This window comes from Streptomyces sp. LE64, assembly GCF_052606915.1.
On sequence record NZ_CP199708.1, the window covers coordinates 3,990,657 to 4,220,407 of the forward strand.

Here is a 229,751-nt window from a genome sequence, read left to right on the forward strand (position 1 = left end):
CGGCGACCTGCATCCGCCCCGGCGGCCGACCGATCCCGAACCGCACCCGGTGGTACTCCGGCCCCATCGCCTTCGTCATCGACTTCAACCCGTTGTGCCCGTTGTCCCCGCCGCCCAGCTTGAGCCGCAGCACCCCGTAGTCGATGTCCAACTCGTCGTGGACCGCGACCACCTGCGCGGTCGGCACCTTGTAGAAGTCCCGCAGCGCCGTCACCGGCCCGCCCGACAGGTTCATGTACGACAGGGGCTTGGCGAGCACCACGCGCCGGCTCGCCGGCCCGGGCGGGCCGATGCGCCCCTCCACCACCTGTGCCTGTCCCTTGGTCGCCCGTTTGAACGTGCCCCGCATCCGCGCGGCCAACAGGTCCGCCACCATGAACCCCACGTTGTGCCGGTTCATCGCGTACCCCGGCCCCGGGTTGCCCAGCCCCACCACCAGCCAGGGCGCGTTGTCGCCGTCCGTCATCGTCCTCCGCCTCTCCGGTACGCCCCTCACGGCCACAGCCGTCGCCCCGGCGGGGCGACGGCTGTGGAACCACACACTGCACGGTCCCGCGGCGCGGGACGCGGGCTCACGCCTCGGAGGTCTCGCCCTCGGCGGACTCCGCCGGGGCCTCCTCGACCTGCGCGGCCAGGACCTGGATGACCACCGCGTCCTCGTCGACGGCGAGGGAGACGCCGGACGGCAGCACGACGTCCTTGGCGTGGATCGAGGCACCGGCCTCCAGGCCCGCCACCGACACGGTCACCGACTCGGGGATGTGCGTGGCCTCGGCCTCGACGGGCAGCGCGTTCAGCACGTGCTCCAGGAGGAAGTTGCCCGGGGCCAGCTCGCCCTCGGTCTGCACCGGAACCTCGACGGCCACCTTCTCGCCGCGCTTCACCAGCAGCAGGTCGACGTGCTCCAGGAAGCCCTTGACCGCGTCGCGCTGCACGGACTTCGGGATCGCCAGCTCGGTGCGGCCCTCGATGTCCAGGGAGATCAGGACGTTCGGGGTGCGCAGGGCGAGCAGCAGCTCGTGGCCCGGCAGCGTCAGGTGGACCGGCGCGGTGCCGTGGCCGTACAGCACACCGGGAACCTGGTGCTCACGGCGGATGCGGCGGGCGGCGCCCTTGCCGAACTCGGTACGGGTCTGGGCGGCGAGCTTGACCTCGGACATCTGCACTCCTCGTAGGGTGATCGGAAACTACGGCCGTTACCCGGCCGTACGACTGGCCTGCTACGAAGAGCGCGTCGATAACGGACCGCCGCACATGAGAAGTGCGGCCTCCCTCGCCGAGCAACTCCACCAGCTTACTCGGCGGGCAGGCCGCACTCCAAAAGGATCACGCCGGCGGTGCGGGCGACGACGGCTCCCGCGCCCACCGCCCCGCGGTCCTACTGCTCGTCGAAGAGGCTGGTGACCGAACCGTCCTCGAAGACCTCGCGCACCGCACGCGCGATCGTCGGCGCGATCGACAGCACGGTGATCTTGTCCAGCTCCAGCTCGTTCGGCGTCGGCAGGGTGTTCGTCAGCACGAACTCGCTCACCTTCGAGTTCTTCAGCCGGTCCGCCGCCGGACCCGACAGCACGCCGTGCGTGGCCGTGACGATGACGTCCTCGGCTCCGTGCGCGTACAGGGCGTCCGCCGCCGCGCAGATCGTGCCACCGGTGTCGATCATGTCGTCCACCAGGACGCAGACGCGACCCTTCACGTCACCCACGACCTCGTGCACGGTGACCTGGTTCGCCACGTCCTTGTCGCGCCGCTTGTGCACGATCGCCAGCGGTGCGCCCAGCCGGTCGCACCAGCGGTCGGCGACCCGCACCCGACCCGCGTCCGGGGAGACGACCGTCAGCTTCGAGCGGTCCACCTTGGCGCCCACGTAGTCCGCCAGGACCGGCAGCGCGAACAGGTGGTCCACCGGGCCGTCGAAGAAGCCCTGGATCTGGTCGGTGTGCAGGTCCACCGCGAGGATGCGGTCGGCACCGGCGGTCTTCATCAGGTCCGCGACCAGCCGCGCCGAGATCGGCTCCCGACCGCGGTGCTTCTTGTCCTGCCGGGCGTACCCGTAGAAGGGCACGATCACCGTGATGCTCCGCGCCGACGCACGCTTCAGCGCGTCGATCATGATGAGCTGCTCCATGATCCATTTGTTGATCGGAGCGGTGTGGCTCTGGATCAGGTAGCAGTCCGCGCCGCGCGCCGACTCCTGATAACGGACGTAGATCTCACCGTTGGCGAAATCGAATGCCTTCGTCGGCACAATGCCGACCCCCAACTGGTGGGCGACCTCCTCGGCCAACTCGGGGTGGGCGCGGCCGGAGAAGAGCATCATCTTCTTCTCGCCGGTCGTCTTGATCCCGGTCACAGCACAGTCTCCTCGACGTGTTCGCAGCTGCTGCACCCGTCCGCGTCCCGCACCGACGAGCCAGCCGAATCAATGCCCCAATCCAGCGGAATGAGTGCACCTATCACGGTACGCGCTATCGGACGCACCCGAATCCGGTCAGCTTTCGCCCCCGGCCTCCCGGGCCGCCGACTCGGCCGCCTTCGCCGCTGCGCTCCCCGGACGCTTCCGGGCCACCCAGCCCTCGATATTCCGCTGCTGACCACGGGCCACGGCCAACGAACCCGCCGGTACGTCCTTCGTGATCACCGACCCCGCAGCGGTGTACGCCCCGTCCCCGATGGTGACGGGAGCCACAAGCATGTTGTCCGCACCCGTACGGCAGTGCGACCCCACCGTCGTGTGGTGCTTGTCCTGGCCGTCGTAGTTCACGAACACGCTCGCCGCGCCGATGTTGGTGAAGTCGCCGATCGTCGCGTCCCCCACGTACGACAGGTGCGGCACCTTGGTGCCCTCGCCGACCGCCGCGTTCTTCATCTCCACGAACGAACCCGCCTTCGCGGCCCGGCCCAACCGGGTTCCCGGCCGCAGGTACGTGTACGGACCCACCGACGCCCCCGCGCCCACCTCGGCCCGCTCCGCCACCGCGTTGTCCACCCGCGCGCCCGCACCGACCACGGTGTCCCGCAGCCGGGTGTTGGGGCCCACCTCGGCGCCCTCGCCGACCCGCGTCGCGCCCAGCAACTGGGTGCCCGGCCACAGGACCACGTCCCGCTCGAAGGACACCGACACGTCCACCCAGGTCGAGCGCGGGTCCACCACGGTCACCCCGTCCAGCATCGCCCGCTCCAGCAGCCGCGCGTTCAGCACCTCCCGCGCCTCGGCCAGCTGCACCCGGTTGTTGATCCCGGCGATCTCCCGGTGGTCCGCGGCCACCGACGCGCCCACCCGGTGCCCCGCCTCCCGCAGGATGCCGAGCACGTCCGTCAGGTACTCCTCGCCCTGGCTGTTGTCCGTCCGCACCCGCCCCAGGGCCTCGGCCAGCAGCACCCCGTCGAACGCGAACACGCCCGAGTTGATCTCCCGGACGGCCCGCTGCTCCGCGGAGGCGTCCTTGTGCTCCACGATCGCGGTCACCGCACCCGACGCCGGGTCCCGCACGATCCGCCCGTACCCCGTCGCGTCCGGCACCTCGGCCGTCAGCACGGTCACCGCGTTGCCGTCCGCCTCGTGCGTGCGCGCCAGCTCCCGCAGGGTCTCCCCGGTCAGCAGCGGGGTGTCACCGCAGACCACGACCACGGTTCCGGCGAGGGGGCCGTCCAGCTCCGCCAGCCCGGTGCGGACCGCGTGCCCGGTGCCGTTCTGCTCCTGCTGCACGGCGGTGCGGGCCTGCGGGTCGACCTCGGCCAGGTGCGCGGCGACCCGCTCGCGGGCGTGCCCCACGACCACCACCAGCCGCTCCGGCTCCAGCTCCCGGGCGGCGGCGAGGACATGACCGACCAGGGAACGTCCGCAGATGTCGTGCAGGACCTTGGGTGTGGCCGATTTCATACGGGTGCCCTCACCCGCTGCGAGAACGACGACGGCGGCCGGGCGAGTGCTCACGGTGTGCCCTTCGGCTTTCGGTGCTTGGGTGCGGACAACCGCAGGATACCGGGGCGTAGGGGGCCGGAAATGAGCGCGGGCCCCTCCTGCGCGGTGGGGCCCGGAAGCCAGTGGCTCCGCCGGCTGGATTCGAACCAGCACTACAAGGCTTCAAAGGCCTGCGGGCTACCGTTACCCCACGGCGGATCACTGCCCCAGACCTTACCCGAGTCGACCGTGGTCGCCGTCACGGTTCCCGGCCACGCACGGTTCGGTCCTTTTGCGGACACACACCGCCGAACGGCCGCGGCACGCGCCTCCGGAGTCCTCGCGGTCGGGGCGTCCGCGGGAGCCCGCACCGCCCGGGCGCCCCGGGACGTCCGTCCCCCCGAAACTCCTCGTGGCAGCCGTCCCTCCCGCCCGTACGCTGGGTCCATGACCACGACGGGGGAAGACCACCGGGCGGCCTTGACCGGGCCGTGGTGGTGGCCGCGGCGGCGCAGCGCCGTGTTGGACGTGACGCTGGCCGCGCTGTCGAGCATCGAGTGCGCCAAGCAGGGCGCCGACTTCGCCGGCGGCGTCGGCCTGCCCTCCGGCGCGGGGCTGGTGTTCGGCATGCTGGTCGGGGCCGTGCTGCTGGTGCGGCGCCGGTGGCCGGTGGCGGTGGTGCTGGTGGCGATCGCGGTCACCCCGGCGGAGATGGGCTTCCTGCTGGGCGTGGTGGGCCTGTACTCGCTCGCCGCTTCCGAGGCCCCGCGCCGGATCATCGCGGGCCTGGCCGGGATGTCCTTGCTCGGCGCGCTGATCGTGTCCTACGTGCGCACCGAGCAGGAGGCGGCGGCGGGGGCGCTGCCCGCGGAGGGCTGGTTCGTCCTGTTCATCGCCCTGACGATGTCGCTGGGGCTGACCGCGCCCCCGGTGCTGCTCGGCCTCTACGTCGGTGCGCGACGACGGCTGATGGAGAGCCTGCGGGAGCGGGCCGACTCGCTGGAGCGGGAGTTGCAGCTGCTGGCGGAGCGTGCGGAGGAGCGCGCCGAGTGGGCGCGGAGCGAGGAGCGGACCAGGATCGCCCGGGAGATGCACGACGTGGTGGCGCACCGGGTGTCGTTGATGGTGGTGCACGCGGCGGCCCTCCAGGCGGTGGCGCGCAAGGACCCGGAGAAGGCGGTGCGCAACGCGGCACTGGTGGGGGACATGGGACGGCAGGCGCTGAGCGAGTTGCGGGAGATGCTGGGCGTGCTGCGCACCGGCGAGGGCTCGGTGTCGGCGGCGCAGGGCGCCGGGTCGGTGCCCCTGGCCGCGGTGGGGGCCGCCGCCGCGGCGGCGGCGTCCCGGGCGGCCGGGGACGGCGGGGTGCCGGTGGGGGACGGGCCGTGCCTGGCGGATCTGGACGAGTTGGTGGGGCAGTCGCGGGTGGCGGGGATGGCGGTGGTGCTGTCGGTGGAGGGGGAGCTGCGCGCGTACGCGGCGGCGGTGGAGCAGACGGCCTTCCGGGTGGTGCAGGAGGCGTTGACGAACGTCCACAAGCACGCGGCGGGGGCCCGGACGTACGTGAGGCTGGCGCACCGGACGTCGGAGATCGCGATGCAGGTGGAGAACGAGGCCCCGCCGGTGGACGGGGAGGGCGCGGCGGCGCGGTTGCCCAGCGGGGGCAACGGTCTGGTGGGGATGCGGGAGCGGGTGAGCGCCCTGGGAGGCGTGTTCGTGTCGGGGCCCACGGACAGCGGGGGGTTCCGGGTCTCGGCGGTGATCCCCCGCGGGGTCTGACGGACTCGGTGCCGCTCGGCCCGCCGGGCTACGGGGCCGTGCTGAGGCGGGTCGGCCGTGCTCCGGTGACGAGGGTGGTGAGGGCGGCGTCCATGTCGGGGCCGAGGTACCAGTCGCCGGTGTGGTCGAGTCCGTACACACGGCCCTCCGCGTCGATGGCGAGCAGCGCCTGGTGGTCACCGGGGGCGGGCGAGCCGGCGACGACCTCCTCGCCCAGCGGGCTGACCTCGGTGCCCAGGGCGCGACCGAGGTCGGCGAGGGTGCGGGCCAGGTGCAGCCCGTGCAGGGGGTCGAGCCGGACCGCGGTGGGGGCGACCGGGCGGCCGGCGCCGGGCGGGACGGGCCCGGGGGCGAGGTGCAGCCCGCCGAACTCGGCCCACGCCTCGACGGCGGCGGGGAAGACGGCGTGCTCGTGGCCGGCGGGCGAGGTGTGGGCGCGCAGGGTGTCGGCCCAGTACTCGGCCTGCTTTATGTCCCAGCGACCGGGTTCCCAACCGGCGGCGCGCAGGGCGGCGTCGACGGGGACGGGGAAGCGGGTGGTGGAGGTGCGGTCGGGCTGCATCGGCTCTCGTTGGGTGGGGGCGGGTGCGGGGCTGGTCAGCGGGGGCCGATGACGCGTACGCCGAAGTGGCTGGCGAGGGCGGCGCAGGCACGGCAGGGGTGGGCGAAGGTGCCGTGCAGGGGGTCGTCGTCCTCGCGGATGCGCCGAGTGGTGAGCTTGGCGTGCTTGAGGGCCTTGCGGGCTTCGCCGTTGGTCATGGGTTTGCGCCGGGCCCGTTTGGAGCGTTCGGTGTCGGCGGCGGTGAGGTGACGGGAGATGAGGATGGTCTCGGCGCAGCGTCCGGTGTAGCGGTCGCGGCGGTCGCCGGCGAGTGCGTCGAGGAACTCCTGGACCAAGGGGTGCAGGGTGGGCGGCCGGTCGCCGCGGGCGGCCGTGCCGGTGAGCGTCGTGCCGTGGACGGAGAGCGCCGCGGCGACGGTCGGGAGGATGCCGTCCCTGCGGTGGGCGAGGACCGGGGGGTCCACGGTGCGCTCGGCACTCCATCCCACCCGGGGGTCCCCCAAGGTGCCGGACGGCGTGCGGGACGCGGCACGCGCGGGCGTGGGCGCCGGTACGGTCGCCGTCGCGCCGGCCGACGGGGTCGGTCGGATCGGCCGTGCTTGTTGTGTTCTCATCGGACCTGCTTCCCTCCCCGCGGGAGGGCGCCTGGCTGGTGTGGCCGCCCCGCGTGCGGTGTATCAGCCTGCCAAATCCGAGCGCCGCTGTGGAAGCTGCGGCGTTGCGGGGCAGGCCGTCGCGCGTGTCGCTCGTCGTACGGTCACGTCGGCGTGACAGCAGGTCACCGAAGTCGTGGGCCGATGACCGGCATGGCGGTTCGGATTAGGCTGTCGCCGACTGAGTTCCGTCCGCATCGATGACGTACATGATCACGCATCGATCCAACCCAGTGCCGCAGGGGGGCTACCGCCATGACGACAGGTCGGCTCGGGCAGCAGGCCGTGCCGCCGAACGCGGTGTACGCCGGGCAGGTCGTGCACTTCCCGGACCCGGTCCGGGCGGCCCGGCACCCGCGGGGCGTGCGGGTGGACGAGCGGGGGCATCCGGACTTCTCGCCGTACGCGCGGGTCGCCGTGGAGGTCGCGGAGCCGCCGGCCGGCTTCGGGGTCGACGAACTGCGGTTGACGGACTACGTGTCGGCGAACGCGGTGTGCGCGGCGGAGCGGCACCCGTTGTGGGAATCGGTGCCCTCGGTGGCGACCCCGCACGGCTGGACCTGGCACCACGTGGCGGGCACCCGGCGGTTGGAGCTGGTGCCGGTCGAGGTGAAGGCGCTGCTGCGGCACCACGGCGGCCTGGCCACCGCGCCGGTGGACCAGGAGAAGCGGGGGACGCGGCCCTTGCAGGAGACGCGCCCCGCGCACGTCGGTCTGCCGCGCGGCGCGGTGGCCGTGTCGGAGGCCCAGGTGCAGTCGGTGGAGGAGGAACTCGGCTACCGGCTGCCGGGGGCGTACCGCACGTTCCTGAAGGCGGCCGGCGGCTGCGCCCCGGTGGGGGTGGCGCTCGACGCCGAACTCGGCCTGTTGGTGGACCAGCCCTTCTTCACGGTGCGGGACGAGGCGGCGGTCAACGACCTCGTCTACATGAACAAGTGCCTGCGCGACCACCTGACCAAGGACTACCTGGGCATCGGCTTCGTGCAGGGCGGTCTGTTGGCGGTACGGGTGCGCGGCCGGGCCCCGGGTTCGGTGTGGTTCTGCGCGTACGACGACGTGCGGGACCGGGACGGTTGGTCGGTGCAGGAACGGGTGGAGCAGTTGTTGATGCCGTGCGGCGAGGACTTCGACGCGTTCCTGTCGCGGTTGGCCGGCAGTCCGCCGGAGCTGGAGACGGTGGCGAACCTGATGGTCGACGGCGGTTTCGCGCGCTCGGTGCCGGTGGGCGGCACCGGGTCGGACACGCGGGCCGCGGGGGAGTGAGCAGCCGATGGTGACGTTCGCGCAGGCGCAGGAGCGCGGCGAGGAGTGGGTCAACGGCGAGGTCCCGGCGTACCAGCACCGGGAGGTGCGGGTGCGGGAGTTCGGGCTCGGTTTCGTGGTGTGGGCGGAGGACCGCCCGGAGGGCCCGCGGTCGGACGGCGGTGCGCAGCGGCTCGTCATCGCCCGGGACAGCGGGGAGGCCACGCTGTGGCCGTCGCTCCCGGTGGGCGAGGTGATCCGCCGGTACGAGGAGGAGTACGGGCCGGTCGCGGGCGCCGTCGAGGGGGGCGCGGGCGCCGGCCCCGCCGCGCCGGAGCGGATCGACCTGCACCAGACCTCGTTCCTGCTGAGTCCGCCCGAGTGGTTGCAGGAGGCCGCGGACCAAGCCGGGATTCCGGATCAGCGGCGCGAGGCGGGTGATTCCGGTGGGTCCACGGGTGCCGGGGCGTCGACCTCGGCCGGCGCCGCCTCCGCGCCGGGTGCTGAGGCTTCGGGCCCCGCAACGGGTGGGGCGCCGGCGGCTCCGGCCGCGCCGGAGCCGCCCCTGGCGCAGACGGTGGCCGGGCCGCCCGGTCTGGCGCGGACCCTGGCCGGGCCCGCCGGTGCTGGGCCCCGCCCGGGGGCGCCCGGTGCCGGTGCGCCGTCCGGCCCGCAGCCCCGACCGGACTTCGAGGACACGCCGTGGGCCGGGACGGACACCTCGGGCGGTGGTGACGAGGCGGGCTCGGTACCGCTGCCCGAGACGGTGATCGCCGCGCCCGCGGTCGAGGAGAGCGCGGTTCCGTCCGTGTCGGCGGACGCCCCCACGGCGCTGATGCAGGGCGGCAGCCAACTGCCGCCCACCGCGGTGGCGGCGGCGCTGCGCCCCACGCCTCCCGCACCGCAGGCGTCGTCCGGCCCCGCGCCGGGCGCGCCCCCGAGCGTGCCGACCCCGCCGCCGGGCGTCCCCGCGGCACCGCCCCCCGGGGCGCCCGCCGCCCCGCCCCCCGGGGCGCCCCGCGGTCCCGGGACGCCCGGGCCGTCCGCGGCGGGTTCCCCGCCGTCGAGGGGCGCGCAGGACATCGCCGACGCGGCGACCAGCAAGGCGCAGCGCCCGCCCCGTGGCCCGGGGCGGGGCGGTGCCTCCGTGCCGCCGCCCCCTCCGCCGCCGCCCGGCGTGCCCGGTGTGCCCGGCGCGCGACCGGGGGCGCCCGCGGGGCCCGGTGCGCCGGCCGGAGGCTACGTGCCCACGCAGTTGACGCCCTCGCTCGGCGGGGCTCCGGGGGCTCCCGGCACTCCGCGGGGCGGAACGGACCCGGCGGCGACGGTGTTGGCCGGACCGTCCGGGCCGGGGGCGCCGCCCCCGCCGCCCGGGCCGCCCGGGGCCCCGGGCGGCGGGGTGCACCACGCGGCGACCATGTTCGCCGGCACCGGTGGCCCGGCCGGCCCCGTGCCGGGCGGGCCGCCGACCCCGCCCGCGGGCGTTCCGGGTGCGCCGGCGGCGCCGCACGGCGGGGGCCCCGGTGCACCGCCGCCCCCGCCGCCCGGTCCGGTGGGCCCGCCGGGTGCGGCGGCGCCCGCGTACGGGTATCCGCCCGCTCCGCCGGGGCAGCCGATGGTCGGCCCGGGCTACCAGGCCGTGTTGCGCTACCGGGCCGCGGACGGTTCGGAGCAGCAGCTGATCCGGCGTTCGGCGCCGGGCACCCCGCACCCCGAGTGGCAGATCCTGCACGAGCTGCGGGCCATGAACGTGCCCCCGCAGCAGGTGCTGGAGCTGCACACGGAGCTGGAGTCCTGCGAACTGCCGGGCGCGTACTGCGCCCGGATGATCCGGGAGAGCTGGCCGCAGGCGCGCGTCACGAGCATCGCCCCGTACGGCACGGACCACGCCTCGCGTCAGCAGGGCATGCGCCAGTTGTTGGAGCACCAGGGCGAGTTGCACCAGGTCGCGGACGGCCCGGCGCGGCCCGCGCCGGTGCGTGCGCCGTTGCCGCCGGTGCAGCCGGCGCCCCCGGCGCCGCCGGAGGCCGTCGCCCAGGAGTTGGCGGCGGCGTTCGGGCCCGGGGTCTTCCGGTTCGACCAGCACGCGGTGTCGCGCCAGGGGGTGCCCGAGGCGGTCGCGGTCACGTTGATGTGGGCGGGCCTGCCGGTCGAGGTGGGACCGTTCTTCTGGGCGCAGGCCAGGCCGGGGCACCCGGTGCCGACGCTGGCCGAGTACGCCCAGGAGCGCGGCGTCCGGCCCGCCCCGGACGCCTCCTCCTACCTGGTGGTGGGCAGCGACTTCGGCAAGGCGCTGTGCGTCCAGTACGGGACGGCGCACATCGTCGCGGTGCCGGTGGAGGCCGGTCCGGGCGGTGCGCCGGTGCCGCCGCAGTTCGTCAACTCCGGGCTGCCGGAGTTCGTGCGGTGCCTGGCTCTGCTGGGGCGGATGTGGCGACTGCGCTACGGCCTCACCCCGGAGCAGGCGGGGCGCTGGACGGTGGACTTCCAGGCCCAGCTCGCCGCGCTCGACCCGGCGGCGCTCGCTTCGCCGGAGGGCTGGTGGTCCGTGGTGCTGGAGCAGATGTGGGACGGCCTGCTGTAGGCCGTCGACGGTTCGTTCCGTTCGGGAGGCGCCCGACCCGTTGGGGGTCGGGCGCCTCCCGCGTTGGCAGTGCCCCTCGACCGCCGGCTGCGCCGCGGGACGCGGTGGTGTGCGAGGCGTCCGGGGCTCATGGGGCACGAGAGCGACGGGGCGTGCGCGGGGGTGTGGGGTGCGGGCGGGAGTTCGGGTGCGTCCGGGACACGGGGGCGTGGTGGGCGGGTATGGGAAGTGACAACCCCGATTCCGCCTTTCGGTGCCTTTGGGCGCATCCTGGGGTGAGCGGACGGCGGAGCGCCGGGGCCGCCCGGGTCCCGTGCGGGGCCGGGGGCCGGCTCCGTGCGGGGTTCCGGTCGCGTCGAGGAGAGGACTCACAGGTGAGCAGTGCAGCATCGGCGTCGCCCCACGGTTTCGGAGTGCAGCGGGGGCGCGGCTACCGCCGGGACCAGGTCGACCGCCGGATCGCGGAGTTGTCGCACCTGAGGGACGGGGCCTGGGAGCGGGCCGCCCGACTGACCGTCCTCGCCAAGGAGATGGAGGCGGAGGCCGTCCGGCTGCGGGAGCAGGTCGCGGGGCTGGCCCCGCAGACCTACGAGTCCCTGGGGGAGCGCGCGGCCGGTCTCCTCGTCTCCGCCGAGGCCGAGGCCGCTTCGGTGGCGGGCGCGGCCCGGGACGAGGCGGCCCGGTTGCTCGCCGAGGCGGAGGAGGCCGGCCGGTTGCTGGGTGCGGCGGCGGCCGAGCGCGCGCGGTCGGTGCGCGAGGACGCCGGTGCCCGGGCGCGGAAACGGATCGCCACCGCGACCGCCCAGGCGGCGGACGCCCTGGCGGCGGCCGAGGAGGACGCCGCCGACCTCCGCGGCCAGGGGGCCGCGGTCCTGGCCGGCGCCCGGGAACGGACGGCGGCGCTCCGCGCCGAGCAGGAACGGGACCTCGCGGAACGGGACCGGGCCGCCGAGGCCGCGGAGGCCGAGCAGGCGGCCGGGGCGGAGGCGGCGCGCGCCGAGCTCCTGGCACGGGCGGAGGAACGCCTCGCGGCGGCGGAGCGCGTCCGGGCCCGCGCCGTCGAGGCTGCGGAGCGGACGCAGGGCGAAGCGGAGGCCGAGGCGGCGCGGCTGCTGGCGCGGGCGGAGGCCCACGAGGAGCGGACCGCCCGCGAGACGGAGCGGGTGCTGCGCGAGCACGGGCGGGAGTGGGACGAGGTGCGCGCCCACATCGCGCACGTCCGCAGCAGTCTGGCCGCGCTGACCGGGTCGGTGCCGGAGGAGGAGTAGGGCGCCGGCGGCGCGGGCGGTCGCGGCCGTCGGGCGGAGCGGAACGGCGCCGCCCGGCCCGTGCGGCGCTTGACCTTCGCACCGTGGCAGGGCGGAGGCTGCGCGGGAACGGGCCGACGGGCGCGCCGGCACCCTGAGGCGCGCCCCTCGCGGGCCGGTGCGTCCCCTAGGGGTACCTCGGTAGGAGGGGGCGGTCGGGTGTCGTACCACCGGAGGAGGTGCGGGGGCTGACCGATCCTTAGATTGGTCTTACACGGCGGGGAACGGCCGGCCCACCAGGGGCCGGCGACGGCGTCCCGCCGTGGATCCGGCGCGTGCCTGCGGTTTCTCCGGGGGGTCGCGGGGGCGTGCGGGTCCACGAGCAGGGGCACCGAGCGGGGGCGCGGTGCGGGCGGGCCGTCGAGCCGTTCGCCCGAGACCCTGCTGCGGGCCACAGGTCGGGTACTGAGGTTAACCCCAGGAAAAGACTGCGCTCTGCACCAGGGCGCGGCACCCCGGCCGCGTCCGAGACTGGTCGTACGACGGGCCGACCACCCGTCCGCTTCCACCGGGGACACCGGTTCCCTCCCTCCGTGGGGGGAACGCGTCCCCTTCGCTGACCGACATAGGAGACATAAGGTGACAACGGCTGTGAGCACCCCCCAGCGCGGGGGAACGGGAGGGCGTACGGCCGTGGCCGCTCGGGCGCGGCAGGTCGTGAAGGCGTACGGCTCGGGGGAGACCCGGGTGGTCGCGCTGGACCACGTCGACGTGGACATCGCACGCGGCCAGTTCACCGCGATCATGGGGCCCTCGGGCTCCGGCAAGTCCACGCTGATGCACTGCCTCGCCGGCCTCGATACCGTCACCGGCGGCCAGATATACCTGGACGAGACCGAGATCACCGGGCTCAAGGACAAGAAGCTGACGCAACTGCGCCGGGACCGGATCGGCTTCATCTTCCAGGCGTTCAACCTGCTGCCCACGCTGAACGCCCTGGAGAACATCACGCTGCCGATGGACATCGCGGGCCGCAAGCCGGACCGCGCCTGGTTGAACCGGGTGGTGGAGACGGTGGGCCTCGCGGGCCGGCTCAAGCACCGTCCGACCCAGCTGTCGGGCGGTCAGCAGCAGCGGGTCGCGGTGGCCCGGGCCCTCGCCGCCCAGCCGGAGATCATCTTCGGCGACGAGCCGACGGGCAACCTCGACTCCCGCGCCGGCGCCGAGGTCCTCGGCTTCCTGCGCCGCTCGGTGGACGAGCTGGGGCAGACGATCGTGATGGTCACCCACGACCCGGTGGCCGCCTCCTACGCCGACCGCGTGCTGTACCTGGCCGACGGCCGGATCGTCGACGAGATGCTCCAGCCGACCGCCGAGGCCGTGCTCGACCGGATGAAGGACTTCGACGCCCGGGGGCGCACCTCATGACGGTCGTGAAGACCTCCCTGCGCAACTTCCTGGCGCACAAGGGGAGAATGACGCTCTCCGCGGTGGCGGTCCTGCTGTCCGTCGCGTTCGTCTGCGGCACCCTGGTGTTCACCGACACCATGAACACCACGTTCGACAAGCTGTTCGCCACGACCTCGGCCGATGTCACGGTCAGCGCCAAGTCCGCCGCGGACGCCGGTGAGAGCACCCCCACCGGCCGTCCCGAGACGGTTCCCGGCTCGGCCGTGCAGCAGGCGGCCAAGGCCCGGGACGTCGTGTCGGCGGAGGGAGCCGTGTCCTCCACCGGCGTCACCGTCGTCAACGCCGACGACGAGAACGTCGGAGCCACCAGCGGTGCCCCCACCTTCGCGGGCAACTGGACGCGCAACGACCTGCGCGCCATGGAGATCAGCTCCGGCCACGCCCCGCGCGGTCCCACCGAGATGATGGTCGACGCCGACACCGCCGAGAAGCACGGGCTGAAGCTCGGCGACGAACTGCGCACCATCACCGCCTCCGGTGACTTCACGACGAAGATCTCCGGCATCGCCGCCTTCAAGGTCACCAACCCGGGCGCGGCCATCGTCTACTTCGACACCGAGACCGCCCAGCAGCGACTGCTCGGGGCCACCGACGTGTTCACCCAGATCCACGTGACCGCGGCGGAGGGCGTCAGCGACGCCACCGTCAAGCGGAACGTCGCCGAGGCGCTCGGCGCGGGTGCCTACAAGCTCCAGACGCAGCAGGAGGCCGCCGACGCCGGACGCGAGGAGGTGGGCTCCTTCCTCGACGTCATGAAGTACGCCATGCTCGGCTTCGCCGGGATCGCCCTGCTCGTCGGCGTCTTCCTGATCGTCAACACCTTCTCCATGCTGGTCGCCCAGCGCACCCGGGAGATCGGGCTGATGCGGGCCATCGGCTCCTCGCGCCAGCAGGTCAACCGGTCGGTGCTGATCGAGGCGCTGTTCCTCGGCGTCGTGGGTTCGGTGCTCGGCATCGGCGCCGGCATCGGCCTCGCCGTGGGACTGATGGAGCTGATGGGTTCCATCGGCATGGAGCTCTCCACCGAGGACCTCACGGTCACCGTCGTGACCCCGGTCGTCGGCCTGGTCCTCGGGATCGTGGTCACCGTCCTCGCCGCCTACCTCCCGGCCCGCCGGGCCGGCAAGGTCTCCCCGATGGCGGCCCTGCGCGACGTGGGCACCCCCGGTGACGGCACGTCCGGGCGGATCCGCGGCGTCGTCGGCCTCGTCCTCACCGGCGCCGGAGCCGCCGCGCTCTACCTGGCCGCGGACGCCGAGGAGGCTGGCGACGGCTCGCTCTTCCTCAGCCTCGGCGTCTTCCTCACCCTGGTCGGCTTCGTGGTGATCGGCCCGCTGCTCGCCAGCGCCGTGGTCCGTGCGCTGAGCCTCCTCGTCCTGCGGGCGTTCGGCCCGGTCGGGCGGATGGCCGAGCGGAACGCGCTGCGCAACCCCCGGCGCACCGGGGCCACGGGAGCGGCCCTGATGATCGGTCTCGCCCTGGTGGCGTGCCTGTCGGTGGTCGGTTCCTCGCTGGTGGCCTCGGCGACGGACGAACTCGACAAGTCCGTGGGCGCGGACTTCATCGTCCAGTCCGACAGCGGCCAGGGCATCGTGGCGCAGGCCGAGCGGGCGATGAAGGCCAACGCGGACCTCGACCACGTCACCCGGTACAAGCTGGTGGACGCCGAACTCACCACCCCGGACGGGAAGACCCACGACACGGAGCTGTCCGCCGCGGACCCGACCTATCCGCAGGACCTGCGCCGCGAGGTCACCGCCGGCGACCTCGACGCCGCCTACGGCGAGGACGCGATGTCGGTGTCCCGGAGCTTCGCCGCGGAACAGGGGCTGAAGGTCGGCGACACCCTGCCGGTGGCGTTCAAGGGCGGCGAGAAGGCCGAGCTGAGGATCGCCGCGATCACCGCGGACGACACCAGCATCGACATGAACGCGCAGTACCTCAACATCACCACCGTCGAGAAGTACCTGCCGGCCGACCGGATGCCGCAGAGCGTGATGGTCTTCGGCAAGGCCGAGGACGACCGCGCGGACGCGGCGTACGCCTCCCTCAAGGGCGACCTCAAGGAGTTCCCGCAGTACACGGTCCGCAACCAGGCCGACTACAAGGAGCAGCTCCAGGACCAGGTCGGGCAGTTGCTGAACATCGTGTACGGGCTGCTGGCCCTCGCGATCATCGTGGCCGTGCTGGGCGTGGTGAACACCCTGGCGCTGTCGGTGGTGGAGCGGACCCGGGAGATCGGGCTGATGCGGGCGATCGGGATGTCCCGCCGCCAGCTGCGGCGGATGATCCGGCTGGAGTCGGTGGTCATCGCCCTCTTCGGCGCCCTGCTCGGCCTGGGGCTGGGCATGGCCTGGGGCACCACCGCCCAGAAGCTGCTGGCGCTGGAGGGGCTCAAGGTCCTGGAGATCCCCTGGCCGACGATCGTCACGGTGTTCGTCGGCTCGGCCTTCGTCGGACTGTTCGCCGCACTGGTCCCCGCGTTCCGTGCGGGCCGGATGAACGTCCTCCGTGCCATAGCCACCGACTGAGCGGTGCCCCGCGGCGGCCGGGGACGGGGGAGCGCCCCGGCCCCGGCGCCCGGGCCAGCGACCGCGCCTCCGGCGCCCGACGGCGTACGCTGGGAGACCCCCGGTTCCCCGAACCGGGGCGTTCGTGTTGTCGAAGCACCGGGACGGAAACCCCCTTCATGAGCCTGCACGCTCTGCTGGACGCCGTGGCCGAGGACCCGGCCCTGATCGAAGCGGTACAGGCGGCCCGCGAAGCCCGCCGCCCCCACGTCGACCTGGTGGGCCCGGCGGCGGCCCGCCCCTTCGCGGTGGCGGCCCTGGCCCGGAGCGCGGACCGTCCGGTCCTCGCGGTGACGGCCACCGGGCGCGAGGCGGAGGACCTGGCGGCCGCCCTGCGTTCCCTGCTGCCCGCGGACGGCGTCGTCGAGTACCCGTCCTGGGAGACGCTGCCCCACGAACGGCTCTCGCCCCGCTCGGACACCATGGGCCGCCGGCTCGCGGTCCTGCGCCGACTCGCCCACCCCAGCCCCGACGACCCGGAGGCGGGGCCGGTCTCGGTCGTCGTCGCCCCGATCCGGTCGGTGCTCCAGCCGCAGGTCAAGGGGCTCGGCGACCTGGAACCGGTGGCCCTGCGCACCGGGCAGCAGGCGGAGCTCGGGGTGACGGTCGAAGCCCTGGCCGCCGCTGCCTACACCCGGGTCGAACTGGTCGAGAAGCGCGGCGAGTTCGCCGTGCGCGGCGGCATCCTGGACGTCTTCCCGCCCACCGAGGAGCACCCCCTGCGGGTGGAGTTCTGGGGCGACGACATCGAGGAGATCCGGTACTTCAAGGTCGCCGACCAGCGCTCCCTGGAGATCGCCGAGCACGGTCTGTGGGCGCCGCCGTGCCGTGAGCTGCTGCTGACGGAGCAGGTGCGGGGTCGGGCCGCGGCCCTCGCCGAGGCCCACCCCGAGCTGGGCGAACTCCTGGGCAAGATCGCCGAGGGGATCGCGGTGGAGGGCATGGAGTCCCTGGCCCCGGTCCTGGTCGACGACATGGAACTCCTGTTGGACGTGCTGCCGGCGGGCAGCATGGCGGTGGTGTGCGACCCGGAACGGGTGCGGACCCGCGCGGTGGACCTGGTGGCGACCTCGCAGGAGTTCCTCCAGGCGTCCTGGGCGGCGAGCGCGGGCGGCGGCGAGGCGCCGATCGACGTCGGCGCTGCCTCCCTGCGGTCCATCTCCGAGGTGCGGGAACGGGCCCGCGAGCTGGGCCTGATGTGGTGGTCGGTGTCCCCGTTCGCGGCGGACGAGACCGCGTCCCTGGCCGAGGCGGACACCCTGAAGCTGGGGATGCACGCCCCGGAGACCTACCGCGGCGACACCGCCCGGGCGCTGGCCGACACCAAGGGCTGGCTGGCCGAGGGCTGGCGCACGGTGTACGTCACCGAGGCGCACGGTCCGGCGGCCCGCACGGTGGAGGTGCTCGGCGGCGAGGGCATTCCGGCCCGGCTCTCCTCCCTCGACCGGACCCCGGACGGCGGGGCCGCACTGGCGCCGTCCGTGGTGCACGTGGCGCGCGGCTCGATCGAGTACGGCTTCGTCGACCCGCACCTCAAGCTGGCCGTCCTCACCGAGACGGACCTGTCGGGGCAGCGTTCGGCGGGCAAGGACGGGCAGCGGATGCCGGCCCGGCGCCGCAAGTCCATCGACCCGCTGACCCTGGAGGCCGGCGACTACATCGTCCACGAGCAGCACGGCGTGGGCCGCTACATCGAGATGGTGCAGCGCACCGTGCAGGGCGCCACCCGCGAGTACCTGGTGGTGGAGTACGCGCCCGCCAAGCGGGGCCAGCCCGGCGACCGGCTGTACATCCCGACCGACCAACTGGAGCAGATCACCAAGTACGTCGGCGGTGAGGCGCCCACCCTGCACCGGCTCGGCGGCGCCGACTGGACGAAGACGAAGGCCCGCGCCAAGAAGGCGGTCAAGGAGATCGCCGCGGACCTGATCAAGCTGTACAGCGCGCGGATGGCGGCCCCGGGGCACGGCTTCGGCCCGGACACCCCCTGGCAGCGGGAGCTGGAGGACGCGTTCCCGTACGCGGAGACCCCGGACCAGCTGACCACCATCGCCGAGGTCAAGGAGGACATGGAGAAGACGGTCCCGATGGACCGGCTGGTCTGCGGCGACGTGGGGTACGGCAAGACGGAGATCGCGGTGCGCGCCGCGTTCAAGGCGGTGCAGGACGGCAAGCAGGTGGCGGTGCTGGTGCCGACCACGCTGTTGGTGCAGCAGCACTTCGGGACCTTCAGCGAGCGGTACGCGCAGTTCCCGGTGAACGTGCGCGCGCTCAGCCGCTTCCAGACCGACACGGAGTCCAAGGCGACGCTGGAGGGGTTGCGCGACGGTTCGGTGGACGTGGTGATCGGTACCCACCGGCTGTTCGCCTCGGAGACCAGGTTCAAGGACCTGGGCCTGGTCATCGTCGACGAGGAGCAGCGGTTCGGCGTCGAGCACAAGGAGCAGCTGAAGAAGCTGCGGGCCAACGTCGACGTGCTGACGATGTCCGCGACGCCGATCCCGCGCACCCTGGAGATGGCGGTGACCGGCATCCGCGAGATGTCGACGATCACCACTCCGCCGGAGGAGCGGCACCCGGTGCTGACCTTCGTCGGCCCGTACGAGGAGCGGCAGATCGGCGCGGCGATCCGGCGCGAGCTGCTGCGCGAGGGCCAGGTCTTCTACATCCACAACCGGGTGGAGTCCATCGACCGGGCGGCGGCCCGGCTGCGGGCGATCGTGCCGGAGGCGCGGATCGCGACCGCGCACGGCCAGATGTCGGAGCAGACGCTGGAGCAGGTGGTCGTCGACTTCTGGGAGAAGAAGTACGACGTGTTGGTGTCCACGACGATCGTGGAGTCCGGGATCGACATCTCCAACGCGAACACCCTGATCGTGGAGCGCGGCGACAACTTCGGCCTGTCGCAGCTGCACCAGCTGCGCGGCCGGGTGGGCCGGGGCCGCGAGCGCGGCTACGCCTACTTCCTGTACCCGCCGGAGAAGCCGCTCACCGAGACCGCGCACGAGCGGCTGGCGACGATCGCGCAGCACACCGAGATGGGCGCGGGCATGTACGTGGCGATGAAGGACCTGGAGATCCGCGGCGCGGGCAACCTCCTGGGCGGCGAGCAGTCCGGCCACATCGCGGGCGTCGGCTTCGACCTGTACGTGCGGATGGTCGGCGAGGCGGTGGCGGACTACCGGGCGTCGCTGGAGGGCGGGGTGGAGGAGGAGCCGCCGCTGGAGGTCAAGATCGAGCTTCCGGTGGACGCGCACGTCCCGCACGACTACGCCCCCGGGGAGCGGCTGCGGCTCCAGGCGTACCGGTCGATCGCCTCGGCGAACACGGAGGCCGATGTCGCGGCCGTCCGGGAGGAGTTGACCGACCGCTACGGCAAGCTGCCGGAGCCGGTGGAGAACCTGCTGCTGGTGGCCGGGTTGCGGATGCTGGCCCGGGCCTGCGGGGTCGGCGAGGTCGTGCTCCAGGGCACCAACATCCGGTTCGCCTCGGTGGAGTTGCGGGAGTCCCAGGAACTGCGGCTGAAGCGGCTGTACCCGGGCTCGGTCATCAAGGCGGCGAGCGGTCAGCTGCTGGTGCCCCGCCCCAAGACGGCGAAGGTCGGCGGCAAGCCGTTGACGGGCCGCGAGCTGTTGGCGTGGACGGGCGAGTTCCTGGCGTCGATCCTGGGGTCCTGACGGGAGCGCCCGGTCGGGGAAGCCGCGCGGGCCGCCACCGGACGACCGGTGGCGGCCCGCGCGGCTTCCCCGTTCCCGCCCCTCACCGCCGAGGGGCGGTGCGCGCACCGGCGGGGGAGGCTTCCCAGGTCGGTTCGTCGCCGCTCACGGCACGGCGGCGGATCAGAAGTTCCCGTTCCCGATCAGTTCGCCGTCGGCGTCGTAGACGGTGACCAGGCCGCCGCCGTCCTCGGTCTTCTTCCACTCGGCGAAGGCGGAGGCCAGCAGCTTGGCGGGGCCGCTGCCGCTGCCCATGATGCCGCCGGTGTAGTCGGTGTAGACGTCGGCGGTGCTGAGGATGTCGTTGATGTCGTCGGCGCCCTGGACCTTGGTGACGTGGGAGACGGCGTCCTTCTCCTTGGGCGTGCCGTTCTCGTTCACGAACGCCTTGAAGCGGTCGGCCTGCGAGCCCTTCGCCGCGGCCTCGCCCTTCTCCTTGGCCTCCCCGCCGCCCGCCGAGTCCTTCTCCCCGGTACTCGCCGCGGCGGAGCTGTCCTTCTTGGCGCCCGTGCCCTCCTCCTCGGGGGTGCACCCCACCGCTCCGACCGCGGCGATGCCGACGATGAGGCCGATGGCGAGCGTCTTCCTGATGCCCATGAAGGGTCCCCTCCCACATGTGAAGGCCCCCGAACCGAGGTGCCATTCGTTCAGTGAGTCAATGACAACAGATGCTGTGAACCGAGTCAACATGAGTTCTTGTGAACTGGAAGTTCACGGCGTGAATGGATGGGTTGCAGGTGGCTAGGTATGCTCGGTGTCACATGGAGCACGGGGATGAGGGAGGTCGGCGGGTGCCCGACAACGCCACGGAGGTCACCGCCGCCGGGATCGCGCGACTCGCGGGGGTGGGCCGGGCCGCCGTCAGCAACTGGCGCCGCCGCCACTCCGACTTCCCCCGACCGGTGGGCGGCACCGAGACCAGCCCCTCCTTCGCCCTGGCCCACGTCGAGGAGTGGCTGCGCCGGCAGGGCAAGCTCGCCGAGGTGCCGCCCCGGGAACGGGTCTGGCAGCAGCTCGCCGGGCATCCCGCCGGTCCCGTCACCGCACTCGTCCACGCGGGCTGTGCCCTGCTGCTGGTGCGCGACCGCCCCACTGACTGGCTGGAAATCGCCGCCGCCTCCGACCGCCGGATGACGGAACTCCTCCCCGAGGCCCTGGCGAAGGTCATCGTCAGCCGCTTCGGAACCCACACCCCCGACGCCTCCGGGCGGCCGGGCTCCGGTTCACAGCCCGCGGCCTCCGACGCCGCCGTCACCCCGCCCACCGCCGAGGACCTCGCCCCCTCCGTACCGCTGCTGCGGGGGGTCGCCGACCTCGCCGCCGAACACGGCGCCCGCCAGACCTTCGAGTTCCTGCTCGGTCGTCACCTCGACGCCAACCCGCGGCAGTACACGCTCACCCCCACCGGACCCGCCGAACTCATGGCGGAACTCGCCGGCGAGGCCCGCACCGTCCTCGACCCCGCCTGCGGCACCGGCGCCCTGCTGCGCGCCGCCCGCACCCCCGGAGGCCGCCACGCCCGGTACGCCCAGGAGGCCGTCCCCGACCTCGCGGCGCTCACCGCCCTGCGGCTCGCGCTGCACGACGGGGCCGACGTGCACGCCCGGGCCGGCGACACCCTGCGCGCCGACGCCTTCCCCGGCCTGCGGGTCGACGCCGTCCTGTGCCACCCGCCGTTCAACGAACGCAACTGGGGACACGACGAACTCGCCTACGACCCGCGCTGGGAGTACGGCTTCCCGGCCCGGACCGAGTCCGAACTGGCCTGGGTGCAGCACTCCGTCGCCCATCTGCGCGACGGCGGCACCGCCGTGCTGCTGATGCCGCCGGCCGCCGCCTCCCGCCGCTCCGGCCGCCGCATCCGCGCCGACCTGCTCCGCCGCGGGGCGCTGCGGGCCGTCATCGCCCTGCCCGCCGGCTCGGCCCCGCCCTACAACATCCCCCTCCACCTGTGGGTGCTGCGCCGCCCCGTCGTCGGCCACCCCCCCGCCCACCCCGACGTCCTGCTCGTCGACGCCGCCGGGGACGCCCTCGACGGCCGCGCCCGGCCCGGCTGGTCGACCGTGCGGGACGCCGTCCTCGACGCCTGGCGCCCCTACGACCGCACCGGCACCGCCGAGGACCGGCCGGGGCTCAGCCGCTCCGTCCCCGTCGTCGAACTCCTCGACGACGACGTGGACCTGGCCCCCGCCCGCCACCTGCCGCCGCCGGCCGCGGGCGGCGGGGCCGCCGAACTCGCCGCCGTCCACCGCCGCCTCGGCGACACCCTGAAACTCACCGCGGAGCTCGCCCCGCCCCCGCCGCCGTCCGAGGCGGACCCCGGGGTCCGCTGGCCGCTGACCACGATCGGCGAACTCGCCCGCGCCGGCGCGGTGGTGCTGCGCACCGCGACCGTCCACGCCCCGCCGACCACCACCGGCACCACCCCGCCGGACCGGGACCCCGGCGGCGGTCGCACCCCCGTCCTCACCGACCACGACGTGCTCGCCGGCGCCGCCCCCTCCGCCGAACTGCCCGCGGGCGAACTCCCCGAGGACGCCGTGCTCACCGAAGCCGGCGACGTGGTGGTGCCCGTCCTCGGCGGCGGCGCGGTCGCCCGGGTCGTCGCCGAGGACGCCACCGGCGCCGCCCTCGGCCGCAACCTGACCCTGCTGCGCCCCGACCCGACCGCCCTCGACCCCTGGTTCCTCGCCGGCTTCCTGCGCGGCACCGCCAACAACCGCCAGGCCAGCAGCTACGCCTCCACGGCCACCCGGCTCGACGTGCGCCGGATGCAGGTGCCCCGCATCCCGCTGGACCAGCAGCGCCGCTACGGCGACCGGTTCCGGGCGCTGGCCGCCTTCGAGGACGCGCTGCGCCTGGCCGGGGCGCTCGGCGAACGCCTGGTGCGCGGCATGCACGACGGCCTCACCGACGGAACGGTCCCCCCGGACGCCCTACCCGGCGGGGACGGCGCCCCGGCCGGCCGGCGGAGCTGAAACCGGACCGGCGTCCGGGGGTGCAGCCCCCCGGGCGTCCGGTCGAACCCCCGTGAACCGTAACGTTTCGCCACGGGACGGAGTTCGGGTTCCCGACATCGGCGGATCCGCCGCCGGATACGGCCTATACGCTCGGACCCGCACCGCATCCGCAGGACCCCACGGCGCCGCCCGGCGGCCCGGCCCGACAGGAGAGCCATGTACGGCACCCCACCGCAGCAGCCCCCGCGGCCGGCGAACGGGTCGCTCATCGCGCTCCGGGTGCTGTTCGTGACGCTGGCCGTGGGCAGTTGCGGCCTGCTCGGCTGGACGGCCCTGCTAAGGGTCGCCGTCGTCACCCGCTCCCGGCGCGACTGGCAGTACTTCTCCCTCGCGCTCGCGGTGCTCCTCGTGGGGTTCGCCATGGTCGCCGCGGACCGGACGGAGAACCTCGACACCTGGCACGGCAACACCGGCCTGGCCGTCCTGCTGCTGTCGAGCCTCGCCTGCGCCGGCTACTTCCTGTACGCCGACATCCGCCACTTCCGGACGGTCCCCGGCCCGTGGCCCGCCGCGGTGCCGCCCGCGGCCCCGATGGCCGGCTACGGCTACCCCCCGACCGCGCACCCCGGCCCCCCGGCCGCCCCGCACTCCGTCACCCACCCGGCGGCCCCCGTACCCCCGTACCCGGGCCCCGGCCCGGTGACCGTGCCCCCGGCGCACTCCCCGAGCCCGCCGCCGGTGCCGCCCCCCGCGCCCGGCCGCATCGACCAGGTCCGCGCCGAACTCGACGAGCTCAGCGACTACCTGCGCCGCCAGGAACCCGACCGCGGCGACCCGCGCAACCGCGGAGGGGACGCCTGGTGACCGGACGCGTCGTCGCCGACCGCTACGCGCTCTCCACCCTCATCGGCCAGGGCGGCATGGGTCAGGTCTGGACCGCCTACGACCAGCGTCTCGACCGCCGGGTCGCGGTCAAGCTGCTCCGACCCGACCGGGTCACCGGCCCCGGCAGCGCCGAGACCGAGGAACTGCGCCGCCGCTTCGTGCGCGAGTGCCGCATCACCGCCCAGGTCGACCACCCGGGGCTGGTCACCGTGCACGACGCCGGCAGCGAGGACGACGACCTCTACCTCGTGATGCAGTACGTCGACGGCGCCGACCTCTCCGACCACCTCGCCGAACACGACCCCTACCCCTGGCCCTGGGCGGTCGCCGTCGCCGCCCAACTGTGCGCGGTGCTCTCCGCCGTGCACGCCGTGCCGATAGTCCACCGCGACCTCAAGCCCCGCAACGTGATGGTCCGCCAGGACGGCACCGTCACCGTGCTCGACCTCGGCGTCGCCTCCGTCATGGACTCCGACACCACCCGCCTCACCCACACCGGTTCCCCCATCGGCAGCCCCGCCTACATGGCGCCCGAGCAGGCCATGGGCGGCGCCGTCGGCCCCTACACCGACCTGTACGCGCTCGGGGTGCTGCTGCACGAACTCCTCAGCGGTGACGTGCCCTTCGCCGGCTCCACCGCGCTCGGCGTGCTCCACCGCCACCTCTACGAACCACCGCTCCCGGTCCGCCGACGCCGCCCCGAGGTCCCCGAGGCCCTGGAGTCCCTGGTGCTCCGCCTGCTCTCCAAGGACCCCCAGCACCGCCCGGCCAGCGCCCAGGAGGTGTACGAGCACCTGCTGCCGCTGCTCCCACAGCGCGGCGCCCCGACCAGCGCGCCCCTCGACCCCACCCGCCCCTTCCTGCGCCCGCACGCCCCCTGGCCCGACCGCGCGGTCACCCCCGCGCCCCGCCCCGCGGCCCCCGCCCCGCCCGTCGCCGCACCGAGCGCGGGCACCACCGGCCCCGGCCGCCCCGACGTGGCGGTGGCCGTCGACGAGGTCAAACGCCTGCTCGGCGAGGGCCGGATCACCCAGGCCGTCGACATCCTCGGCGCGATCCTGCCCGCGGCCGCCGCCCAGCACGGCGAACGGTCCCCCGTGGTGCGCACCCTGCGCAAGCAGTACGCGGCCACCCTCATGGACGACGGCCAGTACCGGCGCGCCCTGCCCGAACTGCACCGCCTCGCCGAGGACCGGGCCGCCGAGGCCGGCCCCGCCGACCCCCAGGCCCTGCGCTTCCGCTACGACGCCGCGCACTGCCTGGAGCAACTCGGCGAACCCGCCGCCGCGCTCGCCGAGTACCGCGCCCTGCTGCCGCACTTCGAGCACCACGACAACCCGTACGCCCAGAACCCCTACACCGCCGCCGACCCGGACCTGCCGTTCGAGATCCGGCGCCGCATCGGGCACCTGCTGCTCGCCCTCGGCGACCGGACCGCGGCCCACGACACCCTGGTGCGGCTGCTGCACGACGCCACCGGACGGCACGGACCCGGCCACCCGATCCCGGTGGAGGTCCAGCGCACCCTCCAGTGGTTGGGCCAGGTCAGGGGCTGACCGGCCGCCGCCGCCCACGCGGCGCGCACCGGGTGACACGCGTACCCCGGCCGTCGGCGGCTCGTTGGTGCATCGGGGCCGGCCGCCACTTCGGCGGAATCAGGTCTGCCGAACCAGTGGCCGAACCACCGGCCACTGCCTACCATCGATCACCGCTGGACTTTGTGCACCGAAGCACAATCTCGCCGCCGGGAGGCTCCTTTGCACCGCCGCCGTCGCACCGCAGTCACCCTCTCCGCCGCCGCCCTGCTCGCGGCGACCCCCCTGCTCACCGCCTGCGGCAACGACGCACGGCCGGGCGCGGCGGCCGTCGTCGGCGAGCAGCGGATCACCGTCGAACAGCTGGAGGGCAGGGTCAACGCGGTGCGCGCCGCCCAGCGCACGGCGATCGAGGACGACGCCCAGTACGCGCAGGTCCTCGCGGGCTCCGGCGAACTGACCCGCACCACCCTGCACACCATGGTGCTGGACCGGGTGCTGGCCCGGGCCGCGCACGACGCCGGGGTCGGCGTGACCCGCAAGGACGTCCAGCAGCTGCGCAAGGAGTTGGCCCTCGATGCCGGCGGCGAGGAGGGGCTCCAGGCCGCCTGGCTCCAGCAGTACAACGTGCCCCCGAGCCAACTCGACGCCAGCCTGCGCACGGAGGTCAGCGCACAGAAGCTCGCCGAGGCGCTGGGCGCGGACACGAACACCCCGGCCGGCCAGCGGACCTTCTGGAAGGCGCTCGGGAACGCCTCCGACGCGCTCGGTGTCCGCCTCAACCCCCGCTACGGCACCTGGGGCGTCGCCGAGAACGGCCGCATCGGCCGGGTGGACGCGCCCACTCCGTGGGTGCGCGCGGTGAGCGAGCCGGACCCCGGGGCCACCGTCCTCTGACGCCGCCCGCCCCGCACCGGCGGGGCACCGCGCGGTGGGCTAGGTTCGTCGGGTGAGGGAGAACGACACCGACGCCGATCAGCGCGGACCCGGCGGCGCGCCGGGCCGCGTCGTCCTGGTCACCACCAGCCACCGGGTGGCGCCCGGACTGCTGTCCTGGCCCGCCTGGCAGGTACTGCGCACCGCCGACCGCGTGCTCTGCGCGGACCCCGACCACCCCCAGCTCCCCTATCTACGGGAGGCGGGGGTGACGGTGGAGGCCGTCGAGCCCGACGCCCGGGACCTGGTCGACGCGGCGGCCGGCCGCACGGTGGCCGTCCTCGCCCGGGACGAGGGGGAGCCCCGGCTCACCGACGGACTGGCCCGCCTCGCCGGCTCCGGCCGCACCGTCATGCCGGAGCTGGAGTTGCTGCCCGCCTCCTACGACCTCCCCGGCGCCCGGCTGCTGGACGTCGTGCAGGTCATGGACCGCATCCGGCTGGACTGCCCCTGGTCGTCCCTGCGCACCCACCGCGGCCTGGCCCGGCACGCCGTCGAGGAGGCGTACGAACTCGTCGAGGCCATCGAGACCGACGACCGGGACGAGCTGCGCGAGGAACTCGGCGACGTCCTCCTCCAGGTGGTCTTCCACGCCCGCATCGCCCAGGACGACGCGGAACGGCCGTTCTCCATCGACGACGTGGCCGCCGGGCTCGTCACCAAACTGGTCCACCGCCATCCGCACCTCTTCGGCGACGCCACCGCGACCACCCCCGAGGAGGTCCAGGCGCTCTGGCTGAGCACCAAGGCCGAGGAGAAGCACCGGCGCACCTCCGTCACCGACGGCGTTCCGCTGGCCCAGCCCGCCCTCGCCCTCGTCGGCAAGCTCGCCGCCCGGGTCGGCTCCGCGGGCCTGGAGGTCCCCGTGCCCACCGGTGAGGGCCTCGGCTACGCGCTGCTGGCGCTGGCCGTCCGCGCCCAGGACGAGGGCGTCGACCCGGAGACCGCGCTGCGGGCCGCAGCCCGCAGCTACCGGGACGCGATCCGCGCCGCCGAGGGCGCCTGAGGTGACCGGGACGTCCGGGGGCGCGCCGACCGGGCCCGCCCTGTTCAGCTGGGAGTTCGCGACCGATCCGTACCCGGCGTACGCCTGGCTGCGGGAGCACGCCCCGGTGCACCGCACCCGACTGCCGAGCGGGGTGGAGGCGTGGTTGGTCACCCGCTACGCCGACGCCCGCCGCGCCCTCGCGGACGGTCGGCTCAGCAAGAACCCGGAGCACCACGACGAGCCGGAGCACGCCAGGGGTCGGACCGGCATCCCCGGCGAGCGCAAGGCCGAGTTGATGACCCACCTGCTCAACATCGACCCGCCCGACCACACCAGGTTGCGGCGCCTGGTCTCCAAGGCGTTCACCCCGCGCCGGGTGGCCGCGTTCGCACCCCGGGTACAGCAGTTGACGGACCGCTTCATCGACGACTTCGCCGCCCGCGGCGAGGCCGACCTCATCCACGAGTTCGCCTTCCCGCTGCCCATCTACGCCATTTGCGATCTGCTGGGGGTGCCCGCCGAGGACCAGGACGACTTCCGCGACTGGGCCGGGATGATGATCCGGCACGGCGGGGGCCCGCGGGGCGGGGTCGCGCGCAGCGTGAAGAAGATGCGCGGCTACCTGGTGGACCTGATCCACCGCAAGCGGGCCGACCCGGGCGAGGACCTGATCTCGGGGCTGATCCGGGCGTCCGACCACGGCGAGCACCTCACCGAGGGCGAGGCCGCGGCGATGGCGTTCATCCTCCTGTTCGCGGGGTTCGAAACGACCGTCAACCTGATCGGCAACGGCACGTTCGCCCTGCTCACCCACCCCGAACAGCGCGCGCTGCTGCAAGGGTCGCTGAACGACGGGACCGCCGGGAGCACCGGGCTGTTGACCACTGCGGTGGAGGAACTGCTGCGCTACGACGGCCCCGTGGAGATGGCCACCTGGCGGTTCGCCACCGAGCCGCTGCGGCTGGGCGGGCAGGACGTCGAGCGGGGGGACCCGGTGCTGGTGGTGCTGGCCGCGGCCGATCGCGACCCGGCCCGCTTCGACCGCCCCGACCACCTCGACCTGACCCGCCGCGACAATCCGCACCTGGGCTACGGCCACGGCATCCACTACTGCCTGGGCGCTCCGTTGGCCCGTCTGGAGGGGCAGACCGCGCTGGCCACCCTGCTACGCCGGTTGCCGGACCTCGAACTGGCCGCGGCTCCGGAGGAACTGCGCTGGCGCGGGGGTCTGATCATGCGCGGGCTACGGACGTTGCCGGTCCGGTTCACCCCGCGCTGAGGCGGCATTCCGCCCGACGGGGTGCACTCCGGTGGGTATCCGTCGGTGTTCCGCACCGGGTGCATAACGGTCGGGAACGGCGCCAACCGCCTCGCCTACGTGTCAACCCGCTTGTTGACCAGGGAAGTTGGCGCCCGGTGGCCGGTGGGTCGGGTCATCCCCCAGATAGGGGAGGGGGGCGAGTTCCGTGACGAGTGGTGTTGATGTGACATCACATCCGTGATGTTCGCGTGATCTGTGCTGCATTAACTTGTGACAAGCGTTCGACTCCGGTTACGTTCACGACGACTTCGGCGGCCTCCAACCGCCGCGGGTCGGTCCCCGTTGTCGCACGAAAGGCCACCGCATGCTCTCCGGGAACGGTCGTCATCGACGCCCCCGTCAGGCCCCCGCTCTGGTCGTCGCGGCAGGGGTCACCAGCTCCGCGATCGCCCTGCCGCTGCTGGGCGCCACGGGCGCGAGCGCGGCGGAGGCCGCGACCTGGGACCGGCTGGCGGAGTGCGAGAGCGGCGGTGCCTGGAGCGCCAACGACGGCAACGGTTTCTACGGTGGGCTCCAGATCGGCCAGGAGGCCTGGGAGAAGCACGGCGGCCTCTCCTACGCGGTCAGCCCCGACCAGGCCAGCCGCTCCCAGCAGATCGCGGTCGGCGAGCGCATCCTCGCCGCGCAGGGACCCGCCGCATGGCCGGGTTGCAGCGCGGCCGTGGGGCTCGACAAGGGCGGCCCGGCGGCCGAAGTGGACCCGGGCGGTCCGGTGCAGCCCGGCAAGAAGAGCGGCAGCGTCTCCGACGGGGTGTCGGCCGGAGTGACCTCGGGCAAGACGGACGCCTCCCTCTCCACCGCCGACCGGCCGAAGCCGGAGAACGAGTCCGGTGCGTCCAAGGCGCCCACCACCGACCCCTCGGAGGTGCCGAGCTCCTCGGGCACCACCCCCTCGTCGCCGGCCTCGCCCTCCGACTCCCCGTCGTCCCCGTCGTCCTCGCCGGACGAGGGCTCCTCCGAGACCCCCGGCTCCTCGCCGTCGACCGATCCGACCGCTCCGTCCTCGCCCGGTACGGAGAGTCCCGGTCAGACCCCGGGCGAGGGCACCGGAACCGAGTCCGGCGAGCCGGGTGCGACGCCCTCGACCGAACCGTCCGGCACCACCGGCGCCACCGGCGCCACCGAAGCGGGCACGGCGGAGGCCGAAGCCGAGGCCGGCACCGGCCGCCACCGGGGCGAGGCGGCGACCGAGGAGGCCACCGCCTCCCGGAGCGAGGAGAGCATCGGCAAGCACGCCTCCCGCAGCACGGAACGGGAGGCGCTGGACGCCTCGTACACCGTCAAGTCCGGTGACAACCTGTCGGCCATCGCCGACTCCCAGGGCGTCGAAGGGGGTTGGGCCGCGCTCTACGACGGCAACAAGGACACCGTGGGGGGCGACCCGCACCACATCGTGCCCGGTCAGAGCCTCGACCTGGCGCCCGAAAAGCCCGAGAAGAAGCAGTAGTTCGACACCTAATGTCCTAATTTGGCGCGTGGGGTGGAAGTGAGACATGGGTCTCATCGGACGTCCATGGCTTTGAGTTTCACCCCCGCCCATGCATACGGTCAGTGCCGTTCGCTGATGCGGACACCGATCGCCGTCACGCCGAATCCTGCCGACGGTGGCTCGGGACCAGTCGTCGCGTGAAGCGCCGTTGGCAGGAGCGGGGGAACCAAGGTAAGCGCCGAACGGGCCGGCCTCGGGAGTCGAAACGGGACTCCCGACGGGCCACCGGACGGCTAGGGGTGGAGCCGCGCGTCAGGCGCGGCCGGGCACTCACTCGGCCCGAACCCGACAGCTCACCTCGTAGGCGTCGGTGAGGGGATGACTCATGCTGTTCTCCGGCAAGGGCAAGCACCGCAAGCCCGGCAAGGCCACCCGAATCGTCACCGTCGCGGGTGTGACCGGTGCGGCCGTGGCCGCCCCGCTGATGACGGCGACCAGCGCGTCGGCCGCCACCGCCGCCGAGTGGGACCGCGTCGCCCAGTGCGAGTCGGGCGGCAACTGGTCCATCAACACCGGCAACGGTTACTACGGCGGCCTCCAGTTCTCCGCCTCCACCTGGGCCGCCTTCGGCGGCACCAAGTACGCGCCCACCGCCAACCTGGCCTCCAAGGCGCAGCAGATCGAGATAGCCGAGAAGGTCCTCGCGGGTCAGGGCAAGGGCGCCTGGCCGAGCTGCGGCGTCGGCCTGTCCAACGCCCCCTACGGCGGCGGCGCCGCCGTGCCCCAGCAGCAGGCCGCCCCCAAGCCCCAGCCGCAGCAGACCGCGCCGCAGCAGCAGGCCGCCCCCAAGCAGCAGACCGAGCAGCGCGCCGCCCGCACCCAGGACCGCGCCCCGGCGGCCCAGCCCGCGCAGCCGGCCCAGCAGGCGAAGCCCGCCGCTCCGGCCAAGACGGTCCAGACCCCGACCGGCAAGAAGGTGCAGAAGGGCGACGGCGAGTACAAGGTCGTCCAGGGCGACAGCCTGAGCGCCATCGCCGAGGCCGAGGGCGTCAAGGGCGGCTGGCAGCGGCTGTTCGAGCTGAACGACGACATCATCGACGACGCCGACTTCATCTACCCGGGTCAGCAGCTCCACCTCTCCTGACCCCGCGCCGGGGACCCGCTCCCGCCGCCGCGCCGCCCCATCGGTGCGCGCGCCGGGCGCCGGGCACGCCCCGGTCGTTCGGACCACCCCAGGCTCCGGCCCGCCCCGGCCGCGAGCCGCACCCCCCGGTCGAGCCGCGCCCCGGCCCGACCGGGACCCGTCCCCTCGGGTCAGTCCGCCCCGGTGCACGATCCCCGCGCCGGGGCGGAGGTGTGTCCGGGAGCCCCCGGAAATCCGACACGCCCGGGGCTCAAGTGAAGCCCCGGGCACCCATTTGTTTGCGGACGGAACAATTTGGTTTCCGTTTGTCCACAGGGCGGGCGGCCGAGTGGCCGACCTCCCCGGGGCCGTTAGGCTCAGGGGCGGCGGGACCACCGGCCCCGCATACTCGCGTCACATCCCAGAAGGAGATGCTCGTGCCGTCCATCGACGTCGTCGTAGCCCGGGAAATCCTGGACTCCCGAGGCAATCCCACGGTCGAGGTCGAGGTCGGCCTCGACGACGGCAGCACCGGCCGTGCCGCCGTTCCGTCCGGCGCCTCCACGGGCGCCTTCGAGGCCCTCGAACTGCGGGACGGCGACGCCAACCGCTACGGCGGCAAGGGCGTCGAGAAGGCCGTCCTCGCGGTCATCGAGCAGATCGGTCCGGAGCTCGTCGGCTACGACGCCACCGAGCAGCGCCTGATCGACCAGGCGATGTTCGACCTGGACGCCACCCCGGACAAGTCCTCGCTCGGCGCCAACGCCATCCTCGGCGTCTCCCTCGCCGTCGCGCACGCCGCCTCCGAGGCCAGCGACCTGCCGCTGTTCCGCTACCTGGGCGGCCCCAACGCGCACCTGCTGCCGGTGCCGATGATGAACATCCTGAACGGCGGCTCGCACGCCGACTCCAACGTGGACATCCAGGAGTTCATGATCGCGCCGATCGGCGCCGAGTCCTTCTCCGAGGCCCTGCGCTGGGGCACCGAGGTCTACCACACCCTGAAGAAGGTGCTGAAGGCCAAGGGCCTGAACACCGGCCTCGGCGACGAGGGCGGCTTCGCCCCCAACCTCGGCTCCAACCGCGAGGCCCTCGACCTGATCCTCGAAGCGATCAAGGAGGCCGGTTACACCCCCGGCCAGCAGGTCGCCCTCGCCCTCGACGTGGCCGCCTCCGAGTTCTACAAGGACGGCGTGTACGTCTTCGAGGGCAAGGAGCGCACCGCCGCCGAGATGACCGACTACTACGCGGAGCTCGTCGACGCGTACCCGCTGGTCTCCATCGAGGACCCGCTGTTCGAGGACGACTGGGCCGGCTGGAACGAGATCACCAGCCGCCTCGGCGACAAGGTCCAGCTCGTCGGCGACGACCTGTTCGTCACCAACCCCGAGCGCCTGGCCCGCGGCATCGAGGAGAACTCCGCGAACGCCCTGCTCGTCAAGGTCAACCAGATCGGTTCGCTCACCGAGACCCTGGACGCCGTGGAGCTCGCCCAGCGCAGCGGCTTCAAGTGCATGATGAGCCACCGCTCCGGCGAGACCGAGGACGTCACCATCGCCGACCTCGCCGTCGCCACCAACTGCGGCCAGATCAAGACCGGCGCCCCGGCCCGCTCCGAGCGCGTCGCCAAGTACAACCAGCTGCTGCGCATCGAGGAGATCCTCGACGACGCCGCCGTGTACGCCGGCCGCAGCGCCTTCCCCCGCTTCAAGGGCTGATCGGCACGAGCCGCGCGGCCACCCCCGTCCGGGCCCCCGACCGGGAACCGGCGAGGGTGGCTGCGTACGTCCCCGCACCCGGTCCCGTACCGTGTGCGGGGACGTACGCACATCACGGGAGTGACGGGGAGGCCGAGAGATGGCCGTCAAGGACCGGGACCGGTTCTCGACCGCGACCAGGCTGCGGGTGCTCGGCGAGCAGACCGCCGCCCGGGTCTACCGCTCCCAGACCCGCCGTCAGGCGCGCCGCTCCCGCCTCACCGGCCGGGCCGCCCTGCTGACGCTGGTGGTGTGCACCCTGGCCGTCGCCCTCGCCCTCCCGCTGCGCCAGTACGTCTCCCAGCGGGCCGAGATCGCCGACCAGCTCCAGGACCGCGAGGACGCCCGCGCCCGCGTCGAACAGCTCCGGGACGCCAAGGCCCGCTGGCAGGACGACGCCTACGCCGAGCAGCGGATCAGGGAGCGGCTGCACTACGTGCTCCCCGGTGAGATCGGCTACACCATCGTGGACCCGCGGTCCGCGCAGGATCCGCGCGCCGACCGCGGCTCGGCCGACCGCGCCTGGTACGCCACCCTGTGGGGCGGCCTCGACCGGGCGGACCGGCCGGAGGGCACGGGCCGAGCGACGCGGGAGTCCCCGGCCCCGTCCCCCTGACCGTCCGTCCGCACCCCTCGACGGCCCGGGAACCCCCGGGCCGTGCCCGAAACCGAAAGACACAGCCCCAGGCATGGAAACCGCTCCGCCGACCACCCCGCGCACCGAGCCGACCGAAGCCGACGTCTCGGCCTTCCGGGAGCAGCTCGGACGCCCCCCGCGGGGCCTGCGCGCCATCGCGCACCGCTGCCCCTGCGGCCTGCCGGACGTCGTGGAGACGGCTCCGAGGCTGCCGGACGGGGCCCCCTTCCCGACGCTCTACTACCTGACGTGCCCGCGCGCCAACTCGGCGATCGGCACGCTGGAGGCCAGCGGTCTGATGAAGGAGATGACCGAACGCCTGGGCACCGACCCCGAACTGGCCGCCGGCTACCGGGCCGCGCACGAGGACTACCTCCGGCGACGCGACGAGATCGAGGAGTTGACCGGCTTCCCCAGCGCCGGGGGCATGCCCGACCGCGTGAAGTGCCTGCACGTCCTGGTGGCCCACTCGCTGGTGTCCGGGCCCGGGGTGAACCCCCTCGGCGACGAGGCGCTGGCCCTGCTGCCCGAGTGGTGGCGCAAGGGCCCGTGCGTGATGCCCGCGGTCGAGGGCGCCTTCGACGCCGGGGCCAACGGCGGCGGCCTCACCGGTCCCGCGGACGCCGGGGACGACCGATGACCCGGGTCGCCGCGATCGACTGCGGCACCAACTCCATCCGGCTGCTGGTGGCGGACGTGGACCCGGTGACGGGCGCCCTCACCGACCTCGACCGCCGGATGACCATCGTCCGCCTCGGCCAGGACGTGGACCGCACCGGTCGGCTCGCCCCCGAGGCCCTGGAACGCACCTTCGCCGCCTGTCGTGAGTACGCGGCCGTCATCGAGGAGCACGGCGCGCGGCACCTGCGCTTCGTCGCGACCTCGGCCAGCCGGGACGCCGAGAACCGCGAGGAGTTCGTGCGCGGGGTGCGCGGGATCCTCGGCGTGGACCCGGAGGTGATCACCGGTGACCAGGAGGCGGAGTTCTCCTTCGTCGGCGCCACCGGCGGCCTGACCGGACGCAGCGACCTGCCGGGTCCGTACCTGGTGGTGGACATCGGCGGCGGCTCCACGGAGTTCGTCGTCGGCGAGGACCGGGTGCGCGCCGCCCGCTCGGTGGACGTCGGCTGCGTCCGCATGACCGAACGCCACCTCGTCCACGAGGGCACCGTCACCGATCCGCCGACCCCGGCGCAGGTGGCCGCGATCCGCGCGGACGTCGAGGCGGCCCTCGACCTCGCGGAGCGGTCCGTGCCGCTGCGCGAGGCCCGCACCCTGGTCGGCCTCGCCGGTTCGGTGACCACGGTCGCCGGCATCGCCCTGGACCTGCCGGAGTACGACTCCACCGCGATCCACCACGCCCGCGTCCCCTACGCCCGGGTCCGCGAGATCACCGAGCGCCTGCTCACCGCCACCCACGCCGAGCGCGCGGCCATCCCGGTGCTGCACCCGGGCCGCGTGGACGTCATCGGACCGGGCGCCCTGGTGCTGCTGGCGATCATGGAACGCGTCGGCGCGGACGAGGTCGTCGTCAGCGAGCACGACATCCTCGACGGCATCGCCTGGTCCTTGGCCTGATCGCCTACAGGTCGCGGGCGCGGACGACTTCGAGACGGCAGCGGCGAGCGGCTCCCACGACGCGAACCCGGAAGGGGCTCCTCTCGCCGCATTCCCGGGGAATTTCCCTCAGGTTCCTTGCCCGCTCGCCTTGTTGACACGTTTATGTGCATCCGGTCCGCGAGGGCGTTTCCCGTCGAGCGGCCGGTGCCTGCGGGGCCGGCCCCCGACATATCTGGAATGGCCGACTCCGGGCTTGCCGAATTTCCTTTCCCGTGAAGATCGAATCCCCATCTTGAGGCGATTCGTACGACGGGTACTATTGCTGCGCACTCGTTCGGCGGCGAAAGACGAATCCCGGCCAGGACGTCGATGAGCAGCCGCCATCGGTAACGGGGGCCCAGGACATCGGGGTCCGCTCCACGGTGACGACGCCGGTCCCGACCGGGACGGCGGGCCGGTTCCGGACAGGAGGCGAACACTGAAGAGCGTCGCGGAGACCGTCGGATGACACAGCACCAGGAAGCCCCTGCACCCCCGACCGCGATCCCCGCAGAACAGCGACGCCGCAGAGTCCGCGTCCCCGGCTTCCTGCACGCGCCGAGGGCGCTGTGGCTCCTGGCCGCGGTGGCCTTCCTGGCCTACGCCACCCTCTCGATCCGCCGCTTCGTCCAAGTGGAGAGCGGCTCCTGGGACCTCGGGATATTCGTCCAGGTCGTCCGGTCGTACGCGGCCCTGGAAGCCCCGGTGTCCGACATCAAGGGCGTCGGATTCAACATTCTCGGGGACCACTTCAGCCCGATCCTGGTGCTGCTCGCGCCGCTGTACAAAATCTTTCCCAGCGCCATCACCCTGCTGACCGCCCAGGCCGCGCTGTTCGCGCTCTCCGTGGTGCCGATCACCCGCGCCGCGATCCGCGCCACCGACCGGACGAAGGGAATGATGCTGGGCTGCGCCTACGCCTTGTCCTGGGGCGTCCAGAGCGCGGTCTACTTCGACTTCCACGAAATATGCTTCGCCGTCCCGCTGTTGGCGTTCGCGGGGGAGCAACTCCTGCTGCGCCGCTGGTGGGCGGCCGCCCGGTGGCTGTTGCCGCTGCTCCTGGTCAAGGAGGACCTCGGGCTGACGGTGGCCGTGGCCGGCCTGTACGTGCTGGTCGAAGGGGGGCGCCGGGCGGGGGCGGTGCTGCTCGTCGCGGGGCTCGCGGGGTGCGCCGTCATCGTGCTGGTCCTGATACCGGCGGTGAACAACGGCGGGAAGTACGAGTACTGGCGCAAGATGGACGAGGGCTCCTCGCTGGGCCCGGGGAACCTGGCCGGCCTCTTCCTCGACGGCACCGAAGCCAAACTGACCACCCTGCTCCTGCTGTTCGGCATCACCGCCTTCGTGGCCTTCCGCTCCCGCCTGGTCCTCCTCGTCGTGCCCACCCTGGGCTGGCGGTTCCTCTCCGGGGAACCCCACTACTGGAGCACCGACTGGCACTACGACGCGGTCCTCATGCCCCTGCTCTTCGTCGCCCTCCTGGACGGGGTCGCCCGCCTGCGACAGTCCCCGCGCCCCTGGCTCAGGGGCTACGCGGCGGGCACCGTGCCGGCGGTCCTCGCGGTGGCCCTCACCCTGTGCGGCCGGTTCCCGATCGCCCAGCTCGCCTCCCCGGACACCTACCGCGCCTCGGACCGTGCCGCATCGGCGGCCCAGGTGGTCGCCCGGGTGCCCGCCGGGGCGACCGTGGAGACCAGCGGCGGCATCCTGTCGCACCTGGTGGACCACGCCCGGGTGCTGTGGGTGGGTGCCGCGGCCCCCCTGCTGCCCGAGTACGTCGTCGTCGACCTGGGGGGATGGAACCCGGCGTCGGACGGCGACTACGTCGGCTACGCGGAACGGGCGCACCCGGGGGCCTCGTACACCACGGTCTTCCGGGACCGCCACTACGTGGTGCTCCGGGAGCAGGACGCCCGCCGGCACTGAACGCCCCGCGTTCCCGCCCCCGGAAGAGGGCTTCCGCGCCGCTCGGAAGGACTCCGAACCCGCCGTTCCGGGCCGTTCGGGACACCCTCCGGGAGAAAGTTCGTGAAGTTCTTCACAAGGAAAAAGTGCCAGGCGAGGGCCCTGAAGCCCCCCGAGACCCCCCGCTACGGGTCCAAGGTCCCGAGTCGGGTGACTGTGGGGTGTTCCAGGCGTGTTACGCGCGCCGGGCGCGCGGGGGTGAAGGGGACCGTGCCGAGGGTCTGCGGTGCAGCTCAGACGGTGTTGACAGGGGTGTCCCAACGTATCGGGAACGGTGCGGGTTCCCCCGGGTCCGCATGACCTCCATCACGTGGGTCGCGCACTATAGCAGAGGGTCCAACGAACCTTGTGAAGGGGCGCACGAAGTACCCCTCCCCACCGGGTGGATACTCGATGGCATGAGCACCACGGAGCGTCCCAGGATCCTCGTAGTAGGCGGTGGGTACGTCGGTCTGTACGCGGCGCGCCGCATTCTCAAGAAGATGCGGTACGGCGAGGCGACGGTCACGGTCGTCGACCCGCGGTCGTACATGACGTACCAGCCCTTCCTCCCCGAAACCGCCGCCGGCAACATCTCCCCGCGGCACGTCGTCGTTCCGCTGCGACGCGTGCTCCCCAAGGCGGAGGTCCTCACCGGCCGGGTCACCACCATCGACCAGGACCGCAAGGTCGCGACCGTCGCGCCCCTCGTCGGTGACGCGTACGAGCTGCCCTTCGACTACCTGGTGATCGCGCTCGGCGCCGTCTCCCGCACCTTCCCGATCCCCGGCCTCGCCGAGCAGGGCATCGGCATGAAGGGCGTCGAGGAGGCCATCGGCCTGCGCAACCACGTTCTGGAGCAGCTCGACAAGGCCGACTCCACGACCGACGAGGAGATCCGCCGCAAGGCGCTCACCTTCGTCTTCGTCGGCGGTGGCTTCGCCGGTGCCGAGACCATCGGCGAGGTCGAGGACATGGCCCGCGACGCGGCCAAGTACTACGGCAGCGTCTCCCGCGAGGACATGCGCTTCGTGCTGGTCGACGCGGCCGACAAGATCCTGCCCGAGGTGGGCCCCAAGCTCGGCAAGTACGGCAAGGACCACCTGGAGGGCCGGGGGGTCGAGGTCTACCTCAACACCTCCATGGAGTCCTGCGTCGACGGCCACGTGGTGCTGAAGAACGGCCTGGAGGTCGACGCCGGCACCATCGTGTGGACCGCCGGCGTCAAGCCCAACCCGGCGCTGGCGCGCTTCGGCCTGCCGCTGGGCCCGCGCGGCCACGTCGACACCCAGACCACCCTCCAGGTGCAGGGCAGCGACTACATCTGGGCCGCCGGCGACAACGCCCAGGTGCCGGACCTCGTCGGCCGCAAGGCCGGCAACCCCAACGCCTGGTGCCCGCCCAACGCCCAGCACGCGCTGCGCCAGGCCAAGGTCCTCGGCGACAACGTCATCTCCGGCATGCGGGGCTTCCCGCAGCAGGAGTACAGCCACGCCAACAAGGGCGCGGTCGCGGGCCTCGGCCTGCACAAGGGCGTCGCGATGATCGTCATGGGCAAGTTCAAGATCAAGCTCCGTGGCCGTCTCGCCTGGTACATGCACCGTGGCTACCACGGCATGGCCATGCCGACCTGGAACCGCAAGATCCGGGTCTTCGCGGACTGGACCCTCGCGATGTTCCTCAAGCGCGAGGTCGTGTCGCTCGGTGCGATCGAGACCCCCCGCGAGGAGTTCTACGAGGCCGCCAAGCCGACCCCGCCGCCCGCGGCGAAGCAGGAGGAGCCGGCCCAGGTCAGCGCCTGATCCGAGCCCGAGCACGTCCCGAGGGGCCGTCCGCCATCCGTGGTGCGGACGGCCCCTCGGCGCGTCCGGGCCCCGCCGGGCGGGGGACGCCCGGTGCTCCGGACCGTTCCGCCACCCGGAGGGCAGTGACGGAAAACCGACGGGGGAACCGGCGGCCGGGACGGTCCGACCCGGTCACCGGTGTTTACGTGGTGAGCGACCGTCAGCCGCCCGCCACGGAGGGACCCCGCGATGCCGTCCGCCGCCCACCGAATCCGCCGCCTCGCCGAGCGCCACCTCGACGCCCCCCTCCCGTTCCGCATCCGGGCCTGGGACGGAACGGAGTCCGATCCGTCCCCCACGACGCCCGACCGGAGCCCCGCCCCGCCGCCCCCCACCCTGGTGATCCGCCGGCGCAGGGCCCTGCGCCGGCTGCTGTGGAAGCCGGGGGAACTCGGGCTGGCGCGCGGCTGGGTCGCCGGGGAGATCGAGGTCGAGGGCGACCTGTACGCGGTGCTGGAGGCGCTGGCCGGGGTGCTGCACGGGCCGGAGGGGCGGGCCCCGGGCCCGCTCGCCCTGCTGCGCGATCCCGCGGTGCGGGCGGCGGCCCGCGAACTGGCCGCCCTGGCCGGCCCGCTGCCGCCGCCGCGCCCGCCCCGCGAGGAGCGCCACCGCACCCGCCGGCCGCACCTGCACACCCGCCGCAGCGACCGACGGGCCGTCAGCCACCACTACGACGTGGGGAACGACTTCTACGGGCTGGTCCTCGGCCCGTCCATGGTCTATTCGTGCGCCTACTGGGACGACCCCGCCCGTGCCGCGGGGGACCTGGAGGGCGCCCAACGGGCCAAACTGGAGCTGGTCGCCCGCAAACTGGGGCTGCGCCCCGGGGTGCGGCTGCTGGACGTGGGGTGCGGCTGGGGCTCCATGGCGCTGCACGCGGCGCGGGAGCACGGGGCCGCGGTGGTCGGGGTGACCCTGTCGCGGGAGCAGGCCGCCCACGCCCGGGAGCGGGTCGCCCGGGCGGGACTCTCCGACCTGGTGGAGATCCGCCTCCAGGACTACCGCGACGTCCACGACGGGCCCTACGACGCCGTCTCCTCGATCGGGATGGCGGAACACGTCGGAGCGGACCGCTACCTGGAGTACGCGCGTGACCTCCACGACCTGCTGCGGCCCGGCGGGCGGCTGCTCAACCACCAGATCTCCCGCCGTCCGCGGGGCGACGAGTCCGCCTACCGGCTGGACGAGTTCATCGACGCGTACGTCTTCCCGGACGGCGAGCTGGCACCGGTCGGCACCACGGTGGGCGTCCTGGAACGGGCCGGGTTCGAGGTCCGCGACCTGGAGTCGATCCGTGAGCACTACGCCCTGACCCTGCGCCACTGGGTGGGCAACCTGGAGGCCGGCTGGGCGCGCGCGGCCGCGCTCACCTCCCCGGGACGGGCCCGGGTGTGGCGGCTCTACATGGCCGCGTCCGCGCTGGCCTTCGAGCGCAACCGGATCGGCGTCAACCAGATCCTCGCCGTCCGCACCACCGGCTCCGGCGCGTCGGGGTTGCCGCTGCGCACCCGCAGTTGGACGGCCGACCCGCTGACGGCCGCCCCGCCGGCCGTCCCGCACGCCCCTGGCGCACGGGAGGAGCCGGCACCGGACGACCCGCTGCCCCTGCCGCGCTGAACCCCGCCGGACCGCGACGCGCGGAGCGCCCCGGCACCGGAGCGCCCCGGCACCGGAGGCGATCCGGTGCCGGGGCGGGAGGAGCCGCACCGGGAGGGGGGTCCCCGGCGGCTACTCCGTCTTGATGGCCGTCAGCATGTTCAGCTTGGCGGCGCTGCGCGCCGGCCAGAGCGCGGCCAGGGCGCCGACCAGGCCGGCCAGCAGCAGGAAGAGCCCGACGCGGCCGAAGGGGATCACCAGCTCGTAGCCGGGGATGCTGTCGCGGATCGTCTCGCCGACGGCCCAGCCGAGGAAGGAGCCGAGCGCGATGCCGACGACGGCGCCGTACATCGAGATCACGATGGCCTCCAGGCGGATCATCCGCTTGACGCGGGGCCGGTCCAGGCCGATCGCCCGCAGCATGCCGATCTCCTGCTGACGTTCGAAAACCGACATGGCCAGGGTGTTGACGACGCCGAGCACCGCGATGATCAGGGCCATCGCCAGCAGCCCGTACATGATGTTGAGCATCACGTTGATCACGCCGCCGAAGGTGTCGCGGATCTCCTGCTCGTCCTGCACGGCCACGGCCGGGTTGTCCCCGAGGGCGTCGATCAGCGCCTGCTTGTTGGCCTCGGTGGCGCCGCCCTCCATCTTGACCCAGATCTCGCGGATCTCCGGCCGCTCCTCGTAGGGGGCGAACATGTCGCGCGGGACGAGGTAGGGCGAGACGAACTCGTTCTCCTGGTAGACGGCCCCGATGGTCAGCTTTCGGACGTCCTTCTTGCCGTTGCCCTCGAAGGTGGCGGAGACGGTGTCCCCGGCCTTCCAGCCCTGCTCGTCGGCGGTCTTCCGGTCGACCGCGATCTGACCGTCGGCCAGGGTGTCGAGGGAGCCGTTCACGACCGGCAGGTCGAACACCTCGGCCACGCCCGCGGGGTCGATCCCGGAGGCCGCCCGGTGCTCGCCGTCGATGTCCAGGTACGCGGCCTGCTGCGAGGAGAACGCGGTCAGGCCCTCGGCCTTGGCGACCGCCGCCACCGCCGACTCGTCCAGGGAGTGCCCGCTGGCCATGGTGACCGCGTAGTCGCCCCGCAGGTTGTCGGTGGTGGTGCGGTCGATGGCCTGCCCGAGGGTGGCGCCGAGCACGGTCAGGCCGGTGACCAGGGTCAGGCCGATGGCGAGCGCCGAGGCGGTGGCCCCGGTGCGGCGCGGGTTGCGGACGGCGTTCTGCGCGGCGAGCTTGCCGGAGACCCCGAAGGTCTTCACCAGGAAGGGCCGGAAGACGGCGATGACGGGGCGGGCCAGTTGCGGGATGAGGACGATGACGCCGATGAGGGCCAGGAAGGCGCCCGCACCGATCATCATCCGGCCGGTCCCGCCGCCGGAGGAGGCGCCGCCCACGATGGCCAGCGCGCCGGCGCCGGTGAGTACCGAGCCGATGACGTTCCGCACCAGCAGGGACTTGGCGGTGGCGGCCGCGTGGACGCTGCTCATGGCGGCGACCGGCGGGATCTTCGCGGCGCGGCGGGCGGGTAGCCAGGCGGCGAGGACGGTGACGGCGATGCCGACGCCGAGTGCGGCGAGGACTGCGGTGGGGGAGATCACCAGGGGGCCGGCGGGGATCTTGACGCCCCAGGAGTCCATCGCGGTGCGCAGCCCGGTGGCGAGGCCGAGGCCGACGCCGAAGCCGATGGCGGAGGCCAGGGCGCCGACGAAGAGGGCCTCCAGGATGATGGACCGCTTGACCTGGCGGCGGGAGGCGCCCACGGCCCGCATCAGGGCCAGTTCCCGGGTGCGCTGGGCGACCAGCATGGTGAAGGTGTTGGCGATCAGGAAGATGCCGACGAAGAGCGCGATCCCGGCGAAGGCCAGCAGCATCGTGTTCATGTTGGTCATGCCGGACTCGATGTCCTTGGCCTCCTGGTCGGCCCACGCCTGCGCGGTCTTGGCCTTGGAGTCCTTGGGCAGCAGCGGTTCGACGCCCGCGAGGACGCGCTCGGCGGGGACGCCGGGCTCGGCGGTGACGGTCAGGTTCTGGAACCGTCCGGCCTGGAGGTACTGCCGCTGGGCCACGGCGGTGTCGAACAGGACGAGGCTGCCGCCCGCGTTCACGGCGCCGTCCTCGGTGGTGAAGATCCCCGCGAGGACGAACTCCTTGACGGGCCCGGTCGAGGCGACCCGGACGGTGTCGCCCACCTGGTACTTCCCCGCGTCGGCGGTGGCCTTGTCGAGGGCGATCTGATCCGCCTCGACCGGGCCGGTGCCCCGGGTGAAGTCGTAGGCGGCGTCCTTGCCGTCCTTGCCGGGGGCGAAGTTGCCGCCCTTGTTGGACCAGCCGCTGCCGATCAGTTCGCCGTCCTGGTCGGCGACCCCGGCGAAGCCGGAGACCCGGCCGGTGACCCCGGCGACCCCGTCCAGGCCCTCGATCTTCTTGAGGGTGGCGGCGGGGATGCCCGCTTCCTCCTCGTCCCCGTAGGGGCCCTCGACGGCGACGGCGATGTTGTCGTAGCTCTTGGCGGATTGGTTGCGGAAGGCGTTGCCGAGGGTGTCGGTGAAGACCAGGGTGCCGGAGACGAAGGCGACGCCGAGCATGACGGCGAGTACGGTCATCAGCAGCCTGGCCTTGTGCGCGAGGACGTTGCGCAAGGCGGTACGGAGCATGGGTGTGGTGTCCTGGGGTGTGGGCCGGGTGGCGGTGGTGTGGTGGGGGTGGTGGCCGGGCTGCGGGGGTGGGCCGTGGGGGTGGGCCGTGGGGTGGCTGGTGGGGTCAGCTGGTGCGGCCCTTGGCGTCGAAGGCCTTCATCCGGTCCAGTACGGCGTCGGCGGTGGGGGTGTGGAGTTCGTCGACGATGCGTCCGTCGGCGAGGAAGATGACGCGGTCTGCGTAGGAGGCGGCGACGGGGTCGTGGGTGACCATGACGACGGTTTGGCCGAGTTCGCGGACGGAGTTGCGGAGGAAGCCGAGGACTTCGGCGCCGGAGCGGGAGTCGAGGTTGCCGGTGGGTTCGTCGCCGAAGATGATGTCGGGGCGGGAGGCGAGGGCGCGGGCGACGGCGACGCGTTGTTGTTGGCCGCCGGAGAGTTGGGTGGGGCGGTGGCCGAGTCGGGCCCGGAGTCCGATCATGTCGATCACGGTGTCGAGCCACTGTCGGTCGGGCTTGCGGCCGGCGATGTCCATGGGGAGGGTGATGTTCTCCAGGGCGGTCAGGGTCGGCAGCAGGTTGAACGCCTGGAAGATGAAGCCGATCTTGTCGCGGCGGAGCTGGGTGAGCTGCTTGTCCTTGAGGCTGCCCAGCTCGGTCTCGCCGATCGTGACGGAGCCGCCGGTGAAGGTGTCGAGGCCGGCGACGCAGTGCATCAGCGTCGACTTGCCGGAGCCCGAGGGGCCCATGATCGCGGTGAACCGGGCCTGGTGGAAATCGACGCTGACCCGGTCCAACGCGACCACCTTGGTCTCGTCCTGGCCGTAAACCTTGCTGAGCTCGGTGGCACGCGCGGCCACGCCGGTGGCCCGGTCGGCGATGGAGTAGGTGGTCACGGGAGGAGGCTCCTGTCGGGGTCGGTGCGGTACGTCATTCATCTTGTCCGTTGATTCGCGCCGTGGAGTCAGCCGCTGTTCCCGTTCCGGGGACAGTCCTCAGACGGACCGGGCCCGGCGCCGTCATACCTGGGGAGGACCCCCGCATCCGCCCGGGGTCTGCCCGGGGGTGTCAGTGCCGCCGTGCACAGTGGGGCGCGGCCGGACCCCGCCGGGCCGGCCGCCGGGCGCCGTCGTCGACGGCGCCGGACCGAGCCGACGAGAGGACGGGCCACCGTGCCGGTCGACAACCAGAAGATCCACGAGCTCGCCGATTCCGGGCTCCTGGCGGGCATGTACGCCGACGACCACTTCCCCGACCACCTGGTCGACCGGGGCAAGGCGATCCTGCTGCGGCTCTGCGAGCGCATCGAGGCCGCACCGGTGGTGGACCTCACGGCGCTGTACGCCCTCACCGCGGTCGCGACCCGGGAGTTCAACGACCTGGAGTCCGCCTTCGACGCGGCGGGCAGCGAGTTCGAGACCGTGGCCCGCGAGGAGATCGGCGAGTCGTTCTTCCTCGTGGCCGAGGCCTACGGATTCGCGGACGCGGACCCCGAGCGGTTGATCGAGGAACGCAACTGGTGACCTCCCCGCCGGATGTCCGAGACGGGTCGTCCGGCTGTGTGTGGTGGTCTGGTGGAGGGTGCCAGAGGGACTCGTGTGGGTGATGTGAGGATCGCCGAGCTGACGACCCGTCGCATCCTGGTGGCCGAAACCCACGCGAACGACCGAACGACCCCCTACACGGACGGTGAAATCCCGTCATTCCACCGGCACGGCCGTGACCCGTCGATGACCACGATCTCCGGGTGCGAAGAGGAGGGCCCTGGTGTCTGATGCTCCCTCAGACCTCAATAAAATCAGACAACATCGGGCTGTGACTCGGCTGTTCGGACTACCCGTCCGGATAGGCTCGGACCCCTGGTCACGGCGCCACGGCCCGGGCCCGGATGGTGGAATGCAGACACGGCGAGCTTAAACCTCGCTGCCCCGCGCGGGGCGTACCGGTTCAAGTCCGGTTCCGGGCACTGATCTTCACATTCGCGACGGCCGGCGAGGCGGCCGACCCGCGGCCGGCGGCGCCTCGGGCCGGCGGCACCGGGTCGACGCGGTGGCACTCCCGCGGAGGCGGAGCCAGGGCTCGGCCCGAGCGACCCCGTCGGAGTCGAGACGCGGAGCCCCTCCGAGGGGCCGCAAAGGCTTCCGCGCGTCCGGGGGCGACGAGGCCGCCGCTCGACGTCCCTCCGAGCCCCACACCCGCACCACCCCGGACGGCCGGCGGCGGGACCATGGCCGAGGCTCCGCCGCCCTCCGGAAACCCCTGCGACAGGGCAGGACTTCGGGTCCGGTCGCATGTCCGCACCCGACGCCGCGAGGGAATTCTGCGGTGCATCCCGTCGAGGGGGCGGAGCGCCCCGACCTCGAACCGGAGTTGATCGGGAAGGAATCCCGGGGTCCGTGCTCCAGGCGGGCACGCCCGATCGCCTCCGTGCACGGGGAACGGGAAGCCTCGCCGCGTCGTTCTCCGGTAGGGGGGCGGGCCCGTTGTCGAATTCCGGATCCGTACGGGCTGCGGGAAGCAGACCTGATTTCGAGGCAAAGGCAAACCTATCCCGCCTGTTCCCGTCCATGGAATTTCCTGTTCCGGTGGAACCGTTCGGTGCGAACAAGAAGAACGATCGGCATCTTTCGGTAACTTGGGCGTCCGGGGTCGGAGCACGGAACTCCGTTTCCGGTGGTCAAATCACCCCGATACCGTGGTTCTCGGGCGCCGTGGTGACCACTTCTACCACCAGCCGTGCGCACTATTCATGGGATGTAACTCTTGGCGCGCACACGCCTGTTGAGGAAACGGAGCCCGTCGCTGCCGTTGTTCCCGTCGATCACCTCGGATACGTTCCACAGCGACAACGGCAATCACGAAAGAGGGAATCATGTTCAAGCGAAAGACCCTGGTTTCTGCCTTAGCCTCCGCTGCCATGGCCGGCGCCGGAGTGCTCGCCGTGTCCGCACCGGCACAGGCCGCCATTCCGGGCACCGAGCAACTGCGGAACGTCTCCACGGGCTTCTGCCTGGACAGCAACGCCGCGCGGAACGTCTACACCCTCGGCTGCAACGGCGGCGCCTACCAGAACTGGTCGGTCTACTCCTCCGGCGCCGGCTACGTCCTGAAGAACCAGGCCACCGGTTACTGTCTGGACAGCAATGCGGCGCGGAACGTCTACACGCACTCCTGCAACTCCGGCAACTACCAGCGCTGGACCATCTACACCAGCGGTGCCGGCTGGGTGCTGAAGAACGTCTCCACGGGCTTCTGTCTGGACAGCAACGCGGCGCGGGACGTCTACACGCACGCCTGCAACTCCGGCAACTACCAGCGCTGGACCTGATCCTCCCGCGGTGCGACGCACCCGCGAGGTCCCGCCCGAGACGGAAGCCGCCCCGATGACGGAGGCGCCCGCCGCATGAGCGGGTGACGCACCGCCACCGCACGGCGGGACTCCGCCGCCCGCCGTGGAGGCCGGCGGCCGTCCGCCGCGCTGACGGGAGCGGTACGACGGCCGTGGCACGAGCACGCAGGGCGGCACCTCCGGTCCCTTCGGAGGTGCCGCCTTCCCGCTGGTACGGCCCCGGCCGCGTCGGAGCGGGCCGAGAAGCGTTCACCGCCGCCAGGGCGTTCACGAGAGGGTGACGATGTTCAAGCGAAAGAGCCTGGTTTCCGTCCTGTGCTCCGCCACGATGGCCGGGGCCGGACTCCTCGCCGTGCCGGGCCCGGCGCAGGCCGTCTCCTTCCCCGGCACCGGGCAACTCAAGAACGTCGCCACGGGCCGTTGTCTGGAGAGCGACGCGACGGACCGGGTCTACCTGCGCGTCTGCGACGCCGGCGCCCAGCAGAGGTGGTCGGTCTCCGGCTCCACCTCCGGCTACTACCTGAAGAACCAGGTCACGGGCCGCTGTCTGGACAGCGACACCCTGGGCGAGGTCGTCACCTACAGCTGCACCACCGCGGCGCGCGGGCGGTGGATCGTCTCCTCGTCCTCCGCCCACGTCCTCAGCTACGCGCTCTCGGGCCACTGCCTGGAGGGCGAGGCGACCGGCCGGGTCCACACCCGCACCTGCAACTCCGGCACCCACCAGCGCTGGCTCTGAGCCTTCCGCGGTCCGCGCCTCCCGCCTTGGCGCCCGTTGCCCTCCCACGGGACACCGGTCGGCCCGGCCCCGGCCACCCGCAGCCCCGTCCGCAGTGCGGTCGGCGGCGCCGGCAGGCCCCGGCACCGCGCATTCCCGATTCCTCGAATCCGCGCAGTACCCGGTCGATCGGGTATGCGAACCGGTGAAGGAGGCGCGCCGGGATGCGGTCGCACACGCATTCCGCACCCGATTGCCGTGGGTCCGTGGTGACGACACGCTTCCGAACGGGGTAATCGGGTGGCGGTGCCGGGGCCGGTCCGGCGAGAGTGGGGCTCCGGGCCGCCGTGCCCGCGGGGCGGGTGGCCACCGGCGTCGGATGTGACGCACGCGACCCGTGTTGCTCCAGGCGGATGCGTGGGGACCGGTGAGAACGCCGTGCCCGCCGGGTAAGCGGGTAGGACAGACGAAACAGGTGAGCGTGCGGGAACAGACGGCTACCGCCGGACGTTCTTCCGTAACGGAAGGGGAAAGATCCTCCCTAGGCACTAGGGGAGATCCTTTGCCCGCACATTACTCTTGAGCCAAGGCCGCGCAGGGCGGCCATGGAGGAGTGAAATGAGGAGCAGTAACCCGGTCTTCTCGCGTCGGGGGTTCAGCCGCGACAACGGCTACGCGGGGTTCAACGCCGCGCCGCAGGCCGGGGGACCCGCCGTCCAGACCCAGGGCAACCCGTACGCGCAGGGCACCGCCGCGCCCACCAACCCGTACGCCGCCAACCCCTACGCGCAGCCGGACGGCCTCCAGGGCGCCGGCCCGCAGGCCCCGGTCTCCACCGGTCGCATGACGATGGACGACGTCATCGTGCGCACGGCGACCACGCTGGGCATCCTGGTCGTCACGGCCGCGCTCGCCTGGGCGCTGCTGCCGGTGGACGACGCGAACATCGGCCGCGCGATCGGCGTCGCCGTCGTCGCCGGTCTCGCCGCGATGGTGCTGGGCCTCGTCCAGTCCTTCAAGCGCAAGGCGTCGCCCGCGCTGATCGTGTCCTACGCCGCCCTGGAAGGCGTCTTCCTCGGCGTCATCTCCAGCATCGTCGACAACCGCATCGCGAGCGGCGCGGCCATGCAGGCCGTGATCGGCACCATGGCGGTCTTCGCCGCGGTCCTGGTCGCCTACAAGGCGGGCTGGATCCGCGTCAACCGTCGCTTCTACGGCTTCGTGATGGCCGCGGCGCTCGGCTTCGTCCTGCTGATGGCCGTGAACATGCTGTTCGCGGTGTTCGGCGGCGGTGACGGCCTCGGCTTCCGCAGCGGCACGCTCGGCATCGTCTTCGGTATCGTCGGCGTCCTGCTCGGCGCCTGCTTCCTGGCCCTCGACTTCAAGCAGGTCGAGGACGGCATCGCCTACGGTGCCCCGCGCGAGGAGGCGTGGCTCGCCGCCTTCGGCATGACGATGACCCTGGTCTGGATCTACCTGGAGTTCCTGCGTCTGATCGCCATCCTCCAGAGCAGCGACTGACCCGGGGCGGGCCCGGCGCCCGCCCCGCCCGGTCGACGGACGGCCCCGCGAACCACCTCGGTTCGCGGGGCCGTCCGCGTGTGTCGGCCTCCGGGAGTCCGGCAGCGGCGGAGGCGACGGCGTGCGGGCATCGCATAGGGTCGGGCCGTGCTTGATACGACGCCGCTGACCGCCGCCGTGGACCGCTTCGCCGACCACCTGCGGGCCGCCCCGCAGAGCCGCCTCCAGCGCGGCGCCGCCGCCGTGGCGCTCGACCTCGCCCGGGAGCTCTCCCGGCGCGCCCAGCACCTTGAGGCCCCCGGCACCGAGCCCCGCGAGATGCCCGATGCGGGGATGTTCGCGGTCGCCGACCAGGTGACGGTGGCCGCCCGCGACCTGGCGGTGGTGCTGGGGGACTCCGACCAGCTAGCCCAGGCGGTCGCCCTGGTGCACGAGGCACAGGCCCGCGCCGGCGTGTGAACGCAGATCGCGGGGGCGCGCACGCCGTACGGCGTGCGCGCCCCCGCGCCTGTGTGCGGGAGGGTCAGAGCGAGGCGATGACCCGGTCGGCGAGCACGTACACCGTCTCCTCGCCGCAGGAGAAGGTCAGCGCGTAGGCGCCCGATATCCCGGAGCCCCCCAGCAGGACCGGCGCGTCACCGGCGTGCAGTGCCGCGGCGAGCCGTTCGGCGGTCTCGCGGTGGCCGGGGCTCATGCACAGCGTGGTGCCGTCCTCGAAGACGTAGACGTCCAGGGTGCCGAGCGGGCCGGGGCGGACGTCGGCGAGGGCGGCCCGGGTCGCCGCCAACTCCTCCAGGCACAGCACGGTGCGCTCGTGGTCGCCGATCGGGGTGAACGACGGGGGCTGGGTGACCTGGGCGGGCACGAAGTCGGGGTGCGAGGGGTGACGTCGGCGGGCGGCGGCCAGTTCGGGGGAGTCGCCGGGGTGGCCGGGGCGGGCTTCCTGGCCGTCGACGGGACGACCGGGCCCGATGAGCGTGGTGGTCTCTGGCGTCCCCTCCGCGGGGTCGACGCCCGGCCCGTCCACGAGCCCCTCGGCGCCCTCCGGGCCCTCCGGCGCGGTCGCGGGGTGCGGTTCGGGGGAGTCCACGCGGCCCACGAAGTCGGTCGGTCGGGGCAGGTACAGGTCATCGGCGGTCAGGCCGAGCAGGGACGGCGCGTCGGCGATGTCCCGCGCCTCCTGGGCGGCCCAGAAGGCGCGGGCCTCGGCGAGTTCGCGTTCCCGTTCCTCCGCGAGGGCGGCGGCGACCGCCGTGCGTATCTCCTCGGTGTCGGCGGAACGGGCCGCGGGCACCAGGGCACGGGCATCGGCCGAGGCGCGCGCCACGAGTTCCGTGCGCAGCTCGGCGAGCTGGCGGCGCACGCCGAGCACGACGCACAGGGCGGCGGTGCCCACGGCGGTGGCGGCGACCGTGGTGACCAGCAAAGCGGTGGACATGGCGCTCACGTAGTACTCCCGGTGTCAGTCGACCCCCGACTTCCCATCTCAGCTTGCGGTGCGGACCCGCCCTCTGTCAGTGCATTACGTCACGAATCGGGCAGATTGCTGGATTTAGGAACAATCCAAGATGGGAGTGCATCCCGGGCAACCGTGTGAGCTGCGCAAACGTTCTCCCCGTAGGGGACGCGTCTTGATGTCCTGGGGGAGACGGGGTCACGATGCGCGACGCACGCCCGAGAGCGCACAACCGTAACCAACGCCGGCCCGGCCCCTCAAGGGGGCACGGGTAACGGGAGGGGCGCCGTGCCCGGGGGTGCGCCGGCTCAGGAGAGCCGTTCCAGCACCATCGCCATGCCCTGGCCGCCGCCCACGCACATGGTCTCCAGGCCGAACTGCTTGTCGTGGAACCGCAGGCTGTTGATCAGGGTGCCGGTGATCCGGGCCCCGGTCATCCCGAACGGGTGGCCCACCGCGATGGCGCCGCCGTTCACGTTCAGCCGGTCGAGGTCCACCCCCAGGGCGCGGTAGGAGGGGATCACCTGCGCGGCGAACGCCTCGTTGATCTCCACCAGGTCGATGTCCCCGATGGTGAGCCCCGCGCGGGCGAGCGCCTGCTGCGAGGCTTCGACCGGCCCGAGGCCCATGATCTCGGGGGAGAGCGCGGACAACCCCGTGGAGACGATCCGGGCGAGCGGGGTGAGTCCGAGGTCGCGGGCCTTGGTGTCGCTCATGATCACCAACGCGGCGGCGCCGTCGTTCAGGGGACAGCAGTTGCCTGCGGTGACCAGCCCGTCGGGCCGGAACACCGGCTTCAGGCCCGCCACGCCCTCCAGGGTGACCCCGGGGCGCGGCCCGTCGTCCGCGGTGACGACCGTGCCGTCCGGGGTGGTGACGGGGGTGATCTCGCGCTCCCAGAAGCCCCGGGCGATGGCCTGCTCGGCGAGGTTCTGGGAGCGCACCCCGAACTCGTCCATCTCCGCCCGGGTGATGCCCTCCCGGCGGGCCAGGTTCTCCGCGGTCTGCCCCATCGCGATGTAGGCGTCCGGGAGGAGTCCGTCCTCGCGCGGATCGTGCCAGCCGGCGCCGGTGGACGCGGCGACGGCGGCGGTGCGGGCCTCCGCCTCGGCGAAGAGCGGGTTGTGCGTGTCGGGCAGGCTGTCGGAGTTCCCCTTGGTGAAGCGGGACACCATCTCCACGCCCGCCGAGACGAACACCTCGCCCTCGCCCGCCTTGATCGCGTGCAGGGCCATCCGGCTGGTCTGGAGCGAGGAGGCGCAGTAGCGCGTGATCGTGCACCCCGGCAGCTGGTCCAGGCCCAGCTGCACCGCCACGATCCGCCCCAGGTTGTTGCCCTGCTCGCCGCCGGGCAGGCCGCAGCCCAGCATCAGGTCGTCGATCTCGCGCGGGTCCAGTCCGGGGACCCGGGCGAGCGCGGCGGCGACCACCGTGGCGGTCAGGTCGTCGGCGCGCAGGTCCTTCAGTGAACCCTTGAACGCGCGGCCGATGGGGGAGCGAGCGGTGGCGACGATCACGGCTTCGGGCATCGGGTTCTCCTTGCCGGGGGGACCGGGCCGGACGGGTCGGGCCGGGCGGGGGCGCGGCGGTCCGGCGCGATCGGGCGGTACGGACGGGTTCCTGCGGTCGCGCGGGACGACGCGCACGTAAGTTACCGCTACGTAGCTCCTCGGTCACGGGGGTCGGAGTGTGACCCGGACCGCGTTTCCAAGCGCTTGCTCAGCGTACTCCGGCCGGCCCGGGGACGGGCCGGCCGGCGGGACGGAGGTCGCGGCCCGCCGGGTTCCGGCCGCCGGGGCGGGGCGTCCCGGCCACGTCCTCGCCGATCGGCGGGTGCCCTCCGCCCCGCGATCGGACGGTCGCACCCCGCCGGACTGCGGATCGAAAGGGTGAGGAAACGGACGGTCACCTCAGATGTTGCTGAAATGCCGGTGCGCCCCCGCGCCCCGCCCTGGCACTGTCTGCCGCAGCGGGCGCAGCACCCGACCGGCGGCCAGGGGGGCCCGACCGGCGGCCGGCGCCCGACCAGGAAAGCGGGGACCCATGAGAACGATCACGCGCGGTGCGCTGGTGCTCACGATGGTGTCGGCGGGCACCGTCGTCGCGGCCCATCCCAGCGCCGCGGCCTGTGCTCCGGAGAAGCCCAGGTTCACCCTGTCGAACGCCAAGAACAGCTACCGCCCGACCAACGTGATGAGCGACTTCATCCAGGGCCCGGGGCGGATCAACTACGCCAAGACCAAGACGGCCACCGCCGGCTGGTCCGGCTCCGCCGGGCTCAGCGGCGACATCGAGGTGCTCGTCGTCAAGATCTCCGCCAAGTACGAGGGCACCTACACCAAGTCCTGGAGCGACTCGGACACCTGGACGTACAGCCTGGACATCGCCCGGGGCAAGACCCAGCGCATCCGGATGTACCACGCCTCCAAGAAGGTCAACGTGACCAAGAAGGTCTTCAACAACGGCCAGTGCCGCTGGCGGACCGCGTACGCCAACAAGACCGTGGACGTGCCCAAGCGGCAGAACGTCAACGTCTGGAAGCGCGAGAACCTCTGATCCCGCGCTCCGCCGCCCGGGCCGTGCGGCCCGGGCGGCGGAGCCGCATCAGGGGGCGGCCGGGCTCGGACGGTCCTGGTCGACCTCCGGCCCGGGGCTGTGGATGCGCCGCCGGCGCCGCCGTTTCAGCAGTGCCCACGGGCCCCGCGGACCGGTCTGCGGGGCCGCCGTGACCTCCGTGCCGCCCTCCTCCGCGGCCCGCACCGCCGCCCGCGCCACCGGCAGGAACCCCTCGTCCCGGAAGGCGTCCGGCCGCTCCTCCTCCGGCCACAGCCCGAGCGCCGCGCACACCGTGGGCAGGACGGCCATCGACGCGGTCCCGTAGCCCTCCGCGGAGGGGTGGAAGTTGTCCGGGCCGAACAACTCCCGGGGGTTGGCCGCGAACTCCGGACCGAGCAGGTCGCCCAGGGACACGGTCCGCCCGCCCTGCTCCACCACGCCGATGGTCTGGGCGGCGGCCAACTGCCGCGAGGTGCGCCGGGCGAGCCAACGCAGCGGCTGGTACACCGGTTCGATCGTGCCCAGGTCGGGGCAGGTGCCCACCACTACCTCCGCCCCCGCGGTGCGCAGCCGGCGCACCGCGGTCGCCAACCAGCGCACCGAACGGGTGGGCGGGATGCGATGGGTCACGTCATTGGCGCCGATCATGATCACGCAGACGTCCGGCATCCGCTCCGGCGCCGCCAGCACCAGCCCCACCTGCCGCTCCAGGTCGTCGGAGCGGGCACCGGGCTGGGCGACGGTCCGCAACTCCACCGGCCGGTCCGCGACCGCCGCCAGCCCCGAGGCCAACAGGGCGCCTGGAGTCTCCCGGGCCCGGTGCACCCCCACCCCCGCCGCCGTGGAGTCGCCCAGCATCACCAGCCGCACGGGCTCCCCGCCGCCGGCCAGCCCCGTCCCGTAGCGGCCGTCGGCCCGCGGCGGCGCCGGGTTCCCCGCGCCGTGGTTGCCCACCTGCCGCTTCGCCAACTGCACCTCGGCCAGCACCACGCCCACCGTCGCGACCCCCAGCAGCCCGATCCCGCCGCCGCCGTACGCCGCGCCCGCGGCGATCCGCCGTGCCACCCTCGCCCTCGACATGCGCCGCAGCCACCTCCTCCGAGCCGTACACCCAGTCCTTGCCCCGCCGGGACGGTGCGCCAATCGCGAGCGACGGGTGAACGGTCGGGGCCGAACGGCGGTGCCCGTCCGGCCGCACGCGCCGGGGTGTGCACCGGCGCGCACCGGACCCCGGACCACCGTGCCCCGGCCCGCCGCGCGGCGCCGGGCCGTAGGGTGAGGACGAACCCTCACCCTTCAGCACAGCCCGGAGACAACGGTGCACTTCCACGACTCGATGGTCAGCCTCGTCGGCAACACCCCGCTGGTGCGGCTCAACAACGTCACCGACGGCATCCGGGCGACGGTCCTGGCGAAGGTCGAGTACTTCAACCCGGGCGGCTCCGTGAAGGACCGCATCGCCCTGCGCATGATCGAGGCCGCCGAGGAGAGCGGCGCGCTGCGCCCCGGCGGCACCATCGTGGAGCCCACCAGCGGCAACACCGGCGTCGGCCTGGCAATCGTGGCCCAGCAGAAGGGCTACAAGTGCATCTTCGTCTGCCCGGACAAGGTGTCCACCGACAAGATCAACGTGCTGCGCGCCTACGGCGCCGAGGTCGTCGTCTGCCCCACCGCCGTGGACCCCGAGCACCCGGACTCGTACTACAACGTCTCCGACCGCCTGGTCCGCGAGACCCCCGGCGCCTGGAAGCCCGACCAGTACAGCAACCCGCAGAACCCGCTCTCGCACTACCACTCCACGGGCCCCGAGCTGTGGGAGCAGACCGAGGGGAAGATCACCCACTTCGTGGCCGGCGTCGGCACCGGCGGCACCATCTCCGGCACCGGCCGCTACCTCAAGGACGCCAGCGAGGGCCGGGTCACGGTGATCGGCGCCGACCCGGAGGGCTCGGTGTACTCGGGCGGCTCCGGCCGGCCCTACCTCGTCGAGGGCGTCGGCGAGGACTTCTGGCCCGACGCGTATGACCGCACCGTGGCCGACGAGATCGTGCCCGTGTCCGACAAGGACTCCTTCCAGATGACCCGCCGGCTCGCCAAGGAGGAGGGCCTCCTGGTCGGCGGCTCCTGCGGGATGGCGGTCGTCGCCGCGCTCCGGGTCGCCGAACGCCTCGGCCCGGACGACGTGGTCGTCGTGCTGCTCCCGGACAGCGGGCGCGGCTACCTCTCCAAGATCTTCAACGACGAGTGGATGGCCGACTACGGCTTCCTGGAGGACACCGGCAGCGCCGCCCGGGTCGCCGACGTGCTGCGCGACAAGGAGGGCGACCTCCCCTCCCTGGTGCACATGCACCCCGACGAGACGGTCGGCCAGGCCATCGAGGTGCTCCGTGAGTACGGCGTCTCCCAGATGCCCATCGTGAAGCCGGGCGCCGGCCACCCCGACGTGATGGCCGCGGAGGTCGTCGGCTCGGTCGTCGAACGCGAGCTGCTGGACGCCCTCTTCACCCAGCGGGCCTCCCTCGCCGATCCCTTGGAGAAGCACATGTCCGCCCCGCTGCCGCAGGTCGGCTCGGGCGAACCGGTGGCCGACCTGATGTCGGTCCTGGGCGTGGCGGACGCCGCGATCGTCCTGGTCGAGGGGAAGCCCACGGGCGTGGTGAGCCGTCAGGACCTGCTCGCCTTCCTGGCGAAGGCCGCGGGGTAGTCGACGGGTCGGAGGGGCGTCGTCCGCCCGGATCGCGTGCGGGCCGGGGCGCTCGGCTGTCAGCGGCCCCGCGTACGGTTCGCGGATGGACGATCAGCCGAACTCCCTTGCCCTGATCCATGACTTCGCCACCTGGGAACCCGTGCTGCGGCTCCTGCTGGCCGACCGGCCCCGGGACCACGGCACGGGGCCGGTGCGGGTGGCGGGGCGCATCGGCCGGGGCGGCTGGAGCCTGGCCCTGAACCGTCCGATGCCGCCGCCCGGGCGGGCGGTGCAGGCGGAGGACCGGCGGGAGGAGACGGAGGCGGTGGACCGGGTGCGCAACGCGCTCGCGGGCACCGCAGTCGACAGCCTGGCGTTCACCGCGGAGGTGGAGCAGTCCGGGAGGACCGCGCTCCACCTGGCGGCGCCCAGCCCGGCGGTGGAGCCCGGCATCGGCCCGCACCCGGGGGCGCTCGTCCTGGTCGACGGCTCCGTTCCGGAACCCTGGCGCAGGCTCCCCGACCCGGCGCCCGAGGCGGTGCCCGCCCCCTCGGCGGACCTGGAGCTGCTGGAACGGACGCTGCGCGAACGCCTGCCGGACGCCGTCGGCGCCACCGAGGAGGAGATCGCCGCCACCGAGGCGCGCCTCGGCCTCGCGCTGCCCGACGAACTCAAGGCGCTCTACCGGGTGACCCGGGTGCCGTGGGACGACCCGGACCGCTACGAGGAAGCGGACCGCATCGGCGATGCGGTCGGCTGTGACCTCTCCGACCTCGACGACCTGTACGTGGCCGACGCGGCGTCCCGGCACTGCCGTTGGGGCTCCGGTGCCACAGAGGCGGTCGTCACCCCAACCGATGCCGCGGTGCAGGGCCTCGTGGGCTCACCGGGCTGGATCGCCTTCGGCGACAACGGCGGCGGTGACCAGCTGGCCGTCGACCTCACCCCGGGCCCGCGCGGACACACCGGGCAGGTGATCCTGCTCTCCCACGAGCGGGACACCGGCGCCGAACTCCTCGCCGACTCCCTCACCGACCTGGTGCTCGGCCGGCCCCCCGCGGAACCCGACGACCCGCGGGTGCGGCGGCAGTCGCCCGTGGTGGCCAGGGTCAACCGGTCCAGCCTGGAGAGCGTCCGGGCCGCCGCCCACCCCGCCCTGGAGGTCCTCTCCATCGGCGTGTGGGAGGGCGCACCGCTCAGCCTCGCCCCCGTCGTCGGACTGCCCCGACTGCGCACCCTCACCGCCTACCCGGGCACCCTGGCCGACCCCTTGGAGATCAAGGAGCTGACGGGACTGGAGTTCCTGGAGCTCGGCCCGCAGGAGTGGCGGGTCCTCCTGGACGCCGGGGCCGTACCGCCGAGCCTGTCGGCCGCGGCCGTCGTGGTGCACGGCGACCACGACCCGGTGGCGATCGTGGCCCTCGCCAACGAGGTCCTGGCCCTCTGGGACCGGCCCCCGATTGTCCGGACCGTCCTCGAAGGAGACCTCGGCCCGCTGGCGTAGCCCGGCGTTCCGGGCGCCGGACCGGGGCCGGCCGGGCCCCGGCCCGCGGAGGCCGGGCGGTGAGGTGCGGGGCGGAGCGTCCACCGGTCCGGCGGGGGCCTGCGGGCGAGCGGTGGGGTGCCACCGAACTCGATCGACCGCCCGAAGACCCCGGCCGTCATCCACCGGCAGGCGCCACCTGGCCGGTGGGGGCAGGAAGGTCCTAGAGGATGCGGATTCCGTCGATCCGCACCCCGCCCGGGTGGTTCGGGAAGCTGTAGGTGGTCCACTTCCCGATCGCGGCGTTGGGCTGCCACCTTCCGTCGCCGTGCCACTGGACGACGTTGTTGCCGGTCTTCAGCCACTTCATCCAGTCGACCGGGCTGTTCCACCACGACCACTGTTCCGACCCACCGTTGGCCCAGCAGCTGTTCCAGTCGCTACTGTTGTTCCCGGTGTGCCCGTAGACCTTCGCGAAGTCCTCCCTCGTACCGCAGTCGACGCGGTTGATCGCGGCGGCCTGCGGGACGGAGACTGCGGTGAGTGAGACCGCCGCGACGGTGGCGGTCAGGGCGGACAGCGCCGCCCGCTTGACAGATCGGTTCATGGAGTCTTCTCCTTCGTTGTTCTGGGTGTGTTGGCGCGCCGGGCGGCGGTGCGGTCCGACCGCACCGCCCCTCGGCGTCGAGGGGTGAGTGGCCGTGGATCAGGCCGTGGGAGGCGCGGACAGGATGGCTTCGGCCCGGTCGATCCGCTCCCGGACCTGCCGCTGGTAGCCGGTCAGGGCTTCGGTGTGGGTGGATACGAGCTGCCGCTGGTAGCCGGTGAGGACGGCGAAGTAGACGCCTGCGAGCTGCGACGACCGCGTGCAGGATTCGGCGGCCGTGGCCACGGCGATCTCCCTCGGCGTCGCCTTCTCGTCGGTCAGGAAGCCCTCGGCCAGCTTCTCGGGATCCTCGGCCGGGTGGCCGGCCTCGCCCATGCAGGCGGCCCAGCGTTCGCGTGCCGCCGTGACCCTGCTGTCCGCGGCCGCCTGTTGGAAGGACCGGCCGAACAGCTCCTGGGCGAGCTTCCAGCCCCGGGTGCCGGCGAGGGACGGGAGATCCTCGCCCGCCTTCTTCCAGCAGGCGTTGTAGTCCTTGAGCTCCCGGCCGGCCGGGGCCTTGGCCGCCGGAACCGGCACCGCGACGTGGAACCCGAGGCGCTCGGCGGTAGCCCTGCCGATGTAGCCCCAGGCGCCGGCCGGCCGGACGGCCTCTCTCTCCGCCTTCGTCCTGGTGGTGCTCCGGGGCGTCCGCGGGCTCGGAAAGCCCCGGTGCCCCAGGCCCGTCATGCAGCGGGCGACCAGCGCCTCGTTCGTCCGGTACAGCAGGTTGTCTTCCTGCTCGGTGGTGCCGTAGGCGGACAGCGGAAGCTCGATCAGTCCGTCGTACCCGGTGACGGGCGGCGCGGGCGCGGAGGCGATGGCCGGCGGAGTCGTCGTCCTGTCCGCGCCCCCGCCGCCCGCAGAACAGCCGGTGACCGCCAGGCCGATGCCCATCACCATGGCACATGCTGTGGTCATGACAGACGTGGTGGGGGTGCGTCGGCGCGGGTCCTGGCCGTTCTCACCGGCCGCGCTGCATTCCCGGTGCGCGTCGCGGCCCAACGGTGGTGGGTGCTCGGCGGACATGTCCCTCCCGGCTCGCAGCGATTGGGTGTGTCGGTGTGTCGGTGCCAAGCCTTGTTCGCCCGTACTGCTCACCACCAGATCAGGCCGTGCTCACGAACTGCTCACCGCCACAACCCGGAGCGTTACCAAGGCAGTTAGTCTGTGGAGGCCATGGACTACCGAGGGCACGAGAGGCTCCTGGTGAGCACCGCCGGGGGCCGTGAGAGGGCGGACAGGTCCCATGCTGGTCAACGCTTCCGGTTCCCCCGCTCGCCTGGCCGACCGGCTGCGCGCCGACCGCTCGCACGGCTTCGTCGGGAGGGAGCGGGAGGTGGCGTTGTTCAGGAAGTCGCTGAACGCGGTCGCGGGCGACCCCGACTCCGCCGCGGTGCTCTTCCTGCACGGTCAGGGCGGCATCGGCAAGTCGACCCTGTTGGGACGCTTCGGGGACGAGGCCAGCGAGGCGGGTCGGCCCGTGGTCCACGTCAAAGTGCGCGGCATGCTCCCTTCCCGCCGAGACCTGGAGGACGCGGCCGCCGAGGTGTTGACGGGGCAGCACACCGTGCTTCTCGTGGACGACTTCGAGCGCTGCCAGGGGCTGGAGGAGTGGTTCCACCAGAAGTTCCTGCCGCAACTGCCCTTGGGGGTCCTGGTCGTGGTCGCCGGCCGTCAGCCACCCGGAGTGCGCTGGCGCACCGACCCGGGATGGCGGAAGTCCCTGCGGGTCGTCCGTCTCGACGACCTGTCCCCGAGCGACGCGGTCGAACTGCTGCGTGCGGAGGGTGTGCCGGCCGAACTGTACGCCCCGGTGCTTTCGTTCGCCGGCGGCAACCCCGTGGCCCTGAGGCTTTCCGCGGAAGTCGCCAAGCGGGACACCGGCCGCCGCGCCATGGTGTGGCGGCCGGACCGGGACGTGATCGCCGCCCTGATCCGGCATCTCGTCGACGACGTGCCCTCGCCGGAACACCGCCAGGCCCTGGAGGTGTGTGCCCATGCACTCGCCACCACCGAGGAACTGCTCGCCCACGCCTTACCCGACGCGGACGCCGGACAGCTGTTCGACTGGCTGCGTCGGCAGCCGTACATCGACCTCTCTCCGCTCGGTGTCTTCCCGCATGACGTGGTGCGGGAGATCCTCGACGCCGATCTGCGGTGGCGGGATCCCGGCGGCTACGTCGAGTTGCACGGCAGAGTGCGTTCCCATGTGGTCGCCCGGGCTCGCGCCGCCACGGGCGCCGACCTCGTGCCGGCCGTGCTCGCCTTCACCCATCTGCAACGGTCCAACGGCTTCGTCTCCCGCTTCCTGACCTGGCGGATCAACGGCGACGTGTACGAGGACTACCTGCGCGCGGAGGACCACGAGCTGCTCGTGGAGTTGACCCGCGGGGCGGAGGGGGAGGAGTCGGCGGCGATCGTCGGGTTCTGGCTGGCCGAACGGCCCGAGGCGTTCCGGGTGCTGCGGAGTTCCAGCACGGATCGCCCGGCCGCGTTCAGCGCCTGGCTCGAACTCGACGAACCGGACCCACGGCAGCTGAGCGCCGACCCGGTCGTCGCCGCGTGCTGGGAGCACTGCCGCACCACTCTGCCGCTCCGGGAGGGCGAGCACCTGGTGGTGGCCCGCTTCCTCGTGCGCCGGGACGGCGTCCGCGGCCCCTCCGCCGCCATGGACATCATGCTGCACCGGGTGGTGGGGGAGCTCATGCACGCCAAGCAGGTGGGCTGGTCGTACGTCGCCCTCTCCGACGGAGATGCGTGGCGGCCGTTCTTCTCCTACCTCGACCAACCGGCGATCGACCAGGCGCCCTCCGTCGACGGCCGGCCCCACACCCTGTTCGCGCACGACTGGCGGGCCGTCTCCGTCGATCAGTGGCTCCGCCCCAGCGGGCGGCGGCTCGACCAGGTGAACCCGGACCCGCGTTCCGGCCAGCGGCCCGGCCCGCCCGCCGAAGAACTGGTGGTGCTCGCCCGGGAGGAGTTCGACGCGGCGGTACGCGACGCGCTCAGGAACGTGCACCAGGCCGACGTGCTGTCCGCGAACGCCCTGGCCCGTACCCGGCTCATGGCGCACGCCCCCGGCGCGGACGCCGCCGCACGCATCCGGTGGGTGCTCGGGTCCGCCGTGGAATCGCTGGCCGCCGGATCGGACGCACCACGGTCCCACCAGGTCCTCCGGGCGACCTATCTCGACGCCCGGCGCAGCCAGGAGGCGGCGGCGGCCCGATTGGGCATGCCGTACGGCACCTACCGCCGTCGGCTCCAGAAGGCGCTCGCCGAGCTGAGCGATCGCCTCTGGGAGCGTGAACTCCACGGCCCCGGCCACCTCTGACCGGCGAAGGGCCGGCTCCGTCGCCCGAGCAGGACGCCACGGACCGCGGCCGGGCGCTCCCCGTCCTCGCGGCCCGGCGCCGCGGTACAGTCGCGGCTTCCCGCCGGTGGTGGTACGGAGGTTGGCGGGTGGGCGTGCGAGAGCCCCGGTCGGGGACCGGGGCTCCGAGGTGGTTCCGGGTGGGTCAGGCGCTGATGTGCCGGACGAAGCGGGTCCACTGGGGGTGGGGCACGAGGAGGGGTTGCCGGAACCGGGTCCGGAGGAATGGCCCTACCCCGGTTCCGTCCCCTCAGCGGGCAGCCTGGCCACGGCCGGGGTCTGCATGTCGTTGTATTCGAGAGCGATCTCGTCCAGCTCCACGCTGCGGACCAGGACCCCCGGGAGGTCCTTGAACCGTGCCAGGGCGTCCGCGACGGCCCGGGTCAGCGTCTCCGCTTCGAAAGAGCACGTGAACCAAGAGCGACCGGGTTCCTCGACCAGCGAGATCCTTCCGTCGTGAAAGCTGGCCAGGTGAACCAGCCGGTCGCACTGCCCTTCGGTGAGGGACTCCTGCTCCAGCACCAGGTTGAAATACCAGTTACGCACAGTTGCGATGCTTCCTGACGAATCCGTCAATGAACTTGGCCTCTTCTCCTGGACTCTGCGGCGTACACGAGACCGAGCGCCTTGCACGACAAGGACAACACAGGAGATACCCCCATTGATGGCCGCGTCCGGTACGCGTCACCTTCAGCCCGGCTGCCTCGGCCCTTCGGAGCGCCGCTTCCACATCCTTCTTCTGGTGCCGGTCGCCATGTCCCATGGTCACCACGTGCTACACGGCTCGACAGCCAGAAGGGTGTGAAGCTGGCAAGCATCGCTCGAACGGACTCGATCTCGGGGAGTGTTGACCCTGTGGCGTTCCGCCTCACGTCTCCTCGGCCATGCTCGTCCTCCCGGGAGGAGGGCGCCCGCCGCGCGGGACGTCCGCCCGTTCCACGCGGTGAGCCCCGGCGCGGGAACGCGGTCCGGGCTGGTTGGTGCGTGGCGGGGCGTGCTCAGGCGGTGATGTGCCGGACGAAGCGGGCCCACTCGGCGTGGGGGACGAGGAGGGTGCCGGCGGCGGGGCTCTTGCTGTCCCGGAGGGGGACGGTGCCGGTCGCGGTGGCGACGTCGGGGGCCACGATGAGGCAGTGCCCCCCTCCGTTTCCGCTGTAGCTCGATGCGACCCAACGTGCGTGGGCGAGGTTAGGGGTGGTGCTCATCAGGAAGTGCCTCTCTATCCGAAAGCCCAACGTGGATGACAGCTGTTGGGGCCGTTCCCGGGAAGCGGGAGGGGTACGGCTCATAGGGTGAGGCCGGTTCTCTTGGCCATCTCCATCAGCTTCGGGCGTGCCCTCTGGTGGAGGACGAAGAGCACCCGCACGACCTCGCGGGCCATGGGGTGCACCTCGGTCATCTGCGGTGCGATCCGGAAGGCCCTTTCGAGAGCCTCCTCGGTGCCGGAGTAGTTCCTCGTGTCGAGCCGGGCCCGAGCCATGTCGATGTACATGCGGCCCAGACGGTTCGGGGTCAGCGTCGTGGGTGGTCGTTTGAGCAAGGGGTCGGCCATCTCGGCCGCCTTGTTCGGCTTCCCCAACTCGATGTGTGCGGCCAGTTCGTACAGGGCCGTGTTCTCCTGGCCGAAGGTCAGGTTGTGCCGCAACACGTCGTGCGGGATGCCCTCGGCGTGCAGCTTGGCCTTCCGGAGGTGCGCGGCGGTGGCCTGCTCGTCCTTCTCCCGGGAGGCCAGGACGACCCCTCGGAGGTGTAGCGATCCCAGATAGACCGACGACCGTGCCGGTGTCCGGTCCGATGCCCTCTCGTACTGGATGACGGCCCTCTCCACGATGGCCAGGCCGTCCTCGTACTGTCCGGCCGACTGGTAGGTGCCGGCCTCGTTCCAGGCCGCGGCGACTTCGGCCTCCGGGTTCCACGTCTGACGGGCGGCCCAAGTCTGACGGGAGACGATCATGTCCGCGAGGTCCGGTTGCGCCAACCGGTGCGCCGCCGCGTAGGCGCATCCGTAGACGTCCACGACCTGGGTCCAGGCGCCTGCCTCACCGGAAGCGGCGGACAAGGCGGTGGCGGTGGCCTGGCCCAACAGCTTCGGGAGCATTCCGAGGAGTTCCAGGTAGTTCGTTTCCGCCCGCAGTTGCATGGCTCTGGCCACGTCAGCTGCCAACTGCTCCGGGGCGGGAACGTCCTCCCGCGGAAGCGTGTACCTCCGCACGGCGCTCCGCAGGTCGTTGAGGAGGTCGGCCTGCTCGGACGGGCCGAGGAACGGCTGTCCGTAGATGCGTTGAGTGGGCACACGCATGGCCTTGGCCAGGGCGGCGACGACGGGAGGCGTCACCGGCCGCGTGCCGACCTCGATCTTGCTGAGGTAGGAAACCGAGATTCCAGCCGCCCGAGCCAGCTTGGCCTGTGCGAGGCCACGTGCTTTGCGGAGGACGGCGATGTTCTCGCCGGGTGCGGGGGCACTCTCCATACCTCTACGGTTCCACGTTCCCCGGCGGGTGATTCCTCGCTACCGTCTCGGCTTCCTGCCGGTGGTGGCACGACGGTTGGCGGGTGAGCACACGCGAGAGCCCCGGTCGGTGACCGGGGCTCCGAGGTGGTTCCGGGTGGTTCAGGCGGTGATGTGCCGGACGAAGCGGGCCCACTGAGCGTGGGGGACGAGGAGGGTGCCGGCGGCGGGGCTCTTGCTGTCCCGGACGGGGACGGTGCCGGTCGCGGTGGCGATGTCGGGAGCCACGATGAGACAGTGCGCCCCTCCGTTGCCGCTGTAGCTTGATGCGGTCCAGCGGGCGTGGGTGAGGTCAGGGGTGGTGCTCATCAGGTAGTGCCTCCATTGCGGCGCGGATGAGAGCCGCAGACTCGACGGGGGACAGAGCGGAAGCGCTGAGCAGGTCGTAGGCGCGGACCTTCTCCGTCACCTCGGCCCTCTCTTCCAGCAGTGTCCCCGAACTGATGCTCTCTTCATAGGCTACTTGCTGCCCCGAATCCAGTGTCAAGAGAGAAAGGGAGCCCCCTGCGAGGGCGTGGCCACCATGGGAGAACGGCAGTACCTGGATGAACGAGGTCGGAGTGAGACTGAGCTCCAGGAGCTTGCCCAACTGCTCCCTCATGACCGCCGGTCCGCCGTATGCCCGCAGCAAGACAGCCTCGTCCAAGATGACCGAGTAGTCGGGCGGCGGTGATCCCGACAGGAGGGCCTGGCGGCCCAGCCGCAGTGCCCACAGTTCATCGATCCGCTCGTCCGCGGCCTTCGGGGTGTTCGTGCGGAACAACGCACGTGCATACGCCTCGGTCTGGAGCAGCCCGGGGACGATCTGTGATGTGTACTCCCGGATGATCGTGGCCAGCGCCTCCAACTCCATCCGCCGCCGGAACTGATCGGGGTGGGCCTCCCGCTTGCACAGGGCGTACAGCTGGGTGAAGATCCCGTCCGCGTTGAAGAGTTGGTCCAGTTCTGCCGGTAGTTCGGGTGGCGGCATGTACTCCGCCTTCTCGATCCTCGCGAGATGGGCCCGGCTCACTCTGACCCGGCTCGCCAGCGCCTCAAGGCTCCATCCCTTCGACTGGCGGAACCAGCGGAGCTTGGCGCCGAACAGGTGTCGGGCGCTGCGCTCGGGAGTCAACTGGGCCGACGGCTGCGGCATCTGGACCTCCTCTTGTCCCACATCGGTTTTCGAGACATCAAATGCTGGAAATCGTAGGGGACTCAGCGTGACCATATGTGTGCTCAGGGAGAACGTCCCCTGTGTGAGGTACCCGGTGCCCGAGTGAGAGGCCCAGGAGCGGAATGGTGAACGCCGCTCGTAGCGGGCGAACTTCAGTGCGGAGCACCTCCAGACCACCTGTGCTCCGCAGTGCGCCGACCAGTCGTGCGCGTGCACTGTTCGGAAGGTTCGGGCCGGTCGCTCAGCGCGGGTGCCAGGCGGCTCAGGAATGAGGACACAACGAAGTGTTGAGCAAGACGAGAGCGGCGCTGCAACAACTCCGCCGGATGGTCCGCAAGAAGGGTTCGGCCGAAGCGGGTCCGGCCGAACCGGAGTCGACCACGCCGTCCGATCCCGTTCCGTACGCGGGGCCCGACGACCGGTCGCACAGCCCCACCATGGAGCGCATCCGGCCCATCGTGGAGGAGGAGAACCGGCGGGCTCGATGGGGTGTGTACCGGTGAGGGCGGCGTCCGGCACGCGGGCCGTGACCGTGGGGGAGGACGTGCTGACCGTCCACGTGCTGGAGATGCGGCGCGAGCCCGACCGCACACCGTATGCCTGGCCGATGTGCGGCGCCGGGAAGGACGGCGACGAGACCTGGGAGTGGTTGCGCCGGGTCAACTGCCCGACTTGTCTGCGGCTCGCCTCCGCACCCTGACCCGCACGCCCCAGAGACCCGGCTCCGCCGGGTGTTCGAGCCCCGTCCCCGCGCGCACGCGCCCGGGCGGGGCGTTCCACCACAGTGAAGGACACACGACATGCGCAAGTGCACCGCTGCCGCCGAAGTACCCCACCGTGACGTGTTCTTGGCGATACTCGCGGGTCAGGGGAGGGTCAGCACCTCCGACCTGGCGCGGATTCCCCGCAAGCTGCGCTGCGAGTTGGGCCTGTGGCACGAGGGCGAGCACGCCGACCACGTGTGGGACTGGGACCACCGGCCCTCGCACGCACTGTGGGTGCGCTGGTCCCCGGACGGGGCGGGGTCCCGGCTGGAGTCGCTGCCCTGGTGCGAGGCGGCCCGGCCGGCCCGGGACGAGGCGTGCACCCTGTACTGGGAGCACGACCACCACCACTCGTGGGAACTCCGGGACCCCGAGTACGAATCGCTCGCCCGCTGGCTCAGCACGACCAGGCTCCGCACCGCCCGCCCGGCCTCGGACACCCCGCCACCGGACCGGCCGGCGCTGGGAGGCCCAGCGGCGGCCGGTGCGCCGGGCGAGGGGTGGGCGCCGGGTCGGTGCTGGCTGTACTGCGGGGGCGTGGATCTTCCCGTGACCTGGATCGGTCCCGTCCGCGTCCCCCGGGGCGACACCCCCATGTATGCCTGCGCCGACTGCACCAAGCGCCTGGCCACGATCGCCGAGGAGGAGATCGAGCGGGCGGACCGGGAATCCCTGGCAAGCCGCTGACGCGTTCCCGGCGACCCCTCGCCACGGCTGGAATGCGCTCCTCCTGGTGCTGGACGGGGTCGTGCCGAAGCGCCGCTCAGTAACTACTGCCAGCATGGATTCAAGGAGGAATCATGACCCCTTCCACCCCTCCCCCATCGAGTTGGCTCTCGCCGCCCCGGCGAGCGAGGAGCGGGCGGGCTCCCTGGTTCTGGTGGACGACGTGGCCTCTCTGACAGAGGACATCGTTCCCGGTTGCGGTGACGACAACCCGTACAACTGATCAGAGTGCTCTTCGTGTGGGCCTCGCCTCGGTGGGGCCCACACCGCGTTGAGTGAGAGAGTGGCTTCATGGCGCCTCGCACCACCTTCGAAGAGTTGCCCCCACGCGTCCGGGCGGCCATCGCCTTCCACACGGGCCGGATTCACCGTGCCGACCCGGTGTCTTCGGGGCTCAACAGCCAGCTTGCCGTTCGTCTACGCTGCGAGGCAGGCGACGTGCATGTGAAGGGTATTCGATCCGATCACGAGAGGGTCTGGACGCAGCGACGCGAGGCCGAGGTGAACCCCTTCCTCAAGGGGATCTCCCCCGAACTCCTCTGGCGGGAGGAAGTGGACGGCTGGGACGTTCTCGGTTTCGATTTCGTTTCCGGTCACCATGCGGATTACCGCCCGGGGTCTCAGGACTTGTTGTGCGTGGCGGATCTTCTGACCCGCCTGGGTGAGGTCGAGCTTCCCTCGATCGAATTGCGCGAAGCAGGGCAAAGGCTCGGCAACTATGTGAGCGATCGATCGCAGCTGGAATTGTTCGAGGGCGACTCCCTCCTTCACACGGATCTGAACAATGAGAACGTACTCGTTCAGGACGGGCACGCCTACCTGGTGGATTGGGCGTGGGCCACGAGGGGGGCGCCCTGGCTCGACGCCGGATACTGGGTGATGTGGCTGCTGGCTGCGGGGAAGCACACGGTGGAGCAGGCGGAGGGGTGGGCGCGGCGCATCCCGTCTTGGGAGGCGGCCACGCCGACGGCCCTGAATGCCTTCGCCTCGGCCAACGCACGGATGTGGAGGGAGATCGGGGGAGCGCAACCCGATGCGTGGACTTCTCGACTCGTGCGGGCATCACGGGACTGGTCCGCATACCGGCAGAAGCTCGTCGAGAAGTGACGTGGTGGGGGCACGTGCTGGAGCCGGCCTCACCGCCGCTCCCGGTGCCCCGCGCACGCGGGGCGGGCGGGGACGGCTGGCTTCGTCCGATCGGCACCCGTACGTCACACGGGCGCAGCACGGAGTTAACAGCCCTCCCGCACAGTGGAGGTGTCGGCGGGGGCGGGCGCGGCTCCCCGTCCCGGTCCGACAGCGAACGGCGCCCTGCCGGGGAGGTGACGAGCGGCTCACGGAACCGGTGGGAACGCCATGCACGCAGGGTCCGGCCCCTGAACCGGCCCCGTGTGCCCGCGGGGGCCGCCGTCGTCCCGTCCTCCGGTGCCACCGGGGGCCGGCGGTCCCCGCGCACCGCTGTCCCCGTGGCCTGCGGGTGGCTATGCGGCCCAGTCGGAGGTGCGTCTCCTGCCGTCCCCGGGCCCGTGCCCCTGCTCCTCGCGGCCGGTCCACCGCGACCACAGGGCGCGCAGGGACCAGGGACCGGACGAATGCACGGCATTGACGCCGACGATGCCCAACCAGGTGACGGCCAGGCCGAACTTGCCGCCGTTGACGGCGCCTATCGCCGACAGGGGGATGGCCAGGATCATGCTGATCATGGCGAAGCCGAAGCGCTCCCCCCAGCGTTCGGCGGAGCGATCCGGGCTGCTCCCGCGGGCGACGACCATCTGGTGCTCGGCGAGTTGGCGTCGGACCCGGCGGTCGACCGCGGTGTCGACGCGCTGTTCGATCTTTTCCAGGAACGAGTCCACGAAGGCGGACTCGTACTCCTCGCCCAGGTCCTTGCGGGCCTGGAGGGTGGCGTCGAGTTCCTTCTTGAAGTCGGCATCGCGGGCTTCCATGACGACAAGCCTAGGCAGCGGGTGCCGGCGGCACACTGGGGTAATCCCCCCTCTTGACCTGTGGTTCCCCACCGGGCCGAAGGTGCGGAGCACCACGGGGAGCGCGGGCCGTGTCCCCTGCCGGCCGCGCTCCCCGTGCGCTCCCACTGTCCTGCGCCCTCCGGTGCCGTTGCGGGCGGTGGTGCGTGGTGCTCCCCGGGCGGTCACGGGCCGCGTTCCCCCGCGGTCGGGACCGCCCGGGCCGTTCACACGGTCAGCTCGTGCGGGTCACTGTGCGTGTAGACGCCCAACTCCTGGGCGCGTGCCCCCAGGGCCACCCGACCGTTCACCTCCCAACGCTTCATCAGGTTGTGCACCCGGCGCTGGACGGTGCGGTGTCCCACGCACAGGCGACGGGCCACGGCCGCGTCGTCGAGGCCCGCGTGCAGCAGGCGGAGAATGCGGATCTCGGTCTCGGTGGCGTCCGGTATGTCGGTCATCGGTGCTCCCCGTAAGGCGATCGGTGGTCAACGATCTCCTCCACTGTAAGAAGCCCGACCCCCTCTCGGCAGGCTCATATTTTTCCTCAAAGGTCAGTAAAGGGGCGGTCTAGCTGGCGTAATTGCGCCAGTGTGCATCCCGGTGGTCGACAACGACCGTCTTCCGGGGGATCGGCCCCCGCGCGGACGGCGGTCGGCACGGCCGACGGCTCGCTCGCCGCGGCTCGCCCCCGCGGGTCGGCGTTCCGGCCGGGCGATCCGCCCGGGGACGCTCCTGCGCGGTGCGACCCGGTGCGGCTGCCCTCGTCAGTCCCGCTCGCCCGCCCTGACCAGGCCCGCCTCGTACGCGGCGATCACCGCTTGGGCCCGGTCGCGGACCCGGAGCTTCGCGAAGAGCGCGGTGATGTGGTTCTTCACCGTCGACGGGCTGACGGCCATCTCCGCGGCGATGCCGGTGTTGTCCAGGCCGATGGCGATCAGCCGCCACACCTCCCGTTCGCGCGGCGTCAGTTCGTTCAGGACGCCCGAGGGGTCGGCCCCGGCGGCGGGCCGCGTCGGGCGTTGCGGGGCCGTCACGTACGAGGAGATGAGACGGGTCAGCAGGCGCGGGGCGACCACCGCCTCGCCGGTGTGGACCACGCGCAGCGCCGTGACGAGCTCCTCGGGCGAGACGTCCTTGGGCAGGAAGCCGCAGGCGCCCGCGCGCAGCGCGGCGACCACGTGCTCGTCCATGTCGAAGGTGCTCAGCGCCAGCACCCGGCAGTCCGGCACCTCCCGGGTGAGCCGTTCCGTCGCGGCGATGCCGTCCAGGACCGGCATGCGGATGTCCATGACCGTGACGTCGGGCCGTAGCCGCCGCGCGAGTTCCACGGCCTGGGCGCCGTCGGCCGCCTCGCCGACGACCTCGACGGTGGGTTCGGGTCCGAGCATGAGCACCAGGCCCCGACGGACCAGGAGTTGGTCGTCGACGACGAGCACGCGGACGGGCTCCGCCGCGGCCCCCGCGTCCGCCCCGTTCGTACCGTCCGTCGTCCCGCTCACCGCAGTGCTCCCGCTTCCTCCGACAGCGGCAGCCGGGCCGTGACCCGGTAGCCCGGTCCCTCCCGCCGGCCCGCCTCCAGGGACCCGCCGTGCAGCGCGACGCGTTCGCGCATGCCGATCAGGCCGTAGCCGGAGCCGGGCGCGGACCCGAGACCGCCGGCCGTCCCCTCCCCGTCGTCCAGGACGTCCACCGTCGTCCCGTGCTCCCCGTAGGTGAGGCTCACCCGCGCGCGGGCGCCGCTCCCCGCGTACTTGCGGGTGTTGGTCAGCGCCTCCTGCACGACGCGGAACACCGTCAGCTGCATGCCGGCCGGCAGCGGCCGGGGCTCTCCCCGCACCTCGAACTCCGTGGGCAGGCCCGCCGCGCACGACTCGGCGACGATCCGCTCCAGGTCGGCGATGCCGGGCTGCGGCGCGGTCGACTCCTCCCGGGCGTCGTCGGTGGCCCGCAGCACGTCGAGGAGCTGCCGCAACTCGTGCAGCGCCGTGCGCCCCAGGCCCTCCAGGGTGACGAGGGCGTCCCGCGCGACCTCCGGGTTCCGGTCGAGGTTGGCGCGGGCGCCGCCCGCCATCAGCTGCATCGTGGTGACGTGGTGGGCGACGATGTCGTGCATCTCGCGGGCGATGCGGCGGCGTTCGTCGGCCAGGGCCCGCTCGGCGAGCAGCCTGCGGTGCGCCTCGATCTCCTGCTGCCAGCGGTTCATCACCAGTGCGGCGACGACCACGAACAGCACGGCCGCGCAGTTCCCCGCGAGCTTCAGGACGGAACCCTGGGACCAGGGCTCCCGCACGGCCAGCGGCAGGGCCACGCTCACCAGCGCCGCCGGCACGTAGACGGCGGGCCCCCGGGCGCGGACGACCGAGTAGAGGGCGACGACCACGGCGGCGTTGAAGCCCTGGCCCACCGGCCAGCTCAGATGGACGGCGAGCCCGACGGCCAGGACGGCGGTGAGGGTGAGCAGCGGGGCCCGTCGCCGGGCGAGGAGCGTCAGCGCGGACGCCGTCATCAGCAGGCAGCCGGCCACCGGGACGAAGCCCTGGACGTCCTGACTGGTGAGGGTGAAGCCGATCAGGTCGAGGGCCGCCGCGCCGACCGCGACGAGGGCGTCGTCGCGGGTCCAGGGCAGGGCGTCGCCGCGGGGCGCTCGGTCGCGCCGTGCGGCGGGCGCGGTGCGGGTCGTGGGCATCGTGTTCCTTCCTCAGCCGCCTCGACGTCCATTCTCCCCGGGCTCCGGCCCGGGGCGTGGGGCCCGAGGACGATCCCGACCCGGGAGCAGGGTCCTGGTCGGGGGCCTCGCGGCACCGTGCTCCCGGCCGCCATCTCGTTCCCGGCTCGGAGGATCCGGCGCGTTCGCGCTGATGTGCTGGAGGCAGGCCGGAAAGCCCCGGCGACCCCACCCCTTCCCGCTGCCGGAGGCAAGCCGTGATCCGTGCCCTGACCGGGTTCTCCACCCGCCATCCCTGGAAGGTCATCGCCCTGTGGTCGGTGATCGGCATCCTCTTCGCCGTGGCCGCCGGAGCGCTGATGCCCCGCGCCTCGCAGGCGTCCAGCGGCGACTTCCTGCCGAAGGACTACGACTCGGCCGCCGCCCTCCGGGTCGCCGAGGAGAGGTTCGGCGTGGCCTCCGACGCCAGCGCCCTCACCGTCCTGGTCGGCAGGCCCGACGGGAAGCCGTTGACGGGACCCGACCGGAAGCACGTGGTCTCCGTCGCGAAGGAACTCGGCAGCCGTCGGGTGGTCATGCCGGACCCGCAGGACACCGCGACGACCGCCGACGACCAGATCCCGTTCCTGGCCACGGACTACTCGCAGACGCCCGAGGTCAGCGTGGGCATGACCGCCCCGGACGGCACCTTCGCCCTGCTGTCGGTACGCCTTGAGGGCAACACCGTCGACACCGGCATGCACAACCTGTTCCGGGCCTTCCGCGAGCAGGCCGAGGACGCCTTCGCCGACGTGGACCTGCGGACCGGGTTCACCGGCGGTCTCGCCGACCAGGTCGACACCCGAGACGCCGAGGAGACCACCCAGCGCGTCGTCGGCCTGCTGATGCTGGGCCTGATCGTGCTGGTGAACGTGCTGGTGTTCCGCAGCCCGTGCGCCGCGTTCATCCCGCTGCTCGCGGTCGTGATCGTGGGGGGCGCGGCGACCGGCGTCATCGTCGTCGGCGCCCTGCTCACCGGCATCAAGCTGGACGCCTCCACGCCCAGCATGATCGGCGTCGTCCTCATCGGCATCGGCGTCGACTACTTCCTGTTCCTGCTCTTCCGCTTCCGCGAACTGCTGCGGGAACGCCCCGACGCGCCCCCGCGCGCCGTCGCCGCCGAGGTCGGCTCCCGCGTCGGCACCGCCGTCACCTCCGCCGCGCTCACCATCGTGGCCGCCTTCGCCACCCTGGGCATCGCGACCTACGGAGGGTTCCGGGTGCTGGGGCCCGCGGTGGCCGTGGCCGTGCTCGTGATGCTCCTGGCCAGCCTCACGCTGATGCCGGCCCTGCTCGCGGTCACCGGCCGCCGGATGTTCTGGCCCTCCCGCGCCCTGAAGCGCGCCCCGCGCCCCGGGCTCGCCGGGCGGACCGGCGACCTGGTCGCCCGTGCCCCGCTGACCTCGCTCCTCGCCTCCGTCGCCCTGCTCGGGGCGCTCGCCGTGGGCGCGATCGGCATCCGCATGGACTTCGGCCAGGGCGGCACCCCGCACGAGACCCGGTCCGCCACCACCGCCGCCGAGATCGCCCGCGCCCTCCCGGCCGGCGTGTCCGACCCGGCCACCGTCTACGTCACCGCCGCCGAAGGCGACCGCGTCCCCACCACGGCCCTGGGCGGACTCTCCCGGGAGCTGGCCCGCGTCGAAGGCGTCGGCAAGGTCGGCGCCCCGGTCCTCAACGCGCAGCGCGACGCCGCCCGCATCGACCTCTACCTGACGGCCGACTCCCAGACGCAAGCCGCCCGCGACCTGGTCTCGGGGCCGGTGCGCGACACCGTCGCGGCCCACACCCCGAAGGGCCTCCGGGCCCATGTCGGCGGCACGGCGGCGGTCTTCGCGGACATCTCCAGCGCCGTCGACAAGGACCTGAAGACCGTCTTCCCGGTGGCGGCCGGCCTGATCGCGCTGATCCTGCTGGTGCTGCTGCGCAGCCTGCTCGCCCCGGTCGTGCTGCTGCTCTCCGTGGGCCTGTGCTTCGCCGCCACGCTCGGCTCCGCGACCCTCGTCTTCCAGCACGCGCTCGACGAGCCCGGCGTCAACTTCGTCCTGCCGCTGGTGCTCTTCCTCTTCGTCGTCGCGATCGGCACCGACTACAACATCCTGATCGGCGACCGCATCCGCGAGGAGATGGAGGGCCCGCGCACGGCCCGCGCCGCCGTCGCCCGGGCCGTACGCCACACCGCACCGGCCATCGCCACCGCGGGCGTCGTCCTCGCCGCGTCCTTCGGCAGCCTCGCCATCGGCTCGAACGCCTCCACCCAGCAGATCGGCTTCGCGACGGGGCTGGGGATCCTGCTGTCCGCGTTCGTCCTGTCGATCGTGCTGGTCCCGGCGGCGGCAGCGCTGCTCGGCCGCGGCATCTGGTGGCCGGTGCGCCCCGGCGGGCGTCGCGGCCACGGCGGGCACCCGGAGCACGTCGCACCGGTGCCCGGCGCGGCCGACCACCGTGCGGAATCCGCCACGACCACCGGCTGATCCCCTCCCGGCCCAGCCCCACCCGCCACCGGCCGGGGCCGAACCGACCACAGGCCCGGCCCGACCCGACTCAAGGGAGCAACCCATGTCCGCATCCCCCCGCACCGCATTCCGAGCGGCCGCGCTGACCGTGCTCGCCGCCCTCACCGCGGGCCTGTCACCACCACCCCCGCGGCCTTCGCGGCGAGTCCCGCCCGTACCCCCGACCCCGTGCAGCGGGAGCTGGACGCCCTGGTCCGCGGCGGCGGCGCGCCCGGCGCGCTGGCCGGGACCGTGCGGGCCGACGGCACGGTACGGCACCACACCGCGGGCGTCGGCGACCTGGCCACCGGTGCCAAGGTGCCCCGCGACGGCTCGATCCGGATCGGCAGCAACACGAAGGCGTTCACGGCGACGGTCGTGCTGCAACTGGTCGGCGAGGGCCGGGTCGGCCTCGACGAGCCGGTGGACGCGTACCTCCCCGGGCTGCTGCGCGGTGAGGGCGTCGACGGCCGGAGGATCACGGTCCGTCAGCTCCTCCAGCACACCAGCGGACTCCCCGAGTACCTGGACAAGCAGGCGGCGCTCACCGATCCGCGCCGCTACTACGAGCCCCGCGAACTCGTCGACCGCGCCCTCGCCCGCCCGGCCGAGTTCGCGCCTGGGGCCACGTGGTCGTACAGCAACACCAACTACGTCGTCGCCGGACTGCTCGTGCAGAAGGTGACGGGACGTCCGCTGGGCGAGGAGATCGAGAAGCGGATCACCGACCGCATCGGGCTGCGCCGCACCTACCTCCCGGCGCCCGGCGACATGTCGCTCCGGGGCAAGCACCCGCACGGCTACCAGAAGCTCGCCGAGGACGGCCCCTGGCGGGACTTCACCGAGATGGACCCCTCCTGGGGCTGGGCGGCGGGCGCCATGGTCTCCACCAACAGCGAGCTCAACCGCTTCTACCGCGCACTGTTCTCCGGCCGCCTCCTCGCTCCGGCCCAGCTCGCCGAGATGCGCACGACGGTCCCCACCGACGCCGAGGGGGCCCGCTACGGCCTGGGCGTCCTGAGCACCGTGCTGAGCTGCGGCGGCAGCTCCTGGGGCCACGGCGGCGGCATCCCCGGCTTCAGCACCTACGGCGGCGTCACCGCGGACGGCCGCGCGGTGAACGTCACGCTCACCACCATCCCGGACGGCGCCACGATCGCGCGGGCCGGAGCGCTCGTGGACCGGGCCTTGTGCCGCTGACCCCTTCGGCCGCGCGGCCGCGGACGTTACGTGGCATGCCGCCCTGAGCAGCCGACGCGGTACACCGCCCCTACGCCCCCTCCCGGGGCAAAAGAGGGACGCACGTCTCCGCTGCTGGTCTACACGAGGGTGAGGTGGAGGGCGAAGGCACCGAGGGCCTCCTTCTCCGGCGGGTAGATGTCACGGATCGCAGCGACGAGTTGGTCATGGGTCATGCCCGGACCGCCGATCGCGGCGGGCTCTTCGGCGTCCAGCATGGCGGCGAACGAGTCGTACTCCCGGACGGCCGAGATGCGGGTGGTCAGCGTCTCGTGTGCACAGGCGATGGTCAGGGTGTCCCCGGCGGCCATCTTTCGGATTTTCGGGTATCCGACGCGGACCTCGATGGTCTTCGCGCCGGACGCGATCAGGTCGAAGTACGGCTTGCGGATGCTGAGGGAGTGCTTGGCCCTCTGTTGGTCGCCGGTCACTTCTCGTCTCCTTCGGGCTCAGGCTCCGGTGGTTGTGGGCAGGCCCGTACGGGCGGTTGCGTCGGTGGCGGCCAGCCGTTCGCACAGGCCCTCGACTGCTGCCTGGCCGGGATAGCGGCGGGTGAGGTACGAGGTGAGGTCGCCAGCCCGGTGGCGTACGGAGTCGACGACGCGGGCGGAGCCGAGGGCCTGGTGGCCGAGGGCGACGGCGTCGTCGGGGTCGCCGAGGAGAGCATGGGCGAGGGCCATGTCGATGCGGGCGATGGCCTCCCGGCTTGGGGACCTCGACGCCGCAGGGGCTGCCTCGTAGGTTGCCAGGGCCTGTTCGGCGTGTCGGCGGGCTTCCTCGGCCTGGCCGAGCCAGATGAACGAGGTCGCCGGGTAGGAGGTGAGGGCGTAGTCGGCCAGCGGTAGCACGTCCATGCCGAAGCGGCGGGGCGAGCGGGGCGGCAGGAGCCGGTGGGCGTCCTGGGCTGCTCGGTAGGCGGTGGTGAAGCCGTCCGCATCGCCGTCGGCGGCGGCCGCGCGGGCGGCCTGGGCGTGCAGGCGTACGGTCAGCGGATGGGTGGCCGGGGCCTCGACGAGGCCCTTGAGGGCGGCGTCGCGGGCCTTGCCGGGCCGTTGCTCGTACAGGTTGATGGAAGCGGAGGCGTCCATGGCCCACGCGCACAGCTGGCCGTGTCCGGCCTGCTGGCCGTGGACGAAGGCGTCGGTCGCGAACGCCAGGCCGGTACGGGCGTCGCCGAGGTCGTGTGCGAGCCAGGCCAGGAGCTCGGACAGCCAGCCTGCGAACCCCAGCAGTTCGCGTTTCTGACGGTGGGTGTGCCGGCCTTTGAGGAGGGCATCGACCTTGCGCCGGTAGTCCATCACCGCGTCGAAGACGGCCCGGGGCGGCTTGAGCGAGTACGCCCGGTTGAACTCGGTGACCGCGAGGTCGAGGTGGTCCAGGGTTCCCGAGCCGAGCGAGGTCGCCTCGGCCTGCCGGGTGAACTCCATGGCCTCGGCCGCGGCCTGTTGCAGGATCTGGGCTGCGGCGGCGGGGGAGGCCACGGCCAGTCCGGCGAGCTTGACCGCGTCGCGACGCTTCGTTGCCCCCACCTCCGTGCCGGCCTGCGGACCGGCACCTGCGCCGACCGCTGTCCCTTGGAGAAGTGTTCCATCCGGGCCGTCCCCGTTCCCAAGCGGATCGGCATCGTCCTGGGCAGGGGCGGGGGAGTAGTCGCGGGCGAAGCCCAGCTCGACGGGGTTGGTGGCCAGCAGGCGGCACAGCAGGTCCTGGTAGTCGGGGCTGGGCAGGCCGCCGGCCTCCCAGTCCTTCCAGGACCGTTCGGACAGTCCCACCTTGGCCAGGTTCTCGTCCTCGACGAACTGGTGGGCGGCGGCGACGGCCTGGACGACGGTCCACCCCACCGCGAGGCGGCGGCACTTGAGTCGGCGGTGGCCGCAGTGGTCCTCGATCTGGGCCGCGATCCGCGCGATGAGGACCTGCGGCACCGGGTCGGGGGAGCCGGCCTCGCCCAGGGCCCGTTCACGTAAGGCTTTGCCGCACGAGATGTCGTGGACCACTTGGGTCTGCGGCTTCGCCTGGGATCTCACTGGTCGCCTCCCCCGCGAGCACGATGCGGGCGCCGGTTGCGCCGCCGGTGCTGGCCAACGGTTGCTTGCCTGACCCGGCAGGGGATCAAACCACCTGGCGAAGGCGGGTTCGCCGCCCGCAGGGTGCGGCCGTACCGCCCACGGGGGGCGGTTACCTCGCACTACCTGCGACGACGCGGGCAGATCACTCTGAATCCCGGCGCCGCGTCCGGCCGACGGACCCTTCGACATAGGCCGGCTCCCCTTCGGCGGTTGCGTCAGGGGCATCCGACCGGACGCGCCGCGCCCTCCACCCCGTCCACATGCCCCAGGCCCCGGCCCGGGCGAAAGACCGAGAGGGATTCCATGGAAGACGCACAACCGGCCGCAGCCCTGGCCGGGCAGATCGTCCAGCTCGACCGTCTGGACGGTTCGCTGATCGAGCGAATGCGGCACGAGGCCCTGACCGCCCCGGCGCCCTGGAAGGCCGAGTACGGCGACTTCCAGTCCGGCGGCTGGTGGACCACGTCGCTGATGAACGCCTCCGGCGACGCCGCCGACGTCAGGATCGCCGACGGCGCCGCCCGCCCCACCGCCCTGCTGGAGCACATGCCCGCCACCGCCGGCCTGCTGGCCGAACTGGGCCTGAACTACATGTGGGTGCGGCTCGCCAGGCTGGAGCCGAACGCCTTTCTGTGGGAGCACCGCGACTACGACGAGCTCGACCAGGTCGAACGCCACCGCCTGCACATCGCACTGCACACCAACTCCTCCGCGTTCCTGGTCACCGGCGGCACCAAGGTCCACATGGACGGTGGTCGGATCTGGCGGCTGACCCCGACCTACGCGCACGGGGTCTGCAACCTGCTCGGCCCGGACCGGATCCACCTGATCGCCGACGTCTACGCCGATGACGCCTACACCCGCCTCGCCCGGAACGCGGACGAGCCGACCAAGGCAGAGCGTCTGCCGTCCGCGTCGGAAGCGGAGCTGGCCGAGCGGATCGCCGCCGCCCGGCGCCTGGCCGACCTCGGGTACGTGGAGGCCGCCGAACAACTGCTGCTGCGGCTGTTCTACTCCTACGCCCTCCCCGAGGGCACCGCCTACGACCTGATCGCCGGCCTGCACACCGCGCTCGGCGACGCCGAGGCCAACCGCCGCTGGACGGCCGCGAAGTCCAAGCTCCTCGCCCTCGTCCCGTGACGCCGCCCGCACCTGTCCGCGCCACCACCAGCCCGGAAGGACTCCCGCTCATGCCCACCGCACTGTCCCTGGCCCCGGCCGAACTGCACCTGGCCGAACTCACCGAGGCCAACCGGCCCGCCCAGCTGCCGCTGCTGACCCGCATCGCCGGCCTCCTGTCGGCCTCCCCCGCCGTCACCCACCTGCTGGTACGCGGCTCGCTCGCTTCCGGCACCGCCGACCGCCTCTCGGACGTCGACTTCGTCGTCGGCGTCCACGACCGCGACCTGCCCGCCTTCACCTCGGCCCTGAACGACCTGATGACGGTCGCGGCCGGGGCCCTGCTACCCGGCTGGCGCGACACCATCGTCGCGGACCTCGGCGGCATCGGGTTCGTCTTCCTCGTCCAGCACGAGGGCAAGCTCCAGCAGGTCGACCTCTACATCGCGCCCGCCTCCCGGATCACCGCCCTGCGGCGCAAGGTCGGCGGCAAGATGCTGCTTCAGCGCCCGCCGGAAAGGATCACCACCTCCCAGATCGAGCAGGCTCGTGCCTGCCTCGCCGAGCAGGTGGGCCGGCCGAGTTCGTGCACCGAGCTGCTGATCGAGCATCTGGTTCTGGCGGTGCTGCTGCACAAGCGCATCCAGCGCGTGCAGCGGTTCGTCGCCTATGCCGAGTGGCACCAGCTGCACACCGCGACGAAGGACCTGATCAAGACCGCGCTCGCGCCGACCTCCAGGTTCTGGGGCTGGTACCAGCTGCGGGAGGAGCTCGCGCTCACCCCGATCGGCCGGGCCTGCCTGGCCGACCTGGACGCCGCGATCACCTCCCCGGCCGTCCCGGACGCCGCCGACGTCAACGACGCCCTGGACCGGGTGATCGCGCTGACGACACGGGCCTGCCCGAACGCCCTGGACGGCCTGGCGGACGCCCTGACCGCCTACCGCACCTACCTGGAGCTGGCGTGAAGCCCCAGGCCAGCCGCCTCCCCGTGCCGGCCACCGGCCGGGACGAGGCCCAGGGCCGGCAGAAGACGGCGGCGTTCTTCGGCGGCGTGGTCCCCGCCTCCCCGGGCGAGGAACGCCTCGCCGAAGAGGTCGGCATGGCCCTGGCCGGGGCCGGGTTCGCGCTGCTGCACGGCGGCTACAACGGGCTGATGGCAGCCGCCGCCCAAGGGGCCGCGGCCGAGGGCGGCACGGTCACCGCCGTCACCCTCGCCGCCAAGCACACCCAGTGGGGCGACTTCAACCCGTACGTCACCGACGAGGTTCACCTGCCCGACATCGGCGCCCGCCTCAACCACTACCTCGACTCGGCGGACCTGGTGGTCGCGATGGGCGGCGGGGTCGGCACCCTGCACGAGCTGACCGCCGCCCTCTACTACGCGAGCAACATCCGATCCGTTCCCGTCTGGATCACCGGTCCCACCGCGCTGAAACTGCTGGCCTTCCTGCGGCGCGAGAAGTGGCTGTTCGAGACGCTCACCCGGCCGCTTGGCTTCATCAGCCCGATCGCGTCGGCGGCCGCGTTCGCCACCCAGCTCCACACCTTGACAGCCGAGAAGGAGGCCGGAGCATGACCGCCACCACCACCGCCACCCTGGCGGCCCGGGTAGCCGAGACGGCCTGCGTCGCCGACGCGTTCACTCTGGCCGACGGACAGGTACTGGACGCGTACTTCGATGAGTACCGCATGGCCGCCCACCCGCAGTTGCTGCACGACGTCGCCGACGCGATGGCAGCCATCGTCCCCGAGGGCGCCGAGGTACTGGCCGGCATCGAGCTCGGCGGCGTCCCTCTGGTCATCGCCCTGTCGGCCGTGACCGGGCTCCCGGCCGCGTTCCTCAGGCGGCTGCCCAAGCGCTACGGCTCCAAGCGGCAGATCGAGGGCGCCGACGTCACCGGGCGGCGGGTCGTCCTAGTCGACGACGCGGTCCGCTCCGGCGGCCAACTGCTGGCCATGACCCGCATACTGCGGGTCGCCGGAGCTCCGGTCACCCACGCGCTGTGCGTACTGGAACGTCCGCTCGGCGGACGACTGCTGCTGGACGAGCACGGTGTCGCCCTCCATTCGCTGCTGACCGAGGCCGACCTGCCCATCGCCAAGGGGGCGGCGTCGTGACGGGGGCGGTGCTGTTCGACATGGACGGGGTCCTGCTGGACAGCCGCCACACGATGCTGGCCACCCTCGCCGGGATCGCTACCGTCGCCCTCGGACGCCGCGTCACCGCCGTCGACCTGCCACCGGACGCACTCACCAGCCCGCGAGTGGAGGTCCTGACCGGACTCGGCGTCGCCGAGGCGGACGAGCTCTGCGCGCTCTGGTGGGACCCGGCCCTGGCCACCGCCACCGGTACCACCCTGTTCCCCGGGGTGCTGGAAGGGCTGACGGCGATCAAGGGCGCCGGGATCGCGACGGGCCTGGTCACCCTGCAGACCCGCACCCGGCTGCCCTGGCTGCTGCCCCGGGCCGTCCTGGCACTGCTGGACGTGACCGTCTGCCGGGAAGACGCCGAGGCCAAACCCGCCCCGGACGGGCTCCTGCTCGCCCTGGGCAAGCTCGGTGCCGACCCGTTCGAGACGGCGTTCCTCGGTGACACGGTCGGGGACATCGCCGCCGCCCGCGCCGCAGGCATCACCCCGCTCGGGGCCGCGTGGGGCTATGCCGGACCCGCCGCCCTCAAGGCGGCCGGGGCCGCTGCGGTCCTGGACGATCCGATCCGGATCGGGCCCGGCCTGCTGGACTTCACGTCCTGCCCGAGGACCGGGCTCACGGCGACGGCACGCACACGCTGAGCGATCTTGACTCCCGACCCGCTACAGTCGTTGGAGCAGCAGATGTCAGGACAGCGCCTCTGGTGGTCTGCTGCACCACCGATGTGATCAACGGATCTGGAGTCAAGGTGCGGCCCATGGGGGCGCGAGCTATCTGCGTCGAGCCGGAGAACTGAGAACCCTCTCAGTCCCTAGTTCTCGACCCGGCTCGGCGTGTGATCTCCCCTCCCACCTTCCGCGACTCCTCCGTGAGGCCTTCCAGCCATGCGCTCGACGCAGATCCGTCAGACCTTCACCGACTTCTTCGCCTCCCGCGGCCACCAGCCGGTCCCCTCCAGCCCGCTGGTCCCGGACGACCCGACCCTGCTGCTTGCCAACGCCGGGATGAACCAGTTCAAGCCCTACTTCCTGGGCGAGGCCACCCCACCCTTCCCCCGCGCGACCAGCATCCAGAAGTGCGCCCGCACCTCCGACATCGACAACGTCGGCCGTACCAACCGGCACGCGACGTTCTTCGAGATGATGGGCAACTTCTCCTTCGGCGACTACTTCAAGGAGGACGCCATCGCCTTCGCCTGGGAGCTGCTGACCCAGGGGTACGGGCTGGAGAAGGACAAGCTCTGGATCACCGTTTTCGAGAACGACGACGAGGCCGAGCACATCTGGCGCCGCATCGGTGTCCCCGCCTCCCGCATCCAGCGCCTGGGCATGGAGGACAACTACTGGTCCATGGGCGTCCCCGGCCCCTGCGGACCGTGCTCGGAGGTCAACTACGACCGCGGCCCCGCCTTCGGCAAGGACGGCGGCCCCGCTGTCGACGGTGAACGCTACGTCGAGATCTGGAACCTGGTCTTCATGCAGTTCCAGCGCGGCGAAGGAGACAAGAAGGGCAACTTCCCCATCCTCGGCGAACTCGCCCGCAAGGGCGTCGACACCGGCCTCGGCCTGGACCGGCTCGCCGCCATCCTCCAGGACGCCCAGAACGTCTGCACCACCGACCTGCTCCTACCCACCTTCCACACCGTCCAGGACCTCGCCGGACGGGCCTGCCCGGACGAGGGCGAGGAGAAGGTGTCCTTCCAGGTCGTCACCGAGCACGCCCGCTCCATCGCCTTCCTGATCGCCGACGGCGTCCTGCCCGCCAAGGACGGCCGCGGCTACGTCCTGCGGCGCCTGATGCGCCGCGCGATCCGCCACGCGCGTCTGCTCGGCATCGACGGCCCTGTCCTGCCGGCCGCCACCGCCTCGGTGATCGGCAACCTCGGCAGCGTCTGGCCCGAGCTGAACACACAGGCAGCGCTGATCGAGCAGGTCGTCACCGCTGAGGAAGGGTCCTTCACCCGCACCCTCGCCCAGGGCACGAGGCTGCTGGACGCCGCGATCAGCCGCACCCGGCACAGCGGCTCGGCCGCCCTGCCCGGCGAGACCGCGTTCGAGCTCGCCGACACCTACGGATTCCCTCTGGAGCTGACCGTCGAGGCCGCCCGCGACGCCGGGCTGGCCGTCGACGAGGACCGCTTCGCCGCACTCCTGAACGAGCAGAAGAAGCGCGCGAAGGCCGGCGGCAAGGCCAAGACCGCCGAGGCCCTCAGGAAAATGGACACCTACCGCGAACTGGCCGCGCGCCTGCCCAGGACCGAGTTCCTCGGCTACGAGCACCTGACGGCGGAGGCCACCGTCACCGGCCTCATCTCCGGCGGCACCGTCGTCACCACCGCCGGGCGAGGAGTCGAGGTCGAGCTCGTGCTGGACCGCTCGCCCTTCTACGCCGAGGCCGGCGGCCAGATCGGCGACAGCGGCACCCTGGACCTCACCGACGGCACCCGCCTGCAGATCACCGACACCCGCTACGGCCTGGAGGGCTTCCGCGTCCACACCGCCCGCGTCCTCGAAGGCGAACTCCGCACCGGCTCCAGTGGCGAAGCCGTCGTGGACGCCGAACGCCGGGCCGGCCTGATGCGGTCACACTCCGCCACCCACATCCTGCACGCCGTCGTCATGGCCACCCTCGGCGAGCACGCCCGCCAGCAGGGCTCCCTCGTCGAGCCCGACCGGCTCCGCTTCGACTTCGCCCACTTCACCGCCCTCACCCCCGACCAGCTCCACCAGATCGAGCAGGCCGTCAACGGCCACGTCCTCGACGACCCGGCCGTGCGGGCCTGGTACGCCGACCGCGCCGAAGCCGAGGCCGCCGGCGCCATCGCCCTGTTCGGAGAGAAGTACGGCGACACCGTCCGCATCGTCGACATCGGAGACTTCTCCCGCGAGCTCTGCGGTGGCACCCACGTCGCCCACGGCTCCCAGGTCGGCGCCTTCCGCCTCCTGTCCGAATCCTCGATCGGCTCCAACCTCCGCCGCGTCGAAGCCCTCACCGGCCACGGCACTCTCCGCCACCTCGACACCGAACGGCGCCTGCTGAACGAACTCGCCGGCCTGCTCGGCACCCGACCCGCCGATACCCCCGACGGTCTGCGCAAGCGGTTGGATTCCCTCGCCGCAGCCCAGGCCGAGCTGGGGCGGCTTCGGGCCATCGAACTGGGCTCCCAGGCCGCACGGCTTGCCGAACAGGCGCGCCCGACCGGTGGCGGGCAGCTTGTCGCCCAGAAGATCACCGGAGTCACGCCGGACGAGCTGCGGCAACTGGCCTCCGAAACCTTGACCCATCTGCCCTCTGGGCCCGCGGCCGTGATCCTGGCTCTGGAGCACTCCGGCAAGGCCCTGCTCGTCGCGGCCATCACACCGCACCTGCTCGGTCACGGTATCCAGGCCGCCCAGGTCATCGCCCGCGCCGCGAAGACCGTCGGCGGGGGAGGCGGCGGCACCGGCGCCCTCGCCAGCGCGGGCGGACGCCGCCCCGAGCATCTCGACCAGGCCCTCACCGCGGCCGCCGAGGACGCCACCGCTCTGCTGACCCAGTGACGCAGGACCGCCGTCCGTGAACTTCCATCAGCCCCGCGTACGGGTGGCGGGAGGACGGATGCGCGTGGACGTGCCCCGCCTCGTACGGGCCGCCCGTTGCGCGTCCCCAACGGGCCGGGCACGGCCGGCGTCCACCGGTACTGCATACCGCCATGCAGGGGTCGTCGTTCCTGAATAGATTGGGGGGAGGGACGAGGCGCCGCCGGGGTGCCGGGGAAGGGGGAGCCGAGGACCATGAGGGGTCAGGGCGACGAGGCGGGCCGGGTCGAGGAGGGGGCCGCGCAGCGGCTGCGGAGGCTGTTCGAGGGGCACCGGTTGACCCCCACCCAACGGAGGCTGGCGCACTGCATGGTCAGCCGGGCCGCCGAGGTGCCGTTCCTGTCCAGCGTGGAACTCGCCGAACTCGCGGGGGTCAGCCAACCCTCGGTGACCCGGTTCGCGGTCGCGCTCGGCTTCGACGGCTATCCCGCGCTCCGGCGCCACCTGCGGGAGGTGGTCCCCGCGGAGACCGCCGCCGAGCGGCCCGAACGCACCGCCTACCAGCAGGCGGTGGACGCCGAGATCGACAATCTGCGCCAGCTGGCCGCCCTCCTGGCCGAGCCGGCTCCGGTGCGGGAGGCGGGGGCGCTGCTCGCCGCCTCCCGTCCGCTGCCGGTGCTGGGGCTGCGCGCGGCGGCGGCCCAGGCGTACGGCTTCGCGTACTTCGCGGCCAAGGTGCACCCCGACGTCCGGCTGCTGGACGGGGGCGGTTCGCTGCTCGCGGACCGGATCGACCGGGCGGCGGCGGCCGGGGCCGGGGCGCTGCTCTGCTTCGCCCTGCCCCGGTACCCGCGGGAGACGGTCGAGGCCCTGGAACAGGCGCGCGGCGCGGGGCTGCGGGTGGTGACCGTCGCGGACAGCGCCTTCGCGCCGGTGGCCGCCCTCTCCGACGTCCTGCTGCCCGCCCCGGTGGGCACCGGGCTGGCCTTCGACACGGCGTGCGCCCCGATGCTGCTCGGCCGGGTGCTCCTGGAGGCGATGTGCGACGCCCTGCCCGATGCCCAGGCCCGGTTGGAGGACTTCGACGCCCGGGCGGCGGCGCGGGCGCTGTTCGTGGAGTGACGCGGGCGGTCCGTACCGGCCCGCCGGTCGGGGCTGCGCCGTACGGGGGCGGGTCCCGCACGTCCTCATGGCGCCTTAAGGAACCGCGGGTAACCTGCGGTCCCGCCGGCGGGCGAGGGCCCGGGGCCGGAGCGGGAACGGGAGGCGCGGATGGCACGCGGACACGGCACGGACACGACGGACGGAACCGACCGGGGCGCCGGTACCGGCCGCACGGGCCGGGTGCCCCGGGACGGGCGGACGGCCCGTGCGCGGGGACGGCAGGGCAACCACGGGCTGGCGCGGGTGGCCGTGGTGGTGCGCGCCGGGGCGGCGCCGCTGTGGTGGGCGGGGGTGGTGGCCGCCGGCGCGGGGTTGTTGGTGCCGGGGCTGACCGGGCGGCGGATCGGTGTGTTCGCCGGGGCCGCGCTGTTCCTGGTCGCCGCTGCGGTCGTGGCCCGCACGGGCTTCGGGCGGTACGCGGAACTCGCCGGGCGGGCCGAACGGGCGGGGCGGCACGACGTGCTCCAGGACCGGGCGGTCACCGTACGGGCGTGGCGCCGCGGCCACCGCTGGTGGCTGGTGCTCGCGTTCCTGGTCGCGGCGGGTTCCTCGGTCGCGGTGCCCGCGGCGCTCGGCATGCTGCTGGCCGGGGTGGGCGTCGGCCGCTGGCTGAAGGCGGTCCGGATCGGTCGCCGCGAGGCCGGGGACGGGGTGCTGTGGTGGGTGCGCACCGACTGGTTGGACGCCCGCGGGGGCCGGCCCGTGGGGCCCGCCGTGCGGGCGCTGCGGACGACCGGGCCGGGCGCGGGCGACGCGGCTCCGGGCGGCGCCCGCCGCCGGGCCGCCCGCTGACCGGCCGGTTCCCCGTCAGATCTCCAGTTCGGCCTCGATGCGGCGCAGCTGGTGGCGGGCCATGGCCAGGTTGGCGCGGCCCTTGTCCAGCACCACGTACAGGAAGAGTCCGCTGTGGCCGCGGCCCCGGATCAGCCGGATGAGGTGGTACTGGGTGCCCAGGGTGATCAGGATGTCCTCGATCTCGTCCTGGAGGCCGAGGAGTTCCATGGTGCGGAACTTGGAGCGGACCACGTCGGTGTTGCCGGCGGCGGCGACCGCGAGGTCGAAGTCCTTGCCGCCGCCCGCGGTGCCCAGGGCCATGCCGCTGGTGTAGTCGACGAGGGCCGCGCCGATGAACCCCTCGATGGAGGTGGTGATGTCCTTGAGGGCGGCTTCGGTGGTGCTCATCTTGAGCTGACTCCTTGGTGGTCGAGGGCGTGCGGACGTCGGGAAGCGTTCGGTGTGCCGGGGCGTGCGGGGGCGGCCCCGGGGGGAGCCGGCTCAGGCTCGGGGGACGGGCGGGCCCCACTGGCCCGGGGATCCCGGATGTCTGACCGGGCGGGGCGAGAGGGGCGGCCGGGGCGCCTCGGGGTCGGGGCGTCGTGCGGGCGGCACGGTGGGCACGGCGGTGGGTACGGCGGCGCGGGCGGCGGCCTCGACGAGCGCGCCGAGCCGGGCGCCGCACCGGCGGCCCTCCAGGTGCAGCCGGCCGACGTTCACCCGGGCGTCGGCGATCAGGGTGAGGACACCGGCCCGGCCCGCGGCGTAGGTGGCCGCGTAGCCGTCGGTGCCGCGCACCAGGAGCTCCAGGAAGGGGCCCCGGCCGGTCGCTTCGGTGAGGCGGCTGCCGACGCCGAGCGCGGCGGCCGTCAGGGCCGCCACGGCTTCGGTCTCGACGCCGTCCGCGTCCTGGGCGAGGACGAATCCGTCGGCGCTGGCGAGCAGCGCCCCGGTGATCTGGGGGACCCGGGCGCGCAGTTCTCGCAGTTCGCCGAGTATGTCGGCTTCGGCGGCCATCAACGTTCTCCTCTCGGGCGCTGCCGATGCGCGCCGGGCCCGGGGCGGGGCCCCGCGGCCGGGCACGGGCGGGGCGCCCCCTCGTCGTCGCGGGGGCTCACTCCAGGACCAGTCCCCGTGCGAGGTCCCGCAGGCGCATGCGGGCCAGGGCGAGGTTGCCCGTGTCCCGGTCGAGCCACAGGTACACGAAGGCGTGGGTGTCGAACGCCGCGTCGGCGAAGTGCATCAGGTGGTAGGCGGTCGCGGTGGTGACCAGCAGGTCCTCGACCGCGGGCGGGGCCGTGGGGGTGGGGAGGTCGCCGAGCGCGCGGGGCGCGGGCGGCGCGAAGACCGTGTACTCGACGGCCGCGCGGGCCATGTCGGCGGTCTCCGCCGCCGTCACCTCGTGGTCCCCGCCGGAGGCTTCGCCGAGGGCGCCGAGGGCCAGGCCGCTGGTCCAGTCGACGACGGCCGCTCCCCGGGCTCCGGGCAGCGCCATCGCCTCCTGGAGGCACGCATCGATTCCGGGCACGCCGGTTTCCTCCCCTGGGCCCGCTCGGGCGTCGTGGCATCGGCACCGGAACCTCTGCCGTGGACCCGGTAATCGAAAGGCTACTCTACGCACATGAGTTTGGTGGACGGGTCCGGGCACTTTCCTCCGGAAGGTGCCCGGACCGACCGGAGGCGATCGCCGAACGAAGGGTTCCGGTCGGGTCGGAGCGGTCGGTCGTCCGCTTCCGTGCGGGGCCCGTCCCGCCGGCCAGGGCTCAGAACAGCAGCCCGTCCGGGTGTTCGCCGCCCGCCTCCGCGACCACCTCGGCGATCGTCTGGGCGCTGCGCACCGTGGCGAAGCTCACCCCGTCCGCGGTCCCGGCCGCACGGTCGCCGTCCGGTGCGGTGAGGAAGCCGTACACCGCGGGGCGGGGCAGTGCGTTGTACGCGTAGGGGTGGGCGAAGAAGTACGCGCCGGTGTCCAGCACCGCGACGTGGTCCCCCGGGGACAGCCGGGGCAGGGTGCGCCCGCGGGCGATCAGGTCGCCCGCGAAGCAGGCCGGCCCGGCGACGTCCTGCACCTCGGGCCGGGTGGGCAGCGGCACGCCCCGGGCGTCGTAGCCGGCGACGCGCAGCGGCCACTGCTCGGGGGCGTAGACGGTGCGGGCCGCGATCTGCGCCCCCGCGTGGGTGACCGCGATCCGTCGCCCGCCCGCCGACTTGGTGTACTCCACCCGGCTCAGCACCAGCCCGAATCTGGCCAGCAGCGCCCGGCCGAACTCGGTCACCAGCCGGTACCGCCCGTCGAACAGGGCCGGCACCCGGTGCGCCAACAGCCGTGCGTAGCGGGCGAAGCCGGGGTCCGGGTCGTCGGAGGCGAAGTCGACGGGGAGCCCGCCGCCGAGGTCCACCGTGTCCACCTGGCGCCGCCCGGCGCGGGCGTTGACCTCCTCGGCCAGGGCGTGGGTGCGGGCGACGCCCTCGACCATCAGGTCCGCCGGCACCCCCTGCGAACCGCTGTGCACGTGCAGCCGGGTCAGCCAGGGCCGGTCCAGGAAGGCGCGCACCACCCGTTCGCGTCCCCCCGGGTCGCCGAGCGCCACGCCGAACTTGGCGGTGGCGGTGGCGGTGGACAGGGCGTCGATGGTCCCCGCGCCGACCTGCGGGTTCACCCGGAGTCCCAGCGGCGGCAGCCGGTCGGCGCCGGCCGGCCCGTACGCCACCGCCAGGTCGTCCAGCCGGGCGAGTTCCTGGAGGTTGTCGGCGTTCACGGCGATGCCGAGGGCGAACGCCTCGCGCAGTTCGGCGGGGGTCTTGGCGGGGGAGTCCAGCACGGTCCGTTCGGCGGGGGTGCCGGCGGCCCGGGCGAGGGCCAGCTCGCCGGGGCTCGCGACCTCCGCACCGATCCCCTCGTCGCCCAGCAGCCGCACCACGGCGACCAGGGGGCACGCCTTCACCGCGAAGGTGTGCAGCACCTCGGTGCCGGGGGCGGTGGCGGCGGCGAAGGCGGCGTGCAGGGCCCGGGCGGCGGTGCGCACGCCGGTCACGTCGATCAGCGCCACCAGCGGTTCCCGGTCGGTGACCAGGCCCCGGGCCACGGCCGCGCGGACGGCCGTGTCGCGGCGGGCGACCAGGGCGGCGGCGTCGCTTCGGGGGTGCGGGGCGCGTTCGCTCGTGGGAGGCATGCGTCCAGCGAACCACCGCTCGGGCGCGCGGGCTTCCCCACCGCCCTATTGACTAGCTCTATTCAGAACTTCAGGATGTGAATGGAAAGTTGTCATGGGAGTGCGGGCGCCCCTCCGGCGGGCCCGCCGCGAGGAGGCAGACCGTGTCAGGACCCCGCCCCGTACGAGCGTCGCGCGGCACCGGACGCAGCGCCCTCGGCTGGCCGCAGGAAGCCGCCCTGCGCATGCTCCAGAACAACCTCGACCCCGAGGTCGCCGAACACCCCGACCGGCTCGTGGTCTACGGCGGCACCGGCAAGGCGGCCCGCGACTGGGCCTCCTACGACGCCATGGTCCGCACCCTGCGCACCCTCAAGCAGGACGAGACCATGCTCGTCCAGTCCGGCCGCCCGGTCGGCGTGATGACCACCCACGAGTGGGCGCCCCGGGTCCTCATCGCCAACTCCCACCTGGTCGGCGACTGGGCCAACTGGGAGGAGTTCCGCCGCCTCGAAGCCCTCGGCCTCACCATGTACGGGCAGATGACCGCCGGCTCCTGGATCTACATCGGCACCCAGGGCATCCTCCAGGGCACCTACGAGACCTTCGCCGCCGTCGCCGCCAAACGGTTCGGCGGCACCCTCGCCGGAACCATCACCCTCACCGCCGGACTCGGCGGCATGGGCGGCGCCCAACCGCTCGCCGTCACCATGAACGACGGCGTCGCCCTCTGCATCGACTGCGACCCGCGCGCCATCGAACGCCGCATCGAGCACCGCTACCTCGACGTGCGCGCCGACTCCCTCGACCACGCCCTGCGGCTCGCCGTCGAAGCCCGCGACGCCCGCCGCCCGCTCTCCGTCGGGGTGCTCGGCAACGCCGCCGAGGTGCTGCCCCGGCTCCTCGCCGAGGGCGCGCCCGTCGACATCGTCACCGACCAGACCTCCGCCCACGACCCCCTCGCCTACCTCCCCCTCGGCGTCGACCTCGCCGACATGGCGACGTACGCGGCCGAGGACCCCGCCGGCTTCACCGCCCGCGCTCGCGAGTCCATGGCCCGGCACGTCGAGGCCATGGTGGGCTTCCAGGACGCCGGCGCCGAGGTCTTCGACTACGGCAACAGCATCCGCGGCGAGGCACAACTCGCTGGGTACGCACGGGCCTTCGACTTCCCCGGCTTCGTCCCCGCCTACATCCGCCCGCTGTTCTGCGAGGGCCGCGGACCCTTCCGCTGGGCCGCCCTGTCCGGCGACCCCGAGGACATCGCCGCCACCGACCGTGCGGTCCTCGACCTCTTCCCCGAGAACGAGTCGCTGCGCCGCTGGATCACCCTCGCCGGGGAGCGCGTCGCCTACCAGGGGCTGCCCGCCCGGATCTGCTGGCTCGGCCAGGGCGAACGCGACCGCGCCGGCGAACGCTTCAACGACATGGTCGCCAGCGGAGAGCTGTCCGCGCCCGTCGTCATCGGCCGCGACCACCTCGACTGCGGCTCCGTCGCCTCCCCCTACCGCGAGACCGAGGCCATGCGCGACGGCTCCGACGCGATCGCCGACTGGCCGCTGCTCAACGCCATGGTCAACGTCGCCTCCGGCGCCTCCTGGGTCTCCCTCCACCACGGCGGCGGGGTCGGCATGGGCCGCTCGATCCACGCCGGCCAGGTCACCGTCGCCGACGGCACCCCGCTCGCCGGCGAGAAGATCCGCCGGGTCCTCACCAACGACCCCGGCATGGGCGTCATCCGGCACGTGGACGCCGGCTACGAGAGCGCCGAACGCGTCGCTGCCCGGCAGGGCGTGCGCATCCCCATGCGGGAGGACGGGTGACCTTCCACCGGATGTGGCGCGACCTCGCCCCCCTGGGCCGCGACCCGCGCACCGGCGGCTACCGCCGCCACGCCTGGACCCCCGCCGACGCCGAGTGCCGTGCCTGGTTCCGCGCCGAGGCCGAACGGCGCGCCCTCGCCTACGAGGTCGACCGCAACGGCAACCAGTGGGCCTGGCACGGCGACCCGACCGTCGGCGACGCCGTGGTGACCGGCTCGCACCTCGACTCCGTCCCGGACGGCGGCGCCTTCGACGGCCCCCTCGGCGTGGTCTCCGCCTTCGCTGCCCTGGACGAACTCCTCTCCCGCGGGGCACGGTTCACCCGCCCCCTCGGCATCGTCAACTTCGGCGACGAGGAGGGCGCCCGCTTCGGACTGGCCTGCGTCGGCTCCCGCCTCACCGCCGGACACCTCACCCGGGAGCAGGCGTTCGCCCTCACCGACGCCGACGGCACCACCCTGCCCGCCGCCCTGGCCGCCGCCGGACACGATCCGGAGGCCATCGGCCCCGACCCCGAACGGCTCGCCCGCATCGGCGCCTTCGTGGAGCTCCACGTCGAACAGGGCCGGGCCCTCGACCTCACCGACCACCCGGTCGGCGTGGCCGCCGCGATCTGGCCGCACGGCCGCTGGCGCTTCGACTTCCACGGCGAGGCCAACCACGCCGGCACCACCCGGCTCGTCGACCGCCGCGACCCGATGCTCCCCTACGCCGCCACCGTCCTGGCCGCCCGCGAGGCGGCGAGGAGCGCCGGCGCCGTCGCCACCTTCGGCAAGGTCGCCGTCGAACCCAACGGCGTCAACGCCGTGCCCTCCCTCGTCCGCGGCTGGCTGGACTCCCGCGCCGCCGACCGGACGACCCTCGACCGGGTCGTCTCCGACGTCGAACGGGCCGCCCGCGACCACGCCGAACAGCACCGCGTCCGGCTCGCCGTCACCCGCGAGTCCTTCACCCCCGTCGTCGAGTTCGCCCACGCCCTGCGCGACGAACTCGGCCGGCTGCTCACCCGCGACGGCACCCGCCCACCGGTGCCCGTCCTCGCCACGGGCGCGGGACACGACGCCGGAATCCTCGCCGGCAGCGTCCCGACCGCGATGCTGTTCGTGCGCAACCCCACCGGCGTCTCCCACTCCCCGGCCGAACGGGCGACCGAGGACGACTGTCTCGCGGGGGTGGCCGCGCTCACCGACGTACTGGAAGGACTCGCATGCCGATGACGCCGGAACCGGGCTCCGCCGTGCCGCGCACCTACTGGCTGGAGTACGCCTGGCTGGACCCGTCCGCCGAACCCGGCGTCCTCCTGGAGACCGGTGCGGACGGCCGCGTCCACGCCGTCCGCACCGAGGTGCCCACCCCGCCGCCCGGCGCCGAAGTGCTGCGCGGACTGACCCTGCCCGGCTTCGCCAACGCCCACTCCCACGCCTTCCACCGGGCCCTGCGCGGCCGGGTCCAGGCCGGCTCGGGCACCTTCTGGACCTGGCGCGACGTCATGTACTCGGTCGCCGACCGGCTCGACCCGCAGACCTACCACGCCCTGGCCCGCGCCGTGTACGCGGAGATGGCGCTCGCCGGGACCACCGTCGTCGGCGAGTTCCACTACCTGCACCACGGACCCCGCGGCACCCGCTACGCCGACCCCAACGCGATGGGCGAGGCCCTGGTCGAAGCCGCGGCCGACGCCGGGATCCGCCTCACCCTGCTGGACACCGCCTACCTCTCCGCCGGCTTCGGCGAGCCCCCCACCCACCACCAGCTCCGGTTCTCCGACGGCTCCGCCGGGGCCTGGGCCGAACGGGCCTCGGCCCTGCGCGAATCCCCGCACACCCGCATCGGCGCCGCCATCCACTCCGTCCGGGCGGTGCCCGCCGACCAGTTCGGCCCCGTCGTGCAGTGGGCCGCCGAACGCGGCGCCCCGCTGCACGTCCACGTCTCCGAACAGCCCGCCGAGAACGAAGCCTGCCAGCGCGCGTACGGCTGCACCCCCGCCCGGCTCCTCGCCGACCACGGGGTCCTCGGCCCCCGCACCACCGGCGTCCACCACACCCACCTCACCCCCGCCGACATCGACCTCATCGGCTCCTCGTCCACCGGCACCTGCATGTGCCCCACCACCGAACGCGACCTCGCGGACGGCATCGGCCCCGCCCGGGACCTCCAGCGCGCCGGCTCCCCGCTCAGCCTCGGCTCCGACAGCCACGCCGTCATCGACCCGCTGGAGGAGGCCCGCGCCCTGGAGCTGAACGAGCGGCTGCGCACCCGCATCCGCGGCCACTGGACCACCGCCGCCCTGCTGCACGCCGCCTCGCCCGCCGGCTACGCCGCCCTCGGCTGGCCGGACGGCGGCACCCTCGCCCCGGGCGCCCTCGCCGACTTCACCACCGTCGCCCTCGACACCGTCCGCACCGCGGGCACCCCGTCCCGCCTGGTCGCCGAGGCCGCCGTGTTCGCCGCCACCGCCGCCGACGTCCGTCACACCGTGGTCGCCGGCCGGCACGTGGTCCGCGACGGCGTCCACACCACGGTGCCCGACCCGGCCGCAGCGCTGCGCGAGGCGATCGCGGCACTGAGCGGCTAGGCTCTCCTCGTACGTCTGTGCGAATTCCCTGGGGTGTGGAGGAGCCGCCACCGTGCACGTCGTCCTGCGCGAGGTCCGCGACGCCGACCTGCCGGTCCTCCGCGCCCAGTCGATCGAGCCCGAGGCCCTCCACATGGCCGCCTTCACCGCCGACGACCCCACCGACCGCACCCGCTTCGACGCCCACTGGAGCCGCATCCGCAGCGACCCGCAGGTGGTGCTGCGCGCGGTGACCGCCGGCGCCGACGGCGAACTCCTCGGCCACGCCGCCGTGTACGGCCCCCCGGAGGAGCGCGAGGTCACCTACTGGATCGGCCGCGCCCACTGGGGCCGCGGCGTGGCCACCGCCGCCCTGCGCGCCCTGCTCGTCCTCGTCCCCGAACGCCCCCTGCACGCACGGGTCGCCGCCGACAACGCGGGCTCGCTACGGGTGCTGCACGCCTGCGGGTTCACGGTGACCGACCGCGAGCGGAGCTTCGCCGCCGCCCGCGGCGAGGAGATCGAGGAACTGCTCCTGACCCTGACCGCACCCTGACCGCGCCGGGCGCAACCCACCGAACCCGCTTGCGAATCACCTGCGGTCACCCTTTCGACCGCCCCTCCCGGACGGTGGACGAGGGGGTGACCGGCCGGCGAACCACCCCGGACCCGCCCGTACCGACCGCGCACGGTGCCACGCTGGAACCAGCGAACGGCCCCGAACCGGAACGGAACGCACGTGACGCCTCCCCGTAGCGCCCCCTGGAGCACGTCCCCGAGGAACGGCCCGCCGGCGCTGACGGCGACCGCCCCGCCCCCGGCCACCTCCTTCGGCTGGACCCTGCACCCCGGCCACGGCCCCGGCACCGAGGTGCTCGCCCTGCGCCCCGGCCGGCGGGTTCTGGACCTGGGCTGCGGCGCCGGCCGCAACCTGGCCCACCTGGCCGCGCTCGGCATGCGCGCGGTCGGCGTGGACGCCTCCGCCGTCCAACTCGCCCGGGCCCGCGAGCACTGGGAGGACGTGGTCGGCATGGAACTGCACTGGGGCGACGCCCTGGCCTTCCTCGCCCACCCCACCGGCCCCTTCGACGCCGTGTACTCGGTGTTCGGCGCCGCCTACTCCACCGCCCCCGGACAGCTCCTGCCCGCCGTGCACGGGGCGCTCGCCCCCGGTGGCGTCTTCGCGATGTCGCAGCACCCCGCCGTGGACGGCTGCTACGGCTGCCAGGCGTCGTACGTCGCCCGCGGCCCGGACGAGGACCCCGCGGTGGTGAAGCGCTGGGACTACCCGGCGCCCACCTGGGTCGCCCTGCTGGAGGAACACGGCTTCGAGGAGGTGACCGCCGTCCTCCTGCCCCCGCCCCGGCACGGCGCCCGCCGGCTGGGCACGCTGCTGGTGCGGGGGGTGCGCGGGGGGTAGGGGACGCGGCTCGGCTGCCGGGAGACGTGCGACGACCACGGGCAACCAAGGAAACTGACGGTGCGTCGCCCGGACGGGGTGGATCGGGATAGCCTCCGGATGTGCTTGCTCCAGAAGACTCCCTTGTCTACCACTTCACCCACGTTCGCAACGTGCCCAGCATCCTTGAGCAGGGGTTCCTGAAATGCGACCGTATCGTGCGCGAAGAGGGCAGCTTGCAAGTGGAGTGTGGAGATGTGCAGATCAAGGAGCGACGGAGATCCCGGAAGGTGGAATCCGGGCCGGGTGGGGTTGTATCCGACTACGTACCCTTCTACTTCGCTCCGCGTTCACCCATGCTGTACAAGATCAATAAGGGGGGTGTGCCGAGCTACGCCAGCGGACAGGACCCTCTGGTGTATCTGGTGACGACACCCCGTCGTCTCCTGAGTGTGGGGTGTGCGTGTGTGTTCAGTGACGGCAACTGTGCAGCGGACATCACGGTGATCCGAGAGGACATGTCTCAGCTTGCCAGTTGTGTGGACTGGGCTGTGATGCAGGCGGAGCGGTGGAACAACACGGCAGAGGACCCTGACCGCATGCGCCGACGCATGGCTGAGTACCTTGTGCATCAGCGGGTTCCCGTTGATGCGTTTGAACGGTTGGCCGTACGTACAGACCTGCGGGCAGCCGAGGTCTCGCGGATACTTGAGACCTATGGATGTCCCCTTGACGTACTTGTCAGACCTTCCTGGTACTACTGAGATGGTGGATCTGGAAGCGCGAAGTGGGGAGCGGCTGTGATCACCTACACGGAGGGTAACCTCCTTGCTGCGGACGTAGATGCCTTGATCAACACTGTCAACACCGTAGGTGTCATGGGCAAGGGCATTGCTCTGCAATTCAAGCGTGCATATCCGGGGAACTTTGAGGACTATGCGTCGGCCTGTAGGGCTCGTGAGGTACGGCCTGGAGTCATGCATGTCCATGAACTCAAGGAGGGGAAGGGGCCTCTCTTCATTATTAACTTTCCCACGAAGCGGCATTGGCGATCACCTTCCCGCTTGGAGGATGTGGAGCAGGGGTTGAAGGATCTTCGACGCGTTGTCGTTGATCTCCAAATCCAGAGCATCGCAGTGCCGCCATTGGGGTGTGGCAATGGAGGGCTGGAGTGGGACGACGTGCATCCTCTGATTGTTCGCGCGCTAGGAGACTTGCCGGGTGTCGAGGTGATGGTGTATCCGCCCAATGGCGCTCCCGATCCGTCTGCGATGCCGAACAACCAGCTGACTCCGGACCTCAACAGGGAGCGATCGGCCTTCCTGGTGGCTTTGGATCGATATATTCGGCGTGGCCTTTCCGGGGGGTTCACGATGGAGCGACATGCCACGCTACTGGAAGTGCATAAGCTGGTTTTCTTGCTCCAGCGGTCTGGGTTTGACCTGGGCATTCAATTTGAAAAGGGGCACTACGGCCCCTATTCGAACAAACTGGATAATGCCCTTGCTGTGCTGGAAGGGCATTTCCTTGAAGGGTATGGGGATGGTACGCGCGGTTCTTCCGCGCCGATCGCGTTGAATTCGGATGCAGTTCGACGTGCTCGGGAGGTCATGAAGGCTGACAGGTCGTTCTCCGCTGCCATCGAGCGCCTAGAGGCTCTCATTGATGGATATGAGCATCCCTATGGAATGGAATTGCTCGGAACGATGCTGTTCGCGTCGAAGGAGATCGATACGGTGGCGGTGCATTTTGAGGAGGTGGCAGCCTATGTGAGGGAGTGGACTCCCCGTAAGCGTCAAATGTTCACGGATGCTCATCTGCTGGCGGCATGGGAAAGGCTGACTTCTTTCTCCCTCGTTCCCGTTCCAGCCCGATAGCCCCATTTGGCAGGTTTCGCATTTGGGTCGTCGAGATGCGTGACGGCCCCGTCCCCACGGAACGAACCGTGAGGGGCGGCGGCACGCCGGTGTTCAGGGCAGGTTCCGGGCCATCACGATCCGCTGGATCTGATTCGTGCCTTCATAAATCTGGGTGATCTTCGCGTCCCGCATCATCCGCTCCAGCGGGTAGTCACGGGTGTAGCCGTAGCCGCCGAGGAGTTGCACCGCGTCGGTGGTGATCTCCATCGCCGCGTCGGAGGCGTAGCACTTGGCCGCCGCGCCGAAGAAGGTGAGGTCGTCCTCGGTGCCGCCCTCGGTCACCCGCTCGGACTTCGCGGCGGCGGCGTAGGTGAGTTGGCGGGCCGCCTCCAGCTTCATCGCCATGTCGGCGAGCATGAACTGGACGCCCTGGAAGTCGCCCACCGGCTTGCCGAACTGCTTGCGTTCGCGGACGTAGCCCTTGGCGTAGTCGAGCGCGCCCTGGGCGACGCCGAGGGCCTGCGCGGCGATGGTGATGCGGGTGTGGTCCAGGGTCTTCATGGCGGTGGCGAAGCCGGTGCCCTCCCCGCCGATCATGCGGTCGGCGGGGATGCGGACCTCGTCCAGGTACACCTCGCGGGTGGGGGAACCCTTGATGCCGAGCTTCTTCTCGGGGGCGCCGAAGGTGACGCCCTCGTCGGACTTCTCCACCACGAACGCCGAGATGCCGCGGGTGCGCTGCTCCGGGTCGGTCACCGCCATGACCGTGTAGTAGTCGGACACGCCGGCGTTGGTGATCCAGCGCTTGACGCCGTTCAGCACCCAGGTGTCGCCGTCCCGGACGGCGCGGGTCTTCATCCCGGCCGCGTCCGAACCGGCGTCCGGCTCGGAGAGGCAGTACGAGAACATCGCCTCGCCCCGGGCCAGCGGGGGCAGGTAGCGGCGCTTCAGCTCCTCGGAGCCGGAGAGGATCACCGGCAGCGAGCCCAGCTTGTTGACGGCCGGGATGAGGGAGGACGACATGCAGGCGCGGGCCACCTCCTCGATCACGATGACCGTGGCCAGGGCGTCGGCTCCGGCGCCCTCGTACTCCTCCGGCACGTGCACCGCGTGCAGGTCGGCCGCGACCAGGGCGTCCAGGGCCTCCTGCGGGAAGCGCGCCTCCTCGTCCACGGCGGCGGCGAACGGGGCGATCTTCGCCTCCGTGAGCGCGCGGACCGTCTCGCGGAGCAGGTCGTGCTCTTCGGACGGCCGGTACAGGTCGAATGCCGGGTTGCCTGCCGAACCAGTCACGGGCCCACGCTCCCAGGTCGCTAATTACTGTTAAGTAACTCGATGAGTACCCCGAATCCTAGGGCGCGCACCGGGTCGGGACCAGGTGACCTGGACGACACGTCCCCGCTGGCGCGAACCGTGCGGCGGCGCCCCACTCGATCGCTGCCCCCGCCACCTGCCCGACTATGCTCGGCCGGGCGCGACCGGCACCCCGGAACCCGCTGAACCCGCCCCCCTCGCTACGGACCCGGAGCACTGATGGCCCCCCTCAAGATCACCGTGATCGGAACCGGCTATCTCGGCGCCACCCACGCCGCCGCCATGGCGGAGCTGGGCTTCGAGGTGCTGGGCCTGGACGTCGTCCCCGAGAAGATCGCCCTGCTCAGCGAGGGGCGCGTACCGATGTACGAGCCGGGGCTGGAGGAACTGTTGCGGCGGCACGTCGCCGGGATCGAGGGGTCCACCGGACGGTTGCGGTTCACCCGGGACTGGGCCGAGGTCGGCGCCTTCGGCGATGTGCACTTCGTCTGCGTGAACACCCCGCAGAAGCACGGCGAGTACGCCTGCGACATGTCGTACGTCGACTCCGCCGTGGAGTCCCTGGCCCGGCACCTGGAGCGGCCCTGTCTGGTGGTCGGCAAGTCGACGGTGCCGGTGGGCAGCGCGGACCGGCTCGCCGCCCGGCTGGTGGAGCTGGCGCCCGCCGGGGACGGGGTCGAGCTGGCGTGGAACCCCGAGTTCCTGCGCGAGGGGTTCGCCGTCCAGGACACCCTGCACCCGGACCGGATCGTCGTCGGGGTGCGCAGCGCCGGGGCCGAGAAGCTGCTGCGGGAGGTGTACGCCGCGCCCGTGGCGGAGGGCTCCCCGTTCGTGGTGACGGACTTCCCCACCGCCGAGCTGGTGAAGACCTCCGCCAACTCCTTCCTCGCCACCAAGATCTCCTTCATCAACGCGATGGCCGAGGTGTGCGAGGCCGCCGGCGGGGACGTGGTCCGGCTCGCCGAGGCGATCGGCCACGACGAGCGGATCGGCAGCAAGTTCCTGCGCGCCGGGATCGGCTTCGGCGGCGGCTGCCTGCCCAAGGACATCCGGGCGTTCATGGCCCGGGCCGGGGAGCTGGGGGCCGACCAGGCGCTGACGTTCCTGCGCGAGATCGACTCCATCAACATGCGCCGGCGCGGGCAGATGGTGGAGATGGCGCGCGAGGCGCTCGGCGGCGGGCCGTTCCTCGGGCGGCGGATCGCCGTGCTGGGCGCCGCGTTCAAGCCGGACTCCGACGACGTGCGGGACTCGCCGGCGCTCAACGTCGCCGGGCAGATCCACCTCCAGGGCGGACAGGTCACCGTGTACGACCCCAAGGGCATGGACAACGCGCGGCGGCTGTTCCCGACGCTCGGCTACGCGGACTCCGCCGAGGAGGCGGCCCGCGGCGCCGACGCGGTACTGCACCTCACCGAGTGGCGGGAGTTCCGCGAGCTGGACCCCGAGGCGCTGGGCGCCGTGGTCCGTCAACGGGTGCTGCTGGATGGGCGCAACGCCCTGGACCCGGCGGTGTGGCGCCGGGCCGGCTGGACGTTCCGGGCCATGGGGCGCCCCGCGGCCTGAGCCACGGGGACCGCCCTCAGCCGGGGGGCGAGCGGAAGCCGGCCGGGCCCCCCGGCCACCAGGCCCGGGGGCCCAGCTGCCGCACCAGCGCGGGGACCAGCAGGGAGCGGACCACCAGGGTGTCCAGGAGCACCCCGAAGGCCACGATGAAGGCGATCTGGATCAGGAAGGCCAGCGGGATCACCCCCAGGGCCGCGAAGGTCGCGGCCAAGACCACCCCGGCGGAGGTGATGACCCCGCCGGTGGCCACCAGACCGCGGTGCAGGCCCTCCCGGGTGCCGAAGCGGATCGATTCCTCCCGGACGCGGGACATCAGGAAGATGTTGTAGTCCACCCCGAGCGCCACCAGGAACACGAACCCGTACAGCGGCACCGAGGCGTCCGTGCCGGTGAAGTCCCACAGGTGGGTGAAGACCAGGGAGGCCACGCCGAGGGTGGCGAAGAAGTTCAGCGCCACCGTCGCGACCAGGAGCAGCGGCATCAGCAGCGAGCGCAGCAGCGCCGTGAGGATGACCAGGATGACGGCGAGGACGACCGGCACGATCAGGGCCCGGTCGGCCGCCGCCGTCCGCTGGGTGTCGATCCGCTGCGCGGTGACCCCGCCGACCAGCGCATCGGCGTCCGGCACCGCGTGGACGGCCACGCGCAGCGCCGTCACGGTGCGCTCGGCCGCCTCGCCGTCGGCGGGGTCGGCGAGGGTGACGTCCAGGCGCACCCGGCCGTCGGCGACCAGCGGCGGGCCGCCCGGGTCGCCGCCGGCCGTGGTCGGGAGGACGGAGGCGACCCCCGGCACCTGCCGGGCGGCGGCGGTGACCGGCTCCAGGGCGTCGGCCCGGGCGACCACGACGGCGGGGCTGCCCGAACCGCCGGGAAAGTGCTCGCCGAGCACGGCCTGCGCGGCCACCGAGGGGGCCTCGCCGACGAGGGTCTCGTCCAGCGGCACGCCGCGCGAGGTCAGCGTCGGAGCGAAGGCCGCGCAGGCGAGCAGGGCGGCCAGGGTGAGTGCCCAGACCCGGCGCGGGGCGCGGTCCACCAGGTCGGCGACCCGGCGCCAGAGCCGGTGCGAGCCGCCGAGCGCCTCCCCGTCGGTGCGGGACGGGCGTGCGGGCCAGTAGGCCGCACGCCCCAGCAGGACGAGGACGGCGGGCAGGAAGGTGAGCGCCGCCGCGACGGCGCAGACGATGCCCACGGCACCGACCGGGCCCAGGGCGCGGTTGTTGGTGAGATCGCTCAGGAGCAGGGCGAGCAGCCCCAGTGCCACCGTGGCCGCACTGGCCAGCACCGGACCGGCCGAGCGGCGCAGCGCGGCCCGCATGGCCGTCGTCCGGTCGTCCCCGCGGGTCAACTCCTCCCGGAACCGGGCCGTCAGCAGCAGCGCGTAGTCGGTGGCGGCGCCGATCACCAGGATCGAGAGGATGCCCTGCACCTGGCCGTCGACCCGCACGACGCCGCGTTCGGCGAGTGCGTACACCACCGCAGAGGCCAGGGCGAGGGCGAACACTGCGGCCACGATGATCAGCAGGGGGAGCAGGAGGCTGCGGTAGACCAACAGCAGGATGACGAGCACCGTGGCCAGGGCGACCCCCAGCAGCAGGCCGTCGATGCCGGAGAACGCGTTCTTGAGGTCCGCCTGGGACGCCGCCGGACCCGCCAGGTGGACGGTCGTCCCGGGCACGGTCCGGGCCTGTGCCCCGATCTCGTCCAGTGCCTCGGCCAGTCCGTCGTCGAGGTCGGTCCGCAGCGGCACCACCGCGCGCAGCGCGCGGCCGTCGTCCGAGGCGAGCGCCGGGGATGCGGCCCCCGCGAGCGGGGGTGCGCCGGCGAGTCCGGTCAGGACCCGGGTGGCCTCTCCGCGTGCCGCCTCGGGCAGCGGGGCGCCGTCCTCCCGTGCGGTCCACACGACGACGAGCGGCAGGGACTCGCCCTGCCGGAAGTCCTCCTGGACGTCGATGACCCGGGTCGACTCGGCGCTGCGGGGCAGGAACGCGGCCTGGTCGTTGGTGGCGACCTCGCCGAGCCGTCCCGCGTAGGGGCCGAGCACCCCGCCGACCCCGAGCCAGGTGACGAGGAGGACCAGTGGGATCAGCAGGCGGGCAGCGCGGGAGGAGCCGGCGGGGCGGGTGGGCTTGGGCACGGGACACATCCGCTGTCTCGACGGGGCAACGGTCTCACCCGGGCTCAACATCTTGATGGAGTGAGATGTTCGCGATGGTAGGGGACCGGGGGGGACAGGCCGGCACCCGCCCCCTCCCCGCCGGGCGGGAGTCCACCCGCCGTGCCCGCCCGCTCCGTCCCGCCCGGCGGCACGGCGGGCCGGGATCCCGCACGGGAAGGCCGCGTCCCGGGACGGCCACAAAACGAGGAACCGGACCGTTCCGCGGCGCTCCCGGCCTAGGATCGACGTGGCGTCGGGGAGGAATGGGGAGCTCCATGGACTTTCGCGTGCCCTTACCGGGGAACCGCTTATGGCCCTTGGCGTTGGTCGCCGTGGTGCTGACGGGCTGCTCCGGCACGGCGGACGGCTCCGGAAGGGCCGAGGAGCGGAGCGCTCCTCCGGCGAACGGAGGGGCGGGCTCCGGCGGTGCCACCGGGACCGGCCCCCCGGCCGGTGCCGCCGGGAGCTTCCGCCCCGACCCCGCCCGGCTCCCGGGGACCCCTGCGGCGGCGCGCTCCCTCATCGACCGCGTCATGGCCGACACCGACAGTTTCGGGGCCGAGGTGGTGAAGCGGAGCCCGTACGAGAGCGACCCGACGACCTGGCCCGTGCTCGACGAGGACTGCGTCTGGCAGCAACGGAAGCCCGCGGACAGCGTCCTGGCCACCCTGACCCGGTCGTTCGAGGTGCCCGCCGCCGGAGGCAAGGGCCCGTTGCGCCTCGCCGCCGTGGTCACCGTCCACCGCACCCGCGAGGACGCGACCTGGGAGATGGCGGAGTCGATCGAGGAGTCGATGCGCTGCCCCACCCAGCAGCTGCGCGCGGGGGAGCAGATCGGCTACCTGCTCGCCGCCGGGCTCCTGGGCGGCGAGACCAACCAGACGAACGCGGAGGACTCCCTCACCGAGGTGGGGCAGTACCAGAGCTCCGAGCTGGGCGGGCCCCACCACTACTCCTGGCAGCAGTCCCAGACGCTCCAGTTCACCCTCGCCGTGACCGGCAAGGGCGCGAAGGGCCGCACCGAGCGGGAGGTGGACGCCCTGGTCCTCCAGGCGCATTCCGCCATGCTGGTCCGGCTGGAATCCGCCGTCGAGAAGCAGAGTTGAGGCCGGACGATGGACGATCTGCGACCCGGTGACCCCGCCCGGATCGGCGAGTACCGGCTCCTCGGCCGCCTGGGCGCGGGCGGCATGGGCGTCGTCTACCTCGGACGCACCGACGCCGGAGCGCTCGCCGCGGTCAAGGTGATCCTGCCCGAGCACGCCGGGGACGAGGACTTCCGGGCCCGCTTCCGCCGTGAGGCCGAGGCCGCCCGCCGGGTCGACAGCCCCTGGGCCGTTCCGGTCACCGGTGCCGACACCGAGGCCGAACGCCCTTGGCTGGCAACGGAGTTCGTCCCCGGGCCGCCCCTCTCCGACGTCGTCGCCCGCCGCGGCCCGCTGCCCGTGCGCAGCGTCATGGTCCTGGGCCGGCTGCTGTCCCGGGCCCTGGCCGCCGTGCACGGCGCCGGGCTCGTCCACCGTGACGTCAAGCCGGGAAACGTCCTGCTGACGGTCGACGGCCCCCGGCTGATCGACTTCGGGATCGCCCGCGCGACCGACGCCACCGCCCTGACCGCCACCGGCGTCCTCGTCGGCACCCCCGGCTTCCTGGCGCCCGAGCAGGTGGCCGGGGGCACGGCAGGGCCGGAGGGGGACGTCTTCTCGCTCGGCTGCCTCCTGGCGTACGCGGCCACCGGCCGGCCGCCGTTCGGCAGCGGGGCGGTCGAGGCCGTCCTCCACCGCACGGTGCACGCCGCGCCCGACCTCGACGGCGTCGACGACGCCTCCCTGCGCGCCCTGTTGGAGCGCTGCCTGGCCAAGGAGCCCGGCGGGCGTCCGTCCGCCGCCGGCCTCGACGCCCTGATGCCCCGGGACGCACCCGCCGGGGCCGCCGCCGGCTGGCTGCCCGAGGACGTCGTCCGTCTCGTCGCCGACCTCTCCGTCGCCCTCCTCGTCCTGCCCGGCATCGACGCCACCGTCCCCGACGCGCGGTCCGGGGCGTCGCGCCCCGGACCGCCCCGGCGGCGGGCCCTGCTGTTCGCGGCCGGCGGCGCAGTGCTCCTCGGCACGGGGGCCTTCGCCGCCCTACGCATCGCCCGTGACGAGCCCGCACCCGGCGGAAGGAACTGGACCATCGGCGTGCACGCCGACCTGACCGGGCCGGGGGCCGCCGCCGGCCGGGCCCAGGAACGCGGCGTCCGGCTCGCCGTCGACCGCTTCAACGCCCGCGACGGACAGCCCTTCCGGCTCGCCGTGAAGGTCCTCGACGACCGGGGCGACGCCGGTCGCTCCGCCCGGGTCGCCGCGGAGTTCACCCGGGACCCGGACGTCCTCGCGGTCATCGGGCCCACGGGCGACGCGGCAACCGGAGCCGCCCTGCCCGGCTACGACGAGGCCGCGCTGCCGGTCCTGACCGTCTCGGCCCTCCAGGTCTCCTTCCCGGCCCGGGCCAACGGCTCCTTCTTCCAGACCGGCCCCTCCTACGTGACGCTGTCCGACCCCGTCGTCAGCCGTGTCCTGTCGCGCCCCGGGGTGAAGCGGCTGGGCATTCTGATCGACCGGTCCGGGGGACAGGCCGCCTACCAGACCGGCTACACCGCCAATCTGATGGTGCGCGGTCTCACCGACACCACGACCCACCCCCGGGTGGTGCCCCCCGGGACCACGGCCTTCGGCCCGGTCGTCGCCGACCTGCTCGCCCACCGCGGCGACGCCGTCGTCTACGCCGGTGACGCGGCCGGCGCCGCCGGGGTCGCCCGCGCGCTGGCCGCCCGCTCCTTCACCGGACCGCGCCTGGCCCAGCACACGGTCATGGGAACGGAGTTCCTGGAGCGGGCGGGCGCGTCGGCGGAGGGCTGGGAGTTCGTCGCGCCGTTCACCCATGCGACGGCGCCCGCCGCGCGGGCGTTCGCCGCCGCCCACCGCAGGCGCTTCGACGCCGAACCGGCGGCGTGGTCGGCCGAGGCGTACGACGCGGCGGGGCTCGTCGCCCGTGCCCTGGTCGGCCTGGTCGGCGGAGCCGACGGGGCCGGGGCGAGCGCCGCTCCCTCCGGCGCCGGCGGGTCGGCACGGCCCGCCCGGGAGTCGGGAACCGCCCCGCCCACCCGGTCCGCGCTCACCGCAGCGGTCGCCGCCACCCGGTACGAGGGGATCTCCCGCTCCTACGAGTTCGACAAGGACGACCAGGGCCTCGTGGGCCACCACGCCCACCTCTACCGGGTCGAGGACCGCCGCTACCGCTACCTGGGCCCGGCCCCGGAGCGGAAGGGCTGACGTGCGGCCCCTCACCTCCGAGGACCCGCGCACCGTGGGCCCGTACCGCACGCTCGTCCGGCTCGGCGCGGGCGGCATGGGCGTCGTCTACCTGGCCCGTTCGGCGGGCGGTGCGCTCGCCGCCGTCAAGGTGATCCGGGCCGAGCACGCCGCCGACCCCCGGTTCCGGGCGCGCTTCCGGCGCGAGGCCGCGGCCGCGGCCGGGGTGACCGGCCCCTGGCTGGTGCCGGTGCTGGGCACGGACACCGAGGCCCAGGAGCCGTGGCTGGCGACCGAGTTCGTCCCCGGACCCTCGCTGAGCGAGGTGGTGGGCACCGGCGGCGCCCTGCCCACGGCCACCGTCCGGGCCCTCGGGAGCCGGCTCGCCGAGGCCCTCACCGCGGTCCACGCCGCCGGGCTGGTCCACCGCGACGTCAAGCCCGGCAACGTGCTCCTCGCCCTCGACGGCCCCCGCCTCATCGACTTCGGGATCGCCCGCCACGAGAACGCCACCGCGCTGACCGCCACCGGCGCGGTGATCGGGACGCCCGGCTTCCTCGCCCCCGAACACGCGTCGGCCGAAACGCCCGGGCCGCCGTCCGACGTGTTCTCGCTCGGCTGCGTCCTCGCCTACGCGGCGACCGGGAGGGGGCCGTTCGGCAGTGGCGGGGTGGGAGCCCTGTTCCGGACGGTCCACGAGGAGGCGGACCTGACCGGCGTCCCGCCGGGTCTGGTTCCCCTGATCACCGCCTGCCTCGCCAAGGAACCGGCCGACCGGCCCACCGCGGGCGGGGTCCGCGACGCGCTGGCGGCACGCGACGGGGAGGAACCCGGAGACCCGCGCGAGCACCCGGGCTGGCCGGGGCCGCCGTCCGCCCGCGCGTCCCCCCGCGCCGCTCCGGCCCCCTGGCGGATGCCCGCCGGGCTGCCCGCGCTGATCGCCGACCGGTCCGCGGCGGCCCTCGCGCTCCCCGACCCCGGCCCGCCGCCCGCCGCACCCGCCCCGGCGGCCGGCCCCGCCCACCGCTCCCGCCGGGGAGCGCTGACGGCCGGGGCGGTGCTCCTGGCCGCCGTCCCCACCACGGCCTGGCTCGCCCTGCGGGAGTACGGACCCACTGCGGGCGGCCCGTCTGCCGGGTCCGCGAGGACGCCCACGCACACCATCGGGCTCCAGGCCGACCTCAGCGGACCCGGCCGCGCCGGCGGACTCGCCCACCAGCGCGGCGTGCGGCTCGCCGTCGCCGACCACAACGCCCACGAGGGCACGGCGTTCCGGCTCGCCCTGCGCACCGAGGACGACGCGGGGGACCCGGCCGCGGCGCTCCGGGCAGCGGACCGGCTGGCGGCGGACCCCGCGGTCGTCGCCGTCGTCGGGCCGACCGGGCACCAACTGCGCCCGGAACTGGTCGCGCGGTACGCCGCGGCACGGCTCGCCCTGGTCGTCGTCGCGGCGGACGCCAGCACCGTCGAGTACAGCAGCAGCAACCCCCACCTCTGCGTGACCCGCCTCCCGGACCGGGAACTCAGCCTCGGCCTGCTCGGCTACCTGACCCGCACCCGCCCCGCCGAGCGCGTCCTGCTGGTCGAGGACACGGCCGACGCGGGGCTCGGCGGCCACCTGGGACGGGAGTTCCGCAGCGCCTACCGGCCCGGCGCCGTGCTCATGGAACAGCGGCTCGGCCGGGGAGACGCGGGCTTCGCCGCGGCGGCCCGGCGGGCCGTGACCGGCCGGGCGGACGCCGTGGTGTTCGCGGGCGGCGCCGCCGCCCGGGCCGCCCGCCTGGCCGCCGCCCTGGCGGACGAGCGCTTCACCGGCACCCGCATCGGCGCCGGACCCGCCCTCGGGCCCGCGTTCCTGCGGGGTGCCGCCGGGGCCGCCGAGGGCTGGGTCTTCGCCCAGGCGTACGCCGACCCCACCGCCCTCACCTCGGCCCGCGCCTTCACCGCCGCCCACCGCAGGCGCTTCGGCGCACCACCCGCCACCTGGGCCGCCGAGGCGTACGACGCCGTCGGCCTGATCGCCCGCGCAACCGGAACCACCAGCGCATCGGGAGAGGTTCGCCGGGGCGTCGGCCAACGGCTCGTGCGGACCGAGCACCGCGGCATCGTGCGCACCCTCGCCTTCCACGCCACGACCCGCTCGGTGCGGCACGAGAACGCGGTCCACCTCTACCGGATCGAGAACCGCCGGCCCCGGTTCCTCGGCCCGTACCAGGAGGTCTGAGGCGGGACGCGGCCGACCCGGTCCGCGGGGGCGGCGCCGTCGGCCCGTTCCGGTACCGCAGACCGGGTCACGAGGACGGGGGCTCGTCCAGACGGGCCAGTTCCTCGCTGAACGCGTCCAGGAACCGCAGCACGACGACGAGTTCCTCGTCCTCGAACCGGACCCGCGCGCGTTCTCCGGCGACCGCCAGCGGCCTGAAGAAGGCCCGCGCGGCCAGCCGCGCCTCGTCCACGTACTCGACGCGCACCACGCGCCGGTCGACCTCGTCCCGGGTGCGGCGGACGTGACCGGCGCGCTCCAGCCGGCCCAGACAGGCGGTGACCGCCCCGGACGTCAGCCCCAGCCGGGCGCCCAGCATCCCCGGGGTGACCGGCCGGTCCGCGTCCAGCACCATCGCGAGCGCGCTCACGTCGGTCGGGTGCAGACCGTGGGCCGAGGCGAAGGCGTGCGTCAGCCGGTTGATCTCGCCGTTCACCCGCCGCAGGGACACCGCCAGCGCCATCAGCCGGTCGGACGCCCCCGCGTTCCCCACCCCGCTCTCGCCGTCCACGCCCGGAAGCGTACCGGCCGCGGCGGCACGGGGACCCGCACCGCCCGGTGTCAGGGAGCGGACGCCCCGTCGAGGGCCTCGCGGGTGGCGTTGGACGGGGGACGGCGGGTGCGCAGCTCCCGGGCGACCGCCTCCGCGTCGGCCAGCACCCGCACCGCGTTGGACCAGGTCAGCTTGGCCAGGTCGGCGGTGGACCAGCCGCGGGTGCGCAGTTCCACCAGCAGGTTGGGGTACCCGGACACGTCCGCGAGGCCGTCCGGGGTGAACGCGGTGCCGTCGTAGTCGCCGCCGAGCCCGAGGTGGTCGACGCCCGCGACCTCCCGCATGTGGTCCAGGTGGTCGGCGACGTCGGCGACCCGCGCGACCGGACGGGGCCGCTCGGCCTCGAAGGCGCGGTGCGCCCGCATCGCGGCCGGCGAGGTGTCCAGCGGGTGGAAGCCGTGGGCGCGGAGGTTCTCGTCGGCCGCCGCGGTCCACTCGACGGCCGCCGGGAGGACGAACTTGGGCACGAAGGTCGCCATCGCCACGCCCCCGTTGGCCGGCAGCCGCTCCAGGACGTCGTCGGGGACGTTGCGGGGGTGGTCGCAGACCGCCCGGGCCGAGGAGTGGGAGAAGACCACCGGGGCGTCGCTGGTGTCCAGCGCGTCCCGCATGGTGGTCGCCGCGGTGTGCGAGAGGTCGACCAGCATCCCGAGCCGGTTCATCTCGCGGACCACCTCGTGCCCGAAGGCGGTGAGCCCGCCGGCCGCGGGCACGTCCGTCGCCGAGTCCGCCCAGGGCACGTTGTCGTTGTGGGTGAGCGTCAGATAACGCACGCCCAGGGCGTACAGGGCGCGCAGGGTGGCCAGCGAACTGTTGATGGAGTGGCCGCCCTCCGCCCCCATCAGCGAGGCGATCCGGCCCTCGCCGCGGGCCCGCTCCAGGTCGGCAGCGGAGGCGGCCGGCGCCAGGTCGGCGGGGTAGCGGTCCAGCAACTGCCGTACGCAGTCGATCTGTTCGAGGGTGGCACTGACGGCCTCGTCGCCCGCGAGGTCGCTGCGCACGTACACCGACCAGTACTGGGCGCCCACCCCGCCGGCCCGCAGTCGGGGCAGGTCGGTGTGCAGGTGGGCGCTCTGGTCGGCGGTCAGGTCCCGCGCGGCGAGGTCGTAGCGGACCTGTTGGCGCAGGGCCCACGGGAGGTCGTTGTGGCCGTCGACGACCGGATGGTCGGCGAGCAGGGCGCGGACCTCCGCCCGCGCCCCCTCCCGGGTGGTCGGACGGCCGGTCACGAACCCGCCGCGAAGCCGAAGCCCCCGCCGGCCGTCTCGACCTTGGCCCGCAGCCGCTTGCCCTTCTCGGTGGCCTGGTCGTTGAGGTGCTGCTGGAACTCCCGCATCCGGGCCAGGAGTTCCTCGTCGTGCGCGGCGAGGGTGCGGGCCGCGAGCAGCCCGGCGTTGCGGGCGCCGCCCACGGAGACCGTGGCGACGGGCACCCCGGCCGGCATCTGGACGATGGACAGCAGGCTGTCCATCCCGTCGAGGTACTTCAGCGGCACCGGGACGCCGATCACGGGCAACGGCGTCACGGAGGCCAGCATGCCCGGCAGGTGCGCGGCGCCGCCCGCCCCGGCGACGATCACCTTCAGGCCGCGGTCCGCGGCCTGCTCGCCGTACGCGATCATCTCGCGCGGCATGCGGTGCGCGGAGACCACGCCCACCTCGTAGGGCACCTCGAACTCGTCGAGGGCCTGGGCGGCGGCCTCCATCACGGGCCAGTCGGAGTCGGAGCCCATCACGATGCCCACGAGCGGGGACGCGGACGGGCGGCTGAGGGTGGCGGTGGGCGACGGGCTCATGACGTGATCGTTCCTCTGAGGTAGCCGGCTGCGTGACGGGCGCGTTCCAGCACGTCGGCCAGGTCGTCGCCGTAGGTGTTGACGTGACCGACCTTGCGGCCGGGCTTCACGTCCTTGCCGTACATGTGGATCTTCAGGGCGGGGTCGTGGGCCATGCAGTGCAGGTACGCGGAGTACATGTCCGGGTAGTCGCCGCCCAGGACGTTGCACATCACGGTCCAGGGCGCGCGCGGGCGCGGGTCGCCCAGCGGCAGGTCCAGCACCGCACGCACGTGGTTGGCGAACTGGGAGGTGATCGCGCCGTCCTGGGTCCAGTGCCCGGAGTTGTGGGGGCGCATGGCCAGCTCGTTGACGAGGATCCGGCCGTCGGCGGTCTCGAACAGCTCCACCGCCAGGTGGCCGACCACGTCGAGCTCCCGGGCGATCCGCAGCGCCATCTCCTCGGCGCCCAGCGCGAGGCGCGGGTCCAGGTCGGGGGCGGGCGCGATGACGGTGTCGCAGACCCCGTCGACCTGCTGGGACTCCACCACCGGGTAGGCGACCGCCTGGCCGTGCGGGGAGCGCACCACGTTCGCGGCCAGCTCCCGGACGAAGGCGACCTTCTCCTCCGCGAGCACCGGCACCCCGGCGCGGAACGGCTCCGCCGCCTCCTCGGCGCTGCGGACCACCCACACGCCCTTGCCGTCGTAGCCGCCGCGCACCGTCTTGAGCACGACGGGGAAGCCGTCCGGGGACCCGGGGGTGGCGCCCTCGGCGGCGAAGGCGGCCACGTCCGCCGGGTCCGTCACGATCCGGTGCCGCGGGCAGGGCACGCCGATCTCGGTGAGCCGGGCCCGCATCACCCCCTTGTCCTGGGCGTGCACCAGGGCGTCCGGCCCGGGGCGCACCGGGATGCCGTCCGCCTCCAGGGCCCGCAGGTGCTCGGTGGGGACGTGCTCGTGGTCGAAGGTGATCACGTCACAGCCGCGCGCGAAGTCACGCAGCGTGTCCAGGTCGCGGTAGTCGCCGATGACGACGTCGCCGACGACCTGGGCCGCGGAATCCTGCGGGGTGTCGCTGAGGAGCTTGAACCTGATGCCGAGCGGGATGCCTGCTTCGTGGGTCATGCGCGCGAGCTGGCCCCCGCCGACCATGCCGACTACCGGGAATGTCACGCCCCCAGGGTATCCGCGCCGTGGCGGCGGCCGTCCGGGGGCGGGGGCGGACGGGCTCCGAGCGCCCCCGGGCGGGCGGCGGAGGGCCTGGTTAGCATGGTGGGGTTGACGAGATCCGGGACCGGATCGGGACCGGACCGACGAGCGGGGACTGGGCGGCACCATGGACGACGGTGGTACTCGTGGGGCCCGAGGGACGTCCGTGGCCTCGCTGCGGCGTCAGGTCCGGCAGCTGTGGCGGGAGGTGCTGAAGTTCGGCGCCGTCGGCGGCGCCGGCATCGTGGTCAACCTCCTGGTCTTCAACCTGGTGCGCACGGTGTCCGACCTGCCGGTGGTGCGGGCCGGCATCATCGCGACGATGGTCGCGATCGCCTTCAACTACGTGGGGTTCCGCTACTTCACCTACCGCGACCGTGACAAGAGCGGACGGACCCGGGAGATGGGGCTGTTCCTGCTGTTCAGCGCGGTGGGGCTGGTCATCGAGAACGGCATCCTGTACACGGCCACCTACGGTTTCGGCTGGGACACCCCGCTCCAGAGCAATTTCTTCAAGTTCTTCGGGATCGGGGTCGCGACCCTGTTCCGCTTCTGGTCGTACCGCACCTGGGTGTTCCGGACCCTGCCCGGCCCGGCCGCCGAGGCGGAACGATTCCTTGAGCAGCGGACCGAGCGGCAGCACCCGCAGCCCGTCCCCGGCACCCGCGAGGCGCACGGGGTGCGGGGCGCCGGCGCCACCTCCCTGTCGGGGCAGCGGACGCGTTGACCCGCCTCATCTGACCTGGCGGTCACCACCGCCCCGGGGCACCTGGGGCCCCGGGGTGCGGGACAGGAACAGCCCGAACACCGGCGGCCTGAGCTGGAGCATCTCCAACCGTCCGCCGTCCGCCTCGGCCAGGTCCCGGGCGACCGCGAGGCCGATGCCGGTGGAGTTGTGCCCGCTGATGGTCCGCTCGAAGATCCGCGACCCGAGGTGCGGAGGCACCCCGGGACCCTCGTCGGACACCTCGATCACCGTCTGGTTCCCGGTGACCCGGGTGCGCAGCGCGACGGTCCCCTCCCCGTGCACCAGCGAGTTCTCGATCAGCGCGGCCAGCACCTGGGCCACCGCGCCCGGGGTGCCCACCGCCCGCAGCCGGCGCTTGCCGGAGCTGACGATCGCCCGGCCCACCGCCCGGTACGCGGGCCGCCACTCGGCCAGCTGCTGGGTGATCACCTCGTCCAGGTCGAAGGAGACGGCGGAGCCGGTGCGCGGGTCCCGGGAGTTGGTGAGCAGCCGCTCCACGACGTCCGTCAACCGTTCCACCTGGGCCAACGCGATGGACGCCTCCTCGCGCGCGGTGGTGAGGTCGTCGGTGACGGTGATCTCCTCCAGCCGCATCGACAGCGCGGTCAGCGGGGTCCGCAGCTGGTGCGAGGCGTCGGCCGCGAGCCGGCGCTCGGCCGTCAGCATCCGTGCGATGCGCTCCGCGCTGCGGTCCAGCACGTCGGCGACCCGGTCCAGCTCCGGCACTCCGTAGCGGCGGTGGCGGGGCCGCGGGTCCCCCGAGCCGAGGCGCTCCGCGGTCTCCGCGAGGTCGGTGAACGGCGAGGTCAGCCGGTTGGCCTGGCGGACCGCGAGGAGCACCGCGGCGAGGATGGCGAGCAGGGCCACCACGGCGATGATCGAGAGCGTGCGGCCCATCTCCCGGGTCACCTCCGAGCGGGGCTCCTCCACGGTGACCTTCTCGCCCTGGTCACCGTGGGTGACGACACGGGTCACCTCGCCCTCGGGCCGCTTCCCGATCTCCACCCGGCCCCGCCCGGGGAGGTCGATCCGGGCGTAGTGCCCCGAGCTCACCTGCCCGCGCAGCGCCTCCGGGGTGATGCGCTGCTGGCCGAGGAGCCGGCTGTCCACGATGCTCGCGATCTGGACCGCCTCCGAGCGGACGCGGTCGTGGGCGCTCTCGCTGATGGTGCGGGTCTCCACCACGACCAGGGAGACGCCGAACACCCCGATGACCACGAGGACCACCGCGAGGGTGGAGTGGATCAGCCTTCTTCGCATGGGGTCAACGTAGCCGCGAGAGGCCCTAGCTCTTCTCGAAGCGGAAGCCGACGCCGCGCACCGTGGCGATGTACCGGGGGTTGGCCGCGTCGTCGCCGAGCTTCTTGCGCAGCCAGGAGATGTGCATGTCCAGCGTCTTGGTGGACGACCACCAGGTGGTGTCCCAGACCTCCCGCATCAACTGGTCCCGGGTGACCACCCGGCCCGCGTCCCTGACCAGGACCCGCAGCAGGTCGAACTCCTTGGCGGTGAGCTGGAGTTCCTCCTCGCCCATCCAGGCCCGGTGCGACTCGACGTCGATCCGCACCCCGTGCGTCGCGGGCGCCTGCTGGGGCTCGGCGGCGCCCCGCCGCAGCAGGGCCCGGACCCGGGCGAGCAGTTCGGCGAGGCGGAACGGCTTGGTGACGTAGTCGTCGGCACCGGCGTCGAGCCCGACCACCGTGTCGACCTCGTCGGCCCGGGCGGTGAGGATCAGGATGGGCACCGTGTGGCCCTCGGCCCGCAGCCGACGGGCGACCTCCAGCCCGTCCATGCCGGGCAGCCCCAGGTCCAGGACGACGAGGTCCACGCCGCCCTCCAGCCCGGCGTCCAGCGCGGTCGGGCCGTCCTGGCGCACCTCCACCTCGTAACCCTCCCGGCGCAGTGCGCGGGCCAGCGGCTCCGAGATGGACGCGTCGTCCTCGGCGAGCAGTACACGGGTCATGGACCGATGGTAGTCCGGCGGGGGCCCGCCCCGGGAGGCGATCGGGGTGCCCGCGCCCCGGCGATTCCCCGCCCGTGGCACGCTGAGGGAATCGCGGCGCGGACCTTTGATTCACTGTCGACAGGGTAGGCGGACCTGTGTTCCATCTCTCAGGGCGGGGCATAGGCTTCCGATCTCCCGCATGTCGTGTCGTATGGTGAGAGAACGCCTGTAGCACTGACGAGGACCCCGTGGCCGCTCCGGCGCGCCCGGGGTCCTTCGTCGTGCGGGTCGACGACCGTCGGCCTCGAAAGGAATGACCTGTGGCCGGGCCCCGCCGCAACACGTGCGCGGGGCGTGGATCCCGGTGTCCGCCGCCCCCCGGCGCCGTGCGTCCCCGCGCCGGCACGGGTCCCCCCTCGGGCGTAAGGGCGGGCGGTGCGACGCCGGTGCCGGCCGACCCCCCACCGGGCGCGCTCACGCACCACGCCGCGCGTCCCGAACAACGAGGATCGACCCATGGCGTCCAGCCTGACGAAGGACTCGCCCGGACTCTCCGGCGAGAAGACCTTCTTCGGCCACCCCCGCGGCCTGGCCACCCTGTTCATGACCGAGATGTGGGAGCGCTTCAGCTTCTACGGCATGAGGGCCCTGCTCCCGCTCTACCTGGTCGCGCCCGGCGGTCTGCACCTCAGTGCGACCACGGCCACCGCGATCTACTCGATCTACCTGGCGATGGTGTACCTCCTCGCCATGCCCGGCGGCTGGTTCGGCGACCGCGTCTGGGGTCCCCGCAAGACCGTCGCCGTCGCCGCCTCGGTGATCATGGCCGGGCACCTCACCCTGGCCCTGCCCGGACAGGCCCCGTTCTTCGCGGGCCTCGCGCTGGTGGCGGTCGGCTCCGGGCTGCTGAAGGCCAACATCTCGACGATGGTCGGCCACCTGTACGCGGGTCCGGACGACCCGCGTCGTGACGGCGGCTTCACCATCTTCTACATGGGCATCAACCTCGGTGCCTTCGCCGCGCCGCTGATCATCGGCACCCTGGGCGAGAGCGTCAACTGGCACCTGGGCTTCGCGCTCGCCGCGCTGGGCATGGCGCTGGGCCTGGTCCAGTTCCTGCTGGGCACCCGTCACCTGAGCGAGCGCTCCAGCGTGGTGCCGACCCCGCTGAGCGCCGTCGAGCGCCGCTCCACGCTGCGCAAGGGCCTGACCTTCCTCGCCGTCGCGGTGGTGTTCTACGGCGTCGTCGGCGGCGCCGGCCTGTACACCCTGAACTGGGCGCTGGTCCCGATCACCCTCGCCGGTCTGGTCATCCCGATCCTGGTGCTGACCCGGATCAAGCGGGACAAGGACCTCAGCGACGCCGAGCAGTCCCGGATGACCGGCTTCATCTGGTTCTTCGCCGCCGCCGCGGTGTTCTGGATGATCTACGACCAGGGCGGCTCGACGCTGGCGCTGTTCGCGAGCGAGTCCACCAACACGGTGGTCCTCGGCTTCGACTTCCCGGTGTCCTGGTTCCAGTCGATCAACCCGGTGCTGGTGATGGCGCTGGCCCCGGTCCTCGCGTGGCTGTGGCTCGCGCTGAACCGGCGGGGCCAGGAGCCGAGCACGGTCGTCAAGTTCTCGTCCGCGCTGCTGCTGATCGGCGCCTCGTTCCTGGTCTTCCTGATCCCGCTGACGATGTCGGGCGACGGGACGAAGGTCGCGGTGTGGTGGATGGTCGCGATCTACTTCGCGCAGACCCTGGGCGAGCTGTGCCTGTCGCCGGTGGGCCTGTCGGTGACCACGAAGATGGCGCCGGAGAAGTACGGCTCCCAGATGATGGGCGTCTGGTTCCTGGCGGTCACCGCGGGCGACTGCACCACCGGCCTGCTGTCCATCGCCGGGGTCGACCTCAACAAGTCCGGGGTGGTCGCCCTGGAGGCGATGCTCGCGATCCTCGCCGGCATCGGCTTCTTCCTGTACCGCAGGCAGGTCAAGACCCTGCTGGGCGGCGTGCGGTAGCTCCGCTGCTCTCCCGGGGGGCGCGTCGGGTCCGGAACCAGGTGTTCCGATCCGGCGCGCCCCGGCGTTCGGGGCGCGGACCCTCAGGCGGGGGCGGCCAGTTCCGCCCACACGGTCTTGCCGGAGACGCCGGGCACCCGGACCACGCCCCAGTCCAGGCAGAGGCGTTGGACGATGAACATGCCGTGGCCGCCGGGGCGTCCGGCACGGTGCGGGGTACGGGGGGCGGGCGAGCCGGCGCCCCGGTCGGTGACCTCGACGCGCAACGCCTTGCCGGCGTGGCCGATCGTCATCTCCTCGGGCCCCTCGGCGTGCAGGCACGCGTTGGTGACCAGCTCCGAGACCACCAGCAGCACGTCCTCGGCGGCGGCCCGGCGGTCGGCGCCGGCGGCTGGCAGCCAACCCCAGTCGTACAGGGCCTGCCGGGCGAAGTCCCGGGCGAGCGGAACGACCCCGGGCGCGTCGCGCAGCACGATCCGCCGCGCGGGCGGTTGCCCGGCGTCGGGCGGCGCGGCGGTCGCGCCGCTGCCGGGGGCGGTGCCGGACGGCGGGGCCGGGGCGGCCCCGGGCCCGGCGGCGCCGGCGTCCCGCGGCTCGGGGCCGCGGTCGCCCGGCGGGCGGGGCCGGGTGGTGCTCATCAGCGGTTCACCTCACCGATTCACCGGTTGACCAGTTGCAACATGTTCGATTTCCTCGTCACCACGGGACGGACGTGCCGAGCGGGGTCGCCGGTGCTGCCGCCGTCCCGCCCTCCGTCGTGCCGGACCGAAGGGTCTTCTGCCCGGCGCATCCGTGGGAACACTCAATTCTCCCCGCGACATGGCCCGCGGCGCAGGTGACTCGGGCAAATTCGTGACGGTGAGGTGAAGAGCACATCGCGCTCCGGCCCGCCGACCCGCCGCGCCCGGGGGTGACGCGCTGTCAGTCGAGGGCCTCGTCCAGGGTGTCGTGGACCGTGAACACCGCGTCGGCGCCGGTGATCTCGAACACCCGTGCCACCACCGGGAGCATCCCGGTCAGATGCACCGCGCCGCCCACGGCCTCGGCCCGCAGGCGCGCCCCGAGCAGGACGTTCAGCCCCGTCGAGTCGCAGAACTCCAGCCGGGAGCAGTCGATCACGAGGCGAGCGGTGCCTTGGTCGAGGAAGGCGTCTAGAGGTTCCTGGAGCAGCTCGGCGGTGTGGTGGTCGAGTTCACCCGCCGGGGTCACGACGGCACTCGTCCCGTGCTGGCGCACGTCCACCCGGAGGCGTTCTCGGTGGGTGCTGCCGACCGTCCCGCGGTCCATGCCGTTTCTCACTTTCGGGCCGTCCGCGGCTGCGGGCGGGCCCTCGGGGATGGGGGTCTGTCTGAGGGGTGACGCTCCTGGAACCCTACGCGGTCCGCGGGCGCAGGGGTACTCGAACAACCCCAACAAAAAGGGCATATGGTGCACTGGCGAATTTGCCAGGGATTCAACCAAGCGGGTAGGGGTAGGAGGGACCGCACTCGACACGACCGGCTCGGAGGCGCCCGCAGACCGCAGTACCGCACGGCACCAGCAGCCTCATTTGCCTGGACACGATGGAGGACGACATGTCACCCCGGCTCGACGTATCGCGGACCCTCGAAGCGACGTCGACATCCCGTCCCGCAGCACTCGACGACCCCGCACCCCGCACCTCCGGCCCCCTCGCGGACGCCGACCCGCCCGCCGACGCGCGACCCGCGAGCCTGGCCGACCTCCCGGAGATCCCTCCGTTCGACGAGGTCGCCCCGGCCGACGCCCGAGCCCTGTCCAAGGTGCTGTTCGCCCGGCTGACGACCCTGGAAGAGGGCACCCACGAGCACGCCTACGTCCGCAACACCCTGGTCGAGCTGAACCTCGCCCTGGTGAAGTTCGCGGCCTCCCGGTTCCGCACCCGCAGCGAGCCGATGGAGGACATCATCCAGGTCGGCACGATCGGCCTGATCAAGGCGATCGACCGCTTCGAGCTGACCCGCGGGGTGGAGTTCCCCACCTTCGCCATGCCGACGATCATCGGGGAGATCAAGCGCTTCTTCCGCGACACCAGTTGGTCGGTGCGGGTCCCCCGCAGACTCCAGGAACTCCGCATCGACCTGGCCAAGGCCGGTGACGAGCTCGCGCAGCGCCTCGACCGCGCGCCGACCGTCGCCGAACTGGCCGAGCACCTGGGACTGTCCCGGGACGAGGTCGTCGAGGGCATGACCGCGGCGAACGCGTACACCGCCAGCTCCCTGGACGCCCAGCCGGAGGACGACGACTCGGAGGGCGCGCTCGCCGACCGCATCGGCTACGAGGACCACGGGCTCGAAGGCATCGAGTACGTCGAATCCCTGAAGCCGCTGATCGCCGGGCTCTCCCCGCGCGACCGGAGGATCCTCTCGCTGCGGTTCGTGGCGAACATGACCCAGTCCGAGATCGGCGAGGAACTCGGCATCTCCCAGATGCACGTGTCCCGACTGCTCTCCCGGACGCTCGGCAGACTGCGCCGAGGGCTCACCGCCGAGCAGTAGTCCCACCCGGCGGGCGGGGCGCGGGTCAGACCCGCGCCCCGCGCCGCCACACCCGGCTGACCAGCGGCACCCCCGGTCGGTACGCCAGATGGACGTGACTGGGGGCGTCGAGCAGCGCGAGGTCGGCGTACGCCCCCGGCACGATCCGCCCCACGTCCTCGCGCCGCAGCGCCCGCGCACCCCCCGCGGTCGCCGACCACACCGCCTCGTCCGGCGTCATGCCCATGTCCCGGACGGCGAGGGTGATGCAGAACGGCATCGACGTGGTGAACGACGAACCGGGGTTGCAGTCGGTGGACAGCGCGACCGTCGCGCCCGCGTCCAGCAGCCGACGGGCGTCGGGCCACGGCGCACGGGTGGAGAACTCCGCCCCCGGCAGCAGGGTCGCCACCGTGTCCCCGTCCGCGAGGGCGGCCACGTCGGCGTCCGTCAGATGCGTGCAGTGGTCCGCGCTGGCCGCCCCCGACTCCACCGCGAGCTGCACCCCGGGCCCGTGGGAGAGCTGGTTGGCGTGCACCCGGGGCACCAGGCCGCGGGCCGCGCCCGCCCGCAGCACCGCCCGCGCCTGGTCCCCGTCGAAGGCGCCCGCCTCGCAGAACACGTCCACCCAACGGGCGTGCGGCGCGCAGGCGTCCAACATCGGACCGGTCACCAGCGCCACGTATCCGGCCGGGTCGTCCGCGTACTCGGGCGCCACCACGTGCGCCCCCAGATAGGTGACCTCGTCGGTGTGCCGGGCCGCGATCCGCAGCGCCCGCTCCTCGTCCGCGACGGTCAACCCGTACCCCGACTTGGTCTCGAAGGTCGTCGTCCCCTGGCGCAGCGCCTCGCCCAGGTAGCGCAGCAGGTTCGCCTCCAGCTCCGCGTCGGTGGCCGCCCGGGTCGCCGCGACCGTGGTGCGGATGCCGCCCGCCGCGTACGGGCGCCCCGACATCCGGGCGCTGAACTCCGCGGTGCGGTCCCCGGCGAACACCAGGTGCGCGTGCGAGTCCACGAACCCGGGCAACACGGCCCGGCCCCCCGCGTCGACCGCCTCGTCGGCGGCCGGTGCCCGACCCGCCGGACCCACCCAGGCGATCCGCTCGCCCTCGATCAGCACCGCTGCGTCCCGGACGGTGCCCAGCGGGGACCCGTCCCCCGTCCCGGGGTCATTGGTGACCAGGGAGCCGATGCCGGTGATCAGGGTGGTGCGCACGCGTTCCTCCGGTGTCCTCGGGGTCCGGGGCCCTCGGTGCGGGCCCCGCTGCCGGTCCGGCCCCGCCGGGGCGGTCGCCGGGACCGGGCGGGAGGACCGGGGCGCGCCCGGATCCGCGGGCGCCCCACCAGACTCGCACGCCCGCCGCCCGCACCGCGGGCGGACCGGTCCTCAGTGCGTGCCGGGCCGGTAGTGGCCGGCCGGCCTGCGGACGGTGACGCTGATCCTGTTCCAGGTGTTGATCACGGCGATCGCGGTGATCAACTGGGCCAGTTCGGCCTCGTCGAAGCGGGCCGCCACCCCGGCGAACACCTCGTCCGGCACGAAGCCGTCCTGTAGGTTCGTCATCGCCTCCGTCAGCTCCAGCGCGGCGAGTTCCCGCTCCGTGTAGAAGTGGCGCGACTCGCGCCAGGCGCTGAGCTGGATCAGCCGCTCCACGGTCTCCCCGGCCGCGAGCGCGTCCTTGGAGTGCATGTCGAGGCAGAGCGCGCACTGGTTGAGCTGGGAGGCGCGCACCTTCACCAACTCCGTCAGGGCCGGGTCGAGCGGGCCCTGCTCGGACACCGCGGACAGCTTCAGCAGGGCCCTGAAGCTCTCCGGGGCGTGTTCGGCCCAGGCGAACCGCGAGGGCTCCTCGGGCGCGTAGGGGCTGCTCGCCCCGGTGGGGGAGGGTGAGGGTCGGCGGTTCTCCGTCGTCGTCATGAGGACGACCCTAGGGAAGAAGTAGCCCGGGAGTAGGGTCCATTGAGCACGCGGGATCTCGGGCCAATCGGGTGCCACGGGGACGGCCGGCACGGCGGGGAGGGCGGGGCATGGGCACGGGCGGCGACAGGACGCGCGGCACCGCGGCCGGCACCGCGGTCCTCGGCATCGACCTGCACCTCGCCCTCACCGGCCCCGGCGGCCTGCGCAAGGGCCTGGTGAACGCCCTCCGGGAGGCCGTCCGCACCGGGCGCCTCGCCCCCGGCACCCGACTGCCCTCCTCCCGGGGCCTCGCCGTCGACCTGGGCATCGCCCGCAACACCGTCGCCGAGGCGTACGCCGACCTGGTCGCCGAGGGCTGGCTCACCGCCCGGCAGGGCTCCGGCACCCGGGTCGCCGACCGCTCCGTGGTGCCGCCGGGCCGCTCCGTCCCGAGCCCGCGCACCCCCGGCCCGCCGCCGTTCTCCCTCAAACCCGGCACCCCCGACCTGTCCGCCTTCCCCCGCGCCGAGTGGCTGCGCGCCGCCCGCCGCGCCCTCGCCCGGGCCCCGCACGACGCCTTCGACTACGGCGACCCGCGGGGCCGCCCCGAACTGCGGTACGCCCTCGCCGAGTACCTGGCCCGCGCCCGCGGGGTGCGCACCCGTCCCGAACACCTCTTCGTCACCGCCGGCTTCGCCCAGGCCCTGCTGGTGCTGGGGCGGCTGCTGGCCCGCCGGGGCGTACGGGAGGTGGCCGTCGAACCGTACGGGCTCGACGTGCACCGCGCCCTGCTGACCGACCGGGGGCTGCGCACCGCGGTGCTGCCCTGGGGACCCGGCGGCCCGGACGCCACCGCCCTGGACCGCCTCGCCCCGGGGGCGGTGCTGCTCACCCCGGCGCACCAGTTCCCCCGCGGCCTCCCGCTGCGGCCCGAGGGCCGCGCCGCGGCGGTCACCTGGGCGCGGCGCACCGACGGGCTGATCCTGGAGGACGACTACGACGGGGAGTTCCGCTACGACCGTCAGCAGGTCGGGGCCCTCCAGGACCTCGATCCCGATCGGGTCGTGTACCTCGGCACGGCCAGCAAGTCGCTCGCCCCCGGACTGCGCCTGGGCTGGATGGCCGTCCCCGGACGGCTGGCCCCGGAGGTCGCCCGGGAGAAGGGCGCCGGTTGGGCGTGCGGGGTGCTGGACCAGCTCACCCTCGCCGAGTTCCTCACCTCGGGCGCCTACGACCGGCACGTCCGGGCGATGCGGTTGCGCTACCGGCGGCGCCGGGACCAACTCGTCGCCGCCGTCGCCGAACGGGCTCCCGAGGTCCGGGTGGTCGGGATCGCGGCCGGGCTGCACGCCGTGCTCGAACTCCCGCCGGGCACCGAGGGGTCCGTCCTGCGGGCCGCCGCCCGGCAGGGGCTCGCCCTGTCCGGGCTCGGCCCCCTGCGCCACCCGGACGCCGTGCTCGACGACCCCCCGGACGGGTTGGTCATCGGCTACGGCGTCCCCTCGGACAGCGCCTGGCCGGGAACGCTGGAAGCGCTGTGCCGGGCGCTGCCCTGAGAGCGCCCCTACCCCACGACCCTCCGCAGCCGTTCCAGCCCCCAGTCGAGGTCCTCCTCGGCGATCACCAGGGGCGGGGCGATCCGAATGGTCGAGCCGTGCGTGTCCTTGACCAGCACCCCCTCGGCCAGCAGCCGTTCGGAGATCTGCCGTCCGGTGCCCCGGGCCGGGTCGATGTCCACTCCCGCCCACAGCCCCCGCCCCCTGACCCGCTGCACCCCGCTGCCCGCCCCGGCGGCCAGCGCCGCCAACTCCCGGTGCAGGTGCTCGCCCAGCTCCGCGGCGCGCTGCTGGTGCTCGCCGGTGCGCAGCATCGCGATGACCTCCAGCGCCACCGCGCAGGCCAGCGGGTTGCCCCCGAAGGTGGACCCGTGCTCGCCCGGCCGGAACACCCCGAGCACCTCCGCGCTCGACACCACCGCCGACACCGGCAGCACGCCCCCGCCGAGCGCCTTGCCCAGCACGTACACGTCCGGCACCACGCCCTCGTGCTCGCAGGCGAAGGTCCGCCCGGTCCGGCCCAGGCCCGACTGGATCTCGTCGGCGATGAACAGGACGTTCCGCTTTCGGGTCAGCTCCCGCACCGTCGACAGGTACCCGGCCGGCGGCACCAGCACCCCGGCCTCGCCCTGGATCGGCTCGACGAGCACCGCGACCGTGTTCTCCGTCAGCGCGTTGCGCATCGCGGTGGGGTCCCCGTACGGGACGATCTCGAACCCGGGGGTGTAGGGACCGAAGTCGGCGCGGGCCTCCGGATCGGTGGAGAAGCTCACGATCGTCGTGGTGCGGCCGTGGAAGTTGTCCGCGGCCACCACGATCTTCGCCATGTTGTCGGGCACCCCCTTGACCCGGTACCCCCACTTGCGGGCGGTCTTCACCGCCGTCTCCACGGCCTCCGCGCCCGTGTTCATCGGCAGCACCGTCTCCATGCCGCACAGCGCCGCGAGCTCGGCGCAGAACCGTCCGAACACGTCGTGGTGGAACGCCCGCGAGGTCAGCGTCACCCGCTCCAACTGGGCCTTCGCCGCGTCGATCAGCCGGCGGTTGCCGTGGCCGAAGTTCAGCGCCGAGTAGCCGGCGAGCAGGTCGAGGTAGCGGCGCCCCGCCACGTCCGTCATCCACGCGCCCTCGGCCGTGGCGATCACGACCGGCAGGGGGTGGTAGTTGTGCGCGCTGTGCGCCTCGGCCGCCGCGATGAACTCTGCCGTCGGGTTCTCGGTGCTGGACACGGGTTCTCCGTTCATCCTCCGGGGGTGGGCGGGGTGACGCCCCCTCCCGCCGTGCTGCTCTCGTCGATCGACCGGATGTCCTTCTATCGTCACTCGGATCGCGGGCCGCGAAACCTCCTCCGCCGACACGCGGGGGCCACCCGCTAGGCTGGCCGCAGGCACGGCGACTGGCGCGCAGGGAACCGACCCTGGGGGAGCCGTGCCCGGTCGGGGCCGCGCCCCGCCGCACGAGGTGTCGCCCGCCTGGGCACCCCGGGACCACGACCGGAACCGACCGTTCGCCCCGGAGGCCGACGCCATGCCCCTTCCGCTGCCCCACCCCGCCCTCGCCGCCACCGACCCGGAACTCGCCGCGCTCGTCGCCGCCGAGGAGCGGCTCCAGGCCGACACCCTGCGGCTGATCCCCAGCGAGAACTACGTCTCCACCGCCGTCCTGGAAGCCTCCGGGACCGTGCTCCAGAACAAGTACAGCGAGGGCTACCCCGGCCGTCGCTACTACGAGGGCCAGCAGGTCATGGACCAGGTCGAGCGTCTGGCCCGGGACCGGGCCACGGCCCTCTTCGGCGTCGACCACGCCAACGTCCAGCCCTACTCCGGCTCGCCCGCCAACCTCGCCGTGTACCTGGCCTTCGCCCGGCCCGGCGACCCCGTCATGGGCATGGCCCTGCCGATGGGCGGCCACCTCACCCACGGCTGGGGCGTCTCGGCCACCGGCAGCTGGTTCAGGGGGATCCAGTACGGGGTCCGCCGGGACACCGGCCTCATCGACTTCGACCAGGTCCGTGACCTCGCGCTCAAGGAGCGGCCGAAGCTGATCTTCTGCGGGGGCACCGCACTGCCCCGCACCATCGACTTCGCCGCCTTCGCGGAGATCGCCGAGGAGAGCGGCGCCCTGCTCGTCGCCGACGTCGCCCACATCGCCGGGCTGATCGCGGGCGGCGCCCACCCCTCGCCCGCCCCGCACGCGGACGTCATCTCCACCACCACCCACAAGACCCTGCGCGGCCCCCGCGGCGCGATGCTGATGTCCCGTGCGGAGCACGCCAGGGCCCTGGACAAGGCGGTCTTCCCCGGCCTCCAGGGAGGCCCGCACAACCACACCACCGCCGCCATCGCGGTCGCCCTCCACGAGGCCGCCCAACCCGCCTTCCGCGCCTACGCCCACGCCGTCGTCGCCAACGCCCGGGCGCTGGCCGCCGCCCTGTCGGCGCACGGCCACGACCTGGTCTCCGGCGGCACCGACAACCATCTGATCCTCGTCGACCTCACCGCCAAGGAGGTGCCGGGCAAGGTCGCCGCCCAGGCCCTCGACCGGGCCGGCATCGTCGTCAACTACAACACCGTGCCCTACGACCCCCGCAAGCCGTTCGACCCCTCCGGCATCCGCATCGGCACCCCCTCGCTGACCTCCCGCGGCCTCACCCCCGAGCACATGCCGGCGGTCGCCGCCTGGATCGACCGGGCGGTCGCCGCGGCCCGCACCGGGGACGAGGACGTCCTCGCCCGCATCCGGACCGAGGTGGCGGACCTGATGGCCGCGCACCCGGCCCCCGGGCTGCCCACGGGGGACTGAGCGGAAGCGGTGCGGGGCGCGCCGCCCGGCGCGCCCCGCACTGTGTTCTTCGTCTCACGGGCGACGACCGGTTCCCGCTCCGCGGCATCCCGGTCCTTCGGTCCCCCAGGGAACGGGGGACCGCATGGCGAAGGTCTCCCGGATCGGTTCCCACGGGGTGCCGGACACCTGAGAGAATGAGGACCATGGCCTCAGATCGTCCTCGCGTGCTCTCGGGAATCCAGCCCACGGCGGGCTCGTTCCACCTCGGCAACTACCTCGGCGCGGTGCGCCAGTGGGTGGCGCTCCAGGAGTCCCACGACGCCTTCTACATGGTCGTCGACCTGCACGCGATCACGATCCCGCAGGACCCGAAGGACCTGCGCGCCCACACCCGGCTGGCCGCCGCCCAGTTGCTCGCCGCGGGGCTGGACCCCGAGCGCTGCACCCTCTTCGTGCAGAGCCACGTGCCGGAGCACACCCAGCTCGCCTGGATCATGAACTGCCTCACCGGCTTCGGCGAGGCGTCCCGGATGACCCAGTTCAAGGACAAGTCGGCCAAGCAGGGCGCCGACCGCGCCAGCGTGGGACTCTTCACCTACCCGGTGCTCCAGGTCGCGGACATCCTGCTGTACCAGGCGCACGAAGTTCCGGTCGGCGAGGACCAGCGCCAGCACATCGAGCTGACACGTGATCTTGCCGAGCGGTTCAACGGACGGTACGGCCCCACCTTCACGGTGCCCTCGCCGTACATCCTCAAGGACACCGCCAAGATCTACGACCTCCAGGACCCGGCGATCAAGATGAGCAAGTCGGCGTCGACGCCGAAGGGCCTCATCAACCTGCTGGACGACCCCAAGGCCACCGCCAAGAAGGTCCGCAGCGCGGTCACCGACACGGACACGGTGGTCCGCTACGACACCGCGGCCAAGCCCGGGGTGAGCAACCTCCTCACCGTCTACGCGACCCTCACCGGTGTGGGCGTGGCCGAACTGGAGCAGCGGTACGAGGGCAAGGGGTACGGTGCGCTGAAGACCGACCTCGCCGAGGTCGTGGTCGACTTCGTCACCCCGTTCCGGGAGCGCACCCAGCAGTACCTCGACGACCCCGAGACGCTGGACTCGATCCTCGCCAAGGGTGCCGAGAAGGCGCGCGCCGTGGCGGCGGAGACCCTGGCCCAGGCGTACGACAAGGTGGGTTTCCTCCCCGCCAAGCACTGACGGTACGGTCCGGTGGCGACGCCACCGGACCGGGACGCACCCGTTCCGGTGCCCGAACGCGAACCGTGACCACCCTTGCCCAGCCACGACGACGGGAGACTGACGTGACCGTAACGATCGGTGTGGCGATCGCGGTCCCGGAGCCCCACGGCAGCCTGCTCCAGGAGCGGCGCGCGGGTTTCGGGGATCCCGTGGCGCACTGCATTCCCACCCATGTGACGCTGCTCCCGCCGACCGAGGTCGACGCGGGGGCGCTGCCTGCGATCGAGGAGCACCTGGTGGGGGTGGCCGCCGGGGCCCGCCCCTTCCCGATGCGGCTCTCGGGGACGGGCACCTTCCGGCCGCTCTCCCCGGTGGTCTTCGTCCAGGTCGTGGAGGGCGCCGCCGGCTGCGCCGGACTCCAGGAGCGGGTGCGGGACGCCTCCGGGCCCCTGGCGCGGGAGCTCCAGTTCCCCTACCACCCGCACGTCACCGTCGCCCACGGCATCGCCGAGGAGGCCATGGACCGGGCCCACGCGGAGCTCTCCGGGTACGAGGCGCAGTGGTCGGTCACCGACTTCGCCCTCTACGAGCAGGGCCCGGACGAGAAGTGGCGCAAGCTGCGGGCCTTCGCCTTCGGCGGGTCGACGGTGCCCCCGCAGGCGCCCGCCCCCGAGGCGCGGGGTTCGCTGCCGACCCGCTGAGTCTCAGAGTCCGAGCCGGCGGAACGCGGCGCGCGGCAGGTGCCGTAGCGCCGACATCAGCACGCGCAGCACGCCCGGCACCCACACCGACTCGGCACCCCGCCGGAGCCCGGCCTCGACCGCGGTCGCGACGGCCTCCGGGGTGGTGCTGGGCAAGCGTCCCGGTGCACCGCCCCGGCGGTCGCGCAGCGGGCCGGGGCGGACCAGCATGACGTGCACGCCGGTGCCGTGCAGGGCGTCGCCGAGGCCCTGGGTGAAGCTGTCGAGGCCGGCCTTGCTGGAGCCGTAGATGAAGTCGGTGCGGCGGGCCCGTTCGGCGGCGACGGAGGAGAGCACCACCAGGGACCCGTGGCCCTGGTCCTGGAGTCCCCGGGCGCAGACCAGGCCGGCGGAGACGGCGCCGGTGTAGTTGGTGGCGGCGACGGTCGCGGCGGCCACCGGGTCGCTCTCGTCCCGTGCCTGGTCGCCGGGGAGGGCGAAGGCGAGCAGCACCATGTCCACGGCGCCCTCCGCGAAGACCTTCCCGAGCGCCGTTTCGTGACCGGCGGGGTCCAGTGCGTCGAAGGCGACGGTGCGGGTGTCGGCGCCCAGGTGACGCAGGTGCTCGGCGGCGGACTCCAGGGCGGTTGAGGGCCGGCCGGCCAGCCACACCGTGTGGGCGCGGCGGGTCACCAGGCGCCGGGCGGTGGCGAGGGCGATCTCGGAGGTGCCGCCGAGGATGAGCAGGGACTGGGGGAGGCCGGGGGCGTCCTTCACGGGAAACACACTCCGATGCGGCAGGGGCGGGCTGGTGGCGGGCCGGGCGGTGGTCGGCGGGCCGGCGGGGTCGGGACGGCGGCCGAGGAGTGCGCGCCGGCGATCGGAAACGGTCGAACGGGCTTGCGGGTCGGCTGGATTCGGTCCGTGCCGGGGCCCCGGCCCCGGAGAGGGGGTTCCGGGACGGTGGGAAAGTGCGAGGTGTGACGGACCGTGAAGCGGGGAAGACTCAGGGCGCACGGGGATGATCAAGGGGAAAATCGGGGCAAAGGCGAGGCTAGCGGACGGTTGTGAGGGTGCGTCCGTGGTGCGCGGGGTGATCGGGTCGGTCCGCTTCACGGGGACGGGACGGGGCGCGCGGGGGGTCGGGGGTGCGGGGGAGTGGCGGAGAATAGCCGGGCACGAATGGGACCGTACCGGTGCTTAATGGGGGTTTTGCGCATCTTTCGAGTGCATCTCACTGGAATGGGCGACTGGGGGAGTGTCCTCCGGTAGGGCCGCTGGCTTTGCCTGTTGCGTAGGGGCGTCAGATGTAGGAACAAAGCTGGGGACCCTGTGCAAGAGTTGGATCAGCGGTTGTTGTCGGCACTGCGTGACTGCGGGCAGTTCCCGCCAGTGTTGACGGCCGCGCGGTTGTTGTCCTGGAGCGGCGAGCACGGCGCGTTGTGGCTCGCCGCCGGGCTGGTGGGAGCCGCGGTGGACAAGGAGCGGAAGGGGGCGTGGCTGCGGGGGACGACGGTGACGTTCGCGGCCCACGCGGTGAGCATGGGGATCAAGCTCGTGGTGCGCAGGCCGCGGCCCGGGGAGGAGGCGCCGCTGGTGCGGACCTCCGGGAGGCACTCCTTCCCCAGCTCCCACGCAACGGCCGCGGCCGCCGCGGCCGTTGCCTTCGGCGCCTTCTCCCCCACCGGCGCCCGGGTGCTGCCGCCGCTGGCGGCGGTCATGTGCGTGTCGCGGATGGTGGTCGGGGTGCACTACCCCACGGACGTGGTGGCGGGCGCCGCGCTGGGCGCGGCCACCGCGAAGCTGGGCGCCCCGTGGATGTGCCGCGCCCTGGAGTCCGTCGCCCCGCTGTCGGAGGCCCTGACGTCCACCCGGCTCACCGACCCGGCCCGCGGCGCCGCGCTGCGGGGCCCGTCGACGACGTCCGCCGCGGTGGTCCCCCGCGCGGTCCGGTTGACGGAGACCGCACGGAAGCTGTCCCGGGCCGCCCGCCTGCTGACGACGGCCCGGGAGGTCACCCGGGCGGTGCAGACGGTGACGGCCGCCCGCGTCCCCGGAGCCTCCGTGCGGACCGCCCCCGCGGCGACGCCGCACGTCGGCCCGAGCGCGCCGGCCGCCTCCACGGTGCGGACGAGCGGGGTCCGGGTGCGCACCGCGGACCCGGCGGGCCGCCCCGTGCCGAGGGCCGGGGCCGCGGGCGCGGTGCCGCGCCGCCGCCGTCCGGCCCGGCGCTCCGCACCCCGCCTGCTGGCCGGTGCGGTGCTGGGCCCCGTGCTGGGGGCGCTGCTCGGCCCGGTCGCCGGCCCGGTGACCGGTGCCTGCATGGCGCGGATGCGCTGAGCGCGACCCGGGCCGGAGCCCTCGCACCGGTTCGTCCGACCGGGTGCCCATGGCGGCGCGTCAGGTGGGCAGCAGCACGGTAGCCGTGCCGCGGTCGTACCGAGGGGTACCTGATGCGGTGCGTGGACGGAGCACGGTGAACGTGCGGGAGGGCGGGGAGGGCAGCAGATGGAGTGGCTGACGGGATTGCCGTGGATCGGACCGTACGTGCGACGGTTCATGGCCACCCACGCCTGGCGGGCCTACGAGCGCCTGGACCGGGTGGCCTGGACCAGGCTCGCCGCCGCCATGACCTTCCTCAGCTTCCTGGCCCTGTTCCCGCTGATCACGGTGGCGGCGGCGATCGCCGCCGCCACCCTGGACAGCGCCGGACAGCGCAAGCTGGAGCAGGAACTGGCCGACCAGGTGCCGGGCATCGCCGGCCAGCTCGACATCTCCGGCCTGGTGGCCAACGCCGGCACCGTGGGGCTGATCGCCGGACTGCTGCTGCTGTTCACCGGCATCGGCTGGGTGGGCTCCATGCGCGACTGCCTGCGCGCGGTCTGGGAACTGCCCGACCTGGACGACAACCCGGTGCTGCGCAAGGCGAAGGACGCGGTGGTCCTCGGCGGGCTCGGCGGCGCCGGCCTGGCCTCGCTGCTCGCCTCCACCCTCGCCTCCCACGCCGTCGGCCGGGGCGCGCGGCTGCTGGGCGTCGACGGGTCCGGGGCGGGCGGCGTGCTGCTCCAGGTCCTCGCCTTCACGGTGGCGGTGCTCGCCGACTTCCTCGTCCTGCTGTACGTGCTGAGCCTGCTGCCGGGGGTGCGGCCCGCGCGCCGCGACCTGGTCGTCGCGGGACTCCTCGGCGCGGCCGGCTTCGAACTGCTGAAGCTCCTGATCGGCAGCTACATCAGGGACGTCGCGGCCCGCAGCATGTACGGGGCGTTCGGGGTGCCGGTGGCCCTGCTGCTGTGGATCAACTTCACGGCGAAGCTGCTGCTGTACTGCGCGGCGTGGACGGCGGTCCGGCGGGCACCGGCGCCGGACCCCGGCACGGCCGGGGCGGCGGACGGGGGCGCCGGGCGGTGAGCCCCCCGCCCGGCGCCCCGGGACCGTCCGTGCGGCTCAGCGGCGACCCCGGGCCGGCCAGCGGCGGTTGATCAGGAAGACGCCCGCGGCGAGCACGACCAGCACGCCGCCGATGACGGCCAGCGCCGTGCCCATGCCGCCGGAGGGTTGCTCCGCGGCGACCTTCCGGCCGTCGCCCTGCTGGGCCGCGGCCCCCGCCGAACCCCCCGCCCCGGACCGGGCGGGGGAGTCCGGGCCCTGCTCGCCACGGGCGGTGTCCACGCTCCGGGGCGGGACCAGCCGGCCCACCGGCTTGACCTTGCCGTGCGAGGCGAAGCCCCAGTCGAGCAGTCGGGCGGTCTCCTGGTAGACCGCGTGGGGCTCGTCGGAGGAGGGGTTCATGACGGTGACCAGCAGCACCTTCCCGTCCCGCTCGGCGACCCCGGTGAAGGTGGTGCCGGCCCGGGTGGTGTTGCCGTTCTTGACCCCCGCGATGCCCCGGTAGGGCTTGAGCCCGGGGGCTCCGCCGAGCAGCCGGTTGGTGTTCTGGATCTCGAAGGTGGGGCGCTCCTTCGGCTTCCCGCCCTTCTTCGGCTTCGGGGCCTCGCCGGGGAACTGCGCCCGCAGCGTGGCGCTGTACTCGCGGAAGTCCTTCTTCTGGAGCCCGGACCGGGCGATCAGCGTGAGGTCGTACGCGGAGGACACCTGCCCCGGCGCGTCGTACCCGTCCGGCGAGACGACCTTGGTGTCCAGCGCCTGGAGCTCCTCGGCGTGCGCCTGCATGTCGGCGACCGTGCGGGGCAGCCCGCCGTTCATCGCGGCCAGCACCCGCACCGCGTCGTTGCCCGACTTCAGGAAGACCCCGCGCCACAGGTCGTGCACGGTGTACGTCTGCTCCTCCTTGATCCCGACCAGGCTGGACCCGGGGCCGATGCCCGCCAGGTCCGAGGGCTCGACCCGGTGGCTGAGGGTCTTGGGGAACTTGGGCATCAGGGCGTCCGCGAAGAGCATCTTCAAGGTGCTGGCCGGCGCCAGCGGCCAGTGCGCGTTGTGCGCGGCGAGCACGTCGCCCGACTCGGCGTCCGCGACGATCCAGGACCGGGCCGACAGCTTCATGGGCAGGACGGGCGCACCGGAGCCCAGGTCCACCTGGGTACCGGGCTGGCCGAGCCGCGTCCCTCCGACCGTCGCCATCCGGCTCGGCGGCTCGGGTATCTCCTTCCGGTCCTTCTTGCCCTCGGCGTCCTTCTGCTGTTCCTTCTCGTTCCTCGGTTTCTCGTCCGCGTGCGCGGCGGGCGCCGCGAGGGACAGGGACAGGGTCAGGGCGGAGGTGACCAGGAGCGCGGTCACCCGGTTCGTGGGGGAGAGGAAGGCGGACACGGACGAGAAGGTACCGGCCCTTCCTGTCGACGCCGCGGGCGAGGCGTCCGCAGCGGGCCCGGCACCCCCCGCGCGGCAGGAGGGCCGGCGCGGTCGCGATACTGAGCCCATGAAGCTCAGTCGCCCCGTCTCCTGGTTCCTGCTCGCCTTCGGGGTGTGGAGCTGGGTCATTTGGGTCACTTTCGCCAGAAATCTTTGGAAGGACGGCAGCGGGCTCGCCTTCGACGACGCGGGTGATCCCACCGGTTACTTCTGGGTCCACCTGCTGCTCGCGGTCGTCTCCTTTGTTCTGGGGACGGTCGTGGGAGTGATCGGGTTGCGCAGTCTGCGCGCCCTGCGCCGCCAGGTGTGACCCGCCCGACCGCGGAGCGCTGAGCCGCCCGCCGGCGCACCCCGGCGGGTGCTCCGCTCCCGTTCCCCATCTCGGCGCGCCCCGGCACGCCGGGCCGCGGCCCGGCCCGGGAACTCTCGGGCGCCCCCGGACAGTTATGCCTCCGGCACAGCACAGCGAGAGGGCGGTCCGATGGTCGTCGCAGTTCTGATCGGCCTGGTCGCCCTGTCGGTGATCGCCGGTCTCCAGTGGTACGCGTGGCGTCGCACGATCCGCGACACCACCCGCCCGGGCACGCCCGCCCGCCGGATCGGCACCACGGTGTTCGTCCTGGGTCCGCTGCTGATGGTCGGCGCCATGGTCGGCGGGCGGGCCGGAGCCCCCTTCTGGCTGGAGCGGGCCATGGCCTGGCCGGGCTTCCTGTGGGCGGCCCTGATGCTGTACCTGCTGCTCGCCCTGGCGGTGGGCGAACCCGTCCGCCCCCTGCTCCGCCGCTTCCTGGAACGGCGGGACCGCCGCGTCGAGGCCGCCGCGCCCGGGACCGCGTCCCCGGCGCCCCCCGCCCCCGGGACCGCCGAGCGGCCGGCCCCGTCCGTCGCGCCGCCGGCGGAACCGACCAGCGCACCGGCCGCCGTCGGGGCCGGCCCCGCCCCGGCGGGACCCTCGCGGCGCCTGTTCGTGGCCCGGACCGTCGCCGGGACGGCCGCGGTCGCCGCCGCAGCGACGGTCGGGGCCGGGACGTACGGCGTGCTGAACGGCCCCACGGTGAAACGGGTGACCGTGCCGCTGGCCAAGCTGCCGCGCTCGGCGCACGGCTTCCGGATCGCGGTGGTCAGCGACATCCACCTCGGGCCGATCCTGGGCCGGTCGTTCGCCGAGCGGTTGGTGCGGACGATCAACTCCACCCAGCCGGACCTGATCGCCATCGTGGGCGACATGGTCGACGGCGACGTGGCCGACCTCGGACCGGCCGCCGCGCCGCTGGCCCGGCTGAAGGCCCGGCACGGCACCTTCTTCGTCACCGGCAACCACGAGTACTTCTCCGGCGCCCAGCAGTGGGTGGACGAGGTGCGCGACCTGGGGCTGCACCCGATGGAGAACGCCCGCACCGAACTCCCCGCCTTCGACCTCGCCGGGGTCAACGACCCGGCGGGCGAGAGCGAGGGGCAGGGGCCCGACTTCGCCGCCGCACTGGGCGACCGGGACCCCGCGCGGGCCTCGGTGCTGCTGGCCCACCAGCCGGTCGTCATCCACGACGCGGTGCGCCACGGGGTGGACCTCCAGCTCTCCGGGCACACCCACGGCGGCCAGCTCTGGCCCGTGGACTCCCTCGCCCGGCTCCAGAACCCGACCCTCGCCGGGCTGGAACGGTACGGGGACACCCAGCTCTACGTCACCCGCGGCGCCGGCGCCTGGGGGCCGCCGGTGCGGGTCGGCGCGGAGTCGGACATCACCGTGGTGCAGCTCGCCTCCCGGCAGGCGTGACCCCGCCCGACCGGAAGGAACCGTTCCGGGATCGTTTCCGGACGGAGGCGGGACGGAACGGACAGTGCGTGGCCGGATCGGCACCGGTCCGTGACCCGGTTGGGCCCCCGGGACCCCTTCGCACGCTGCATCATGTGTCGGACCGGTGGGTCCCCTGAGGGGGCCGTGTCCGGTGTGGCGACCGGGGGACGGGGGACCGATGGCACGGAGAGAAGCGTTTCGGCTACCCCGGCACCCCGCGTCCGTCGCCCTGGCCCGCCACCGGGTGCGGGACCACCTGCTCGCCTGGGGCCGGACCGAGGGCGACGGCACCCTCGACGACACCGTCCTGCTGGTCTCCGAACTCGTCACCGACGCCGTCCGGCACGGCCCCCTGCTGGAGCGGGAGTTCGAGGTCGCGGTCACCGTCCTCGCCGACGGCGCCTGCTTCGTCGAGGTCACCGACCTCGACGCCCCCGGCGGGCCCGCCCCCGAGCCGGACGACAGCGCGGGACACCGACTGCGGAACGCCCTCGCCGAGGTGTCCGGCGTCTGGCGCGCCGGCCGCCGCTCCACCACGGTGTGGGCACTCGTGCCCGCCCGGCCCCTTCCCCCCGAGCCGGACGGCGGGGGTTAGTCCCGCACCGGCTCCGCCGGCAGGGACACCTCGACGGCCAGCCCGCCGCCGGAGCGGCCGCGCACCGCGACTCCGCCCCCGTGGGCCTCCGCCACGCCCCGGACGATCGCCAACCCCAGCCCGCTGCCCGCGCCGCCCCCCGCCCGGAAGAACCGGTCGAAGACCCGGGCCGCGTCCCGTTCGGCGAGCCCCGGCCCCCGGTCCGCCACCACCACCGTCACCACCCCGTCGACCCGCTCCACCGACAGCTCCACCGGGGCCCCGGCCGGGGTGTGCGCCCGGACGTTGGACACCAGGTTCCCCAGTACCTGCCGCAGCCCCGACTCGTCGGCGTGCACCAGCAGCACCCCGTCCGCCCGTACCGCCACCGGCCGTTCGGGCTGCTGCGCCCGCAGGTCGGCCGCCGCGTCCCGGACCAGTGCGCACAGGTCGACGTTGCGCAGCCGCAGCTCCGGGCGCTGGTCCAGGCGGGCGAGCACCAGCAGTTCGTCCACCAGCCGGTGCATCCGCTCCACCTCGGAGGTGATGCGGGACCAGGCCCGGTCCCGTTCGTCCGGGCCGGTCAGCATGGACCGCTCGAAGAGCTGGAGGTAGCCGTGGATCGCGGACAGCGGGGTGCGCAGTTCGTGCGAGGCGTCGGCGACGAACCGTCGCAACTGCTCGGCGCTGCGCTCCCGGGTCCGGTACGCCGACTCCACCTGGTGCAGCATCGAGTTCAGCGCCGTTCGCAGCTGTTCCACCTCGGTGGCCGGATGGCGGCTGGAGGGGACCCGTCGGGCCAGGTCCCCCTCGGCGATCGCGGACGCGGTGCTGACCATGTCCTCCAGGGGGCGCAGCTGGTGGCGGGCGCCCACCAGGGTGACCACGGCCAGCAGCGTCAACAGCACGGCACCGAGCGCCAGGTCGAACTTCAGGGCCTTGTGGATGTTGGTGTGCACGATCTGCGTCGACGCGGCCAGCAGCACCGTGGTCCCGTCGTCCAGGGTGGTCGCGGTCGCCCGGTGCGGTTCGCCGGCCAGCCGCACGTCCACCAACCGCCCGGAGCCCACCAGCCGCCGCGGAGCGTTGATCGACGAGGCCAGCAGCCGCTGCCGCCCGGTCGGCTCCCACCCGGCGACCCGCACCGCCTCTCCGGGCCGGCCCAGGGCGACGAACAGCACGTCGGAGTGGGGCAGCAGCCCGCTGTCGCGCGGCGACAACTCGTCGAGGGCGATGCCCAGTCCGCGCAGCGACTCCAACTGCTCCAGGGTGATCTGGGAGCTCCGCAGGGAGTCCCGTGTCGTCGCCAACTGCCGGTCGATGCTGTCCAGGAAGAAGTGCCGCAGTCCCATCAGGCTGGCCGCGACGGCCAGGGCGATGCCGAGCGCGAGCAGGGCCACGTTCACCACGGTCAGCCGGGCCCGCAGCGACCGTGGGCGACGGCGCGGGACGGTACGGGGTTCCATCGGCGGTGGCCCTACGCCAACCGGTAGCCGATGCCGCGCCGGGTGGTGATCAGCGGCGGCCCCAACTCGCCGAGCTTGCGGCGCAGGTAGCTGATGTACGTCTCCACGACGGAGGAGTCGGCGGGGTGCTCGTACCGCCACACGTGCCGCAGCAACTCCTCCTTGGAGACGGTCCGCCCCGCGTTGCGGACCAGGAACCGCAACAGGGCGTACTCGGTCGGGGTGAGCTGGGCGCTGCGGCCGGCCCGGTGGACGGTGTACGTGGTCTCGTCGAGTTCCAGGTCGCCGTGGCGCAGGGGCGGGTGGCGGGGCAGGACGTCGGCGGGGCGGGTGCGGCGCAGCACCGCGCCGATCCGGGCCACGACCTCGTCGATGTGGAACGGCTTGGTGATGTAGTCGTCGCCGACGTCGAGCGCGCCCACGATCTCGGCCGGGGCGTCCCGTGCGGTGAGGAAGACGACCGCGGTCTGCGGGAGGGCTCCGCGCAGTTCGCGACCGAGGGTCCGCCCGTCGCCGTCCGGCAGCATCACGTCCACCAGCGCGGCGTCCGGGCGCACCCGCTCGACGAGGTGCCGGGCCTGGCGCAGGGTCGCGGCGGTCGACACGTCGAAGCCGTGGAAGCGCAGGGCGATGGAGAGGACGTCGGCGATGCTCGGCTCGTCCTCCACGACCAGCACCCGGGCGCCCCGCAGCCCCTCGTCCACCACCAGGGCGCCCCCGGCGTCGGAGCCCGGGGCGGGCGGGCGGTCCGCGGCGGGCTGTCGTCTCGGCTCGATCACCCTCCCAGTATCGGCCGCCCGCACCGCTCGTGCGGGGTCCGGAACCTGGGAGTTCGCTGGGAAACCTGGGAGTCGGCTGGGAGCGCTGGGAGTTCGCTGGGGACCGGCCGCCGGAGCTTCCCGCCGCCCGGTCCGCCGTCCGAGGCTGGGCCCGGCCCGGACGGACGGGCGCGGGAACGAGTAGACGACCGCATGCGCGGCGGACGACCGCAACGACGGGGACGAGGGAGAACGACGACGTGACGGCATGGGCGCGCTGGTGCCATCGGCACAGGCTGCTGGTACTGGTGTTGTGGGTGGGGGTGTTGTTCGCCGTGGGGGCGGCCGGCGCCGCCACCGGCAAGGACTACTCCAACGACTTCTCCCTCCCGGGCACGGACTCCGCCCACGCCCGGGACCTGATGGAACAGGCCCGCCCGGGCGGTGCGGGGGACCCGGGCACCGTGGTGTGGCAGGTCACCGAGGGGTCGGTGCACGACCCGGAGGTGCGCGAGCGCATCGCCCCGGTGCTGCGGGAGATCGCGGGCCTGGACGGCATCGGCGCGGTCGGCTCCCCGTACGGGGCTGACCCGGGCGCCGCCGCCCGGGTCAGCGAGGACGGCCGGACCGCCTTCGCCGAGGTCTTCTTCACCGAGCAGGCGAACGCCGTCCCGGTCGACCTCGCCCGGGACGTCGTCGACACCGCGCGCGCCGCCGCCGGTGACGGGCTGCGGGTGGAGGTCGGCGGGCAGGCCATCGCCCGCATCCAACAGCCGCACGGCGGGACCTCCGAACTCGTCGGCATCGCCGCCGCCGCGGTCGTGCTCTTCCTCGCCTTCGGCTCGCTGTTCGCCATGCTGCTGCCGATCGTCGTCGCCGTGTTCGGCGTCGGCACCGGGCTGCTGGCGACCATGCTGATCAGCCACGGCACCGCGATACCCGACCTGGCCCCGATGATCGGCTCGCTCGTCGGCCTCGGCGTCGGCATCGACTACGCCCTGTTCATCGTGGTCCGGCACCGGCGCGGGCTGCTGCGCGGCGAGGACCCGGAGACCTCGCTGGTCGCCGCGCTCAACACCTCCGGGCGGGCGGTGGTCTTCGCCGGCGGCACGGTGTGCATCGCCCTCGCGGGCATGCTGGTGATGAACCTGCGTTTCCTGGACGGCATCGTCATCGCCACCGTCCTCACCGTGATGCTGAGCGTGCTGGCCGCCGTCACCCTGCTGCCGGCGCTGCTCGGGTTCCTGGGCCACCGGGTGCTCAGCCGCCGTCAGCGGGAGGCCGTCCGCCCCGCGGACCGTCCCGCGCAGGAGGCCCCCAGCGGGCTCGCGGTGCGCTGGTCGGCGGTGGTGGAACGCCGGCCCAAGGCCCTGGTGGCCCTGGCCCTCGCGGTGCTCGCCGTGCTGTCGCTGCCGCTGCTCTCGCTCCGGCTCGGCGCCACCGACCAGGGCAACCACCCCGAGGACCTGACCACCCGCCAGGCGTACGACCTGCTCGCGGACGGCTTCGGGCCCGGCTTCAACGGCCCGCTCGTCGTCGTCGCCGAGGACGCCGACCCCGACGCGGTGCGACGGCTGGTGGTGCGGGTGGAGGAGGACCGGGGCGTGGCCCGGGTGGCCGCGATGCCGCCCGCGCACGGGGTGTCCGCGATCCAGATCGTGCCCACCACCCCGCCCCAGGCCGAGGAGACCGACCGGCTGATCGACCGGCTGCGCGAGCGGCACCTGCCCCAAGCGGGCCTCGACGGCCACGTCGGCGGGGTGACCGCGGTGTTCAAGGACTTCGCCCAGCAGACCGGCGAACGGCTGCCGTACTTCGTCACCGCGATCGTCGGACTCGGCTTCGTGCTGCTGCTGATCGCGTTCCGTTCGCTGGCCGTTCCACTGACCGCGGCCCTGATGAACCTGGTCGCCGCGGCGGCCTCGTTCGGCGCGGTGGTGGCCTTCTTCCAGTGGGGCTGGGGCCTGGAGCTGATCGGCCTGGACCGGGCCGGCCCCATCTCGGCCTTCCTGCCGGTGATCATGCTCTCCCTGCTCTTCGGCCTGTCGATGGACTACCAGGTGTTCCTGGTCAGCCGGATGCACGAGGAGTGGACCCGCACCGGCGACAACGCCCGGGCGGTGCGGGTCGGACTCGCCGAGACCAGCAGGGTCATCAACTCCGCCGCACTCATCATGATCTTCGTCTTCCTGGCGTTCGTGCTGAGCGGCGACATGGAGGCGGTGGTCGCCGGCGCGGGGCTCGCCTTCGCCGTCGCGGTGGACGCGTTCGTGCTGCGCACGGCCCTGGTCCCGGCGCTGATGCACCTGTTGGGACGGGTCAACTGGTGGCTGCCCGGCTGGCTGGACCGCCGGCTGCCGCACCTGGCCCTGGAGGCCCCCGACCCCGCGACGACCGGGTCGGTCCCGGCCGGCCCGGAGGTGACGAAGGGGACAGAGGGGACGGAGGACGGTTCGGCGGCGGTGCACGGGTTCGTCCGCACCACCGAGGGCGGACCGGTGGCCGGCGCGGTACTCGCCCTGCGCTCCGTCGACGGCGAAGGAGTGGACCGGACGACCTCCCGCGCGGACGGCTCGTACCGGCTGGCCGCACCGGCACCCGGTACCTACCTGCTCGTCGTGCGGACCGCCCGGGGCGGGGAACGGACCGCCCGGGTGACCGTGCGCGGCGGCCCGCTCGTCCACGACGTCGAGTGGGAGGAGTGGTCAGCCGACGGAGCCGGGGCCGGGGTCTGAGGCGGGTGCGCGGGGTCCTCCGGCGGGGCGGGGGGCGGCGGGGTCGGAGCCGTCGTGTCCGTCCGGTCCGTCGGGCCGGAAGTCGACGAACAGGTCGTGGACCTCGCGCACCAGGGGCCGCAGCAGCCGGAACCGGGACAAGGAGACGCCGCGGGCGACGAGTCGGGCGCCCCGCTCGGCGAGCCGCCGGCTGCGGCGGTGCCCCTCGGAGCGGTCGAACACCCAGTACAGCACCAGCCCCATCTGGGCCGTCCACAGCAACTCCGGCAGGATGTCCGCCAGTTCCTCCGGGACCTTGACCTTCGCCCCGGCGAGCACCTCCCGGTGGGTGTCGATCGCGGCCTCCCGGGCCGCCCGCGACTCGGGGGAGAACGGGCTGAGCGGACTCTGCGGATCGGCCGCGTTCTTGAAGAACTGCGCCGCGAACGCATGGTAGGGCTCCGCGATGTCCACCCAGGTGGTGAGCACCCCGGTCAGCCGGGCTTCCAGCTCCGTCTCCCGCTCCAGCACCGGCCGGACCGCCGCCCCGTGCTCGGCGGAGATCCGGTCGTACACCCCCTGGATCAGGTGTTCCTTGCCGTCGAAGTAGTAGTAGGCGTTGCCCACGGAGACCCCGGCCTCCTGGGCGATGGCCCGCATGGTCGTCCGGTCGTAGCCGCGCTCCTTGAACAGGCGGAGCGCGGTCTCCAGGATCAGCGCGCGGGTCTGCTCGCTCTTCGCGGAGCGCTCCGCGCCCCGGCCGCCGCCCCCGCCCCCGTTCCCGGGCGCGGCGGGCGGCTGCTTCGTCGGTCGATCGTTCGCTGCGGACACGGGGTCGAGCCTAACCAGTGGTGCAGCCGTCGTCGGTGCAGGTGGGGGCGGCCGGGAGGGCACGGAGGCCGGCCCCACCCGGCGCGGGGGCGGTGGCCGGGGCCGGCACCCGTACCCAGCCGATCCCGCCCCGGTACTCCCACTCGCCGACCCGGTGCACGACCGGCGCCCCGGCCCGGGCGTACCCGGGGTGTCGGTCCCGCCCCCCGCCGGGACCGACACCCCCCGCCCCGGGGGCCGTTCCCACGGCCCCGGCCCGCCGCGCGTGCAGGGTCCGGCGGTACCGGGAGGCCGCGACGACGGCGCCCTTGGCCAGCCGGGCGCCCTGCGGCGTGGCGAGCCGGTGGGCCAAGGCCCGGTACTCGCCCAGCGCCCACAGGCACACCACCCAGGCATGGGCGCCCCGGTACACCTGGCCGCCGTCCGCGACGACGGTGATGTCCACCAGGGTGGAGGCGTGGTCCAGCGCGGGGAACCTGCGCCGGGCCTCGTCCGAGCCGGCCGGCACGAAGTCGAGCCGCACCAGCTGGGGCTGCCGGGTCAGCCAGCCGCGCAGGAAGGTGCAGAGCGGGCAGGTCGCGTCGTACAGCACGGTGAGCGCACGGACCGCCGGCGCGGAGGCGGGCGCGATGTCGGTCACCGGGTCACGCCTTGCCGGTGGGCGGGGCCCACGGGCCCAGGTTCGCGGTGTGCTCCTGCGGCGGCACCGGGGGGAACTGCTCCCGCTCCATGGCGCCGCGCCGCCGGATCCTGTTCAGCACCCACACGTTGGCCAGGTGCAGCACCCCGAGCACCAGCAGCACCACGCCCAGCTTGGTCGACAGCGCCTCGAAGACCTCGCGGGCCTCGGTGATCTCGTCGTCCTGGTTGAGGTACAGCGCGACGAACCCGAGGTTGACCAGGTAGAACCCCACCACCAGCAGATGGTTGACGGCGTCCGCCAACTTCTCGTTGCCGCGCAGCACGTCGGAGAGGAAGATCCGCCCGTTCCGGCTGAGCGTCCGGGCGACCCAGACGGTCAGCCCGATGCCGACGACGGTGTAGACGAGGTACGCGATCCACGTGAGGTCCTGTTCCTGCGCCACGGACCCCCACCCCCTTCTCGCGTCCCGGGTGCGGCAGCACCGACCCGAAACGCCTCTTGAACGTGTTCAAAAACCTGTCACGGGTGACTGTAGACCTGTTTTTGAACGCGTTCAAGTAAGTCTGCGCCGCCTTCGGCCGCACGGCCCCTAACCCTCCGAACGCAGCCGGCCGCCCGGACGACGAGCGTCCGGGCGGCCGGTCGGGGCTGGTGCGGTGGCCACCGCACCGGGGTCAGCCCACGGCGATGCGGGTCTTCCAGTGGCTGTTGGGACCGATCATCTGTCCCCCGTTGCCGGTCAGGGCGGTCCGCGAGCCAGGGTGGAACCGCACCGAGCCGTTGGCCTGCACCGACCAGACGTCCCCGATGCCGTCCCCGTCGGCGTCCGGCGTGCCGACCGCGAAGGGCGCGCTGGCCGTGGACCAGCCGGTGGCCCCGTACGTGGTGTCGGCGCCGCCGGCCGAGTTGGCCGCTGCCGCGAGCGAGGACAGGTCCACGCCGCCGCCGGCCGCCGGCTTGCCCTTGCGGAGCACCAGCTTGCCGGGCTCCGCGCGGTAGACGAGGTCCGCGACGCCGTCGCCGCTGATGTCGTAGGCGGAGACCAGGTCCCGCTGCGCCCAGGGCGCGGAGGTGAGGCGGGTCGCCTTCTCGACGGTGGCGCCGTGGTAGCCGGTGAACACCCACAGGGCGTCCCCGACGGTGGCGAAGAGGTCCACCCGACCGTCCCCCGTGACGTCTCCGGCGGACACGATCTGGGTGAACGTCGAGGGTGACGGTGCTCCCTCCGGCAACAGGATCTCCCGCCGCTTGTCGACGTTGACCGCGCCGTACCCGTCTCCGGGGTACACCCAGAGCCGGCCTCCGACCCGGACGATGAGGTCCTGGAACCCGTCCCCGCCGTAGACGTCGCCGTGATGGGTGATCAGTGCGCCCTTGAAGTGGCCGGGATCCGCGGCCACGTGCGGCGGGGCGTCGTCCCCGTTGGGGTCCTTGAGCCGGTTGAGCTGGTAGGCCGCGGACATGGAGTAGTCGAGGTCGCCGGTGCCCTGCGTCACGTCGTCGTTCTTGCCCTGCGAGGGGTACAGCGCCAGGTTCCCGCCCTCGGTGACCACCAGGAGGTCGGGCAGACCGTCCCCGGTGAAGTCGCCCGCGGTGTCGGCCTGGTCGCGTGGTGACACGTAGAAGAAGTACTTCGTCGGGTTCGAGACGTTGCCGGCCTGGTCCACCACCCGGACGAACAGGACGTTCGGTCCGGCCGCCGGGGGCTTGGCGTTGGAGATCGTCACGCCGGCGGAGGTGCTGGACCCCGCGGTGCGGTTGACCGAGCCGGTGTAGCTCTCCGAGTTGAAGCCGTACTCGTAGCGCACCACGTCGCTGTCGAGTGCCCGGAACGTGAACGAACCAGCCGAGCCGAACTTCTTCTTGGACCAGTTGCTGTCCTCGCCGCCGCTGCCGAAGCCGTTGTCCGAGGGGTCCGCGTCGGGGAAGTCGACCGAGGAGACCCGGGGCGGCTTGGGCGCCTTCTTGTCGTAGACGAACCGGCACGGCGTGCTGGCCGGGGAGTACGAGGAGGTCAGGTCGCCGCGGTCCTTGGCCCGCACCCGCCACGAGAACAGGGTGCCGTCGGCGAAGGACGCGATGGAGAACGCGCTCGTGGTGACCGAGGCGCTGCCCACACCGGCTTCGACCCCCACCCGGCCGACGGACCCGAGCCTGTCGCCTTCGGTGTCCCACTTGCCGGTGCGCCACAGATCGAAGTCGAAGTGGTCGAGGTTGGCGTCCTTGTCGGTCGCCCTGGCGCTGAAGGTCACCTGGTCGGAGCCCATCCGCACGTAGGGGGGCGAGGTCGTGCACTTGGCCTCGGGGCCGAGGTCGAGGTGGGTGGGTGCGCCGGGACGACGGTTGTAGTCGATCTCCAGGACCGGGGACCCCTCACCGGTGGCACGGAACTTCTTCCAGGCGTACTGGGACTTCTCGTCCCGGGCCCGCATGCCGAAGGTGATGATGTTGTCGCCGTCCCCGTCGATGTGCTTCTGCACGGCGTTCTTCAGCTGGAAGTTCACGTGCTTGTCCGGGCACGAGGCCTTCCAGCCGTGCGCGAAGCTCCGGGTCGCGTACTTGTTGCCGTCGTGCAGCTTGGGCGCGTTGCGCCAGTTGGTGCGTCCGTTGACCTCACGGGTCAGGTGGACGCTCATCGATCGCGGGCTGCACGACCAGGAGTAGGTGGCCAGGGTCCGCATCGTGGCGCTCCTGATCTGGACGCCCTCCAAACGGGAGCCCAGGTCGATGTTGAAGAAGGAGCGGGAGGTCCCCCAGGTGTCCGACTCGAAGCCGACCCGCGCTTCGTGCGTCCCGCCCTTGTTGAACCCCCTGCCGTTGAAGAACGTGGCGTTGGGGTGCCGACTGTAGGCGGTGGTCCAGCCCACCGTCGGCTTGGTGAAGGACGGGTCGACGAACACCGGGTAGGTGGTGGCGGGATCGGCGAGGAACTCCTGGTCCGGGGTCAGGCTCCAGACGGTGTCGTCGAGGTCCGACTCGATCACCTCCCCGCGGGAGTCGGGCGACGGCCCGTTCAGCGAGGGCAGGCCGAGGGTGGCCGTGCTGCCGGTGCGCGAGGGCTCGGGTGTCGGCTCGGCAGGGGCGGGCGGGAGCGGTGCCTCGGTCGGATCGACCTGCGGGCCGTCGGAGGCGGCGGGCAGCACCTCGCCCTCCGGGTCGATCTGTTCGTCCGACTGCGGGGGGAGTTCCGAGGAACTCGGGGTCGCCGTCGGTTCGGTGGGGCCCGGTTCGGTGGGGCCCGGTGCTTCGGGTCCGGTCGGCTGCGCGCTGGCCCCGACCTCGCCGTCGGTGACGGCGGGTTGGCCGCTGCTGTCCCAGATCAACGGCGTGGGCGAGAGGGCGACCTCTTCGTCCTCCGAGTCGACCGCGCTCACGATCCCGGACAGGGGGTCGAGCCGGAAGACGAGGGTCGCGGAGTCCAGACCGTAGGTGAGCTTCTGCGCCAGCGGATGCGCCGCCGCCTCGCGGTTCTTGAGCACCAGCACGGGGGCGAAACCGATGTCGTCCGCGGTCAGCACCAGATCCGCGCCGGGGAAGAGCTCGGGGTACAGGGCCCGGTTTCCTTCGATGACCGGTGCGGGAACGGGGCCGGGCCAGGTGAGGGCGATGGTGTGGGTGCCCACCTGCATCGTGGCGAGCGGGTGGGCGGGGGCGGCGTCGGCTGCTGCCTGGTGCCGGACGGCCTCGAGGTGGCCGCGGGGAGCGGTGCGGGACGCCCGACCGCTCGTGCCCTCCTGGCGTGGACCGGAGGCCGACGATCCGGGGGAGAACACGATCCTCGTGTTGGAGAGGGTGGGTTCCCATCCCTCCTCCGTGCGGCGCAGGTCGAGATCGACGGGCTTCCAGACCCCGTCGGACTCGGCGTGGAGGGCTGTCGGGTGGAACCGGGTGGACATCAACCCGTCCGGACGTGCCCAGGTGGTGGACGTCGCCGTGCGCAGTGCGGTGACCTCCACCTTCCGCCTGGTGCGGGCGGCCTCGGCGACCGCGTCGACCTCCGTGACCGGGGTGGCCGCGGCGGGTTTCCCCGGGGCGGCCCGGGGCGGGTCTGCATCGGGGCCGTCGTCGGACCGTAGCCCGACGTAGGTGAGCCCACCGGCGGCGATCGTTGCCGCGAGGACGGCGGCGAGGGCCCGACGTCCGGGCGTCCGACCGCCCGATGTGCGTGGAGCCAAACCTGCACGAGGTGCGCGTGTCGTGCGCGTCACGGGTTCCCCTTCCCCCTGGAGGTCCGGTGCGCAGGGCATGGCGCGGCCGGAGTGGCGGGCCGGCCGCGCCCCGGATCTCCCCGATCCGTGAACTGGGCATGGCGAGGCGAGCCGATGATCGCTCAAACCGGGCGCGGCGTCACCCGTCGCCCTCCGGCTCCTCGGGCGCCCCGGGAGGACGTCACCCCGTCCGAACAGTGCTTCGAGGAACGGGGAGGGGCTGGCGAGGAGCTGGAGCCGGGGAGAGAAAAGGCTGTGATATCCCATCATTCAGGGCGATGTGACGATCTTTTTGGCATCAGATCCAGGTAAGTGTCCTGCATATGCCATTGGTCTATTGCATCGCTGTTTCTTGGCGTGTGCCACTCAATGCGGCATCGATATGCATTCAATTCGTTACTTAAAGTGATGACGATCACATAGTCGCGACATCTCTGGCGCACCCTCACGCAACGGACACAGAATCTCGCCACTGATCCGCCATCACGCGTGGTCTCTCCGGCCCGCTCCACACACCGGTCTGGGGGGACCCCATCGTGCTCGGCCGTCATGCATCCGCTCCGTACGAACGCCGCGGATTCCGGCTCGCCGCCGTCCCGTTGGTCAGCGCCGCACTCCTGGTCGGCCTGCTGCCCGCGACCGCGGCCGCCCTGCCACCCGTGCCGGCCACCGGCGAGGTGGCCGGACGGGACACCCTCGCCCTGGAGTCCCTCGGAGAGGAACAACCGGTCCCGAGCAAGGGACGGTCCGCGGCGCGGCTCGCCGCCTCGTCCCCGTACGACGATGACGAGCAGCCCCCCGAGGAACACCAGGCGCCGGCGAACACGGTGACGCCACCGGCCGCGGGCACCGGATCGGTCGCCTTCGGCACCCCGGCCTCGCCCGCGGGCCTGCGGACCTCGGGCGAGGCCGCCGCCCTGTCCGCTTCCACCCCGGAACCGCCACCTCCGGTGCGGGCCGGCACCCTGCCGGTCAGCCTCGGCCAGGCACCCGGACAACCCGCTCCCGCCGGAACCTGGCATGTCGATGTCGCCGCCCCGACCGCCCCGGTGTCCACCGGCGTCGACGGCGCGGTCTTCGCCGTTCGGGCCCCGGCTGGCGGAGCGGTCCCCGTCCGGGTCAAGCTGGACTACGCCAAGTTCGCCAACCTGTACGGCGCGGACTGGGCCTCCCGGCTCCGGCTCGTCCAGTTCCCCGCGTGCTACCTGACCACGCCCGACCTGGAGGAGTGCCAGCAGAGCACGCCCCTGGAGACGACCAACGACGAGGGCGGGAAGTCGCTGACGGCCACGGTGGACCCTGCGGAGGGAACGGACCCGCCGCCCCCCGCCGGAGCGTCCGCCCGCCCCGGCGCGGCCGTGGCCACGGTGCCGGCGGTGCACCGCACGGGCGACTCCGCCGCCGCGGTCCCCGCCGCGACCGGCGGGGGCACCGCGGTGGTCGGCACCGAGGACCGGGGCGCCGGCGCCGGCGGCTCCTTCAAGGCGACCCCCCTCGACGCCAGCGGCAAATGGGGGGCCGGCGGCTCCTCGGGCGCCTTCACCTGGACCTACCCCATCGCCGTGCCCGCACCCCCCGCCGGCCCCGCACCGACCGTCGCCCTCGGGTACAACTCGCAGTCGGTCGACGGCAAGACCTCGGTGTCCTCCCCGCAGGCGTCGTGGATCGGAGACGGCTGGGACTACGACCCCGGACACATCCAACGCCGCTACCGCACCTGCGAGGACGACCGCAAGCCCCTGGACCCGGGCGCCGCGAACCCCCGCACGCCCAACAACACGGCCAAGAAGGACAAGACCAGCGACCTCTGCTGGACCTCCTACAACGCCGTGATGTCGCTGGGCGGCAGGACCACCGAGCTGGTCCGTGACGCCCCCGCGGGCAGCAACACCGAGACCGACACCGAGACCTACCGTCCCCAGAACGACGACGGCACCCGCGTCGAACGCCGCACCGGCGGGGTCAACGGCGACGACAACGGCGAGTACTGGGTGGTCACCACCACCGACGGCACGACGTACTACTACGGTCTGAACAAGGTCGGCGGCGGTCATGCCGACACCGACTCGGTCTCCACCGTGCCCGTCTTCGGCAACCACCCCGGCGAGCCCTGCTACGCGCCCTCCTTCGCCGATTCGCGCTGCGGCGCGGGCAAGCAGCAAGCCTGGCGCTGGGGCCTGGACAAGGTCGTCGACGTGCACGGCAACGCGATGGTCATCGACTGGCAGCAGGCCACCAACCACTACTCCGTGCGCCAGAAGACCAAGACGCCCGAGGCGTACGACCGCGCCGCCTACCCGAACCACATCGAGTACGGCATGCGCACCACCGACCTGACCAAGCCGTCCGCCAAGGTGGACTTCGTCGTCGCCGAACGCTGCGTCGCCTCGGCGACCGTCTGCGCCCCGGCCAAGTTCGACCAGACCGACGACCCGGGCGCCTACCGCGCCTGGTGGGACACCCCCGGCAACCTCAACTGCAAGGCGTCCTCCGACCTCTGTCCCTCGTTCCCGTCCTTCTGGAGCCGCATCCGGCTCTCCGAGATCACCACCTACGGGCAGCGCCCCGGGGCGACGACACTCCAGAAGGTCGACACGCACACCCTCCACCAGTCCTTCCCGCAGGACTGGTACAGCATGGCGCCCGGCCTGTGGCTGAAGTCCATCACCCGCAAGGGCTTCGCGCCGGGTGACACCACCGGCACGCTCCAGTCCGAGGAGGGAGTTCGCTTCGTGCACTACGTGGTCGGTCCGTCCTCCCCCAAGGGCGTCCGCAAGCGGCTCCTGGACCGGCAACTCCCCAACCTGGTGCGCACCTCCGCGACCGACGACCGCCCGCCCTTCGTCCGGCCCCGGATCGGCGCGGTCCTCAACGAGTCGGGCGGAAAGGTCCTCGTCGAGTACACCGGGGGCTGTGCCACCGAACCCGCCACCGACAAGGGCCGGCACAACGGCACCTGCTACCCGGTCCGGTGGTCCCCGGACGGGGAGGTCGACAAGCCGGCGAAGGCCTGGTTCAACAAGTACGCGGTCCACTCGGTCACCGAGGTGAGCCAGGTGACGACGCACGGCCGACCCGTCCACACGATCTACTCCTACGCCGAACCCGCCTGGTCCCTGTCCGACGACGAGTTCCAGCCCGCCGCCCTGCGGACCCACAGCGACTGGCGCGGCTACCGCCGGGTCAGCACCACCAAGGGCAGCAAGACCTCCACGTCGCCGTCGGGGACCCCCCGGTCCCACTCCCTGTCCGAGAGCCGCTACTACCTGGGCACCGGCGAGGACGTGAAGGACTCCACCGGCAAGGTCCTCGGCAAGGACCACCCCCAGTACGCCGGGATGACCGCGGAAACCCTGACCTACGAGCACTCCGGCGCCTGGGCACTGGCCCGCAGCCTGACCTACCCCTGGTCCCGGGAGACGGCGTCCCGCTCCCGCGAGGCCGACGGCGGCACCGCACTGCCCCCGCTCACCGCGCACCGCACCGGCATCCGGCGCGTCGACGCCCTCAAGCTGGTGGCGAAGGCCGAGGGCGAGAACGGCACGGAGGAGTGGCGGACCGTCCGCACCACCTCCGAGTTCGACGAAGTGCACGGGCTGCCCGTCGAGTCGGAGACGGCCCTGGTCACGCCCACGGCTGGGGGCGGGGAGACGCTGTCCGACCACACTTGCACCCGCACCTCCTACGTCCACAACACCACCGACTGGCTCATCGGCCTGCCCAAGGAGGTGCGCACCACCGCCACCCCCTGCGCCGGCTTCGCCACCGCGGACCCGGCCACCGAACTCAAGGGCTCGGTCCGCACCAGCTACGACGGCCTGGCCCACGGAGCGACCCCCACCAAGGGAGACCCCACCTCCGTCGCGGAGATCAACGGCGCTGGCACCGCCCACTCCGTGAGCACCACCTTCACCTACGACCCGCTCGGCCGGGCCCGCAAGGTCACCAAGCCCCTGCTGGGCACCACGGAGACCCAGTACACCCCCGGCGACGCCGGCGGCCCCGTCACCTCCACCAAGACGATCAACGCCAAGGGCCACGCCTCCGTGACGACCCTGGACCCCGGGCGCGGACTGCCGTTGACCGTCACCGATGCCAACGGTCGGGTCACCCGCACCGAGTACGACGCACTGGGCCGCCTGGTGAAGGGCTGGACCCCGGACCGTTCCTCGGGGACGAAGTCCCCGAACGTCGAGATCTCCTACCGGACCTCCACCACCTCGCCGACGTCCGTCACCGTGCGCACCCTCAAGGACGACGGAAGCTACGGCCAGCACGTCACCCTCTACGACGGCCTGTTGCGGCAGGTCCAGACCCAGAGCGAGGCACACGGCCCAGGCCGGATCGTCACCGACACCACGTACGACGACCGGGGCCTGGTCGGCACCCAGACCGGCGGATACCTCGCCAAGGACGAGCCGTCCGGGGAACTGTTCCTGCCCCAGTCCCCGACCCTGGTCCCCAGCACCGTGAAGACCAGCTACGACGGACTGGACCGGGTCACCCGGCAGGCCGTCCACCACGGTCGCGGCCTGGCGTACGCCACCACCACCACGTACGACTACAGCAGCACGGAGGTGAACCCGCCCGGCGACTCCACCCCGACCACCGAGACCTTCCTGGACCCACTGGGCCGGGTCAGCTCCGTCCGGCACTACACCGAGTCGGACAAGTCGGCCTGGCGCACCACCACGTACGACTACGACGTCCGCGGCAACCGCAGCAAGGTCACCGACCCGGACGGCAACTCCTGGGGCTATACCTACGACGCCCGCGGCCGGCTCACCGAGAGCATCGACCCCGACACCGGCGTCACGCACACGGACTACGACGACGCCGACCGGGCGATCGCCGTCCGTGACGCCAAGCAGCGCACCACCCACACCGAGTACGACGAACTGAGCCGCGTCACCAAGGTCCGGCACGGCTCCCCGACCGCCGACCCGGCCAAGGAGTTCACCTTCGACGCGCCCGGCGCCCTCGGCCTGCCCGTCGCCTCCATCCGACACACCGAGACCGGCGACTACGTCGACCGGGTCACCGGCTACGACACCGAGTACCGGCCCACCGGCCGGGAGACCGTCGTCCCCGCGAACCCGATGACCAAGGGCCTCTCCGGGACCTACGCCTACTCCTACGCGTACACCCCCACCGGCAAGCCGCACTCGGTTACCCTCCCCGCCAAGGGCGGCCTCGCCGCCGAGACGGTCGTGACCCGCTACAACGAGGACGGGCTCCCCGAGTCCACCTCCGGCCTCAACTGGTACACCTCGGACGCCACGTACTCCCCCTACGGGGAGGTGCTGCGCGTGGTCAGCGGCTCACAGCCGGACCGGCTGTGGACCACCAACTTCGTGGACCGGCACACCGGCCGCCTCCAGCGGACCGTCACCGACCGCGAGACCGCCGGGCCGCACCGCGTCGCCGACGGCTACTACTCCTACGACGTCACCGGCGCGATCACCTCGCACGCCCGCAACCTGCGCGACGCGGCGGGCTCGTCCTGGGACAACCAGTGCTTCACCTACGACACCATGCGGCAACTCGTCCACGCCTGGACCTCCAGCATCGCGCCCACCGGCAACGGCGCGGGATGTCGAGCCGCCAACGGCGCCAACTGGGGGTACCGCGAGGACGCCCGGCCCTCCAGCGGGCCGGTCGCCGAGTCCGCCGGCAAGCCCGTGCAGGCCGCGGGCGCGGGCAACACCCTGACCGCGTCCCTGGCCGCGGCGGCGCCCGCTACCGGAACGGTGTCGGGCGGGGCCACCGGTTACCGCCAGTCGTTCACCTTCGACCTCATCGGCAACCGCGTCACCTCGACCGACCACGATCCGGCGAACCCTGCCAACGACGTCACCCACACCTACCACCACGGCAAGCAAGTGCCCGGCAACGGCACCTCCCCGGCGCAGGAGGTCCAGCCGCACACCCTCACCGCGGTCTCCCGGTCCAGCGGCGGCGGCAGCGCCTACGCGTACGACGTGCTCGGCAACACCGAGACCCGTGACCTGCCCGCGACGACCCAGCAGTTGCAGTGGACCCAGGAGAACAAACTCGACTCCATCAGCGACTCCACCTCGGGTACGACGACCCGCTACGTCTACGACGCCGCCGGCAACCGCATCCTGGAGAACTCCGCCACCGGCTCCACCCTCTACCTCGGCGAAACCGAACTCACCACCAACGCGAGCGGCACCATCACCCGCGCCTCCCGCACCTACTCCCAGGCCGGCACCCCGGCAGTCACCCGAACCACCACCAACGGCGCCACCACCGCCCACGTGCTCAACGCCCTGATCCCGGACCACCTGGGCACGGCCAACACCACCGTCGAACTCATCGGCAACCAGACCGTCACCCGCCGCGCCCACAAGCCCTACGGGGAGGCCCGCGGCCCCCAGCCGCCGACCTGGCCCAACAAGCGCGGCTACCTCGGCGTCGGCATCGACGACAAGACCACGGGCCTGACCCACATCGGCGCCCGCGAGTACGACTCCCAGATCGGTCGCTTCATCAGCATCGACCCGATCATGGACCTGGCCGACCCGCTCCAGATCAACGGCTACGCCTACGCCAACAACACCCCCGTCACCGCCAGCGACCCCACCGGACTCTGGATCGACGACGGCACGGGGCAGAGCGAGCCCCGGAAGGGGCAGAAGGCACGCAAGGACGTCGGAGTCCCCCGCGGCGGTGTCGGCAAGGGCGGGTGCTATTACCACTGCCCCGTCAGCGTCACGACCAGCCTCCAACAGGGAATCCTCGGTGGAATACGCGACGCGGGCCGTGACGCCCGCCAGCAGATATACGGGGCCGTCAAGTCCTTCTCGAAGTCGAAGGCTCAGGAAAAAGCCTGGATCGATGCCTTCCGAAACGACCTGTCGAAGCGATACCAGAAGCAGAAGTTCGTCGATGTGAACCAGGTGATCGCCACAGCGGTGGGAGTCTGCTTCGCGCACGAGGAGCTCGGCTGCTCGCAGGGGATGAAGGACTACTTCCAAGACGTCGAGGCGGCCCGCGTAACGGGTTTCGGGCTCTACGAGAGCGGGTTCCGGAGTGCCGATCCGGCTGCCGCGTCCGCGAAGACCGGCCTGGGTCGCGCGTTGTCCGCACGTTCCTGCAAGTGCTTCCTGGCCGGAACCGACGTCCTCATGGCGGACGGCACCACCAAGGACATCGAGGACGTCGAACTCGGTGACAAGGTGCGGGCGCGCGATCCGGAGACAGGGGAGTCGGGACCGCGTGAGGTCACCCGCCTCATCAGGACGGAGGAGGACAAGCACTTCAACGAGCTGTCCATCATGACCGAGGACGGCGTCGAAGAGCTCACTGCCACCCACGAACACCCCTTCTGGTCCCCGTCACAGCACGAGTGGATCACCGCCAGGGAACTCGCGGCGGGAATGACCCTCCTCACCGACGAGGGCGCCACCGTCATCGTCACGGGAAACCGACCTTTCACCCAGCACGCCAAGACCTACAACCTCACGGTCGACGACCTCCACACGTACTATGTGCTGGCGGGGGCCACGCCGGTACTCGTTCACAACAGTGGAGGCCACACTCCAAACGACGGAATGGTCACTGTTGGTCGTTGGATGTCTGGGGCAGAGCATCAGGCGATGATGGAGACCGGAATGGTTCAACGTGGTGGGGGTGGTTTCACCTACGTTGTGTACCCGGCAAGTCGAGACGCATACATATCGGCTCGCCCAGGATCTGTGTACGCAGAATTCGACGTGCCGAAATCTTCACTCATTCCTGGCGGCAGGCCGGGGGACTTCAAGATGTCAGATTCCGATACCATCTTTGCTCGTCTAGCGCAGAAGAAGGGGAACCCTGTTCCTCAACTTCCCGAAGCGAAGAACATCAAGCTGGGAGGATGGGGATGTTCCTAGGTAGTGCGCTGCTGGAGCGGGCTCAGGAGTGGATCCGACAGGAGATCCACAAGACAGAGGCTCTGCGGGATATTTCAGAGATTGAGGCGTTCCCTAGTGAGGGTGAGCTGACGTCAGTGAGCTGGACCCTTGATGGCGGCAACTTCATGGCTCAGGTGGTGCTGTGGGATACCGGGGAGTTTGAGGAAGATCTAGCGAACTCGGAAACGGGTCAAGTTCAGACGCGTAGCGGCCGCCTGACATCGCCTGATGATCTCGAATCCTGCCTTGTGGCCGCCCGTGATTGGGTTCTCCAGGGTCTTTGAGGGTTCGCTAGGAAACGATGCGTTAGCGAACATGGAGCCCCGCCCGGGCAGTGCCGGGCGGGGCTCCATCGTGGTCTGACGGTAGCAGTTGACGGAAACGGACGGGGACTGCGCAGAACTGTGGTTCGTCGCCGGGCTTACCGGTGATCTCGCCGGGGTTACTGAGCCTCATTCATCCTGAGTTTCCGCGGCGTCCCTCGGTGGGGCCGGCGTCGCCGTCATCGTGAAGATGGACCACGAGAGCGCGGCGGAGGGTGGCGGGCCCTGGGCCCTGGCCATGCAACGGGGCCGGGGGCTGGTCCGAAGGGATGCGCCCACCCTCGACCATCGCGGATCGGGGACTGCCACCGGCTCGGCGGTCTTCGTGGCCTCCCGCGTGCTCGGCCTGTCACTGCCGGAGGCGGAGGCGCGAAGGCAGCCGTCCGTGAGAGCGCTGTGTGGAGACCAGGGGCAACCGTGGCGGGAAACCCACTCCGACGTGGAGCGGTGGCGACGCCCGCCACTCCCCCCGGTGAAGCCCCTGACGGTACGTCGGCACATCGCGCGGTCTGGCCGAAGCAGGGAAGAATCGCCCAACACGCCCCGTTTGACCCTCGGCGGCCCGCCGTCAGGCTGCCGGCCCCCGCCCATCGGCAGGCAAGTCACGTCGGACGTAGGGTTATTCTGCGGTGCGCTGCACCTCCGTGCGACGGGTCGCGGCCCTGTGGCCCGCCGTCCCGCCGGTCGGTGCGCGACCCCCTCCGGGTAGCCCCCTCACAGCCAGCTAGGAGAACAGTGATCCCTCGGATAGGCAGTGCCCCCAGCGAGGTGTGCCCGTGCTGAGCATCGCGGACCTGCTCCGTGCCGACCCGTCCCTGCCCGGCGGGGAGCCCTCCGGCGCCGATCCGCTCCTCGACGACGACGCGTTGGAAGGGGCCGCGGTGCTGGACGCCCGGCTGGATCCGCGGGGTGCGACCGGCGCCGTCCTGTTCGACCTGCGGACCGCCCTCGCCCATGCGGAGGCGGTGGCCGGGCTGTTGGTCGTGCGGGGGGTGTGGGACTTCCAGTGCGCGGTGGCCGAGCCCGGGGCGGCGCCGGGGGCCTTGACCGTGGTGTCGAGCACCCCGATCGACGCCCAGGACGCGTTCACCCTGCGGATCGGCACCGCACCGCGGGCCGCGGTCGTCCTCAGCGGGGAGAGCGCCGAGTTCTACGTGCTGGACGTGCCGTCCGCCGGGGACGAGGTGCCGGTGCCCGGGGCCGTGACCACCGTGCGCCGGCCGCAGCCGCACTGGGGGTCGGACTGTTCGGTGCTCGCCGCCTTCCACCGCAAGCGGTCCGCGGAGCCGGTCTGAGGCCGCGTCGCCGGCGAACGGGAACACGCACGAGGGCCGCCGCACCGGGATCGGTGCGGCGGCCCTCGTGCGTGTCGCGTCAGGTCAGAAGCGGCGCGTGATCAGCGCCCGCTTCACCTCCTGGATCGCCTTGGTGACCTCGATGCCGCGCGGACAGGCGTCCGTGCAGTTGAACGTGGTGCGGCAGCGCCACACGCCGTCCTTGTCGTTGAGGATCTCCAGCCGCTGCTCGCCGGCCTCGTCGCGCGAGTCGAAGATGAAGCGGTGGGCGTTGACGATCGCGGCCGGGCCGAAGTACTGGCCGTCGTTCCAGAACACCGGGCAGGACGAGGTGCACGCGGCGCACAGGATGCACTTGGTGGTGTCGTCGAAGCGCTCGCGGTCCTCGGCGGACTGGTAGCGCTCCCGGGTCGGCTCGTTGCCCTTGGTGATCAGGAACGGCATGACGTCCCGGTACGCCTGGAAGAACGGCTCCATGTCCACGATCAGGTCCTTGAGGACCGTGAGGCCCTTGATGGGCTCGATCGTGATCGGCTTCGCCGGGTTGATGTCCTTGATCAGCGTCTTGCACGCCAGCCGGTTGCGGCCGTTGATGCGCATCGCGTCGGAGCCGCAGATGCCGTGGGCGCAGGAGCGGCGGAAGGTGAGGGTGCCGTCCAGGTCCCACTTGATCTTGTGGAGGCCGTCGAGGACCCGTTCCTTGGGGTCGATCTCGAACTGGAAGTCCTCCCACACGGCGTCCGCCGTCAGCTCCGGGTTGAAGCGCCGGATGCGGAACGTGACCGTGATCAGGTGGGAGGACGAGGCCGCGGCCTCGGCCTTGTCGAGTACGGGGGTTGCCATCAGTACTTACGCTCCATCGGCTGGTAGCGGGTCTGCACGACCGGCTTGTAGTCGAGACGGACCGAGTCCGTGCCGTCGGCCGCGACCTCGCGGTACGCCATGGTGTGGCGCATGAAGTTGACGTCGTCGCGGTTCGGGTAGTCCTCGCGGTAGTGACCGCCGCGGGACTCCTTGCGGGCCAGCGCCGAGACGGCCATGACCTCGGCCAGGTCGAGCAGGTTGCCCAGCTCGATCGCCTCCAGCAGGTCCGTGTTGAACCGCTTGCCCTTGTCCTGCACGGACACGTTCTTGTAGCGCTCGCGCAGTTCCGCGACCTTCTCGACGGCCGTCTTGATGGTCTGCTCCGTGCGGAACACCATCACGTTGGCGTCCATCGTCTCCTGGAGCTCCTTGCGGATCTGGGCGACCCGCTCGGTGCCGGTGGAGTTGCGCAGCCGCTCGACCTGGTCGACGACGAGCGCGGCCGGGTCCTCCGGCAGCTCCACGAAGTCGGCCGTGGCGGAGTACTCGGCGGCGGCGATGCCCGCGCGGCGTCCGAAGACGTTGATGTCGAGCAGCGAGTTGGTGCCCAGGCGGTTGGCGCCGTGCACCGAGACGCAGGCGACCTCGCCGGCCGCGTACAGGCCCGGCACGACGGTGGTGTTGTCCGCCAGCACCTCGCCCTCGACGTTGGTCGGGATGCCGCCCATGGCGTAGTGCGCGGTCGGCTGGATCGGGATCGGGTCCGTGTAGGGCTCGATGCCGAGGTAGGTCCGCGCGAACTCCGTGATGTCCGGGAGCTTGGCGTCCAGCTGCTCCGGCGGGAGGTGCGTGAGGTCCAGGTAGACGTGGTCGCCCTCGGGGCCGCAGCCGCGGCCCTCGCGGATCTCGGTGTAGATGGAGCGGGAGACGACGTCACGGGACGCGAGGTCCTTCATGACCGGCGCGTACTTCTCCATGAAGCGCTCGCCGTCCTTGTTGCGCAGGATGCCGCCCTCACCGCGGGCGCCCTCCGTCAGCAGGATGCCCATGCGCCAGATGCCAGTCGGGTGGAACTGGAAGAACTCCATGTCCTCCAGCGGCAGCCCGCGCCGGTAGCAGGCCGCCTGGCCGTCGCCGGTGAGGGTGTGCGCGTTGGAGGTGACCTTGAAGAACTTGCCGGTGCCGCCGGAGGCGTAGATCACGGACTTCGCCTGGAAGACGTGGATCTCGCCGGTGGCCAGCTCGTAGGCGACGACGCCCGCCGAGCGCTTGACCCCGTCGACCTCGGTGATCAGCTGGTCGAGGACGTAGAACTCGTTGAAGAACTCGACGCCCTCCTTGACGCAGTTCTGGTACAGCGTCTGGAGGATCATGTGGCCGGTGCGGTCCGCCGCGTAGCAGGCGCGGCGGACGGGGGCCTCGCCGTGGTTGCGGGAGTGCCCGCCGAACCGGCGCTGGTCGATGGTGCCGTCCGGGGTCCGGTTGAACGGCAGGCCCATCTTCTCCAGGTCGAGGACGGCGTCGATGGCCTCCTTCGCCAGGATCTCGGCGGCGTCCTGGTCGACCAGGTAGTCACCGCCCTTGATGGTGTCGAAGGTGTGCCACTCCCAGTTGTCCTCCTCCACGTTGGCGAGCGCGGCGGCCATGCCGCCCTGCGCGGCGCCCGTGTGGGACCGGGTGGGGTAGAGCTTGGTCAGCACGGCGGTGCGGCTGCGCTTCGTGGCCTCGATGGCGGCGCGCATTCCGGCGCCGCCCGCGCCGACGATGACGGTGTCGTACTTGTGGATCTTCATGGTGGTTGCCTCAGCCCCGTGCCTAGCGGATGTTCGGGTCGAAGGTGAAGATCACCAGCGTGCCCAGCAGGATCGTGAACACCGTGGCGGTGTAGAGCAGGCCCTTGAGCCAGAGCCGGGTGTTCGGGCGCTCGGCGTAGTCGTTGATGACCGTGCGCAGGCCGTTGGCGCCGTGCAGCATCGCGAGCCAGAGCATCACCAGGTCCCAGGTCTGCCACCAGGGCGAGGCCCAGCGGCCCGCCACGAAGGCGAAGCCGATCTTGGACACGCCGCCGTCGAGGACCAGCTGGATCAGCAGGTGCCCGAGGACGAGGACGACCAGGACGATGCCGGACAGGCGCATGAACAGCCACCCGTACAGCTCGAAGTTCCCGCGCGTGGACTTCGGCGTCTTGCCGGTGCGCTTGCGGGGGGCCTCGATGAGGGGGGCCGGGTTGTCGGGGCCGTAGACGGCCGCGCCTTCGACGGCGCCGATGCCGGACTGTGCGGAGAGATCGGTCGACATGTGCGTCAGCTCCCGAAGACTTCACGAACGGCGTGGCCGAGCACCGGGTACAGCGCCCCGATCATCAGCACGACCCAGATGCCGACCACGGTCCACAGCATCTGCTTCTGGTAGCGGGGGCCCTTCGACCAGAAGTCGACGGCGATCACCCGAAGGCCGTTCAGCGCGTGGAAGAGGACGGCGGCGACGAGGCCGTACTCCAAGAGCGCGACGAGGGGTGTCTTGTAGGTGGCGACGACCTTGTCGTACGCCTCCGGGGAGACACGGACGAGTGCGGTGTCCAGCACATGGACGAACAGGAAGAAGAAGATGAGGACGCCGGTGACTCGATGAGCCACCCAGGACCACATTCCTTCCCGGCCGCGGTACAGCGTTCCAGCCGGCACGGAAGAACCCTCCGGGAGCGGGGATCAGGGCCTGCCGGCTTGGGGTGTCGGTCTGGCCCGGCCGGGTACGGTCCACCGGCCCCGGCCATCGTAGCGACGACTTGTCGGAACCTTCACGTGGGGCCGGCCGGTGTGATCAAACAGGCAATCAAACGGGCACGTATGGGTGATCAACATCGCTTTTCGGTCACTCTCCGAAGGGTCGGACGGACCCTCAGAAGGGCTCTTTTCGGTCATTCATGGAGGAATGACCCTCCGGTTGTTCCCCGCGCGCCCGGGTGCCGGGCGGGCCGACGGTCGGTTCCGGGGCCGTCGCGGTCGTGGTGCGGTCCTGCGCCAGTCGGGTGAGGCGCCCGCGGGCGATCCGGCGCAGTTCGTCGGCGACGAGCGTCCGTTCCTCCTCCGGGTCGTGGCCCAGCCGGGTGCGCAGCGCGCTGAGCACCCGGTCGAGCGACTCCTCCGGCGGGCAGTCGTCCAGGCAGTGCAGGAAGGCGTGGCCGAATCTGCTCTCGTAGGCGGCGTGCGCGGCGCTCAGGGCGGTGCGGGCGGCGGAATGGCCCGGCCCGGTGGCGCTGGGCGGACGGGTGGGGGCCTCCCGGGCGAGGGCTTCCGCGAGGTCGGGGGCCGTGAGGTCGTACGCCGCCTCGTCCGCGGCGGCCAGCAGGGCCTCCAGCGTCGGGTAGGGGCGGTGCGCGGCGAGTCGGGCGGCCCAACGGTGGCTGGCGCAGCAGCCCAGGAACGCGCCGAGCGCGGTCTCGGGCGCGGCGGAGTTCAGTCGGTCGAGGCCGGCCGGGACGGGGGTGCGCTGCCGGGGCGGTCCGGCGGCGGCGGTCGGTCGGAGGAACCCGTGAGAGGGCAGCGTGGCTCCCTGGTGAGGAACGGTGCGACGGCGTGGGTCGCGTGGTGCCGGGGCGGTGCGGCGGTGCGGAAGGTGTGCGCCGTCGCAGGTGGGAAGCGGTTGTGCCGGATGGTGCGGACGGCACGGATGGGATCTGTGCGGCCACGCTAGCGATCCGCTGCCGGAAGGCGTCCGACAGGGGCACGGATATCACCCGAACGGAAGAGTTTGGGTCCGCTGCGCTGACGTCGACCGGGATCGCTGACGCGTCGTCGGCGCCGATGATAGGGACTCGCCCGAGGTGCGCCGCACCCGGGGACGGGAGAGGGTCGAGGGCATGACGAGGAAGCCGCGGGGGCGTGCGCCGTCCCCGAAGCACCGACGGGCCGACGGGTCCCGCCGGACCGTCAGGGTGCTCCTCGCGCTCGCCGTCCTCGTCGTCCTGGGCGGGCTCGCCGCGGTGCTCGCGCTGGTGCTCGGCGACGGTGACGGCACCGGTACCGACGCCACGGCCGACTCCCCGACGTCCACCGGACCCGCCGCGTCCCCGTCCGGGCCCGCCGAGTCGGCCCGCCCCAGCCCCACCGGCCCGCTGTCCCGGGCGCCGCTCACCATTCCCGCGGTACGGGAGCACACCCCGGCCCGGGGTCCCGGCTGGCGACCCGCGGCGGACCGGCGGGTCGTCGTCGCCGATGCCGCGCTCGCCGACGAGGGCCGGCTGATCGCGGACGAACTGGGGCTCGGGTTCGCACAGGACGCGGCGGCCGGGCCGGGGGACGTGGAACTGGCCCTCGACGGCGACGGCGACGGCAGTTCCGAGGCGTACGTCCTGACCGTGCGGGACGACCGGGTCCGGATCGCCGGCGCCACCGAGCGGGGCGTCTTCCACGGCACCCGCACCCTCAAGCAGGCGGTGCGCGGGGCGGGGGCGGCGCCCGAGGGCGTCGTCCGGGACGAGCCGGCCAAGCCCCGGCGCGGCTTCATGCTGGACATCGCCCGCAAGACCTACTCCGTCGGCTGGATCGAGGACCGGATCCGGGAGCTGGGCGACCTCAAGTTCAACGAGCTGGGCCTGCACTTCTCCGACGACCAGGGCTTCCGCATCGCCTCCGACCGGCACCCGGAGGTGGTGTCCCGGGACCACCTGACCAAGGCCGAGGTCCGCCGGATCCTGGCGCTGGCGCGCAGCCGGCACATCGACGTGGTGCCGGAGATCGACTCCCCGGGGCACCTCGGTGCGGTGATCGCCGCCCACCCCGACCTGCAACTGCGCGGCACCGACGGCTCGGGTCCGCGGGGCGCCGTCGACATATCCCGGCCCGGGGCGGGAGAGATCGTGGACGAGTTGCTGCGCGAGTACGCGGAGCTGTTCCCCGGCCCGTACTGGCACCTGGGCGGGGACGAGTACCCGGCGCTCTTCGCCCGGGACCCGGCCGCCCGCTACCCGCAACTCGCCGCGGCGGCCCGGGAGCGGTACGGGGCCGGGGCCACCGTCCGCGACCTCGCCACCGGTTGGGTCGAGGACCGGGCCGAGACGGTGCGCGACCTGGGCCGGCGACCGCGGGCCTGGAACGACGGGTTCTTCCGGGGCGGGGTGCAGCCCGCCGAGGACATCGAGACCGCGTACTGGACGGGCACCGAGATCGGCGCCCGGGAGCCCGTGGAGTACTTGCGCACCGGTCGCCCTCTGGTCAACTACAACGACGAGTACCTCTACTACGTCCTAGGGGAGCCCAACCAGTTCACGTACCCGACCGGGCGGCGGATCTACGAGGAGTGGACCCCGCTGGTGGTGCGGGGCACCCGCCCCGTCGACCGGCGCTACGACCGGCAGATCCTCGGCGGTTCCTTCGCGGTGTGGGGCGACTTCCCGAACGCGCAGACCCCCGCGCAGGTCGCGGCCGGCATCAGGCTGCCGCTGCGGGCGACCGCCCAGAAGCTGTGGGACCCGGCCCGGCCCGCCCTCGCCTGGGACGAGTTCGTCCGCCTCGCGGACCGGGTCGACTGAGCCGGCCCGTCGTCGCGCGGGGCCACCGGGTGCAGGAACCCTGCGGCGGATGTCGTACCGGGGCGTCTGCCGTTCGACGCACCGGCGGGCGGTCACCCGGTACGGCGCTCCCCGGCCGCACGGCGGCGGGGGACGGGGAAGCGGGAGGAAACGGGACGCACCCCGTCGCCGGGGCGCGCACCGGGGCCGACCCATCGGAGTGAACCGCCACAAAGCGCCCAAGGGCTAGCGCACGGCCGCGGCAGTGTGGTGATCTGGTCGGCGTCCGCGCATGGCGGGATTTCGCTCGGGACGGGGGACGACCGAATGGGCTACTGGGGTTATTACGTCGTGGGCCGGGGCGGGGAACCGCTCGACGGCACCGACGCCCTCGCGGCCGTCCGGGGCGAACTCAGTCTGTTGGAGCGACGCGCCGACGGTTGGCAGGTCTGGGAGTGCCCGGGCGGCGAGGACGGCACCGACATCGGCAGCATGAACGCCCTGGCGCTGGAGACCGGGGCCCCGGCCCTCTTCGGGTACGTCATGAACAGCGCGTGCGTGGTGGTGGAGGCCGCGGCCCCGGACGGCGGTGGCTGGACCACCTGCCTGGACCGGGCGGCCACCGCAGCCCACCTCGGCGGCGACGAACGCACCCTGGAGGACTACTTCCTCGCGCCGACGGACGCCGCGGACCGGGCGGTCGGCTGGGCGGCGGAGGCCGGGGCGACGGTCGCCCCGGGACCGCTCGTCGAGGTGCTGGGCGCCCGTGCGGACCCCTCCGCCGAACAACTGTTCTTCCGCTTCCTGGAACGCCTCGGAGTGATGCGGCTGTGACGCCTGGGGCGCGGGACACGCAGAAAGGACAAGTGCGGACGCCGCAGGAAGGCGCCACGCCGGTGGTGACGGGAGGCGTCATGAGCCTGGTCGAACTGATATCCGAGGCGGACGAGAGGGGGCTCGCCGTCAGCGGCCTCGCCTGCCTCGACCGCTGCGTCTCGCTGCTCGGCGGCGACGACGAACTGCTGCGCCCGCTGTGGGCGGTGCTGAGCGCTGGCGGGGACGCCGGACAGTGGGGAGAGCGGGTCGACCTGGTCCGCACCGCACTGGCCGAAGCCACCGCCGGCGGGGAGTGCGCCACCGAGGACGAGGCCGGGGACCTGGCCCTGCGGATGCTGGCCGACGCGCCCGTCGCATTGCCGTACGCACTCCGGGGCGGGGACGCCCCGGACCCCGGTCTGCGGACCTGGGCGGACGACTGTTCGCTGGCCTCGCTCCGCATCCACCTGCTGCTGGACCCGGCCCGGGACGGGGTTGCCGAGGGCGCCGTCGCCGACTCCGTGGACGAACCCCTGGTCGCGGCCCGGGAGGACCGTGCCGCCGAACTGCCGCCGCTGGCCGCCGCCGAACTGCGACGGCAGCAGACCACCCTCGAACTGGTCGCCGCCCGGGGCACCGGGGGGATGCGTCAGGCGCACGCGGTGACGACCGAGGGCCGACGGGTGCTGCGGGCGGTGGTCTCCCGGCGGGCTCGTGGCCGGAACTGAGCGGTCCGACCGTGGGGTGCGGCGCAGGTCGGTCCGGCCCGCGGATGGCCGGTTCCCTACGGCGCCCGCAGGGGGCCGGTCCCGCCCCCGCCGCGCCGGGACGACACCGGCCGCGGCAGCTGCCAGGGCAGGGCGGATCCGCGGCGGAAGGGGAGTGGCCCGACCGGTGAAACCCCAGGTCGGGGCGGGAAGAGCGGGGAGCGGGCCGCTGGGCCGCCCGGCGGCGTCCCGGGCGCGACGGCAGCCGACGGGAGGGGAGGCGGTGCGGAGGCAACGACCGGGGCCGCCACCCCCCACAGGAGAGGCCCCGGCCGCCGCACGGCACGGGCCGCGCGGCGGCCCGTATCTACTACTGCGCCGGAGGCTCGTTTTGTGTCACACCCCACTCTTCCCGGTGGTAGTTGCGGCTTGTACAAACATGGACGTGGACGCATTTCAGGCCGTAGCGTGCCTTTCGCGCCGAGTGCGGGCCATCGATGTCCGCGGTCATTCAGGGACCGCAACCATGGACGGGAAGACCACGACGGTGACCTGCCGACTCGCGGACGCGACGTCGGTCCAGGCGCAATGAGGGAGTGCGTTGAGTGCTGGGGGACGACGCGGAGTTGACCGCCGCGGTGCTTGCGGCTCAGCACGGGGATGACGGGGCCTTCCGAACGGTGTACCGCTCGGTGCATCCACGGCTGCTGGGATACGTCCGGACGCTGGTCGGCGACCCGGACGCCGAAGACGTGGCCTCCGAGGCCTGGCTCCAGATCGCCCGTGACCTGGACCGGTTCAGCGGTGACGCCGACCGGTTCCGCGGGTGGGCGGCCCGGATCGCGCGCAACCGCGCGCTGGACCACATACGCATGCGGGGCCGTCGCCCCGCGATAGGCGCGGACGAGACCGAGCTGACCGGCAAGCCCGCCGAGTCGGACACCGCGGTCGAGGCGATGGAGGCGCTGGCCACCAGCCGCACCCTGTCGCTGATCGCGCGGCTGCCCCAGGACCAGGCCGAGGCGGTGGTGCTGCGGGTGGTCGTCGGCCTCGACGCGAAGACGGCGGCACAGACCCTCGGCAAGCGCCCCGGCGCCGTGCGGACCGCCGCCCACCGGGGGCTGAAACGTCTCGCCGAACTGCTCGGCGACGAGCCCGAAGAGGATGACCCGGCCCCCTCGGAACGCCTCGACGCAGTGCCCCGTCCGCGCCGCCCGGGAGCGCGGGAAGCCCTGTCCGCCGGTGTGACGCATTCGCGAACGCGGACGCAGAAGGACATGTGATGCCCGACGAGCAGGAACGGTGGCCCGACCGAGAGGTGGCGGAACGCCTGCTGCGGGGGGAACGACCCGAGGACACCGGTGGCCTGCACGGCGGCGACGCCTGGGGGAACGGACGGGCCGACCGGCTGGCCGGGTTCCTGGACGCGCTGCGGGACGAGGCCGGGCGCGGGCCCGACCGCTCCGCCGGGTCCCGGGAGCACCGGCACCCCGGCGCGGCACCCGCCCGGAACGCCGCCGGCTTCGACGGCGAGCTGCCCGGCGAGGCGGCGGCGGTGGCCGCGTACCGCGTGGCGCACGCCCGCCGGACGGCCACGGCGCCCGGGGTCGAGCCCGACGCCACCGTGCGGCCCGAGCCTGCGCGGCCCGCAGCCGGGCGGCGGGGGCACGTCCGCCGGCGCCCGCGGTGGGCGCGGCCGGTGCGGTTCACCATCACCTCGGTGCTGGTCGCGGGCATGATCGGCGGGGTCGCCGTCGCCACCGGCACCGGGGTGCTGCCGACGCCGTTCGACGGACGCGGCACCATCACCGGCGACCACCCGCACCCCCGGACGACCGCCCCGGTGCCCGTCCCGCCCACCGCCACGGTCTCCGGGGGCGAGTCCCCGGACGGGGCCAGCGGGAGCGCCGTGCCGGAGCGCCCGTTCCGATCCCCGGGCACCCCTCGGGTCGGGGACGTCCCCACCACGACGGGGGACCCGACGCCGGGCCCGGAGGGCGGGGCGTGGGTGGTCCGGGCGGTCGAGGACTGTCGGGAGCACCGGCAGGGCGCCCTGGACGCCGAGGGCCTTGGGCGACTGGAACGCGCCGCCGGCGGCCCGCACCGGGTGACCGGCTTCTGCGTGCGGATGCTGGCCCGCCACGCAGCCGTGCCCTCCGGACCACCCGCCGCGGGCCGGCGGCAGGCGGACGAGCGGGAGGACCGAGGGGGCCGGGAGGACCGCGAAGCCGAGGGCGCCCGCCGTCCCGCGGACCGGCGTTCGGGCGCCGACCGGGACGACCGCGGCCCCGGCGGCCGGGACCGCGGAGAGCGGGAGGCCGCCGGTGGCGCCCGGGGCGAGGGCCGCAAGGGCGGCGACCGCCCCGACGGCGGCAAGGGCAGGGACGACGAACGGGGGAACGGCGTGGCCGGCGGCACTCCGGCGAAGCCCCGCCGCGGCGGCGACCCCGACCCGGGCGGGCCCCGCGGCGCCTCTCCCGCCCCGACCCGGGTCGCCGGCGGGGTCCCGGTGCCCGCGCGGCCCCCGGTGTCCTCCCCCTCGCCTTCCCCCTCCTCCGGGACCCCCTCTCCCCTCTCCGCCCGCCCGGGAGCATCCTTCGCGGGCTGAGTCGCCGCGGCCGGCTGAGCCGGCCGCGCACCGGACCGCGAGCGCGTTCCCTTCCCCCGCGGTCGCGGGGGAAGGGAACGGGTATCGGCCACCGAACCCCGGGCTTTTCCTGGCGATATGTCCGAGCGGGGCCGCTTCTGACCTGGAGGGTTCTCGTCAAGCTGGAGAAAATTCCCGCCAGGTGTGACGTTTTGCCGAGTGATGGCGCAGTATCAAGTGGGCCGACTGGTCATCGGCCTCGCGAGAGCCGGGGTTCCCCCCGTACCTACGGCTCGTCGCCACCGGCGCGGGCGGGACATGTTCCCCCGGTCCCGCCCGCGCCACTGTGGCTCCCTTCCGCCGGATCCGACGGGTCCGGCTCCTCCTGCTCCCGCGGCCCGCCGGGCCGGGTCCGGCCGACGGACGACCCTGTCGCGATGTCCCGTTTTCGTGCGAGACTCCGCCTCATGCTCGGTGTCACAGACCTCTCCACCTACCTGGTGGGCCTCGTCCTCATCATCCTGTTGCCGGGGCCGAACTCCCTCTACGTGCTGTCGGTCGCGGCCCGCCAAGGCGTGCGGCGGGGGTACACGGCGGCGGCCGGGGTGTGGGCCGGGGACCTGGTGCTGATGACGCTGGCGGCGGCGGGCGCGGCCTCCCTGCTCCAGAGCAACCCGGTGCTGTTCGGCATCGTGAGGTTCGCGGGCGCCGGTTACCTGGCCTGGCTGGCGGTCGGGCTGCTGCGGTCGGCCTGGGGGATGTGGCGGGAGCGCCGTGAGGAGCCGGCCCGGGAGGACGGGGCCGAGCGGGCCCCGGTGGACTCGGGGGAGCGGCCGTTCCGGCGGGCCTTCCTGATCAGTCTGCTGAACCCGAAGGCCATCCTGTTCCTGATCTCCTTCTTCGTGCAGTTCGTGGACCCGGCGTACGCCTATCCGGCGGTGACCTTCGTGGTGCTCGGCACCTGCCTCCAGGTGGCCAGTGCGCTGTACCTGTCGGCGTTGATCTTCGGCGGGTCCCGGCTGGCCGCCCTGTTCCGCAGCCGCCGCCGGCTGTCGGCCGGGGCGACCACGGCGGCGGGCGCGCTCTTCCTCGGTTTCGCGGCGAAGCTGTCGACCGCCGGGGCGTGACCCCGTCCGGCAGCGGGCGGGTCAGTGGTGCCAGGCGCGCCCGCCCACGTTGTGGATCATCCGTTGCAGCACCTTGACCGTCGCCACGTACTCCGCTTCGGAGACCCCGGCGTGCAGGGTGGCCATCCGGGCCTGCTGGGTCGCGGCGGCCGCTTCCCGCAGGGCGCGACCGGCCTCGGTGATCCGGACCTGCGCCGTCCCCTCCTCGGTGTCGGCGAGGCCGCGCCGGACCAGGTCGCCGGTCTCGGCTTCGATCGTGGTCTCCAGGTCGTCGAGGTAGCCGCTGAGCAGGGCGACGAGATCGGGCAGGGGGCGGCCCCCGGGTGAGTCGGCGAGTTGGTTGAGGATCCACCACTGCGGCTGGGCGAGTCCGTGCTCGGCGAGCCCGGCCCGGATGAACGGCACCACGGCGTCGTACGTCGCCCAACTCCAGTAGCCGATGGGCTGACGGGCGAGTCCCTGGTCATCGTGTGTGTACTCCATGCCGCGACGGTAGGAGCTCAACCAAGGTCGAGGTCAAGCGCCGCCCCCGCTCACCCCAGCGCGGCCCGCTTCACCGCCCGGGCCCCGCGGGCGACCCGGCGGACCGCCGCGTTCCGGGGGAGGAACGCGAACTGCCGCGGCACCCCGCCGGGCAACCCCAGGGCGGTCAGCCGACGCTTCTTGAAGTACCGGCGGGTGTGCTCGTCCAGGTGCCGGGCGAGGTACTCCACGGCCTCGGGGCGCCGGTCGGCGAGCACCCGCGGCTGCATCGCGAAGCCGACCGCCGTCACCAGGGCCGCCGCGTCCACGGCGGTGCCTCCCCCCGCCCCGTCCGGGGCGGCGGCGAGGTCGGGGACGAGGGCGTCGACGAGGGTGACCGGCACCCGGTTGCCGTTCTGGTACGGGGTCAGCCGCTCCAACAACAGCTCGGTGCCGACCCGGGCGACCGGCAGCCCGTGGAACGTGGCCGCCGTGAACAGCGCCGTGGAGAAGCAACCGACGACCAGCCCGGGCGGTCGCCTGCGGTAGAGCACCTCGGCGAGCACCGGGCGGTCCAGCACCGTCAACTCCGCGCCCGCCTCGGACGCGGCCCGGGCGAGCCGGGCCGACTGCCGGGCGGGGGCGGTGGGGTGGGGCTTGAAGGTGATCCGGCGGTGCCCGCGGGCGAGGGCCCCGTGCAGCATCCGCAGATGGAGGTCCTCCTCCTCGTCGGGGGTGAGGATGCCGAGCTCGGCCAGGTACTGGCCGAGCAGCAGGGCCGGCCCCGGCCCGTCGGCGCCCCGGTCCGCGGGGGGAAGGTCGACGTCCCCGGTGGCGTCGGCGAGTTCGTCCAGCACCTTCCCGAACGCATCGGTCGGCACCGGGCGGGCCGGCACCTCGAACTCGGTGAGCAGCAGCGGGCGCAGCCCCGGCACCAGGTCCAGGTGGAGCAGTTCGCGGACCCGGGTGCCGATCAGCACGTCGAGGCGGTCGCGGGTGGGTCCGTAGCTCATCAGCCCGTCGGCGTAGACGTGCAGGGGGGCGTCCGGGAAGATCCTGGCGATCGCCATGGCCGGGTTGACGTGCAGGGATTCCACCACCAGCGCCACCTCCTCGTCGCCCAGGTCCCAGGCGAGCCGCAGCGAGCGTTCCCAGAGCGGGACGTCCTGGGTGCGGGGGGACCAGGCGCTCGGGTGGAACGGGGCGACCGTCGCGTTCCACGAGCGCACCTCGTCGAACCGCGAGGCCAGCCGGGCGAAGCCGGGCGAGGCGTCCAGCGGGGGAGCGGTCTCGGGCACGGCGGCGTTCCGGGAGAGCAGCAGCACCGTGCGGTCGGCCGCCGGGAGCAGGCCCGCGTCGAGCGCGGCGGCGAGGGTGGCGACCCCGTAGGAGGTGGAGGCGAGCAGCACGCGGACGGTCATGCGGCGACCTCCGCTCCGACCGGGCGGCGGCGCAGCCGGCGCAGTCGCGTGGCGCGCGGGGCGTCCATCCCGTCGAGCACCTCGTCCAGCACCGCCTGCGGCATGCGCCGCAGCGCCGCCGCGCTGCGGTCCCGCAGCGCCCGGGCCACGGCGGGCTCGAACTTCTCGGGGGTGCTCAGGTGGTGGGCGATGACCGCGCAATAGGTGCGCACCGCTTTCGGGAGGAATTTCTCCGCCTCGCGGTCGTCGGATGTTTCCATGAGAACCCGGTCGAAAGCGCGAATGAAGTCGAGTTGCCGGACATCGCCGATCTGGGTGAGGGACGAGGATATTCCACGTCGATAGAAAATCCCCAACGATCCGCTGATGACCATGGATTCGGCCTCGCGGTGCAGCCGCCAGATCCAGGGCCGGTCCTCGGCGGTGTGCAGCCCGGCGGGGAAGTGCAGCAACCCCCGGTCCGCCAGCCGCCGGTGGTAGGCGCCGGCCCAGGCGTAGGGGTAGTCCACCGACGTCGACCGGTCGGCGGGCAGGATCAGGGTCCGCGGGTCGAGGACCTCGCCCCGCCGCCCGTGCGGCACCCGGTGCACCGTGCGGGTCCGGCCGGTGCTGCGCACGTGATCGGTGCGGACGAAGTCGCAGCCCCACCTCTCCATGCACGCCACCAGTCGGGCGTAGTGGCCGGGGGCGACCCAGTCGTCGCCGTCCAGGAACGTCAGGTACCGGCCGCGGGCCGCGTCCAGGCCCGTGTTGCGGGCGGCGGCCAGTCCCGCGTTGTGCGGGTGCCGCAGCAGCACCGCGCCCGGCAACTCCTCCGCGGCACGGTCGAGGAGGTCCCCGGTGCCGTCCTCGGAACAGTCGTCCACCAGGAGGAACTCGACGTCGTCGCGGGCGTTCGCGCGCAGACTCCGCAGGGCGTCGGGTGCGTAGGGCCGGACGTTGAAGAACGGCACGATCACGGAGAGCTTGACCACCCGGCAGACGTTATGCGGAGAGCCAGCACCCGTGTCGACCCGCAGGCGTATGTCCGATGAACGCCCCGTGACGGAATGGCCAACCGGACGCGGTCCGTTCTTTTCCCGGGGGAGTTTGACGAATTCGCGGTGTGCTGTTCACCGTTTGTTGTACTCGGGTTGGGCCGCGCCTTTGGCTTTCTTCCTAGCGTCCTCGGTGTGTCAACAAGCACCTCGAAGTCCCCGCGGGTCGCCGTGCTCGCCGATTCGGACACCCGATGGAAGTGGGGCGCCCTCACCGCGCACCGACTGGCCCCCGACGGCCGGCTCGACGGCTACCTGCTGCGCGGCCGGGCCACCCCCACCGACCGTCAACTCCGAGAGGTCGGCGTCCCCGCGGCCTCCCGCACGGAGGTCACCACCGCAGAATTCCTCGCCGCCATGGCGCGCGCACCCCACGACGTGGTCGTGCTCGCCCTCGTCGGCGGCGGCGTCCAGGCGGTGCTGCACGGCCTCGCCCGCGCCTGGCGCGGCCGGGACCGCCGCCCCGTGGTCGTCACCGGCTACGTCGGCGTGGTCTACGAGAAGCTGACCGACGGGCTGCTGCTGCGGCACGGCGCGGACCTCGTCCTCGCCAACTCCCGGGCCGACGCCGAACGGTTCCGCGCCGTGTACGCGGGGGTGGGCGCCGACCCGGCCGCCGTGGTCGAGGTGGCCCTGCCGTTCCTCGACGGCGCCCCCTACCGCCGGCGGGACCCGTACACGGTGGTGTTCGCCGCCCAGCCCTCGGTGCCGGCCGACCGGGCCGACCGCGGCTACCTGCTGGAGCGGCTGATCCGGCACGCCCGACTCCACCCGGACCGCCGGGTGCTGCTGAAGCTGCGGTCCCGGCCCGGCGAACACACCACCCACGTCGAGGAGTCGCCCTACCAGAAGCTGGTGCGGGGGCGGGCCACGCCCGACAACCTCCGCCTGGTGTACGGGCACATGGGCGAGGTGCTGGACGACGCCGACCTGCTGGTCACCGTCAGCTCCACCGCAGCCCTCGAAGCGCTGCACCGGGGGGTGCCCACCGCGGTCCTCACCGACCTCGGGGTGCGCGAGGCGCTCGGCAACCACCACTTCGTGGGCTCCGGTTGCCTCACCTCCTGGGACCGGATCGACGCGGGCGGAGCACCGGTGCCCGACGCCGGATGGGTGGCCCGCCAGGGCGTCCCCCCGGCCACCGGCCCCGACCCGTACCAGGGGGCCCGCGACCGGCTCGCCGCCCTGCTCGACGGTCCCGGACCCGGGCCCCTCTCCCCCTACTACACGGCGCGTTCCGCACCCGGTTACCTGCCCGGCCTGCTGGCCCGCCACCACCTCGGGCCGGACGGCGCCCCCTTGGACGGGGCGCCCCGCGGCGACCGGGCCGCCGGCCCGGTCCGGCAGGCGGTGCGGCGGGCCGCCCGCAGCGCCTACCGGCACGGGGTGCAGCGGGTAGCCCCCGCGGTGCGCCGCCTGGGGGAGCTGTGAGGACCCGGGCGACGGCCCCCGGGACACGGACCACGACGCAGGAGGACGGACCATGACGACACGATCCACCCGAGCCGCCGCACCCGGGCGGGTGTTGGCGGTGGTGCCGGCCCGGGGCGGCTCCAAGGGAGTGCCCGGGAAGAACCTCGCGCAGGTCGGCGGCGTGCCGCTGGTCGTCCGCGCGGTCGAGGCGTGCCGGGCCGCCCCGCACGTCGACGACGTGGTGGTGTCCACCGACGACCTCGCCATCGCCGGGGCCGCCCGCCGCGCCGGCGCCGAGGTCGTCGTCCGCCCCGCCGACCTCGCCGGCGACACCGCGAGCAGCGAAGCGGCGGTGCTGCACGCCTTGGACGCGCACGCCGCCCGCCACGGGCGCCCGGTCGACGTGGTCCTGCTCGTCCAGTGCACCAGCCCGTTCCTGACCGGCGCCGACGTCGACGCGGTCGCCGCCGCCGTCCTCGACGGCGCGGACACCGCCGTCACCGTCGCCCCCTTCCACGGCTTCGTCTGGCGCGCCGGCGGCGACCGGCAGGACGGCGACGGCACGGGCGTCAACCACGACAAGTCCGTGCGCCCCCGCCGCCAGGACCGCCCGCAGGACCTGCTGGAGACCGGCGCCGCCTACGCGATGGCCGTCCCCGGCTTCCGGGCCGCCCGGCACCGCTTCTTCGGCCGCACCGCCCTGGTCCGCACCGACCCGGAACGGGTCCTGGAGGTCGACGACCCGCACGACCTCGCCCGGGCCCGCGCCCTTGCCCCGCTGCTGGACGCGGACCGCCCCGGCGCCCTGCCGCGCCGCGGCGACGTGGACGCGGTCGTCCTCGACTTCGACGGCACCCAGACCGACGACCGGGTGCTGATCGACGCGGACGGGCGGGAGACCGTCGCCGTGCACCGCGGGGACGGACTGGGCGTCGCCGCCCTGCGCCGCGCGGGAGTGGACCTGCTGATCCTCTCCACCGAACGGAACCCGGTCGTCGCCGCCCGGGCCCGCAAGCTGGGCGTCCCGGTCCTGCACGGCATCGACCGCAAGGACCTCGCCCTCGACCGGTGGTGCCGGGAGCGGGACCTCGCCCCCGAGCGCGTGCTCTACGCCGGCAACGACGTCAACGACCTGCCGTGCTTCGCCCTCGTGGGCTGGCCCGTCGCCGTCGCGGACGCCCACACCGCGGTCCGCGACGCCGCCCGCGCCGTCACCGTCCGCCGCGGCGGCGACGGCGCGGTGCGGGAGATCGCCGGCTGGCTCCTCGGCCCCGCACTCGACCCCGACCCACCCCTCACCCCCCGACCGACGGCCCTCCTCCGGCCGCTCCACGCATCGCACAACTAAGGAACCACCCATGCCCCTGAACCCCGCCCGTCTGCGCGCCCTCGGCACCACCTCCGTGGGCCCCGGCCGCCCCGTCTACGTCACCGGCGAGATCGGCATCAACCACAACGGCGACCTGGAGAAGGCGTTCGCCCTGATCGACGCCGCCGTCGACGCCGGTTGCGACGCCGTCAAGTTCCAGAAGCGGACCCCCGAGGTCTGCACCCCGCGCGACCAGTGGCACATCGAACGCGACACCCCCTGGGGCCGCATGACCTACATCGACTACCGGCACCGCGTCGAGTTCGGCCGGGACGAGTACCGGGCGATCGACCGCTACTGCGCCGAGCGCGGCATCGACTGGTTCGCCTCCCCCTGGGACACCGAGGCCGTCGCCTTCCTGGAGGAGTTCGACGTCCCCGCCCACAAGGTCGCCTCCGCCTCCCTCACCGACGACGAACTGCTGCGTGCCCTGCGCGCCACCGGCCGCACCGTGATCCTGTCCACCGGCATGTCGACCCCGCAGCAGATCCGGCACGCCGTCGAGGTCCTGGGCTCGCACAACATCCTGCTCTGCCACGCCACGTCCACCTACCCGGCCAAGGCCGAGGAACTGAACCTGCGGATGATCCACACCCTCCAGCGGGAGTACCCCAACGTCCCCATCGGCTACTCCGGCCACGAGACGGGCCTCCAGACCACCCTGGCCGCCGTCGCCCTCGGCGCGGTCTTCGTCGAGCGGCACATCACCCTCGACCGCGCCATGTGGGGCTCCGACCAGGCCGCCTCGGTGGAGCCGCAGGGCCTGAGCCGACTGGTCCGCGACATCCGCACCGTCGAGGCGTCCCTCGGCGACGGGGTGAAGAAGGTCTACGACTCCGAGTTGGGCCCGATGCGCAAGCTGCGCCGCGTCCCCGGCGTCGTCGCCCAGACCCAGACCCAGCCACAGCCCCCGTCCCAGGCCCAGGCCCAGGCCCAGGATCGCACCCCGGCCGTCGCCGTCCCCGCGGGCGAACCGGTCACCGTCTAGTCCCCCTCCCACGCACCCGGAGCGGCCAGTGAGTACCCGAGTCGGGCCCGAGGGCCCCGTCCCGACGCTCGCGTTCGTCGAGAGCCCCGTGCAACTCCTCAACACCCTGGAGTGGGCCCACCACCGGCCGCCCGAGGCCCTCACCGTGGTGGTGCTGCCGCCGGCCGACCCGATGACCCGCGGCCAACTGCGCAGGATGGCCGAGCTGGCCCGGGACGCCGGCCACCGGGTGCGCTGGGAGGAGGCCCGCGGCGGCACGGGCCCGCTGCGCACGGTCCGCGGGCTCGCGCCCCTGCTGCGCGGGGCGCCCCGGGTCGTCGTCGGCGACCCGTTCTCCCGCTACGTCCACCTGCTGCTGACCCTGACCCGGGCCCCGGAGCTGGTGGTGGTCGACGACGGGACCGCCACCATGGAGTTCGTCGGCCAACTCGCCGCCGGAGAGCGGTTGGTCCGCTGGCACCGGCACGGGGGCCGTCCGGGCCCCCGTGACCTGGCCTTCGCCCCGGTCACGGCGACCGCGCGGCGCCGGCTGCTCCCCGGCCCCGGCCGCACGGTCGAGGTGTTCTCCGCGCTGCCGCTCGCCGCGGTCCCCGAGGGCGTGCGGACCACCGCCAACGAATTCGGCTGGACCCGCTCCCGCTTCGGGCCGCCCCGGCTCAGCGAGGGCGCCGACCTGGTGGGCACCTCCCTGGTGGAGACGGGCGTGGTGGACCCGGTGCGGTACGCGGCGGCCGTCCGCTCGCTGGCCCGCGCCCACGGGGCCACCCGCTACTTCGCGCACCGGCGCGAACGCCCGGAGAAGTTGCACGCCCTCGCCGCCGCCACCGGGCTGGAGATCCGCCGCCCGGACCTGCCGCTTGAGCTGATCGCCCGCCGTGGACCCATCGGCCGGACCGTGCTCAGCTTCCCCTCCACCGTGGTCCACACCCTGCCCCTCGCCCTCGCCGGCACCGGGGCCCGGGTGGCGGTCTGCGACATCGACCCCGAGTGGCTCACCGCCGGGGCCTCGCCACGGGCCCGGGGCTTCCTGGCCGGGGTCACCGACACCGCCCGGGAGGTGCACCGACTGCGGTCCGTGTGCGCGGGGTAACCGGACTGTCTACCCCACCCGAGCCGGAACCACTCGCTCCGATCCCGAACCGTTACGCCAATACGGCTGAACTTTCCTAGATCACCGCCCAGTTGACCCCCGACCCGCTTTACCCTTCAAAGGGTGAACCAACTGATGTCCGCTGGCACAGACTCCCCGTCCGAAGCCGACCACTCCGGCCCGAGCCCCCTGCCCGGAACCCTCCCCGAAGCGCTGCGCGCCGAGCTGATCGCGTTCCGCCGCGACATGCACATGCACCCCGAGCTGGGCAACCAGGAGTTCCGGACCACCGCCGCGATCAAGACCCGGCTGGAACGCGCCGGGCTCGCCCCCCGGGTCCTGAAGACCGGCACCGGCCTCATCTGTGACATCGGCACCCGGGACGACGACCGTCCCGTGCTGGCACTGCGCGCGGACATCGACGCCCTGCCCATCCCGGACACCAAGACCAGCTGCGCCTACCGCTCCACGGTCCCCGACCGGGCGCACGCCTGCGGGCACGACGTGCACACCACCGCCGTCCTCGGGGCCGGGCTGGTCCTCGCCGAACTGCACCGCGAGGGCCGGCTGCCGCACCCGGTGCGACTGGTCTTCCAGCCGGCCGAGGAGGTGCTGCCCGGCGGCGCCCCCGACGCGATCGAGTCCGGTGCCCTGGAGGGGGTCGGCCGGATCATCGCCGTCCACTGCGACCCCCGGGTGGACGCCGGCCGGATCGGACTGCGCCACGGGCCCATCACCTCCGCCTGCGACCGGCTGGAGGTCTCGCTCGACGGCCCCGGCGGCCATACCGCCCGCCCCCACCTGACCACCGACCTGGTGGCCGCCGCGGCCCGGGTCGCCACCGAGGTGCCCGCGCTGGCCGCCCGCAGGGTCGACGCCCGCGCCGGGCTCGCCGTCACCTGGGGCCGCATCGAGTCCGGCCACGCCTGCAACGTCATCCCGCAGCACGCGGAGCTTTCCGGCACGGTCCGCTGCCTGGACCTCGCCGCCTGGCGCCAGGCCCCGGACGTGGTGCACGCGGCCATCGACGAGGTCGCCGCGCTGTACCGGGCCAAGACCGAGATCACCTACGTCCGGGGCGTGCCCCCGGTCGTCAACGACCCCGCGGTCACCGAACTGCTGCGCTCCGCGATGACCGCCCGCCGCGGCGTCGGCTCGGTGGAGGACACCGAGCAGAGCCTGGGCGGCGAGGACTTCTCCTGGTACCTCCAGCAGGTGCCGGGCGCGATGGCCCGGTTGGGGGTCCGTCGCCCCGGCGAGCGCACGGTGCGCGACCTGCACCAGGGCGACTTCGACGTGGACGAGACCGCGATCACGGTGGGTGTCGAACTGTTCACCGCCGCCGCCCTGCTGGACGCGGGCCGCGACTGACCGGGACCGGCCGTCCCACCTGGGACGGCCGGTCCGCGCGGGGGTCCGGGGCGGGGTACGCGCGCGCGGTCCGTCCGTCACCACGCGTCACCGGATTGCCCTTGTGCCCCGGGAATCACCCCGCCTCGCGGAGGGCTGTGCGTCGATCCGATAACAGCTCCCCAAGAGCCCTTTATCTGACATCTACGCGCGTTACGATCGCCGCGAAACCAGCGCCGCAAGTGGCGCTTCGGTCAGGTTGAAGGAGCCCCCCTTGCGTCGGGTAGCCAAAATCTCCGCCGTGGTCGCCGCGACCGCCGCGCTTTCCCTCACCGCCACGGCCTGTGGCAGCACGTCGTCCGAGAAGAAGGAGTCCGGCTCGGACTCCGCGTCGTCCAGCGGGGGCAAGGGCGTCAAGATCGGTCTCGCGTACGACGTCGGCGGCCGTGGTGACTACTCGTTCAACGACTCGGCCGCCCGTGGCGCCGACAAGGCGAAGGACGAGTTCGGCGGTGAGCTCAAGGAGCTGACCGCGAAGGTCAGCGACACCGAGGCGGACCGCGAGCAGCGGCTGTCCTCCCTCGCCGACGCGGGCTTCAACCCGATCATCGGCGTGGGCTACGCCTACTCCGCGTCGATGACGAAGGTCGCCAAGAAGTACCCGGACACCACCTTCGGCATCGTGGACTCGGTCGTCGAGGCCGCGAACGTCGACAGCATCACCTTCACCGAGGAGCAGGGCTCCTACCTGGCGGGCGTGGCCGCCGCGCTGAAGTCGAAGAAGGGTCACGTCGGCTTCATCGGCGGCGCGGACATCCCGCTGATCAAGAAGTTCGAGGCCGGCTTCGTCCAGGGCGTCAAGGAGACCGACCCCAAGGTCAAGATCGACACCCAGTACCTGAGCCGCGGCTCGGACACCTCCGGCTTCGCCTCGCCCGACAAGGGCAAGGAAGCCGCACAGGGCATGCTGGACAACGGCGCCGACGTGATCTACACGGCGGCCGGCTCCTCCGGCACCGGTGCGATCGAGGCCGTGGCGGGCGTCAAGGGCGCCTGGGGCATCGGCGTCGACTCGGACCAGTACAACGTCCCGGGTCTGGCGAAGTACAAGAACTCCGTGCTGACCTCGGTGGTCAAGAACGTCGACATCGGCGTCTACGACCTGATCAAGTCCGTCAGGGACGGCAAGCCGCTGACCGGCGTGAACACCTACCCGCTGAAGGACGGCGGCGTCTCCCTCTCGGAGAGCGGCGGCTTCCTGAAGGACATCCAGGGCAAGCTGGACGAGGCCCGGCAGAAGATCATCGACGGTGAGGTCAAGGTCAACACGACCCCGTGACCGCACGGTCCGGGCGACACCGGACCACCGGCTCGGCGGGGTGGGGCGCACGACGGCACCCCCCGCCGAGCCATAACGATGTGTCAACTCTACGCGTGTAGCGTTCAGTTGGCGCGTGACGTCCTCCCGGCCCCGCAGCGACAGTGGCACACGTCGCCGACGAGCCGACGACACCGGGGAACGCGACGCACCGGCCGCTCTTCCCCTCCCACGCCTCGCCTGCCCCTTTTCCCCGAGGAGTGCGCCATCAACGCGTCCAGCCCTCCGCCCTCCGCGGCAGCCGCCGTCGAACTGCGCGGCATCACCAAGCGGTTCCCCGGCGTCGTCGCCAACCGCGACATCGACATCACCGTCCGCAAGGGCACCGTCCACGCCCTGTGCGGTGAGAACGGCGCCGGCAAGTCCACCCTGATGAAGATCCTCTACGGCATGCAGAAGCCGGACGAGGGCACCATCACGGTCGACGGCGACCAGGTGTCGTTCCACAGCCCCTCCGACGCCATCGCCCGCGGCATCGGCATGGTCCACCAGCACTTCATGCTGGCCGACAACCTGACCGTGCTGGAGAACGTCGTCCTCGGCGCCGAGAAGCTGCACGGCATCGGCGCCAAGGCCCGCAAGCGGATCACCGAGATCTCCGACGCCTACGGCCTCGGGGTGCGCCCCGACGTCCTCGTGGAGGAACTCGGCGTCGCCGACCGCCAGCGGGTGGAGATCCTCAAGGTCCTCTACCGCGGCGCGCGCACCCTCATCCTCGACGAGCCCACCGCCGTCCTGGTCCCCCAGGAGGTCGACGCGCTCTTCGACAACCTGCGGGAACTGAAGTCCGAGGGCCTGACCGTCATCTTCATCTCGCACAAGCTCGGCGAGGTGCTCTCGGTCGCCGACGACATCACCGTCATCCGGCGCGGCACCACCGTCGGCACCGCCGACCCCCGCACCACCACCACCAAGCAGCTCGCCGAACTGATGGTGGGCAGCGAGCTCCCCTCGCCGGAGACCAGCGAGTCCACCGTCACCGACGTGCCCACCCTCGTCGTCGACACGGTCCGGCTCACCCAGACCGACCTCGATGGCGTCGAGCGCGTCATCCTCGACGACATCACCCTCACCATCCACCGCGGCGAGGTCCTCGGCATCGCCGGCGTGGAGGGCAACGGCCAGTCCGAACTGGTCGAGGCCATCATGGGCATGCGCACCCCGGACAGCGGCACCATCACCCTCGCCGAGGCCGACATCACCCGCGCCTCCACCCGGCACCGCCGGGAGCAGGGCATCGGCTACGTCCCCGAGGACCGCCACCGCCACGGCCTGCTGCTGGAAGCCCCGCTGTGGGAGAACCGGATGCTCGGCCACATCACCGAGCGCCCCAACTCGCGCGGCGGACTCCTCGACATCAAGGCCGCCCGCGCCGACACCGAGCGGATCGTCACCGAGTACGACGTCCGCACCCCCGGCATCGACGTCACCGCCGCCTCCCTCTCCGGCGGCAACCAGCAGAAGCTGATCGTCGGCCGCGAGATGAGCCACGCCCCCAAGCTACTCATCGCCGCCCACCCCACCCGCGGCGTCGACGTCGGCGCCCAGGCGCAGATCTGGGACCAGATCCGCGAAGCCCGCCGCGAGGGCCTCGCCGTGCTGCTGATCTCCGCCGACCTCGACGAGTTGATCGGCCTCTCCGACAGCCTGCGGGTGATGTACCGGGGCCGCCTGGTCGCCGACGCCGACCCGCGTTCCATCACGCCCGAGGAACTGGGCTCCGCCATGACCGGTGCGGCCACCGGCCACCTGGAACATCCCACCGACACCACTGACCCCACCGACACCGAGAGCCCCGAAGGCGCGGACGGCACCCAGTCGGAGGACGACGCCCGATGAAGAAACTGACCTCCCGCATCGACAAGGAGCGGCTGCTCCTCGCACTGGCGGCCCCCGTCCTCGCGCTGGTCGCCGCCCTGGTCATCACCGCCCTGGTGCTCCTCGCCACCGGCAAGGACCCGTTCGCCGCGTTCAGCGACATGGTGACCTTCGGCTCCGCCAGCGACAGCCAGGTCTACATCCTGAACAAGGCGACCACGTACTACCTCGCCGGCATCGCGGTCGCCATCGGCTTCCGGATGAACCTCTTCAACATCGGCGTCGACGGCCAGTACCGGCTCGCCGCCTTCGTCGCCGCCCTGCTCGGCGGGGCGCTCACCGCGCCCGGCTGGCTCGCCGTCCCGCTGATCGTGCTGTGCGCGATGGCCGTGGGCGCGCTGTGGGCGTCCATCGCCGGCATCCTCAAGGTCACCCGGGGCGTCAGCGAGGTCATCTCGACCATCATGCTGAACGCCATCGCCACCGCGATCATCGGCTACCTGATCCAGCCCGAGCAGCTCGGCCAGCTCGACAAGGCCGGCACCCTGGTGTCCACCAAGCCGCTGCCCGAGGGCTCCTGGTTCTTCGCCTTCGACGCCGGCCCCGCCGGCGAGGTGTGGGGCTTCGTCCTCGTCGCGATCCTGGTCGGCGTCCTGTACTGGTTCGTCCTCGGCCGCACCCGCTTCGGCTTCGACCTGCGGGCCGTGGGCCAGTCCGAGTCGGCCGCCTCGGCCAGTGGCGTCAGCGTCAAGAAGATGGTCGCCACCAGCATGATCCTGTCCGGCGCCGTCGCCGGCCTGATCGGCATGCCGACCCTGCTCAACGACAGCCACCACTTCGCCAACGACTTCCCGCTGGGCATCGGCTTCACCGGCATCGCCATCGCCCTGCTCGGTCGCAACCACCCCGTCGGCATCGCGCTGGGCGCGCTGCTGTGGGGCTTCCTGGAGCGCACCACCAGCCACCTGGAGCTCCAGGGCTACGACAAGGAGATCCTCGGCGTGATCCAGGGCGTCATCGTCCTGTGCGTGGTCATCGCCTACGAGGTCGTCCGCCGCTTCGGCCTCAAGCGCCAGCAGCAGCGCGTCGGCGCCGAACTCGCCGCCCAGGCCGCCGCCGCCCGTACCGAGAAGCAGGAGGTGGCCCGATGACCGCCACGATGACCGACACGCCGCCCCCCGGGGCGCCCCCGGTGGAGAAGGGCGCCCGGCGCAGCCGCTGGACCCTCTCCCGCATCCTGCTCGTCATCGCCGGCGCGCTCGTCCTGGTCTCCGCGGTCCGCGTGGTCACCGGCGCCGACCAGCTCACCTCCGAGGGCCAGATCAGCGCCGCCCTCAGGCTCGCCGTCCCGATCGGTCTCGCCGGCCTCGCCGGCCTGTGGTCCGAGCGCGCCGGTGTGGTCAACATCGGCCTCGAAGGCATGATGATCCTCGGCACCTTCGGCGCCGGCTGGATCGGCTGGCAGACCAGCCCCTGGCTCGGCCTGGCCTGCGGCGTCGGCTTCGGCGTGATCGGCGGCCTGATCCACGCCGTCGCCACCGTCACCTTCGGCGTCGACCACATCGTCTCCGGCGTCGCCGTCAACCTGCTGGCGCTCGGCGCCACCCAGTACCTCGCCAAGATCTTCTTCGCCGACGGCGACGCCTCCACCGCGGGCGGCAACCCCAAGCAGTCCCCGCCCGCCGAGTCGCTGCCCGAGATCACCATCCCCGGCCTCTCCGACGCCCTCCAGAGCCTCCAGGACCTGCACTGGTTCCTGCTCTCCGACGTCGCCGGCATCCTCGGCGGCCTGGTCACCAACGTCTCCGTGGTGACGATCCTGGCCGTCCTGCTGTTCTTCGCCAGCTGGTGGATCCTGTGGCGCACCCCGTTCGGGCTGCGGCTGCGCTCCTGCGGCGAGAACCCGGTCGCGGCCGAGTCCCTCGGCGTCAACGTCTACACCCACAAGTACCTCGCCGTCGCCATCTCCGGCGGCATCGCCGGCCTCGGCGGCGCCTTCCTGGCCCTGGTCACCTCGCACATCTACCTGGAGGGCCAGACCGGCGGCCGCGGCTACATCGGCCTCGCGGCGATGATCTTCGGCAACTGGCGGCCCGGCGGACTCGCCATGGGCGCCGGCCTGTTCGGCTTCTCCGACGCCCTCCAGCTCCGCAACGGCGGCGAGGTCGTCCACGCGATGCTGCTGCTCGTGGTGGTGCTGCTGGTGCTGCTCGCCGGCTGGAAGCTGTACCGCAAGGCGATGGTGCAGGGCGTGATCTCGCTGGCCGTGGCCGCGGTCGTGCTGGTCTGGTTCCTCCTCACCGACGAGGTCCCCGGCGAGTTCGTCGGCGCCACCCCCTACGTGGTGACCCTGCTGGTGCTGTCCCTCGCGGCACAACGGCTGAGGATGCCCAAGGCCGACGGCATGAGGTACCGCAAGGGCCAAGGCAAATGACGTCCCCCGCGCCCGCCCCGGACGTGGACTGGGACGCCCTGCGGGAGGCCGCCCGGGACGCCATGTCCCGGGCGTACGCCCCCTACTCCGGCTACCCGGTCGGCGCCGCTGCCCTGGTGGACGACGGCCGCACCGTCACCGGCTGCAACGTCGAGAACGCCTCGTACGGCATCGGCCTCTGCGCGGAGTGCGGGCTGGTCTCGGCGCTCCAGAACAGCGGCGGCGGCCGGCTCACCCACTTCACCTGTGTGGACGGCCGGGGCGAGGTCCTCGTCCCGTGCGGCCGCTGCCGACAACTGCTGTACGAGTTCGGGGGCCCCGCCCTCGTCCTGGACACCCCGGCGGGTCTGCTCCCCCTGTCCGAGATGCTCCCCCTGGCCTTCGGCCCGGAGCACCTCGCCTAGCATCCGCCGCACCCCTGACGGCCCTGCTCCCCGCGACGGCGGGGAGCAGGGCCGTCCGCACGTTCCGGGGAGTCGGCGTATTTCGGCCAGCTGGGCGAGGTGATTCGGCCGAGTCGTGGGTGACGGGGCGGACGTGGCCGGTCGGGGGAACCGGAACCGGCCGGTTCACGTTCTTCCCCGTAACGGCCTTCTCCGGTCAGCTCCGGCCAACACGCGTGTCGGTGCTACCGGTTGGTGCGAAAGTCCCGTGACGGCGGACGCCCGATCGCGTACAAAGGCACCGGGGCGGACACGGAGCGGCAGCGACGCACGCGTGCGGAGCCGCCGTACACGACGGTTCGGGGGGTGGACGCGTGAAGTTCGACATGGGCAGTACGACACTGGGCGACCTCGGCAAGGCCACGACGGGGTCCAGCGACGACCTGGGCACGTTGATCCGGCAACTCATCGCCGCGGCCGACCCGTTGGAGGGCAAGTTCAACGGCGCCGGCAAGGCCGCCTTCGACTCCTTCAAGGCCCGCGCGGACGAGATCACCGCCGCGCTCAACGGCTCGCTCCAGGCGATCCTCGGCGGCCAGAGCGGCATGGACGCCGCCTTCGGCACGGGCGACCAGGAGCAGGAGACCAACGCCCACCAGAACATGGGCGCCGCGAACTTCGACGCCGCCCGCTTCGGCGCGCGCTGACCCCGGGGAGTTGACGATGGGACAGAACCTCGACCGCCGGTCCTACGACACCGGGGCGTCCGCCGAGGTGCAGGGCGGACTCCAGGGCATCATCGCCCAGTTGGAGCGCGTCCTCAGCGACCGGGACGGCGCCGTCAAGGCCGCCATGGCCGAGTTCCAGGCCGACGGCGTCTCCGATGAGTACCACGGCAAGGAAGTCCGGTGGAACCGGGCGGCGAACGAGGTGCGGGAGATCATCCGCCTGGTGCGGGGCACCTTGGAGCAGAACGACGGCACCGCGCAGTCGACGCTGGCCAAGGCCAAGGCCGCGGTCGACGCCATCGGTTGAGGCACGCACGGACGGGGGCTGACGCATGACCGGATGGGACATCTCGCCGCTCGGGGTCAAGGGCGTCCTGGAGAAGACGGGTACCGCCGCCGAGGGCCTCGGCAAGGTGGGCACCACCCTCCAGACGGCGGTGCCGGCCGCGGCGAAGGCGGCCGGCGGCCTCAGTGCGGGCGGCGGCAGCGGCGGTGAGGGCGAGGGACAGGGCCTGGTCGCCGTCGCCCTCAGCCAGTTCATGACGGCGCACACCGAACGGCTCCAGAAGATCGGTGCCCGTGCCTCCGCCTCCCTGAACGGCGCGGTGACCGCCACCAACGCCTACCTCACCGGCGACCTGGAGCAGGCGGCCAACGCCCAGCGCGAGGCCCTCAAGGAGCCCGAGGTCGACCTGCCCGGCCAGGACGGTCCGCCGCCGGGCCACCCGGCCGCCGCGCGCACCGGCGGCTGACGGGCCGCGGGCCCGCGACCGGAACCGATCGACACGCATACGGGGGTCTGTGGTGAGTGGTGGGGCGATCAACCCGTGCACGATCCCGCAGTTCACGGGGGACCTGGAAGAGCTGGAGACGCAGCGGAAGGTCCTGCACGCCGCCGCGGGGACGTTCCGGGACTCCGGCGCCGACGTGCACGCCCGCTTCCAGGGGCTCTCGGCGTTCTACACGGCTCCGGAGGCGGAGCAACTGTTCGCGACGACGACTCCGGTGAAGACGGAGTCGGACCTGTTCGCGGACCAGCTGGAGTCGGTCACCACGGCCCTGGCGGAGTACGCGGCGGAGGTCCGCCCGATCGAGGCCCGCCTCAAGCAACTCCAGGCGGACGCCACCACCTTCGCGAACAGCATCAGCGGCGACGAGCACTGGAAGGACGACGGGGACAAGGTCGAGGAGAACAACGACCTGGTGAAGGACGTGAACGCGGCGGTCGCCGCGTTCTGGTCGGCGGAGCGGACCTGCGCCAACAAGATCACGGCACTGGTCTGCGGCACGCACTTCGTCGCGGACGACGGCTCGGGCGCCCCGAACATGTACGGCTTCACCGAGGGCGACCTCGACAACACCCGGGAACTGCCGTGGGGCTCCCAGGTGGAGGAGTCCCGCCGCTGGTGGGAGGTGCACCACCACGTCGGCTCCTTCCTGAAGGGCGTGTTCGTCGACGGCCTGTGGGGCACGATCCGCGGCCTGGGCACCCTGGTCGGGGTCGACGGCTGGGACGCCGCGGGCCAGGCGTGGACGGGCCTGGCCAAGGTCGCCACGGGCCTGGTGATCACGGCGGTGCCGATCGTGGGCACCGCCTACTGGCTGGTGCCGGACGACAAGCTGCCGCCGTGGCTGCGGGATTCGCGGACCGCGGTGAAGGAGACCGGCAAGGCGCTGGTGGCCTGGGACGAGTGGGGCAAGAACCCGGCGCGGGCGGCGGGCGCGACCACGTTCAACGTGGTGACGACGGTGTTCACCGGCGGCGCCGGAGCCGCGGCGAAGACGGGCTCCGTCGCGAGGGTGATCGGGGCGCTCGGCAAGACCGGTCGCCTCCTCGACCCGGTGACGTACATCGCCAAGGGCGGCAAGGTCGTCACGGTGAAGGTCGGCGACCTGCTGGCCGGCCTGCGCAACGCCGATGCGGGCGCCCGGATCAACATCCCCGAGCCGGCCGTCCCGGTGGCCGGCGCCGACGACGCGGCCCGCGCCGGCGCGGGCACCGGCCCGGACCCCGCACACACCGTGCGCCTCCCCGACGACGCACACGGCAACCCCCAGTACCTGGACACCGAAACGGGCCAGCTCCTCGACGCCGCCGGCAACCCGAAGCCCGACGCGATGCCCCGCGACGTGACCAACCCGGACCCCCGCTCGACGGGCGCGGAGACCTCGCCGGTCCGTGCGGAGGCCCCGGTCCAGGTCGGTGCGCGGGAACCGGCGATGGCGGGCGGGGGGCCGGGCGGGGCGTTGGGCGATCTGCCGGGTGCGGGCCCCGGCGTCGGTGCCGGTGGTGGTCCGGTGCCGGGCGCGGGAGGCGTCGACGATGCGGCGGCGGGCGGGATGGGTCCGGGTGGGGGTGCCGTTCCGGGTGGGGGAGCGATGCCCGGGGGCGGAGGTGTGGACGTGATACCGGGCGGCGTGGCCGGCGACCTTCCCGGTGGCGGCGTGAGCCAGGTTCCCGGCGGCACCGTGGACGGCTTGCCGTCCAACAGCCTCACGGACAACGGCACCCCGGGCGGCGGGGCGGCCTCGCATCCCGACACCACACCGGGAGGCGGTGCTGCGGGTGGTGGCCCGGTCGTGCCGCACGGCGGGTCGGACCCCGTTCCCGGCAACGCAGGCGGGGGCGGTGCCGGCCCCGGCACGGGTTCCGGGGGTACCGGCACGGGCGGGGGTGGCGGCAACTTGCCCGAGCCCCGTGACCCGAGGACGTACACGCTCGCCGAACGGCAGGCCATCATGGACCACCAGGTGGCCCGGGCCAATGACCCGAACGACACCTTCTTCAAGGACTTCTACCAGAAGAACGGATACCGGAAGAGGACCGAAGTCGTGGACGAGTTCGGTCTGGCACCTCCACAACTGGTGGAGACCCCGCAAGGGTGGATTCCCGCCGACAGTGTCCCGCCCCCCCTCCCGCCCACCTACTTGGACACGCAAGCCTTGGAGAGGGGCGCGAAGCACGCCACGCCGGAAGCCCGCGCCCAGCTCGACGTATACGCTAGGGAACGCTACGAGGCGATCGCCGATGACCGGATTCCGCACCAGAACCACACGGACGCCTCTCAGGCCCTCAAGAACGACCCGAACAACGTGGAACTCCAGGAGAGACTGGAAGCAGCGAAAGAAGTGCACCGGGAGCCGCACGCCAAGCTCACCGATGCCAGCGAGGCATACGGTGAGGCCATCGCCCGCCACCACGCCATACCCGAACGCTACCCCGGAGCGAAGGAGTTGGAACTCCACGGACCTAAGTCCGGGAATCATCAATTCGACCAGGTTTGGAAACAGGGAGACCGCTACATAGTCGTCGAGGCGAAAAGTAACGTAGACACCGCTCTTGGTAGCCGGCTGATAAGTGGATCTCGCCATTCGCAAGGATCTCGTCCCTACTTCACCGACATTTTGAGGGCTATGAGGAGGCGGCCTGCTGACGCGGCACTTGCCGCTGATTTGAAAATTGCACTCAAGGAAGGGCGCATTGACTATGTTCTGATCAAGGGTCTGGACAACGAAGGCGCCTATGCTGGTTACGCTATGCGGCAGTTCGACATACGCGAGGTAGGGGAAGTTCATTGGCCGTCAACGTGACTCGTCATGTTCTGAGGAATCCAGCAGACGAGGGTTTTGTCAGTCGATTCTACCCGGATTCAGTTGCAGATATCGAAGACCTTGATTCGCATCCCGGCATGATGGATTTCTATTGGGGATCTGCTGACCTTGCGGTCCAGGCGCAGGGTTTGCTTGATCCGCGTGCGACGCGGCTGGAGACCTGGGAAGCCGTCGTGAATGCGATGCAGATGAGTTCGGCGGTGTTTCGTCGGGCAGCCGTCACCGAGGGTTCGGTGGATTGTCTGATCCATCACAAGGTGCGTACGTTGCCCGCGACGGGGCCGAGGCCCTACGCCAATGCAGGTACGTGGTTGACGGCCTTCTTCTTCGCGATCGTGTGTCGGGACCAGAAGCGGATGACGGAACTGGCGGAGCTTCCGTTGGATGTGCTCCGGGCATCGGGTGCGGAGCACGACGAGTACCTGATGCATTGGGTCTCGGCCCTTCAGGCGTATTGGTTGCGGGACCAGGTTCGCTTGGTCGACGAACTCTCCGAGACGTTCAAGAAGTCCCACCCCGACGCCGTGCGGGTCGCCTCTCGTGATTGGGTCCAGCAGATCTCGTATCCGCCGATGAACCTGTTCCACCGTTTCGTGACGCGTGATCATGCCGGGTTCAACGAGGCGTTGGTGGAGGCGCTGGAGTCGCACAAGGCGTACTGGACGTCCGACGAGGACCGCGCGGAGGACATCGAGGGGATGGTGGCACTCGGGCCGCTCGCCATGACCTGCCTTGCCCACGACGGCGACTTCCCCGTCGAGGTCGAGTCCGACTACCTGCCCCACCATCTGGTCGCCCGTAGCTGGCTCGGTGAGTTCCCCACATGAGATGTTCCTTTCGGGGCCGATGGGGGAGCCGGACGGGACATTCCAACCCAGGGACCTGGCGGATCTGACGGGCGCGGTCGTCGACGAGAACTCCTTCAAAGTCCGGGTGGACGCCCGCACGGTGTGGACCGGGTTCACGGGGTCGGTGTTGGGGCCGGTCGAGTTCGTCGGCGACGAGGGGCGCAGGGTGATCGCCGGTGAGGAACTCGCGCGCTGGATCGCTGAACGCGGGGGTGCAGTACGGGTGTTGGGCTGACGTTCGGCAGCGGCTCCGTGACGTTTGACGAGAGTCCCTTCAAGGCTCGAAGGGATTCCCGTACCGTGTGGTAGGGCTTCGCGGGAGCGTGTTCCGGCTGTTCGAGCCCGTCACGGGAGGGCGTCCGCGACATCGCGCCCGGCGGGCGAGTTCCGCACGTCGCCCGACACGGGGCGCGCACGGGGCTTGGTGGTCGAACACGGGGGAACGGGGGCGGGAGTTGGCGGTACAGGACTACGACAGCCAGTTGCTGGAGTCCGTGGTGATCCGGCGGCGGCGGATGCGGGACGCCCTGCTGTTCGGGTCGGAGCGGTACCGGCGGGCCGCCGACGAGCGGTTGGGCAAGGTGGCGGCCGGGCTGGTGATCGCCGCCGTGCTCTGCGCCGGGTGCGTGGGGTGGTCGTTCGTGGCGAACCGGTTGATGGAGGAGGACAAGTCCAAGTCCTCCGTGCTCGTGCCCGTCTCCGTCGTGGACGGCGACGACCCGCACGCCGCGGGGGCCGGGCCTCCCGGAGCCCCTGGTACGGGAGTTGTCCGATGATAGGTTCGATCGCGTGGTGAGCGGGGGAACGACGAGCCGTAGTACCGCCCTGAGCCGGGTGACCCTGGTCGGCGAACGGCGGCGGATGGACCTGGTGTTGCCGTCCCGGGAGCCCATCGGACGGTTGCTGCCCGACATCATCACGCTGCTCGACGACCGGGTGGCCAGCCAGCCGCGGTTGCGGCACCTGGTGACCGCGGACGGTTCCGTCCTCGCCCAGGACAGCACCCTGGAGGACGCGGCCGTGCCCGACGGCGCGGTGCTGCGACTGGTCCGCGTCCAGGACGCGCCCTCCGCCCCCGTCGTCCACGACGTCACCGACGAGGTCGCCGAGGACCTGGACGTACGGGCCTGGCGTTGGCGTCCCGCCGCCCGGCGGGTCACCGCCGGAGCGGGGCTGGTCGGCTGGACGCTGGCCGCCGGGCTCTTCGCCCGCGGCGCCTTCGACGCCCAGGCCGTCGCCACCGCGCTGCTCGCCACGGCCGTCGTCACCGGCGGGGGCGGGGCGCTCGCCGGACGCCGCGGCCAGGTCGGCCTCGCGACCGCGTTGCTCGCCGTCACGGGCGCCGTCGCCGTGCTCGGCGCCTGGACCCTCGCCGACGCACTGGGCTGGGACGGTACCGTCCGGCTCGCCGTGGTCGCCGCGGCCGTCGTCGTCTCCCTCGGACTGCTCGGACTGTTCACCCCGCTCGGGCGCGGCGGACTCGTCGGGGCCGCCGCGACCCTGGTGACGACGGCGGTGTGGGAGGCCGTCGCGGTCTCCCAGGACGGGGCGCTGACCGCGACCCAGCAGGCCCGCACCGGAGCCGTCCTCGCGGTGGTCTCCGTGGTCGTCCTCGGACTGCTGCCCCGGCTGGCGCTCTCCGCCGCCGGTCTGACCGGGCTGGACGACCGCCGTTCCCGGGGCGCCTCCGTCAGCCGCTACCAGGTGTCCACCGCGCTCGGCGCCACCCACCGGGGCCTCGCCTTGGCGACCGTCGTCCTCGCGGTCTCCGCGGCGGCGGCCGGCGTGCTGGCCCTGCGCGATCCCGGCCCGTGGACCGTGCTGTTGGCCGTGGACACCGCGCTGGTGCTGTGGCTGCGGGCGCGGGCCTTCCCGCTCGTCGTCGAGGTCGTGGTGCTGCTGTTCGCCGGGGCCGTCGTCGTGCTGCGGGCGGTGCTGGTGTGGGCGGGGCACTCGGGGGCCGCGGGGCCGCTCGCGGTGCTGGTGGCGCTGGCGGTACTGCCGCTGCTGGCCCTCGCCGTCCAGCCTCCCGAGGACGTCCGGGTGCGGTTGCGCAGGGCCGGCGACACCGTCGAGTCCATCGGGGTGATCGCCCTGGTGCCGCTGCTCATCGGGGCGTTCGGGGTGTACGGGAACCTGCTCGACACGTTCGCGTGAGACGCGCGGCGGGTGGAGCCGGCAGAGGCCCTCGGGAGCCGGGGGCCCGGTGAGCGGGGCGGCAGAACGGGCGCCGCTCCGGACGGACAAGGACATGGCATGGGTACAGGCACGTGGTTCGCCCCAGGGGGTGCGGTGTGGTGGAACGGAACGACTGGCAGGCCGGCGTACTGGGCGAGTTGGGCGCGCTGACCCCGTCGGGGAAGGCGGGCAAGGGCACGGGGGAATCCGGTGGGCCGCAGGAGCCGTCCGCCCGGCCCGTCGGCGGCGACGCCCCGGCCGTCGCGCCCGCCCCCGAGGCCGCACGCGTCCCCCCGGGCGGAAGCCGGGGCCCGAGCCCGACCGGGCCCGGCTCCGCCCCGACCCCCGAAACCGTGCCCGTACTGGGCGCCGGGGCGGGGAACGCGCGGCTCCGCCACGGTGACCCGGTGCTGCGCCGGGTGCTGCGCACCGCTCGGCACGCCTTCGGGTCCTCCGCCGCCCGGGCCGTCGCCGAGAGCACGGAACTCGTCGCCCGGGTGCAGCAACCGGTCACCACCGGCCGGCAGGTCGTCGTCACCAGCATCCGCGGCGGCGCCGGGAAGACCACGGTCACTGCACTGCTCAGCCGCACCTTCAACCACTTCCGGCACGATCCGGTACTCACCCTGGAGGCGGATGCCGCGCTCGGCACCCTGCCCGCCCGGCTCGGCGTCGACGAGCTCCGCTGGACCTGCACCGACCTGGCCCGGGTCCTGCACCCCTCGATGCGGCTCACCGACGTCACCGGGTACCTGGTGCCGCTCGCCGACGGCGGGTGGCTGCTGCCCGGCAGCCAGGGCAGGATCGGCGCGCGGATCGACATCGCCGCCTACCGGACCGCGACGGTCGCCCTGCGCAGGTACTTCGGGGTCACCCTGGTGGACTGCGACACCCTGCCCGGCGAGGTCGCCCGCACCGCCCTGGACACCGCCCAGGCCCGGGTCCTCGTCGCCCCCGCGACCGCCGAGGGCGTCGCCTCCACCGGCGCGGTCCTGGACTGGCTGGGCTCCCTGCCGGTGCCCGCCCTGCCGCGCACCGTCGTCGTGCTGACCGCGCCGAGCCCCGATGCCGCCCCGGACGCGCACGCCGCCGCGGAGCTGGCCCGGAGCGGGGCGGGCGTCGTCGTGCTGCCCTACGACCGTCACCTGGCCTCCGGCGGGGTCATCCGCACCGACCACCTCGCTGCCGCCACCCGGCGGGCGGTGACCCGGCTCGCCGCCGAGGCGATGCAACGCGCGGTCGGTGCCCGGTGACCCAACAGCTCGTCCACCGGCCGGCCCGCAGCTCCCGGCCCCTGCCGCCGCCCGCGAACCGGGTCGTCGAGGCCCCGCCGAACCTCCCCGAGGGCAAGATCGGCGGGGCGGCCACCGCCCTGCTGCCCATGGCGGGGGTGATGGGCTCGGTGGTGATGATGACGGTCATCCGCAACAGCCGGTTCGCCGCGGTCGGCGCGATCGTGCTGGTCTTCGCGCTGCTCGGCGCGGTCGCCCTGTTCTGGTCGCAGCGCGGCAGGGCCCAGCGCACCCGCCGGGCCCAACGCGAACGCTACCTGGAGTACCTGGAGGAGCAGCGCGAGGAACTCGGCGTCGTGGAACGCAAGCTGCGCGACCAGGCCCGACTCCTCAACCCCCCGCCGCAGGCCCTGTACGACCTGGTGCGCGACCCGGCGCGGCGGTGGGAACGGCGCCGCACCGACCCGGACTTCCTCCGGGTGCGCCTGGGCACCGGGGAGGTGGCCCTCCAGGACCTGACGCTCGGTCAGAACCCGGGCGGGGTCCTCGCCCCGCCCGACCGCTTCATGCTCAACGAGGCGGGCGCGCTGCTGTCCCGCTTCGCCCGCGCCCGGGACTTCCCGCTGACCGTGCCGCTGGACCGGGCCGGCAACGTCAGCGTCGTCGGCGACCGCGAGGGCGTGCTGCGGGTGGCCCGGACGCTGCTGGTGCACACCGCCGTGCTGCACGCCCCCGACGACGTGGCACTGGCCCTCGGGGTGCCCGGCGACCGGCTCGCGGACGACTGGGAGTGGGCCAAGTGGCTGCCGCACGTCCTCGACGCCCAGGAGCAGGACGGGCCGGTGGCCGTGCGGCGGATCGCGCCGAGCACGCCGCAACTCGCCGTCGTCCTCGGCGCCGAACTGCGCCGCCGCGCCTCCTACGCCGCCGAGGTCCGCCGGGGGCTCTCCGACCGCGCCGCGCTCCGGATGGCGAGCCGCCTGCTGGTCGTCAGCGACGAGTACGGCGCCAACGCCGTCGAACTTCCCCTCCCGGACTCGGCGGTGGGCCTCGCGGACATGAACGTCACCGTGCTGCACCTGCTCGCCGAGCAGGTCCACGAACCCGACGAGGTGTCCGTCCGGATCACCGTCGACGGGGACCGGGTCACCGTGGAGGACCTGCGGGTGGTGCCCGACCCCACCTCCGCGGCGCCCGAGGCCCGGCCCGACGAGGGCACCTCGGACGCGCTCTCGGTGCCCGGCGCGGAGGGCCTGGCCCGGATGCTGGCCCCGCTGAGGCTCTCCGCCGAGTCCGTCGCCGACGGCACCCCGGTCTCCGGGCCGGTCGACTTCCCCGCCCTGATCGGGGTCGACGACCCGGCCGCCCTGGACCTCGACCGGCTGTGGGCGCCGCGCGGGGAACGGGACTTCCTGCGGGTGCCGATCGGCCTGGACGACCGGCACGGGCCGGTGCTCCTCGACCTCAAGGAGTCCTCCCGGCTGGGGATGGGCCCGCACGGGCTGTGCGTCGGCGCGACCGGCTCCGGCAAGAGCGAACTGCTGCGCACCCTGGTCCTCGCGCTGGTCGCCACCCACTCCCCGGAGCAACTGGCGATGGTCCTCGTCGACTACAAGGGCGGCGCCACCTTCGCGCCCTTCGGGCAACTCCCGCACGTCGCGGGGGTGATCACCAACCTGGAGAACCAGGCGGGACTGGTCGAACGGGTCCACACCTCCCTCGCGGGCGAGGTCAAACGCCGCCAACAGGTCCTGAAGGACGCCGGCAACCTCGCCGACATCGGCCACTACGCCGCGCTGCGGGCCGAACGGCGCCCCGAGCTGGAACCCCTGCCGCACCTGCTCGTCGTCATCGACGAGTTCGGCGAACTGCTCACCGCCAAGCCCGACTTCATCGACCTGTTCCTTTCGATCGGACGGATCGGGCGCTCCATCGGCGTCCATCTGCTGCTCTCCAGCCAGCGCATCGAGGGCGGCAAGCTCAAGGGCCTCGACACCTACCTGTCGTACCGGCTCGGGCTGCGGACGTTCTCCCCCGACGAGTCCCGCACCGTCCTGGACACCACCGACGCCTTCCACCTGCCGCCGCTGCCCGGCTTCGGCTACCTCAAGGTCGACACCTCCGCGTACACGCGCTTCAAGGCCGGTTACGTCTCGGGGCGGTACCTGGGTCCGCTCCGGGAGGAGCCCGGCGAGGAGGGTCCGCTGGCCCTCGCCTACCCGACGTACAACACCCTCGCCGACGCGGCGGCGGGCCCCGAGGACCCCGGCCCCGTCGCCACCGCCCGGGAGACCGGTCCGACCGTGCTCTCCGTGATGGTCGACCAACTCGCCGCCGCCGCCCCGCCCGTGCGCCGCATCTGGTTGCCCCCGCTGCCCGAGGCGCTGTCCCTGGACGCCGCCGCCGGCCCGCTGGGCGCCGACGAGCACGGGATGCGGCTCGGCGAGCGGCGGGGCGCGCCCATGAGGGTCCCGTTGGGCGTGCTGGACGCGCCCGCCCGGCAGTGGCGCGGTCCCTGGGAGCTGGACCTGACGGTGGCCGGCGGGCACACCGCCGTGATCGGCGGCCCCCAGTCCGGCAAGACGACCCTGCTGCGGACCCTCGCCCTGTCCCTCGCGCTCACCCACACCCCCCGCGACGTCGCGGTCTACGGTCTGGACCTGGCCGGCGGCGGGCTCGCCGCACTGGCCGGGCTGCCGCACGTCGGCGGGGTCGCCGGCCGCGCCGACCACGAACGGGCGGCCCGGACGGTCGCCGAGGTGCGGAACATGCTCGCGGTCCGCGAGCAGCTCTTCCGCGAGCACGGCATCGACTCCGTGGACCAGCTCCGGCGGCTGCGCGCCCGGGGCGGGATCGGTGAACTCCCCGCGACCGACGTGGTGCTGCTGATCGACGGGTACGGCGCCCTGCGCGAGGAGTTCGCCGCCATCGACGACGCCGTGAACGACGTGCTGCGCCGCGGCGGCGGCTACGGCGTCCACGTGGTGGCGGGCATGCTCCGCTGGAACGACGTCCGGATCGCGGGCCAGTCGATGTTCGGCACCCGGATCGAGCTGCGGCTGAACGACCCCTCCGACTCCGGTGTCGACCGGAAGCTCTCGGAGACGATCCCGGCGGGCGCCCCGGGGCGGGCGCTCACCGACCGGAAGCTCTTCGCCCAGGTCGCGCTGCCCCGCATCGACGGGGCCACGGGCGACGGCGGGTCCGTGGGCGATCCCGGCGCGGCCCTGGAGGACGCGGTCGCCGCGATCCGCGCCACCTGGCACGGCGACCTGGCGCCGGCCGTGCGGGTGCTGCCCACCCGGCTGCCGTCCGCGAAGCTGCCCACCGCGCACGCCGAGCCCCGCCGCACCCCGATCGGGGTCGACCAGGACGCGCTGGCCCCCGTCCTGCTGGACCTGTTCGGGCAGGACCAGCACCTGCTGGTCCTCGGTGACAACGAGTGCGGCAAGACGAACCTGCTGAAGCTGATCGCCGCCGGGCTGATCGCCCGCCATCGGGACGACGAACTGGTCTTCGCCGTGTTCGACCCCCGCCGGGGGCTGCGCGCGGCGGTGCCCGAGCCGTACCGGGGCGGCTACGCGCACAACGCCCGGATCTCCACCGCCCTGGCCTCGGGCATCGCCAAGGAACTCGACAAACGGCTGCCGGACGAGGGCGTGGACCTCGATGGGGCCCCCGACGGCCCGACCTTCACCGGCCCCCGGATCGTGGTCCTCGTCGACGACTACGACATCCTCACCACCGCCGGACAGCAGCCGCTCGCCCCCTTCCTGCCGTACGTCTCCTCCGCCCAGGACATCGGCCTCCACTTCGTGGTCGCCCGCCGGGTCGCCGGTTCCTCCCGGGCCCTGTACGAGCCGTTCCTGACGACCCTGCGGGAGTCCGGGACGGCGGCCCTGGTGATGACCGGCGAGCGCGCCGAGGGCCAGCTCTTCCCCGGCCTCTACGCCGGCCTCCAACCGCCCGGCCGGGGCACCCTGGTCCGGCGCGGGCGCCCCCACCGGCTGGTCCAGACCGCCCTGGCCGCCACCGGCGACGACGAAACGGACGACTCGTGACCGATGCGCACCCGGTGCTCCCCGCCCGCCCCGACCCCGTGCCCCCCGGGCCGGCCGCCGGGCGGTGCGCCGCATGACCAAGGACCTGATCGCGCTCACCCCGAAGATGCCCGACCCGCTCACCCTGCTGGTGGGGCTGCACGCGGGCGGCCCCGGTACGCGGGCCACGGCCACCGCGGACGGGGCCGTGGTCCAACTCCTGGGCGCGGGCGGCCGACCACTGGTGTCCGTCGAGTCGCCGGTGCTGGTCCAGGTGCCGGGCGAGGTCGACCGGCTGCTCGGGCCGCGGAGCGCCGCCGCGGCCCCGGTGCCGGTGTGGTGGACGGAGACCCGTGCCTCCAGTGCGGTGCCCGAGGCGGAGCCGCTGGCCGGGTCGGTCGTGGGCCGGCTCGCCCATCTGCTCGGCGGCACCGTGTGGCCGCCCGGTGCGGGCCGGACCGGTGTCGTCCCGGTGGAGGGCGAGCCCGGCGGGGGCGGCACGGAGGGGACGACCGCGATCGTCGCCGAGGACCCGCTGCCCGCGGTGGACGTGGTCACCGAGTCGACGGTGGTGGTCCTCGCCGACCGGCCCGTGGTCCCGCTCACGGCCTGGCTCTCGGAGGTGCTGCGCACCACCGCGGCCCGGGGTTCCGCCCTCCAGATCGTCACCCCCGCACACTGCCGTCTCAGCCACCACCTGCGCACCGCCCTGACCGGCCCGCCCAACCGCTGGGTCGTCCAACACCCCGACTGCGGCTACTACGACGGGCTGACCGGTGCCGTGCTGGGCTGGCGGGACGGCACCTTCGCGGTCGTCCCCGACGCCGCCGGCGGGTCCGCCCCCGCCGCGCCGTACCGGCCGGCCGGGCCCACCGGGGAGCGCCAACTCGCCGTCTCGTTCCGCACCGCGTACCCGCCCGAGGCGGAGCTGCTCCTCGGGCGCTCCCTGGAACTGGCCTGGCGCACCCTCACCGGCGCGCCCCCGGCCGGTTGGGGCACGGCGGAACCGATCAACCTCCCGTGGTCGCCCCGCCAACTCACCGACCTGGCCCGCGCCCGGATGCCGGAGCCGACCTTCGTCACGGCGGTCGGCGACCCCGGCCGGCCGGCCCTGGCGACCGTGCGGATCACCCGGACGACGGCGGGCGTCGAGGAGGACGTCACCCTCACCGTGGGCTACGGCGAGGGCGAGGGGGTACCGCTGGACGCCGTGCAGGACCTGGCCGGGGCCCTGGCGGACGGCGAGCACGGCCTGATCTCCCTGCTGGCGACCCTGCGCCCGGCCCGCCGCGACCTCACCGCACCCCCCGTCTTCGAGGCGCCGCCCGTTCCGCTGGCCTTCACCCTCGGGCCCGAGGGGGTCCTGGAGACCACCCTCACCCACGCCCGCCGGCCCCCGCTCGCCCTGCGCCCCGTGCAACTGGGCCCCGAGGCCCGGCCGGCCCTGCACTACCCCCTGGGCGACGGCACCCACGCCGAGGCGTGGCACGCCCTGGACGTGCTGTTGACCCACCTGCGCCGCCGGGCCGCGGTCTGAGGCGCCTGCGGGGCGGGCGGACGACGCCTTGGTGGCGGTGCCGTCTTCCGAGGTTGGAGCCGGGTGACGTCATGCCCTACCAACTCGTCCCCGCTCGGGGCACGTGGTTCGATGGGTGAGCATGTTCCATAGGGTGCCCAGGGAGGTACGGGTGATCGATCCATCGGATGCGCGACCGCCGTTCCGGCAGGTCGCGGACGCGCTGCGGGTGGCCATCGCCTCCGGCGTGTACGGGCCAGGTGATCGGCTTCCGTCCGCGCGGGAGCTGGCCGGCGAGTACGGCATCACACACGTGACCGCCTCGCAGGCGGTCGCCGTACTCAAGGCCGAGGGCCTCGTCGAGTCCCACGTGGGCAGGGGCGTGTTCGTGCGCGCCCCTGCGGAACGGCGCCGCATCGATCGGGGCCGGGGCGTTCTGAGGGACGAACGCGGCTACTACTTCGACGCCCGGGCCAAGGAATGGGTCGGGCTGTCCCCTTCGCTGCTCCACTGGGGGACCGCGCCCGCGGACGTGGCGGCGCTCCTCGGCGTCGAGGCCGGTGCGCCCGTCTTCCTGCGCGAGCGCAGCATGGGCCCACGCGGAAGCACGTTCCCGCTCCAACTCGCCACCTCCTATCTGCCCGAGCACCTTGCCAGAGGCACCCGGTTCGAGGAACGCGACACGGGTCCCACCGGCATCTACGGGCTGATGGAGGAAGCGGGGAACGTCCTGGACTGGATCGAGGTGTGCAACGCACGCATGCCCACGCCGCGCGAGCGGGAACTCCTCCGTCTCGGAGACGGAGTTCCCGTGCTGCGCCTGCTGAGGGTGACCCGCAACCAGCACGACCGGTGCCTCGAAGTCACCGACACGCGGATGTCCGCGGACAGGTTCGAGGTGTCCTACCAGTTGGCCACCAGTGCGGGGTGATTGAAGGATGACGACCTAGGTGTCATAGTGAGGTTGTGGTTGCGAAGTCGCAACCCTTTCGACCTTCACGCGGAGCGGCGCCCTACCGCCAAGCAGATGCGCCGCTCCGTCCCCTCAGGGAGGTTTCATCATGCCTGCTCTTCCCCTGTCGGACCGCACGGCGCGTCAGCGTGTCCGGAGGCGGGGTCGTCCCGCCCGTCCGGACGACTGTCCGGTCGGTGCCGGTCCCGTACCGCCTGCGCCGGCCGTGTGGGGGCCCCTGGCCGTGCCCGTGCCCCACGTCGCGCTGTGGAGCGAGGAGAAGGTCGCGGTGAGGACCCTTCAGGTCCGACCCTGTGGGGTCGGTTTGGCGTATCGCGACGAGGTCGCCTCCGATCGGGACGAGCGGCGGATCCTATGGAGTCGTGTCACCCAGGCGGCGGGTCGGGGGCGGCCTCAGTTCGGCTCCGTGCATCCGTTGAGGCAACGTCAGACGATGCTGCGGCGTGCGTGCCAGGTGTGCGGAGGGCCGGCGAGTCGCACCTCTCGGGGGTGGCTCTTCCTCCTTCCGGCATCGGGCGCGGGCGAGGGGATGGCCGAAGGGACGGAAGGCGGGCTCTGTGCCAAGCCGCCCCTTTGTCTACCCTGCGCTGCCATCGCTCTGGAGTGCTGCCCGCACCTGCGGAACGCCCTGGCGGTCAGGGCGCGCACGGTGCGTCCTTGCGGTGCGTTCGGGGCCTTTTATGCTCCCGGCGCTCACGGCCCCGGCTGGTCGGATGACTGCTACCTCCCCTACGGGCATCCGCACAGCCGGTGGTTCCTCGCTTCGCAGCAAGTGGTGGAACTGCGGCGCTGCACACTCGTTGACCTCCGGGCCGAGTTGCCGGGCTGAGCGGCCCTCGGCCCCGAAACTCCGGCACCACCAGGTAGGGAACGGGCCAGGGGTATAGGTCAGGATCTGACCTGTACCCCCCCCTACCGTCGACCCATGACCTCAGGAACCGACACCCCCGCCCTCCCCGACGAGCACGCCGAACTGCTGCAAGCCCTCGCCGAACAGCGGGAGTTGCTGCTGATCACCGTACGGGGCCTCACTGACGGCCAAGCCGCGCGGCGCACCACGGTCAGCGAGTTGACCCTGGGCGGGATCGTCAAGCACCTGGCCCGCGGGGAGCGGGTGTGGACGCGGATCGCGGTGGACGGGGACGGGGCCCTGCCGGAGGGCATGCTGGACGCGGCGCAGTACCGCATGACCGGCTCGGAGACGCTCGCCGACCTGTTGGCGGAGTACGCCGACGCCGCCCGGGCGACCGAGGAGGCGGTGGCCGGCATCCCGGACCTGGGGCGGGTCGTGCCGCTGCCGGTGACGCCCTGGTCGCCGCCGGAGGCGGTGCACTGGCCGGTGCGCCGGATCCTGCTGCACCTGATCCGGGAGACGGCCCAGCACGCCGGGCACGCCGACCTCGTCCGGGAAGCCCTGGACGGGGCGAACACCACCGCACAGCGGTGACGATCCGGTCGGGGGCGTGCCGATTTCTCCTCTATGCGCGTAGAGTCGACACCCGTGCCCCGGCGGGGGCACGGGTGTTCGCGAACCCTCGGAAGGACATGCCATGGACGTCATCTCCGTCATCCGCACCAAGCGGGACCGCGGTGAACTCAGCGACGAACAGATCGACTGGGTCATCGACGCCTACACCCGCGGTGCGGTGGCCGACGAGCAGATGTCCGCCCTGGCCATGGCGATCCTGCTGAACGGGATGAACCGGCGCGAGATCGCCCGCTGGACCGCCGCCATGATCGCCTCCGGCGAGCGCATGGACTTCTCGGCGCTGTCCCGCCCCACCGCCGACAAGCACTCCACCGGCGGGGTCGGCGACAAGATCACCCTGCCGCTCGCCCCGCTGGTCGCCGCCTGCGGGGCCGCCGTGCCGCAGCTCTCCGGCCGCGGCCTCGGCCACACCGGCGGCACCCTCGACAAGCTGGAGTCCGTCCCGGGCTGGCGCGCCCTGCTCTCCAACGAGGAGATGCTCTCCGTGCTGGACGGGACCGGCGCGGTGATCTGCGCGGCCGGCGACGGCCTCGCCCCCGCCGACAAGAAGCTGTACGCCCTGCGGGACGTCACCGGCACCGTCGAGGCCATTCCGCTGATCGCGTCCTCGATCATGTCGAAGAAGATCGCCGAGGGCACCGGCTCCCTGGTGCTGGACGTGAAGGTCGGTACCGGCGCCTTCATGAAGACCCTGGACGACGCCCGTGAGCTGGCCGCCACCATGGTGGGCCTGGGCACCGACAGCGGGGTGCGCACGGTCGCCCTGCTCACCGACATGTCCACCCCGCTCGGGTTGACCGCGGGCAACGCGCTGGAGGTCCGCGAGTCGGTGGAGGTGCTCGCCGGCGGCGGCCCCGCCGACGTCGTCGAACTGACGTTGGCGCTCGCCCGCGAGATGCTGGACGCGGCGGGCCTGCGGGACGCCGACCCGGCGAAGGCCCTCGCCGACGGCTCCGCCATGGACGTGTGGCGGCGGATGATCGCCGCCCAGGGCGGCGACCCCGACGCGCCGCTGCCGGTCGCCCGCGAGCGGCACGTGGTCACCGCCCCCGTCTCCGGCGTGCTCACCCGGCTCGACGCGTACGACGTGGGCGTCGCCGCCTGGCGCCTCGGCGCGGGCCGGGCCCGCAAGGAGGACCCGGTGCAGGCGGGCGCCGGGGTGGAGATCCACGCGAAGCCCGGCGAGACGGTCACCGCGGGGCAGCCGCTGCTGACCCTGCACACCGACACCCCCGAGCGCTTCGGCTACGCACTGGAGTCCCTGGAGGGCGCCTTCGACGTGGCCGCGTCGGCGCCGGACTTCACCCCGACCCCGATCGTCCTGGAGCGCATCGCCTGATCCGCAGGTCAGCCGAGCGGGCGGGCGGCCACGAACAGCACGTGGCCGCCGTCCCCCTCCGGAACGAACCGCTCCTCCCGCACCTCGAACCCGGCCGTGCGCAGCCACTCCCGGCTGGTCGCCGCGTCGGGGTGGCTCCACCACATGGCGACCCCGCTGCCGAGCCAGTCCTCGTCGGTGCCCGTCAGGGCGTCCCGCCCGACCGTGACGAGGAAGGACCCGCCCGGACGCAGCCACCGGACCACCCGGCGCAGCAGTGGGAGCTGTTCCCCGAGGGGGAGGTGGATCAGCGAGTACAGGGCGAGGACCGCGTCGAAGGAGCCTTCGGGGAAGTCGAGCGCGGTGATGTCCTCCCGGCGGAACTCCGCCCCGGGCACCCGCGCCCGGGCGCGCCGGACCTGGACCCCGCTCAGGTCCACCCCGAGGACCCGGTGGCCGGCCGCCGTCAGGTCCCGGGCGACCGGTACCCCGTTGCCGCATCCCAGGTCCAGCACCCGGCTGCCCGTCGGCAGCCGTCCGTGCAGGTCGGCGAGCCAGTCCTGGTACTTGGTGTCGGAGTCGAACGCTTCCTCGTACCGCTGGGACAACGCGTCGTAGCCGCGGCGGACGAGGTCCTTGGGGTCGTCGGGGTCCTCGGCGGCGGGGGTGCGGGGGCGCATGCCGCGGCACGCTAGTGCCGGACCGGCAGCGCGCGCGACGGAGTTTCGCGCCGGTGCTCCAGAACCGGCGTACCCCGCACCGCGTCTTCCCGACGACGGGCCGTGGAGCACCGCCCGGGAAGGGCGGGCCGATGCGGTCGGACGACGGGCCGGATGCCGGGAGCGGGGACGGGCGCACCCCGCTGACCGGGGCCGGGGCGGTGGACGGAACGGGCGGGGCGCCGTCCGCGGACCGTGCCGAGCGGGTGCTCCGCACGGTCCTCGTCGCGTTGTTGGCGGCGGCCAACGCGCTCACCGTCTGGCTGTTGCTGACCGCCCTGTTGGTGAGGCCGCCGGGCGGCCGGTGGGAGCAGGAGCACGTCACGGCGGCCGGGGTACCGGCGATGACGGCCCACATCGGGTCCTGGCTCACCGAGTGGGGCACCTACCACCTCGTCCGCTGGGGTTGGCTGCGCCCCTGGTGGTACGCGGTGCCCATCGTGGTCGCACTCGGCTCGCTGCTGTGGATGTTGGTGCTCATGGACCGTTGAGGCGGTGCGTGCCCTTCCGCCGCCGTGCCGTGCGCCGGTTCACCCGGCCGGGTCGGCGGAGAGGTCGGCGCCGCGTGCGTAGGCGCGGAAGTCCCGGGGGTCGCGTCCGAGCACCTGCCGCACGCCGTCCGCGATCGAGGCGCTGCCGTCCTCGGCGATGTGCCGGAACAGCCCAGCCAGCAGCTGGGCGACCTCCTCGGGGACCCCGGCCGCCCGCTGTTCGGCGAGGTACTCGGCCTCGCTGACCGGAACGTACCGCAGCGGGCGGCCGGCGGCGGCGGAGAGTTCCGCGACGGCCTCCCGCAGGGTCAGCGCGCGCGGGCCGGACAGTTCGTAGGTGCGGCCGGCGTGCCCGTCCTCGGTGAGGGTGACGGCGGCGACCTCGGCCAGGTCCTCCAGGTCGAGGAAGGGCTCCCGGCCCTCCCCGGCGGGGACGCGGAGTTCGCCGGTGGTCAGCACGGAGGAGAGGAACCACTCCTCGGTGAAGTTCTGGTCGAACCAGGTGGGCCGCAGGATCGTCCAGTCCGGGCCCGCGGCGCGCACCGCGTCCTCGGTGGCGAGCAGTGCCGGATCGTCGAACTCGCCCCAGGTCCGGGCGGACAGCAGCACCAGCCGCCGCACCCCCGTCTCGGCGGCGAGCGCGGCGAAGGCGCGGACCTCCTCGGCGGCGTCGGGGCCCTGGGAGTCCACGACGTACACGGCGCGCACCCCGTCGAGGGCGGGGCCCCAGGTGGTGCGGTCGGACCAGTCGAAGCGGGTGGCGGCGGAGCGGGAGGCGGGGCGGGCGGCGAAGCCCCGCCGGGCGAGGGCGGCGCTGACGCGGCGCCCGGTCTTGCCGGTGCCGCCGAGGACGAGCACCGGAGCGGAGGGGACGGGACGGTCGGTCCCGGAGTGCGTGGTCATGCGCACCAGTGGAACCCCGGGCGGCGGGGTGCCGCGATGGTCGAGGCGCTCGTCCCGATGTCCGATCGTCCACGGTCGCGCCCGGCCTAGACTCGGGCGGATGGATGACGCCTTGTCCGCCCTGCTGCACGAGGTCCGGTCCCACGGGGCCCTGTTCGACCAGGCCGTGGTCCGGCCGCCGTGGGCGTTCCGGTTCGAGGAGGGCACCCGGATCGCGGTGCTCGCGATGCTGAGCGGACGGGCGTGGATCAGCCGCCCGGACGGTGCGGGGACGCCGGTTCCGCTGGGGGAGGGGGAGTTGGCGATCGTGGTGGGCCCGCAGTCGTACGTGGTCGCCGACGACCCGGGCACGGCCCCGCGCTACCTGGTCGACGAGGACGAGCGCTGCACCACCCCGGACGGGGCCCTGGTCCTGGACTCCTGCACGCCGGGCTGCCGGGCGGCGACCGGCCCGCGGGACGGTCGGGACGACGGGGTGCCCCGGCCGGTGCTGCTGCGCGGGGCCTACCGGCTGGGGGACGTGGCCTCGGCGCGGTTGGCGGCGGCCCTGCCGAGGATCGCGCGGGTGTCGTTGCCGCCGGGCGGGGCCGCCGTCCTGGAGACCCTCGCGGAGGAGATCCACCGCAGTGCCCCGGGCCGCCAGGCGGTTCTGGACCGCTTGCTGGACCTGTTGTTGGTGTCCGGGCTGCGGGCCTGGTTCGAACGGCCGGAAGCCTCGGCGCCGGACTGGTACCGGGCGCACGGGGACCCGGTCGTGGGCCGGGCCTTGCGCTTGCTGCACGAGGATCCGGCCCGGCCGTGGACGGTGGCCTCGCTGGCGGCGGAGGTCGGGGCGTCGCGGGCGGGGTTCGCCCGCCGGTTCACCCAGCGGATGGGCGGCCCGCCGATGGGTTACCTCACGCAGTGGCGGATCGGCTTGGCGGCGGACCTGCTGGCCCGCACCGACGAGACGGTGGAGGCGGTCTCCCGCCGGGTCGGCTACGCCAACGCGTACGCGTTGAGCGTGGCGTTCAAGCGGGTGCGGGGCGTGCGCCCCACCGAGCACCGGGCGAGGTCCCGCACGGCCTGAGGCCGGCCGCTCGGCACACGACCGCGCCCACCCCCGGGCGGGGGCGGGCGCGGGTGCCCTGAGGAGAGGCGGGTGGTGCGCCGTGGTCCGGGCGTCAGGTCCCGGGGGGTGCGGTCAGAACTGGACGTCCGAGCAGGAGTAGAACGCGTTCTCGGTGTCGTCGACGGTCCACACGCCGAGGATCAGGTGCTTGCCGGACTTCTGCGGGAGCACACCGGAGTGCGAGACGCTCCAGCCGGGCATCCGACCGCCGAACGGCACGGTCAGGAACGGCTGGGGCTCCAGGTCGCCGCGGGTCAGCGGCTTGTTCGGGTTCCAGCCGTCCTTGGTGATGTAGTAGCGGAAGTCGGTGGTGGCGTGCCGGGCGACCATCTGCCAGTTGAAGGTGTAGCTCTGGCCGCCGCGGACCTTGGTCGCGGGCCAGTTGCCGCCGCGCGGGTCGTCCAGCTCGGCGAACCGGGCGTTGCCGCCGGCGCAGAGGGTGCCGTCGGCGGGGCCGCGGCCGGGGAAGCCCTTGTAGCCCTCGACGCTCCACGCCTCCCACTCGATCTGGCCGCAGTCCTGGACGGTGCCGTTGCCGCAGAGCGTGGAGCGGGCGGCCGGCGAGTCCACGTAGCCGTGGCCCTGGGCGCTCCCGGTGGCGGCGAAGAGCGCGGCGACGGCGAGGCCCGCGCCGACCAGGGAGGTGGTGAGCTTCTTGCGCATGTTCACTCCTGAACGTGGGGGTGCCTCGGTGAGGTGGGGGAGGCGGAGTGCAGGGGTGGTCTAGACCAAGACCAGGGTATTTCGGCCAGTTCCCGGGGCCAACGCTGCTTTCGGTCACGCGGGAATGCGTGTCAAGCACCGCAATTCCGCCCGGTGCCTCGTCGAGCGTGAAACCTGCCGGCCGTGGCGGTCCGCCCGCCCGGCACCCCATCGCCGCAGCAGGGGGGGCGCCCGCCCGGGGCCGGGCACCGCGCCGCACCGCCGCGCCGGACCCCCCGCACCGGGGTGGCTCAACTCCGGCGGGCGCCCCCGCGCGTCAACCGGGCAGCAGGTGCCCCCGCTGGGAGAGCAGGAACCGCTTGAACGCGGCCACCGGCGGGGTGTCCGGGCCGCCGCCCGCGAGCCAGGCCACCCCGATCTCCCGCACCGCCCGCGGCGCCGTCACCGTCAGCTCCACCACCCCCGGCCGGGGCACCGTCGGGGGCGGCAACAGCGCCACCCCCAGCCCCGCCTGCACCAGCCCGCGCAGGGTCTCGGCCTCCTCCCCCTCGAACGCGACCTTGGGCCGGAACCCGGCCGCCGCGCACAGGTCGTCGGTGATCCGGCGGAGCCCGTACCCGGCCTCCAGGGTCACGAAGGTCTCGTCGGCGGCCTCCGCGAGCCGGATGCGCCGGCGCCCCGCCAGCCGGTGGTCGTCCGGCACCACCAGCCGCAGCCGCTGTTCGTCCAGCCGCCGCGCCACCAGGTCCGGCGCATCCGGCACCGGCGAGGTCAGGCACAGGTCCAACTCGTGCGCCCGCAGCCGCTCCAGCATCGCCTCGCCGTAGTTCTGTACCAGGCTGAACCGCACCCGGGGGTGGTCGGCCCGGAAACCGCGGATCAGCCCCGGCACCGTCTCCGTGCCCAGGGTGTGCAGGAAGCCGAAGGCCACCTTCCCGCTCGCCGGGTCGGCATCGGCGCGCACCTCCTCGGCGGCCCGCCCGATGCCGTCGAGCGCCCGCTCCACCGAGGTGAGGAAGGACCGCCCGGCCGGGGTGAGCGCCAGCGTGCGCCCCCGGCGCGCGAACAGGTCCACCCCCAGGTCCCGTTCCAGCCGGACCATCGCCCGCGACAGGGTCGACTGCGGCACCTGCATCTCCTGCGCGGCCCGCGTCACGTGCTCGGTCCGCGCCACGCCCGCGAAGTACGCCAGCCGCGGCGCGAGCAACGCGATGATGTCGTCTGTGTCACCACCGGGTGACACGCGCGCCCGTGAGCTGTCCTTATGCATCATGGGAACGATTATGGACGTTCCATGCATTGGACGCATCAGAATCCCGGCCGTACGTTCGACCCATGCCTCCCGCCAGTACCGGGGCGGTCACCGGGTTCCCGCGAACCACCGTGACCGCCGCCCCCGCCGCCCCGTCGCCCGTCGCCCCCGTCCCTCCGGCGCCCCCCGCGCCCGCCCCCGCCACCACCGGCGACGGCGGCGCCACCGGTGCCGACACCCGTCTCGCGCCCGGCGGCCCCGGCTACCGGCGGATGAGCTTCGCCCTGTTCCTGGTGGGCCTCGCGACCTTCGCCCTGCTGTACTCCACGCAGTCCCTCCTGCCGCTGATCTCCACCGAGTTCGCGGTGGGCGCCGGGGACGCGAGCTGGACCGTCTCCGCCGCCACCGGCGCCCTGGCCCTGTTCGTCCTGCCGCTGAGCGCGCTCTCCGAGCGGTTCGGCCGGCGCACCCTGATGACCGTGTCGCTGGCCGTCGCGGTCGGCGTGACCCTGCTGATCCCCTTCGCCCCCTCGCTCGGCGCACTGATCGCCCTGCGCGCCGTCCAGGGCGCTGCCCTCGCCGGCGTCCCCGCCTCGGCCATGGCCTACCTTGCGGAGGAGGTCCGGCCCAAGGCGCTGATCGGTGCGATCGGCCTGTTCGTCGCGGGCAACAGCATCGGCGGGATGAGCGGCCGGGTCGTCACCGGCTGGGTCGCCCAGGAGTGGGGCTGGCGCGTCGCGCTCGGCGTCCTCGGGCTCTTCGCGGTCCTCGCCGCGGTCGCCTTCCGCGCCCTGGTCCCCGCCCCCCGCCACTTCACCGCCGCCCCGCTGAGCCCGGGCCACCTCGCCCGCACCGTCCGCGGCCACCTCGGCAACCCGCTGCTGCGCCGCCTGTACGCCATCGGCGCCCTGTTCATGACGGTGTTCGGCGCGGTCTACACGGTGATCGGCTACCGGCTCACCGAAGCCCCGTTCTCGCTGCCCCAGGGCGTGATCGGCTCGATCTTCCTGGTCTTCCTGGTCGGCACGGCCTCCTCGGCCGCCGCCGGCAAGCTCGTCGCCCGGCTCGGCCGGCGCGGCGCCCTCTACCTGGCGGGCACCACCACCACGGTCGGCCTGCTGCTCACCCTCACCCCCTCGCTGGTGGCGGTGGTCGGCGGACTGGTCCTCATCACCGCCGGCTTCTTCGCCGGGCACGCCGTCGCCTCCGCCGCGGTCAGCCGCACCGCCACCCACGGCCGCGCCCAGGCGTCGGCCCTGTACCAGTCGGTGTACTACCTGGGCTCCAGTGCGGGCAGCACCTTCGGCGCACTGGCCTTCCACGCGGGCGGCTGGACCGCCACCGTCGCGCTCGGCCTGCTGGCCGTGGTCGGGGTCGTCCTGATCACCGTGCTCGGCACCCGTGCCGCCCGCGCCGAGGCCAGGGCCGTCCGGGTGGCACCCCGCCCGGTGCCGCGCCAGTATCGAGGGGTGACCCACCCGGCCCGCTGACGCCGGCGGGCCGGTACGGCTCCGGGAACGCGCAGGTCAGCCCCGGTTGTCAGTGGCCGGAGGTACGTTCTGATCGCCGGCACGGGACCGGGGCGGGACGAACAGCAGGGGTGGCTGGACCATGACCGACACGACGACGATCGACCCGTTGACCGAGTTGGAGCGGTACCGGGTGGAGCTCACGGGCTACTGCTACCGGATGCTGGGCTCCTCGTTCGAGGCGGAGGACGCCGTCCAGGACACCATGGTCCGCGCCTGGCGCGCCCTGGAGAAGTTCGAGGGCCGCTCCTCCCTGAGGTCCTGGCTGTACCGCATCGCCACCAACGTCTGTCTGGACCAGCTGAACGCGGGCAACCGCCGCGCCCGCCCGATGGACCTCACCGAGCCGCAGCACCACGCCACCGCCGTCCTCAAGGAACGCGCCGAGCCCACCTGGCTGGAGCCCGTCCCGGACGGCCGGGTGCTGCCCGACACGGCGGGTCCCGAGCAGACCGCGCTGGCCCGCGAGTCGGTCCGGCTCGCCTTCATGGCCGCGCTCCAGCACCTGCCGCCCAAGCAGCGGGCGGTGCTGATCCTGCGCGAGGTGCTGGCCTGGCGCGCCCAGGAGGTCGCCGAACTGCTGGACACCACGGTCGCCTCCGTCAACAGCGCCCTCCAACGGGCCCGGGCGACGCTGGCCGCGGCCGACATCCGCGAGGCGGACCCGGCCGAGCCCGCCGACGAGGAACAGCAGAAGCTGCTCGCCGCGTACGTGGAGGCGTTCGAGGGCTACGACATGGCCCGGCTGACCGCCCTCCTCCACGAGGACGCCGTGCTGTCCATGCCCCCCTACGACCTCTGGCTCCGGGGCCACCGGGAGATCACCGGCTGGATGCTCGGCACCGGCGCCGGCTGCCGCGGCTCGCTGCTGGTACCGACCGTCGCGAACGGCACGCCCGCCTTCGCCCAGTACCGCCCCACCCCGACCCGGGGCCGCTACGAGCCGTGGGCGCTCCAGGTGCTGGAGATCTCAGGGGGCCGGATCGTGGAGATCACCAGCTTCCTCGACACGGCCCGGTGGTTCCCGCTCTTCGGGCTCCCCCTCCACCTGGAGCGGTAGCCCGGTCAACCGGATCAGCTCCCGCACCGCGGGGGGCGGCTCGCGCAGCACGATCCGTCCCCCGGCACGTCGCGCCGCCCACTGGAGCCGGGCCAGCAGGTCGACGGCGGCCAGACCGCGCACGCCGAGCGCCCTCGCGTCGCACACCAGCCGCAGGCCCGAGCCGCCGCCGGTCAGCCGTCGCCGCACGTCCTCGCAGAGCAGGAGGACCTCCCCGGGCGTCACCCGCGCGGGGAGCACCAACACACCACTCGAATCACTGTCCACGCCCGGTAGACCGCCGCCCGCCGGGGAACTCATCGTCGGGCGACGAGGTCGCGACGAGTCGGCTTCGGTGCGGGGGAGTGCATCCATTCTCTCCCGGAACGGCGACCGCTGTCACCGTTCTCCGGAATGATCTTCGCCTCCGATCCGCGGCCTAGGGTTGGCGAGCAGGCCGAACAAGGCCCCTCACGTGCAAGGGAGTTGACAGTGGTGGCAGCTGACCCGTCCGCGCTGGCCGCGGAACTCGTGGCGATGGCCGAGGCCGATCACCGGGCCGCCGTGCACGCGAACGGCGAGGACTTCGCCGACCAGTTGGCCTGGCGCCGGCTGACCGCACGGCACGGCGACCGACTCGCCGCGATCATGGACGAGCACGGCTGGCCGACCGCGGACCGGGTCGGCGCGGACGCCGCCCGCGCCGCCTGGCTGATCGCCCAGCACGCGGACCGACAACTCGACGTCCAGCGGCGCGCCCTGCGACTGATGGGCCGGGCCGTCGCCGAGGGCTCGGCGGCCCCGCGCGAACTGGCCTTCCTGCACGACCGCACCCGGGTGAACGAGGGCCGCGAACAGCGCTACGGCACCCAGATCGCCGGAGTGCGGGACGGCCGGCCGATCCCCTGGCCCTGTGAGGACCCCGCACGCACGGACGAGTTCCGGGCGGAGGTCGGCATCGAGCCCTTCGACGTCTACGTGGCCCGGTTCCCCCCGGCCTGAGGGCTCACCCGTCGACCTCGTCGGGCCGCAGCGCGTCGAGGATCAGGGCGAGGCCGAAGGCGAACTCGTCCTCGGCGTAGTCGTAGCCCGGGACGAGGACGTGCGCGGCGGCGAGTTCGGCGAGGTGGGGGTAGGCGTCGGCGGGCATCTCCCGCAGGATCGCCCCCGCCACCTCGTCCAACTCGGCCGCATCGCCGAACGGCAGGCTCAGTTCCTGCATGACGAACCCGTACACGTAGCTGTCGATCAGCGAGAAGGCGTGGGCGGTCATCGCCACCGAGAACCCGCCGCCGCGCAGGGCGCCGATCACGGCGTCGTGGTGGCGCAGGGTCGCCGGGCCGGGGTGGGCGCGGGAGTCCAGCAGGGACACGGCCCACGGGTGGCGCCGCAGCGCGGCCCGTGCGGAGTGCGCCCGCCGGTGCATGGCCTCCCTCCAGTCGGCGCCCGGCGAGGGCAGATCGATCTCGGCGAACACCGCGTCGACCATGCCGTCGAGGAGGTCCTCCCGTCCCGAGACGTGGTGGTACAGCGACATCGCCTCCACGCCCAGCGGCGCGGCGACGGCCCGCATGGTCAACGCCGCCGAGCCCTTCTCGTCCGCCACCGCCACCGCCGCGCGGATCACCCGCTCCCGGCTGAGCGGCGCGCGAGCCGTCCGCCCGCGACCGCCCCTGCTCGCCCTGCCGCCCCCGGCGCCCGCTGTGGACATCCGCCCTTCCCCTTCCGCTCCCCTTGACCGCCTTACGGCATAAGGTTAGCGTGCCTTACACCATAAGGCTGTCGGTGGAGGGGGCTGTGCCGTGGGTGCGGAGGACATCGGGAAGGTCTGCGTCGTCGGAGCGTCCGGGAAGCTGGGGCAGTACATGGTCCGGCACGCGCTGGACCGCGGCTACGAGGTGGTCGGCGTCTGCCGGGAGCGCAGCGTGCCCAAGCTGGCCGCCCTCGCCGACCGGATGACCGTCGTCCCCGGCGACACCGACGACCCCGAGGTGATCCGGCGCGCGGTCGAGGGCTGCGACGGGGTGCTCACCGTGCTGGTGCCCTGGGGCGTGCGGCAGTACTCCTCGGGCACCGCACAGGCCGTGCTCGACCACGCCCGCCCGGGCGCCCGGCTGGTCTTCTCCTGCGGCTGGCACATCACCCGCGACGGCAAGGACCGCTACTCACGGCTGTTCACCCTGGCCCTGCGGGCCGCGACCGTCCTGGGCAAGCTGCTGCGCGCCGTCGAGATCGACGACCAGGTCGAGGCGTGCCGTCGGGTGTTCGCCAGCGACACCCGCTGGACCGTGGTCCGCGGCAGCGACCTGGAGGAGGGCGAGAGCCAGGGGCTGCCCCTCTGGCGCCAGCACGTCGGCGACCCGGCGCTGGCCAGCAACCTCACCCGCCGGACCGACTTCGCCCTCTTCATGGTCGCGGCGCTCACCGACGAGGCCCTCGTCCACCAGGCCCCGGCGATCGTCGGCCGCCGCACCCCCAGCGCCCGGGCCCACGGGTAGCCGCCCGCCGGCGGCTCGCTCAGTGCTCCGGCGGGTCCGCGTCCGTCCCGCCGTGTTCTCCGGGCAGAAGGACGCCCCCGCTCGACAGCAACACGATCCCGCACACCCCGCAGACCAGCCAACTCGTCGTCAGCCCCGCCGCCCGCAGCGGGCCCGACGCCGCCACCGCGACCGTGACGAAGGCGCCGACCGCCGCGGTGAGACCGGCCGCCGCGGCCCGCTCCCGGTCGTCGCCCTCCCGCCAGGCGCGGCGCAGCGCGCCCGATCGCCGCCACGCCCACCCCAGGGCCGCCCCCGCGGTGACCGCCGCCCCGGCGAGGGCCCAGCCGGGCGGGGACGACGCACTCCCCGGTCCCCCGACACCGCGCCACGCCTCCAGGGACGCGAGGACCAGGACGACCGGGCCGACCAGGGCGAACACCCCCGCCGCCGTCCGGACGAAGCCGATGCCCGGGAACGTAGCGGGCAGGTCCGTGACCGGATCACGGGTGCTGGGCAGCGCGAAGTGGACGGCCGCGCCCCGGAAGTCCGTGGCGACGATCCAGCCGAAGCCCGTGGTCCACCCGCCCCACACCACGAGCAACACGACGTCGAACACCGGCACCCCTCCCCGGCAACGACCCGTGCCGATGTCGGACATGCCGGGTACGGTCCCCACCGGCCATCGCAGCCCGCACGGGTCCCGGCGGGCGGCTCACCGCCGGGACCCGTTGCGCGCGGTGACGCCCGTCCCGAAGCCGGAGGCCAGGGGCATCCGCAGCCCCAGCGGCGGCGGGGCCTTGAGGGCGTCGAGCACCGGCCGGGCGAACCGGGTGCCGAACAGCGTGCCGAGGACGAAGTCCACGGCCAGCGCCCGCACTTCGTCCCGGTACTGGCGCAGCCCGTGCCCGTCCGCGTGCACCTCGAAGCGGCACACGTCCCGGTTGGCCTTCTTGGCGCGGGCCGCGAGCTGGAACGACAGCTCGGGGTCGTTGCGGTGGTCCTTGGTGCCGTGGACGATCATCACGCGCCGCCCGGCCAGCTGCTTCACCGGCTCGGGCGGCTCGGCGTCCTCCGCGGGCAGCCAGGGGGCGAGCGCCAGCACCGAGTACACCGCGGGGTGGCCGCCGGCCCGCAGCGCGGCCCGCCCGCCCATCCCGAAACCGGCGAGGCACACCGGCACGTCCCCGTACCGGCGGACCGTCTCGTCGACGGCCCATTCCGCGTCCGAGGCCAGCACCGCCCGCTCCCCGTTCCAGCCGAGGGTCCGGTACCGCACCACATGGGCGATCAGCCCCTGCTGTCGCCCCTGTCTCGCCAGGTGTCTCCCGAACCCGCGGGCGCTGCCGCCCGCGAGCGGGGAAGGCGCCCGCTCCGAAGTCTCCCTGCCTCCCGGCAGCACCAGCACGACCCCGCCCGCCGTCATCCTCGTGGGGCCCTGCGCCCTGCCCAACCGAGCCCCGCGTCCCTGCGTCGCTCCCAGTCCCATGGCAGAACGTTCCCAGAAACAACGGCGTCCCCCACAACCCCCCGGGGTCACCTTTGCGTATCGGCGCATACGTACCCGTCGGTGTCTACGCGCGTAGGAGGTACAGTGCGAAGATGACGAGCCAGACGGGGCAGCACCCCGAAACGCCCAGCGCGGACCAGATCCGTCGCGCCCCCAAGGTCCTCCTCCACGACCACCTCGACGGCGGCCTGCGCCCCGGGACCGTGGTGGACCTCGCCCGGGAGATCGGCTACGACGCCCTGCCCGAGACCGACGCCGACAAGCTCGGCGTCTGGTTCCGCGAGGCCGCCGACTCCGGTTCGCTGGAGCGCTACCTGGAGACCTTCGCGCACACCTGCGCCGTCATGCAGACCAAGGACGCCCTCTTCCGGGTCGCCGCCGAGTGCGCCGAGGACCTCGCCGAGGACGGCGTCGTCTACGCCGAGGTGCGCTACGCCCCCGAGCAGCACCTGGAGCAGGGGCTCACCCTGGAGGAGGTCGTCGAGGCGGTCAACGCCGGCTTCCGCGAGGGCGAGCGCCGAGCCAAGGAAAACGGGCACCGCATCCGGGTGGGTGCGCTGCTCACCGCGATGCGGCACGCGGCCCGCGCGCTGGAGATCGCCGAACTCGCCAACGCCTACCGTGACTCCGGGGTGGTGGGCTTCGACATCGCGGGCGCCGAGGCGGGCTTCCCGCCCACCCGCCACCTCGACGCCTTCGAGTACCTGAAGCGCGAGAACAACCACTTCACCATCCACGCCGGCGAGGCGTTCGGCCTCCCGTCGATCTGGCAGGCCCTCCAGTGGTGCGGCGCCGACCGGCTCGGCCACGGCGTGCGGATCATCGACGACATCGAGGTCGCCGAGGACGGCTCGGTCACCCTGGGCCGCCTCGCCTCCTACGTCCGCGACAAGCGCATCCCGCTGGAGCTGTGCCCGACCTCCAACCTCCAGACGGCCGCCGCCGCCTCCTACGCGGAGCACCCCATCGGACTGCTGCGCAAGCTGCACTTCCGGGCGACCGTGAACACCGACAACCGTCTGATGTCGGGCACCAGCATGAGCCGCGAGTTCGAGCACCTGGTCGACACCTTCGGATACACGCTCGACGACATGCAGTGGTTCACCGTCAATGCGATGAAGTCGGCGTTCATCCCTTTCGATGAACGACTCGCCATGATCAACGACGTGATCAAGCCGGGCTACGCCGAGCTGAAGTCGGCCTGGCTCTTCGAACAGACCGCTTCCACCAGGGGTTTCGTCGCCGCCAAGGGCTGAGTGGCGTGATGTGCGGGCGGCCGGATGTGGCAACACTCCGGCCGCCCGCGCGTGTTTGCGGCGGCCCCGCTGCGTGGCTACGGTCCTAGACCGCTCGTCCCGGAACTCCCGCAGCCCCGCCCAACCCGCTCGTCGCGCGCCCGCGACAGCGCGTTCAACAGCAAGGACGCCACTCCCCATGAAGCAGTCTGCCGCCAAGACCCTCGGTGTCGCCGCGCTCGGCGCGGCCATCGCCGCCGTCGGTGCCGGTGCCGCGAACGCCGCCCCCGCCCTGCCGGACGCCACCTCCGCGCTCGGCGGCCTCACCCGGACCCTCCCCGTCGGGGGCGCCGTCCAAGCGCTGCCGGTCGCCGAGGCCGCGAAGATCCTGCCGGCGCCCGACGCGGTCAGCACCCTCCCCGACACCCGCACCGCCGAGGCCACGACCACCGCCCTCGGCGGCGCCGCCACCGCGGCCAAGCCGGCCGTCGCGCAGACCCTCTCCGAGGCGCTGCCCACCAAGGGCCTGCCCCTCATCGGCGGGCTGCTCGGCGGCCTGCCGATCAACGGGATCCCGCTGGGCTGACCGCCCCGACGAGCGGCCCCGCACCCACGCACGGACGGGCGGACTACCACGAGGTGCGCGCGGCGGCCTTCTCGCTCGGCAGGAAGAACCACAGGCCGAGGTAGAGCAGGAACTGCGGTCCGGGCAGCAGGCAGGACGCCACGAAGAGGACGCGCATCGTCGTCGCGGAAGTGCCGAAGCGCCGGGCCAGCGCCGCGCACACTCCGCCGATCATCCGTCCGTCAGTGGGGCGGGCCAGGGCGGTCATGGGAGCTCCTTCACGAGGCGGTCAGAGGCGTACGGGTCGCACGGGGCCGGGAGCGTGCCCCCGGTCCTCCATCCGATGGCTCCACGCTACGGTCGCGAAGCGGGCAAAGCGTCACTCTGCGGGGCGATCCCGACCCTGGGAATCGTCGGGGTCGCTCCCCGGGGGCCGTCCACCCGGGGGAGGGGCGCACGGCGGGAGCGCTCCCCTCGGCGACGGAGCCGGGCCCGTACGGCCGGCACCACCAGCAGGTGCGCCACACCCACGCCCAGGGTGTTCAACAGCAGCGAATCGACGTCCACCACCTGGCCCGGCACACCCGTCTGGAACAGCTCGATCCCCAGCGACAGCAGCCCGCCCGCGGTCACGGTGCGCAGCAGCGAACCCCATAGCGAAACGTTCAACCTGCCGCCCACGGCGGGGAGCAACACCCCCAGCGGAGCCAGCAGCACCAGGTCCCCGCCGATCCGCCGGAACGCGGTGGGCCAACCCGAGGCCAGGTCCGCCCTGATCCCGACCAGCGGCTGGAAGTTCGGCGCACTGATCCACGGGACGTCGAGGGGACGCAGCGTGATCCACCCCACCAGGAGGACGTGGGCCAGCAGGAGGATCGCTCCTGCCGTGCGGATGCGGAAGCCTTGGCGCTGCACGCCTCCAAGGACGACACGTGCCCGGCCCGCGGTTCCGTTCGGATGCCGGACGCCTCGTGGCCCCGGTCACTCCGTGCCGTCAACGGGCCGCCGCGCACGCCCACCGCACGGGGGACCGGCGTGCGGCCGAACGAGTGCCCCCGCACCGAACCGCCCCTCGCCCGGCACCGGAACGGACGCCGCCCACGAGGTCAGCCCCCGCGCACCTCGGTGCGCGGCGGCCCGTGCGAGCCGGGCCGGGCACGGACCTCGGGGGTGCACTCGTACGCGTGCAGCGCGGAGTCCCCCGGCCCGCCGAGCACCACCCGGCCGTCGTGCGCGGCGGCGGCCGAGTTCGCGAGCGTGCAGACGAGCTGCGCCAGCGCGAACGGCGCCAGCCCCGCCACCGGTGCGCTCAGCCGCAACGCGTCCCGAGGGTCGCCGGCCTGCGGCCCGGTCACCACCAGCCGGTCCGGCACGTCCGTGGTGTACCCCGCCTGGCGCTCCGCCCGGGCCATCGGCAGGGCCAGTTGCTCCAGCAACGCCCGCGCCACCCGGCCGCGGTCCTCCTTGCCGGCCGAGCGCTCCGCGCTCTGCCGCGCGTCCTGCTCCGCCGGCAGCTCCACCCGCCGCTGCACGGGCGCCAACTGCGAGGCGCACACCAGGAACACCCGCATCGGCACCCCGACCGCGTCCGGTCCGTCCGCCGGCGGCTCCGACACCGCGCAGGGCGTCCGGGACGGGGCCGGACCGAAGTCGGTCGGCACCTCGGTCGGCCGGATTCCGCAGCCGGCGGCCGACAGGCCCAGCAGCACGCCCGCCGCCCCCGCGGCCCACCGCCGCCGCACCCCGGTCACCTGGCACCCCCCTGCCGCCCGTCGCCGGCCACGTCCGCCTCCGAGACGTCCCGCGGCAACCGCAGCGTGAACACGGCACCCCCCTCGTCCGAGTTGGCGGCCGTGATCTCCCCACCGTGGATGTGGGCGTTCTCCAGGGCGATCGACAGCCCGAGGCCACTGCCGTCGGACCGCGGCCGGGACGCGCTCGCCTTGTAGAAGCGGTCGAAGACGTGCGGCAGCACCTCGGCCGGGATGCCCGGCCCGTGGTCCCGCACCTCGATCAGCACGTCCCCCCGCCCCGTGCCGTCACCGGCGTCCGTACGGACCGCCACCCGCACCGGCGAGCCGCCGTGCTTGAGGGCGTTCCCGATCAGATTCGCCAGGATCACGTCAAGGCGACGCGGGTCGACCTGGGCCATGATCCCGCGCTCGGCGTCCAGTTCCACCGCGTCCAGCCAGGCCCGCACGTCGATGCACGCGGTGATCTGGTCGGCGATGTCCACGTCGTCCAGCACCAGCCGCGCGGTGCCCGCGTCGAAGCGGGTCACCTCCATCAGGTTCTCGACCAGGTTGTTCAACCGCCGGGTCTCGCTGACCACGATCCGCACCGCCGGCTCGATCATCGGGTCCACGCTCCCGGTCTCCGCGTCCAGCTCCTCCTCCAGGACCTCCGTCACCGCGGTGATCGCGGTCAACGGGGTCCGCAGCTCGTGCGACATGTCCGCCACGAACCGCCGGGACGCCTCGTCCCGGGCGCTCATCTCGGCGACCCGCTTCTCCAATGCCTGCGCCGCCCGGTTGAACGTCCGCGACAACTCGGCCAACTCGTCGGTGCCCGACACCTGGAGCCGGGTGTCCAGCTTGCCCTCGCCCAACCGCTTCGCCGCCGCCCCCAGCCGGTGCACCGGCCTGAGCACCGTCGTCGCCGCGGCCTGCGCGATCAGCGCCGCCCCGATCAACGCCAACGCCGTCGCGATCGCGAGCGACCAGGCCAACGAGTTCAGGTCCTTCTCCTCCGGCTCCAACGACTTCAGCATGTAGCCGCTCGGCCCGCCCCCGATCAGCCGGGTGCCCGCCACCAGGTACGGAGTGTCCGCGATCGTCACCCGCTGCCAGTACAGGTGGTACGGCGAACGGTTGGTGGACGTCAACGGCTGCTCCTTGTCGACCGCCTCCCGGAGCGAGGAGGGCACGTCGTCCAGGGCGAACGCCTTGACGTCCGAACCGCCGATCGCGGGGGCGCCCCCGTCCTCCCCGACCAGCAACAGCACCTCGTAGTGCTGACTGCTCGTCGCCATCTGGTTGGCGGCGTGCCGGAGTTCACCCGCCGTCGGACGCGCCGGCAACTCGCCGGCCCGGCTGCCCATCTCCTGCCGGAAGTCGTTGAGCGCCGCGCCCTGCGTCCGGGTCAGCACCGCCTCCCGGTTCAACCAGTACGCGATCCCCGACACCGCGACCGCTGCCGTCAACGCCACCATGCCGAAGACCAGCATCAGCCGCAGCCGCAGGCTGGTGAACCGCAGCGCCGCGGAGAGCCCGCGCCGCACCCGGCCGCCGCCCGCCGCACCCCGCCCCGCGCGCCCGCCACCGGCGTCGCCGCCTTCGGAGGACTCCCGCTCGTCGTCCCGCTCGGTCACTGAGGACTGTCCAGCCGGTAGCCCACCCCGCGCACCGTGCGGATCAGCGTCGGCGAGGACGGCACGTCCTCCACCTTCGCCCGCAACCGTTGCACGCACGCGTCGACGAGCCGGGAGTCGCCGAGGTAGTCGTGCTCCCACACCAGCCGCAGCAACTGCTGCCGCGACAGTGCCTGGCCCGGCCGGCGGCTCAGCTCCAGCAGCAGCCGCAACTCGGTCGGCGTCAGTTGCAGGTCCTCGCCGTTCTTGGTGACCGTCATCGCGGCCCGGTCGATGACCAGGCCGCCGAAGGTCGCCGAATCCGTGGCCTCCCGCTCGCCCCGGCGCAGCACCGCCCGGATGCGGGCGTCCAGCACCCGCCCCTGCACGGGCTTGACCACGTAGTCGTCGGCGCCGGACTCCAGCCCGACCACCACGTCGATGTCGTCGCTGCGCGCGGTCAGCAGGATGATCGGCAACTGGTCGGTGCGGCGGATGCGACGGCACACCTCGAAGCCGTCGATGCCCGGCAGCATCACGTCCAGCACGATCAGGTCGGGCCGCTGTTCACGCAGCAGTTTCAGGCCGTCCTCGCCGGTGGCAGCGGTGGCCACACGGTGCCCCTGGCGCGTCAGCGACAGCTCCAGGGCCGTACGGATGGCGTCGTCGTCCTCGATCAGCAACAGGGAAGGCACGGTGGCCATTCTGTCCCATGACCCGCGAGGACACGACTGCCGCCGGGGACCCGGGCCCCTCCCCGGCCGTCCCCCCGACGTCACAGGCCCCTGTGACAGTGCTGTGACAGTCGGCGGACAACGTCATGAAGTGCCCGCGGAAGGATTCTGGTCATCGCACGGAGCACGATCAGCACTGACGGGGGGCGCGAGATGAACAAGCTGCACAGCATCAACGCGAGCGCGGTCGTCACGCGTCTTCACGACGGCGGACGGGGGAACGGTTCCAGCGAGAAGTCCGGTGCCGTGAGCGGGCGGGGGTGCGCTCGCGGCACCGGACGTCACCAGTGCACCCACACGACCTACATGACGATGGTCGACGCACCGCAGAAGGGCGTCGCCCACGGGGAGGCCGCGGGGGAGCGCCGGACCCGGTCGGAGGCGAACGCCGAAGCCGCGTTCACCGCCTACGTACAGGAGCGCCGCGCCTCCCTGTACGCCACCGCCTACCACCTGACCGGTGACCGGTTCGAGGCCGAGGACCTCCTCCAGAGCGCCCTCTTCTCCACCTACCGGGCCTGGGACCGGATCAGCGACAAGGCCGCCCTCGGCGGCTACCTGCGCCGCACGATGACCAACCTGCACATCAGTGCCTGGCGCCGACGCAAGCTCAACGAGTACCCGACCGAGGAACTGCCGGAGACGCCCGGCGACACGGACGCCATGCGCGGCACCGAACTGCGCGCCGTCCTCTGGCAGGCGCTCGCCCGGCTGCCCGAACTCCAGCGGACGATGCTGGTCCTGCGCTACTACGAGGGCCGTACCGACCCGGAGATCGCGGACATACTCGACATCAGCGTCGGCACCGTCAAGTCCAGCATCTGGCGCTCACTGCGCCGGCTGCGCGAAGACGAGGTCCTGAGCTTCGGCCGGGACCAGGAGGAGTCCTTCGGGGAGCTGGTCGCCTAGCGACCGGCCCCGCCGGAGGCACGGTACGCCGCCACTGTGGGGGTGGCGGCGCACCGTCAGCACGGGGGAAAACGGGGGAAGAAAGAAAATGGGTGGCTCGGGGGGGAACTCGGGAGCCCATGGGGGGAGTTAACAGGGGGAAGAGCCCACCGGGGGGTGGGACACGGGGGAACGGCCCTTCAACGGGAGAGCGGCAACCACCGGGGGGTGGGAACCGCGGGGCCGCATGAGCAGGACCGGAGGCCGGGGGGTCTTACCGGTCCTGCTCTTTCCCTTTTCCCGTCCACGGGTTGGGGGCCGTCGCCGGCGAACAGGCCCCCGATTCCCCGAAAGTGTGCTCTTCGGCCCCGAACGTTCCCCTCCGTGTCCATTCGCCCACCGTGCGCACTCTCCTGGCCCTAGAGTCATGCGCCCAACCCGTGGTCAGGCAGGGAGGATCGGTGATGGGCCGTTGAACCGCAAGGACTTGAACCCGGAGGAATCGCCCCAGGCGGCGTTCGGCGCGGAGTTGCGCCGGCTGCGGGAAGCCCGCGGCCTGAAGCAGGAGGAACTGGGCGATCTGACGGAGTACTCGGGCGGCCACATCTCGGCCGTGGAGACCGGCCGCAAGGGCCCGAGCCTGGCGCTGGCCCGCGCCATGGACCGTGCCCTGGGCGTGAAGGTCTTCGAGCGCGAGTGGTACGCGATGAAGCAGAGCATGTTCCTGCGGGGCTTTCCCGAGTACCTCCAGCACGAGGCTCGGGCGACGGAGATCCGGCTGTTCACGGTCGGGATCATCCCGGGCTGTTGCAGACACCGGAGTACGCGCGGGTGCTCGCCGACGCTAACGTTCGCAGGGGTGCGATTACGGATAAAGAAGCCGACGAGCGAGTCGTGTTGTTGGCAGAACGGCAAGCGGGGCTGGTGGGGCCGCGTGCGCCGATGGTGATCGTGGTGTTGGACGAGAGCTGTATCCGCCGACCAATCGGCGGACCGAAGATCATGACTGCCCAGCTCCAGCGGCTGGTGGAGTTCGCTGCGGAGCCCAACAGCATGCTCCAAGTGGCCCCCTACGAGATGGGAGAGCTGCGTCCCTTCGACTTGCCGGTGAACCTGTTGACCCTGCCGGACCGCTCGGCTGCTGCCTACACCGAGTCGCAGGGAATGGGGTACTTCGACCGCGAAAGCACGTCTGTCTACCCTCAGGTGAGGGCCTACCATCAGTTGCAGGCGGAGGCGCTGTCTCAAGCGGCGTCCGTGGCCCTGATTCAGCAGGTGATGAAGGAGATGACCCATGACGAGTGAGCCGCGTTGGTTCAAGTCCTCCTACAGCAACAACGGCGGTGACTGCGTCGAGGTCGCGGCGAACCTGGTAGCTGACTTCGGGGTGGTTCCCGTGCGTGACTCGAAGGTCGTGAGCGGTCCGGTGCTGGCGCTGCCCGCTGGCGCGTTCGCGTCCTTCGTTTCGGGTGTCAGGTCCGGGGAGTTCGACACCGCCTGACCGCCGCCCGAGCGGGCGTTCCCCGCGGGAAGGTGGGGGAGCGCCCGGCCGGGTCGGGTGGCGACCAGGGGCGTCCGGTTCAGGGGGCGTCCGCGAGCGGGGGCGGTGCGGGGACCACGGCCGGAGTGGCCATGCCGTTCTCGTCCAGCGCGATCTCGTCCAGTTCGACGCTTCGAACGAGCACCCCCGGGAAGTCCTCGAACCGCTCCAGGGTGTCCGCGATGGCTGCGGTGAGCGTCTCGGCGCGGACCACGCAGAGGAACCCGGAGTACCCGGGCCCCTCGGTCAGCCCGATGCCGCCTTCCGCGAACCGGTCCAGCCCGTCGAGGAAGTCCTTCTGCTCAGGGGTGAGCGGGTCCTGGAGGTGCAAGGTGAAGTGCCACCTAGGCATGGTTCTGGTGCCTCCTTGTGAAGTCATTGATCTTCTTTGCTTCGTCGCCCTGGCTTCGGGGGGTGCTGTACATGACGTCCTCGTTGCAGGGACAACACACGACCCACCCCCACCGGTGGCGGTTCTTGTCGTGCGTCACCTTGAGGCCAGCTGCCTCGGTCCGCTTCAATGCCGCCTCGACGTCCTTCTTCTGGTGCCGGTCTCCGATTCCCACCAGGTCGTCCTACCGCTGTCCGGGTGGAAGTGGAGGGGTACCGGGTACACGCCTCACCCGAAGGAGCGAACCCGCCCCCGGAGGGGCACCTGGGGTGACCGCCGGTGCTTCAGGCGCGCGAGCCCTCGGCCTTCACATCAGCCGTGTGCGGTGGGACCTCGTCGGCGGTGGGGGCGATGGGATCAGGGAGTCAAGGGGCATCCGCGAGCGGGGGCGGTGCGGGGACCACGGCCGGTGTGGCCATGCCGTTGAATTCCAGCTCCGCCGGACCGAGTTCCACGCCGCGCACCAGCACGCCGGGAAGGTCCTCGAAGAAGCCCAGGGCCTCGGCAACGGCGTCCGTCAGCGTTGCTGCGGCGAAGGTGCAGGTGAACTTGGCGTAGTCGGGGCCCTCGATGAGACAGATGCGCCCGTCGTTGAACCGGTCGAGTCCGTCCAGGGTGTCGGACTGCTCGGGAGTCAGTGGCGCCTGGAGGTGCAGGACGAAGTCCCACTCACGCGCAGCCACGGTGCTGGTTGGTGAAGGCATCGATCTTCCTCGCCTCGTTTCCCGGACTCTGGGGTGTGCAGTGCACTCGGTGCTTCTCGTTGCAGGGACAACACACGACCCACCCCCACCGGTGGCGGTTCTTGTCGTGCGTCACCTTGAGGCCAGCTGCCTCGGCCCGCTTCAACGCCGCCTCGACGTCCTTCTTCTGGTGCCGGTCTCCGATTCCCACCCGGGCAGTCCTACAGCTGCTCGGGTGGGAACGGGCGGCGCCTGGACGCGGATCACCCGAACGAGCGCACGTGGGCGAAAGGGGCCGCCGGTCGGCCTGCCTTCAGGCGCGCGAGCCCTCCGGGGCCTGGTGGTCCGAGGCGGCGGCCACGCGGGCCGCGGCCTCCGTCTGACCGCAGGCGTACGCCCCCAGGTCGACCTGGTGGGCCACGATGCGCCGCTCGGTGCGCAGCAGTCGCCAGCCCCGCCGCAGCAGGAACGGCACAGGCTTGCGGGCCTCCCGCAGGTCCCGTGCCAGTCGGCGGCGGAACGTCGTGGTGGGGCGGCCCCGTAGGCAGAGGGCGTCGGCGAGGAGGCCCAGGTCTCGGCAGCGGCGGACGACGTCCGCCGCGAAGATGCCCTCGGCGAGGAAGAGCGGTGCGCCGTCGAGCTCCATCCGGCTCGTGCCGGTGCGCGAGCTGGTGGAGATGTCGTACACCGGTACGTCGGTGCACCCGACCGTGCAGAGTTCGGTGATCGCCCGCACCGCGGCGTCGGCGTCCCAGGACAGCGGGGAGTCCCAGTCCACGTCACGGGAACCGGGCACCAGGGGCAGGGTGGGGTCGTCGTGTTCCTTGTAGAAGTCGTCCAGGCACAGCACGGGCAGCCCGCTGCGTGCGGCGAACGAGGACTTTCCGGAGCCGGAGGGGCCCGTGATCAGGACGACGCGGGCGGGTGACGGCGATATGTCGGGGAGGGAACTCACGAGAGTCCAGTGTGCGGCATTCCCGGGCGCCTGCCGACCCCGCGGGTCGGCTTTGCGGCCCGACCACGCCCTCAACTACGCTTCGTGAGTCCTTGATTACCCATCTCGCATCCCCGGGCGGCACCCATGGCAGATCAGCAGGACCACTCTCCCCGTCAGGCTCCCCCCGTCCCGCGCGCCCTGCTGCGTGCGGGACTCGCCCTCGGCGCGGTCGGCATGGCCTTCGGGGCGGGGGCGACCACCGCCGCCGCGGCTCCGGAGGCGCCCGCGCCCGACGCGGGGGCCCAGCCCTCCACGGTCGGCCGGTTGGACGCGCAGGCCGCGGGGCGGGCCCTCGCCGACACCGTCGGGTACGTGACCGGCCCGCTCACCGCGATGCAGCTCAACCCGCTCGCGGGCACCGGGGTGGACCCGCTCGCCAACGGCGTCGGCACCCAGGTCGCCGACTTCAAGCCGCTGTCCACCACCGCGCTCACCGCCCCGCTGGCGCGCGGCGACTCGCTGGGCGAACTGCCCGTGGTGGGCCCGCTCACCGGGCGGGCGACGGGGCTGTTGGCCGGGCGCTGAGGTCGGGGCCGGGGCCTATCCTCCCCCGGGAGCATCCAGCCCTTCGAGCAGGGCCGAGACCTCCAGGGAGTGCTGGAGACGGGGCCCGAAGAGGGTGGGCTCGGCCTCCGCCAGGGCGCGGTGGCGCTCGTTGGCCTCCTCGATCACGGCCAGGGCCTCCGCTCGGCGCCCCACCACCGCCAGGTCCGTGGAGAAGTTGAGCAGGGACTGGGCCAGGTTGGGCAGGTGGGCGTCCGGACTGGTCTCCGCCAGGGCGCGGTAGTGACCGGTGGCCTCCTCGCTGGCGGCCAGGGCCTCCGCGTGCCGTTTCACCGCCCCCAGGCCGGCGGAGAGGTTCAGCAGGGACATCGCCAGACCGGGCAGGTGGGCGTCCGGGTTGGCCTCGGCCAGGGCGCGGTAGTGGTCGGTCGCGCTCTCGCTGTGGGCGAGGGCCTCGTCCCGTCGTCCCGCGCGGCGCATGTCCACGGAGAGGTTGTTGAGGGCCATCGCCAGGTCGGGCAGATAGATGCCAGGGTCGGCCTCGGCGAGGGTGCGGTAGTGGGCGGTCGCCTCCTCGATGCGGGCGAGGGCCTCCTCCTGCCGTCCCAGCTCCCCCAGGCAGACGGAGAGGTTGTTGAGGGCCATCGCCAGGTCGGGCAGATGGGCGTCGGGACTGCCTCCGGCGAGGGTGCGGTAGTGGGTGGTCGCCTCCTCGACGTGCGGAAGGGCTTCGCGGGGCCGTCCCAACCGCCCCAGGTCCACGGAGAGGTTGCTGAGCGACTTGGCGAGGTCGGCCAGGTGCGCGTCCGGGTTCGCCTCGGCCAGGGTGCGGCGGATGTCGGTGGCCTCCCGGACGGCGGCCAGGGCCTCCCCCCGCCTACCGAGCGCGCTCAGCTCCACCGAGAGGTTGTTGAGGGAGACCGCGAGGTCCGGCAGGTAGGTGCCCGGGTCCCGCTCGGCCAGTGCGCGGCGGATGTCGACGGCCTCCCGTACCGGGCCGAGGGCCTCCTCCCGCCGTCCCAGCTCCCCCAGCTCCACGGACAGGTTGTTGAGGGAGGCGGACAGGTCGGACAGGTAGGAGTCCGGGTCCCGTTCGGCCAGGGCGCGGCGGATGTCGATGGACTCCCGGATGACGGGCACCGCCTCCTTCCTCCGGCCCACCTTCCCCAGCCGGGTGCCCAAGTTGTTCAGGGCGGTGGCACGGTGGCGCAGGTAGGAGTCCGGGTCCCGCTCGGCCAGGGCACGGTAGTGGTGGGCCGCCTCTTCGATGGCGGTGAGGGCCTCGTCCCGCCGTCCCACCTCCCCCAGTCGGATGGCGAGGTTGTTCAGGGCACGGGCGAGGTCGGGCAGGTGGGCGTCCGGGTCCTGCTCGGCCAGGGCGCGTTGCCGTGCGCAGACGGTGCGGGCGAGCCGGGCGGCGGTGACGGCCAGCCGTTGGCTGCTGGGGGGCAGTCTCCTGGACAGCACGGCGAGTTCGTCCAGGGGGAGGGCCGGGTCCTCGCCGAGGGCCCCCAGGGCGGCGACGAGGGGAGCGGGGTGGTTGCTGCGGGTGGCGGTGGCGACGATCTGCGCGGCCCGTGTCCGGTGGTGGCGGACGCACAGGTCGGTGAGGTGGCCGTCGAGACGGGGGAGGCCGGGGTGGGCGGCTGCGCGGCTGTAGACGGTGAGGAGTTGGGCCGCCTGGGCGTCGTCGGCGCCGTCCAGGAGGTGGTCGGCGAGGGCGGGGTCGGCGGTGAGGACGTGGCCGGCGTGGCGTTCGGCCAGCCGGTCGGGCTGGAGGCTGCCCCAGGGCGGCGCGCCCGGTCCGCTGGTGGTGGGGTACAGGGCGGCGAGCCAGGCGGTGACCCGGTCGCGGCGGTCGCGGGGCTGGTCGGCGAGGGCCGGCAGGCGTGACCAGAGCCGGTCGGCGGCCTCGCGGTCGCCGGCGCCGCTGAGGTGGGCGGCGGCCAGCGCGGACTCCAGGGTGGTGGCGCTCAGGGCGGGCGTGAGGCCCCGGGCGGCGGCGTTCTGCCGCCAGTACCGGCGTTCGTGGCCCAGGAGCCGGTCCTCCACCGCGTCGGCGCCGCCCGGCGCCGCGTCCCCCTCGGGTCCTGGGGCGTGCGGTGTCCAGGAGGTCGGCGAGCGCGGTCATGTGCAGGGTGAGGGCATTGGCGTACGCGTCCTGGTCCAGGCACCGCGACGGGGTCGGGAGGGCCGTGACGGGGTCGGTCATGCCGTCGACCAGGGGGAGGGCCGCGGTGAGCGCGCGGACGACCTCGCGGTAGTGGTCGGGCCGTCGGTCGGGGTCGTCCTCCAGCGGGGCGAGGCGGTGGACCCGTGCGGTGGCCAGGTGGTCCTCGGCGACCCGGTCCGCGCCGGCCGCCTCCCGCCACCAGTCGCCGTCCGTGCGGGCCAGCAGCAGGAGCTTCAACGGGCTGGTGCCGGGGTGTTCGGCGGCGGCCTCGACCAGGGCCGCGAGCTGGTCGGTGCGGACCTCGGCGTAGTCGAGGACGACCAGCAGCGGACGGGCGGCGTGCCGCACCCCGTGCAGAGCGTCCGCGGTCGCCCGGGCGCGGGGCCACAACGCCGTCCAGCCCTCGGCGGCGAGCCGGCCTGCGAGGTGGTGGGCGAGGCGCGTCTTGCCCTGTCCACCGGGCCCGTGCAGCAGCCAGGCGCCGAAGCCGCCGAGCCCGCACCAGGCGGTCAGCTCCGTGAGGAGGGCCTCCCGCCCGTGGAAGGGGACCACCTGCCGCCCCGGGTCCAGCAGTGCCGCGGGGGTGGCCGCCCCGCGGCGGGCGGCCGGGTCGTGTGCGGGGTCGGCGAGGTCCTGGAACTCCACCGCCTCCGGTCCGCCCGCAGGTGCTCCGCCGTGCTCGGCGAGGGCCGCCCGGAAGGCGGGATCGTGGTGGAGGACGTAGGCGGGCACCAGGTTCAGCCGGCCGTGCCCGGAGTGCGCGCGGTCGGCGGCCACCACACCGGTCAACAGCCGGCCGCAGAACACGGCCGCTCCCGACAGCCCGCCCCAGGGCGAAGCGCCGTCCGCGGTGTCCCACCGCGGCGGACGCTGGTCCAGGTCCATCACGTACTGGTCGTTCACGAACCCGCTGCCCGGGTTCACCCGGCCCGTCAACTGCACGGCCTCCACCGCGAGGTGGGGCCGTTGGGCCTCGTCCGGGACGCCCCGGGTCTCGCACCGGGCGCCCGGCCGGTCGGTGACCAGGCGGCCCCAGCGCACCGGTGCGCCGGGCGGTCGCCAGTGCGGCGAGTCGTCCACCAGGACCAGTGCGGCGTCGTCCCGGCCGCCCGGGGTGCCGGCGTACACGACGGTGCCGTGCGCCGCGCCCGTGCCGCCCGGGGCGAACACCTCCACCCGGCCCCCGACCGGTCCGGTGACGTGCGCGGAGGCCAGCACCAGCCCGCCGCCCACCGCGTGGCCCGAGCCGGGTCCGCCCGGCCCGGTCACCGCGGCGAGACGGACCTGTTCCACCTTCGGCCTCCTCCGGCCCCGTCCTGACCGCTGCCCGTGGCCGGGCGCGGTGTCATCCGATGCGCCGGGAGGCGTCCCCGGGGCCGGCGGGACGGGAGCGGGTGGAGCCCACCCGGACGTCGGTGCCGTCGGGGCGCTGGGGGGTGAGGGTGAAGGACACCCGGTGGGTGCGGGTCCGGGAGCCGCCCGCCTCGGCCTCGGCGCCGACCGCCCACAGGGAGAATCCGGACTTCGCCCGCGCGTCGGCGCGCACCTCGACCTCGAACTCCATCTCCACGGGCCCCACCGTGAACACCAGCTCCGGTTCGGTTCCGGCCCGGGCCGCGGCCTCCAGCAACTCGTCCCGCACCGCCGCCACCGCGTCCGCCAGAGGAACGTCCACCGGCCCCACCCCCGTCATCGATCCTGACGAACCGTCACATGCGGCTGGACGCGGGGGAACCGGTGCACGGTTCCGCCCGCCGGAGCTTCTGTCCCCCATCCCCTCCGCGCCGCCGCTGTTCGTGCCGGTGGCGGGCCCGGCACGTAATTCGCTGGCGCCCGGGGCGCCCCGCGGCCAGCCTGGACCCGTGGAACCCCAGTTCGAGATTCGCGCCCTGCACACCGAGACCACCGTCACCGTCTACCAGGCGTACCCGCCCGAGATCGGGTTGCCGACCGCGCGGGACGGCCGCTTCCCCACGCTGTGGCGACGGGGCCGGATGACCTGGATCAAGCCCTCGTTCCTGTGGATGATGTACCGCTGCGGCTGGGGCGCCAAGGAGGGCCAGCAGACCGTCCTGGCGGTCGAGATCAGCCGCGAGGGCTTCGAGTGGGCGCTTGCCCGGGCGTGCCTGTCGCACTACGCGGCCGGGGTGCACGCCGACCGCGAGGACTGGCAGCGGCAGTTGCGGCGGGCTCCGACCCGGGTGCAGTGGGACCCCGAACGCGATCCGCAGCTGCGGCCGTTGCCGTACCGGTCGCTGCAACTCGGGCTCGCCGGGGAGGCCGCGCACCGTTACGCGGACGAGTGGATCGTCTCCGTCGCCGAGGTCACCCCGCTCGCCCGCGAGGTGCACGCGGCGGTGCGGGACGGGGACCTCGACGCCGCACGGCAGCTGTTGCCCGTCGAGCGGCCCTACCCGGTGCCGGAGGGGCTGTTGGACCGCCTGTGTCCCTCGGGGGGCTGAACGCACCGCGGCCCCGTGCTCCCCGCGGAGGGGGGCCGGGGCCGCGGGCGCGCGGGACTCAGTACGCGGAGCCGGAGGCGCCCAGCGAACCGGTGGGGTGCCACACGGTCTTGGTCTCCAGGAAGGCGGTCAGCCGGCGGGTGCCCGGGTCGGCGGACCAGTCCTCGGGGCGGGGGCGCAGCACCCGCTTGAGGTTGTCGGCCGCGGCGGCCTCCAGGGTGGTGGCCAGTTCGGGGTCGGCGCCGGTCAGGTCGATCGCGTTGACGTCGGCGTGCGCGGCGAGCGGGGCGGCGAGCTCAGCCGTCCGCCCGGAGAGCAGGTTCACCGTGCCGCCCGGGACGTCGGAGGTGGCCAGCACCTCGCCGAGGGAGAGCGCGGGCAGCGGGGCGCGCTCGCTGGTGACGACCACCGCCGTGTTGCCGCCGGCGAGCACCGGGGCGAGCACCGACACCAGTCCCAGCAGCGAGGACTCCTGCGGGGCGAGCACCGCGACCACTCCGGTCGGCTCGGGGGAGGACAGGTTGAAGAACGGGCCCGCCACGGGGTTGCCGCCGCCCGCGACCTGCGCGATCTTGTCGGTCCAGCCGGCGTACCAGACCCAGCGGTCCACGGCCGCGTCGACCCGGGTGGCCGCCTTCGACTTCGACAGGCCCTCCGCGTCGGCTACCTCCCGGACGAACTGCTCCCGGCGGCCCTCCAACATCTCCGCCACGCGGTAGAGGACCTGGCCGCGGTTGTAGGCGGTCGCCCCCGACCAGCGGCCGAACGCCTTGCGGGCGGCGACCACCGCGTCCCGGGCGTCCTTGCGGGACGCCAGCGGGGCGTTGGCCAGCCAGGTGCTCTCCTTGGAGTCGGTCACCTCGTACACCCGCCCGCTCTCGCTCCGGGGGAACGCGCCCCCCACGAACAGCTTGTAGGTCTTGAAGACGCCGAGTCGGCCGTTGTCAGACATCGAGGTACGCCTCCAGACCGTGCCGGCCGCCCTCGCGGCCGTGGCCCGACTCCTTGTACCCGCCGAACGGCGAGGTGGGGTCGAACTTGTTGAACGTGTTGGACCAGATGACCCCGGCCCGCAGCTTGTTGGCCACGGCGAGGATGCGGGAACCCTTCTCGGTCCAGATGCCCGCGGAGAGTCCGTAGGGGGTGTTGTTGGCCTTGGCGACGGCCTCGTCCGGGGTGCGGAAGGTCAGCACCGACAGGACCGGGCCGAAGATCTCGTCCCGGGCCACCGCATGCGCCTGGGTGACGTCGGTGAACACGGTCGGCGCGAACCAGTACCCGGCGGCGGGCAGTTCGCAGGGCGCGGTCCAGCGCTCGGCGCCCTCCGCCTCGCCGCGCTCGGTCAACGCGGTGATCCGGGCCAGTTGTTCGGCGGAGTTGATGGCGCCGATGTCGGTGTTCTTGTCCAGCGGGTCGCCGAGCCGCAGGGTGGTCAGCCGCCGCTTCAGCGCGTCCACCACCTCGTCGTGCACGGACTCCTGCACCAGCAGCCGCGAGCCGGCGCAGCACACCTGGCCCTGGTTGAAGAAGATGCCGTTCACGATGCCCTCGACGGCCTGGTCGACGGGGGCGTCGTCGAAGACGATGTTGGCGCCCTTGCCGCCGAGTTCCAGGGTCAGCTTCTTGTCGGTACCGGCGACCGTGCGGGCGATCTCCTTGCCGACCGCGGTGGAGCCGGTGAACGCGACCTTGTTCACGTCCGGGTGCGCCACCAGCGCGGCGCCGGCGTCCCCGTAACCGGGCAGGACGTTGACCACGCCCCTGGGCAGCCCGGCCTGACGGCAGATGTCGGCGAAGAACAGCGCGGAGAGCGGGGTGGTCTCGGCGGGCTTCAGCACCACGGTGTTGCCGGTGGCGAGCGCCGGGGCGATCTTCCACGCCAGCATCAGCAGCGGGAAGTTCCACGGGATGACCTGGCCGGCGACGCCCAGCGGCTTCGGGTCGGGGCCGTAGCCGGCATGACCCAACTTGTCGGCCCAGCCGGCGTAGTAGAAGAAGTGCGCGGCGACCAGCGGCAGGTCGACGTCCCGGGTCTCCCGGATCGGCTTGCCGTTGTCGAGGGTCTCCAGCACGGCCAGTTCCCGGCTGCGCTCCTGGATCAGCCGGGCGATCCGGAACAGGTACTTGGCGCGTTCCGCGCCCGGCAGCGCCGACCAGGTGCCGAACGCCTTGCGGGCGGCCTGTACGGCGCGCTCCACGTCGGCGGTGCCCGCCCGGGCTACCTCGGAGAGCACCTCCTCGGTGGACGGCGAGGCGGTGGTGAAGGCCCGGCCGTCCGCGGCGTCGGCGAACTCGCCGTCGATGAAGAGGCCGTAGGAGGGCGCGAGGTCGACGACCGCGCGCGACTCGGGCGCGGGCGCGTACGCGAAGAGGTCGGTCATGGTGATCAGTCCACCGTCACGTAGTCGGGGCCGGAGTAGCGGCCGGTCGCCAGTTTCTGGCGCTGCATCAGCAGGTCGTTGAGCAGGGACGAGGCGCCGAACCTGAACCAGTCGCTGGTCAGCCAGTCCGGGCCGACCGTCTCGTTCACCAGCACCAGGAACTTGATCGCGTCCTTGGTGGTGCGGATGCCACCGGCGGGCTTCACGCCGACCTGCACGCCGGTGCGGGCCCGGAAGTCGCGGACCGCCTCCAGCATCAGCAGGGTGTTCGCGGGGGTGGCGTTGACGGCGACCTTGCCGGTCGAGGTCTTGATGAAGTCGGCGCCGGCGAGCATGCCGAGCCAGGAGGCGCGGCGGATGTTGTCGTACGTGGACAGTTCGCCGGTCTCGAAGATGACCTTCAGCCGGGCGCTGCCGCACGCCTCCTTCACGGCGCGGATCTCCTCGTACACCGTGAGGTAGCGGCCGGCGAGGAAGGCGCCCCGGTCGATGACCATGTCGATCTCGTCCGCCCCCGCCGCGACCGCGTCCCGCACGTCGGCGAGCTTCACCGCCAGCGCGGCGCGGCCCGCGGGGAAGGCGGTGGCCACCGAGGCGACCTTGATCCCGGTGCCGGCGACCGCCGCCCTGGCGGTCTCCACCCTGTCCGGGTACACGCAGACCGCCGCGACCCGCGGGGCGTTTGGCGCGGTGGGATCGGGGTGCGCCGCCTTCGCGCCGAGGGCCCGGACCTTGCCCGGGGTGTCGGCGCCCTCCAACGTGGTGAGGTCGATCATCGAGATCGCCAGGTCGATGGCGTACGCCTTCGCCGTGGTCTTGATCGAACGGGTGCCGAGGGAGGCGGCGCGGGCTTCGAGGCCCACCGCGTCCACGCCCGGCAGACCGTGCAGGAAACCGCGCAGGGCCGTTTCCGACGCGGTGACGTGCGCGAGCGGGTGATCGTCCGGGGTGCGTGCGGCGGGCCCGGCCGGGCCGAGGGGACCGGTGGCCGTCGGCTCTGGGGGCGGAATCGTGGGCATGGTCACGAGCTGAGCATATCTACGCGCGTAGTAGCTGTACAGGGTGAGGTGTAAGGGGTGGGATCGGGACACTTCGGGCGGGCCGGAAAGGATGCTCCCCCGGACCGGCGGGGCCCGCCCGACCGCGGGTCCCGGGCTCCGGAACCGCGTGGAACGGGAAGAGCCGTCTTGTTACGGTGGGGCCATGGCTTTCCTCTTCTTCGTCTGAGTCCGGGCACGGCCCCCGCCGCCGTTTCTGCTGCCCGTCGACCTTTCGCACGCCCAGGGAAAGCCCCATGCGCGAACGCGCCCGCACCGTCCTGCCCGCCCCCGCTGCGGCGGCACAGCTCTCCGTCGCCTCCCTCACCAAGTCGTACGGCACCCGGACCGTCCTCGACCAGGTCTCCTTCACCGTCCGCCCGGGCGAGAAGGCCGCCGTCATCGGCGAGAACGGCTCCGGCAAGTCCACCCTGCTGCGGCTGCTCGCCGGCGCCGAGGCACCGGACGCCGGGGAGGTCACCGTCTGCTTCCCCGGCGGAACCGGCCACCTCGCCCAGACCCTCGACCTCGACCCGAACCGCACCGTGCAGGACGCCGTCGACCTCGCCCTGAGCGAGCTGCGCGACCTGGAGCGCGGGCTCCGCGCGGCGGAGGAGACCCTCGCCGCCGCATCGGAGGAGGAACTCGCCGCCTACGGCGAACTGCTGACCGCCTACGAAGAACACGACGGATACCGGGCGGACGCCCGGGTGGACGCCGCCCTGCACGGGCTCGGACTGGGGCGGATCACCCGGGAGCGCCGGCTCGGCTCGCTCTCCGGCGGGGAGCAGTCGCGCCTCGCGCTCGCCTGCTGCCTGGCCGCCGCCCCCGAACTGCTGCTCCTGGACGAACCGACGAACCACATCGCCCTCGACCTGGTCGAGGACCTCCTCACGGCGCTCGCGACGTACCCCGGAGCCGTGGTCGCGGTCGCGCACGACCGCGCCTTCCGGGAGCGCTTCCCCGCCGAACGGCTGGCACTGCGCGCCGGCCGTCGGCACTGAGCGCCCGGCACCGCCCCACCGTCGACCCACTGCACGAGAACGAACCATGACCACCTTCCTGACCCCGCACCAGCGCGCCGACCGCACCGCCGCCGCCGTCGAGGCGGCCGTCGCGGCCGGGCGCGGGCTCGGCCTGACCGTCACCGGGCCCGCGGTGCTCCACGACCTCTTCTCGGTCGTCGTCCACCTGGCCCCCTCGCCGGTCGTGGCCCGCATTCCCACCGTCCTGCCCCGCCCGGACGACCTCGCCGCCCTCGCCCGCCGTCAGCAGGACGAACTGGACGTCACCCGGTGGCTGGCCGACCGGAACGTGCCCGTGATCGCGCCCAGCCCGCTGGTGCCGTGCGCACCCGTGCAGCGCGACGGGTTCTCGATGACCTTCTGGCCGTTCGTCGAGGAGGCCCGGGACGAGGAACCCGACTACGTCGCGAACGCGGAGAGCACCGCGGACCTGCACGCGGCGCTGCGCGCCTACCCCGGCCGCCTGGAGTTCCTGTCCGCGGCCGACCCGCGGTCCATCACGGACGGCCTCGCCCTGCTCGACCGGCATCCCGACCTGATCGGCGCGGCCGATCTGGACCGCGCCCGCCGTGAGTGGCACCTCCTGGAGCCCCTCGTCCGCTCGCGCAGCGCCTTCGAGGCCCGGTTCCCTGGCGTCGACCTCCAACCCGTCCACGGCGACTCCCCGCCCGCGAACGTCTTCAAGGCGGTGGACGGAGACCTCCACGCCGACTTCGAACTGGTCACCCTGGGGCCCGTCGAATGGGACCTGGCCGCCCTCGGACCCGAGCACCGGGCCGCCTACGACCGCGGCGCGCGCCGCAACGGCACCAGGCCGCTCGACCGGCAGGTCCTC

At 73.1% G+C, this 229,751-nt stretch carries 197 protein-coding genes, 2 tRNA genes, 4 pseudogenes and 1 riboswitch (2 of these 204 cut by a window edge); of the genes and pseudogenes, 119 read left to right on the top strand and 84 right to left on the bottom strand.

What is annotated here, in order from left to right; genetic code table 11:
• From pth to ACSMX9_RS18140, 5 genes are all read right to left on the bottom strand, one after another.
• Positions 1-466, bottom strand: the 5' portion of a protein-coding gene (gene pth / locus ACSMX9_RS18120; RefSeq protein ID WP_351243017.1) for an aminoacyl-tRNA hydrolase. Its footprint begins 131 nt before the window's first position; the window shows 466 of its 597 coding nt (coding positions 1-466); its start codon is at positions 464-466; its stop codon lies beyond the left edge, outside the window.
• A 106-nt stretch (positions 467-572) separates the two neighbouring features.
• The gene (locus tag ACSMX9_RS18125) at positions 573-1,160 is read right to left on the bottom strand and encodes a 50S ribosomal protein L25/general stress protein Ctc (protein WP_445395176.1); all 588 of its coding nucleotides are present in this window, start codon (positions 1,158-1,160) and stop codon (positions 573-575) included.
• Positions 1,161-1,378: 218 nt separating this feature from the next.
• A complete protein-coding gene (locus ACSMX9_RS18130; RefSeq protein WP_351243013.1) occupies positions 1,379-2,353 on the bottom strand; it encodes a ribose-phosphate diphosphokinase in 975 nt (324 codons plus the stop codon).
• 138 nt (positions 2,354-2,491) lie between these two features.
• Complete coding sequence (gene glmU, locus ACSMX9_RS18135; protein ID WP_445395178.1) at positions 2,492-3,937, bottom strand: bifunctional UDP-N-acetylglucosamine diphosphorylase/glucosamine-1-phosphate N-acetyltransferase GlmU; 1,446 nt, start codon at positions 3,935-3,937, stop codon at positions 2,492-2,494.
• Between the two features lie 111 nt (positions 3,938-4,048).
• A tRNA-Gln gene (locus tag ACSMX9_RS18140) sits at positions 4,049-4,123 on the bottom strand.
• Between the two features lie 228 nt (positions 4,124-4,351).
• Here ACSMX9_RS18140 and ACSMX9_RS18145 point away from each other — a divergent pair.
• Positions 4,352-5,683 (top strand): sensor histidine kinase, encoded by a 1,332-nt coding sequence (locus ACSMX9_RS18145; protein ID WP_445395180.1) that lies wholly within the window; start codon positions 4,352-4,354, stop codon positions 5,681-5,683.
• A 28-nt stretch (positions 5,684-5,711) separates the two neighbouring features.
• On the opposite strand, the gene ACSMX9_RS18150 is transcribed toward ACSMX9_RS18145, so the two are convergent.
• A complete protein-coding gene (locus ACSMX9_RS18150) occupies positions 5,712-6,245 on the bottom strand; it encodes an SUKH-3 domain-containing protein (RefSeq protein WP_445395182.1) in 534 nt (177 codons plus the stop codon).
• Positions 6,246-6,280: 35 nt separating this feature from the next.
• Positions 6,281-6,859, bottom strand: coding sequence for a YwqJ-related putative deaminase (locus tag ACSMX9_RS18155; RefSeq protein WP_445395184.1), 579 nt, complete (start codon positions 6,857-6,859; stop codon positions 6,281-6,283).
• 294 nt (positions 6,860-7,153) lie between these two features.
• Here ACSMX9_RS18155 and ACSMX9_RS18160 point away from each other — a divergent pair, with 294 nt between their 5' ends.
• From ACSMX9_RS18160 to mfd, 6 genes are all read left to right on the top strand, one after another.
• Positions 7,154-8,161, top strand: a complete 1,008-nt coding sequence (locus tag ACSMX9_RS18160) for an SMI1/KNR4 family protein (protein WP_445395186.1) — start codon at positions 7,154-7,156, stop codon at positions 8,159-8,161.
• Positions 8,162-8,168: 7 nt separating this feature from the next.
• Positions 8,169-10,724 carry an SUKH-4 family immunity protein gene (locus tag ACSMX9_RS18165; protein ID WP_445395188.1) on the top strand — a complete coding sequence of 852 codons (2,556 nt, stop codon included), beginning with the start codon at positions 8,169-8,171 and terminating at the stop codon, positions 10,722-10,724.
• 374 nt (positions 10,725-11,098) lie between these two features.
• Positions 11,099-11,992, top strand: a complete 894-nt coding sequence (locus ACSMX9_RS18170; protein ID WP_445395190.1) for a cellulose-binding protein — start codon at positions 11,099-11,101, stop codon at positions 11,990-11,992.
• 618 nt (positions 11,993-12,610) lie between these two features.
• Positions 12,611-13,399: an ABC transporter ATP-binding protein gene (locus ACSMX9_RS18175; RefSeq protein ID WP_351242997.1), complete on the top strand. Its 789-nt coding sequence runs from the start codon at positions 12,611-12,613 to the stop codon at positions 13,397-13,399.
• Complete coding sequence (locus ACSMX9_RS18180; RefSeq protein ID WP_445395192.1) at positions 13,396-15,972, top strand: ABC transporter permease; 2,577 nt, start codon at positions 13,396-13,398, stop codon at positions 15,970-15,972. Before ACSMX9_RS18175 ends, ACSMX9_RS18180 begins: the two co-directional genes overlap by 4 nt.
• A 158-nt stretch (positions 15,973-16,130) precedes the next feature.
• On the top strand, positions 16,131-19,688 hold the full coding sequence (gene mfd / locus ACSMX9_RS18185; protein ID WP_445395194.1) for a transcription-repair coupling factor: 3,558 nt from the start codon (positions 16,131-16,133) through the stop codon (positions 19,686-19,688).
• A 162-nt stretch (positions 19,689-19,850) separates the two neighbouring features.
• Here mfd and ACSMX9_RS18190 read toward each other — a convergent pair whose 3' ends face one another.
• Positions 19,851-20,324 carry a hypothetical protein gene (locus ACSMX9_RS18190; RefSeq protein ID WP_445395196.1) on the bottom strand — a complete coding sequence of 158 codons (474 nt, stop codon included), beginning with the start codon at positions 20,322-20,324 and terminating at the stop codon, positions 19,851-19,853.
• 194 nt (positions 20,325-20,518) lie between these two features.
• On the opposite strand from ACSMX9_RS18190, the gene ACSMX9_RS18195 reads away from it, so the two are divergent.
• From ACSMX9_RS18195 to ACSMX9_RS18265, 15 genes are all read left to right on the top strand, one after another.
• Positions 20,519-22,705, top strand: a complete 2,187-nt coding sequence (locus ACSMX9_RS18195) for an N-6 DNA methylase (protein WP_445395198.1) — start codon at positions 20,519-20,521, stop codon at positions 22,703-22,705.
• 198 nt (positions 22,706-22,903) lie between these two features.
• Positions 22,904-23,551 carry a hypothetical protein gene (locus tag ACSMX9_RS18200; protein ID WP_445395200.1) on the top strand — a complete coding sequence of 216 codons (648 nt, stop codon included), beginning with the start codon at positions 22,904-22,906 and terminating at the stop codon, positions 23,549-23,551.
• The gene (locus ACSMX9_RS18205) at positions 23,548-25,128 is read left to right on the top strand and encodes a protein kinase domain-containing protein (protein WP_445395202.1); all 1,581 of its coding nucleotides are present in this window, start codon (positions 23,548-23,550) and stop codon (positions 25,126-25,128) included. Before ACSMX9_RS18200 ends, ACSMX9_RS18205 begins: the two co-directional genes overlap by 4 nt.
• Positions 25,129-25,329: 201 nt before the next feature.
• Positions 25,330-26,004, top strand: a complete 675-nt coding sequence (locus ACSMX9_RS18210) for a SurA N-terminal domain-containing protein (protein ID WP_445395204.1) — start codon at positions 25,330-25,332, stop codon at positions 26,002-26,004.
• 52 nt (positions 26,005-26,056) lie between these two features.
• Entirely contained in the window at positions 26,057-27,049 is a 993-nt protein-coding gene (locus tag ACSMX9_RS18215; RefSeq protein WP_445395206.1) for a nucleoside triphosphate pyrophosphohydrolase, read from the top strand.
• A 1-nt stretch (position 27,050) separates the two neighbouring features.
• Complete coding sequence (locus ACSMX9_RS18220) at positions 27,051-28,310, top strand: cytochrome P450 family protein (protein ID WP_445395208.1); 1,260 nt, start codon at positions 27,051-27,053, stop codon at positions 28,308-28,310.
• A gap of 346 nt (positions 28,311-28,656) precedes the next feature.
• Complete coding sequence (locus ACSMX9_RS18225; RefSeq protein ID WP_445395210.1) at positions 28,657-29,799, top strand: transglycosylase family protein; 1,143 nt, start codon at positions 28,657-28,659, stop codon at positions 29,797-29,799.
• Between the two features lie 175 nt (positions 29,800-29,974).
• Positions 29,975-30,163, top strand: a riboswitch (cyclic di-AMP (ydaO/yuaA leader).
• Between the two features lie 3 nt (positions 30,164-30,166).
• Positions 30,167-30,925 (top strand): LysM peptidoglycan-binding domain-containing protein, encoded by a 759-nt coding sequence (locus tag ACSMX9_RS18230; protein WP_366117303.1) that lies wholly within the window; start codon positions 30,167-30,169, stop codon positions 30,923-30,925.
• 416 nt (positions 30,926-31,341) lie between these two features.
• A complete protein-coding gene (gene eno / locus ACSMX9_RS18235; protein WP_351242973.1) occupies positions 31,342-32,622 on the top strand; it encodes a phosphopyruvate hydratase in 1,281 nt (426 codons plus the stop codon).
• A 139-nt stretch (positions 32,623-32,761) separates the two neighbouring features.
• Positions 32,762-33,277 (top strand): FtsB family cell division protein, encoded by a 516-nt coding sequence (locus tag ACSMX9_RS18240; protein ID WP_445395212.1) that lies wholly within the window; start codon positions 32,762-32,764, stop codon positions 33,275-33,277.
• A 73-nt stretch (positions 33,278-33,350) separates the two neighbouring features.
• Entirely contained in the window at positions 33,351-33,938 is a 588-nt protein-coding gene (locus ACSMX9_RS18245; RefSeq protein ID WP_445395214.1) for a DUF501 domain-containing protein, read from the top strand.
• Positions 33,935-34,876 carry a Ppx/GppA phosphatase family protein gene (locus ACSMX9_RS18250; protein ID WP_445395216.1) on the top strand — a complete coding sequence of 314 codons (942 nt, stop codon included), beginning with the start codon at positions 33,935-33,937 and terminating at the stop codon, positions 34,874-34,876. Before ACSMX9_RS18245 ends, ACSMX9_RS18250 begins: the two co-directional genes overlap by 4 nt.
• A gap of 486 nt (positions 34,877-35,362) precedes the next feature.
• The gene (locus ACSMX9_RS18255) at positions 35,363-36,823 is read left to right on the top strand and encodes a DUF2079 domain-containing protein (protein WP_445395218.1); all 1,461 of its coding nucleotides are present in this window, start codon (positions 35,363-35,365) and stop codon (positions 36,821-36,823) included.
• 437 nt (positions 36,824-37,260) lie between these two features.
• Positions 37,261-38,643 (top strand): NAD(P)/FAD-dependent oxidoreductase, encoded by a 1,383-nt coding sequence (locus tag ACSMX9_RS18260; protein WP_445395220.1) that lies wholly within the window; start codon positions 37,261-37,263, stop codon positions 38,641-38,643.
• A 231-nt stretch (positions 38,644-38,874) separates the two neighbouring features.
• Complete coding sequence (locus tag ACSMX9_RS18265; RefSeq protein ID WP_445395222.1) at positions 38,875-40,302, top strand: class I SAM-dependent methyltransferase; 1,428 nt, start codon at positions 38,875-38,877, stop codon at positions 40,300-40,302.
• Between the two features lie 111 nt (positions 40,303-40,413).
• On the opposite strand, the gene ACSMX9_RS18270 is transcribed toward ACSMX9_RS18265, so the two are convergent.
• On the bottom strand, positions 40,414-42,945 hold the full coding sequence (locus tag ACSMX9_RS18270; RefSeq protein ID WP_445395224.1) for an ABC transporter permease: 2,532 nt from the start codon (positions 42,943-42,945) through the stop codon (positions 40,414-40,416).
• A gap of 106 nt (positions 42,946-43,051) precedes the next feature.
• Positions 43,052-43,822: an ABC transporter ATP-binding protein gene (locus tag ACSMX9_RS18275; RefSeq protein ID WP_445395226.1), complete on the bottom strand. Its 771-nt coding sequence runs from the start codon at positions 43,820-43,822 to the stop codon at positions 43,052-43,054.
• 276 nt (positions 43,823-44,098) lie between these two features.
• On the opposite strand from ACSMX9_RS18275, the gene ACSMX9_RS18280 reads away from it, so the two are divergent.
• The 6 genes from ACSMX9_RS18280 (at position 44,099) to ACSMX9_RS18305 (ending at position 48,973) form a co-directional block, all read left to right on the top strand.
• A complete protein-coding gene (locus tag ACSMX9_RS18280) occupies positions 44,099-44,449 on the top strand; it encodes a DUF5713 family protein (RefSeq protein ID WP_366116484.1) in 351 nt (116 codons plus the stop codon).
• 359 nt (positions 44,450-44,808) lie between these two features.
• Positions 44,809-44,892, top strand: a tRNA-Leu gene (locus ACSMX9_RS18285).
• Positions 44,893-45,843: 951 nt separating this feature from the next.
• On the top strand, positions 45,844-46,254 hold the full coding sequence (locus ACSMX9_RS18290) for an RICIN domain-containing protein (protein ID WP_366116477.1): 411 nt from the start codon (positions 45,844-45,846) through the stop codon (positions 46,252-46,254).
• Between the two features lie 304 nt (positions 46,255-46,558).
• Positions 46,559-47,014 carry an RICIN domain-containing protein gene (locus ACSMX9_RS18295; protein WP_445395228.1) on the top strand — a complete coding sequence of 152 codons (456 nt, stop codon included), beginning with the start codon at positions 46,559-46,561 and terminating at the stop codon, positions 47,012-47,014.
• Between the two features lie 597 nt (positions 47,015-47,611).
• Positions 47,612-48,514, top strand: coding sequence for a Bax inhibitor-1/YccA family protein (locus ACSMX9_RS18300; protein ID WP_351242955.1), 903 nt, complete (start codon positions 47,612-47,614; stop codon positions 48,512-48,514).
• 147 nt (positions 48,515-48,661) lie between these two features.
• Entirely contained in the window at positions 48,662-48,973 is a 312-nt protein-coding gene (locus ACSMX9_RS18305; protein WP_445395230.1) for a hypothetical protein, read from the top strand.
• Between the two features lie 64 nt (positions 48,974-49,037).
• On the opposite strand, the gene ACSMX9_RS18310 is transcribed toward ACSMX9_RS18305, so the two are convergent.
• Positions 49,038-49,952, bottom strand: a complete 915-nt coding sequence (locus ACSMX9_RS18310) for a hypothetical protein (protein ID WP_445403020.1) — start codon at positions 49,950-49,952, stop codon at positions 49,038-49,040.
• A gap of 326 nt (positions 49,953-50,278) precedes the next feature.
• Positions 50,279-51,499 (bottom strand): acetyl-CoA C-acetyltransferase, encoded by a 1,221-nt coding sequence (locus tag ACSMX9_RS18315; RefSeq protein ID WP_445395232.1) that lies wholly within the window; start codon positions 51,497-51,499, stop codon positions 50,279-50,281.
• A 514-nt stretch (positions 51,500-52,013) separates the two neighbouring features.
• Between ACSMX9_RS18315 and ACSMX9_RS18320 the strand changes: the two genes are divergently transcribed.
• Positions 52,014-52,526 carry a hypothetical protein gene (locus ACSMX9_RS18320; protein WP_351242947.1) on the top strand — a complete coding sequence of 171 codons (513 nt, stop codon included), beginning with the start codon at positions 52,014-52,016 and terminating at the stop codon, positions 52,524-52,526.
• 48 nt (positions 52,527-52,574) lie between these two features.
• Here the strand turns inward: ACSMX9_RS18320 and ACSMX9_RS18325 are convergent, their stop codons facing one another.
• A complete protein-coding gene (locus ACSMX9_RS18325) occupies positions 52,575-53,606 on the bottom strand; it encodes an SGNH/GDSL hydrolase family protein (protein ID WP_445395234.1) in 1,032 nt (343 codons plus the stop codon).
• A gap of 238 nt (positions 53,607-53,844) precedes the next feature.
• Here ACSMX9_RS18325 and ACSMX9_RS18330 point away from each other — a divergent pair, with 238 nt between their 5' ends.
• The gene (locus tag ACSMX9_RS18330; protein ID WP_445395236.1) at positions 53,845-55,230 is read left to right on the top strand and encodes a cystathionine beta-synthase; all 1,386 of its coding nucleotides are present in this window, start codon (positions 53,845-53,847) and stop codon (positions 55,228-55,230) included.
• Positions 55,231-55,315: 85 nt separating this feature from the next.
• On the top strand, positions 55,316-56,716 hold the full coding sequence (locus ACSMX9_RS18335; protein WP_445395238.1) for an SMI1/KNR4 family protein: 1,401 nt from the start codon (positions 55,316-55,318) through the stop codon (positions 56,714-56,716).
• Positions 56,717-56,918: 202 nt separating this feature from the next.
• Here the strand turns inward: ACSMX9_RS18335 and ACSMX9_RS18340 are convergent, their stop codons facing one another.
• Both ACSMX9_RS18340 and ACSMX9_RS18345 read right to left on the bottom strand, forming a co-directional pair.
• Complete coding sequence (locus ACSMX9_RS18340) at positions 56,919-57,302, bottom strand: beta/gamma crystallin domain-containing protein (protein WP_445395240.1); 384 nt, start codon at positions 57,300-57,302, stop codon at positions 56,919-56,921.
• A 99-nt stretch (positions 57,303-57,401) separates the two neighbouring features.
• Positions 57,402-58,259 carry a hypothetical protein gene (locus tag ACSMX9_RS18345; protein WP_445395242.1) on the bottom strand — a complete coding sequence of 286 codons (858 nt, stop codon included), beginning with the start codon at positions 58,257-58,259 and terminating at the stop codon, positions 57,402-57,404.
• 328 nt (positions 58,260-58,587) lie between these two features.
• On the opposite strand from ACSMX9_RS18345, the gene ACSMX9_RS18350 reads away from it, so the two are divergent.
• A complete protein-coding gene (locus ACSMX9_RS18350) occupies positions 58,588-60,672 on the top strand; it encodes an ATP-binding protein (protein ID WP_445395244.1) in 2,085 nt (694 codons plus the stop codon).
• 270 nt (positions 60,673-60,942) lie between these two features.
• On the opposite strand, the gene ACSMX9_RS18355 is transcribed toward ACSMX9_RS18350, so the two are convergent.
• The 6 genes from ACSMX9_RS18355 to ACSMX9_RS18380 form a co-directional block, all read right to left on the bottom strand.
• Positions 60,943-61,257 (bottom strand): hypothetical protein, encoded by a 315-nt coding sequence (locus tag ACSMX9_RS18355; protein ID WP_445395246.1) that lies wholly within the window; start codon positions 61,255-61,257, stop codon positions 60,943-60,945.
• On the bottom strand, positions 61,250-61,474 hold the full coding sequence (locus ACSMX9_RS18360; protein WP_445403021.1) for a hypothetical protein: 225 nt from the start codon (positions 61,472-61,474) through the stop codon (positions 61,250-61,252). Before ACSMX9_RS18360 ends, ACSMX9_RS18355 begins: the two co-directional genes overlap by 8 nt.
• A gap of 235 nt (positions 61,475-61,709) precedes the next feature.
• The gene (locus tag ACSMX9_RS18365) at positions 61,710-61,916 is read right to left on the bottom strand and encodes a DUF397 domain-containing protein (protein WP_445395248.1); all 207 of its coding nucleotides are present in this window, start codon (positions 61,914-61,916) and stop codon (positions 61,710-61,712) included.
• Positions 61,917-61,996: 80 nt separating this feature from the next.
• Positions 61,997-63,181 carry a helix-turn-helix domain-containing protein gene (locus ACSMX9_RS18370; RefSeq protein WP_445395250.1) on the bottom strand — a complete coding sequence of 395 codons (1,185 nt, stop codon included), beginning with the start codon at positions 63,179-63,181 and terminating at the stop codon, positions 61,997-61,999.
• Between the two features lie 141 nt (positions 63,182-63,322).
• Positions 63,323-63,529, bottom strand: coding sequence for a DUF397 domain-containing protein (locus ACSMX9_RS18375; RefSeq protein WP_445395251.1), 207 nt, complete (start codon positions 63,527-63,529; stop codon positions 63,323-63,325).
• Positions 63,513-64,355 carry a helix-turn-helix domain-containing protein gene (locus ACSMX9_RS18380; RefSeq protein ID WP_445395253.1) on the bottom strand — a complete coding sequence of 281 codons (843 nt, stop codon included), beginning with the start codon at positions 64,353-64,355 and terminating at the stop codon, positions 63,513-63,515. Before ACSMX9_RS18380 ends, ACSMX9_RS18375 begins: the two co-directional genes overlap by 17 nt.
• A 308-nt stretch (positions 64,356-64,663) precedes the next feature.
• Here ACSMX9_RS18380 and ACSMX9_RS18385 point away from each other — a divergent pair, with 308 nt between their 5' ends.
• The 5 genes from ACSMX9_RS18385 to ACSMX9_RS18405 all read left to right on the top strand — a co-directional run bounded on the left by ACSMX9_RS18385 (position 64,664) and on the right by ACSMX9_RS18405 (position 66,973).
• Positions 64,664-64,879 (top strand): hypothetical protein, encoded by a 216-nt coding sequence (locus tag ACSMX9_RS18385; RefSeq protein ID WP_445395255.1) that lies wholly within the window; start codon positions 64,664-64,666, stop codon positions 64,877-64,879.
• A complete protein-coding gene (locus ACSMX9_RS18390; protein ID WP_445395257.1) occupies positions 64,876-65,076 on the top strand; it encodes a hypothetical protein in 201 nt (66 codons plus the stop codon). The genes ACSMX9_RS18385 and ACSMX9_RS18390 overlap by 4 nt, the downstream gene beginning before the upstream one ends.
• A 100-nt stretch (positions 65,077-65,176) precedes the next feature.
• The gene (locus ACSMX9_RS18395; protein ID WP_445395259.1) at positions 65,177-65,827 is read left to right on the top strand and encodes a hypothetical protein; all 651 of its coding nucleotides are present in this window, start codon (positions 65,177-65,179) and stop codon (positions 65,825-65,827) included.
• A gap of 94 nt (positions 65,828-65,921) precedes the next feature.
• Positions 65,922-66,089 (top strand): hypothetical protein, encoded by a 168-nt coding sequence (locus ACSMX9_RS18400; RefSeq protein ID WP_445395261.1) that lies wholly within the window; start codon positions 65,922-65,924, stop codon positions 66,087-66,089.
• Between the two features lie 68 nt (positions 66,090-66,157).
• A complete protein-coding gene (locus ACSMX9_RS18405; RefSeq protein WP_445395263.1) occupies positions 66,158-66,973 on the top strand; it encodes an aminoglycoside phosphotransferase in 816 nt (271 codons plus the stop codon).
• A 374-nt stretch (positions 66,974-67,347) separates the two neighbouring features.
• On the opposite strand, the gene ACSMX9_RS18410 is transcribed toward ACSMX9_RS18405, so the two are convergent.
• The 4 genes from ACSMX9_RS18410 to ACSMX9_RS18425 form a co-directional block, all read right to left on the bottom strand.
• Positions 67,348-67,812: a hypothetical protein gene (locus tag ACSMX9_RS18410; RefSeq protein ID WP_445395265.1), complete on the bottom strand. Its 465-nt coding sequence runs from the start codon at positions 67,810-67,812 to the stop codon at positions 67,348-67,350.
• A gap of 245 nt (positions 67,813-68,057) precedes the next feature.
• A complete protein-coding gene (locus ACSMX9_RS18415) occupies positions 68,058-68,291 on the bottom strand; it encodes a LuxR C-terminal-related transcriptional regulator (RefSeq protein WP_445395267.1) in 234 nt (77 codons plus the stop codon).
• Between the two features lie 306 nt (positions 68,292-68,597).
• On the bottom strand, positions 68,598-69,332 hold the full coding sequence (locus tag ACSMX9_RS18420) for a response regulator (protein WP_445395269.1): 735 nt from the start codon (positions 69,330-69,332) through the stop codon (positions 68,598-68,600).
• Positions 69,329-70,519 carry a sensor histidine kinase gene (locus ACSMX9_RS18425; RefSeq protein ID WP_445395271.1) on the bottom strand — a complete coding sequence of 397 codons (1,191 nt, stop codon included), beginning with the start codon at positions 70,517-70,519 and terminating at the stop codon, positions 69,329-69,331. Before ACSMX9_RS18425 ends, ACSMX9_RS18420 begins: the two co-directional genes overlap by 4 nt.
• Positions 70,520-70,755: 236 nt before the next feature.
• Between ACSMX9_RS18425 and ACSMX9_RS18430 the strand changes: the two genes are divergently transcribed.
• Both ACSMX9_RS18430 and ACSMX9_RS18435 read left to right on the top strand, forming a co-directional pair.
• Complete coding sequence (locus tag ACSMX9_RS18430; protein ID WP_445395273.1) at positions 70,756-73,011, top strand: MMPL family transporter; 2,256 nt, start codon at positions 70,756-70,758, stop codon at positions 73,009-73,011.
• Positions 73,012-73,221: 210 nt separating this feature from the next.
• Positions 73,222-74,232: a serine hydrolase domain-containing protein gene (locus ACSMX9_RS18435; RefSeq protein WP_445395275.1), complete on the top strand. Its 1,011-nt coding sequence runs from the start codon at positions 73,222-73,224 to the stop codon at positions 74,230-74,232.
• A 119-nt stretch (positions 74,233-74,351) separates the two neighbouring features.
• Here the strand turns inward: ACSMX9_RS18435 and ACSMX9_RS18440 are convergent, their stop codons facing one another.
• Together ACSMX9_RS18440 and ACSMX9_RS18445 are read right to left on the bottom strand one after the other, a co-directional pair.
• Positions 74,352-74,702, bottom strand: a complete 351-nt coding sequence (locus ACSMX9_RS18440; RefSeq protein WP_445395277.1) for an ASCH domain-containing protein — start codon at positions 74,700-74,702, stop codon at positions 74,352-74,354.
• 18 nt (positions 74,703-74,720) lie between these two features.
• Positions 74,721-76,298, bottom strand: coding sequence for a tetratricopeptide repeat protein (locus ACSMX9_RS18445; RefSeq protein WP_445395279.1), 1,578 nt, complete (start codon positions 76,296-76,298; stop codon positions 74,721-74,723).
• Positions 76,299-76,643: 345 nt separating this feature from the next.
• Between ACSMX9_RS18445 and ACSMX9_RS18450 the strand changes: the two genes are divergently transcribed.
• The 8 genes from ACSMX9_RS18450 (at position 76,644) to ACSMX9_RS18485 (ending at position 85,087) form a co-directional block, all read left to right on the top strand.
• Positions 76,644-77,480 carry an aspartyl/asparaginyl beta-hydroxylase domain-containing protein gene (locus ACSMX9_RS18450; RefSeq protein ID WP_445395281.1) on the top strand — a complete coding sequence of 279 codons (837 nt, stop codon included), beginning with the start codon at positions 76,644-76,646 and terminating at the stop codon, positions 77,478-77,480.
• A 50-nt stretch (positions 77,481-77,530) separates the two neighbouring features.
• Positions 77,531-78,427, top strand: coding sequence for a nucleotidyltransferase domain-containing protein (locus tag ACSMX9_RS18455; protein WP_445395282.1), 897 nt, complete (start codon positions 77,531-77,533; stop codon positions 78,425-78,427).
• A complete protein-coding gene (locus ACSMX9_RS18460) occupies positions 78,424-79,038 on the top strand; it encodes an SLOG cluster 4 domain-containing protein (protein ID WP_445395284.1) in 615 nt (204 codons plus the stop codon). Before ACSMX9_RS18455 ends, ACSMX9_RS18460 begins: the two co-directional genes overlap by 4 nt.
• Positions 79,035-79,580 (top strand): orotate phosphoribosyltransferase, encoded by a 546-nt coding sequence (locus tag ACSMX9_RS18465; RefSeq protein WP_445395286.1) that lies wholly within the window; start codon positions 79,035-79,037, stop codon positions 79,578-79,580. Before ACSMX9_RS18460 ends, ACSMX9_RS18465 begins: the two co-directional genes overlap by 4 nt.
• On the top strand, positions 79,577-80,254 hold the full coding sequence (locus tag ACSMX9_RS18470) for an HAD family hydrolase (protein ID WP_445395288.1): 678 nt from the start codon (positions 79,577-79,579) through the stop codon (positions 80,252-80,254). The genes ACSMX9_RS18465 and ACSMX9_RS18470 overlap by 4 nt, the downstream gene beginning before the upstream one ends.
• A 243-nt stretch (positions 80,255-80,497) precedes the next feature.
• On the top strand, positions 80,498-83,152 hold the full coding sequence (alaS, locus tag ACSMX9_RS18475) for an alanine--tRNA ligase (RefSeq protein WP_445395290.1): 2,655 nt from the start codon (positions 80,498-80,500) through the stop codon (positions 83,150-83,152).
• A gap of 234 nt (positions 83,153-83,386) precedes the next feature.
• Complete coding sequence (locus tag ACSMX9_RS18480) at positions 83,387-84,253, top strand: MurR/RpiR family transcriptional regulator (RefSeq protein WP_445395292.1); 867 nt, start codon at positions 83,387-83,389, stop codon at positions 84,251-84,253.
• Positions 84,254-84,538: 285 nt separating this feature from the next.
• A complete protein-coding gene (locus ACSMX9_RS18485) occupies positions 84,539-85,087 on the top strand; it encodes a hypothetical protein (protein ID WP_445403022.1) in 549 nt (182 codons plus the stop codon).
• Positions 85,088-85,102: 15 nt separating this feature from the next.
• On the opposite strand, the gene ACSMX9_RS18490 is transcribed toward ACSMX9_RS18485, so the two are convergent.
• The 4 genes from ACSMX9_RS18490 to ACSMX9_RS18505 form a co-directional block, all read right to left on the bottom strand.
• Complete coding sequence (locus ACSMX9_RS18490) at positions 85,103-85,477, bottom strand: hypothetical protein (RefSeq protein WP_351242881.1); 375 nt, start codon at positions 85,475-85,477, stop codon at positions 85,103-85,105.
• 93 nt (positions 85,478-85,570) lie between these two features.
• On the bottom strand, positions 85,571-86,086 hold the full coding sequence (locus tag ACSMX9_RS18495; protein ID WP_445395294.1) for a roadblock/LC7 domain-containing protein: 516 nt from the start codon (positions 86,084-86,086) through the stop codon (positions 85,571-85,573).
• 97 nt (positions 86,087-86,183) lie between these two features.
• On the bottom strand, positions 86,184-86,597 hold the full coding sequence (locus ACSMX9_RS18500; protein WP_351242877.1) for a hypothetical protein: 414 nt from the start codon (positions 86,595-86,597) through the stop codon (positions 86,184-86,186).
• Between the two features lie 235 nt (positions 86,598-86,832).
• A complete protein-coding gene (locus tag ACSMX9_RS18505; protein WP_445395296.1) occupies positions 86,833-88,242 on the bottom strand; it encodes a diaminopimelate decarboxylase in 1,410 nt (469 codons plus the stop codon).
• Between the two features lie 143 nt (positions 88,243-88,385).
• On the opposite strand from ACSMX9_RS18505, the gene hutU reads away from it, so the two are divergent.
• The 7 genes from hutU to darG all read left to right on the top strand — a co-directional run bounded on the left by hutU (position 88,386) and on the right by darG (position 95,874).
• Entirely contained in the window at positions 88,386-90,044 is a 1,659-nt protein-coding gene (hutU, locus tag ACSMX9_RS18510; protein ID WP_445395298.1) for a urocanate hydratase, read from the top strand.
• A complete protein-coding gene (locus ACSMX9_RS18515) occupies positions 90,041-91,261 on the top strand; it encodes an allantoate amidohydrolase (protein WP_445395300.1) in 1,221 nt (406 codons plus the stop codon). Before hutU ends, ACSMX9_RS18515 begins: the two co-directional genes overlap by 4 nt.
• Positions 91,258-92,619 (top strand): formimidoylglutamate deiminase, encoded by a 1,362-nt coding sequence (locus tag ACSMX9_RS18520; protein WP_445395302.1) that lies wholly within the window; start codon positions 91,258-91,260, stop codon positions 92,617-92,619. The genes ACSMX9_RS18515 and ACSMX9_RS18520 overlap by 4 nt, the downstream gene beginning before the upstream one ends.
• Positions 92,620-92,671: 52 nt before the next feature.
• Entirely contained in the window at positions 92,672-93,154 is a 483-nt protein-coding gene (locus tag ACSMX9_RS18525; RefSeq protein WP_445395304.1) for a GNAT family N-acetyltransferase, read from the top strand.
• A gap of 183 nt (positions 93,155-93,337) precedes the next feature.
• On the top strand, positions 93,338-94,018 hold the full coding sequence (locus tag ACSMX9_RS18530) for a class I SAM-dependent methyltransferase (RefSeq protein WP_445395306.1): 681 nt from the start codon (positions 93,338-93,340) through the stop codon (positions 94,016-94,018).
• Between the two features lie 101 nt (positions 94,019-94,119).
• Positions 94,120-94,761, top strand: a complete 642-nt coding sequence (darT, locus tag ACSMX9_RS18535) for a type II toxin-antitoxin system toxin DNA ADP-ribosyl transferase DarT (RefSeq protein WP_445395308.1) — start codon at positions 94,120-94,122, stop codon at positions 94,759-94,761.
• Between the two features lie 36 nt (positions 94,762-94,797).
• The gene (gene darG / locus ACSMX9_RS18540; RefSeq protein WP_445395310.1) at positions 94,798-95,874 is read left to right on the top strand and encodes a type II toxin-antitoxin system antitoxin DNA ADP-ribosyl glycohydrolase DarG; all 1,077 of its coding nucleotides are present in this window, start codon (positions 94,798-94,800) and stop codon (positions 95,872-95,874) included.
• Positions 95,875-95,967: 93 nt separating this feature from the next.
• Here darG and ACSMX9_RS18545 read toward each other — a convergent pair whose 3' ends face one another.
• Positions 95,968-97,149: an acyl-CoA dehydrogenase family protein gene (locus ACSMX9_RS18545; protein WP_445395312.1), complete on the bottom strand. Its 1,182-nt coding sequence runs from the start codon at positions 97,147-97,149 to the stop codon at positions 95,968-95,970.
• A 240-nt stretch (positions 97,150-97,389) separates the two neighbouring features.
• On the opposite strand from ACSMX9_RS18545, the gene ACSMX9_RS18550 reads away from it, so the two are divergent.
• Positions 97,390-98,736 carry a UDP-glucose dehydrogenase family protein gene (locus ACSMX9_RS18550; RefSeq protein WP_445395314.1) on the top strand — a complete coding sequence of 449 codons (1,347 nt, stop codon included), beginning with the start codon at positions 97,390-97,392 and terminating at the stop codon, positions 98,734-98,736.
• A 16-nt stretch (positions 98,737-98,752) separates the two neighbouring features.
• On the opposite strand, the gene ACSMX9_RS18555 is transcribed toward ACSMX9_RS18550, so the two are convergent.
• Positions 98,753-100,879, bottom strand: a complete 2,127-nt coding sequence (locus tag ACSMX9_RS18555) for an MMPL family transporter (protein ID WP_445395316.1) — start codon at positions 100,877-100,879, stop codon at positions 98,753-98,755.
• 287 nt (positions 100,880-101,166) lie between these two features.
• On the opposite strand from ACSMX9_RS18555, the gene ACSMX9_RS18560 reads away from it, so the two are divergent.
• From ACSMX9_RS18560 to ACSMX9_RS18570, 3 genes are read left to right on the top strand one after another with little or no spacing between them, the layout of a single operon-like run.
• Positions 101,167-101,997 (top strand): hypothetical protein, encoded by an 831-nt coding sequence (locus tag ACSMX9_RS18560; protein WP_445395318.1) that lies wholly within the window; start codon positions 101,167-101,169, stop codon positions 101,995-101,997.
• A 9-nt stretch (positions 101,998-102,006) separates the two neighbouring features.
• The gene (locus tag ACSMX9_RS18565; protein ID WP_445395320.1) at positions 102,007-104,205 is read left to right on the top strand and encodes a bifunctional serine/threonine-protein kinase/ABC transporter substrate-binding protein; all 2,199 of its coding nucleotides are present in this window, start codon (positions 102,007-102,009) and stop codon (positions 104,203-104,205) included.
• A gap of 1 nt (position 104,206) precedes the next feature.
• Entirely contained in the window at positions 104,207-106,408 is a 2,202-nt protein-coding gene (locus tag ACSMX9_RS18570) for a protein kinase domain-containing protein (RefSeq protein WP_445395322.1), read from the top strand.
• 67 nt (positions 106,409-106,475) lie between these two features.
• Here ACSMX9_RS18570 and ACSMX9_RS18575 read toward each other — a convergent pair whose 3' ends face one another.
• From ACSMX9_RS18575 to ACSMX9_RS18590, 4 genes are all read right to left on the bottom strand, one after another.
• A complete protein-coding gene (locus ACSMX9_RS18575) occupies positions 106,476-106,910 on the bottom strand; it encodes a MarR family winged helix-turn-helix transcriptional regulator (protein WP_445403023.1) in 435 nt (144 codons plus the stop codon).
• Between the two features lie 98 nt (positions 106,911-107,008).
• Positions 107,009-108,229 (bottom strand): dipeptidase, encoded by a 1,221-nt coding sequence (locus tag ACSMX9_RS18580; RefSeq protein ID WP_445395324.1) that lies wholly within the window; start codon positions 108,227-108,229, stop codon positions 107,009-107,011.
• Complete coding sequence (purE, locus tag ACSMX9_RS18585; protein ID WP_366116106.1) at positions 108,226-108,795, bottom strand: 5-(carboxyamino)imidazole ribonucleotide mutase; 570 nt, start codon at positions 108,793-108,795, stop codon at positions 108,226-108,228. The genes ACSMX9_RS18580 and purE overlap by 4 nt, the downstream gene beginning before the upstream one ends.
• Positions 108,792-109,949 (bottom strand): 5-(carboxyamino)imidazole ribonucleotide synthase, encoded by a 1,158-nt coding sequence (locus ACSMX9_RS18590; RefSeq protein WP_445395326.1) that lies wholly within the window; start codon positions 109,947-109,949, stop codon positions 108,792-108,794. The genes purE and ACSMX9_RS18590 overlap by 4 nt, the downstream gene beginning before the upstream one ends.
• A gap of 163 nt (positions 109,950-110,112) precedes the next feature.
• Between ACSMX9_RS18590 and ACSMX9_RS18595 the strand changes: the two genes are divergently transcribed.
• A complete protein-coding gene (locus tag ACSMX9_RS18595; protein WP_445395328.1) occupies positions 110,113-110,712 on the top strand; it encodes a GtrA family protein in 600 nt (199 codons plus the stop codon).
• A 6-nt stretch (positions 110,713-110,718) separates the two neighbouring features.
• On the opposite strand, the gene ACSMX9_RS18600 is transcribed toward ACSMX9_RS18595, so the two are convergent.
• Together ACSMX9_RS18600 and ACSMX9_RS18605 are read right to left on the bottom strand one after the other, a co-directional pair.
• The gene (locus ACSMX9_RS18600; protein WP_351249678.1) at positions 110,719-111,993 is read right to left on the bottom strand and encodes an ATP-binding protein; all 1,275 of its coding nucleotides are present in this window, start codon (positions 111,991-111,993) and stop codon (positions 110,719-110,721) included.
• Positions 111,994-112,018: 25 nt separating this feature from the next.
• On the bottom strand, positions 112,019-112,696 hold the full coding sequence (locus tag ACSMX9_RS18605; protein WP_351249676.1) for a response regulator transcription factor: 678 nt from the start codon (positions 112,694-112,696) through the stop codon (positions 112,019-112,021).
• A 498-nt stretch (positions 112,697-113,194) separates the two neighbouring features.
• Between ACSMX9_RS18605 and ACSMX9_RS18610 the strand changes: the two genes are divergently transcribed.
• Positions 113,195-114,682: a peptide MFS transporter gene (locus ACSMX9_RS18610; protein WP_445395330.1), complete on the top strand. Its 1,488-nt coding sequence runs from the start codon at positions 113,195-113,197 to the stop codon at positions 114,680-114,682.
• An 83-nt stretch (positions 114,683-114,765) separates the two neighbouring features.
• On the opposite strand, the gene ACSMX9_RS18615 is transcribed toward ACSMX9_RS18610, so the two are convergent.
• Complete coding sequence (locus ACSMX9_RS18615) at positions 114,766-115,320, bottom strand: ATP-binding protein (RefSeq protein ID WP_445395332.1); 555 nt, start codon at positions 115,318-115,320, stop codon at positions 114,766-114,768.
• A 283-nt stretch (positions 115,321-115,603) separates the two neighbouring features.
• A complete protein-coding gene (locus tag ACSMX9_RS18620; protein ID WP_445395333.1) occupies positions 115,604-115,969 on the bottom strand; it encodes an STAS domain-containing protein in 366 nt (121 codons plus the stop codon).
• A 275-nt stretch (positions 115,970-116,244) separates the two neighbouring features.
• Here ACSMX9_RS18620 and ACSMX9_RS18625 point away from each other — a divergent pair, with 275 nt between their 5' ends.
• Entirely contained in the window at positions 116,245-117,198 is a 954-nt protein-coding gene (locus ACSMX9_RS18625; protein ID WP_445395335.1) for an RNA polymerase sigma factor SigF, read from the top strand.
• Between the two features lie 25 nt (positions 117,199-117,223).
• On the opposite strand, the gene hutI is transcribed toward ACSMX9_RS18625, so the two are convergent.
• A complete protein-coding gene (hutI, locus tag ACSMX9_RS18630; protein ID WP_445395336.1) occupies positions 117,224-118,393 on the bottom strand; it encodes an imidazolonepropionase in 1,170 nt (389 codons plus the stop codon).
• Between the two features lie 171 nt (positions 118,394-118,564).
• Entirely contained in the window at positions 118,565-119,095 is a 531-nt protein-coding gene (locus tag ACSMX9_RS18635; RefSeq protein ID WP_445395337.1) for a carboxymuconolactone decarboxylase family protein, read from the bottom strand.
• Between the two features lie 110 nt (positions 119,096-119,205).
• Between ACSMX9_RS18635 and pdxR the strand changes: the two genes are divergently transcribed.
• Complete coding sequence (pdxR, locus tag ACSMX9_RS18640) at positions 119,206-120,633, top strand: MocR-like pyridoxine biosynthesis transcription factor PdxR (RefSeq protein ID WP_445395339.1); 1,428 nt, start codon at positions 119,206-119,208, stop codon at positions 120,631-120,633.
• A gap of 8 nt (positions 120,634-120,641) precedes the next feature.
• Here pdxR and rocD read toward each other — a convergent pair whose 3' ends face one another.
• Complete coding sequence (gene rocD / locus ACSMX9_RS18645; protein ID WP_445395341.1) at positions 120,642-121,877, bottom strand: ornithine--oxo-acid transaminase; 1,236 nt, start codon at positions 121,875-121,877, stop codon at positions 120,642-120,644.
• Between the two features lie 283 nt (positions 121,878-122,160).
• On the opposite strand from rocD, the gene glyA reads away from it, so the two are divergent.
• The 3 genes from glyA to ACSMX9_RS18660 all read left to right on the top strand — a co-directional run bounded on the left by glyA (position 122,161) and on the right by ACSMX9_RS18660 (position 125,317).
• Complete coding sequence (glyA, locus tag ACSMX9_RS18650; RefSeq protein WP_445403024.1) at positions 122,161-123,435, top strand: serine hydroxymethyltransferase; 1,275 nt, start codon at positions 122,161-122,163, stop codon at positions 123,433-123,435.
• Positions 123,436-123,620: 185 nt separating this feature from the next.
• Entirely contained in the window at positions 123,621-124,634 is a 1,014-nt protein-coding gene (gene trpS, locus ACSMX9_RS18655; protein WP_366116095.1) for a tryptophan--tRNA ligase, read from the top strand.
• 104 nt (positions 124,635-124,738) lie between these two features.
• Positions 124,739-125,317: a 2'-5' RNA ligase family protein gene (locus ACSMX9_RS18660; protein WP_445395343.1), complete on the top strand. Its 579-nt coding sequence runs from the start codon at positions 124,739-124,741 to the stop codon at positions 125,315-125,317.
• A gap of 3 nt (positions 125,318-125,320) precedes the next feature.
• Here ACSMX9_RS18660 and ACSMX9_RS18665 read toward each other — a convergent pair whose 3' ends face one another.
• On the bottom strand, positions 125,321-126,073 hold the full coding sequence (locus ACSMX9_RS18665; protein WP_445395345.1) for an SDR family NAD(P)-dependent oxidoreductase: 753 nt from the start codon (positions 126,071-126,073) through the stop codon (positions 125,321-125,323).
• A 555-nt stretch (positions 126,074-126,628) separates the two neighbouring features.
• Between ACSMX9_RS18665 and ACSMX9_RS18670 the strand changes: the two are divergent.
• Both ACSMX9_RS18670 and ACSMX9_RS18675 read left to right on the top strand, forming a co-directional pair.
• Positions 126,629-127,117 (top strand): annotated as a pseudogene (locus tag ACSMX9_RS18670) (phosphatase PAP2 family protein); the annotation flags it as partial.
• Positions 127,118-127,804: 687 nt separating this feature from the next.
• The gene (locus ACSMX9_RS18675; protein ID WP_445395347.1) at positions 127,805-128,704 is read left to right on the top strand and encodes a YihY/virulence factor BrkB family protein; all 900 of its coding nucleotides are present in this window, start codon (positions 127,805-127,807) and stop codon (positions 128,702-128,704) included.
• A 36-nt stretch (positions 128,705-128,740) separates the two neighbouring features.
• Here ACSMX9_RS18675 and ACSMX9_RS18680 read toward each other — a convergent pair whose 3' ends face one another.
• Positions 128,741-130,234 carry a D-alanyl-D-alanine carboxypeptidase gene (locus ACSMX9_RS18680; protein ID WP_445395349.1) on the bottom strand — a complete coding sequence of 498 codons (1,494 nt, stop codon included), beginning with the start codon at positions 130,232-130,234 and terminating at the stop codon, positions 128,741-128,743.
• Between ACSMX9_RS18680 and ACSMX9_RS18685 the strand changes: the two genes are divergently transcribed.
• From ACSMX9_RS18685 to ACSMX9_RS18695, 3 genes are all read left to right on the top strand, one after another.
• Entirely contained in the window at positions 130,173-130,415 is a 243-nt protein-coding gene (locus tag ACSMX9_RS18685) for an SCO4848 family membrane protein (RefSeq protein WP_351248991.1), read from the top strand. The two genes, ACSMX9_RS18680 and ACSMX9_RS18685, sit on opposite strands and share 62 nt — an antisense overlap.
• A gap of 171 nt (positions 130,416-130,586) precedes the next feature.
• Positions 130,587-131,879 (top strand): metallophosphoesterase, encoded by a 1,293-nt coding sequence (locus tag ACSMX9_RS18690; protein WP_445395351.1) that lies wholly within the window; start codon positions 130,587-130,589, stop codon positions 131,877-131,879.
• Positions 131,880-132,078: 199 nt separating this feature from the next.
• Positions 132,079-132,495 (top strand): ATP-binding protein, encoded by a 417-nt coding sequence (locus ACSMX9_RS18695; RefSeq protein WP_445395353.1) that lies wholly within the window; start codon positions 132,079-132,081, stop codon positions 132,493-132,495.
• Here the strand turns inward: ACSMX9_RS18695 and ACSMX9_RS18700 are convergent.
• On the bottom strand, positions 132,492-133,940 hold the full coding sequence (locus ACSMX9_RS18700) for a sensor histidine kinase (protein WP_445395355.1): 1,449 nt from the start codon (positions 133,938-133,940) through the stop codon (positions 132,492-132,494). The genes ACSMX9_RS18695 and ACSMX9_RS18700 overlap by 4 nt on opposite strands.
• Before the next feature lie 11 nt (positions 133,941-133,951).
• A complete protein-coding gene (locus ACSMX9_RS18705) occupies positions 133,952-134,617 on the bottom strand; it encodes a response regulator transcription factor (RefSeq protein WP_445403025.1) in 666 nt (221 codons plus the stop codon).
• A 341-nt stretch (positions 134,618-134,958) separates the two neighbouring features.
• Between ACSMX9_RS18705 and ACSMX9_RS18710 the strand changes: the two genes are divergently transcribed.
• Positions 134,959-137,433, top strand: coding sequence for an MMPL family transporter (locus tag ACSMX9_RS18710; protein WP_445395357.1), 2,475 nt, complete (start codon positions 134,959-134,961; stop codon positions 137,431-137,433).
• Here ACSMX9_RS18710 and ACSMX9_RS18715 read toward each other — a convergent pair.
• The 4 genes from ACSMX9_RS18715 to ACSMX9_RS18730 all read right to left on the bottom strand — a co-directional run bounded on the left by ACSMX9_RS18715 (position 137,404) and on the right by ACSMX9_RS18730 (position 143,061).
• Positions 137,404-138,129, bottom strand: coding sequence for a TetR family transcriptional regulator (locus tag ACSMX9_RS18715; RefSeq protein ID WP_445403026.1), 726 nt, complete (start codon positions 138,127-138,129; stop codon positions 137,404-137,406). The two genes, ACSMX9_RS18710 and ACSMX9_RS18715, sit on opposite strands and share 30 nt — an antisense overlap.
• Before the next feature lie 124 nt (positions 138,130-138,253).
• A complete protein-coding gene (locus ACSMX9_RS18720) occupies positions 138,254-138,883 on the bottom strand; it encodes a thiol-disulfide oxidoreductase DCC family protein (RefSeq protein ID WP_445395359.1) in 630 nt (209 codons plus the stop codon).
• Positions 138,884-138,887: 4 nt separating this feature from the next.
• On the bottom strand, positions 138,888-139,328 hold the full coding sequence (locus ACSMX9_RS18725) for a hypothetical protein (protein ID WP_351248979.1): 441 nt from the start codon (positions 139,326-139,328) through the stop codon (positions 138,888-138,890).
• Positions 139,329-139,560: 232 nt separating this feature from the next.
• Positions 139,561-143,061, bottom strand: coding sequence for a DNRLRE domain-containing protein (locus ACSMX9_RS18730; RefSeq protein WP_445395361.1), 3,501 nt, complete (start codon positions 143,059-143,061; stop codon positions 139,561-139,563).
• Positions 143,062-143,630: 569 nt separating this feature from the next.
• On the opposite strand from ACSMX9_RS18730, the gene ACSMX9_RS18735 reads away from it, so the two are divergent.
• From ACSMX9_RS18735 to ACSMX9_RS18745, 3 genes are all read left to right on the top strand, one after another.
• The gene (locus tag ACSMX9_RS18735) at positions 143,631-150,992 is read left to right on the top strand and encodes a TreTu family toxin (RefSeq protein WP_445395363.1); all 7,362 of its coding nucleotides are present in this window, start codon (positions 143,631-143,633) and stop codon (positions 150,990-150,992) included.
• Complete coding sequence (locus ACSMX9_RS18740) at positions 150,977-151,297, top strand: hypothetical protein (protein ID WP_445395365.1); 321 nt, start codon at positions 150,977-150,979, stop codon at positions 151,295-151,297. The genes ACSMX9_RS18735 and ACSMX9_RS18740 overlap by 16 nt, the downstream gene beginning before the upstream one ends.
• A gap of 815 nt (positions 151,298-152,112) precedes the next feature.
• Complete coding sequence (locus tag ACSMX9_RS18745; RefSeq protein WP_445395367.1) at positions 152,113-152,631, top strand: hypothetical protein; 519 nt, start codon at positions 152,113-152,115, stop codon at positions 152,629-152,631.
• Between the two features lie 84 nt (positions 152,632-152,715).
• Here the strand turns inward: ACSMX9_RS18745 and ACSMX9_RS18750 are convergent, their stop codons facing one another.
• The 5 genes from ACSMX9_RS18750 to ACSMX9_RS18770 all read right to left on the bottom strand — a co-directional run bounded on the left by ACSMX9_RS18750 (position 152,716) and on the right by ACSMX9_RS18770 (position 156,978).
• Positions 152,716-153,474, bottom strand: coding sequence for a succinate dehydrogenase iron-sulfur subunit (locus ACSMX9_RS18750; RefSeq protein ID WP_351249488.1), 759 nt, complete (start codon positions 153,472-153,474; stop codon positions 152,716-152,718).
• Entirely contained in the window at positions 153,474-155,228 is a 1,755-nt protein-coding gene (gene sdhA / locus ACSMX9_RS18755; protein WP_445395369.1) for a succinate dehydrogenase flavoprotein subunit, read from the bottom strand. The genes ACSMX9_RS18750 and sdhA overlap by 1 nt, the downstream gene beginning before the upstream one ends.
• 22 nt (positions 155,229-155,250) lie before the next feature.
• On the bottom strand, positions 155,251-155,733 hold the full coding sequence (locus ACSMX9_RS18760) for a succinate dehydrogenase hydrophobic membrane anchor subunit (RefSeq protein WP_351249484.1): 483 nt from the start codon (positions 155,731-155,733) through the stop codon (positions 155,251-155,253).
• 5 nt (positions 155,734-155,738) lie between these two features.
• Positions 155,739-156,119 carry a succinate dehydrogenase, cytochrome b556 subunit gene (gene sdhC, locus ACSMX9_RS18765; RefSeq protein ID WP_351249482.1) on the bottom strand — a complete coding sequence of 127 codons (381 nt, stop codon included), beginning with the start codon at positions 156,117-156,119 and terminating at the stop codon, positions 155,739-155,741.
• Positions 156,120-156,333: 214 nt separating this feature from the next.
• Positions 156,334-156,978, bottom strand: a complete 645-nt coding sequence (locus ACSMX9_RS18770; protein ID WP_445403027.1) for a 2-oxo-4-hydroxy-4-carboxy-5-ureidoimidazoline decarboxylase — start codon at positions 156,976-156,978, stop codon at positions 156,334-156,336.
• Positions 156,979-157,294: 316 nt separating this feature from the next.
• Between ACSMX9_RS18770 and ACSMX9_RS18775 the strand changes: the two genes are divergently transcribed.
• The 6 genes from ACSMX9_RS18775 to leuE all read left to right on the top strand — a co-directional run bounded on the left by ACSMX9_RS18775 (position 157,295) and on the right by leuE (position 164,181).
• The gene (locus tag ACSMX9_RS18775) at positions 157,295-158,965 is read left to right on the top strand and encodes a beta-N-acetylhexosaminidase (RefSeq protein WP_445395371.1); all 1,671 of its coding nucleotides are present in this window, start codon (positions 157,295-157,297) and stop codon (positions 158,963-158,965) included.
• Positions 158,966-159,271: 306 nt separating this feature from the next.
• On the top strand, positions 159,272-159,778 hold the full coding sequence (locus ACSMX9_RS18780) for a hypothetical protein (RefSeq protein ID WP_445395373.1): 507 nt from the start codon (positions 159,272-159,274) through the stop codon (positions 159,776-159,778).
• 80 nt (positions 159,779-159,858) lie between these two features.
• Positions 159,859-160,488 (top strand): hypothetical protein, encoded by a 630-nt coding sequence (locus tag ACSMX9_RS18785; protein ID WP_351249476.1) that lies wholly within the window; start codon positions 159,859-159,861, stop codon positions 160,486-160,488.
• A 584-nt stretch (positions 160,489-161,072) separates the two neighbouring features.
• A complete protein-coding gene (locus tag ACSMX9_RS18790) occupies positions 161,073-161,750 on the top strand; it encodes an RNA polymerase sigma factor (RefSeq protein ID WP_351249474.1) in 678 nt (225 codons plus the stop codon).
• Positions 161,750-163,075 carry a hypothetical protein gene (locus ACSMX9_RS18795; RefSeq protein WP_445395375.1) on the top strand — a complete coding sequence of 442 codons (1,326 nt, stop codon included), beginning with the start codon at positions 161,750-161,752 and terminating at the stop codon, positions 163,073-163,075. The genes ACSMX9_RS18790 and ACSMX9_RS18795 overlap by 1 nt, the downstream gene beginning before the upstream one ends.
• 446 nt (positions 163,076-163,521) lie before the next feature.
• On the top strand, positions 163,522-164,181 hold the full coding sequence (gene leuE / locus ACSMX9_RS18800; RefSeq protein WP_445395377.1) for a leucine efflux protein LeuE: 660 nt from the start codon (positions 163,522-163,524) through the stop codon (positions 164,179-164,181).
• A gap of 21 nt (positions 164,182-164,202) precedes the next feature.
• On the opposite strand, the gene ACSMX9_RS18805 is transcribed toward leuE, so the two are convergent.
• The 3 genes from ACSMX9_RS18805 to ACSMX9_RS18815 are packed head-to-tail and all read right to left on the bottom strand — an operon-like array spanning position 164,203 to position 167,038.
• Positions 164,203-164,664 carry a MarR family winged helix-turn-helix transcriptional regulator gene (locus ACSMX9_RS18805; protein WP_445395379.1) on the bottom strand — a complete coding sequence of 154 codons (462 nt, stop codon included), beginning with the start codon at positions 164,662-164,664 and terminating at the stop codon, positions 164,203-164,205.
• Positions 164,665-164,714: 50 nt separating this feature from the next.
• The gene (locus ACSMX9_RS18810) at positions 164,715-166,064 is read right to left on the bottom strand and encodes a polysialyltransferase family glycosyltransferase (protein WP_445395381.1); all 1,350 of its coding nucleotides are present in this window, start codon (positions 166,062-166,064) and stop codon (positions 164,715-164,717) included.
• Positions 166,061-167,038 (bottom strand): glycosyltransferase family 2 protein, encoded by a 978-nt coding sequence (locus ACSMX9_RS18815; RefSeq protein ID WP_445395383.1) that lies wholly within the window; start codon positions 167,036-167,038, stop codon positions 166,061-166,063. The genes ACSMX9_RS18810 and ACSMX9_RS18815 overlap by 4 nt, the downstream gene beginning before the upstream one ends.
• A 198-nt stretch (positions 167,039-167,236) precedes the next feature.
• Here ACSMX9_RS18815 and ACSMX9_RS18820 point away from each other — a divergent pair, with 198 nt between their 5' ends.
• The 24 genes from ACSMX9_RS18820 (at position 167,237) to ACSMX9_RS18935 (ending at position 197,279) form a co-directional block, all read left to right on the top strand.
• On the top strand, positions 167,237-168,532 hold the full coding sequence (locus ACSMX9_RS18820) for a DUF6716 putative glycosyltransferase (protein WP_445395385.1): 1,296 nt from the start codon (positions 167,237-167,239) through the stop codon (positions 168,530-168,532).
• A gap of 52 nt (positions 168,533-168,584) precedes the next feature.
• Positions 168,585-169,862 carry a cytidylyltransferase domain-containing protein gene (locus tag ACSMX9_RS18825; protein ID WP_445395387.1) on the top strand — a complete coding sequence of 426 codons (1,278 nt, stop codon included), beginning with the start codon at positions 168,585-168,587 and terminating at the stop codon, positions 169,860-169,862.
• Between the two features lie 10 nt (positions 169,863-169,872).
• Positions 169,873-170,871: an N-acetylneuraminate synthase family protein gene (locus ACSMX9_RS18830; protein ID WP_445395389.1), complete on the top strand. Its 999-nt coding sequence runs from the start codon at positions 169,873-169,875 to the stop codon at positions 170,869-170,871.
• Between the two features lie 28 nt (positions 170,872-170,899).
• On the top strand, positions 170,900-171,961 hold the full coding sequence (locus ACSMX9_RS18835) for a hypothetical protein (RefSeq protein WP_445395391.1): 1,062 nt from the start codon (positions 170,900-170,902) through the stop codon (positions 171,959-171,961).
• A gap of 135 nt (positions 171,962-172,096) precedes the next feature.
• Positions 172,097-173,332 carry an amidohydrolase gene (locus ACSMX9_RS18840; RefSeq protein WP_445395393.1) on the top strand — a complete coding sequence of 412 codons (1,236 nt, stop codon included), beginning with the start codon at positions 172,097-172,099 and terminating at the stop codon, positions 173,330-173,332.
• 253 nt (positions 173,333-173,585) lie between these two features.
• Positions 173,586-174,650: a BMP family lipoprotein gene (locus ACSMX9_RS18845; RefSeq protein WP_445395395.1), complete on the top strand. Its 1,065-nt coding sequence runs from the start codon at positions 173,586-173,588 to the stop codon at positions 174,648-174,650.
• Positions 174,651-174,896: 246 nt separating this feature from the next.
• The gene (locus tag ACSMX9_RS18850) at positions 174,897-176,528 is read left to right on the top strand and encodes an ABC transporter ATP-binding protein (RefSeq protein ID WP_445403028.1); all 1,632 of its coding nucleotides are present in this window, start codon (positions 174,897-174,899) and stop codon (positions 176,526-176,528) included.
• On the top strand, positions 176,525-177,658 hold the full coding sequence (locus ACSMX9_RS18855) for an ABC transporter permease (RefSeq protein WP_445395397.1): 1,134 nt from the start codon (positions 176,525-176,527) through the stop codon (positions 177,656-177,658). Before ACSMX9_RS18850 ends, ACSMX9_RS18855 begins: the two co-directional genes overlap by 4 nt.
• Positions 177,655-178,941, top strand: coding sequence for an ABC transporter permease (locus ACSMX9_RS18860; RefSeq protein ID WP_351240302.1), 1,287 nt, complete (start codon positions 177,655-177,657; stop codon positions 178,939-178,941). The genes ACSMX9_RS18855 and ACSMX9_RS18860 overlap by 4 nt, the downstream gene beginning before the upstream one ends.
• Positions 178,938-179,345 carry a cytidine deaminase gene (locus ACSMX9_RS18865; protein WP_445395399.1) on the top strand — a complete coding sequence of 136 codons (408 nt, stop codon included), beginning with the start codon at positions 178,938-178,940 and terminating at the stop codon, positions 179,343-179,345. Before ACSMX9_RS18860 ends, ACSMX9_RS18865 begins: the two co-directional genes overlap by 4 nt.
• Positions 179,346-179,698: 353 nt before the next feature.
• On the top strand, positions 179,699-180,031 hold the full coding sequence (locus tag ACSMX9_RS18870; protein WP_351240298.1) for a hypothetical protein: 333 nt from the start codon (positions 179,699-179,701) through the stop codon (positions 180,029-180,031).
• Between the two features lie 16 nt (positions 180,032-180,047).
• A complete protein-coding gene (locus ACSMX9_RS18875; protein WP_445395401.1) occupies positions 180,048-180,359 on the top strand; it encodes a pore-forming ESAT-6 family protein in 312 nt (103 codons plus the stop codon).
• Positions 180,360-180,384: 25 nt separating this feature from the next.
• Entirely contained in the window at positions 180,385-180,804 is a 420-nt protein-coding gene (locus tag ACSMX9_RS18880; RefSeq protein ID WP_366116053.1) for a DUF6507 family protein, read from the top strand.
• A gap of 52 nt (positions 180,805-180,856) precedes the next feature.
• Positions 180,857-183,643, top strand: a complete 2,787-nt coding sequence (locus ACSMX9_RS18885; RefSeq protein WP_445395403.1) for a hypothetical protein — start codon at positions 180,857-180,859, stop codon at positions 183,641-183,643.
• Positions 183,628-184,491 carry an immunity 49 family protein gene (locus ACSMX9_RS18890; RefSeq protein ID WP_445395405.1) on the top strand — a complete coding sequence of 288 codons (864 nt, stop codon included), beginning with the start codon at positions 183,628-183,630 and terminating at the stop codon, positions 184,489-184,491. Before ACSMX9_RS18885 ends, ACSMX9_RS18890 begins: the two co-directional genes overlap by 16 nt.
• 19 nt (positions 184,492-184,510) lie before the next feature.
• Positions 184,511-184,747, top strand: a complete 237-nt coding sequence (locus ACSMX9_RS18895) for a hypothetical protein (RefSeq protein WP_445395407.1) — start codon at positions 184,511-184,513, stop codon at positions 184,745-184,747.
• 220 nt (positions 184,748-184,967) lie between these two features.
• The gene (locus ACSMX9_RS18900; protein WP_445395409.1) at positions 184,968-185,288 is read left to right on the top strand and encodes a hypothetical protein; all 321 of its coding nucleotides are present in this window, start codon (positions 184,968-184,970) and stop codon (positions 185,286-185,288) included.
• A gap of 13 nt (positions 185,289-185,301) precedes the next feature.
• A complete protein-coding gene (gene eccD / locus ACSMX9_RS18905; protein WP_445395411.1) occupies positions 185,302-186,669 on the top strand; it encodes a type VII secretion integral membrane protein EccD in 1,368 nt (455 codons plus the stop codon).
• Between the two features lie 140 nt (positions 186,670-186,809).
• Positions 186,810-187,943: a MinD/ParA family ATP-binding protein gene (locus tag ACSMX9_RS18910; protein ID WP_445395413.1), complete on the top strand. Its 1,134-nt coding sequence runs from the start codon at positions 186,810-186,812 to the stop codon at positions 187,941-187,943.
• Positions 187,940-191,983, top strand: a complete 4,044-nt coding sequence (eccCa, locus tag ACSMX9_RS18915; protein WP_445395415.1) for a type VII secretion protein EccCa — start codon at positions 187,940-187,942, stop codon at positions 191,981-191,983. Before ACSMX9_RS18910 ends, eccCa begins: the two co-directional genes overlap by 4 nt.
• A 73-nt stretch (positions 191,984-192,056) precedes the next feature.
• Complete coding sequence (locus ACSMX9_RS18920; protein WP_445395417.1) at positions 192,057-193,499, top strand: DUF6177 family protein; 1,443 nt, start codon at positions 192,057-192,059, stop codon at positions 193,497-193,499.
• Between the two features lie 151 nt (positions 193,500-193,650).
• Positions 193,651-194,409 carry a GntR family transcriptional regulator gene (locus ACSMX9_RS18925; RefSeq protein WP_351240280.1) on the top strand — a complete coding sequence of 253 codons (759 nt, stop codon included), beginning with the start codon at positions 193,651-193,653 and terminating at the stop codon, positions 194,407-194,409.
• Positions 194,410-195,376: 967 nt separating this feature from the next.
• Positions 195,377-195,898, top strand: a complete 522-nt coding sequence (locus tag ACSMX9_RS18930; protein ID WP_445395419.1) for a DinB family protein — start codon at positions 195,377-195,379, stop codon at positions 195,896-195,898.
• Positions 195,899-196,001: 103 nt separating this feature from the next.
• Complete coding sequence (locus ACSMX9_RS18935) at positions 196,002-197,279, top strand: thymidine phosphorylase (protein WP_445395420.1); 1,278 nt, start codon at positions 196,002-196,004, stop codon at positions 197,277-197,279.
• Positions 197,280-197,287: 8 nt separating this feature from the next.
• Here the strand turns inward: ACSMX9_RS18935 and ACSMX9_RS18940 are convergent, their stop codons facing one another.
• Positions 197,288-197,938 carry a class I SAM-dependent methyltransferase gene (locus tag ACSMX9_RS18940; RefSeq protein WP_445395422.1) on the bottom strand — a complete coding sequence of 217 codons (651 nt, stop codon included), beginning with the start codon at positions 197,936-197,938 and terminating at the stop codon, positions 197,288-197,290.
• A gap of 131 nt (positions 197,939-198,069) precedes the next feature.
• On the opposite strand from ACSMX9_RS18940, the gene ACSMX9_RS18945 reads away from it, so the two are divergent.
• Entirely contained in the window at positions 198,070-198,468 is a 399-nt protein-coding gene (locus ACSMX9_RS18945) for a hypothetical protein (RefSeq protein ID WP_445395424.1), read from the top strand.
• A 39-nt stretch (positions 198,469-198,507) separates the two neighbouring features.
• Here ACSMX9_RS18945 and ACSMX9_RS18950 read toward each other — a convergent pair whose 3' ends face one another.
• Entirely contained in the window at positions 198,508-199,371 is an 864-nt protein-coding gene (locus ACSMX9_RS18950) for an NAD(P)H-binding protein (protein ID WP_445395426.1), read from the bottom strand.
• A 100-nt stretch (positions 199,372-199,471) separates the two neighbouring features.
• On the opposite strand from ACSMX9_RS18950, the gene ACSMX9_RS18955 reads away from it, so the two are divergent.
• Positions 199,472-200,440 (top strand): cupin domain-containing protein, encoded by a 969-nt coding sequence (locus ACSMX9_RS18955; protein WP_445395427.1) that lies wholly within the window; start codon positions 199,472-199,474, stop codon positions 200,438-200,440.
• 114 nt (positions 200,441-200,554) lie between these two features.
• On the opposite strand, the gene ACSMX9_RS18960 is transcribed toward ACSMX9_RS18955, so the two are convergent.
• Both ACSMX9_RS18960 and ACSMX9_RS18965 read right to left on the bottom strand, forming a co-directional pair.
• Entirely contained in the window at positions 200,555-201,145 is a 591-nt protein-coding gene (locus ACSMX9_RS18960; protein WP_445395428.1) for a lytic polysaccharide monooxygenase auxiliary activity family 9 protein, read from the bottom strand.
• A gap of 316 nt (positions 201,146-201,461) precedes the next feature.
• Positions 201,462-202,418, bottom strand: a complete 957-nt coding sequence (locus ACSMX9_RS18965) for a LysR family transcriptional regulator (RefSeq protein WP_445395429.1) — start codon at positions 202,416-202,418, stop codon at positions 201,462-201,464.
• A gap of 62 nt (positions 202,419-202,480) precedes the next feature.
• Here ACSMX9_RS18965 and ACSMX9_RS18970 point away from each other — a divergent pair, with 62 nt between their 5' ends.
• Together ACSMX9_RS18970 and ACSMX9_RS18975 are read left to right on the top strand one after the other, a co-directional pair.
• On the top strand, positions 202,481-203,887 hold the full coding sequence (locus ACSMX9_RS18970) for an MFS transporter (RefSeq protein WP_445395431.1): 1,407 nt from the start codon (positions 202,481-202,483) through the stop codon (positions 203,885-203,887).
• A gap of 121 nt (positions 203,888-204,008) precedes the next feature.
• The gene (locus ACSMX9_RS18975; RefSeq protein WP_351240260.1) at positions 204,009-204,986 is read left to right on the top strand and encodes a sigma-70 family RNA polymerase sigma factor; all 978 of its coding nucleotides are present in this window, start codon (positions 204,009-204,011) and stop codon (positions 204,984-204,986) included.
• Here the strand turns inward: ACSMX9_RS18975 and ACSMX9_RS18980 are convergent.
• A complete protein-coding gene (locus tag ACSMX9_RS18980; protein ID WP_445395433.1) occupies positions 204,897-205,253 on the bottom strand; it encodes an STAS domain-containing protein in 357 nt (118 codons plus the stop codon). The two genes, ACSMX9_RS18975 and ACSMX9_RS18980, sit on opposite strands and share 90 nt — an antisense overlap.
• Before the next feature lie 249 nt (positions 205,254-205,502).
• Here ACSMX9_RS18980 and ACSMX9_RS18985 point away from each other — a divergent pair, with 249 nt between their 5' ends.
• A complete protein-coding gene (locus ACSMX9_RS18985) occupies positions 205,503-205,967 on the top strand; it encodes a DUF6624 domain-containing protein (RefSeq protein WP_445403029.1) in 465 nt (154 codons plus the stop codon).
• A gap of 4 nt (positions 205,968-205,971) precedes the next feature.
• On the opposite strand, the gene ACSMX9_RS18990 is transcribed toward ACSMX9_RS18985, so the two are convergent.
• Positions 205,972-206,676 carry a TetR/AcrR family transcriptional regulator gene (locus ACSMX9_RS18990; RefSeq protein ID WP_445395435.1) on the bottom strand — a complete coding sequence of 235 codons (705 nt, stop codon included), beginning with the start codon at positions 206,674-206,676 and terminating at the stop codon, positions 205,972-205,974.
• Between the two features lie 91 nt (positions 206,677-206,767).
• On the opposite strand from ACSMX9_RS18990, the gene ACSMX9_RS18995 reads away from it, so the two are divergent.
• Entirely contained in the window at positions 206,768-207,463 is a 696-nt protein-coding gene (locus ACSMX9_RS18995) for an NAD(P)-dependent oxidoreductase (protein ID WP_445395437.1), read from the top strand.
• Between the two features lie 19 nt (positions 207,464-207,482).
• On the opposite strand, the gene ACSMX9_RS19000 is transcribed toward ACSMX9_RS18995, so the two are convergent.
• On the bottom strand, positions 207,483-208,103 hold the full coding sequence (locus ACSMX9_RS19000) for a hypothetical protein (RefSeq protein ID WP_445395439.1): 621 nt from the start codon (positions 208,101-208,103) through the stop codon (positions 207,483-207,485).
• A 54-nt stretch (positions 208,104-208,157) separates the two neighbouring features.
• Positions 208,158-208,931 (bottom strand): alpha/beta hydrolase, encoded by a 774-nt coding sequence (locus tag ACSMX9_RS19005; protein ID WP_445395441.1) that lies wholly within the window; start codon positions 208,929-208,931, stop codon positions 208,158-208,160.
• A gap of 113 nt (positions 208,932-209,044) precedes the next feature.
• Between ACSMX9_RS19005 and ACSMX9_RS19010 the strand changes: the two genes are divergently transcribed.
• Complete coding sequence (locus ACSMX9_RS19010) at positions 209,045-210,208, top strand: adenosine deaminase (protein ID WP_351240247.1); 1,164 nt, start codon at positions 209,045-209,047, stop codon at positions 210,206-210,208.
• 178 nt (positions 210,209-210,386) lie between these two features.
• Complete coding sequence (locus ACSMX9_RS19015; RefSeq protein ID WP_445395443.1) at positions 210,387-210,773, top strand: ATP-binding protein; 387 nt, start codon at positions 210,387-210,389, stop codon at positions 210,771-210,773.
• Positions 210,774-210,816: 43 nt separating this feature from the next.
• Here ACSMX9_RS19015 and ACSMX9_RS19020 read toward each other — a convergent pair whose 3' ends face one another.
• The 5 genes from ACSMX9_RS19020 to afsQ1 form a co-directional block, all read right to left on the bottom strand.
• Entirely contained in the window at positions 210,817-211,020 is a 204-nt protein-coding gene (locus ACSMX9_RS19020) for a PspC domain-containing protein (RefSeq protein WP_351240243.1), read from the bottom strand.
• Between the two features lie 86 nt (positions 211,021-211,106).
• Positions 211,107-211,667: a VanZ family protein gene (locus tag ACSMX9_RS19025; RefSeq protein ID WP_445395444.1), complete on the bottom strand. Its 561-nt coding sequence runs from the start codon at positions 211,665-211,667 to the stop codon at positions 211,107-211,109.
• Between the two features lie 191 nt (positions 211,668-211,858).
• Positions 211,859-212,503, bottom strand: coding sequence for a hypothetical protein (locus tag ACSMX9_RS19030; RefSeq protein ID WP_445395446.1), 645 nt, complete (start codon positions 212,501-212,503; stop codon positions 211,859-211,861).
• Positions 212,500-214,122 (bottom strand): ATP-binding protein, encoded by a 1,623-nt coding sequence (locus ACSMX9_RS19035; protein WP_445395448.1) that lies wholly within the window; start codon positions 214,120-214,122, stop codon positions 212,500-212,502. Before ACSMX9_RS19035 ends, ACSMX9_RS19030 begins: the two co-directional genes overlap by 4 nt.
• Positions 214,119-214,796, bottom strand: a complete 678-nt coding sequence (gene afsQ1, locus ACSMX9_RS19040) for a two-component system response regulator AfsQ1 (RefSeq protein ID WP_351240237.1) — start codon at positions 214,794-214,796, stop codon at positions 214,119-214,121. Before afsQ1 ends, ACSMX9_RS19035 begins: the two co-directional genes overlap by 4 nt.
• A 192-nt stretch (positions 214,797-214,988) precedes the next feature.
• On the opposite strand from afsQ1, the gene ACSMX9_RS19045 reads away from it, so the two are divergent.
• The 3 genes and pseudogenes from ACSMX9_RS19045 (at position 214,989) to ACSMX9_RS19055 (ending at position 217,224) form a co-directional block, all read left to right on the top strand.
• On the top strand, positions 214,989-215,744 hold the full coding sequence (locus ACSMX9_RS19045) for a SigE family RNA polymerase sigma factor (RefSeq protein WP_351240235.1): 756 nt from the start codon (positions 214,989-214,991) through the stop codon (positions 215,742-215,744).
• A gap of 406 nt (positions 215,745-216,150) precedes the next feature.
• Positions 216,151-217,028 (top strand): annotated as a pseudogene (locus ACSMX9_RS19050) (helix-turn-helix domain-containing protein).
• Entirely contained in the window at positions 217,018-217,224 is a 207-nt protein-coding gene (locus tag ACSMX9_RS19055; RefSeq protein ID WP_445395450.1) for a DUF397 domain-containing protein, read from the top strand. Before ACSMX9_RS19050 ends, ACSMX9_RS19055 begins: the two are co-directional and overlap by 11 nt.
• 79 nt (positions 217,225-217,303) lie before the next feature.
• Here ACSMX9_RS19055 and ACSMX9_RS19060 read toward each other — a convergent pair whose 3' ends face one another.
• The 5 genes from ACSMX9_RS19060 to ACSMX9_RS19080 all read right to left on the bottom strand — a co-directional run bounded on the left by ACSMX9_RS19060 (position 217,304) and on the right by ACSMX9_RS19080 (position 219,292).
• Positions 217,304-217,615 (bottom strand): hypothetical protein, encoded by a 312-nt coding sequence (locus ACSMX9_RS19060; RefSeq protein ID WP_366116492.1) that lies wholly within the window; start codon positions 217,613-217,615, stop codon positions 217,304-217,306.
• On the bottom strand, positions 217,608-217,829 hold the full coding sequence (locus ACSMX9_RS19065) for a hypothetical protein (RefSeq protein ID WP_445395452.1): 222 nt from the start codon (positions 217,827-217,829) through the stop codon (positions 217,608-217,610). The genes ACSMX9_RS19060 and ACSMX9_RS19065 overlap by 8 nt, the downstream gene beginning before the upstream one ends.
• 190 nt (positions 217,830-218,019) lie before the next feature.
• On the bottom strand, positions 218,020-218,358 hold the full coding sequence (locus ACSMX9_RS19070; protein WP_366116490.1) for a hypothetical protein: 339 nt from the start codon (positions 218,356-218,358) through the stop codon (positions 218,020-218,022).
• On the bottom strand, positions 218,324-218,548 hold the full coding sequence (locus tag ACSMX9_RS19075) for a hypothetical protein (RefSeq protein WP_351240227.1): 225 nt from the start codon (positions 218,546-218,548) through the stop codon (positions 218,324-218,326). Before ACSMX9_RS19075 ends, ACSMX9_RS19070 begins: the two co-directional genes overlap by 35 nt.
• A gap of 102 nt (positions 218,549-218,650) precedes the next feature.
• Positions 218,651-219,292: a uridine kinase family protein gene (locus tag ACSMX9_RS19080; RefSeq protein ID WP_445395454.1), complete on the bottom strand. Its 642-nt coding sequence runs from the start codon at positions 219,290-219,292 to the stop codon at positions 218,651-218,653.
• A gap of 126 nt (positions 219,293-219,418) precedes the next feature.
• Here ACSMX9_RS19080 and ACSMX9_RS19085 point away from each other — a divergent pair, with 126 nt between their 5' ends.
• Positions 219,419-219,859 carry a hypothetical protein gene (locus tag ACSMX9_RS19085; RefSeq protein ID WP_445395456.1) on the top strand — a complete coding sequence of 147 codons (441 nt, stop codon included), beginning with the start codon at positions 219,419-219,421 and terminating at the stop codon, positions 219,857-219,859.
• A gap of 15 nt (positions 219,860-219,874) precedes the next feature.
• Here ACSMX9_RS19085 and ACSMX9_RS19090 read toward each other — a convergent pair whose 3' ends face one another.
• The 3 genes and pseudogenes from ACSMX9_RS19090 to ACSMX9_RS19100 form a co-directional block, all read right to left on the bottom strand.
• Positions 219,875-221,890, bottom strand: a complete 2,016-nt coding sequence (locus ACSMX9_RS19090; RefSeq protein WP_445395458.1) for a tetratricopeptide repeat protein — start codon at positions 221,888-221,890, stop codon at positions 219,875-219,877.
• 364 nt (positions 221,891-222,254) lie between these two features.
• Positions 222,255-222,896, bottom strand: a pseudogene (locus ACSMX9_RS19095) (hypothetical protein); the annotation flags it as partial.
• Between the two features lie 460 nt (positions 222,897-223,356).
• Positions 223,357-223,686, bottom strand: a complete 330-nt coding sequence (locus tag ACSMX9_RS19100; protein WP_445395460.1) for a trypco2 family protein — start codon at positions 223,684-223,686, stop codon at positions 223,357-223,359.
• 187 nt (positions 223,687-223,873) lie between these two features.
• Between ACSMX9_RS19100 and ACSMX9_RS19105 the strand changes: the two genes are divergently transcribed.
• Positions 223,874-224,473 (top strand): DUF4291 domain-containing protein, encoded by a 600-nt coding sequence (locus ACSMX9_RS19105; RefSeq protein WP_445395462.1) that lies wholly within the window; start codon positions 223,874-223,876, stop codon positions 224,471-224,473.
• 58 nt (positions 224,474-224,531) lie between these two features.
• Here ACSMX9_RS19105 and ACSMX9_RS19110 read toward each other — a convergent pair whose 3' ends face one another.
• From ACSMX9_RS19110 to deoC, 3 genes are read right to left on the bottom strand one after another with little or no spacing between them, the layout of a single operon-like run.
• Positions 224,532-225,425, bottom strand: a complete 894-nt coding sequence (locus ACSMX9_RS19110; protein ID WP_445395464.1) for an aldehyde dehydrogenase family protein — start codon at positions 225,423-225,425, stop codon at positions 224,532-224,534.
• Positions 225,418-226,854 (bottom strand): aldehyde dehydrogenase family protein, encoded by a 1,437-nt coding sequence (locus ACSMX9_RS19115; protein WP_445395466.1) that lies wholly within the window; start codon positions 226,852-226,854, stop codon positions 225,418-225,420. The genes ACSMX9_RS19110 and ACSMX9_RS19115 overlap by 8 nt, the downstream gene beginning before the upstream one ends.
• 5 nt (positions 226,855-226,859) lie before the next feature.
• Positions 226,860-227,873 (bottom strand): deoxyribose-phosphate aldolase, encoded by a 1,014-nt coding sequence (deoC, locus tag ACSMX9_RS19120; protein ID WP_445403030.1) that lies wholly within the window; start codon positions 227,871-227,873, stop codon positions 226,860-226,862.
• Between the two features lie 275 nt (positions 227,874-228,148).
• Here deoC and ACSMX9_RS19125 point away from each other — a divergent pair.
• Together ACSMX9_RS19125 and ACSMX9_RS19130 are read left to right on the top strand one after the other, a co-directional pair.
• A pseudogene (locus ACSMX9_RS19125) lies at positions 228,149-228,850 on the top strand (ATP-binding cassette domain-containing protein); the annotation flags it as partial.
• 91 nt (positions 228,851-228,941) lie between these two features.
• Positions 228,942-229,751, top strand: the 5' portion of a protein-coding gene (locus ACSMX9_RS19130) for a phosphotransferase family protein (RefSeq protein WP_445395468.1). 141 nt of this gene lie beyond the right edge of the window; the window shows 810 of its 951 coding nt (coding positions 1-810); its start codon is at positions 228,942-228,944; the stop codon falls past the right edge of the window.

Bases quoted from the DNA above. Each gene is read 5' to 3' on its own strand.
- ACSMX9_RS18125 (WP_445395176.1), bottom strand. From the start codon at position 1,160: ATGTCCGAGGTCAAGCTCGCCGCCCAGACCCGTACCGAGTTCGGCAAG.
- ACSMX9_RS18145 (WP_445395180.1), top strand. From the start codon at position 4,352: ATGACCACGACGGGGGAAGACCACCGGGCGGCCTTGACCGGGCCGTGG.
- ACSMX9_RS18150 (WP_445395182.1), bottom strand. From the start codon at position 6,245: ATGCAGCCCGACCGCACCTCCACCACCCGCTTCCCCGTCCCCGTCGAC.
- ACSMX9_RS18155 (WP_445395184.1), bottom strand. From the start codon at position 6,859: ATGAGAACACAACAAGCACGGCCGATCCGACCGACCCCGTCGGCCGGC.
- ACSMX9_RS18160 (WP_445395186.1), top strand. From the start codon at position 7,154: ATGACGACAGGTCGGCTCGGGCAGCAGGCCGTGCCGCCGAACGCGGTG.
- ACSMX9_RS18165 (WP_445395188.1), top strand. From the start codon at position 8,169: ATGGTGACGTTCGCGCAGGCGCAGGAGCGCGGCGAGGAGTGGGTCAAC.
- ACSMX9_RS18180 (WP_445395192.1), top strand. From the start codon at position 13,396: ATGACGGTCGTGAAGACCTCCCTGCGCAACTTCCTGGCGCACAAGGGG.
- mfd (WP_445395194.1), top strand. From the start codon at position 16,131: ATGAGCCTGCACGCTCTGCTGGACGCCGTGGCCGAGGACCCGGCCCTG.
- ACSMX9_RS18190 (WP_445395196.1), bottom strand. From the start codon at position 20,324: ATGGGCATCAGGAAGACGCTCGCCATCGGCCTCATCGTCGGCATCGCC.
- ACSMX9_RS18200 (WP_445395200.1), top strand. From the start codon at position 22,904: ATGTACGGCACCCCACCGCAGCAGCCCCCGCGGCCGGCGAACGGGTCG.
- ACSMX9_RS18225 (WP_445395210.1), top strand. From the start codon at position 28,657: ATGCTCTCCGGGAACGGTCGTCATCGACGCCCCCGTCAGGCCCCCGCT.
- ACSMX9_RS18230 (WP_366117303.1), top strand. From the start codon at position 30,167: ATGCTGTTCTCCGGCAAGGGCAAGCACCGCAAGCCCGGCAAGGCCACC.
- ACSMX9_RS18240 (WP_445395212.1), top strand. From the start codon at position 32,762: ATGGCCGTCAAGGACCGGGACCGGTTCTCGACCGCGACCAGGCTGCGG.
- ACSMX9_RS18245 (WP_445395214.1), top strand. From the start codon at position 33,351: ATGGAAACCGCTCCGCCGACCACCCCGCGCACCGAGCCGACCGAAGCC.
- ACSMX9_RS18250 (WP_445395216.1), top strand. From the start codon at position 33,935: ATGACCCGGGTCGCCGCGATCGACTGCGGCACCAACTCCATCCGGCTG.
- ACSMX9_RS18255 (WP_445395218.1), top strand. From the start codon at position 35,363: ATGACACAGCACCAGGAAGCCCCTGCACCCCCGACCGCGATCCCCGCA.
- ACSMX9_RS18260 (WP_445395220.1), top strand. From the start codon at position 37,261: ATGAGCACCACGGAGCGTCCCAGGATCCTCGTAGTAGGCGGTGGGTAC.
- ACSMX9_RS18265 (WP_445395222.1), top strand. From the start codon at position 38,875: ATGCCGTCCGCCGCCCACCGAATCCGCCGCCTCGCCGAGCGCCACCTC.
- ACSMX9_RS18270 (WP_445395224.1), bottom strand. From the start codon at position 42,945: ATGCTCCGTACCGCCTTGCGCAACGTCCTCGCGCACAAGGCCAGGCTG.
- ACSMX9_RS18290 (WP_366116477.1), top strand. From the start codon at position 45,844: ATGGCCGGCGCCGGAGTGCTCGCCGTGTCCGCACCGGCACAGGCCGCC.
- ACSMX9_RS18295 (WP_445395228.1), top strand. From the start codon at position 46,559: ATGTTCAAGCGAAAGAGCCTGGTTTCCGTCCTGTGCTCCGCCACGATG.
- ACSMX9_RS18300 (WP_351242955.1), top strand. From the start codon at position 47,612: ATGAGGAGCAGTAACCCGGTCTTCTCGCGTCGGGGGTTCAGCCGCGAC.
- ACSMX9_RS18310 (WP_445403020.1), bottom strand. From the start codon at position 49,952: ATGTCCACCGCTTTGCTGGTCACCACGGTCGCCGCCACCGCCGTGGGC.
- ACSMX9_RS18315 (WP_445395232.1), bottom strand. From the start codon at position 51,499: ATGCCCGAAGCCGTGATCGTCGCCACCGCTCGCTCCCCCATCGGCCGC.
- ACSMX9_RS18320 (WP_351242947.1), top strand. From the start codon at position 52,014: ATGAGAACGATCACGCGCGGTGCGCTGGTGCTCACGATGGTGTCGGCG.
- ACSMX9_RS18325 (WP_445395234.1), bottom strand. From the start codon at position 53,606: ATGTCGAGGGCGAGGGTGGCACGGCGGATCGCCGCGGGCGCGGCGTAC.
- ACSMX9_RS18335 (WP_445395238.1), top strand. From the start codon at position 55,316: ATGGACGATCAGCCGAACTCCCTTGCCCTGATCCATGACTTCGCCACC.
- ACSMX9_RS18340 (WP_445395240.1), bottom strand. From the start codon at position 57,302: ATGAACCGATCTGTCAAGCGGGCGGCGCTGTCCGCCCTGACCGCCACC.
- ACSMX9_RS18345 (WP_445395242.1), bottom strand. From the start codon at position 58,259: ATGACCACAGCATGTGCCATGGTGATGGGCATCGGCCTGGCGGTCACC.
- ACSMX9_RS18350 (WP_445395244.1), top strand. From the start codon at position 58,588: ATGCTGGTCAACGCTTCCGGTTCCCCCGCTCGCCTGGCCGACCGGCTG.
- ACSMX9_RS18360 (WP_445403021.1), bottom strand. From the start codon at position 61,474: ATGGGACATGGCGACCGGCACCAGAAGAAGGATGTGGAAGCGGCGCTC.
- ACSMX9_RS18365 (WP_445395248.1), bottom strand. From the start codon at position 61,916: ATGAGCACCACCCCTAACCTCGCCCACGCACGTTGGGTCGCATCGAGC.
- ACSMX9_RS18370 (WP_445395250.1), bottom strand. From the start codon at position 63,181: ATGGAGAGTGCCCCCGCACCCGGCGAGAACATCGCCGTCCTCCGCAAA.
- ACSMX9_RS18375 (WP_445395251.1), bottom strand. From the start codon at position 63,529: ATGAGCACCACCCCTGACCTCACCCACGCCCGCTGGACCGCATCAAGC.
- ACSMX9_RS18380 (WP_445395253.1), bottom strand. From the start codon at position 64,355: ATGCCGCAGCCGTCGGCCCAGTTGACTCCCGAGCGCAGCGCCCGACAC.
- ACSMX9_RS18395 (WP_445395259.1), top strand. From the start codon at position 65,177: ATGCGCAAGTGCACCGCTGCCGCCGAAGTACCCCACCGTGACGTGTTC.
- ACSMX9_RS18400 (WP_445395261.1), top strand. From the start codon at position 65,922: ATGGATTCAAGGAGGAATCATGACCCCTTCCACCCCTCCCCCATCGAG.
- ACSMX9_RS18405 (WP_445395263.1), top strand. From the start codon at position 66,158: ATGGCGCCTCGCACCACCTTCGAAGAGTTGCCCCCACGCGTCCGGGCG.
- ACSMX9_RS18410 (WP_445395265.1), bottom strand. From the start codon at position 67,812: ATGGAAGCCCGCGATGCCGACTTCAAGAAGGAACTCGACGCCACCCTC.
- ACSMX9_RS18415 (WP_445395267.1), bottom strand. From the start codon at position 68,291: ATGACCGACATACCGGACGCCACCGAGACCGAGATCCGCATTCTCCGC.
- ACSMX9_RS18425 (WP_445395271.1), bottom strand. From the start codon at position 70,519: ATGCCCACGACCCGCACCGCGCCCGCCGCACGGCGCGACCGAGCGCCC.
- ACSMX9_RS18450 (WP_445395281.1), top strand. From the start codon at position 76,644: ATGGAAGACGCACAACCGGCCGCAGCCCTGGCCGGGCAGATCGTCCAG.
- ACSMX9_RS18455 (WP_445395282.1), top strand. From the start codon at position 77,531: ATGCCCACCGCACTGTCCCTGGCCCCGGCCGAACTGCACCTGGCCGAA.
- ACSMX9_RS18465 (WP_445395286.1), top strand. From the start codon at position 79,035: ATGACCGCCACCACCACCGCCACCCTGGCGGCCCGGGTAGCCGAGACG.
- alaS (WP_445395290.1), top strand. From the start codon at position 80,498: ATGCGCTCGACGCAGATCCGTCAGACCTTCACCGACTTCTTCGCCTCC.
- ACSMX9_RS18480 (WP_445395292.1), top strand. From the start codon at position 83,387: ATGAGGGGTCAGGGCGACGAGGCGGGCCGGGTCGAGGAGGGGGCCGCG.
- ACSMX9_RS18490 (WP_351242881.1), bottom strand. From the start codon at position 85,477: ATGAGCACCACCGAAGCCGCCCTCAAGGACATCACCACCTCCATCGAG.
- ACSMX9_RS18495 (WP_445395294.1), bottom strand. From the start codon at position 86,086: ATGGCCGCCGAAGCCGACATACTCGGCGAACTGCGAGAACTGCGCGCC.
- ACSMX9_RS18505 (WP_445395296.1), bottom strand. From the start codon at position 88,242: ATGCCTCCCACGAGCGAACGCGCCCCGCACCCCCGAAGCGACGCCGCC.
- ACSMX9_RS18520 (WP_445395302.1), top strand. From the start codon at position 91,258: ATGACGCCGGAACCGGGCTCCGCCGTGCCGCGCACCTACTGGCTGGAG.
- ACSMX9_RS18550 (WP_445395314.1), top strand. From the start codon at position 97,390: ATGGCCCCCCTCAAGATCACCGTGATCGGAACCGGCTATCTCGGCGCC.
- ACSMX9_RS18555 (WP_445395316.1), bottom strand. From the start codon at position 100,879: ATGTGTCCCGTGCCCAAGCCCACCCGCCCCGCCGGCTCCTCCCGCGCT.
- ACSMX9_RS18560 (WP_445395318.1), top strand. From the start codon at position 101,167: ATGGACTTTCGCGTGCCCTTACCGGGGAACCGCTTATGGCCCTTGGCG.
- ACSMX9_RS18565 (WP_445395320.1), top strand. From the start codon at position 102,007: ATGGACGATCTGCGACCCGGTGACCCCGCCCGGATCGGCGAGTACCGG.
- ACSMX9_RS18575 (WP_445403023.1), bottom strand. From the start codon at position 106,910: ATGGCGCTGGCGGTGTCCCTGCGGCGGGTGAACGGCGAGATCAACCGG.
- purE (WP_366116106.1), bottom strand. From the start codon at position 108,795: ATGAGCCCGTCGCCCACCGCCACCCTCAGCCGCCCGTCCGCGTCCCCG.
- ACSMX9_RS18595 (WP_445395328.1), top strand. From the start codon at position 110,113: ATGGACGACGGTGGTACTCGTGGGGCCCGAGGGACGTCCGTGGCCTCG.
- ACSMX9_RS18600 (WP_351249678.1), bottom strand. From the start codon at position 111,993: ATGCGAAGAAGGCTGATCCACTCCACCCTCGCGGTGGTCCTCGTGGTC.
- ACSMX9_RS18605 (WP_351249676.1), bottom strand. From the start codon at position 112,696: ATGACCCGTGTACTGCTCGCCGAGGACGACGCGTCCATCTCGGAGCCG.
- ACSMX9_RS18610 (WP_445395330.1), top strand. From the start codon at position 113,195: ATGGCGTCCAGCCTGACGAAGGACTCGCCCGGACTCTCCGGCGAGAAG.
- ACSMX9_RS18615 (WP_445395332.1), bottom strand. From the start codon at position 115,320: ATGAGCACCACCCGGCCCCGCCCGCCGGGCGACCGCGGCCCCGAGCCG.
- ACSMX9_RS18620 (WP_445395333.1), bottom strand. From the start codon at position 115,969: ATGGACCGCGGGACGGTCGGCAGCACCCACCGAGAACGCCTCCGGGTG.
- ACSMX9_RS18625 (WP_445395335.1), top strand. From the start codon at position 116,245: ATGGAGGACGACATGTCACCCCGGCTCGACGTATCGCGGACCCTCGAA.
- ACSMX9_RS18635 (WP_445395337.1), bottom strand. From the start codon at position 119,095: ATGACGACGACGGAGAACCGCCGACCCTCACCCTCCCCCACCGGGGCG.
- pdxR (WP_445395339.1), top strand. From the start codon at position 119,206: ATGGGCACGGGCGGCGACAGGACGCGCGGCACCGCGGCCGGCACCGCG.
- rocD (WP_445395341.1), bottom strand. From the start codon at position 121,877: ATGAACGGAGAACCCGTGTCCAGCACCGAGAACCCGACGGCAGAGTTC.
- glyA (WP_445403024.1), top strand. From the start codon at position 122,161: ATGCCCCTTCCGCTGCCCCACCCCGCCCTCGCCGCCACCGACCCGGAA.
- trpS (WP_366116095.1), top strand. From the start codon at position 123,621: ATGGCCTCAGATCGTCCTCGCGTGCTCTCGGGAATCCAGCCCACGGCG.
- ACSMX9_RS18675 (WP_445395347.1), top strand. From the start codon at position 127,805: ATGGAGTGGCTGACGGGATTGCCGTGGATCGGACCGTACGTGCGACGG.
- ACSMX9_RS18685 (WP_351248991.1), top strand. From the start codon at position 130,173: ATGAAGCTCAGTCGCCCCGTCTCCTGGTTCCTGCTCGCCTTCGGGGTG.
- ACSMX9_RS18680 (WP_445395349.1), bottom strand. From the start codon at position 130,234: ATGACCCAGCTCCACACCCCGAAGGCGAGCAGGAACCAGGAGACGGGG.
- ACSMX9_RS18690 (WP_445395351.1), top strand. From the start codon at position 130,587: ATGGTCGTCGCAGTTCTGATCGGCCTGGTCGCCCTGTCGGTGATCGCC.
- ACSMX9_RS18695 (WP_445395353.1), top strand. From the start codon at position 132,079: ATGGCACGGAGAGAAGCGTTTCGGCTACCCCGGCACCCCGCGTCCGTC.
- ACSMX9_RS18700 (WP_445395355.1), bottom strand. From the start codon at position 133,940: ATGGAACCCCGTACCGTCCCGCGCCGTCGCCCACGGTCGCTGCGGGCC.
- ACSMX9_RS18740 (WP_445395365.1), top strand. From the start codon at position 150,977: ATGGGGATGTTCCTAGGTAGTGCGCTGCTGGAGCGGGCTCAGGAGTGG.
- ACSMX9_RS18750 (WP_351249488.1), bottom strand. From the start codon at position 153,474: ATGGCAACCCCCGTACTCGACAAGGCCGAGGCCGCGGCCTCGTCCTCC.
- sdhA (WP_445395369.1), bottom strand. From the start codon at position 155,228: ATGAAGATCCACAAGTACGACACCGTCATCGTCGGCGCGGGCGGCGCC.
- ACSMX9_RS18760 (WP_351249484.1), bottom strand. From the start codon at position 155,733: ATGTCGACCGATCTCTCCGCACAGTCCGGCATCGGCGCCGTCGAAGGC.
- ACSMX9_RS18775 (WP_445395371.1), top strand. From the start codon at position 157,295: ATGACGAGGAAGCCGCGGGGGCGTGCGCCGTCCCCGAAGCACCGACGG.
- ACSMX9_RS18780 (WP_445395373.1), top strand. From the start codon at position 159,272: ATGGGCTACTGGGGTTATTACGTCGTGGGCCGGGGCGGGGAACCGCTC.
- ACSMX9_RS18785 (WP_351249476.1), top strand. From the start codon at position 159,859: ATGAGCCTGGTCGAACTGATATCCGAGGCGGACGAGAGGGGGCTCGCC.
- ACSMX9_RS18795 (WP_445395375.1), top strand. From the start codon at position 161,750: ATGCCCGACGAGCAGGAACGGTGGCCCGACCGAGAGGTGGCGGAACGC.
- leuE (WP_445395377.1), top strand. From the start codon at position 163,522: ATGCTCGGTGTCACAGACCTCTCCACCTACCTGGTGGGCCTCGTCCTC.
- ACSMX9_RS18805 (WP_445395379.1), bottom strand. From the start codon at position 164,664: ATGGAGTACACACACGATGACCAGGGACTCGCCCGTCAGCCCATCGGC.
- ACSMX9_RS18810 (WP_445395381.1), bottom strand. From the start codon at position 166,064: ATGACCGTCCGCGTGCTGCTCGCCTCCACCTCCTACGGGGTCGCCACC.
- ACSMX9_RS18825 (WP_445395387.1), top strand. From the start codon at position 168,585: ATGACGACACGATCCACCCGAGCCGCCGCACCCGGGCGGGTGTTGGCG.
- ACSMX9_RS18830 (WP_445395389.1), top strand. From the start codon at position 169,873: ATGCCCCTGAACCCCGCCCGTCTGCGCGCCCTCGGCACCACCTCCGTG.
- ACSMX9_RS18840 (WP_445395393.1), top strand. From the start codon at position 172,097: ATGTCCGCTGGCACAGACTCCCCGTCCGAAGCCGACCACTCCGGCCCG.
- ACSMX9_RS18855 (WP_445395397.1), top strand. From the start codon at position 176,525: ATGAAGAAACTGACCTCCCGCATCGACAAGGAGCGGCTGCTCCTCGCA.
- ACSMX9_RS18860 (WP_351240302.1), top strand. From the start codon at position 177,655: ATGACCGCCACGATGACCGACACGCCGCCCCCCGGGGCGCCCCCGGTG.
- ACSMX9_RS18865 (WP_445395399.1), top strand. From the start codon at position 178,938: ATGACGTCCCCCGCGCCCGCCCCGGACGTGGACTGGGACGCCCTGCGG.
- ACSMX9_RS18875 (WP_445395401.1), top strand. From the start codon at position 180,048: ATGGGACAGAACCTCGACCGCCGGTCCTACGACACCGGGGCGTCCGCC.
- ACSMX9_RS18880 (WP_366116053.1), top strand. From the start codon at position 180,385: ATGACCGGATGGGACATCTCGCCGCTCGGGGTCAAGGGCGTCCTGGAG.
- ACSMX9_RS18895 (WP_445395407.1), top strand. From the start codon at position 184,511: ATGGGGGAGCCGGACGGGACATTCCAACCCAGGGACCTGGCGGATCTG.
- ACSMX9_RS18920 (WP_445395417.1), top strand. From the start codon at position 192,057: ATGACCAAGGACCTGATCGCGCTCACCCCGAAGATGCCCGACCCGCTC.
- ACSMX9_RS18930 (WP_445395419.1), top strand. From the start codon at position 195,377: ATGACCTCAGGAACCGACACCCCCGCCCTCCCCGACGAGCACGCCGAA.
- ACSMX9_RS18935 (WP_445395420.1), top strand. From the start codon at position 196,002: ATGGACGTCATCTCCGTCATCCGCACCAAGCGGGACCGCGGTGAACTC.
- ACSMX9_RS18940 (WP_445395422.1), bottom strand. From the start codon at position 197,938: ATGCGCCCCCGCACCCCCGCCGCCGAGGACCCCGACGACCCCAAGGAC.
- ACSMX9_RS18945 (WP_445395424.1), top strand. From the start codon at position 198,070: ATGCGGTCGGACGACGGGCCGGATGCCGGGAGCGGGGACGGGCGCACC.
- ACSMX9_RS18950 (WP_445395426.1), bottom strand. From the start codon at position 199,371: ATGACCACGCACTCCGGGACCGACCGTCCCGTCCCCTCCGCTCCGGTG.
- ACSMX9_RS18955 (WP_445395427.1), top strand. From the start codon at position 199,472: ATGGATGACGCCTTGTCCGCCCTGCTGCACGAGGTCCGGTCCCACGGG.
- ACSMX9_RS18960 (WP_445395428.1), bottom strand. From the start codon at position 201,145: ATGCGCAAGAAGCTCACCACCTCCCTGGTCGGCGCGGGCCTCGCCGTC.
- ACSMX9_RS18965 (WP_445395429.1), bottom strand. From the start codon at position 202,418: ATGATGCATAAGGACAGCTCACGGGCGCGCGTGTCACCCGGTGGTGAC.
- ACSMX9_RS18970 (WP_445395431.1), top strand. From the start codon at position 202,481: ATGCCTCCCGCCAGTACCGGGGCGGTCACCGGGTTCCCGCGAACCACC.
- ACSMX9_RS18975 (WP_351240260.1), top strand. From the start codon at position 204,009: ATGACCGACACGACGACGATCGACCCGTTGACCGAGTTGGAGCGGTAC.
- ACSMX9_RS18985 (WP_445403029.1), top strand. From the start codon at position 205,503: ATGGCCGAGGCCGATCACCGGGCCGCCGTGCACGCGAACGGCGAGGAC.
- ACSMX9_RS18990 (WP_445395435.1), bottom strand. From the start codon at position 206,676: ATGTCCACAGCGGGCGCCGGGGGCGGCAGGGCGAGCAGGGGCGGTCGC.
- ACSMX9_RS19000 (WP_445395439.1), bottom strand. From the start codon at position 208,103: ATGTCCGACATCGGCACGGGTCGTTGCCGGGGAGGGGTGCCGGTGTTC.
- ACSMX9_RS19005 (WP_445395441.1), bottom strand. From the start codon at position 208,931: ATGGGACTGGGAGCGACGCAGGGACGCGGGGCTCGGTTGGGCAGGGCG.
- ACSMX9_RS19010 (WP_351240247.1), top strand. From the start codon at position 209,045: ATGACGAGCCAGACGGGGCAGCACCCCGAAACGCCCAGCGCGGACCAG.
- ACSMX9_RS19015 (WP_445395443.1), top strand. From the start codon at position 210,387: ATGAAGCAGTCTGCCGCCAAGACCCTCGGTGTCGCCGCGCTCGGCGCG.
- ACSMX9_RS19020 (WP_351240243.1), bottom strand. From the start codon at position 211,020: ATGACCGCCCTGGCCCGCCCCACTGACGGACGGATGATCGGCGGAGTG.
- ACSMX9_RS19045 (WP_351240235.1), top strand. From the start codon at position 214,989: ATGAACAAGCTGCACAGCATCAACGCGAGCGCGGTCGTCACGCGTCTT.
- ACSMX9_RS19055 (WP_445395450.1), top strand. From the start codon at position 217,018: ATGACGAGTGAGCCGCGTTGGTTCAAGTCCTCCTACAGCAACAACGGC.
- ACSMX9_RS19060 (WP_366116492.1), bottom strand. From the start codon at position 217,615: ATGCCTAGGTGGCACTTCACCTTGCACCTCCAGGACCCGCTCACCCCT.
- ACSMX9_RS19070 (WP_366116490.1), bottom strand. From the start codon at position 218,358: ATGCCTTCACCAACCAGCACCGTGGCTGCGCGTGAGTGGGACTTCGTC.
- ACSMX9_RS19085 (WP_445395456.1), top strand. From the start codon at position 219,419: ATGGCAGATCAGCAGGACCACTCTCCCCGTCAGGCTCCCCCCGTCCCG.
- ACSMX9_RS19110 (WP_445395464.1), bottom strand. From the start codon at position 225,425: ATGTCTGACAACGGCCGACTCGGCGTCTTCAAGACCTACAAGCTGTTC.
- ACSMX9_RS19115 (WP_445395466.1), bottom strand. From the start codon at position 226,854: ATGACCGACCTCTTCGCGTACGCGCCCGCGCCCGAGTCGCGCGCGGTC.
- deoC (WP_445403030.1), bottom strand. From the start codon at position 227,873: ATGCCCACGATTCCGCCCCCAGAGCCGACGGCCACCGGTCCCCTCGGC.